The organism is Mesorhizobium sp. WSM1343, assembly GCF_055901535.1.
Map to the genome: position 1 here is coordinate 1 of NZ_JBVVWZ010000002.1, position 227,555 is coordinate 227,555.

The following is a 227,555-nucleotide window of genomic DNA, read 5'->3' on the forward strand; positions in this document are numbered from 1 at the left end:
ATGAATATCGCCATGCGGCTACCGAGCTTCGAGTTCGATGAGAAAATCCTCGAGCAGGGTGCTGAGATATCACGGCGCCTTAACCAGCTTCGGATGGAGAAATTTCCCCCCGATGCGGCGAAGACGCTGCGTTCGTTTTCGATGGCAGAAGTCGCTCACTATCTTGGTGTCTCGCAGAACAATCTGAAGCGCCTTCATCTGGAGGGCAAGGGCCCCCTGCCCGAGCAGATCCCATCGGGACGCCGGTCCTACACTGCCCAGCAGATGCTTGAGCTGCGCCATTTCCTGGACCAGCATGGCAGGACCGAAGTCAAGAAGTATGTCCCGCACCGCAAGTCCGGCGACAAGCTCCAGGTCGTTGCTGTCGTCAACTTCAAGGGGGGCAGTGGCAAGACAACGACTGCCGCCCACCTCGCCCAGCATCTGGCCTTGACCGGCCACCGTGTTCTTGCAATCGATCTCGATCCTCAAGCCTCACTGTCGGCCCTGCATGGCTTCCAGCCGGAACTTGATAACAACCTCTCGCTCTATGAGGCGATTCGTTACGATGACGAACGCCGCTCGATTGCGGACGTAATCCTTCCGACGAATTTTCCAGGTCTCGATATCATCCCCGCCAATCTCGAATTGCAGGAATACGAATACGACACGCCCCTCGCCATGCAGGATAAGACGTCAAATGCCGGGCGCCAGTTCTTCACGCGCATGGCGAAGGCGTTAACGGAGGTCGACGATCGCTATGACGTTGTCGTGGTTGATTGCCCGCCCCAGCTTGGCTACCTGACGTTGACGGCCATGTCGGCGGCGACGTCGGTTCTCATTACAGTTCATCCGCAGATGCTCGACCTGATGTCTATGAGCCAGTTCCTGCTCATGCTCGGCGGCATATTGAAAACCATCAAGGCCGCCGGTGCGGCAATCGAGCTCGATTGGTTTCGATATCTGATCACACGCTACGAGCCGACGGATATCCCGCAGGCGCAGATGGTAGGCTTCATGCAGTCCATGCTTGCCGGCCAGATCCTGGAGAATCCGATGTTGAAGTCGACGGCGATTTCGGACGCGGGTCTCACCAAGCAGACGCTCTACGAGGTGGAGAAGTCGGCCTTTACCCGTTCCACCTACGACCGTGCACTGGAATCCCTCGATGCGGTCAATGCTGAAATCGCGACGCTGATCCATCGTGCGTGGGGACGGTCATGACGGCGAAGTTTACGGCAGTAAAAACTGGAAATTTTGTCTTTGAAATCAAATCGCTAACCGCGATTGGAGGCGGTTAAATGGCACGCAGGGACATTTTCGGCAGTGTGTTGGGCCCTGCGACGGCAGTGGCTGATGCGAAGGACGTATCCGGGTATGCCGTTCGCGGGGCGTCGCGATCCATCATGCAATCCTTCGAGGAGCTCTCCAAGAGCTCGGTCGTGGATCTCGATCCGGCATTTGTCGACACCTCCTTCGTTTCGGATCGCCTGGACGAAGACGATGAGGCATATCAGGAGTTGCTTGCGGCCATTCGGGAAAGAGGCCAAGATTCTCCGATCCTGGTCAGGCCTCATCCTGAGCTCTCCGGTCGCTTTCAGACCGTCTTCGGGCATCGGCGCGTCAAGGTTGCCCGCCAGCTGGGACGGCCAGTACGCGCGGTCGTCAAGAAGATGGGCGATGAGGATCATGTTATTGCCCAGGGCCAAGAGAACGCCGCAAGGGCCAATTTGTCCTTCATCGAAAGGACCCTGTTTGCCGATCGCATTCTCAAGCGCGGCCACACGCCCGACACGGTGAAGTCGGCTTTGGCGCTCGATGACACGACCTTCTCGAAGATGCGTTCTGTTACCAGCAACATTCCAGAGCCAGTCATTGTGGCCATTGGCGCCGCCAAGACTGTTGGTCGGGACAGGTGGTGGCAGCTCGCCAAGCTCATGGAGCATCCGGATAGCGCGGGCAGGGCGGCCGACTATGTGGCAAGTCCAGAGTTCGCCACGTCAGGCAGTGACGCACGATTTGCGCGTCTGTTCGACTTCATGAGCGCGCCGGCAAAACGCGCGCCAGCAGCATCGAAGACACAGGAAAAGGCTTGGGCACCGCACGACAGATCCGTGCGAGCCAAGATCACCGACACAGGAAAAGTGTTTACGCTTGCCCTGAAGGCCAAGGAAGCCTCGCCGTTCGGAGCGTTCATAACCGATCGGCTGGACGAGCTTTTCGAGGCTTTTCGGCAATCGGAAACAGCCAAGAAAACAGGAGATTGAAACCGCAAAAGAAAAAGGCCCCCGAACGTCGCCGTCGCGGAAGCCCTTCTCGTCTGTAGCAAGCTGAGAATCGCACTTCCCCGAATCACTGTCAAGAGTCGTGGCGCCATTTCGGCGAGCAGATTTCTTTTGCCTGATTGAAAGGTGAGGGAAATGGAGAGTGGGTTTGCGACGACGCCCTTCGGGCGGCGGCCGATGACGCTTGCGTTGGTGAAAGCCAACACGGCGTCAAGGCAGATACCTCAGGGGTCTGTCGTCGAGAAATGGCAGGTTTATCGGTGGCTGTGCGAGGGCAAGTCGATTGTCGGCGTCGGCGATCGCGCCCTGGCGGTGCTCAGCGGGCTTTTGACGTTTTATCCAGACGACCAGATCAGCGAGGAAAACGGGTTGATGGTCTTTCCGTCCAACGCTCAGCTATCGCTGCGGGCGCACGGCATGGCCGATTCCACGCTGCGCAGGAACCTGGCGGAACTGGTAAGTTGCGGCCTCATCATCCGCAGGGACAGCGCCAACGGCAAAAGATTTGCCCGCAAAGGGCCGGGCGGGGCTGTGGTGGAGGCCTTCGGCTTCTCCCTGGCCCCGTTGATCACCAGGGCAGCGGAGTTTCAGCAGGCGGCCGACCAGGTTCGAGCCGACGGTCGGGCGCTCAGACTGATGCGGGAGCGCATCACGCTGCACCGCCGCGACATCCATAAGCTGATCGAGGCGGCTGTCGAGGAGGATGTGCCCGGGGACTGGGGAACGCTGTGGAAGCGGTTCCGGGCCATTGTGGACGCAATTCCACGCCGGGCAGGCCTGTCGGAGCTGGAAGGGGTCGTCGCCGAGCTGGTAGAGCTGCACGAAGCGGTCAACAAGATGCTGGAAAGCTTCACAAATGCCAAGAATCCTAGCGGCAATGAGTCCCATAATGAGCGGCAGCAATCTGATTCAAACACAGACTCCGCTTTTGTATTTGAACCGGCTTTCGAAAAAAGCAGGGCGGAGGCCGAGCCAACATCCCACCCCCCCGAGAAGCCGAAAGGCTACCCGATTGGACTGGTGCTGCGGGCCTGTCCCGATATTGCCGACTATGCCGTCAACGGGATCGGAAGCTGGCGCGACTTGATGATGACCGCCGCCCAGGTGCGAGGATACCTTGGCGTGTCGCCTTCAGCCTATGAGGAGGCTTGCCATGTGATGGGCCAGGAAGTTGCCGCGATCGTGATCGCCTGCATTCTGCAAAGAGCGCAGCATATCAACTCGGCTGGCGGTTATCTGCGCGTGCTGACCGAAAAGGCAAAAGCGGGTGAGTTTTCTGTTGGACCTATGCTCATGGCGGCGCTGAAAGCCAATGGCGCGTCAGCACGGATGACCGGATGAGCGGCAAGATATCGCGGGGCAGCGGCGTAAGGATGTGACCGGTGCTGTTGAGGTGGCCTGGCACATTCCCACCTGTCGGCGGGGTTTGCGGCGCGGCCACTGAACGGGTTCGTTCTTGAAAACAGTCTACAACTGCCATATCTTCTGCACACGAAATATGACTCCCGATATGGTAGGATGAACACCATGGGCCAGGCACTCAAGATAGCCGAGCAGAATGGACCTCTCATCTTGTCCTACATGGACCGGAATGGGAAGATTGCGATTGGGCAGGTCGCGGACGGTTTTGGCATGTCCAAAGGCCAGTTGGCCCAGACTGCAGGTCTTGCACGCGAGACGCTTTATCGGTCAGAGCGTAGCGCCACGGTAAAGACCCAGGGGCGTCTGCGAGAAATGCTCGAGATCATCAGCCGAGTGACGGAATGGGCGGGTGGCAAGGAGCAGGCGATGGCCTGGTATCGGGCTCAGCCGCTTCCGGCATTTGGGGGACGCACCGCTGAGGCGCTGGTGAAGGACGGCAAGGCAGCAGCGGTCCGTGATTATCTCGATCACATGGCCGTTGGCGGGTTTGCGTGAGGTTCGTCGGAACCTGCTACCGCGCACATGATCCACGTTGGGCATTCAAGCCGACTTCCGGCGAAGGAGCGGCGATCCGAGGGGCTCGATTCAATCCCAAAGGCGTGCCGGCGCTCTATCTGGCGCTGACCATCATGACAGCGATCAAGGAAGCCAACCAGGGCTTCGCACAGCGGATCGATCCCTGCGTGCTTTGCTCCTATGAGATCGATTGTGACGACATCGCGGATCTGACAACGGAAGAGCGGAGAGGAGAGTTTTCTGTGACGCTCGAAGAGATGGCCTGTGCCTGGGCGACGGCTCTCAGCAACGGAGAACGTCCAGCGTCCTGGTCCATCTATGAGCGGTTGCAACCCCGAAATGTTGCCGGCATCGTGGTTCCGAGCTTCGCGCCGGGGGCCGAGATGGAGGATCGCAATCTGGTCCTTTGGAACTGGGACCCCGATCTCCCGCACAAGGTGGCTGTATTCGATCCCAGTGGTCGGCTGCCGAGGGATCAGCTGTCTTGGCGATAGACCGATCCGCCAGGGGAGGGGGCCTACAGTCCACTGGCCCTGGTGAGATTGACGCGAAACTGGTCCCTGCGCCGCTGGTACCGGCGGGTCATTTCGGCCGACGTATGGCCAAGCTGCTTTTGAACGTAACGCTCGTCGACCTCAGCCGATGAGGCAAGACCGGCGCGCAAGGAATGACCGGAAAATTTCTCTGCACGATCGCCTTCGGACAGGTCGCCACGAACCCCGGCTGCGAGGGCGCTGCGTTTGACCAGCCGCGCCACTTCCTGGTCGTTGAGCCGCTCGGCTGCAACTGCTTTGCCGTTTCCGGTGACGCGTCGAAACAACGGCCCATGGCCGACCCTCGCCAGTTTCAGCCAGGTTTGCACCGCCACAACCGGGCATGTGGCATCGGACGAGCCACGGCCGATCTCGACCTCGCGCCAGCCGGTCTTTCCGCGCAATGCGACGAGAACGCCTTTGTCCAAAACCTCGATCCAGCCGCGGCCGTCCTGGGTTTGGTCCCTGGCAACGTCCAGGCCAACGATTTCAGAACGCCGCAGGCCGCCGGCGAAACCCAACAGGAGCATGGCGCGGTCGCGCAGGCCGCGCAACGTTCCACGGTCAAGGGTCTCGAGCATGGCAATCAGGTCTTCAGTCAGAATGGCTTCCTTTTGCCGGGGAGGGGAGGCGTGAGTGTTGCGAATGCCGGCCAGCACAGTGGCGATATGCCGGTCCTTCCTGTCCAATGGCTGGCCACGCTGAGAAAAATTCCAAGTGATCGAGGAGAGACGTCGCTCGATGGTCGAGACGGCGTTCGGCTTCTTGTCGCCCGTCACCTTACCGGACGCGCAGGCCGTGATGTAAAGGCCAACGACCTGCGGGTCGGGCGGCAACACATCGAGATGCTGGCGGCGCGCCCAGGCGCAAAAATGCTTCCAATCGGCGGCGTAGGCGCGGCGGGTGTTCGCCGAGCTTGCTGCCTCGACGTAATCGCGCGCGCGCTCGGCGAGCCCTTCCAGGTGCGCCGGCAGGGGAGGGGCGTTTTGCGGCTCGCAGGGTGCCTGCGCCATTTCCATGACGATATCGACAATATCAGGCAAGTCGTCAGCTGGAGGCGAGGGAGGGGAGGTGCTGGCGATCGCGGTCGTGCTGTGGGACGGCGCTTTGCTCTCCTCAGGACGATTTTCGCGGCTCAGGTCGACGATAGGGGCCATTCTGCTAGCATGGCTTGTAACGAACGATAATGCAACATTATCGTTCGTTTTGTGCTTTCGACAGCCTGTGCGTTTTGGGTCGAAATTGATGGCGCAAAGCGCACGGGCGCTTTACGCTCCAATCATGATTCGCCTCGATCCCGCGACCGCCAGCCTCGCCGCGCCGCCGACCGTACCGGCCTGGGCGCTCGCGTCCGGTCGTGACGCCAGCGAGATCGACGCCGCCTTCCAGGCCGGCGCCGCCCTGGGTGCCCTCGACACGCTTGCCCGCGCGCAAGCCAGTTGGGCCGGGACCTGGCGGCAGCGGCTGGCGCTTCGCTGTGCCGCCGCCAGCATGCGGTTGGCTGGGCGCGCCGAAGACGAGGCCGCCCTGCGCGACGCCTGGCACCTGCGCCCGGCCGGCGCCGATCCCGGCCCCGCCGGCGCCATCCTTGGCGCCTGGCGGCAGTTGGCCGGGCAGCCGCCCGGTGCCAGCGCCGATCGACTCGAAAACATCGTCGGCCAGCTCGGCCTCCATTGGGAAGGCGCCGCGCTTGCCGACCTGGGCACGGAGATCGAACAAGTGGTGAGGTCGCAGCGGCCGGCGCCGTTCGCCGCGGCGGCGATCGCCGCTCACGTCGTCGCCGTACGCCCCGACTGCGAGCTTTTGGCTTGGTGGCTGGCCGACCTGGTGCTGGCGCACGGCCTGCGCTGGCCGCGGCCGGTGCCGCTGCTGATGGCGCAAGCCTTTGGGCCGACTTTTCGCGGCGAGGCCGGCGGCAAGCGCATCCGACCCGCGGACAAGAATTTTGAGCGCGCGGTCTGCGTCGCGCTGGTTCACGCGGCGGCGGACGCGTGCCGGCTGGCGGCCGAGCTGTCGCGTCGCGCGGAGCGGCTCATCGCCGTCGCACCGAAGCTCAGGGCGAAGGGGGCGGGCGATGTGATCCAAAGACTGCTCGACGACGACGCCGTCTCCGGATCGCTGACGACCAAAAGCCTGTCGCGCTTTGCGGCGCGACGCCTGTTCGAGCGGCTGCAACAGCTCGATGCCGTGCGCGAGCTTTCCGGCCGCACTACTTTTCGGCTGTTTGGGCTGTAGCGATGAGCGAAGCGTCCGCCCGCCGCAAGCCGAACGAACAGCCTGTGCTGCTCGACACCGAACTCGCCCACCTGCCGCCGGAGCTGCGCTGGCGCGAATGGATGGGCCGCGTCGAAGCGGTCATTTTTGCGGCCAGCGAACCGGTGACACGCGGTGTCCTCGCGCGGGTGGTGGGAAAAAACTGCAATCTCGAGCTGATCATCGACGACATTCGCGCCGAGCTCGCCGGCCGCCCCTACGAGCTGGTCGCGGTCGCCGGCGGCTGGCAGCACCGGACCAGACAGATCTTTGGCGACGCCATCCGCGCCGCATTCGGCACGGCAGCGGGCGAGCGGGCAAAAGAACTGTCGCAGGCGGAGGCGCTGGTTTTGATGTGCATCGCCTATTTCCAGCCGATCACGCGTGGCGAGCTGTCTTCCTTCTTCGGCAAGGAGGTGTCGCGCGACCTGATCGGTGTGCTGCGGGGGCAGGATCTCATCGCCTCGGGGCCGCGCAGTCCGCAGCCGGGCGCGCCCTATACCTATGTGACGACCAAAAATTTTCTGTCGCAATTCGGGCTCGACACGCTGCGCCAGCTGCCGGATTTCGAGGCGCTCGAGGACGCCGGGCTGCTGTCGAAGGAGAAGCTGCTGGCCGGGGATATACCGACCGGTCTTGTCCGGGGGGAGGGCGACTTCGAAGAGGGCGACCCAACGACTGGCGTCGTTGAGGATGAGGCGCTCTGAACTGATCGGAAATCGGGTTGCTTACGACAGCTAGCAACTCAGGGCCATGATGACTGATCGGTCGGTAGCCGGTGATCGGGATCGTGAACCGCGACCTTATCACCGTCGACAAGATTGGCCGGAAAGATCACCAGATTGGTGCCGCCGGCGTGACGCAGCGACGGAAACAGAATACCGCGAAGCCCGGTCGTAACGACCAGGTCCGCAAGCTTCCACGATGACGGTATCTTGCTGTCGACGCGAGCGATCTGGCGCCAGGCACAATCCCATTCCTTCCAGGCACTATCCCAAACATTCGGGTCGAACCCCTGAGAAAGATCGGCGATCTCGGAAAGCGTGATCTTGTAGGCGGCAAGGGTGGCGGGCGGGGTGATGCTGGCACCCTGCTTGTATTCCTCCAACGCTGTCTGAGGCGCGCGGGACAGGTAAACGGCTTCGACGCCGGGCCGATTGAAGCGCCCGCCATCGATCGCCGCGCCCCCACCACTGGTGGGCAGGAAGGCCCATTTGGGTGTCAGATAGCGATGGAAGATCTCGTCCGGCCCGACGCGGGTGACCTTCACCCGCGCGCCCCGTTCTCGAGATCCCGGATGAAGGCCAGCACTGCTTCGACCTGGCCGCCCGCGACGAGTTCGGCCGCCGTGCGATGGCCATAGTCGGCGATCGGCTCATTGCGATACCAGTAGATCGCCTTGTCGACGTCGCCGGTGAGTTCCGTTGCGGCCGAAATCACCTTCACCATCTCGCGCATCCGACCCTGCAGTCGCTCCGACGACGGGTTACGGAGCGTGTTGCGGTGGACGCCGGTCAACTGCGCCAAGTTGGCCACCTTCACGCCCAGCGCCTGCGACAGGCGCTTCGGCGAGATATAAGGCGTGCGCGGCTCCTGCAGGCTGTCGACAAAACCTGAGACCACTTTCGATTGTGCGAGCTGTGCGTGGGTCATGACAAATCTCCGACCTCTCTCTTACGCACAATATATGCACATTCCTAGGCATAGCAAGTGAACAGAGCCCGACGCCATTTCCAGCGCACTGCTTGTGCTTCCCCATCCTCGTAGCGGATGATAGCTAGCTGTGAGCTAGCGGCAGCAATGCGCCTCATTACCGCCGTACAAGCCAACATCGATATAGACCGAAAGCGGACGTGGGAAATCAGCAGCTCTCAAGGCGCACCGGCGCGCTGCTTGATGGTCGATTCGAGCCCGGCGTCATCCTTTTGAAAGCGGCAAGGTTGGAAGCCCAAGCTCGCGCAAGAATGTGTTGTGCTTCGCTGTCGCTGCGCGAAACTGCTTCTCGATGTCGACCAAGTCTTCATTGGCGGCTATTAGATCGATTTCGAGCTCATCCTCAGCCGTTCTGATGTAGCGGGAAATATTGAGGTTGTGACCCTCGTCGGCGATACGATCGATGCTGACGCGCTTGGAATAGGTCCTCCTCCCTACGGAACTTGTAGGTTTCGATGATCTTGCCGATATGGTCCGTTGTCCCGTTCTTGCCATCCCCTAATTTGTTCTGACGCTTGTCCTTCAAAAAGTGCTCGGCTGCGTTGATGAAGAGAACATCGTCGGGCTTCTTACACTTCTTCAGAACAAGGATGCAGACCGGGATACCCGTCGAATAGAACAGGTTGGCGGGCAGTCCGATGACGGCGTCGATGTGACCGTCCTTCAGCAGCTTGGTTCGAATGCGCTCTTCCGCCCCACCTCTGAACAGCACCCCGTGGGGGAGGATGATGGCCATTACGCCTTCATTCTTCAGGTAGTGGAAACCGTGCAACAGGAAGGCAAAGTCCGCGGCCGACTTGGGCGCCAGCCCATAGTTCTTGAACCGCACATCGTCGCCCATCGCCTCAGTCGGATCCCAGCGCAAACTGAAGGGCGGGTTGGCCACAAATGGCATCGAAGGAAGGCTTCTTTGCAGGATTCAATTCGCGCAGGATGTCCCAGTCATTGGAAAGCGTATCGCCGTGGTAGATCTCGAATTCAGTGTCCTTCACGCCATGCAGCAGCATGTTCATGCGCGCGAGGTTGTAGGTGGTGATGTTCTTTTCCTGCCCGTAGATTCTGCCGATGCCGTGCGGCCCCATGCGCTTGCGCACGTTCAGCAGCAGCGAGCCGGAGCCGCACGCGAAGTCGAGGCGCAGATCACCCGGTCTCTCTGGAGCGAATATTCGCCAAACCGGAAGCCGCCGGCAGAGCCGGCTCGTGGCGTTGTTGAAAGGTGCGTAGGCATTGTGCGGACAGAGCTCTGACGGGTGGCGTCAGCTCTGCCTGCCACTATTTTCACCTTGGTCGATAATTAGCACAACAGAATATGTGGCCAGCCGGCAACAAGCCGGCCAGCAATCTATTGCTTACCCACAAACCGACGAACAGTCGTCATATGACGACTGTTCGGTCCACGGCCTTGGCCGCAGTCTCCGCCGCATTCGAGAATTCGACGGGAACTGAGCGTGATGGCAAGAATGATCGGGCACAGGCAGGCTGTTCTTTCGCCTTCGATTCCGGGAAAGGCTTCCACGAATTCGGCTTTGCGGTGGAAGCTGCGTTCTCAAGTGAGCCGGCTTGCACTGCGATCCGCTGTTGGCGTTGCCGCAGCTGCGGGCGCGACCCTGCTGGCACCGGGACAGGCCTGGTCGGCTTGCTTCGTTGTTGGCGCCACGATCCAATGCGACAATACCACCACCATCGACACGACGTATCCTGATAACCCGCCCAATGACCGAGCTTACTCTGGTGCCATCGCAACACCGATCATCCTCAACATCGATGCAGGAACGACGGTAAGCGGCAATGGCCTCGCAGTTTCCAACACTGGCGCCGGTGGTCTCAACGTCACCAACAATGGCACGATCAGCATTGATGCCGGCAACATGCCAACAGCTGGCGGCACCGCGGCGCTCTCGCTCTCGGCAGCCGGCGGCGTGATCACCTACACGGGTGGGAGCATCATCAACAACGGCACCGGCAATGCCTTCGATGCGGCGCAGACGGGAGGTGCCGGTTCGGTCGACATCAACATCGCCGCAAGTGTCTCTGCGGCAACAGGCGAAGGCATCACCGTCCGCGACGTAGCGACCAGCACCGGCGTTTCGGTCAAGACCAACAATGTCAGCGCGCTGGCGTTTGGCAAGGACGCGATCGATGCGCAGAGCCAGTCGCTGACCGGCAACATCGCGGTGACCGCCAATGGAGACCTTCAGGCGGGTAACGCCGGTTTGGTGGCGGTGATCGTTCCAGGTGCGGCAACCGGCAATATCGAGGTGACCACCAATGGGTCGATTGACGCCCGGTTCGGCATCGACGCCGAGAATCTCGGCACGGGCAGGACGACGGTGGTCGCAGGGGGTCCAATTGCCGCGACCACCGGCAACGGCATCTTTGCCGCATCGGTCGGCAGCCATGTAATAGTGGCAGCGCGCGATGTCACCGCCACCGGCAACACGGCGATCGTAGCCTGGCACGCCGGAGCTGGCGCGGGCGCGGTTGACATGAGCGCGAACAATGTCTCCGGCACGACGGGCATCGTGGCCACCAACAATGGCACGGGCACGGTTGGCGTCACTGCCACCGGCACGATCACCGGCACCCTCGCCGAGGGTATTGTGGCGACCGGTAACAATGCAGTGAGCGTAAGCGTCCTCGAGGCAGTGACCGGGGCGACCAACGGCCTGACCCTGATCGGCGGGACCGGCGGCGGCGGCGACATCTCGGTGACCGGCGTCGGCGGCTTCGTTGGCGGGACCGGCGACGCGGCGAACATCCTCAACAACGGCGCCGGCACCCTCACGGTCGACATTGCGGGCGCGAGCAACTCCGCCGGTGGCCATGGCATTTACGTTCGCGATACAGCGCTTGGCGGCGACATTGGCGTCACCACGGGTGCTGTGACCGCACTGGCGCTCGGCAAAGATGCGATCGATGCGCAGAGCCAGTCGCTGACCGGCAACATCGCGGTGACCGCCAATGGCGACCTTCAGGCGGGTAACGCCGGTTTGGTGGCGGTGATCGTTCCAGGTGCGGCAACCGGCAATATCGAGGTGACCACCAACGGGTCGATTGACGCCCGGTTCGGCATCGACGCCGAGAATCTCGGCACGGGCAGGACGACGGTGGTCGCAGGGGGTCCAATTGCCGCGACCACCGGCAACGGCATCTTTGCCGCATCGGTCGGCAGCCATGTAATAGTGGCAGCGCGCGATGTCACCGCCACCGGCAACACGGCGATCGTAGCCTGGCACGCCGGAGCTGGCGCGGGCGCGGTTGACATGAGCGCGAACAATGTCTCCGGCACGACGGGCATCGTGGCCACCAACAATGGCACGGGCACGGTTGGCGTCACTGCCACCGGCACGATCACCGGCACCCTCGCCGAGGGTATTGTGGCGACCGGTAACAATGCAGTGAGCGTAAGCGTCCTCGAGGCAGTGACCGGGGCGACCAACGGCCTGACCCTGATCGGCGGGACCGGCGGCGGCGGCGACATCTCGGTGACCGGCGTCGGCGGCTTCGTCGGCGGGACCGGCGACGCGGCGAACATCCTCAACAACGGCGCCGGCACCCTCACGGTCGACATTGCGGGCGCGAGCAACTCCACCGGCGGCCATGGCATCTACGTTCGCGATACAGCCCTTGGCGGCGACATTGGCGTCACCACAGGTGCCGTGAGCGCGCTGGCCGGAACCGCAATCGACGTGCAGACCCGGTCGGAGACCAGCAATCTCGACGTGACTGCCAACGGCGCAATCGATGGCCGCAGCGGGATTTCCGCCGTAAACTTGGGCGGGGGCACGCTCACGGTGACGGCGGCTGGTCCGGTCACCGCGACTGGCGGCGGCAGTGGCGGCATCTTTGCGCAGGGCAGTGGCGGCAATATCAAGGTGACTGCGGGCGACGTCACCGCCACCGGGTTTGCAGGCATCACCGCCCAAATGGTCTTCGCAGCCACTGCGGCCACGGTCGATGTGACCACAGGCAATGTCTCTGGCACGAGGGGCATCGCCGCGACCACTGGCGGCACGGGCGCGATCACCGTCACCACGGCCGGCATGATCACCGGCACCCTCTCCGAGGGCATTCTGGCGGCCGGCGGCGGCGCAGTGACAGTGAATGCCGCCAACACGGTGACCGGCGCGACCGATGGCCTGGAGCTGATCGCCGGCACCGGCGGCGCTGGCGATATCTTGGTCACCGGCGCCGGCGGTTTCGCCGGCGGCAGCGGCGATGCAGCAAACATCCTCAACAATGGTTCCGGCACGGTCAGCGTCAACATCTCAGGCGCCAGCAGCTCGATGGCAGGCAAAGGCATTGTGGTGCGCGATACCGCCGCAGGCGGCGCCATCACTGTCACCACCGGCGCGGTAACGGCGCTGGCCGGCAGCAAGGACGCCATCGATATCCAGGCGCAGTCGACGACCGGCAATGTCACGGCGCTGGCGAACGGCGACATTAAGTCGGGCAATGCCGGCATCGTCACCGCGATCTTCCCAGCTGCCGCAACTGGCAACATCAACGTGACGGCCAATGGTGCCATCGGCGCACGATTCGGCGTCGACGCGGAGAACTTAGGCTCCGGCTCGACGACGGTGAAGACGGTCGGTCCGGTAACCGCGACGTCGGGCAATGGTGTCTACGCGCGCACCACCGGCGGCAGTGTGTTGGTGAACGCCGGCGCGGTGTCCTCAACGGGCAATACGGCGATCATCGCGCGTCAGACCAACGCGGCGGGCGCCGGCACAGTTGGTGTGACGACCACCGGCGCGGTGTCGGGCCTGACCGGCATCGAAGCGACCAATAGCGGCACCGGCACGGTCACGGTGACTGCCAACAGCGCGGTCACCGGCACTGCCGCCGAAGGCATCAAGGCAACCGGCGCCGGCGTGGTGAACGTCAATGTTGCCGGCACGGCCAGCGGCGTAGCGCGCGGTGTGACGGTGACGGGTTCCAGCGGCACCATCACCAATACGTCGGTTGGTACGATCCGCAACAGCTCCGGGCTGCTGACCGACTCAGCGCTCGTGGCCACCGGCGGGCCGTTCGTCCTTGCCAACGCAGGTTTCATCACCGGTACGGTGACCTTTGGCGCTGCTGCTGACACATTCAACAACAACGGCACTTGGCGCACGGCGGGCGGCACCAGCGATTTCGGCGGCGGCGGCGACACGATGACCAATGGTCCCGGGAGCATCGTCGATGCTGCCGGAGTGGGCGGTATCGCGATAACCAACTTCACCAACCTGGCGATGTTCGTGAATCAAGGCCGCACGACGGTGGTCAACGGCTTCGCGGGCGATGTGCTCAACACGAGCGGCAATGCGCAGTTCGGTGGTAGCTCGGTCTATGCGGTCGATATCGGTGGCGTCAATCAATCGGACAAGTTTGTCTCGACCGGCACGACGACGCTGGCTGCCGGTTCTACTCTTGAAGTCCATATGGTGGGCAACCTGCAAGTCGGCGCGCACTACAAGGTGCTCACCGCCGACGGCGGCTTAACCGGCGAATTCGGTTCGGTGACCGGCGTCACCAATACCGCCTTCCTGACGGTCAACCATAACTACGACGCCTATAATGCTTATCTGGACGTGGCGCAGGTCCGTGACTTCGCCGATGCCGGGCTGACGCCCAACCAGATCGCCACCGGCGAGGGGCTGGACAGCCTGACCGGTGGGGCTGTGTTCAACGCCGTCGCCGGCCTGGCCACCGACGCCGAGGCACGCACTGTCTTCGACCAGCTGTCTGGCGAAATCCATGCCTCGGCCAAGGGCATGCTGGTCGAGGACAGCCGCTTCGTCCGCGATGCCGCGACCAGCCGTGTCCGCGCCGCCTTCGGCGATGTTGGCACCGCAGCACTTCCCGTCATGGCCTATGGCGAGGGTGGCCCCGAGATGGTCGCCGCCGACACCGATCGCTTTGCCGTCTGGGGCCAGGCTTTCGGGTCCTGGGGCAACACCGACAGCGACGGCAACGCCGCCGCTTTCGATCGTTCGACGGGGGGCCTGCTGGCGGGCGCCGACACGCTGGTGGGCGGCTGGCGTGTCGGTCTGCTTGGCGGTTACAGCCATGCGAACTTCGATGCCGATGATCGCAGCTCCAGGGGCGACGCCGACAACTACCATCTCGGTCTCTATGGCGGCACCAACTGGGGCGCCATCGCTTTCCGAACCGGTGGGGCCTACAGCTGGAGCAGCCTGTCGACAAAACGCTCGGTCGCCTTCAACGGATTTGCCGATCAACTTTCGGCCGACTATGACGCCGGCACCGCGCAGATCTTCGGCGAACTTGCCTACAAGGTCGGTAGCAGCGGGCCCGATGCCGAGGGCTTCAAGTTCGAGCCCTTCGTCAATCTCGCATATGTCAGCGTGCACACCGACGGCTTTACCGAAAAGGGCGGCGCGGCAGCGTTGACCAGCGCGGGTTCCACCACCGACGCCACCTTCACCACGCTCGGCCTGCGCGGCTCGACCGGTTTTGCGCTCGGCAACATCAATGCGACAGCGCGCGGCATGCTCGGCTGGCGGCACGCTTTCGGCGATACCACGCCGCTGTCGACGGTCGCCTTTGCCGGCAGCGATGCCTTCACCATCGCCGGCGTGCCGATCGCCACGGACAGCGCCGTGATCGAGGCCGGCATCGACCTCAAAATGTCGGCCAATGCGACGCTCGCCCTGTCCTATTCCGGACAGTTCGGCGGTGGCGCTGTCGACAATGGCGCTAAGCTCGATCTCGCGGTGAAATTCTGACGGCGAGAGGTGGCGATCATCAGGAAGCGCCGTCACCTTGGTTGCAAGATTAGCCAGAGACTGATGGAGGCAGCATGGTCAAGTTGATGGGCGATTTCCACACGAAGCATGAAAGCGGCTTTACGCCAACAGAGGGGTGTAAACTGCCGTTCGACGCGGACATTCTGGAAGGTGAGGCCAAGGCGCGAAAGCAATTGCTTGGCCATCAGAACGCTTTCCTTTCCAAGCCCAAACGGTCCGCCAAAGACGTCGACCATCTGATCGAACAGATGGTCGCGTTCGACAAGATCCTGTCCGGGCACTATTGGCGAGAATATCGAACGGATCTGATCGCGCGGAACGTGCGTTCGGCGGTTGGCAAAGCAGGATCCATGCTTGATCTGGGCAAGTTGTCGCCACGACTGGCGACCAGCACAGTCATGATACCGCGCCTCAAATTGCCGGACTTCGACCCCGTTCCTTTTGGTCCGGTCGAACGGGGGGAGCGACAGATCATCGACCTGAGCTCGGTGGCTCGAGGAACCTACTTCGACAAGTGGTTCAACTACAATGGGCGCTGGACGCTCACCCAACTCTTCGATCACGCCGTGACTGATCCGGTACCCCTGTCAATGGATTTCGTCAGCGCCAACAATTTGGACCCATACGATGCGGATGGCCTGTGGGCTGCGAGCGAAACCGGCGTCTGGTTCACCTATGTGCCTGATATCGACGGCTACGTAACGCTTTTCTGGCTATCGGACCCACTTACCTATCGCCTGTTCACACAATACTCTCCGCGCGACGCGGACGGTTGGGCGAATGGTTGGCTCTCGGTGGAAGGGGTTGTCGGCATCTGGACACAAAATTCATTCGCAGGGCGCGACTATGTCGAGATAGCGAGCAGCAACGGCAATGCGCATGACACGCTGCAGGCAACCGGCGTCCTTTTCATTCACAACAGCACATACCCCGTCCAAGCCGGGAAACCGGTCAATGTGCTGATCGGAACGCGGTCGAACATATTTGGTGTCTGCGACGGAACTGGGATTAATTTCGGAGCGGGCGTTGTCGCGCGGATTGACCAGCCCATCTCCGTCTTCACACGAGCGGACCGGGAGCCATATTCGCCGTTCTATTAAACCGCGCAGGCGAGCCGATCTTCGGGGACTGGAGATCGTCGGGAGTGCGTCGCTAATCGCCGATGGCGCGAGTGCGGCCCGGTCGTCGCTTGCCGTCCTAGCAAATTGCAGTGAGCGCGACCCTGTCCAGTCCACCTGCAGCACCGATCGTCAGACGTACCGCCCCAACGGTGAACGCCCGAGAGCTGAAATCGCGAATGCCGACGATTGGACTGTCACGTCCTAGTCCAGTCCAGACACCGCTACATGTTTTAGCCCTTCAAAGACCCAAGCGCGGCGAAGCCGAGCGCCACCAGGGCACCTCCCAGGACGATATCCGCATGCTTTCGGAAACGTCTGTAGAACCGCTGTGTTACAGGTTGGGAAATGCAAAGGCCAAGAAGACCAAACCAGGCGATCGCAATGGCAAACACCAATGCGACCACGGTTAGGTAAGTCGCCCCGCGGAGATTTAAGTTCAGCCTTGAAGAGGCGAAAAATATTGCAGTTGCGGGATTTGCCACCGCAGTGACAAAACCCAGCCGGAAGTGCCGAACGTTTGCGACCGGTTTCGGCTCATCCGGTCCCGTCTTGATCGACCAAGCTCGCCGCATCGAGTTCCATCCAATGAGGACCAGCAGTGCGCCGTAGAGGCTGGCGGCTATCTGATGCGCGATGCCCTCGTGCGGCAATGAACCGACCCCCGTCGCGACGACGGCCGCCAGCGAACTTGCGCCAAGGGCGATACCGGCGGCAGCGGAAAGCGCCGTAGCACGCGACGCGGTCAGCCCGGCCTGCGCAACGACGGCAAAATTGGCACCCGGCAGCATTGCCACGAGCGTATAGGAAACGGCAAACGGAAATAATCCGGCCGCGACAACGTATCCGGTTTCCATCATTGATTGGCCCCGCATCATCAACGACCTGCCCTACTTCATGGCTGGCCACTGCAAACCTAGCCAAAATCTGGCCGAAAGACGCGGCCCCGAACAATCGGCAAATGCCGACTGTTAGATTTTTTGTTCGGGAATTACCGGCCACGGCCGCTGAGCGGCTCGGTACTTTTGAGCAGCGCGACCAGTTCGCTCTGCTGCCGGGTCCGGGTCTTGGAGAAAATCCGTTCGAGATAGGTGCGGCAGGTCTTCACGGTAATGTGGGAAAGGGCCGCGGCTTCCTTTAAAGACCGCCCCGATGCCAATGCCGTTGCAAGCCTCGCTTCGGCGGGTGTCAGGTCAAACAGGCTGCGAACATGTAGCTCGAAGCCATCGGGAGTGCGCCGGGCGACCTCCGTCACCATGATCACCGCGCAGCGCTCCGACGCCAGGCCATAGGCGCGGGCATCGACGAACGGTGCGACTGACAACACCAGCCGCGTCAGATCAGATCGCTTGTGATCCGATGGCACGATCAGCGTTCCTCCGGTGCCTGGCATGGCGCCGTTCCGCAACGAGCAGGCATCGGCAACCAGCCGTTGAAGCTCCTGCGCATCTCCGGCATTGGAGGCGACTACCACACCGTGCTTCAGCGCCAGCGGACTGTCGGGCCGCGCCAGCATCGCCTCGGCGGCCTCGTTCATCTGCACGATCCGCTGATGGCCGTTGATCAGAAACACGCCGAAGGGCAGATGCGAAAAAGCCGATGCCAGCGCTGACGTATTCTCCAGCCGCCGGCCGATCTGCCCGGCGCGCAGCATGTGCGGCACGATCTTTTGCAACAGCTGGACGTCGTCGCCACCGAACGCTTCCTGCCTCAAACCGCGATGAATATCAAAAAACCAATAGGAGCCGTTGGCGGCCAGAAGATTACAGGCAAGCCCGTGATACATGTCACGCGGCCTGTACCAGTCTTGCCAGAGTTCACGGCGGCGGAAGCCGGCGCCCCCTTCCGTTACCAGCGTGCGGTCATAGACTTTGCCCACAGGCAGGGCGGCCGCGACTACGCTGATGGGATCGCGCATGTGCGCAGCGGTTACTTCGGACGAAACGAACTCGGGATCATAAACTGTTGAAACTGCGTTGCTCGTCGTTGGATCGAGCCGCACAATGCAGGAGCGCGAGCCGCCAAGGAGATCGCGCAGACCAGTCACTGCTTCGAGCCAGCGTTCCTGATCGTAGGCAGCCTCGTAGATCTGGCCGACCACGGCGGACACCGCTTCCAGGTTTGCGTCAGCCATTGGCCTCGAAATCCTTAGCACGCTCGCTGTGCATGAGCCGGCTACCCGCCGCGCCCGCTAAGCGGTTCGGTGCTCTTGAGCAGCGCAACCAGTTCGCTCTGCTGCCGGGTGCGGGTCTTGGAGAAGATACGTTCGAGATAGGTGCGGCAGGTCTTCACGGTGATGCTCGAGCTTGCCGCGGCTTCCTTCAGCGTCCGCCCGGATGCCAATGTCGCTGCGAGCCGGGCTTCGGCCGGCGTCAGGTCGAACAGGCTGCGGACATGCGTCTCGAAGCCATCGGGGATGCGCCGGGCGACCTCGGTGACCATGATCACCGCGCACCGTTCCGAGGCCAAACCGTAGGCGCGGGCGTCGACGAAGGGCGCAACCGACAGCACCAGCGGCGTCAGGTCGGAGCGCTTGTGATCCGACGGCACCATCAGCGTTCCGCCGGGTCCGGGCATGGCTCCGTCCGGCAGCGAGCAGGCATCCGCGACCAATTGTTGAAGCTCCTGCGCATCCCGGGGATTGGAGGCGACGATCGTGCCGCCATTCAGCCTCAGCGGGCTGTCAGGCCGCGCCAGCATTGCCTCGGCGGCCTCGTTCATCTGAACGATCCGCTGGTGGCCGTTGACCAGGAACACGCCGAAGGGCAGGTGGGAGAAAGCCGATGCCAACGCCGAGGTGTTCTCCAGCCGCCGGCCGATCTGCCCGGCGCGCAACATATGCGGCACGATCTTCTGCAACAGGTCGATGTCGTCGGCACCGAACGCGTCCTGCCTGGAGCCGCGGTGAATATCGAAAAACCAATAGGAGCCGTTGGATGCGAGAAGATTCGAGGCGAGCCCATGATGCATGTCGCGCGGCCTCATCCAGTCCTGCCAAAGCTCACGGCGGCGGAAGTCGGCGCCTTCTTCCGCTATCCGTGCACGGTCATAGATGTTGCCAACCGGCAGCGCAGCCACGACGGTGCTGATGGGATCCCGCATGTGTGCTGCCGCCGCCTCGGGAGTACACAGTCCCGGATCATCGACAGTCCCCACCGCGTTGAACGCCCGCTGATCAAGCCGCGCGATACAGCTTCGCGATGCCTTGAACAGGTCGCGCAGGCCGGTTACCGCACCGAGCCAGCGTTCCTGGTCGTAGGCCGCCTCATAAATCTGGCCGACCACGGCGGAGACCGCTTCGATGGTGACGTCAGCCATGGGAACTTTCCGATCCTTGGGACGATCAGGTTTCGTGAAGAAGCCTAACACACGGAAGCTCTCGCGCAAGTTGCATTGTCGCTGAAGGCGATGATGTCGCCACCGGGTCTCCTCATCGATAATTAGCAAAAATGAATATGTGACCATGCGGCAACAACCCGACCCAACAAGGAGGTAGCGGCCTCACAAAGCGAGGAACAGTCGGCATATGACGACTGTTCGCTTCATCGCCTTGTCTGCACTCTCCCGCCACATCGGCAATTTGATCGGGGGTTTTTGGGCGTGGTGGCAAGAATGATCAAGCAGGCGGGCGCGCCGCGCCAACTAGAGACAGCCGCACCGTCGGATGGGAGGCGGTTCCGTCTCGCATCGAGAGACGCGAAAGCGACTGAGCAAGACAGCTCGCGCGGCGGTCCGGTCCTCGTCACCGCTTTGGCCGGCGCGATGGTTTTGGCCATCTCGGTATTTCCAGGGCATGCGTTGGCAGGTGAGTGCGCTGGCGGCCACGACACTGGCCATTCCAACAGCCTCGCCTGCGGCAATGATACCAGTATCCCTATAGGACAGGCACAGACATCTGCTGCCTTCGCCACAGCCGTCGGTCCGCACGCGTATGTGGGAGAACTCGAAGGCTCGGCCGTGGGTTATAATGCGGAGGCAGGGGCGCAGGGCACTGCCCTGGGCGCCTATTCAAAAGCGGGACTTGATATCGGCTTTCTGAGCAGCGGTGGCACGGCCATCGGCATGGGCGCCGAGGCGGGCGTAGCGGCTGATGGGCAGAACGAAGCCACTGCATTGGGTCACAACTCAACCGCCAATGCCTTGAACGCCACCGCGCTGGGCGCGGGGGCAACTGCCAATTTCTTGGCTTCCACCGCGATCGGCCAAGGCACATCGACAACACGCGATAACCAGGTCGCCATCGGCACCGGCGGGAACACCTACACGCTGGCCGGCGTCAGTTCGCAGGCGAGCAAGGACGCGCAAGGCGCCACGACCTATCTGATGACGACGGACGGCGACGGCAATCTGGCGGCTTCAACATTCGATATAGCGACTCTCGAAACCTTGCCGGCACAGGTCGCCCAGAACAGCACCGACATCACCAATCTGAGCACCACGGTAAACAGTCACACGACGCAGATCGCCGCCAACACCACCGAGCTCGCCGATCATGAGACGCGTATCACCAGCAACACGACGCAGATCGCGGCCAACACCAGCGAACTCGCCGATCACGAGACGCGCATCACCAGCAACACCAACACGCTCACCACGCACACCACGCAGATCGCGGATCTCGACACCAGGGTAACGACCAATGCCACCAATATTGCTGCGCTCGACGGCCGCGTTGGCGCGCTTGAATCCGGCTTCCAGGATCTCGGCGAGCAGATCGGCGAAAGCCGCACGGAAGCCCGTGGCGGTACGGCGCTAGCCCTGGCGACGGCGGGACTGCGTTACGATGACAGGCCTGAGAAACTGTCGATCGCTGGCGGCTTTGGTCATTTCAAGGGGCAATCGGGCCTCGCGCTTGGCCTCGGCTACAACACCAGTGAGGATTTCCGCCTCAACGCCGCCGTGTCGGCCACCACCAGCCGTGGCGATGTCGGCGTCAGCGTGGGAGCCTCATGGACATTGAACTGACGCGGCCGGCATGAACGGGGTTTTGGGGCTTCAGCATGTCGTGTCTTTTCAGTGGCGGGCGCCCGGTTGGCGGACCCCGGGCGCCCGCGGTTTTTTCGCTGCGTTGGCCGTCGCGCTGATGGTCGTCTCGGTGCCTGTGCAGCCCGCGCATGCGCAAAGCAGAGACAAGCGGGTGATGCAAAAGGCAGCCCATCCCGCCAGCATCGACCGCAACGGCGTGCTGATCCTCACCAGGACAACGCTGCTGGCGCTCGACCAAGCCAACAAGACCGGCAACTACACCGTGCTGCGCGATCTCGGCTCACCGAATTTTCAGGCCAACAGTGCCGCAGGGCTCGGTGACATCTTTGCCAGTCAGCGCAAGCAGGCGCTCGATTTCAGCGCCGTCGCGGTACTCGAACCGCAGCTGACGCTGCTGCCACAGATCGAACCGAACGGTATGCTGCACATAGCGGGGTTTTTCCCATCGGTACCGCTGCAGGTCAATTTCGAGCTGCTGTTCGAACCGGTGAACCGGCAGTGGAAAGTCTACGGTGTGTCGGTCAACCTCACGTCCGGTGGGCCGCAGGCGCCCGACACACCCGCCGCCGAGCCGCCGAAGAGGGCCGTTACAGGCCCGCCGCCGGATGGGCCCTCAATCGCCGTGCAAGCGAAGAAGGGAACCAAAGCGGTCAAGCCGTAGGAACGTGGATGCAGGCGGAGCGCTGTTCATCAATGGAGGCGCAACCGTTACCATCAGCAATGTCGACCTTTCCGGCAACGAGGCCAGGGGCGGCGTGGCCAGCAACATCCATCTTTCGTTTGGCGGCGGGTCCGGCGGCGCAGGCATGCTTCGGGTGGCAATGACTCGGCAAGCCAGGGCGGCATTGGCGGCTCGCCCAATGGCGGCAACGGCGGGACGATGCTCGCAACGGTCGTCATAACCAATAACGGCTCGATCGGCGGTGGCTTCCGCCTTATTGTACTGGAGGTGGGGCACACCCAGCAGATGCCTTCCCAGATTTGCCGTGCGCAAATCGTCAGTGTCGGCAAGGACTAGGGGACCACCTGCTGTAACTGCCCCGGACTGCGCGAGTTGGTGAGCTAGAAGTCCGCCGATCTTTATGCGGCCGATAAGAAGTATGGCTTTGCCACAAAATTGCCGCGCGATCCCGTGTTTCGACAATAGATGTACCCACGGGGCAAATGTCCCCACCCCTGTGTCTCACAGGCGTGCCGATTTTCGTCAAGGGCTGGTGGGGCAGGGGACGGGTTTTGGCGAACAAGGCTGTTCACGTGAAAACGATGGATGGCGACTGTCTGCCAAAATTGGCGGAACGCGGACTTCACTGCCCTAACCGGACCATCGGCTTTGCGCCTCATGTCGGCCATAGATGCAGCAGCAATCAAGGTGGCCCCACCGAGCTGCCCTGATCGCGGGGTCGACCGCACCGCCGACCGGGCTGTAGCTTCTTTAGACCTCGGATAGGTTTTGGCGCTATCTATCGGAAAAAAGGAGCCGAAGTCATGATCGAGATCTGGCAGTCACTCCTCGCCAATCTTGCACTGGTCTCCATCCTCGTGGTCGCCTGGGACCTTGTGGCGGACTTCACCGGGCGCCTTTCGAAGCGGATGCAGTCGCTGCTTCTTGGCGTGGTCATGTGCGTGGGCGCGATCATTTCGATGGCGACGGCGTTGTCCGTCTCCGGCTTCGTCGTCGATCTGCGCGCCGCCTTCATTGCTGCGGCCGCGTTCTTCGGCGGATGGCCGGCAATGCTGATCGCCACGGTCGGCTCCATTGCCTATCGCGTCCATCTCGGCGGGCAGGGCGCCAGCGCCGGGGTCATGGGTATCCTCATCACCGCAATCGTCGGTATCGCGTGGCATCACATCGTCGCGGCCCGTTCGCGCACCATGTACGACATATTCGGTCTGGGCGTAACGGTCGCTCTCGCCGGGCTGATCACGCTTCTGGTCATCCCCGCGCAAGCCGTCGCCGGCCTGGTGCAGCAGAGCACGTTCCCGTCGCTCGTGTTCCGCTTCCTCAGCACAATCATCATCGGCGTCCTGCTCGATCGGCAGCAGCGCCGGCGGGAGCTCTTGATGTCCAACATGACCTACCGGGCCATGGTTCGCGAACTGCCCGATTGCCTGAACATAAAGGATGTCGACGGCCGCTTCATCGCCGCCAATCCGGCGACCGCCGAAATGGTTGGCGCCGCTTCAGTCGACGATCTGATCGGCAAGACGGATTTCGATTTCTATCCGAAAGAAGTCGCGGAACGGTTCCGGCAGGATGAGATGGGCGCGCTGGAGGCCGGGCAGACGTTGCGGATCGATCAGCCGGCGCTTTTACCGGATGGCCGGCAAGGCTGGCTCTACACCCTCAAGGCACCGTTCCGCGACGAGTCCGGCAAGATCGTCGGTGTCATCACCTACAATCGCGACATCACCGAGCAGAAACGCACCGCCCAGCTCAAGAACGATTTCATTTCCACGGTCAGCCATGAGTTGCGCACACCGTTGACCTCTATCCGGGGTTCGCTCGGCCTGATCGCGGCCGGCGTGGCCGGCGAACTGCCGCCCAAGGCCGCCAATCTCGTCAACATCGCCCACACCAATAGCGAAAGGCTGGTTCTTCTCATCAACGACATTCTGGACATGGAGAAGATCGAATCGGGCGTGATCACCTTCAAGATCAAGCAGATGCCTGTCCGCCAGGTCCTGGAGCAGGCCATTGCCGCCAGCTCCAACTACATGGCCGACAGTCGGATCAGGATCGTTCTGGTCGACGATGCCCCGCGCGCCGAGGCCAACATCGATCCGGATCGCCTGCACCAGGTGATGGCGAACCTCCTGTCGAATGCGATCAAGTTCTCGCAAACCGATGGGACCGTCACTGTGAAATTCCAGCGTCGTGACCGCGACATGCTGCGCATTTCCGTGGTGGACCAGGGCGCCGGCATCCCGGAGGCTTTCCGCAGCCGTATATTTGGAAAGTTCGAGCAGGCGGACGCCTCCAGCACCCGTAAAATTGGCGGCACCGGCCTGGGCTTGAGCATCGTCAAGTCCATCACCGAAAAGCTCGGGGGCGCCGTTTCCTTCGAAACCGAGGAAGGCCAGGGAACCTCGTTTCACGTCGACCTTCCCGAGGCGCACAGGCAGGCCGACAAGCCGGTTTTGGTCGAGCGCCGGGCGCGCAAGCGCGATGGCCGCCTGCGTGTCCTCATCTGCGAGGACGAGCCCGACATCGCTGCGGTGATCGCGGCACTTCTTGATGCGGAAGGCTTTTCCAGCGACGTCGCGCCCGATATCGACACCGCCAAGGCGCTCCTGAGCTCCCGCGACTACGTAGCGCTGACGCTCGACATCAAGCTGGCGGGGGAATCCGGCATCAAGCTCTTTCACGACTTAAGGGCATCACCGGTGAATTCCGACATTGCGGTCATCGTCATCTCCGCCGTCGCCGACGAGGCCAGGCGCTCGCTGAACGGCAGCGCCGTCGGCATCATCGATTGGCTGGAGAAGCCGGTGGACTCGAAACGGCTTCACGCCGCTCTCGCCAAGATCGTCGGCCGCAGGGTCGAGCCGAGGCCACAGGTCCTGCATGTCGAAGACGACGAGGGCGTGCTCGCGGTTATGTCGGAGGGGCTGGGCTCGGGCGTCTCGATCACATCCGCAAAGACGCTGCAGGAAGCTCGGCAGGCGGTCGCGAAGCATCGCTTCGATCTGATCATCCTGGACATTGCACTCCCCGACGGATCTGGCCTGGATCTCCTCGTCGATCTGCCGCTGGAGACCGGCGTCATCGTGTTTTCGGCGGCGGAGCTCGACCAGAAACTCGGCGATCGCGTGCAGGCGATCATGACCAAGACCAAGGCGTCGGAGATCGATGTGGCAAAGCTGGTCAGGAGCATGTTGGTTACGTCCCGAATCCGGCTTGCCGCGAACGCCAAGGAGTGATGCTGATGCGCGCAAGGATCCTCTATGTGGATGACGAGGACGATATCCGCGAAATCGCCCAGATGTCGCTGGAGCTCGAGCCGGAATTCGAGGTGCGGTCCTGTTCTTCGGGCATGCAGGCACTGGCCGATGCCGCCGAATGGCAACCCGACCTCATTCTGCTCGACGTGATGATGCCGGACATGGATGGGCCGGAGACGCTGAGGCGTCTGGCCGAGGCTGGCGCGACGGCCTCGATACCCGTGGTGTTCATCACCGCGCGCACCCAGACGCATGAGGTCGAACGCTATCTGGCAATGGGCGCGGTAGGGGTGATCGCCAAACCGTTCGACCCGCTTGCGCTTGCCCGTGAAGTCAAAAGATTGCTTCTGTCGCGCGCCTGAGTCGACGATTGACTGGCCACCGAGCGCGTTCTGGCAGCAGACTGTGCGATGCCGTTCAGGGCTCCTATACCATGTCGCCTTATTCATCTACTGATTGTGCCGAGGGTGCAGGCGCAGCGAATCAGGTTGTCTATAATCGCGGTGGCATCGGCGGACGTCGATGAGAGAGCTGAGAAGAATATTTCTGTCTGCATGAACCGCATTGGCGGATGTCGGTTCATGGGTTGATCACTCCGGGGGGCGACGGAACCGGAGCAAGGCTGGTGAACGGATCGAAGGCAAGAGTTCTGATTTGCGACGACGATCCCTTGTTGATCGAGCTGATGGAATTCAGGCTCAGGGCAAAGGGATATGAGGTCATCAAGGCAGTAGACGGCGCGGAAGCGCTATTGAAGGCGGAGCATGAGGCGCCGGACATCATCGTGCTCGACGCGATGATGCCCAAGGCCGACGGCCTGGAGGTGCTTGCCCGCATCAAAAACGATCCGGCTTTGTCCGATACTCCGGTCGTCATGCTGACCGCCCGCAAGGGCGAAAGGGATATCGTCTCGGCCCTGGAGAAGGGAGCGGACGACTATCTTGTGAAACCATTCATTCCCGAGGAGCTGCTGGCCCGGCTTGCGCGTCTGCTCGCGCGAAAGAGCGGGAAGCGCTGATGCGTCGCGGCCGGCGCGCAGCCCTTGCCGCATGGCTGGTCCTGGCGATCGCTGCGCCCCAGGGCGCGGCGTTGGCGCAGACGGTGGATGAACTTTACGAGTTCGGCGTCAAGGCCAGGCAAGCGCAGCATTTCGAGGAGGCGGCGGATCTTTTCCGGCGAGCCCTGGCGCTCAGGCCCGACAATGCCGACGCCCTGGTGCAACTCGGTTTCGCCGAGCTTGGACGCAACAATCTGCCGGCGGCGCGCGAATCCTTTTCCAAGGCACTGTCCCTTGCCCCGACATATCGGGACGCCAGCTTCGGCATGGCCGAGGTCGAGTTCCGCTCGGGCAATCCGGACGCCGCCCTGCCGCTCGCCGAAGAGGTGTCGCGTGCGGAGCCCGGCAATGCCGATGCAAGTACCCTTGTTGCCAACATCCGCAAAGCCCAGCGGGCCGGCAGCAGCAAGGCGAAGCCTGCGACCGCGAGGAAGATACCGCGCCCGCCGCGGCCGGATCCCGTCGCCGGCCTGATGGAGGAGGGCCGACGATCGCGGGCTGCGGGACAATTGCCGGAGGCGGAGAATGCGTATCGCCGCGCCCTCCGGCTGGCGCCGAAAAACACTGATATCCTGGTCGCCATCGGTTTGGTGGCTGGCTCCCAGCAGAAATTCGACCATGCCGGGCAGTTCTTCGACCAGGCGCTGGCCATTAGGCCCCGCCTTCTCGGTGCCCGCCTCGGCAAGGTGCGCCTGGCGATCTGGCAGGGCGACGTGCCGCGCGCTCGCGCGATGATCGATGATGTGCTTGGCACCGCGCCTGACAATGTCGAGGCGATGGCTCTCGACGCGCGAATTTCCCTGCTCGAGCAGGATTACACGCGGGCCGAGCAGTCTTTTCAGCGGGTGCTGGCGGTAGATTCGCACAATGCCGAGGCGCTGGTGGGGATCGGCGACCTGCGCCGGGCGCGTGGCGACGACTTCGCCGCGCGGGAAGCCTACCGCCAAGCGCTCGCCATCGAGCCGGGCTCTGCCGATATCGTGCAAAGGCTGGCTGCGCCGCCGCCGCGCAAATGGCGACTCGATCTGGGCAGCGAAGTCAGCGATCTCACCGAGGGGCTTGGCGACTGGACCGACAGTTCGGTTGGCCTTGCCTATCAACTCACCCCGCAGACAACCATTTCAAGCCACACCCGGATGGCGACCCGCTACGGTCGCACCGATGTTCAGATCGACGGCCGCATCGACCAGGCCTTTTCGCCGACGGTTTCGGCCTATGTGCTGGCAGCGGCGACGCCGGATGCCGATTTCCTGGCCCGATATTCGATCGGCGCCGGCGCTTCGTGGCAGATCATGGCGCCCGCGAAAGCGCTCGGTCCGTTCTCGCTCAACATCGATGCTCGCTATGACAATTTCGTCACCGCCGAGGTCACCACAATCTCGCCCTGGGTGCAGGCCTATGTCCTGGACGGCCGGCTGGGGCTTTCGGCCCGTTGGGTTCACGCAGCCGACGATATCGGCACACGCGCCGATGGCTATGTGCTGCGGGCCGATCTTGCAGTCACCCCGGCCGTCAACGTTTTTGGTGGTTATGCAGATGCCCCCGAGATCTCCGACGGCACGCTGGTGCCGACGCGTACCGTCTTTGGCGGCATCTCCTGGGACGCCACCGATCCGCTGACGCTGCGCGGCAGCCTCGCCCATGAGCAGCGCCCGACATTCGACCGAACCATATTCGGGCTCGGCCTAACCACGCGGTTCTGATCATGTTGTACATCTGGCACTTATCCATCCTGCTCAGTGCCCTTTCCCTGGCGATCATGCTTCTACTGATCGTGCGTCGGGTATTGCAGGAGCGCCGGGGGACGACGGGCGCCGATCAGCGGCGCCTTCTTCTGACGGCGCTGATCGCCTTCACCGAAAATCGCGATCGCGAGGCATTGAAGACGGCGCTGCTTGCGGTGCCGGCGAGGGTGGCGGTCGATGCCGGTTTCGAGTTTATTTCGCTGTTGCGCGGCGAGGAGCACGACGAGCTCCTCTCAGCCTTCAACGAATGTGGCCTGCCGGCGCTTGTCAGTACCCAACTGGAAAAAGGCAACGCCGCCGAACGCATCCACGCGACCGAGATGCTGGCGGCGCTGCGTTCGGAAAACGCAGTGGCAAGCCTGCTTTCGGCACTCGACCGCGACGGATCACGCGAGGTCAGGATCGCCGTCGCGATCGCGCTCTGCGATCTCGGCGCCTTGCCGCCGCTCGTCATAACGCTGCGCAAGATCGGCGTGGCGGGACAGCGCTCGCGACGCCTGATCGAGCTTTTCAGGCGCTTTCCGCCGAAGCGGCTCGACGAACTTGAGGATTACGCCAGACTTCAGGGCGCGGTGCCTTTCATTAGAGCGGCCGCAATCGATGCACTTGCCCGCAACGGCGGGTTCCGGTTTGGCGACTTCTTTGCCCGCGCGGCCCGCGATCCGTCATCGGAGGTTGCCGCAGCCGCATTGCGGGCACTCGGGCTGACCGGACATCCCAATGCGACGGCCATCCTGACCAAGGCGATGGAAATTGGCGGCTGGAATGTGCGTGCAGACGCTGCCAATGCGGCGGGCCGCCTCGGCCTGTCTGAACTCGCCGCGCCCCTCGCGCAGCTTATGGACGACGAGGCATGGACTGTGCGCTATGCCGCCGCCAACGCGCTCCGCTCGTTCGGCCAGAAGGGAGAGCAGGTGCTGCGCGAGATCGCCACAAGCGAGGTCTCGCGCCGCCAGCGCACCGCCTCGCTGATCCTTGCCGAGGGGCCGGCCGCCTGATGTTCGACTGGAGCCAAGAGATCGTCCTGGGTGCCTCCATCCTGTCCTGGTTCATCATTGGGGCAGGGCTGGCGCAGACGGCGGTATACCTGCTGCAGCTTATTATTGCCGCCTACGCGCTGTCCAAGCGCCCGCCAGTCGCGCGTTCGGCGCTGCTGTGGCGCCGTTATGGGGACGTCGCGCCGCCAATCGCGCTCCTGGTACCCGCCTACAATGAGGAAGTGAACGTAGTCGAGAGCGTGCACTCGATGCTGGCGCTTGAATATCCGAATTTCGAGGTGATCGTCATAAACGACGGCTCGAAGGACCAGACTCTGCAGCGCCTTATCGAAGGCTTCAAGCTTGTGAAATTCCATCGGCCCTATGAGGAGGCCCTGACGCACAAGCCGATCCGCGGTCTCTATTCCTCGCCGATGACCGAACGGCTGTTTGTGGTTGATAAGGAAAATGGCGGCAAGGCCGATGCCCAGAATGCCGGCGTCAACGTCTGCCGCGCGCCGCTGTTTTGCGTGATCGACGGCGATTCCATCCTCGAGCCCGATGCGCTAATGCGTGCCGCGCAGCCCTTCATCGACGATCCAGAGCGCACCATCGCTGTGGGCGGCACGATCCGGATCGCCAACGGGTCCAGGATCGAAGGTGGCAGGGTGCGTGAGGTCCGGCTGCCGAACCGGCTGCTGCCCCTGTTTCAGGTGGTCGAATATCTGCGGGCCTTTCTCATGGCGCGGCTTGCCTGGAGCCGCATCAACACGCTGATGCTGGTGTCCGGCGCCTTCGGCATGTTCCGCCGCGCCGAAGTGGTAGCGGTTGGCGGCTTCACCGGTGGGTCGATGGGTGAGGACCTCGATCTTGTGATCAAGCTGCATCGTCACATGATGGACACCAAACGCAAATACCGCATCCAGTTCATTCCTGAGCCGGTGTGCTGGACCGAAGCGCCCGAGTCACTCCGCGTTCTTGCCAGACAACGCACGCGCTGGCAGCGCGGTGCGCTCGAATGCTTCTTCCGTTACCGCTCCATGCTCTTCAACCCCCGTTATGGGCGTGTTGGCTTCCTCGGCTTTGGTCACATACTGGTTGTTGATGTGCTGGGGCCGATTTCGGAAGTCCTAGGCTATGTGCTCATTCCGACCTTTTGGCTGCTCGGCATTCTTTCGACCGAGTATCTCTTGGCGTTCACATCGCTGGTTTTCACCTACGGCGTTTGCGTGAGCGTGTGTTCGCTGGTCCTCGAAGAAGCCGAGCTTCAGCGTTTTCCGCGCGCGCGGGACCTCGCCGTGCTCACGGCCGTGGCAGTGATCGAGAACTTCGGCTACCGCCAGCTCAACAATTTATGGCGCGTGAAGGGCTGGTGGCAGTATCTACGCGCCGACCAGAGCTGGGGCGAGATGACCAGGACCGGCCTGACTGGACCTAAGAAGTGAGCCCTTTCGGTTAAGTCACTTCAACGTATGCTCGAGCTGTTCGATAAGCCCGTCGAGTGCGGCATGCACGGCCCCGTCATTCGGCTGCTCGATCAGCAGTGTTTCCAGCGCCGATGCCTGTACGCTGATCTCCGCAAACCCGAACGTTCCCGCGGCTCCGGCGAGCGAGTGCGCGGTCGCAATCAGTGAGGCGTTGGAACCCTTCAAAAGGACTGTGTGCCGCGCCGCCTTCAACTCCGCCAGTTGAGCGGCGCACCTGGCCAGGAAACGTTGCCGTAGGGGGGCGAAGGGATCGTTCAAAGTGGGAGGCGCTCTGCGACCAGGTTTCAGAGACATTCAAGCATAGAATTCGGTGGAGTGAAACGAAGGCTCTCTCTTGTCTGCCCTTGCCGGCGAAGAACTCCGCACTCTCAGCGAACGTTCTTGCTTGGGGCAGGCGGCCCGCAAAATAGTCCCCTCCCATCCGAAAGGCCTCCACGGGGCCTGTAGGAACTGGAATAGTGACCGGCTCCCCGTCGAGCTCGTAGAGACGATTCCCTCACGGCGGATGTCGACAAAGAAGTACTGACCTTCCCTGAGTGCAGTGTTCACCTCCCGGCGGGAGTGGACGGTGACGCTGACGGGTGTCTTCATTCACGCATCAGGCGGTCGGCCGCAGACTGCCAATAGCCGGCGAAATCGGTCAGCTTGCGATTGTTCACCATCACCAGCCTTCAGCGCGTCGTCGAACTCCTCAAGCAGCACCTCCACCGTTCTTGTCAGCTCGCGCTGCTTTGGCGGCGGGAGATGGTCGATGCTGGATTTCATAAACGAGGATCTGTCGTCCATCGGGTATGCTTAGCCGAGACTACGCCTCGAATCCACAGACTGCCTCCCCGGGCAGACGCAATTGAAGTATGTGGAGCTTGCTGGCTCATTCGTTCGCCGCTCAGCAGACCGAGGTTGCCGTCGGTTGCAGCGGTACTCAACCGCATGCTGGCGTGCGCACGCCCGGAGTCTGTCCGACATCAAGTCCGGCAGCTACAATCGGCAACTTCAAAGACCGAAATGCGTTCGATTTCATATCCGCGCACCAACGCCGCATCTATATGGCCGAGTTGGTGCGCTGCGCAGTATCGGCGGCGATATCTTTAGCAGCCGTTTACCGGAGCGCGATAGGTCCTGTGTATGCAATACTGTCGGATGACGTAAGGAACCGCCGTGCCGCACAGAGCAGCAGCCCTAGCCGGCCGTTCTACGCCCCGCCTGCATCGTTTCATGAGCGTGATGCTCGAACTGGCTCCGGGCGTTCTCGTGCCGCGTCAGGAAACGGAGTTGCTCGGACAGAGGGCGCTTGCGATTCTTGGCGATCGCGCGCCCGGCCCGATGGTGATCGACATGTGCTGCGGCTCCGGCAACCTTGCTCTGGCGATCGCCGCGGAAGTTCCGTCGGCCCGCGTCTGGGGGGTGGACGTGACTGACAGCACGGTCGCGCTCGCCCGGAGCAATGCCGAACGCTTGGCCCTTCAGGACCGGGTCACCATCCGGAAAGGGGATCTGTTCGGTGCGCTGGAGGGCGATGGGCTTATCGGCGCAGCGGACATGATTGTCTGCAATCCGCCCTATATCTCGACCGCGCGCCTCGAAGGCGAGAGCGCGCATCTGCTTGAGGGCGAGCCGCGCGAGGCCTTCGACGGGGGGCCTTACGGCATCTCGATCCAACAGCGGCTGATCCGGGACGCAACCGATTTCCTCAAGCCTGATGGCTGGCTGCTGTTCGAGTTCGGGCAGGGGCAGGACCGCCAGGTGGCTGCCCTGATAGCCAGAGCCAAGGTCTATGAACCCGTGACATTCGCCAAGGATGAGGTCGGAATGCCGCGTGTCGCACTCCTCCGCAAGCTTGGGAACGGTTCGCCCGCGATCTCATCCTCCGCGAGTTTGGCATGAGCCAGATTCGTCCCCTGCAGGCTGCGGATATTCCGGCCGTCGCCGGGCTCTTTCAAAGAACCTTCCGGGACGGTGGCAAGCCGCCGCCTCCGGCGCTCGAGACTTATCTGCGCTGGCACTATCTCGAAGGCCCGGTCTGCGATCCGGAGATCGCGTCTCTCGTCCATATTGCGAGCGAAGGCGACATTTCAGGCTTTGTCGGCGTAAATGTGCTGCCGATGAGGCATGGCCAGTGCAAGCTGCGCGCCGCCATCTGTGGTTCGCTCATGGTCGAACCGCGGGCGAACGACCCGATGGCCGGCGCAAGGCTGCTCAGGACATTCCTGGCCGGGCCGCAGGACATCTCCTTCAGCGAAACCGCAAATGCCCTCTCGACGCAGATGTGGACGAAACTGCGCGGGGTCGCCCTGCCGCAATACAGCCTGGACTGGATCCGGGTCATCCGGCCTTCGGCCTTCCTGCTCGATCTAGCCTCGCGGCGAGCCGGCGCCGTGCGCTTGCTTGACCCGCTCGCGCGCGGACTCGATCGCTATCTTCGCGGACGGATGCAGGAGAATGAGATGCGCTGGTCCGGGGTCCCGGAACTCTGGAATGGCAAGGGCGGCCTCAAGGTAGCCGAAATCGATCAAGCCGGTTTTGCGGCTCTTTTGGACCCGTTGACGCGGCAGTTCCCGCTCCGTCCCGACTGGAGCGCCGAGCAGCTTGCGCATATCCTCGCGGAGGCTTCCCAGAAGCCGGACTATGGTGATGCCGTGTTCGCGTCCGTCTCCTCCCCCAGCGGGGCGCTGGTCGGCGCCTTCCTCTATCACACCCGCCCGGGCAGGATGGCGCGCGTGCTGCAGGTTCTGGCCCTGCCGGGGCAAGCTGGTTCCGTCGTCGACTGCTTGATTGGCGATGCGGCGCGGCGCGGCGCCGCCGGCCTGCGCGGCCGGACGCAACCCGCTCTGCTCGCAGCGATGCTGGGCCGGCGGGTCGCCTTCACTCAACCGGCCTCGACCGTGGTGCATTCGCGCGACGAGGAGCTGGTGAACGCGTTTCTGAGCTCGCAAGGCTTCTTCAACGGGCTGGCCGGCGAGCGCTGGAATCGCTTGGCCGGGGAGCAGTTCGAATAGGCCGTCATTTGCCCGCGCGGCGACGTAATCCCGATGGTCGCGCCGATCTCAACTGGCGATTTCCTCGACGGGGCGGACGAGCTGCGGGCCAAGGTGCAGATGGCGCGTCGCCCGGCGCTTGGCGGCGATATCGGCCCAGACGCGTTCGACCTCGACCGCAGTCAGCTTCGCGGCGGCGCCGACCTCCGCGGCTGAAAGGCCGTTATTCAGGCCGAAGAGGCAAATATCCATGCGGTCATAGGGCAGGGAGAAGTAGAACTCTTCCTGCGTCTGCTCGAGGGAATAGGTGTCGGTCGTCGGCGCCCTGCGGCAGATTTCCTCGGGAATGCCGAGATGGGCGGCAAGCGCATAGACTTGGCTCTTGTAGAGATGGGCGATCGGTTTGACGTCAGCCGCGCCGTCGCCATTCTTCACGAAGAAGCCTTGGTCGTATTCGAGCCGGTTCGGCGTGCCGAGCACGGCGAAATTCAGCCGGTCGGCGTGATAGTACTCGATCTGTTTGCGCGTGCGCTGCTTCATGTTGGTGGCGGCGACGATGCCGAGATAGACCGTCGCCGACATGCGCAGCTTCGTCTGCCGGCCTTCGGGGTCCTGCACCACCAGCGAGGAGATGTTGTAGCCCTCGCCGGCGAGCGAATTGGCGATGACGATCTTTGAGGCCCAGCCCGGCCCGTATTCCGGCACCAGCTCGCGGATGAAGGTATCCCGCCGCTGATAACAACCCATCGCGTGCAGCGTCGGGCCGATATCCTCCACGATCGCTTCGACGCCGAAGGTTTCGGCGGCCAGCCGGCCGAGGCGGAGGCTGTCGGGATCGGAGTCGCTTTCCGGCATGAACAGGCAGAAGACGTTCTTAGCGCCGACGGCGCGGGCGGCGAGCGCGACCGAGACGCTGGAATCGATGCCGCCAGAGAGGCCGAGCACGAGCCCGCGCTTGCGCATGCCGCGTAGCTGCTCGCGCAACCCGGCGACGATGCGGTCGGTTTCCGCAGCGCTGTCGAGCGCCAGCGCGTCGGTCGAGAAGGCGGGATGGCTCGGGGCGAGGGAGAGGTTCATTGTGCAGTCCCCAACGTTTCGGCCGCCAGCCTTCGGCTGACCTTTCCGGTATCGGTCTTCGGCAACTCGCGGCGGAACTCGATGAGCTTCGGCACCATGAAATCCTCGAGATGAACGGCGCAGTAGCGAATGATGTCCCGCTCGCTCAGGGTCTCGTCCGAGAGAACGACGAGGGCGGCAATGGCGTGGCCGAGCACCGGATCCGGCACGCCGGTCACCACGGCTTCCACGATGCCTGGATGGGCGTGCAGCACAGTTTCGACTTCCTTCGGGGCGACCTTTTCGCCGCGCGTCTTGATGATGTCGTCCTTGCGGCCAACGAAATAAAGGAAGCCGTCCTCGTCCGTCCGGAACAGGTCACCGGTGTGGAGCCGCTTTTCCCAGGGATGCGGCCCGGGACGCAGCATCTGCTCCGTGGCCACGTCGTTGCGCCAATAGCCCTGCATGACATGCGGGCCGCGGATGACCAACTCGCCCGCCACGCCCGGTGGCACGCGGTTGCCCACATCGTCGACCACGATCGCTTCCGTGTTGGGAATAGCGATGCCGACGGAGCCCGGCCGGCGGTCCAGCTCCTCCGGGGGCAGGTAGGTGCAGCGCTTGCATTCCGTCAGACCGTACATGGAAAAGAGCCGTACGCCGGGGAACAGCTCGCGCAGCCGGGCGATATGCACCGGCGGCAGGGCGGCGGCGGTGTTCGAGATATAGCGAAGGCTCGGCAGGAAACCCGGCGCCAAATCGCGCATCTGCAGGATCAGCGCCGCCATCGTCGGCACCAGCGGGAAACCGGTGACCTTCTCGGCGCGGATGCGCTCGAAAATGGCCTGCGGAAAGGCGAATGATTTTTCGAGGACGAGGGTCGCGCCGAGCTTCGTCGCCATCAGCAGTTGATAGAGGCCGTAGTCGAAAGCCAGGGGCAGGACATTGAGGATGATGTCGTCACGGGTGTTGCGCAGATAGGTCGTGATGGATTCGGCCGCGGCATCGATATTGCGATGCGTCATCATCACGCCCTTGGGGCGGCCGGTGGAGCCCGAGGTGTAGATCAGCATGGCGAGGTCGATATCGATCCCGCCATGGCGAATGGGCACGGGCGCGACCTTGAGACAATCCTCGAAGGAGGCAGCGCCATCCGGCGTATGGCTGGATGGCGCTTGCGTCGACGCGACGAAGAACGGCCGGTCCGACAGCGCACGCGCCTGGATCACGACAGGCATCAGCTTGGCCTGAGTCAGGATCGCCGCAGCCTCGCAATCGTCGATGACATAAGCGAGCTTGTCGGCCTTGGTGGAGGCGTTGATCGGGCTGAAGGTCGCGCCCGCCTTGAGAACCGCGAAGATCGAGACGGCGGCTTCCCAGCAATTGTCCATGAAGACGAGAACGCGGTCGCCGCGCTGCACGCCATTCTCGGCGAGAGCGGTCGCAAGCCGGTTCGACAGATCGTCGAGCTCGTCATAGCGCAACCGCTCCCGGTCGGTGACAAGCGCCGTCTTCGCGCCATGCGCGGCCGCGTTCGTGATGAGGAATTGCTCGACCCGCATGAGCTCGGGCCTTCCGCTGCCAGCCGTCACGCCGCGACGAGCGATGCGGTCTTCGCTGTGATGAAGGCCGTGATGCGCGCCAGTGAATCGAGGTTGGCCGGCACGATGTCGGCGTCCGCAACTGTGATTCCGCAATGGTCCTCGATAAAGGCCACCAGTTCCAGAACGCCGGTCGAATCGATGATGCCGTTCTCGATCAGCGAGTCCGTATCGGCGAGGGCGTGGGTGGTGTCGCCGAACAGGAAGTTCTCGATGACAAAGGCCTTCACTGCGTCTTGGATCGTATCGGTCATGTCGTTCGCTTTCCTTGGTGGTGTCAGGCGGCCTTTGCGTTGCAAATGCCTGTGCCGGTGAAAGTCGTCAGCCACAGCTGCGTCGACAGGATGCCGACAAAGGCCGCGTTGTCGCGAAAGCCGGAGGCTGGCTGGCGGCTGCATTTCTCATGTAGTTTTGCCACTGCCTTCGGATTGAAGAGCCCGCCGGCGCTGACTGCGGCGTCGCCCAGGGCCGACTGGACATAGTCCCTCGTGCCCGGCCCAACGAAGGACTGGCTATCCGGTGCGCGATAGGGCTGCTTGGTCCGCCGGCCGATGGCGGCCGGCAGCAGGTCTTTGGTCGCCTCCCGCAGAATATGCTTCTCCACGAGCCCCTTCAGCTTCATCTCGGGAGGAAGGCCGGCGGCAAACTCGACCAGATGATGGTCGAGGAAGGGAAAGCGGCCCTCGATGCCGTGGGCCATCGCCATGCGGTCGCCCTGGCTGGACAGGATGTAGCCAGGGAGAAGGAAGCGGGCTTCCAGATATTGCGCCTGATGCAAGGGATGCCAGCGGGCGAACGCCTCGGGCAGCCGCGCGGCGAGCTCCTCGGCGGCGTCATATCCGGACAATGTGGCACGCAGATCGCCCGAGTAGAACAGCTTCGTCGCCGCCGTGCCGTCGAACCTCGGCCGATGGGAGAACAGCGGATCGTCAAGCGTCGCGCCGCTAGCCCCGAAGAAGGAGAACAGGTACTCGGCCGATTGCTGCCTCAGGCCCGGAAGATAGGGGTAGAGCTTGCGGAACAGATGCGGCCGGATGCGGGAGCCGGACTGTCTCCCGCAAAAGCGCCGAACCCTGGCCTCCTTGAAAATATCGTAGCCGGCAAAGACTTCGTCGGCGCCTTCGCCCGTCAGCACCACTTTCAAACCGGCCTCTCGCACGAGGCTCGAGAGCTTGTAGAGCGGGGCAGGGGCAGTGCGCAGGATCGGCCGCTCCGTGAAACGGATTACGTCGGGGAAGACGGCGGCGATATCGCCTTCCCCGCAGGCGACGGCGCTGTGATGCGTGCCGAGCGCGCGGGCCATCTCGAGCTGGAAGGGGCTCTCGTCATGTTCGGCGCTATCGAAGGTGACCGAGAAGGTCCTGAAACCACCCGGCGCCATGCCCGCCGCCAGCGCCGATGTGATGGAGGAATCGAGGCCGCCCGAGAGATAGGCGCCGACTGGCACATCGGCGCGCATGCGGATGCGGGTCGCCTCCGTCAGGAGGGCGCGCAGTTCCTCGGCCGCGGCACGCTCGTCCCCGTGCCGGGGCGGCGCGTCCCGGTCGGGATACTCCAGACTCCAGTAGGGCCGGGTCGAGACGCTGCCCTCTTGCACGATCATCAGGCTTGCGGGTTCGATCTCGTAGATGTTGCGGAAGGGCGTGCGCGGCGCGATCGGGGCCCAGAGCGTGAAGATCTGGTCGAGTGCGACCGGATCAATCTCGGCCGCGACGCCCGGGGCCTGGAGGAGCGCCTTGACCTCCGAGGCGAAGTAAAGCCGTTCGCCCTGCCTTGTATAGAAGAGCGGCCGGACCCCCATGCGGTCGCGCGTCAGAACCATGCGGCGGCGGCGGCCGTCCCAGAGCGCAAAGGCGAAATCGCCATTGAGCGCGGAGACGCAATCCTCCCCCATCTCGTCATAGAGATGCAGGATCACTTCGGTGTCGCTGGTTGTCCGGAAATGGCGGCCTTTCGCGCGAAGCTGCTCGCGCAATTCCACATAGTTGAAGATCTCGCCGTTGAAGGCGATCGTCAGATCGCCCGTCGCATCGGACATCGGCTGCTGGCCGTCCCCGAGACCGACGATGGACAGCCGCGCATGGCCGAGGCCGGCCGCCTTTGTGGTGAAGAACCCCTGCTCATCGGGGCCGCGATGCGCAATGGCAGCCGTCATCCTTTCAAGGAGCGCCCTCCCATCCCGGACAGTGCCGAAATAGCCGCTAAAACCGCACATGCCGAGATATTTCCAAGTCCACCAGCGCGGCCCGGACTATAGCCGCCAAGATATCGGTAGGTGTTAAATATTTGGGACTATTCATGAGAATGGTAAATTTTGAGCGGCCGCCGACGGCTGATTCCTTGCGTGAGCATTGGATCTGCCGCGAGATGAGGGCAATGAAGCTTTTGGCGTCGTGTTCGCATGATGTTCACGGGGTCTGAGGGGCAGGCCCTCATCGCCTTCTGTCGAGGGCTAGGTCTGGGACTTCTCAAGGTCTGTCGTTGTCGGGGAAAGTGGTCCGCGCGGCAGAATGAAATCTACGACGGTGCCATTGCCGGAATTGAGGCAGGCGTGGCCGCATGCCGCCTTGGCGTAACGGCAAGCGATCTGTACAAGGCAGTCCTCGATGTTCTTGACGGCCGCGGAATTTTTTGCGGCTACCCAATCTATGGCCATTCCTTCGGACTGGGCTGGGGCGGACCATGGTTAGTGCCAGATAACAGCTTCAAGGTTGGAGCCGGGATGGCCATCGCCGTCGAGTGCATGGCGGGCCGCGAAGACGTCGGCTATGTCAAGTTCGAGCACAATTGTCCATCCTGATCGCACCGAGCTCATTTCCACCTGTCCGGCGAGGCTCTGAAGACTTGCCCTCAAACGCATGCCCAAAACACAGCTGGTATTGGTAGCAATCCGAGCGGACCAGGCGAGGCTGCCTCACTGCCGGGTAGCGAGAGAACCCACTTGGTGAACTCACGCGTGCGCCTGACATTCCGGGCACCGTGGACACGCGTCAAGCCGAGAGGATACTGCGCGAGCGATATCGAGTCCATGTCAAGTACCGCAATGTAGAGAACGTCGCGACTGCGCGTTTCTTTCCAGTTTTACATGCACGAGGACGAACCAGATATTGTTGCCGAAGGTCGAAACCAGCCGTCGCTGACACTCATGGGAGTATGGCGGTCCCGAACAGGATGCCGTGACGCCCGACCGTGGTGATCGGGTCCGGCAGCTTCCACATGGCGGGTCTTTCTTCTCGATGCGAGCGACCTGGCGCCAGGCACAATCCCATTGTCCTTCCTCACCCTCGCAGCGGTTGCCGGCTGGCGGCAGCAATGCGCCTGATCTCGGAGTTCGGCAAACTTTACCTTCGCCCGAAAGCGGACGGTCTGCCAAAGGTAACATGACTGCGTTGCTGGACGACGGGCCTGATCCAGCAATGACCCCGTATGTCAGGTTCCAACAGTATGGGAGGTTGTCCTGTCGATTATCATTGCCGTCGTCCTTCTTACTGCTCACATGCACGCAACTGCGGCGATGAGTTGTCGGACCGGCTGGATCCTATAAAAAGCCGGCCTTTCTGAAGCCGGAGAGGAAGTGTTCGAAGGAAGATGGGTCTGCGAAGGGAAGGTGGGCAAGGTAGCCAAGCGAGAGGTCCGGTTGCAGCCTCAGTGTGGCTTCGACTGCGACATGCGCCTTTTCCATCTCGCCTAGATGGGCGTAGGCCGCCGCGAGAAAGGCATGGATGAAGAACTGGTCGCCGGCCTTCCGATAAGCGTCGATGGCGTCGGCGTATCGGCCGAGCAGGAAGAGCGCGCTTCCCTTCACCTCCCAGAACCAGACCGGGGGCAACGGGTCGAGCAGTATGGCCCTTTCGAGGACCGCCAAGGACTGCTGAGGCTGGCCGCCGTAGTTGAGCCAGCTTGCATAGTCTCCGGCAATGTTGACGTCGTGCGGATTGAGCGTACGGGCCTGCTGGAAATGCAGTCCGGCATCCCCATGCTGGCGCATATGTACAAGCACGAGACCCATGCTCTGGTTGCAGATGCCGTCATTCCGGTCGAGCAGGAGCGCTGTGCGCGCAGACCGCAAGGCACTTTGCAGCGTACGAGGATCGCGGTCGTACCAGAATCGCGCAACCAGGCACTGCGCTAGATAGGCATGACCTTGAGCAAAAGTCGGATCGAGTTCGGCGCTCCGGGTAAACATGGATTCGCCCTTGTCCATTTCATACTGATGGTAGTGCGCGCGACCCTGCAAGTAGTAGTCGTAGGCGGCCCAATCGGCCGGCGGCGTTCGCCGCGAGCGGCTAGTCGCATCTGCCTCGGCGGCGCCTTGGACGGTTGAAGCCACGAGGGCCGCCACCTCCTCCTGAACCGAAAAGATGTCCTCAAGCGCCCTGTCGTAGCGTTGAGCCCACAAATGGAAGCCGCTGGCGCCGTCGATCAGCTGCGCCGTGATCCGGATACGGCTCCCGAGCCGTCGCACGCTGCCCTCGACGAGGTAGCGCGCGCCGAGTTGCCGGTGGACTTCCGCGGCCTCCGGCGCTGGCCCACGAAACTGAAAAGATGAATTACGCGCGATCACCACGAGCGACCGGTAACGCGCCAGTTCAGTGATGATATCTTCGGTGATGCCGTCGCTCAGATAATGCTGGTCCTGATCGCCGCTCAAATTGGCGAAGGGCAGCACGGCAATGGTGGGTTTGCCGGACGGCGCGATTGGTCGCTGCACTGAACCTTCCACGCGCTCGACAGGCGCGGTGAAGCGGTAGCCGACGCGAGGCACGGTGGCGATCCAGTCGCCACCTTGGTCGGTGGGGCCGAGCGCCTTCCTCAGCGTCGCAATCTGGACGGTGAGATTGCTTTCCTCGACCGCTAGGCCCGGCCAGGCAGCTTCCATCAGCTCGGCCTTGGTCAGGATGTCGCCGGGCCGGGCCGCAAGCGTGGCGAGCAGCGTGATGCCGCGATGCCCGATGGAGATCGGTATTTCATGTCGCAGGAGCGTCCCCTTCTCAGGGTCGAGCACGAACGGACCAAAGGTGAGGTGAACCCGTTGCATCCCGCCATATTAAACGTTTCGGAATTTTTCGGAACAGTTTCGGCCGCGCTTTAGTACGCAGGTCCGCTCATCCGCCAAAGTAGCGTTATCGATTTTAGCAGCACCAAGAAAGGACGAGCCAAATGAGCACGCAGCTTTCTCTTACCTCAAGACTCTACCAGTCTCTCTGGAGCGAACAGCCGACGTGGACGACTGAACCGGTATCGGTCTGGGCGAGACTCTTCGCCCTGCGCGGCCTGGTCGCGGTCTGGCGCGAGCGCAAGTACTATCGCGAGGAACTGAAGCGACTGGCGGAAGATGGGCCTCAGCGGATCGACGACGTCGGTCTCACCCTGGCTGCCGTCGAGGCGGAACTTCAAAAGCCGTTCTGGAAGGCGTGATTTGCATCCATAGCTGTGAACGATTGTCTGCACAGGGCCAGCAAACTCCGCAAGTACTGTCTCATCGCCGCCGCAAAGACACGACCGGTATGTTCTATCAGTAGCCGATCAAGGACCTGCCTGTAGGCCGTGGTAGGTGCAGCAATGCTCCGCTCATCCTGGCCTGCCGGCCGGACCTCGGCGGCCAATTCTGCCGCCAGAATTGTAATCATTCTTGGTCCGGCATTTGAGGGAAGGACCAACCTGTAACCGCGCGTCGGCACTGTCTGCACGACGGCCTGGCGACTGTCGTGAGCGCCGCACGGATCTCGTGAATGCATTGGACCAGGCTGTCATCGGTGACGGCTAGCCCGTTCCAGACCGCCGTCATCAACTCGTCCTTGGTGATGACGCGATCAGCGTTCTCCAGAAGGTGGCGAAATACCGCGAAGGTCTGGTGGCGAACTGCGATTGTCCTGTTGAATTGGTCGCGCAAGGTCTCCCTACTCACGTCGGCGGTTACGCCGTTGAGTACGAACGTTGTAGGCGGCGAGCTATTCAAGCCGGTTCCCCTCAAGCACGAAGCCGCAGTCCAATACTAGCACGGTTTCGCGCTGCGAAGACTGATCATCATCCAGCGCGTGCGGGGAGCTCGGATTTCGGCGAATGATCGTAAGCCGTTCGTGACTTGGCAAATGCCCAGGCGAGAGTCGCTACCGTACGCCGACTTGAATTGTGCGTTAGTGCATTGGCAGGATGTTCTGGTTGAGGCGGAACAGATTGTCCGGATCGTATCTGTGCTTGATCTTGGCGAGCCTCCCATAGGCTTCGGCTCCCAAGGCGTCGCGTACGAGGTCCGCTCCTTCGCCATGGCCGGGGAAGTTCAGATAGAGGCGCCCGGTCGAGTAGCGCTGCACGTCCTGCCAGAAGCTGCGAACCCAGCTGATGTTCGCGTCGTCCTCATCAGCGCCTGGCCAGATGGCATCGAGGCTGAGCATGAAGGGCATGGACCGGTCACCGAAGGCAGTGGCATCGGCTGCAACGCGCTGGACGAAACCGCCGAACTTCCAGATCGAGGCGAAGGTCATTTCGGAGGGCCGCTTCGCCATCCGCGCGGTGATCTCCCCGATGACCTCGTCGTCGAGGCGCGAGAGGTAGGTGGATTTCCAGTAGCAACGGTCGCGGCCTTTCGGGAACAGGCCGTCATAGAGCGACTGGATGGTGCGATACGGCATGCGGCCGCTGAAATCGACAAGCGGTGCTCCAAAACTGCGTAAGGGCGCCACGACCCGCTCGCCCTCGTCGGCCAGTCCGTCATAGACATGCGCAAGCGCCAGGACGCGCCGGCCCCTTGCACGCTCGGGAATCGAGGGATCGTTCGGCAGCGTGGAGAATTCCGCTAGGCCGCTCAGGCGATCGGGTGCGGTCTGCATGAAGTCGCGCCAGAGTGGAATGATCTCGTTGGCGCGCTCTTCGGGATAGGCCGGACCGCATAACATCAGCTCCGGCTCGATCGGATGCAGCTTGAACTCGAAGCTCGTCACCACGCCGAAATTGCCGCCGCCGCCGCGCAGCGCCCAGAAGAGATCCGGGTTCTGGGTCGCGTCGGCATGGATGAGGCGGCCATCGGCGGTCACCAGATCGGCCGCCAGCAGATTGTCGACGCTGAGGCCGTGGCTGCCGCGCAGCCAGCCGATGCCGCCGGAAAGAGTCAGGCCGGCAACGCCCGTCGCCGAAATCAGGCCGCCCGGCGTGGCGCGACCAAGCGGGGTGGTGGCCGCATCGACATCGGCCCAAATAGCGCCGCCCTCGACGAAGACACGATCGAGGCCGGGCGCGACCCGCACGCCATTCATCAGCGACATGTCGATCATCAGGCCGCCGTCGCAGACGGCGTAGCCTGCAACATTGTGGCCTCCGGAGCGGATCGCGATCGCCAGCCGCTCTTCGCGCGCGAAATTCACCGACGCCTCGACATCGGCAAAACTCCGGCAGCGCGCGATGAGAGCGGGACGTCGGTCGATCATGCCGTTCCAGACGATCCGCGTCGTGTCATAGGATGGGCTCGACGGCTCCAGCACCTCGCCGCGCATGATGGAACGGAAGCTTTCGATGCTCGATGCTGCAAGGGTAGCGGTGGCGGCCATGTGGCGGTCTCCTCGTTTCACACACGCTAGCGCGGCGCGGGCAGGGCCGCTAAAGTCGAAAATGCTGAAAGGCGGTCATTTCTGCCATGGTTGAACAGATCGGCCCATTGAATGTGGCGATCCTTGCCGTTCCGGAGGCTACCGCCTCCACGATCTACGGCATGTTCGACCTGTTTTCCTCGCCCGGCAGGGATTTCCTGTTCATAACCAGCGGTGCGGCGGGCACGCCGCGCATGCGGCCCTATGTGGTTGCTGGGGACGGCAGCCCGTTTCGCGCTGCAAACGGCATCTGGATGCGCCCAGATCACAGCCTTGCCGATTGCCCGCCACCCGACATCGTCTGTATTCCAGATTTCTTCGTCAATCCGGGAGAAAGCGTCGCCGGGCAGTATGACGCCGAAGCCGCATGGCTGAAGCGAGCGCATGACGACGGCGCCATGCTGGCCAGCGCTTGTTCGGGCGCGGTGCTGCTCGGCGAGGCCGGGCTACTCGACAATCGCGATGCCACCATTCACTGGGGCTATGTCGAGACGCTCACGAACAACTATCCCGGCGTTAAGGTGAAGCCGGGCCAGTCACTCGTGCTGACCGGCGAGGCCCACCGCATCGTCATGGCCGGGGGCGGCTCGAGCTGGGAGGATCTCGCCCTCTATCTGATCGCGCGCTTCGTCAGCCTCAAGGAGGCGATGCAGGTCGCCAAGGTCTACATGCTGCAGTGGCACGACATGGGCCAACAGCCCTTCGCCGCGCTGATGCGCTTTCGCCAGACCGACGACGCGGTGATCAACCGCTGCCAGAAATGGGCCGAAGGCAACTACCGGACGCCCTCGCCCGTCGCCGCCATGACCAAGTTGTCAGGCCTGTCCGAGCGCTCCTTCGTGCGCCGCTTCGCCAAGGCCACGGAAATGAAGGCAATCGACTACATCCACGCGCTCAGGCTCGAGCAAGCCAAGCAGATGCTGGAGACCGGCGATCTCCCGGTCGAAGCGGTGGCGAGTGAAGTCGGCTATGAGGATGCGAGTTTTTTCGGGCGTCTCTTCCGCCGCAAGGTCGGGGTGACGCCGGCGCAATATCGCATTCGCTTCGGTGCTCTCCGGCGAGCATTGAGCCGCGATTGAATCTCAACCATCGCGGCGCGATGCCGATATTCCGCTTTGTGCCTCAAGTCAGCCGTTGAGCTGGCCCCAGCGGAATCCCAAAAGCAGAAATTCGAGCGATCAGGCGAACCGGCACGTTCCCACCCAGAACCGGACGCCCAGCGGTCATTAACGATGGGTTCGAGCTCCAGCCGCAAAGTAAGCGAGCTGGTCGGCATAGAGCTTCTTGAAGGCCGGGCGAGCCCAGGCGCGTTCAACGTACGCTCAGAAAGTTCCATCTTAGCCTGAGAAGTACGTTGAGCTTGTCTAGCTGCGGGACATATGAACCGCGACACGATTTCGTCCTCCCGATTTGGCACGAAATAGGGCCAAATCGGCAGCATTGACGAAATCATTTGGCGTCTCGTCCGCGGTGGGCACCGCTGTTGCAACGCCGACGCTGATGGTCACACGATCCGGGCCGTGGGGTATGTTCAACTCCCGCACGCCCTGGACGAGCCGCTCTGCGATCGCACTGGATTGTTCCAGTAAAGTGTCGACCAGCACGACCACGAACTCTTCGCCTCCGTACCGCGCAGCTAGGTCGGTGGAGCGTCCGGAACCGCTCTGGATCACGCGGGCGATTTGCTTGAGCACCTCATCGCCGGCCATATGGCCATAGGTATCGTTGTATCGTTTGAAGTTGTCGGCATCGATCATCAACAGCGACAATGGGGACTGTGCGCGAAAAGCGCGCTTCCATTCGGCCGCCAGATATTCATCAAAATAGCGCCTGTTGCCGAGGCCCGTCAGGCCATCGATCCGCGTCAGACGTTCAAGCTCGAGATTTGCACTGATCAGCTGTCGCTGGCTTTCCCTTAGCGCTCGGTATGCCGCGTCTCGCTGGACGTGATCCAGATAAGCCCGAGTGTGATATCGAATACGTGCAATCAGCTCAATACGATCCGGCAGTTTGACGAGATAGTCGTTCGCTCCCGCAGCAAAGGCTTCGCCCTTGGTGGCTGGATCTTCCTTGCTCGACAGCACAATGACTGGGACCGCGCGTGTCGACGCATGCTTCCTGTATTCTCGCACCAGATGCAGCCCATCGACGCCGGGCATGACGAGATCCTGCAGGATAACGGTTGGCTTTACCTCATCCGCGACTGTCATTGCTCTCAACGGGTCGGTGCAGAAGTGTAGGGAAATATCGGGTTCGTTGGCTAGAGCGCGCCTGACCGCCTCGCAAACCATGATCTGATCATCGATGAGCAGAACCATGGATGAATAGTTGTCTGTGAGTGGCGGGACCAGCTCTGGTTCTTGCGTCATCGGACGAGCCCTTTCACGTGGAGCGCTCGCAGGCTTCGATTATACGTGAGCCGATCGCACTCAAAGGAAGAATATCAACAGCCGCGCCGATTTCGGCGGCGGCCTTCGGCATGCCATAGACTGCACTGGTTGCTCGATCCTGGGCGATCGTGAGATGCCCTTTGTCGCGGAGCTGTCTTAGCCCGCGCGCGCCATCCCTGCCCATGCCTGTGAGCAGGACACCAATCACAGAGCCAGGCCACCATTGCGCCGCACTTCCGAAGAACACATCAACGGACGGCCGATAAAAATTGTCCTTGGGGCTGGGCGTATAGCCAAGTTGTTGAGCTGACTTGAAAACCAGATGATCCGCAGAACTGGCTACGAGAACAGTGCCCGCTTGAGGACTATCCTTTTCCCGCGCCGGACGGATCGGGAGAGGCGTATGCTGTCCCAGCCAATCAGTAAGCCCCGGCACGAACTGAGCATCGAGATGCTGGACGAGCACGATCGCGCCGTCAAAATCAACGGGAAACGCACTCAGGACTGCGGCAACGGCGGCCGGCCCGCCCGCGGAGGCGCCGATTGCAATTAAGCGTCGAGGTGTCGGCTCAGCGTCACGTGACATCCGCCTTTTTGTCTTGGCCGGCGCATCACCGATCAGCTTGCCGATCGTCGCAATCTTGTTCGTTAGAAGCCGTGCGGATTGCGAGGACGCATTACCTTCGATGCCTACTGACGGAATATCGACCGCGTCGAGCGCGCCATGGCCCATTGCTTCGTAGACACCGGCGAGGTTGGCTTCGATACTGGCGGTCACCAGCAGGATTGAGCACGGGGTTTCCGCCATGATTCTGCGCGTCGCTTCCACGCCGTCCATCTCTGGCATCGCTAGATCCATGAGTATCAGATCCGGCAGATCACGTCTGCAGACCTCGACCGCCTCACGCCCATTGGTCGCGATCCATGCGACCTGATGTTCGCCGATCGACAAGACCAGCCGGCGCAGAAGCTCAACCGCCATCGGCATGTCGTTGACTACGCCGATTCTCATTCGTTGGCTTCCAATTTCGATCTCATTCAGTCGCCTCGCCAATCATGTCCACGACCGCATGGATCAGCGCCTCGTCCTGAAAGGTACTCTTGGTCAGATAATAGTCCGCACCGGCGTCAAGCCCGCGCGAGCGATCTTCTTCCCGATCCTTGTATGAAACGATCATTATGGGTGTGTTCTTGAGATGGGCGTCCTTTCTGATCAAGCTCACCAACTCGATGCCATCCATGCGCGGCATATCTATGTCAGTGACGACGAGATCGAAAGGACCAGACCGGACGGCATTCCACCCGTCCATACCGTCGACCGCCACTTCGACATCATAACCGTGATTGCCCAACATCTTGCGCTGGAGTTCGCGGACCGTGAGTGAATCGTCAATCACGAGCACGCGCTTGCGCCTGCTCGGCTCGGGACCGCCCGCGGCGCGCCGAAGAGCTCGAAATCCGCTGGACGACGCAAGCTTCTCCACCGATCGGATCAGATCATCAACGTCGAAGATCAGAACAGGCGAACCGTCTTCCATCAGGGCCGCTGCGCTGATGTCCTTGATCTTGGCAAATCGTTGATCGAGAGGTCTGATCACCAACTCGCGTTCCCCGAGAAAACGGTCAACGATCAGGCCGTACGCATCGCCCCGACCCGTATCCACGACGACGACCGAGAGTTCGTCCGGTTCGGATCCGGGCTCACCTCGATCCAGCACCTCGCGCGCGGTGACCAGCCCGATCTGTCGATCGTTCAAGCGAAAATGCGGTCGGCCCTGCAGGAGATTGATCTGCATCCGCTGCAATTTGATTGTCTTGGAGATGGCGGCGAGTGGAAACGCATAGGGCTCGCCATCGACTTCGACGAGTAGTGTGCGCAGGACTGACAACGTCAGCGGCAGCTGCAATTGAAACCGGGTTCCACGACCAAATTCCGAGGAGACGCTCGTGATTCCGCGGACCTCCTTCGTCATGGCCTGCACTGCATCGAGCCCCACACCACGGCCGGACACGTCGGTGAGGCCCGCTTTCATCGAAAAGCTTGGCAGAAACAGGAATGCGAGCAATTCGGTTTCGCTGAGTGTGTCAGCACTTTCCCTGGTCGCAAGCTGCCGGGCGATGACAGTCTCGCGCAGCTTCGAGAGCTCGATCCCCTTGCCGTCGTCCACCACGGCTATCTGCAGTAGCCCGGCACTATGCCTCGCTTCGAGCCTGATGAGCCCCTCTTCGGGTTTCCCCATCGCGAGGCGCTCCTCAGGCGATTCAAGCCCATGGTCTACAGCGTTGCGCAAGAGATGGCCCAAAGGGGCATCGAGCCGCTCGAGGATATCGCGGTCGATGCCGGTCGAGCCGCCTACGATCTCCAGTCGCACCCGCTTGCCAAGGGTATGACCGAGGTCTCGGACCGTTCTCGCATAATGTCGCACGCCGTCCTCGAAAGGCCGCATCCGGCTCGCCAACGTTTCATCGTACAATCTGTTGGCAAGATCGGTCGCTTTCCGATCCACTGAATCCAATTCATCGAGACGCTCCGCCAGGAACGCTTGGCTCAACCGAAGCTTTCGCTGGGCTGAAGCCAGCGCCTCCACCGCTGCCCCATCGTTTGAACCCGGCGGCAGCAGTGCATGAAGATTGTCGAACGCACTTGCGAGGTCCGATTGAAGGCGCTTCAGCCGCAGCAGCCCGTCGGCGAATGGCCTGAGCCGCCGAGCTTCCATCAGCGACTCGCCAGCCAACCCGAGCAATCGGTTCAGGCTTTCTGCCGTCACCCGAACCATTCTATCAGAGCCGACGATGGCGTGGGCTTGCGGCACCGTCCCAACGAGGAGGTTCGCTGAAGAAGTCGTCGCCAGCTGCTCCAGGGCATCATCTGAAGTTGCGAAATCAGCTGCTGAATCTTGGGGCCTGGGCTTTGCCTCGGGGAGGGATAATTCCTCGAACTTCGCCAGAAAGGTTTCAACTTCTGAGTTGGCGGGCTCGCTCGATGATCCCGATGCGATCAATTTCAAAAGGTCACAGCCTTGCAGGAGCGCATCTATATGCTCTCGTCCCACTCTCACATTCCCACGTTGCGCGGCCACCAGGCAATCTTCCATCGCATTTGCGACTTTGACCGCGGGCATCAGGTCGATGATGCGGGCAGCTCCCTTTAGGGAATGCGCGGCACGCATGCATGCTTCCAGGGCATCGGCGGCAACGGGATTGCGTTCCAGTGCCAGAAGCCCAGCCGTTAGCGCTTGTGACTGCGTCTCCAGTTCGGCCTGGAAGAGGCTGAGCATCGAAACCTGGCTAAAGTCCTCATCTGTCATGCCATGCTCCGATCTAGCATCGTGAGCAGTTGTCCTGGGTCAAGACAGCCAACTGCCCGTCCCTGCCAGGGCAGAACGGCAACAGTAGCGGCCGACAGCGCCTTTCCGATCGTGTCTGGCACAGCGAGAGTGTCGCGCGCCCGATAGCGATGTAAGCCGTGGATCTCATCAACCGTAAAGGCAACCCGCTTGTCGCGCTCGCCCACAACAACCAGGCGGCGAAATACCTTGGTTCGCGTGCTTTGCTCCCCCTCCTTGCGCTCGTCTATCCCGAGCAATTCAGCCAGGGACAGGCAAACGAGCAATTCACCACGGACATTCGCAATACCGAGCAGTGCACGGTTTCTGCGATGTGGAAGTGAATGAACGCGGCGAGATTCAGCCACTTCATGAAAAATACCGACCGGAAGTGCCAGCCATTCTTCCCCCAAACGGAAGAGAACAGCCGTCTGCAGCGCCTCGCCGTTGGCCGGATCGATCCCCGCTCGACCAGCGTTACCAGGCCATTCGTCGCGATATACCGAGGGAGCCGCACGGTCGAGGAGGTGTCGTGCAATCTTCTTATAGGTCGGGCAATTCCGGCAGTGGAGATGCTGCTCCAGCAGCGGACATGACTTGTCACCCCGTACGCCTATTTGCCGCCAGCAGTCGTCGATTTCAATCTGCTCCAACGGCTGAGCGATCCCTGTCGAAGCCGCCATCAGCTGCCGCTCCTTTTCTGGACCCGGCCTAGCCGGCCAGCCAGGGCCTCGGCGCCGTTATGGTCGCCTTGCTTGCGAAGCAGCAAAGCCAGATGGATGAGAGCTTCTCGATGATTTGGCGCGAGATAGAGCGCCTTGCGATAGCTTTGCGCGGCTTGGGGTGCTGCGCCATCCGCATCCTGGACGAGGCCCAGCAAGTAGAAGATTTGCGCGGAAGGACCGAATTCCTTGAGATGCGCCAGGGCGACCTCCTGTGCCTCCTTTACCCGTCCTGCATTGGCGATCCGTTCAACCGCGATGAGGCTTTCCGAGGCCTGTGCAAGCGGCTTGGCCGGCGCCTGGCCACGGGCTTCATTGCCAATTGTCGGTCGGGGCCGAAGAAGAGGCTTGCTCTTGTTGACCTTCGGGGTTGGCGTCGGCACCGGGATGGCGGCCGAAACTGTCGGCGCCGTGGTCTTGACGGGCTCCGATTTCAGGAAGGCAAAGGCCAATGGCCATTCAGCGGAAATAAAGCCATGCAACCTTGGAAGAGCTGCTTCCGCCGGACCGACCAGGAGGAGTCCGTCTTTGGCCAGTAGGTCCTTCAGGCAGATCAACGCGCGATCCTGCAGCTCTCGATTGAAATAGATCAGCAGATTGCGGAAAAGCACGATGTCATAGACTTCTTGCCCGAAAGACGCGCGAGAGCCGAACAGGTTTCCTACCCTGAACCGAACCTGTTTCAGCACCGCAGCTGTAGGACGCAACCCGCTCTCGGCCGCTTCGAAATAGCGATCCTTGAATTCGAGATGGCTGCCGCGAAACGAATTGCGCCCATAGATCGCGCGTTCAGCCGTCGCGATATTGCGGCTGCTGACGTCCACACCATCGATCTTGAACTCGTGCGCCTCAAAGCTGGCATCGAACATGGCCATGGCGACCGAATAGGCCTCTTCGCCGGTTGAACATGGCAGGCTCAGGACTTTAATCGGCTGAGCACGCTTGTGCACGCGCGCATGCCGCGCCAGCATGGTGAACGCTTCTCGGTCGCGAAAGAACCAGGTCTCCGGGATCACCACCGCATTGATCAACTCCTGCAACTCCTGCGAGGAACCGGTCAAGTGTTCCTTATAGGTCTGAGGGTTGGTTATCCGGCATGCTGCCATCCGATCTCTGACCGCCTGACGGACCACTGTCGGACCAACGCTGGCACTGTCCAGTCCGATGGTTTCCGTCAGGAGCTTTTCAATTGCGCCGGTCATTGATCACCGGTCGCGGCCTGGCGGAGCAATGCGGTACGTATCTCTTCCGAAAGCAGCGATGCCACTTTGACCCACTGAATGATCTCCGAACCATCGGAAGCCACCGGCCCAAGATAGGGCGGGGTTCCTGGTTCAAGTCCGAACGGCGCGAAGTCGGCAGCGTCTCGCTCAAGCGTATCCGTCACCCGTTCCGCGATCAGTCCCAGCAGGCGCTGCTCGCCATCCTGCGCGTGATAGCGCGTCACAACGATCCGGGTGCTCAATAGGCGCTCCGACGGCCGGCCAAGCGCAAGAAGAGTAACATCGATCAGCGGGATGGGTATTCCGTTGTAGCTGACCAGACCCATCACACCGGTTGGCGCACCCGGCAGGACCTTCACATCGAGACGAGGCAGCACCTCTTCAATTTGGTGGACATCGATCAAGTAGCGATCCAGACCCATGCTGAAGGCGAGAAATAGCATTGTCACCCCCTACTGCCGGCTCGCTACGCTCTCAGCTTGAACCTCGAAATGCTACTTCGCATGCCGCCTGAGACTTGATTGAGCTCGTCGATCGCGAGCGTCGATTGCTGAAGGGATTCGACTGTTTGCTGGGCTGCCTCACTCAGCTGCGTTAGCGTGTCGCTGATCTGCCCCGCGCCGGTCGCCTGCGCTTGCATGCCTTCATTGGCGACTTCGAAACGTGGCACCAGCCCCTGAACCTGCTGAATGATCTCGAAGAGTTGCCCGCCGACCTGCTGGATTTCCTGCATACCCCGGCGGACCTGTTCGGAAAACTTGTCCATGCCCATCACCCCGGCCGCGACTGCCGACTGGATGTCCTTGACCATCTGTTCGATATCGTATGTGGAGACAGCCGTCTGGTCCGCGAGCCTTCGGATTTCCGTCGCCACCACTGCAAAGCCCCGGCCATATTGGCCGGCCTTCTCAGCCTCTATGGAAGCGTTGAGCGACAAAAGGTTCGTCTGATCGGCCACTTTGGTGATGGTCGTCACCACCTGATTGATGCTGCCGGCTTTCTCGCTCAGGATCGCGAGTTTGGAATTGATCGCGCCGGCCGCTTCCATGACCTGCTGCATTGTTTCTTCCATACGGGTTAGCCCCGCTTGCCCCCCGCCGGCGACGGCAGCAGTTTGCTCGGCAACTGTCGAGACCTCGTTCATCGTGCGGACGAGCTCGTTTGACGTGGCGGAGATCTCCTTGGCTGTCGCGCGGATTTCTGTTGTGGTCGCTGCGATTTCAGTCGCAGTTGCCTGCTGTTGCTTGGAGGTGGCGGCGATCTCAGTTATCGATGTGCCGACCTGTATGCTGGACCTTTGAACCTGACCAATGAGGGTTGTGAGATCGTCCGCCATTGCGTTGAAGCCGTCGGCAAGAACGCTGAATTCGTCTCGGCGCCTCAGATCGAGGCGTTCGCTGAAGTCGCCTTGCCGCATCAATTGAACCGCGTTGACCAAACGAGTGAGCGGACCTGTAATGGCGCGAAACAGCTGGTAACCCAAAAGAAGGGCTAGTCCGAGGGCTATCAACAAGCCAACGCTCAAACCGACTTCGGCCGTTCTAACGATCGAGCTGATCCGCTGCGTCGCGCTGTTTGCCTCGCCTCTGTGATCCTCAACCATGGCCTGCAGAGCGGACTGCAACTTTACAAAGATCGGCTCTACGGTGTTCTTGATGGCCAGGCTTTCATTGGGAGTTTCACCTTTCGACAAGGCAGCCCGGCTTGTGTCCAGCACAGCAGTTTCAGCCAGACGAAATTGGTTGGCGAGTTCTTTGACGACTGCATAATTCTGCTTGTCGATGTCGGAGACGATTGTTGCTTCATAGTCGCCCATCGACCGCTGCACTTGGTCGCGATTGGTCGTGATCGCGCTTTCAAGCGTGCTTCTATCCGATGGGTTGTCCTGAAGGGCATATTCCTGAAGCAGACTATGGGCCGTCATCTGGCCCACCATGATTGCGGTGCTGTGATAGAGGTCTGGAAGGATGCCCTTCTCGACCTCAGTCGCCTCCTGCCCCGCCTGAAGAAACCAGGCGTACGCGATGACGGCGATCACGGACATGACCACCAGAACGGCAGCGAAACTGACGAGGATGCGGTGGCGTATTGTCAGACTCTTCATGGATCCGATTCACCAATGGGGGCATCGTGGGCTGCGCGACAAGCGCTCGTTCCGACGTGTTCGAAAAAGGTGCGTCGAAAAGCGGTAGTCTGACGCTGAATGGTTTCTTTTCCGTTCCATCACTAATGATGGCGATGCCGCTCGCCAGAAGTGACGGTCGAGGACACGTGTTCCGTCGGCGCACATCAGCCCGACATCCGCTGGGCGGCACGCCCGCGTCAAGGTGGGTGGATGACTGATTGTTACCGTCTCGTTGGACGTCGATGAGAAAGGTATTCGCTGACGATGAAGCTCTCACCTCACGTCCAAGGCCCTGTCAGCGTTGGGCCTTTGAAGCAAACAACCTGGACAGCCCATAGGCAACAAGGCCTATGAACCTTGAAGGGGCACAAATATACGCTGGCCGCTGGTCGATCCAGGAAGTCCGGTGCACCGCCATCAGACTCGCCCAGCGTCGCATAACCCCGCCTACGTCATCGCATGGTCATGCTGGAGGCGCCCATCGGTCGCCGTCCGCCTATTCTGGAAGCCCGATGAACGGATTCTGATGCCGAATGCCGAGCGGCCTGAAATCTTTCTCGTTGTCCGTGAGCACGATCAGATCGTGTTGCATGCCTGTTGCAGCAATAGCGATGTCCTCGAAACCAGGTGAGATGCCAGCGGCCCGAGCGACTGTCATGAGTTGCCCAGTTATTGTTGCCGTTTCGAGGTCAAGAGGGAGGATGCGGCTACTGTAGTAGTGACGGATTTCTCCCCACCATTCAGCGAGCGCGCCCGCCTTCTTGGTGGCACCGGTTCGCTTGGCGTTCGCGATGCCGTCCTCGATCTCGGCCAAGGTGATTACGGAGAGCCAAAGGTCGGACGATCGCTCGACTATCCAGGCCGCTAGTTTCTCATCGGAGGGCGTCCTGCGTTTTGAAGGGGCAAGCAAGCTGACGACATTCGTGTCCAAAAGGTACAATGTCAGAACGCCGGATCGCGCAGAGCCCGTGCGGGCTTTCGGCTTCGCGCTGGCAGGTCAGCTTCCTCCAGGGGCGAGTTTGTGAGCAGCCAACCCAGCGACGGCACACGGGAAAGGCGTTCGTACTCCGAATAGCTGATTACGACAGCCTCTCTTTTGCCGTGACGGGTGACGACCGTCGGTGTGCCCGCAACCGCTTCGTCGACCACATGTGAGAACGTAGCCTTGACGTCTTTGAGCTGAATCTCTTTCATCATGATTGCTCCCGTGACTAAAGTGGTCATATAAATTATGGAGCGAGTTTTGGCAAGCAGTCAGGACGGATCGGTGCGCCTACGGCGCTCGATCTGCCGCCAGTTGGCAGGCTGACATCTCACATCAGGTCTAATCCGGAAAACCGCGTCTTCCCCGTTGATCTGGAAAGTACGGCGATCGACCCCGACACAATCGCGATTAGCCAGCAACACGCAGCAGCCGACACCGCCGACGGCAGATAGAGCCTGTCAAGACTGGACTGGGCGGCAGCGAGCAGCGGCTCGACCTTCTGCCCGGCGACGCTCAATTCGATGTCGGTTAGCCGCCGGGGTGATTTCCGGCCTGCAGGAACCAGCCTGTGCAACGAGGCCGAGCGCCGCCACGAATCGACCAGCGCCGATTTTTCAGCGGCATCCGACGTGATCGATGCTTGAACACGGTCTGCACGCAATGTGGCCATGTGCCGGTCCATGCCTTCCTCCCGAAGCCTGAACGCCGATAGACTTGCCGCTGTTTCCTCAATCTTCCAGCGGCATAACAGATGTCCTCCGCGCTGCTATCTTGCTCTTGTTGCCCCGCTGTCAAATGGTCTGAAGTGCTTGTACCATCCAGGAGTCGGAGCGCAGCTCACTCGCTCATCGCATGAAGCGCATCATGCCTGATGATTTCGATGCTGCGCAGGCTGAGCAGGCGGATGACGCCCTTGTCCTTCAGCCGGGTGAAGATCCGCGATACCGTCTCGATGGTGAGGCCAAGATAATCGCCGATATCCATGCGCGACATCGGAAGTTCGACCTGCCGCAATCCGCCCTGGCGCTCCGACAGGTCGACCAGGAACGCGGCGACGCGTTCGATGGCGCTCTGGCGACCGAGGACCAGCAGGTGTTCCTGCGCTCTGGTCAACCCCTTCAGCGCCAGAGGCAGCAACTGATGGGACATATCCGCTCCAGCTGTGAGGCGGAAGACGCGGACACCGGTGGAATTGACCGCTTCAGCAAAGAAATGGTGCGTCGTGTCGGCTTCGAAGCCGAATGTCTCTCCGGCGAGATGAAAGGCACTGATCTGCCGGCGGCCGTCAGCAAGCAGGCGGTAGACGCGGACGGCGCCGAACTCCACCTGGTAGAAGCCTCCGGCCTTCTCGCCCTGGGCGTAGATTTCCGCGCCTGCGGGATAGAAGCTGAGTGGTTGCAGCAGTGCGGGCTCAAAAGCCTCCGGCAGGTTGGGCTGGGCAGACCGTGACGGCAGCGAAATTCTGGAGGAGGTGTAGGCGTGCATGGCTGTTTTCCCGGTTTATCCGTGACACAGCAATCGCGCGAATCCGCGGGTCGCGAAATTCGGTTATGTCCCTACGGGAAACTACCTAGAGCCGCTCCTCCTGAATCGGTCCAGCGCTGGTCGCCGCAGTGAAGAAAGCTATTCACTTGCTTAGCGGCCCGACACCTGCTGGATCAAGATACGGAAGAAAACGTGGGGTGCACTGTCCGACACCGCAGGCATGAGTGGCTTGAGGGCGCCGGGCTCCCACCAAGCGGCATGCTTGCTCAACATCGCCCATGCATGGTCACGCTCGAGCTTGTGGCCAATCCGGTCCGGCAGTTCCTCATAACGGCCATCGACGACGACGCTTCTCCAGCCTCGGCCCTGGCCGCGTTCACCCACCTGGACGGACACCAGGGGATTGGCACGCATCCAGTCGATCTTCTTGCCGGGCATGGAAAACGCGTAGAGATGATTGTCGGCGTGCGCATAGTGCACCGGCACCACGTAGGGCTGCCCACCCTTCGCGCATGCCAGATGACCGACACGGTTGGCGGTCAGCAATTTCGTGCATTCCAGGGCGGATAATGTGCGGATCAGCATGTGTGATCTCCTGAGTCTATTGGTCGTCCAACAGACTGTTGGCCCAGCCGCCGGAGCTGTCATTGATCGCAATCAAGGCAGCTTGCCGCTCGTCCGCAGCGGCATAGGCGGCAATTTCGTAAATGATTTAAATCAAGGCGCTGCTTGCCGCTTCCCCAGATCATGGGGAGATGTGGAAGCCGATCATGAGCGCTCCGTTTGGTCGCGAACTCGAACTCGCCGTCTTCGACGAGGAGGGCGAACATGCGCTCGTATTTCCCTGTATAAAAGGCCGGCAGGGTTGGAAGCACGCCGGGACTGGCGTGCGCGTCGATATCCGCCCGACCCATTGGCGCTACTGGCAGCCGAAGGCAATGCCGACAGACGGCGGCAAGTCTCTCGGGGACGCTTGCTAGTGTTTGGATTCCACGATCAACGCCATGCGCACGAGATGCGACAGGCTGCCCGCGGCCATCTTGCTCATCACATTGGCACGATGAATCTCGACAGTGCGCGGACTGATACCCAGATCATAGGCGATCGTCTTGTTCGGCAGACCCGACACGAGCCCGTCCAGAACCTGCCGCTCCCGCTCCGAAAGTGTGGCCAGGCGGCCGTGGATTTCGGAGGATTGCGGATGCGTTGCATTCGCCTGGTTGCGGTTGGCCAACGTGGAGCGGATCGCGTCGATCAGCATCTCGTCATCAAACGGCTTTTCAATGAAATCGGAAGCGCCTTCCTTCATTGCCTGAACGGCGAGCGCCACATCGGCATGGCCCGTCATGACAATAACTGGAATTGTATGCCCGCCGGATCTCAGTTGGCGCAGGAATTCGATGCCGTCTATGCCCGGCATGCGCACGTCGGTGACGATGCAGCCGTCGAGGTCGCCCTTTGCCGTCGAGAGAAAAGCCGTGGCCGATTCGTGCAGGCGTACTGCAAAATCTGCAGTCGCCAGAAGAAAACCGAGCGACTTGCGCACGTCCATGTCGTCGTCAACCACGTGCACCAGATCACTGCCGGCCATTTGTGACCTCTTCCTTCTCCACAATGCGCAAGGTGAATCGGAAGGCGGTCCCGCCAGTCGGCATCGCCTCGGCCCATATGTGACCACCGTGCGATTCCACGATGGTGCGGCAAATGGAGAGACCGACACCCATGCCTTGCTTCTTGGTGGTTACAAACGGCTGGAAGAGTTGAGCCGAGACTTCCGGCGCGAGACCCGGGCCAGTATCGATCACGCTTACCTCGGCCATCCCATCATCCCGGGCAATTGTTGTGACTTTCAATTCGCGGCGCGGCGAGTCCTGCATAGCCTCAACCGCATTGCGCATCAGGTTGAGCAAAACCTGCTGAATCTGGATGCGGTCGGTTAAGACCAGTTCGGCGACTGGATCAAGCTTGTAGCTGACGAGGAGATTTATCTCTCTTGCACCAACCAAGGCTAGGGAGGCGGCTTCCTCGATCAGCATTGGCAGTCGTTCGACCTGGCGCTCGCTTTCGCCCCTGGCTACAAAATCCCTCAGGTGACGGATGACGTCGCCCGCCCGCAAGGCCTGCTCAGCTGCCTTTTCCACGGCATCCCGAAGCATGGGCGCATTCTCGTCCCGGCTCTTCTCAAGCAGCCGACGACTGCCTTTGAGGTAGTTCGTGATGGCGGTGAGCGGCTGGTTGATCTCATGAGCAAGCGTTGAGGCCATCTCGCCGAGTGCGGTGAACCGCGCCATGTGCAGCAGTTCCTGCTGCTGCTCCTGGATTCTTGCTTCTGCCCGGTGGCGTTCGGTCAAGTCGCGGCAGAAGCCGGTAAAGAAACGTCCCGTCCCCGGATGCATCTCGCCAACGGAAAGCTCCATCGGGAAAGTCGTGCCATCCTTGCGTGCCCCGGTCACGGTGCGGCCGAGCCCGATGATCCGGCGCTCTCCCGTCGTCAGGTAGCGAAGCAGATAGGCGTCATGCTCGTCGCGGTAGGGCGAGGGCATCAGCATTTTCACGTTTTGACCGATGACTTCGCCTGACTGGTAGCCGAACAGCGTTTCGGCAGCGGTGCTGAAGGATTGAATCCCACCCTGCTCGTCGATGACGACCATCGCGTCCGGCACTGTTGCCAGGATCGACCGCAAATGGTCCTCACGCAGCCGAAGTGCTGCATTTGCAAAGGAGAGTTCGCTGACATCAGTACCTTCAATGAAGATCGCGGTGATCCGGCCATCGTCAGCCTTGACTGGCTGATAAACAAAATCAAGGATGCGCTCTTCGACCGGGCCGTCGGCTATGTTGCGAAGGCCGACCTTCACCCCGTGGCCAATGTAGGGCTCGCCGGTCATGTACACATGGTCCAGATGTTCGAAAAACCCATTCCCTTCGAGCTCGGGAAAGGCGTCCCGCACTGACTTTCCAATCACTTGCCTGTGGCCAGTCAATCGCTGGTAGGCGGCATTGGTCAGCTCGAAAATGTGACCTGGCTCGCGCAGCAGCGCTATAAAGCCTGGTGCCTGATCGAACATTTGAGACAACAATGATTTCAGTGTCGTCCCGCCGGGTGACAAACTGAGTGCTTCGTCTTTGATCACCTGAAGTTCCTGGGTTCGACGGTGCTACCGGGGCTAACTATCACTTCTCGCCGCACACGCAAAACGGATCGAGCCGAGGTTTTCGAACGCAGATGCAGTTGCCGGCCTTTGATGCGCATCAAGGCATTGGACGCTGTCGAATGCAATTCATCCCGCATTCCATCGTTCAGCGAAAGGCGCCCGCAATGTCTTACAAGTCGATCATCGTCAACCTCGCCATCGATGCGCCTCCCGCACCTATTGTAAAGCTGGGGATCGAGCTCGCGGAACGGTTTGGCGCCCGTCTCATCGGTCTGGCGGCTGCGGATGTTCCGCCCTTGGTCGCGACCGGCGACGGTATGGTCTACGAAGGCGAGGTCATGCAGATCCAGCACACCGAAATCGAAAAGCGGCTTGCCGAATTACGCGCCGAGTTCGAGAGGCTGCTTCCTGCATCGATCTTTAGCGAATGGGGCCAAGCTGTTTGCAGCCCAACCCGTTTCCTGAGCATTTCGGCTCGATCCGCCGATCTTATTGTCACCGGCAGCGAGAAGGGGGGAAATGTCTTCCGTGCAGTGGACGTCGGCAGTCTGGTACTTGGTATTGGGCGGCCAGTCCTGGTTGCCGCGAGCAATGTCGAGCCTGTCATGGCAAAAACCGTTCTTGTTGCCTGGAAGGACACCAGGGAAGCGCGGCGGGCGATAGCAGATGCGTTGCCCCTTCTGGCCACGGCCAACGAAGTCGTTATTGCCACAATGGATACCGACCGCGACAAGAGTATCCGCGACAGCCTTGCCGACGTCGCGGTCTTTCTCGAACATCACGGCATCATGGCAGGAACTGAGCTGATCGCCGGCGACCCAGACGGCGACAGGTTGCTGACATTTGCGCGGTCGATCCATGCGGACCTGATCGTCTCGGGTGCCTATGGGCACAGCCGTCTGCGGGAATGGGCGTTCGGCGGGATAACCCGCTCGCTGATTGAGGAAAGCGGCATCAACCGCTTCATGTCGTATTGATGGGTGGACGCCCCAGCAGCCGAGTACGCGGTGGGGTCCAGGAACTTCACTCTACCCCTTTCGCCGCCTTGGCCCGGCGACGGCTCCGTCGGTTGATCGAGATCAAGTCGTCGGCTGCCTGCATGGCTATGAGTCTCATAAGGCAGGAGTGACCAAGATGAGCTTTCTCGACTACCTGATTTCAGTCGACGCCAGGGTCGCGTTGATGGGTCGCATGATGCGCAAGCTGGGTGTCGACAGGCAGTTGAAAGTGGTGGCGGACCATGCAGCCGTCACCGATCGTGCGGTCAACCGCTGCCGATCCTGCGGCCATCAGGACGAATGCTCGACTTGGCTCGACCAAAACGAGCAAGCCGATGCTCCGCCAGACTATTGCCGCAACCGCGACCTGATCGCACGGCTACAACATGTGGCCGGACAGCGTTAGAACGTCGGGCGGCCAAGCACACATTTCGCCCCGGGAAATGGTGGTGCTAGCCCTTGGCTACGAGACCAGGATGACGGACAACGGCTCGGCGCAAAACAGATTGTCCTCAACGCCTTTAACGCCGGCTGCATTTTCGGCCGCGACGATTGCTGCCCGGCGCTCGCGCTCGTCGAAGATGGCGCCGTTCAGTTTTACGATCCCTTTGTCGACAGTGACATTGATCAGCTCATTTCGAGCCCATTTCTGCGCTGCAAGCTCCGCGACGATGCTCTGGCGTATCTGTTCGTTGTCAATGGCCATCGGGGTTGAGGCTGGCTGCATGTCAAGTAACGCACGAAGAAGATCGGAACGGGCAATCATTCCGACAACTTTATCGCCGTCGACGATCGGGACGCGTTTGATGCGGTGATGCGTCATCAACTCGACGACCTCGGCAAGCGATGCATTGGGGGATGCCGTGACGACGCTGTCGGTCATCACCTCTTCGATCCGTCGTCCGTTGGCGAGGACATATTCTTCGGCAACTCGTCCCGGGCTGACAAGAAACTCCAGCCAGCGTGGGCGCTTGCGCTGAGTGCCCAGCTCTTCACGGCGCAGGAGATCACCCTCGCTGATAATGCCCACCAGCGCGCCGTCACGGCGAATGACGGGAAGCCCGCTGATCTTGCTGGAGAGCATCAATCCGGCTGCATCGGCGATCGACGCAGACGGATCAATTGCAACGACCGGTGTGGTCATTATGGTTTTGGCTTGCATGCCAACCTCCTCAGATACTTTATCCCATTGCTTATCGAGGTCGCGCGCGCCGTGTCTTGATCTGAATCATTTTCAGATTGCGAAAGCGCAACGAGAGCGGTCCGAACGCGATTTATGAAGAGGCTTCGCAAATCGCGGAGACTTCATCGTGAAGCAACCCAGTTCGATTGACCCCGACATGGTCGTTGACGAAATCATGAGGAAATGGCCGGCAACGGTGGCTGTGGTGCTGAGATACAAGATGCTGTGCGTCGGCTGCCCGATCGGCACATTCCATACCGTGGCTGAAGCGTGCCTTGAACACCACGTCGATGAAAGCCGTTTCATCGCCGACCTGGAAGCGACTGTCCGCCGCAGAGAATGAGATCAGCGCTTGTCCCGGTTCTCGGCCAGAACTACAAGGCGGTGCGCATCCTTCACGGTGACCTTCTGGCGTCCGCTGACGATTATCCCATTGTCTTCCCACTTGCTGAGCAAGCGGCTGACGGTGTGCAGCGTCGTTCCCGTCATCTCGGCAATGTCCTGCCTGGAAATCGGGAAATCGATTTCGATGCCGCTGTCGGTCTTTCGGCCGGTCTGGTTTGCCAGTCGCAGAAGCGCATGCGCAACCCGCTGCTCCACCTGCTCGGTGGACATCTCCACGACCCGCGTCTGCGTCTCCTGCAGCCTGGTTCCAACCGTCCTGTATGTGGCCGCCCCAAACACTGGGAAGCATCCCGCCAGGTCCGGCCACAGAGCGTTTGGCCAGGCGAGCACCACGCAGTCCACCGCCGCAATTGCGCTGGCTGGGTAGGTCGTTCGGCCAAGTGCCGCGGCGACGCCAAAAATCTCGCCTTCGCTGATGTATCTGGCGATGACCTGTTGTCCGTCCGGTGTGGTGCGAACGACACGGATATGCCCGGCGATCAGCACGAAGAAGGAATGAGCCTCGGCTTCCTGCTCGAAGATCGCAGTCTCCTTGGCATAGCGAGACGACCGCGCATCCCGCAGGATCTCGCTCTGCTCGTCGGGCGTCAGACCCTGGAAGAGCGGCAGTCGCGAAATCAGCGATCGGTCCAGCGCAGCCAAGCGATTCCTCACGGCCCTACGGTTCCGCATCAGTCGTGCGGAAGACCTTTCTTATCCTGAGTTTGCGCCAGCGCAAATTGTTCCCAGCCGCGTCAGGCTAAATGGCATGGAACGGCGCAATGCCGCGAAGACGAAACAAAGGACAAATCGATGAAACTCTCCATCCTCGCCGCCGCAGTCTCTATCCTGGCGCTCGCCGGCGGCGCAAGCGCCGAAGAGCATATGGTGCAGATGCTCAACAAGGGCGAAAAGGGCGCCATGGTTTTCCAGCCGGCCTTCGTCAAGGCAGCCCCTGGCGACACCGTCAAGTTCGTGCCGACCGACAAGAGCCATGATGCCGAGTCAATCAAAGGCATGCTTCCAGACGGCGCCGAGCCCTTCAAGGGAAAGCCCAGCGAGGAAATCACCGTTACGCTGACAAAGGAGGGCGTTTACGGCGTCAAATGCGCGCCTCACTACGGCATGGGCATGGTCGCCCTGATCGTTGTCGGAAAGCCGGTCAATCTCGATGCCGCCAAGGCGGTCAAGCATCCCGGGAAGGCAAAGACGGTGTTCGCCGACCTGTTCACCCAGGTTCCGGTCAACTGATCGGCAATCGATACAGCCATGCCTGCCGCATGAGGGCAGGCGAGGGCCGGACGGACCGAGGGCGGCGGTTCATCCGGCCCTGTTCATTTGGAGACGCAAATCATGGGGATTCCACGCCTGCGGGCCTACACAGGACCCGCATTTCTTTCCTACGGATTCAGGCCCTTCTTCTTCCTCGGGTCGCTGTATGCCGCGCTCTCCATTCTGCTTTGGCTGCCGATATATGCCGGCGAAGTCGATGCCCACAGTGCGTTCGTTGCCGTCGACTGGCACATTCACGAGATGCTGTTCGGCTATCTGCCGGCGATCGTTACCGGGTTCCTGCTGACCGCCATCCCCAATTGGACTGGCCGGCTGCCCGTACAAGGCTTGCCACTGCTGGCGCTGGTCGTCCTGTGGCTTGCCGGGCGCGCCGCTGTCTACTTCTCGACCGACATCGGCTGGCAAGCAGCCGCGGTGATCGATGGCTCATTTCTGTTTGTGGTGGCTGCCGCCGCCGCCCGCGAAATCATCGCCGGACGCAACTGGCGCAACCTCAAGGTGCTGCTGCCGCTTGTCGTGATGGCGTGCGCCAACGGCATGTTCCATATCGAGGCGCACCTTCAAGGCACATCCGACATCAGCCGCAGGCTCGGTATGGCTGCGGGGATCGTACTCATCTCGCTGATCGGTGGGCGTATCATTCCGAGCTTCACACGCAACTGGCTCGCCCGGGAAAATCCTGGCAAGCTGCCTGCACCGTTCGGCCGTTTTGACATCGCATCGATAGCCATCTCAGCTATCGCGCTGGGAGCGTGGACGTTCGCCCCCCACAACCGCGTCTCAGGAATGCTTATGGCCGTCGCTGCAATCTGCCAGGTGTGGCGTCTGTCGCGCTGGGCTGGCGAACGCACATTGCGGGATCCGCTCGTGCTCATCCTCCACCTTGCATATGCTTTCGTGCCCGTCGGTTTTGCGTTGGTTTCGGCGTCGATCCTTTTGCCCGCAATCGTACCGGTCGCTGCCGGGCTGCATGCGTTCGGCGTCGGCGCCGTCGGGTCAATGACGGTCGCAGTGATGGCCCGCGCCACGCTTGGCCATACCGGCCGGCAACTACGGGCCGGACTGCAAACCATTGTTGTCTTCGCGGCGATCCTGATCGCTGCCTTGTCACGAATCCTTGCGGTTTTTCTCCCTAAGGACGCGATCGTCAATGTCGCCGGCGTTGCATGGGTTCTGGCCTTTGCTGGCTTTCTCCTAGCCTACGGCGTGGCCTTGACGACGCCGAAGGCCAAGTAGCGATCTGAGGGGATGATGTGACGCTGCCCCACAAGCTCAGACAACTGTGAGGCTAAAACTATAATCCGGACGAGGGACGTGGCCGGTGCCTCCACGGCGAGGGCCGCGGACGGCTGTTCGACGTCCCCATCGCCTTACAAATGCGTAAGGTTGCAGCCACAATTCCGGGAGGATTCGAGCCAAATTATGTCGATGTTCCCTGGCTATTCAGTATCGCGATCACGCAGCTGTTAAACGTCAGGAAAAATCAAATGACGGAAACCAGAATTGGCTACTCAACTTCCCAGATTGCGCTTCATTGGATCATAGCTGCGCTGGTGTTATTCCAACTGTTCTTTGGCGAGAGCATGACAACCGTGGTCGATGCTGCCGAAGATGGAGCCGCCGTCTCGTCAGCCGATCAGGCATTGGGCTCTGCCCATTACTGGATAGGAATTTCGACCCTGGCACTCGTGCTGATCCGGTTGCTAATGCGTGTAGTTTCCGGTGCGCCTGAGCCTGCAGAAAGCGGACCTGGCTGGATGCGGATCGCCGCACGTGGTTCACACGGCCTTTTCTATCTGCTCTTGCTTTTAACGCCCATTGTGGGACTGCTCGCTTTCTACATTGGCGACCCATGGGGCGACATCCATTCCCTCAACAAGCCAGTGTTTGTCGTCCTGATTTCGGTCCATGCCGTGGCGGCACTGTTCCACCAGTACTGGCTTCGCGATGGCACACTGAAGCGGATGCTGTCGCCCGGTCGATAAGCGGGTCCGTCACGTTTGTAGCCGCCGCCGATACTAAGATCCGACGGCGCTGACGGTCAGATTATTCTCAGGTGAGAGAGCAGATCGCTCGCCCAGCCAGAGCGGTCTCGCACCAGCCTGAATCCCAGATTGTCGGGAGGCGTACCGACGGCACAGCCTCCGCTTTTTCCGTCACTGACGAAGTTCGACATGTAGGCTCTGTGAAGCCCTTCAAGGACGTGGACACCGCAATTGTCGACCGAACTCGCAACACCGCTTCCATCCGCAGCCAACGTGGTGCGGACATAGCAGGTCGAAGTCCACTCCCAGACGTTGCCAGAAAAGTCGGCAAGGCCCAGGGAATTGAAACCAAACGAGCCACGGCTCTTGGGCATCGGGTCCGGTTTGCGATTGAGGTCCACCTCGGCCTTGTAGCTGGTGAGCCATCGTCTGGCGGGGTTGGTGGCGTCGTTTTCGACACCCTCGAATTCGCCTGCGAACCGCTCAGCAGCGGCAAAGGCCCACTCTTCGTCGGATGGCAGTCGCCATTGGTCGCCGGTCACTTCCGAATACCACCGGGCGTAGGCATTCGCATCGAGATAGCTTACTCCGGTGACGGGAGCATTGCTTGGGATCGCGCGCGTCTCCTGAGCTGGCTGACAGCCGCCAGCCGACACGCAGTCCGCATAGTCGGCCGCGCCGACCTGGTAGGCCATGATTTCGAGAGGTCTGTCGAGTTGCCGCTCGAGGCGGGGGTTGCCTTGCGGGCGTCCCTCTTTCAGGAACTCGCCCGGAGTCGGATAGATGATCGAACCGGAAAGCAAGACAACCGTCATAGCGATGGGGTGGGATTGTCGATCTCCAAAGACCGCCTCTAGCGAGAGCCCTACCGGAACAGCAGCGGCGGCCAGGGCGACCGGCAGGACCTTCAGGATGAAAAGAGACATGGCTTTTGTCCTTGCCCGGACAGCGGCGCCGTCCGGGCATTTTCGAGTGCCGTCAGTTGGTGGCTATGGGTTTGGGCGCCTCGACCTGCGTCATCAGGTCGGCATCCCACTCGCCTTCGACCATGAAGTGAGCGGTCGCTCCGAGTTCCACGGCCTCAATCAGATTGTGATTCACGTAGGCGTAGACACCTGGCTGCAGGAACGTATACAGCGCCGAGCCCGCCGAGCCGCCACGGATGAACCAGGTTTCCAGGTCCTTGGCCGGCGGGTTGGCGAATTTGCCCTGTTCCCAGACATAGTCGCCGTGACCGCCTATCAGATGCGGCCGGGTATCGCGGTTGGCCTGTGAATGGACGATCAACACGGTCTCGCCGACTTTCGCCTTCATGGCGTTGTCGCCGGTCAGGGAACCTACCTTGCCGTTGAACAAGACATGCGTCGGGATCAGCCCGCGCATGACCTTGACGATGTCATCGTAACCGTCGCCGGCAGATTCGTAGCTCTTGAAATTGCCCTTCTCGTCGCGCGGAATATAGAAGTCGTTCTCGCCGATGTAGAAGATCTTGTCGTATCTGGCCGGCTCGCCCTTGTCGTTCCTGAGCCCATCGCGCGGCAACACCATGATTGCGCCGCTCATGCCGGAGACGACATGCCAAGGGATCATCGCGCCACCAGGTGCGCAGTGGTAGACGAACGTTCCCGTCCGCGTCGCCTTGAAGCGCAAGGTCACCTGTTCGCCGGGATTGATCAGCGTGAGACCGCCACCACCCAGAGCGCCAGTCGCGGCGTGGAAGTCGATGTTGTGGGCGAGTGAGTTGGTGTCGGGATTGATGAGCGTCAGCTCGAGATAGTCGTCCTGATGAACGACCATCAGCGGGCCGGGGATCGAGCCGTTGTAGGTCATCGCATTGAGCGTCGTGCCGTCGGCGTCGATGACAAGAGGCTTTTCCTCGATCGTGATGGTGAACTCGACGATCTTGGGTCCACCCTTGGCGACCTGATCGTGCGGATGGACGAACGGCGGTGCCACGAGCTTGATCTTTTCGCGGGCGAGCCCTCGAATGTCCGCCTTTGTCACAGGTGCCGAAAATGCAGGTAGTGCTGCCACGGCGGCAGCGCCGATCGCTGCCCCGAACAGAGCTTCACGTCGCGTGATCATGTCAGTCTCCTATCTCTCAACCGTTGCGGATGAGCAGAACCTAGCTGACCTGACGCAGCGTTTCTTTGCGCTGGCGCAAATTGGTGGAGTTCATTTTGGAGACCTAAGATTCTCGGACACCGATCTGGCGCGTCATAGTCAAGGTGGAGACGGTCGTGGTCCGGTTATTTTGCCAGCACTTCGCTATCTGCCGATCTTGTCTTCCCGATCGATAAGGATCCGCTCGGCGGCGCCGTCGAGATCTTCGTACTGGCCACTCTTCAAAGCCCACAGGAACCCCCCCAGGCCAAGCGCGCCAAGAAAGAGGGCCACAGGTATGAGGTAGGCAAGGGTTGTCATGAGGATTGGGCCAATTTGGTGATATCGGAACGCCTGTCGCGCCGAACATTTTTCACCGGCGAACTTGGCCTGGAACTCTGCAGACGCAGCGCATTTCCGATCACGAGCAGCGATGAAGCGGACATGGCGATCGCTGCGATAAGAGGCGTGACGTGGCCCAGGATGGCGATCGGCACGGCGACGGCATTGTAGACGATCGCAATCGCGATGTTCTGGCGGATCAGGTGTCCCGCCTTGCGCGAGACATCCAGCGCGAGAGGCACAGCCAGAAGGCTTTCGCGCAGGAATACGAAGTCGGCCGCATTGCGGCCAATGTCGGCGGCGGTGGCCGGTGCGATCGAGACATGCGCCGCGCTCAGTGCAGGCGTGTCGTTGAGGCCGTCACCAACCATCAGAACCTTGTGTCCGTCTTTCGCCAGGGTCTCGATGCGCTCGACCTTGCCGGATGGCAACAGGCACGGAACGAAGTCCTCGATACCCAGCATCTCGGCGGCTTCACCGCAGGCACCCGCAGTATCGCCCGACAGCATCTGCACCGACACCCCGGCGTCGCTCAATAGCTTGATCGCCAAGCCGGCGTCGGCGCGCAGCGCATCCTCGAAATTGAAGGTCGCGACAATGAGCCCGTCTTTTGTCAGCACCGTTCCGCCATAGCCATGTTTGCCTTCACCACCGGTCCGGGCCTTCCATCCAGCCCATCCGCGTCGACCTAGCCGCCAAGTGCTTCCGGCGTCGGTGGCTTCGATGCCAAACCCTGGATGCTCGGTCACGGTATCGAATTTGTGCCGCGCGCCAGGAGCGGCAAAGCCGGCTATGGCCCTTGAAAACGGATGGCGGGAATGCGCGGCCATGTCTCCCGCGACTGCCAGCATGCCCGGATCCATCGAGCCCGCATTGACCAGCCGGGGCTGGCCGAGCGTGAGGGTCCCGGTCTTGTCGAACACTGCTGTATCAATCGTCGCCAGGCGCTCCATGGCCGAACCGTCCTTGACCATGATGCCGTTCTCGAACAGGCGCCGCGCGGCGACCACCTGCACGATCGGCACGGCGAGGCCGAGCGCGCACGGGCAGGTGATGATCAGAACGGCAATGGCGATGGTTGTCGCCCGGTGCCAGTCGCCCGTCGCCGCCATCCAGCCAAGGAAAGTCACGAAGGCGGTGAGATGAACCACCGGAGCATAGAGCGCTGAAACGCGATCGGCGATCCGGCGATAATGCGCGCGACCGCCCTCAGCGGCTTCCATGAGCCGAACCATTTCCGCCAGAAACGAATCTTTCGCGGCGGCTGTCGCCTCAATCGTCAGCGGGCCGGTCAGGTTGAGGACTCCAGCCTGTACGGCTTCGCCTGGCGCTACGCTTCGGGGCGTGCTCTCGCCCGAGACAAGCGAACAGTCCAGGTCCGACGTCCCTCGAGAGACCTTGCCGTCGACGGGTATCCTTTCACCGGCTGCGATCAACAGCAGCATGCCGGGTTCGATCTCGCCAACCGGCAGATAGTCGCGTGCGCCGTCGCCGCGCAGCACCATGGCGCCACGTACGGCCAACTGGGACAGGCCTTTCACGGCGGTCCGGGCACGTTCGCGCATCACGTGATCCAACGTGCGGCCGATCAACAGGAAGAACAGCAGCGACACCGACGCATCGAAATAGGCGTGGTCGCCATGGTTGATCGTCTCGTAGAGGCTCATGGCGTAGGCGAGGGACACCCCGACCGCGATCGGCACGTCCATGTTCATGCGGCCGTGACGCAGCGCGTTCCAGGCCGAGCGGAAGAAGATGCCGCCCGCGAAGGCAAGTGCCGGGATCGCGATCAGCGCCGAGAGCCAATGAAACAGGTCCCGCGTTGCGCCTTCGGCGCCAGACCAGACCGACACTGAAAGCAGCATGATGTTGCCCGCCGCAAAGCCGGCGACAGCAACGGCGCGGATCAGCTCCGAAAGCGTTTTGTCCTTGTTGTCGACCTCGGGGTCGAACAGATGCGCCTCGTAGCCTAGCCGTCCCAGCGCGGCGACGAACGGTGGCACCTGGTTTCCACGCCAGCGGACCGCGACCCGCTTCGTCGACAGGTTGACCCGAGTGCTCTCCACTTGATCGAGCATTCCCAATGCCGTCTCGATCGCCTCGATGCAGGCCGCGCAATGAACCGTGGGGACTGAAAGATCGGTCTGGCGGAGATCATCGCCGAGCGATCGGCTCGCCAGCCTGATCTCCTGGCTGGACGGCAGGACCGATCCGGTGTTGACCAGATCAAGCGCCATTTCGGCGCCCGGTGCACAACAACTCATTGCAGCGCTCCATTGGAAATCATGATCCTGCGGACGTCGCGATACGGCTTTTCCAGACCGGCGTCGGCGTCGAATTCCACAATCCAGACGCCGTCCTTCGGCATGTGCTGGGCTGCGAATTCCTGGTCCGAGGCGGGCGCGAGGATGACCGACTTGTCCTCTTTCTCGTAGGCGGGATGGCGAAACAGCACCTTGACGCCATGCAAGGGAACCGGCTTGCCGGCGGCGTCGGTGAGGCCATAGCGAACTTCGCCCCATGCGATGGTCAGCCTGCCGGTCCAGCCAAGGGCTGCTTGCGCGCGACCCTCCTCGGCCTTCTTGTTGAATTGCTGGCTCGCCACATAGGTGTTCTCGACGACAAGGCCGGTCCAACTGGTGTTGGCGAGCGTGGCCATCGTCAGATTGACCGCGATGACCACGCCGAAGAAGGCAAGGATGGTGAACAGCATGTGCCTGCCGGTGAATTCGCGGGTTTTTTCAGCGTTAGCGGTCATCTGGCGATCTCCGGCGCGTTGAAGGTGGCGGTGTATTCGTCCGCCTCGAAGCTCGACTTGTCCTCGACACGGAACGTGAAGGTTTGCGCTGCGCCACGGATTTGGTCGGCCGGCTGGCGCACGAAGACCTTCAGCATTTTCAGGCGATCGGGCTCGACCGGGATGGCAAAGGAGCGGCCCGCCTTGATGTCGTCTCCGACCACGCTCATTTCGCCTCCTTGCAAGCCCTGCATGGTGACAACAATGATCCGCGGCTCGGGGATCATGTTGAGCAGTTTGACGGTGTAGCCGTTGCGGATGGAGCCGTCGGACAACGTTACGAATTGCGGATTGCGGTCGTGCAGCACATTGACTTGGAGCCTGTCGCGCGTCAGCAGCGAATAGAGCAGACCCAGGCCGATCAGCGACCACAGACCCATGTAGACGTAGGTGCGTGGCCGGAAGATCTTGCTGACATGGAAATGCGCCACCTTGTCGGAGAACAGGCCATCAGCGGTCCTGACCAGCGACGGGTTGACTGAACTGGAGCCGCCCGCGGTCGCCAGCATCATGTTGGCGTTGTAATCGGAGAGCGTTGCATAGGAAATCAGTCCGCGTTCCCTGCCGAGCTTGCCCATGACGCCGTCGCAGGCGTCGATGCAAAGCGCGCAGGTGATGCATTCGAGCTGCTGGCCGTCGCGAATGTCGATCCCCATCGGGCAGACCGCGACACAGGCATTGCAGTCGACGCAGTCGCCGACCGACTGTCCCGCGGCTTGCACCTTCTTGGCATGACGCGAACGCGGTTCGCCGCGCCAGTCATTGTAGGTGACGGTGAGCGAACTTTCGTCGAGCATGGCCGCCTGGATGCGTGGCCATGGACACATGTAGGTGCAGACCTGTTCGCGCATCAGCCCGCCGAACGTATAGGTCGTGGCCGTCAGCACGGCGACGGTGATGTAGGCAACGGGTGCCGCGGTGCCGGTGAAGAGTTCGCCAACCAGCGTCGGCGCATCGGCAAAATAGAAGATCCAGGCGCCGCCCGTCGCCGCCCCTATGCCCAGCCAGATGGCGTGTTTCGATGCCCGCAGCGCAAGCTTGCGGGCGGTCCATGGGCCGGCATCGAGTTTCATGCGTGCGTTGCGATCACCCTCGATGGCGCGCTCGACGACCAGAAACAGATCGACCCATACAGTCTGCGGACATGTATAGCCGCACCAGGCGCGACCGATAGTCGACGTGATCAGGAAAAGACCGACGCCGGCCATGATCAGAAGGCCGGCCACATAGTAGAATTCCTGCGGCCAAATCTCGATGAAGAAGAAGTAGAAGCGCCGGTTGGCGAGATCGAGCAGCACGGCCTGGTCCGGGGCGAACGGGCCGCGGTCCCATCGCAACCACGGTGTCAGGTAGTAGATACCGAGTGTGATCGCCATCACCAGCCACTTGAACCGACGAAAGTTCCCTGTTGCCCGTTTCGGGAATATCTTCTTGCGCGCGGCATACATCGGCTGGCGCACCTTGGCGGAATTGACCGCTTCGGCTTCGAGCCGCTCTACCTGCGTATTGTCCAGCACATGCATCTCCACTCGCGCAGGCGACAATCTGCCCATGCCCAGGCTGCCAGCGTAGGCAAGTCTTGGCGCGGGGCGGGGGCAGGCGCGTTGATGCAAGTCAATTGCCGGTGCCGAATACAGGTCGAGGCCCGGCATGGCCGGGCCTCGTCGCTTGGCTGGCGAAGGGCCGGGAACAGGTCCCCGCTTCCTATTCCCCACCACCAAGCGAATGGATGTAGACGGCGAGCTCCTTGACCTTGGTCTCGCCCAGGCGTGCGCCCCAGGCTGGCATGACGCCCTGTTTTGGCGCACGGACCTGGGTGGCGATGGCTGTCTCACCGGATCCATAGAGCCAGATCGCATCGGTCAGATCGGGGGCGCCCAGCTCCTTGTTGCCCTTTGCATTGTCGCCATGACAGGCCACGCAATTTTCAGCAAAGACCTTGGCGCCGGGCTCGACGAGGCCGGCATGCTGGACCTTTCCCGACAGGCTGGCGACATAGGTGCCGACCTGAGCGATCTGGTCAGCGGTTATGATGTCGCCAAAGGCAGGCATTTCCGACAGGCGCGTGTCCGGATCGGACGCGAAGCGGATGCCGTGCGTAATCGTCTGCTGGATCTGCTCGGCCTTGCCGCCCCACAGCCAGTCGTCGTCGTTGAGATTGGGAAAGCCCTTGGAACCTTGGGCGCCGGAGCCATGGCATTGTACGCAATTGACCTTGAAGGCGGCACCACCGGCCGCGATTGCGAATTCGCGCAGGCCATCGTCCGCGGCGATCTCCGAGACGCTCTTGGACGCCACCGCCGAGATGTATTTGCCCTTGGCGGCTTCAGCCGCAGTCAGCTCGTTCCTGACTTCGTTGCGGCTGGAATAGCCGAGCAAACCCTTCGTCGCCGAGTGCAGCAGGGGCCATGCCGGATAGGCGATGGTGTAGCCGATGGCCCAGACAATGGTGATGTAAAACGTGATGACCCACCATCTGGGAAGCGGGTTATTCAGTTCCCGGATGCCATCCCATTCGTGGCCGGTGGTCGAGACGCCGGAGATTTCATCGATATGCTCGTCGCTCATGATCACTCGTCCTCAAGGGGAATCCGGGCAGCTTCGTCGGCCAGCTTGCGGCTGCCGGGGCGGAGCGCGAAGGCAGTCGCGCCGACAAAGAAAAGCGCCATGGCGACCAGGCCCCAGCTGTCGGCAAACTCTCGCATCAAATTGTAATCCATGGGTAGAACTCCCTCAGCGATAGCCCGCGGCTTCGTCGTAGTTCTTGAAATCGACCAGCGTGCCGAGCATCTGGAGATAAGCGACAAGGGCATCCATTTCGGTGACCTGTTGCGGGTTGCCGTCGAAGTCGCCGATCTTGGCTTTGGGGTAGCGGGCTTCGAGGCCGGACGTGTCGGCGTTGGGATCGGCTTGCGCCATCAGGTCGGCATTGGCGCGGGCGATCATGTCATCGCTGTAGGGGACACCGACACGCCTGTTGGCAACCAGATGCGTCGAGAAGTCCTCCACCTCGATCGGCGTGTCTTTGAGGAACGCGTAGCTCGGCATGATCGATTCCGGCACCACCGAACGCGGATCCGTGAGATGCTCGACATGCCACAGATTCGAGTAGCGGTCGCCAACTCTGGCGAGGTCCGGCCCGGTACGCTTCGATCCCCACTGGAAAGGATGATCGTACATCGACTCGGCAGCCAGGCTGTAGTGACCGTAGCGCTCGACTTCGTCGCGGAACGGCCTGATCATCTGGCTGTGGCAGAGGTAGCAGCCCTCGCGCACATAGATGTTGCGCCCGACAAGTTCGAGCGGCGAATAGGGGCGCATGCCTTCCACCTTCTCGATCGTGTTGTCGAGATAGAAGAGCGGTGCGATCTCGACGATGCCGCCGACGGTCACCACAAGAAGAGAGCCAACGAGAAGAAGCGTGGCGTTCTTCTCGATGAGTGCGTGTCTGTCCATCAAGCCCATTGTCTGGCTCCTTATTCGGCAGGCTGAAGGGCGGGAACAGAGCCGGGCATCGGCTCCTCCTCGCGCTGGTATCCGAGGATGGTCATGGCGATGTTCCAGGCCATGATCAGGGCGCCGGAGAGATACATTGCCCCGCCAATGGCGCGCATGAGATAGTAGGGATGCATGGCGGCCACGGTTTCGGCGAAGGAATAGACCAGGAAACCCTGCTCGTCGTATTCACGCCACATCAGGCCCTGCATGACGCCGGAAACCCACATGACGGCGGCGTAGACGACGATCCCCAGGGTCGCCAGCCAGAAGTGCCAGGTGACGAGCCTCAGCGAGTAGAGCCGCTCACGGTTCCAGAGCTTCGGCACCATGAAGTAGATTGCGCCGAACGAGATCATGCCGACCCAGCCGAGCGCACCGGAGTGCACGTGGCCAATGGTCCAGTCGGTGTAATGCGACAGCGAGTTGACCGTCTTGATCGACATCATCGGACCTTCGAAGGTCGACATGCCGTAGAAGGCGATGGCCATCACCATCATACGGATGATGGGGTCCGTGCGCAGCTTGTCCCAGGCGCCGGACAGCGTCATCAGGCCGTTGATCATGCCACCCCATGACGGCATCCACAGCATGATCGAGAACACCATGCCGAGCGTCTGCGCCCAATCGGGCAGGGCGGTGTAGTGCAGGTGATGCGGCCCGGCCCAGATGTAGAGAAAGATGATCGCCCAGAAATGGATGATCGACAGCCGATAGGAATAGACCGGCCGGTTCGCCTGCTTGGGCACGAAGTAATACATCATGCCGAGGAAGCCGGCAGTGAGGAAGAAGCCGACGGCGTTGTGGCCATACCACCATTGCGTCAGGGCGTCCTGGACCCCGGAAAAGGCGGAGTAACTCTTTGAGCCCAGGAACGAGGCCGGCATCGACAGGTTGTTGATCACATGCAGCATCGCGATGGTCACGATGAAGGAGAGGTAAAACCAGTTGGCGACGTAGATGTGCGGTTCCTTGCGCTTGAAGATCGTGCCGAGGAACAAGATGAGATAGGCGACCCAGACGATGGTCAGCCAGATGTCCACGTACCATTCGGGTTCGGCGTATTCCCGGCTCTCGGTGATGCCGAGCAGATAGCCGGTCGCGGCCATGACAATGAAAAGCTGGTAACCCCAGAACACGAACCAGGCGAGATCGCCGCCGAACAGGCGCGCGCGACAGGTGCGTTGCACGACGTACAATGACGTGCAAAGCAATGCGTTGCCGCCGAATGCGAAGACCACTCCGGACGTATGCAGCGGCCGCAAACGGCCGAAGTTGAACCAGGGCTGGATGTTGAGATCGGGGTAGGCAAGCTGCAGCGCGATGACCACGCCGACAAGCATGCCGACGACACCCCAGAACATGGTGGCGATGGCGCCGTAGCGGATTGGACCATCCATGTAAGCGGATGGGTCAATCGGAGCGGCCACCTCGAAATTCGTGTTGCGGATGAGGATGGCGACAAAACCAAGCAACACAAAAAACAGCACCCACATATGCTGTCGAAAGGGCTGGTCCACGCCGAAGCCCGCGGCCACCAGGGCTGCAAATGTGAAAAGGCTCAAAACGAAGATTTGCGTGCCGAACTTCATGAGCTATCCCCGACCTCGGATTCCGATGCGCGGACGCCAATCCGCATAGACACCAATTCAGCAGTCGCGTTGTCGCCGCCTTGATCCATGTCAAAGCCCAGCCCCTTCTGAGTGGGCAGCGTGGTCTTGCACTCGGAGGCCGCCCTTGAGCCGGAAGAAGGGGCTGGGATCGTCGCTGTTCGAAGCAGGCGATGAAAATCCCGCACCGACTGATCGATCCAGCAGGGAAGTGGTCCAGCCGCGGTGATGAAGCGCGCGCACAGGGAAAAGCTGCAGCTCTGCGACGCCCTGGAAAGAATGGCGGGCGCCTTGCCCGGCGTCGATCGCCTGGAGTGTCTCGGCGCGGCCAACGCGATCGTTCCGCTGCTGCGCAACATTGATCAATACGAAGAGACGGTCATCTTTCCCGCCTACGAGGATGCCGTGGTCAGCAGCAATGCGAACCTTGCCTCAACCCGGCGATTGCGGGCCGAACATATGGAAGACGAATGCGTTGGCGGTGAGGTGACCGAAATTCTGCTGGCCATCGGTCATGGCGAGGCGGTCGAAAACCCCGAAGCCCTCGGGTTCATGTTGCGCGGCCTGTTCGAGAATCTGCGCCGGCACATCGTGTTTGAACGCGAGCATGTCCTGCCGATGATCGGGATCGTCGATCGAGACTAGAGTTGACGCAATTCCGGACGGAAAACTGTTTCAGCCTTTTCCTGGAATTACTCTAGGCTCCGGAGCGGCTCGCCAACCGGGCAAGGCTGTCCACAGTCACATGGCGGTTGTTGTCGATCCGGATCACGCCGTCTGTCCGCAGCCGGGTCAACTGGCGGCTCACCGTCTCGATTGTCAGGCCGAGGAAATCGGCGATGTCGGCACGTGTGAGAGGCAGTTCGAAGCTCGTCGGATTGGTGTTTGGATCGAGCGTGGGATCGATGTTTCTGGCAATCATCAGCAGAAAGCTCGCCACTTTTTCCGCAGCGGTCTTGCGTCCCAGCGTGACCATCCAGTCGCGTGCATCGTCGAGTTCGTTCAGCGTCTGCTTGAGCAGGCGGTGCTCGAGATCCGGCGACTCCCTCATCATCCTTTCGACGGAAGCCCTTGGAAACGAACACAGGGAGACGGCCGTTGCCGCTTCCGCGTTGATCACGCTTTCCACCTAAACGGCCGTCCCAGAAAATCGGGGGCAAACTGAAGCGCGACAATCTGCTGGCGCCCGTCCGAAAGGCTCTTCGTCAGCTTCACGACGCCGGAAAGCACGTTGGAATAGCTGTCGACGGTTTCGGCGTCGCCCATCAGTTCTGACCCCGGTTCAACGGTGTGCTTTGACGAGGTCTTGGCGAGCCCGACCAATTGATCGGGATCAAGGGCACCGCAAATGCCGCGATGCCTTGCCTCGCAGGATTGGCAAAGCACGGGAATACCGGCACTATGAACATCCTGACGCACTGTCATCACGATCGTCCGAGGATCCAGGGTATCGGCAAGATAAGCATCGGCCATTGAAAAAGCCTTGTGGCAGTTTGTCCGGTGCAAAGGCTTTGACCGAAATCAAGGTATCGGCGTGCCGTTGCGGTCATTTTCCGGGCCATGCAACCACAGGAATGGCGAGATGCGACCGGAACTAGCTGCCAGACTTGGCGAGAACGTGCCGCGCTACACGAGCTATCCGACCGCGCCGCATTTCCATCCGGGGGTCGATGCCACTATCTGTCGAGGCTGGCTGGAGGCGCTGGAGAACGGCGACGAGATTTCACTCTATCTGCATATTCCCTACTGCGACAGACTCTGCTGGTTCTGTGCCTGCCACACCAAGCAAACACGTCACTATGAGCCGGTAACTGCCTATCTCCGCTCGTTGCACGCCGAGATCGCCACCGTTGCCCGTATTGTCGGCGGCAAGGCTGGCGTGCGCGCCGTCCACTTCGGTGGCGGCTCTCCGACGATGCTGAAGTCCGAGGACATGGTGGTGCTGGGGAAAGCATTGCGGTCCAGCTTCGATTTCCTTCCGGACGCCAAGATCAGCGTCGAAATCGATCCCAATGATATGGACGACGCCCGTCTTGATGCGCTGGCCGAGATCGGCATGACCCGGGCGAGCCTCGGCGTCCAGGACTTTGACCTGAAGGTACAAAAGGCAATTAACCGCGAGCAAAGCTTTTTGCAGACCAAAGCGGTCATCGATGGCGTTCGTTCGCGCGGCGTCGAATCGGTCAATCTGGACCTGCTCTACGGCTTGCCGCACCAGACCAGGGAGAGCGTCTCCTCAACCGTCGCGCAGGCACTGACCCTGGAACCGGATCGGATGGCGTTGTTTGGCTACGCGCATGTACCCTGGTTCAAGAAGCATCAGACGATGATCGACGAGGCATGGTTGCCTGGTCCGGCACAGCGCCTTGCTCAATCACAACTGGCCGCGTGTCTTATGCTGAACGCGGGGTATGAGCCCGTCGGCTTCGACCATTTCGCCAAGCCCAACGATGCGTTGGCTGTAGCGGCCCGAACCGGCTGCTTGCGCCGGAATTTCCAAGGCTATACCGAGGATCGCTGCGAAACCTTGATCGGCCTCGGCCCATCGTCCATCAGTCAATTTCGCCAAGGCTATGTGCAGAATATGCCATCGAACACGGAGTATGGACGCATGGTCTCAGACGGTGGGCTGGCGGCTGTCCGCGGCATCGCGCTTTCCGACGACGACCGCGTCCGCGGCTGGATCATCGAGAGGCTGATGTGTGATTTCGCCTTCTCAGCCATCGAGCTGGTGGAGCGTTTTGGCAAAGCCGGCCAGAGGCTTCTGCTGAAGGCAAGTTCCACGGCCCTTCATGATCCGGCGCGGTTGCTTGAACTTGATGGTGACCGCTTCGTCGTGCCGGCGGAAAGCCGGCCCTTTGTCAGAAGCATCGCAGCGAAGTTCGACAAATATCTTGAAACCGGCAAAGCCAGGCACTCGGTGGCGGTCTGAGCCGCTCAGAAATGCTCCCACGTCTGAATTGTAGACCGGTTCGCGCGTTCCCATGACGGTTCGATGGGCCCGTTGTTTGTTTTCATGCTGGCGCCCATCATCACCGCCATCGGCTTCTCGGTCGACTATACCAGGGCGGTCCAGACCCGGTCCAACGAGCAGCAGGCGCTGGATGCCGCGGTCCTATCGATCACCGGTATGGACACAACCTCAACGTTGCCGCAGCGCCAGACTATGCTGCAGGATACCTTCATCGCCAACCATGGCCTGGGTACCCCGACACTGAACAGCTTTGTGGTTTCCGCCAATGGCACCGCCACCGCGCAGGCCATGGCAAGTTACTCCATGCCCACCGTGTTCATGCAGATCGCCAGGATCAACACGGTGCCGGTCGCCGTTGGGTCGGCGGCGAGCAAGACGCCGGCCCTGGTGCAGACTACCTTCAAGGTTTCCAAGGTGTCGGGCTGGTGGAACAAGACGATGACGCTCTACGGCACGACATTTGGAGCGACGGTGGCCAAGCCGCTGATGTCGATCGAGTATACCTATAACGGCTTCGGTGATCCGAAGGGCTACGGCACAACGAATGTGTACACAATCACCAACAACGGCGGGGCCGACATCAAGACGCTTGTCCAGTCGCAAGTTTGCACCACCGCCGGCGTGAGCACCTTCACGGGTCTGACCGCAGACGCGATACTCCAGACCAGCGGCACCAAGAAATATTCAACCACTTGCCTCAACACCATGTACCCAGCCAACAGCGCCGGCGCGTCGATCGACGTCAACCAGATGGCTGGCCTCTCGCTGCAGATGTACGTACCATCGGGCAACCCGAAGTACCTAAAGTCGGATGATCCGACCACCTCCAACCGACTCTACAGCGGCGTGGACGCGAACAACCTGACCGAGACCCCGACTGGGCAGAAGGTCGACATCTTCACCATCGTGCCTTGTGGTGTAACCAGCTATCAAGCCTGGGAGGACGGCGGCACAACCGTGCCGACGCCGTCTTCAAATGCCGACTTCTTCTACAGCGTCACCGGCAAGTGCGACTTCAACAAGCGCCCCTCGATAACGGCCCTGACACAGTAGGAGGTGCATCTCTGTGCCCTTTCATTGTCCCTTCCTCCCTGTGAAAAAGCGGCCGAGCGAGGCTCGGTCAGATGGGAGGTGATCCAGCCGCTCTGAGGGCTGCTCGTACATTACCGGTTTCAGCCAAAACTGGCGGCCCGCAGCACTCGCGCGCAGGGCGACAAAAAACACCGGAGGTTTCGCCTGATGGCCTTCCTGTTGCTGTTTTGGGGAAACACCCCTTTGCCGGCCGCTACGCGGGAACCGGCGACATGCCGATTTCTAAGGCGATGGAGGAGTACCGCTTTCCGTACGGGGCGAACGCCGCCGCGGCAGTTTGCGATTGTTCACCACCACCAGCCGATCGAAATCCGAACGATAGCCCTTCCTGGTATGCGGCTCGTCGACCCAGTCGCCACGCGCATAGGACCCAAAAGTATGATCTTGAGGATGCGCCCACGCCTTTTGAAGTCGGCCGTCCCGCCCTTGAGGGCATCCTCAAACTCCTCGAGAAGGAGTTTGACCGTCTTTCTCAGCTCGCGCTGTTTTGGTGGCGGGAGGTTGTCGATGCTGGATTTCATAAACAAAGGTCGGTCGACCATTGCGTACATAGCCGAGACAAGCCTCGAATCTACAGACTGACGCGTTTGCCCGCGTGAAGCAACGTGGTCAGTTCCCACGCATTCGATGCTGTCGTTCCCAAGTACCTGCTCGTGCGGATCGTATGGAGATCCAAACACAATATTCCGCTCGGTGGCAAAAGTAATGCGCGACGCCACGTGGTCCGAAGAATGACTACAAATGTCGGACAAAGGGGGCGAAGTCTGGAGCAGCCAGCACCGTCTGAATCGGACGGCATTTCAAGTCTCAACTCGGGCTATCAAGTTCTATCCATGCAGGCGCATGATCGCTCGGCTTCTCCCATCCTCGCGTCTCTGCATCCACCCCCGCATTGCGAAGCCGGGACGACAACGAGGGACTGACCAGCAGATGGTCCATTCGCAGGCCAGAACTCCTGTCGTAACCGCCCCCATAGGAGTGATTCCAATAAGTGTAGACACCCTTGTCCGGATGGATGCGCCTGAGCGCATCGGTCCAGCCGTCCTCAAGCATATCGGCATAGGATTGGCGACTCTCGGGAAAGTAAACCGCATCGCCAATCCATCGTCGCGGCACCACGGCATCAATCGGAGTTGGGACGACATTATAGTCGCCGCACAGCACGGTCGGCGCGCCCTCTTGGAGAAGAGCTCGGCCGTAGCGCATCAGACGGTCGAACCAGCGCAGCTTGTAGTCAAACTTGTGACCAGGCGCGGGATTTCCGTTTGGCAGGTAAAGACAGCCGACAACTAGCCCGCCGATCTCCGCCTCGATATAGCGGCTATGGCTGTCGTCAGGGTCGCCGGGAAGCCCGCGTCGGCGCTCGATCGGGTCTACTCCGCGAGCCAGGATAGCGACGCCGTTGTAGGATTTCTGGCCGTGCCAGATCGCGCGGTATCCCGTCTCGCGGATCGCCCCAATTGGAAACTTCTCGTCAGACGTTTTCAGTTCCTGCAGGCAGACGATGTCGTAATTCGTAGTCGTCAGCCACCTAAGGAGCACGGGCAGCCGGCCATTAACGCCGTTCACATTGAAGGTGGCTAAGCGGATCATTTGCGCACGCGAACGGTGGTCTATTCTTTCAGCTTGTCCTCAATCTTCTTGCGGCTGTTGCCCACCGATTTCACGTCAGCCTTCCTCGCGCCGGTCTTGCCCGCCTCGTATTTCACTTCATTATCCTGCCCGCCAGCAACCTTCGCGCGGTCCTCATTGTGTCCACGGGTTGTTCCAGTACTGGCCATTTCGTCCTCCAAAGGATTGCCATTCCAGACCCGATAACGCCGCCAGACTCTTCCGGTTCAATCTGTCGACTACCGCTTTGAACCGAATTCCACGCACACGATTGAATCGAGCCATGAATTCGAGTTCGACAAGTTGATGGGTATCGCGCTCAGGTCGCGATTCCGGCCCATGTTGCATGTCGCGCGGCCTGACCAGTCCTGCCAGAGCTCACGATGGCGGACTCGGCGCCGAAAAGCGCCGCGAGCCGAGATGCCATATCATAACGCCAATGTGCGTGTGAGCCCGCGAGCAAGGAAACGACCGACATGTCTTTGACCGGACACGGTCATCGAGCGCAGGCTAAGCCGGTCCGTCGCCTACCGGCCTAAGCGCTCTTCACTTGGCCCGCTGTTGAACGTGCAGCAGATCACGCAGGCGGATCGGCAATCTGGGCGAAGCGCGCAATTCGACACAACTCGCCTCCCAGTGTCCGAGGTACTCGGCGATCGGCATGCTGGTGCGGCCAGGCCAGCGGTTGAGTGCCCCCAAAGCCTCTACGCAGTCCGGCGCGCGGCCGTATTCGGCGAGGATGGTCAGCGACATTGCCTGGGCGAACGGATTAAGAGCGGGCATTTCGATCTCGCCGCGGTGGTCGGCGAACCACGCAGCGGCGTCGCGCGTGAGCCCCTGGCTTTCAGCGAGCGCTGCATAACGATCGATGATGTCCTGGCGGTACCGGGCGATGGCATCGCCGAAGGCATTGTCGCCGGCGAAGGGCGGCGCCTCCTTCCAGCTTTTCGCCAGACGTGCGAGCCCACGCAGCGAGTGGGCCTCCACCATGGTCTCCTCGATCCATTGGCAAGGCGGCGCCGGCCTGGCGTCCGGTTGCCAGCTGTTGCAGAGCACATGGCCGAGTTCGTGCCCGAACTGGTAGGCGAGCTTCGACCAGTCACGCTCGCCGATATCGACGATGATCCAGGCCATACTGCTGCCGTCCGGATGCAGCCAGATTGCCGGCGTGCCGGAAGTGTGCTCGTCGACACGCAGGCGCGTCGGCTGGCGGTCGGACAGCAGGCGGACGCCGTCGAGGCATGCATGCCGCATGCGTTCGACGACCTGATCAGCGGCTCCCTCAAGCATGTGGCCCCAGTCGCCGGCAAGCTCGATGGGGGCGGTTAGGAGGTTTGGTTGCGAGCTAGCTGAGGAAGGTGGGGAAGACATGACCCCGTAGCCTGTGCTCCAACCGCCCGAGGGTGTCAACGCCACTGGTGTGAGGCTGCCGGCCACTGAACCTGCAAGCAAATTTAGGAGATCTCGTCGCAGCAACTTCGAAACTCGACCATGTTGCCCTGCAAGGAGAAAAATAGGAAGTCCAGCTTGTTCTGCCATCGGCCGAGGTCTAAGCGTAGACCCCTTGAGGGTTGAACTACTCGGAAGCGGCTAGGGGACTCGAGGGTGGGCGAGGCGATCTTTTCCAAAACGTATGTTGGCGATGCTTTATCAAGCTGGCAGGTCGTCCACGAAATGTCGAGTCATATCGTTGGCGGAGCTTTGGTCGTTCGCGACAGTGACCGCCGTGACTGGCATCTTCTAGGACTTCACGATTCAGCTTTTCTGTTTCGAATGGTTCGGATGAGGTGCGTCCTCAGATTCTTCCCCACGACCACCACAAACTTCTATATCCATCACTATGGTTCTTTGGATGTTGCCGAAATTGCACTCGACGGCACCATAATAAACAGGGGTATCAGTCACACCATTTCGATCAACGCTCATCCAGATGACACGATCGAGATCGATGTGAGCTTTTTGAGTTGCCACGGGTCTCTCTCAATAGGCTGCTCCGACAATGGTCGTCCCGTCTACGCCGGCACTGGACTCGAACAGTTTGCACTCTTGAGCGTTCTGGTTGAAACGTTTGATGCATACCCGGAGTTGTCTCGCACGCCGGCAGAGGAGCGGATCACCCTCGTCGATGTTGGCGGCCAAGGAGGGCTACAGCTCAAGTGGATGCTGCGAGCCGATCATATTACGCCCGTCGTGTTCGAACCCTTGTCGTCGGAAGCGACGGTGATACGACAAACCCTCGATCGAATTCCGGGCGCGCAAGTGGTGGAAAAGGCGCTGGCAAACACTTCTGGCCCCCAAAAGCTGTATATTACTGCCGGATCATACTGCTCGTCTTTGCGAGAGCCAAACTTTGAGATCCTGCAGAACTACTCAGTAGCCCGTGTCTTCAACGTTGTCAGCATGCAAGAGGTCGAATGTGTTCGATATGACGAATTGTTCCGCGCAAGCGCGGTTCCGTCACCGGATGTTATAAAAATAGACGTCCAAGGTCTTGAATACGAAGTTCTGCTTGGTTTCGGCCACCTTCTGGAATCCTGTTTGGCTATCGAGCTGGAAACGCATGTTGTTCCGATATATCGAGGACAAAAGCTGATTGGTGACATAGTCAACATTCTGGGCGATTTCGGTTTCGCCCTACGCCAGCTTAATCAAGTACCGCACTTCGATGGCGATGCAGTCGAGTTTGATGCCCTTTTTACGAAGAGGCGCGACAAGGTTGCAACTCTTTCTGATCTAGAAAAGCGAAAATTTGCTGTAATCATTCAGGCGTTAGGAATTCTTCCGTACCCGTGAGGCCATGAATAGAACGACCGTTCGCCAGCGATCGAGGTAGAGTCCTTCAAAGCTCACCCCTGATCCGTCGCCACTCGATCTGAAGGTTGCTCATCGTCTAGAATAACGAGTGGCGGCATGCAAAGAAAAGCTTGCATCGAGCCGTATGCCGCACACATCGCGCAGTCAATGCCCGTGTCGTCAAGGACGACGCCAGTTCCAGGAAACGGGATAAGTCTGCTGCGGAGCGGCAGACACTTTTCCAGAAGTATCCGCGCACCCCTTGGTGTGATTGTGTATGCCTGAAGCCCAAACGAATGCTCTACCTTGATAAGGAATCTGGAGGAGAATTTATCGGACTGGAACAAGGCAGTTCTATTAGTATATTGACGATCGTAGAATTCCATTTTGGCTTTTGAGAAACCAAGGTCCAGCCAGAGAAAGGATGGGTCAAAAATATAGCCCCACTGTATGATATCCCAATCTGCCCGTGCTTGAGATATAATACTGGTGGATTCCTCCGTGAATCGAAACGATGACCGAATATCGTCTTCGAAAATAGTTATTGTCTTGTTTTCTGAAGCCGACAGCTGCCACAAGCTGATATGGGATAGAGCGCACCCCAACGTGCCCGGGGGATACGGACAATCACTGGTAATCAGACCTTCCTTGATGAGCGCCTCCCTGTCGAGAGAAGTGCCGTCAACGGCTGATACGCGAACGGTATTGTGCAATAAATGCCAGTTGTTACTTTGGTACCTGCTCCAGCGCTCGACGCTGCGGTCTAGGTTTATCAGGTGAATTTTCGGGGAACCCGTCGGCTCGACAGGCCGGGCTGGCATCGTCCCGGAGACAGAGGGTGTGGCGGCAGTGAATGCGGAGGTATCGCCCGCACCATGCAACAGCGCTCGAGCCCGCTCGATGCCATCACTCACATGGTATTGGCCATCGCCAAAGGTGATGTAGCCATAGACTTGTCGGTTATCCATATACTGGACGATTCCGGCCTTCCTGGCGCTGGCAGCAAAGACAACGTACTCGTACCGCGATGTGCCGTCCTCGTATGTCAGTTCGGTCAGCACGTCAGCCCGGACAAGATATGTGCAATGCACGAGCGGCACCTCGATGGCGCCGCGCACGTGGCGGTTGAGCACCCAACCATACTGATCGCACTGCAAATAATACCCGTTGGCATCGATCTCGGCATGAAAGTTCGAATAATATTGGCCCGGCGAGATAGAGCGAAGCAGAGGCGCGACGATTGGCAAATCAAGCGCGACAAGTTCTCGCAGCGTGGCCGATCGCACGAAATTGTCGACGTCGGCCACGAAATAGAAATCGCAGCCGTGCTCGAGCGTTTTCCGCAGACTTATGTTGCGGATTCGGCCAAGCACCCTGAAGCGCGTCTCATTCCATTCGTGCTCGCCAAACTGCTCAACACGATCGACGACGTCCGAGGCGTCGATTTCGACCGCCGCATAGAGGTGACCCACGCGCTCTACCCATTCGCGCAGTATATGCTCGGTCCTGTCGGTATTGTTGTTTGTCCTGATGTATAGGACGATCGATGCCTTCGGGTAGTCGAGCGCCTCGATGCACTCGAGGTAAAGCGGCAGTGCCGGTTCCTTCTGCTTTGCCAGGATTGCAATCAGGATGCGCGGTGAACCCTTCAGGCGCGACCGCAGCGAACGCTGCCGGATAAGCTTGTGCTGATCGATCAAGCTCTCTGTCCCGAACGCCCCGAGATTCGACGGTTCATGCACCGGAAGCTTGTCAGTGGCGAAACGCGCGTTGGCCACCACGCGCTTCGCCATTTCCGCCGGCAATTTTTCGCTGGCGAGCAATTTCAGACAGGCGTCGAGTGAATCCCGGTAAGCGCCTGTCCAGTAGGCATTGACGGCAAATTCGTCGAGCAATCCGTAATCGTAGACCCAAGGCTGTATGAAAAGTCCGGGGGGTTGCGCAAGGTCGAGCCCTCGACGCGCAAATTCCGCTCCCTCCGCGTTCCGGCCCTGGGTGCGGCAATAGAGGCTCGCGGCGTGAAGAGCTTCAGCGCGGGCGGGAACGGCCTGCGTCGCACGCTCAAAGATTGCAACGACCTCGTCGAATGGCCGTCCCAGCGCTGCCATGAGATTGCCCGCTTCGAGCAGGCTGACATAGATTTCCTCGTCCCAGAAGCCCAGCTCGGCGCGCTTCAGATAGTTTGCCAGCGATTTTTCACGTTCTCCGGAATCCCTATAGCTCTGCGCCAGATAAAAGGTGTATCGCGAAATAAGGAACGGGTCGGTCTCCGTAGCAAGCGCGCTTTCAAGAACCGTCGCGTCGTCCTGGTACTTTCGCGGGTTTTGACTGCGTGCTCCGCCACGCCCCGTCGCCACGCGAAAACCCTTGGCGGTCTCGCGTGTGAGATGGCCGGGAGGGGCCTCGAGATATTCGTGCAGCACGCCCTTGAAGGAGAAGGGAAGCCGGTTGCGGCAAATCTGCGGGCGATAAAACGAAATGCCCCCATGGGACACCTCGACGTCGTAGAGATCGTGTTCCATGTTCGACTTGAACGCGATCGGATCGAAGTCAGCGTCTTGGACCACGACGTCGTCGGCGTCGATGATCATGGCGTAGTCGACCGTCTCGACTTCACGCAGGCGGTCAAGGGCAAAGGTACGGTTGTACGCAAAGTCCCGCCAAGGCTCGTCGATGACTGTGCCTTTGACATTGTGAAGGGTCAGGAAGGTACGGATGACGTCCTGCGTGCCGTCCTCGGAACCCGTGTCGATGACGAGCACGTAGTCAACGAGAGGAAGGGCGCTGGCGAGGCATTGCAAGATGACCTTTGCCTCGTTCTTGACGATCATGCACAGGCCGATGGTGCTCATGCTAATCCCTTGGCGGAGCGACGTTCGTTACACGCTGCTGGAAATTGTTGAAGGGAATTCCTGCGCCTTTGTCCGGCTTTATATCTCATGCATCACCCCGCCGCCTTGGCCATTTGCATGACCTTTGTTGCAAAGAACGATTGCCCCTTCACAGCCAAGTGCTGCCTCAACCCGTCCATTGTTTAGCCAGCGCTTTCCGTCGCAGCAAGGGTCTTGCGGTCGCTCGGGACCAGAGGGTTAAGAACAGAATTTCCCGTCGACCCAATCGCTGAGGCGCAAATTCCGCCGCGACATCGAGGGTTCGACGCGAACCAGAGGGCACCCTTAAGCCTCGGATTTTTCGATGCGTTCGGCCCATGCGCGCCATTTGATGTCGACCGAAAGTAGTTACTCATGGTCCACAATTAATAAATTGTTAACTTGGTTATTTACAAGTTGCTAATTTTAGATTTTACTAATGTCTTGTGTTGAGAGGGTTCCCGCGAACCGGGCAGAGGGCCTGTTGGGCTGCGTCTGCGAAGCCAGGAGAGTGTCTGGAGCAAGTCACTTCGTGCGTGAGGGCGTGGCAAGTGTGTGGTGACGTGCAAGAGAAGACGTTGTACGGCCTTGAACTCAAGGCCGGCGTTTTCCCAAATCTGATGTTCCCCCCGCAAGCAGTTGGTTCCCTCGTTAGTCGTCGTCGAGAAATCGGCGACACGCGTGACGGGAGTGACCATGGTTGGGGTGATACCGTGTACGAGTCGATGGGGCCGTGACGCAGGCTTAGGCGTAGAACAACGCCTGAATTACCCGCAGTTGGCCAACAGCACGGATTACCCAGCGATTGATGGGTATTCCTCGGTGTCCTTTGGACGCCTCACTCACCTGGGCGAAGACAACTGGGGCGCCATCCGATCGAGCGGCACGAAGAGGCTGCCAAGCCTTGCGCACCCGTCTCTTAGACCTGCCCGCAATGCGGCAATGCGCGCGACCGGCCTCACCGGGCGCCCGCGCTCTGCAGCCATTGAACCAGCGATTGAAATCTAAGGTACGACCAAGAGAAGCTGCGGCCCGGCCGCCGGCGACCAAGGAGAAGATGATGAGCTTCACGGCAGGATTTGCGGCTATGGAAGTCACCGTTCGAGGCATTTTGCCGATCGGCGACACGATTGAAAATGTAAATTATTTCATTCTGGACACGGCCAAGAGCGCTATTGTCGGTCAGGTCGTTCTTCCCAGAGCCGCCAAGCGAAGCCTCGCTGTCGCCCTCACCGTCAAAGTCCCAAGCACCGCCGGCTCGCTTGCCATTGGGACGTTTGATGAAGGCGGGAACTTCCAGGTCGCCAACTTCCTCCGCGTGGAGACGCCAGTCGTGGAACGTCCCCACGGCGCCGTCGGGCCGTCCGGGAGGTAAATCTCTTTGGTCGCAGCACTTGCCGGCTAGGCCAGTGAGTGGCTGCCGGTGAATTGAGTTCGAAGCCAACAGGAGCCAGTCATGGCCCGTGCCTCTGAAGTTCTTTTTGTCGATCCTTCAGTTTCCGACCTCCAGGCGATTCTCGGCAGCGTGCGACCCGAGGTTCAAGCGATTGTGCTCAACGGCCGCCGACCGGCGGCGCGGCAGATCGCTGCCGCGCTCGCAGGGCACGCAGGGCTCGATGCGGTGCACGTTATCGCACATGGTGGGTCTGGGCGTGTCGGCTTCACAGCAGGGGAGTGGTCATCAACTACATTGCAGGAAGAGGCCGAGGATCTTGCCGCAATCGGCCGTGCGCTTGCCAAGGACGGCGAGCTGCGGCTGTGGAGCTGCGAAACGGCATCGGGGGATACGGGCGAAGCCTTCATAGAGGCGCTGGAAGAGGCAGTAGGCGCGGACGTTCTCGCGTCCGGGTCGCTGATTGGCGCGGCCGCCCTGGGCGGCTCCTGGGAGATATCCTCACGCGTAGGCTCGTCCACGCCCTTGCCTCCAATGACTTCGGCTGGCGTGGCCAGCTACTCGGGGGTGCTTGCGGCTGATCTCACACTCAGTGGGGACATAACTGCCGGCGGCAGCTCTTCGGCTGTTAACACGTATTATGTAGTGGATACTCACGTGGCTCCGCCGACTAATCCGGCGCTTAATCGTGCGGATGATACAGTCGTTGGTAGCTTTCAGCTACCATCTGCAAACCAGGGCGGTTTAATAAATGACTTTTCTGCGACCATAACGATCCCCAACACTACTGATATTTATTTCGTTTATGACAGCAATTTCAAATTATACGGCACGCTTTCCCCGGTTGTAGGAGGTTATAGTTTTACACCCGTGCTTGCTAATAATGGCGATAATGGCAATTTCTTTGATACCGCTTCTTTTATCGCCACCACAGGTCAAGTAGGCGCGACCGGACCCGCCGGAGCGACCGGCGCGACCGGCGCCACGGGTGCGGGCTCGACAGGTGCCACGGGCGCGACCGGTGCCACCGGCTCTACTGGAGCAACCGGCTCGACTGGCTCGACTGGAGCAACAGGCTCTACTGGTGCGACCGGATCGACCGGAGCAACCGGCTCGACCGGCGCCACAGGAGCAACCGGTGATACCGGTGCAACAGGCTCTACAGGTTCGACCGGAGCAACCGGCTCGACCGGCGCCACAGGTGCAACCGGTGATACCGGAGCAACTGGCTCGACCGGATCGACAGGTTCGACCGGCTCTACTGGGGCAACAGGTTCGACCGGATCGACTGGAGCAACAGGCTCTACTGGAGCAACCGGCTCGACCGGTGATACCGGAGCAACAGGCTCGACTGGCTCGACTGGAGCAACAGGTTCGACAGGTTCGACCGGAGCAACCGGCTCGACGGGCGCCACAGGTGCAACCGGTGATACCGGAGCAACAGGCTCGACTGGCTCGACTGGAGCAACAGGCTCTACAGGTTCGACAGGTTCGACCGGCGCCACAGGTGCAACCGGTAATACCGGAGCAACTGGCTCGACCGGATCGACTGGAGCAACCGGCTCTACTGGAGCAACCGGCTCGACCGGTGATACCGGAGCAACTGGCTCGACAGGTTCGACCGGAGCAACCGGCTCGACCGGCGCCACAGGTGCAACCGGTGATACCGGAGCAACTGGCTCGACAGGTTCGACCGGAGCAACCGGCTCGACCGGCGCCACAGGTGCAACCGGTGATACCGGAGCAACTGGCTCGACAGGTTCGACCGGCTCTACTGGGGCAACAGGTTCGACCGGATCGACTGGAGCAACCGGCTCTACTGGAGCAACCGGCTCGACCGGTGATACCGGAGCAACTGGCTCGACAGGTTCGACTGGAGCAACAGGTTCGACTGGAGCGACCGGTTCGACCGGCGCCACAGGTGCAACCGGTAATACCGGAGCAACTGGCTCGACCGGATCGACTGGAGCAACCGGCTCTACTGGAGCAACCGGCTCGACCGGTGATACCGGAGCAACTGGCTCGACAGGTTCGACTGGAGCAACTGGCTCTACTGGAGCAACCGGCTCGACCGGCGATACCGGAGCAACTGGCTCGACAGGTTCGACTGGAGCAACAGGTTCGACTGGAGCGACCGGAGCAACCGGCGCCACAGGTTCAACCGGTAATACCGGAGCAACTGGCTCGACCGGATCGACAGGTTCGACCGGCTCTACTGGGGCAACAGGTTCGACCGGATCGACTGGAGCAACAGGCTCTACTGGAGCAACCGGCTCGACCGGTGATACCGGAGCAACTGGCTCGACAGGTTCGACTGGAGCAACAGGTTCGACTGGGGCGACCGGTTCGACCGGCGCCACAGGTGCAACCGGTGATACCGGAGCAACTGGCTCGACCGGATCGACAGGTTCGACCGGCTCTACTGGGGCAACAGGTTCGACCGGATCGGCCGGAGCAACTGGCTCGACCGGATCGACAGGTTCGACCGGCTCTACTGGGGCAACAGGTTCGACCGGATCGACTGGAGCAACAGGCTCTACTGGAGCAACCGGCTCGACCGGTGATACCGGAGCAACTGGCTCGACAGGTTCGACTGGAGCAACAGGTTCGACTGGGGCGACCGGTTCGACCGGCGCCACAGGTGCAACCGGTGATACCGGAGCAACTGGCTCGACCGGATCGACAGGTTCGACCGGCTCTACTGGGGCAACAGGTTCGACCGGATCGACTGGAGCAACAGGCTCTACTGGAGCAACCGGCTCGACCGGTGATACCGGAGCAACTGGTTCGACTGGAGCAACAGGTTCGACCGGCGCCACAGGAGCAACCGGTGATACCGGAGCAACTGGCTCGACCGGATCGACAGGTTCGACCGGCTCTACTGGGGCAACAGGTTCGACCGGATCGACCGGAGCAACTGGCTCGACCGGATCGACAGGTTCGACCGGCTCTACTGGGGCAACAGGTTCGACCGGATCGACCGGAGCAACCGGCTCGACCGGCGCCACAGGTGCAACCGGTAATACCGGAGCAACTGGCTCGACCGGATCGACAGGTTCGACCGGCTCTACTGGGGCAACAGGTTCGACCGGATCGACTGGAGCAACAGGCTCTACTGGAGCAACCGGCTCGACCGGTGATACCGGAGCAACTGGTTCGACTGGAGCAACAGGTTCGACTGGCGCAACCGGCTCTACCGGCGCCACAGGTGCAACCGGTAATACCGGAGCAACTGGCTCGACCGGATCGACAGGTTCGACCGGCTCTACTGGGGCAACAGGTTCGACCGGATCGACCGGAGCAACCGGCTCGACCGGCGCCACAGGAGCAACCGGTGATACCGGAGCAACTGGCTCGACCGGATCGACAGGTTCGACCGGCTCTACTGGGGCAACAGGTTCGACCGGATCGACCGGAGCAACCGGCTCGACCGGCGCCACAGGAGCAGCCGGTGATACCGGAGCAACTGGCTCGACCGGATCGACAGGTTCGACCGGCTCTACTGGGGCAACAGGTTCGACCGGATCGACCGGAGCAACCGGCTCGACCGGCGCCACAGGAGCAACCGGTGATACTGGAGCAACAGGCTCTACTGGTTCGACCGGCTCTACTGGGGCAACAGGTTCGACCGGATCGACCGGAGCAACCGGCTCGACCGGCGCCACAGGTGCAACCGGTGATACCGGAGCAACTGGCTCGACCGGATCGACAGGTTCGACCGGCTCTACAGGTTCGACCGGTTCGACTGGAGCAACAGGCTCTACAGGTTCGACTGGCTCAACCGGAGCCACCGGTTCGACAGGTCCGACAGGTGCGACTGGCTCGGGCGGCGGGACCGGTGACCGCGACCATGGCAACAACGGTGGCGGCAACGATCCTGATGGAAGCGACAGCAGCAACCCAGGCAAGGGGCATGGCAATGACGGGTCCGACAACGATGGTTCGCCAGGTAACGGCAACCACGCCAAGGTCTCGGCCGATACGATCGGACTCAAGGACTCCAAGCAGTTCTTGCAATCGGGCCCGGCCACCAGCAGCGACACCGATAGCCAAGCCTCGTTCCGGCAGCTCGTTGGCCTGGCTGGGGGTTCGGTGACGAGCGATCTCTTGAACGTTCTCAATACGATCAAGGGCCTTAGTCCGAACCAGAACAAGACATCCGGTGCAACGTCCGACTTGACTTCTGACAAGGGCAAGCAAGGCGCCGGATACACTAACACCGACGACACGCTGAAGAAGGCAATGAAGGATATTCTGAAACCTAATGACTGAGTCCAGGTTGAAGAAAGAACGCGCGGCCCTTGCGGGAACGCAAGTGCCGCGCGTTCACCATTTCCAGGCGGGCAAAGGGCCCGTGCGGCTGGCCTATTTGGAATATAGTGGGTTTTGTCAGCAGTCCCGGCTGGGACGGCTTGCCCGGAGCATCCTTGAACCCTCGCTTGTGGGCCGGAGGGGAAGTGCATGGTGAGCATACCTCTGAACGCCGATGCACGGCCAACCTCGATCCGCGTGGACGCGGAGGCGACTGGCAAGGTTGGCAGCCAGAGCGAGGCGGGGAGGGCACCCGGCGGACCCGCCGAGTTCGACCGGATTGCCCCGCGCCTCAAGGCGGTGCTACGCGTCGCCCGCTATCATGGCGTCGAACTCGACCCGAACGAGTTCAGGGTGGCGAGCGCAAGCCCGGTTCCAAACGCGACCGATCTCTCGCAATGGGCCCAGAACGGCGGCATGTGGTCGCGTGCGCTTCGCATCCGCTGGTCGCATCTTCTGCGCTTCGAGCACACGGGACCGGTCGTCCTGCTGTTCAATGACGGTGGCGCAGGTCTCCTCACCGGGGCCAGTCCAGAGCGGAATGTCGTCTTCCTCAAAAGTGCGGACGCGCCCGAGGATGCCGAAGCCATCGCCATCGACGAGTTGCGGCTGTCGCAGGTGTGGGCGGGTGAGGCCGTGCTGTTGCGTCCAGCGCGATCCTATATCGCGGCCGATGCGCCTTTCACCCTCGGTTGGTTGATCGACCTGGTACGGTTCGAAAGCCGTTCTATGCGTGACATCGGTATCGCCTCGTTCACGCTCAGCCTCCTTACCGTTCTGCCGCCTCTCATGGTCATGACGCTGGTCAACAAGGTGCTGCAGTTCAACAGCGTTTCAACCCTCGTGCTCCTGTCGGCCACAATTGCCGTCCTGTTCGTTTACGAGACGCTCCTCGGTCACGCCCGACGGCTGATCATCAACGTCGTCGGCGCCCGCCTGGATACCAAACTGAACTTGCATGTTTTCAGCAGGCTCCTGCGTCTGCCACTTGATTATTTCGAGCGTCATCCGGCCGGCGAGACGATGTACCATCTCGCGCAGATCTATCGCATCCGCGAATTCCTGACCGGAAAACTCCTCAGCACGTTCCTGGATCTGATCACGCTCTGCGTGCTGATCCCGGTGATGTTCTATATCAACGCCACGCTGGGCTGGATGGTGCTTGCCTGCGCGGGCGTGATTATGTTGATCATCTTCGCCTTTCTCGCGCCGTTGCGCCGCCGCTACCAGCAAGTGGTCGATGCCGAGACCTGGAAGGCGGCGGCGCTCGGCGAAACCGTCGTCGGCATCAAGACGGTGAAGGCGCTCGGTCTCGAACCGCAACGCAGGGCGCTTTGGGACGAGCGGGTGGCGGAAGCGGGCAGGGCGCGCCTTGCCTTCGGGCAGCTTGCCAACTGGCCGCAAACGCTTGTCACGCCAATCGAGCGTGCGATGGTCCTCGGCACCATGCTGATCGGAGCTTATCTGGCGATGAGCGACACGTCTGGCTACATGGTCGGCAGCTTGTTCGCATTCATGATGATCGCCCAACGCGTCGCACAGCCTCTCGTCGGTCTTGCTCGACTGGTCGAGGACTTCGAGGAGGTAGGGGCGGCAATCAGCGAGGCAGGATCCGTCCTCAACCGACCCCTGGAAAGCAGTTCGAATTCCACAGGCCTGAGGCCGAAGCTCGTTGGCGAGATCAGTTTCCGTGATCTGACCTTCACCTACATCGGCACCAACACGCCAGCGCTTGACCGGGTCAACTTCGACATTCCAGCAGGGACGATGTTCGGCATCGTCGGGCGCAGCGGTTCAGGGAAATCGACAATTGCGCGGCTTCTGCAGGGGATCAATCGCGATTACAGCGGTTTTCTCAAGCTGGATGGCGTCGACCTCAAGGAAATCAACCTGCGTCACCTTCGCCAGGGGCTCGGCGTGGTCCTCCAGGACAATTTCCTTTTCCGCGGGTCCATTCGAGACAACATCATCGCCGGGCGCCCCGGCCTGACCCTTTCCGACGCCATGCGAGCCGCTCACCTTGCCGGCGCCGAAGAATTCATCGAACGCATGCCCAACGGCTATGACACCTATATTGAGGAAGGTTCGCCCAACCTGTCGGGTGGTCAAAAGCAGCGGCTGGCGATTGCGCGCGCGCTCATCCACGATCCGACCGTCATGATCCTTGACGAGGCGACCAGCGCGCTTGACCCGGAGAGCGAGGCGGTGGTCAGCGCCAATCTCATGCGCATCGCCAGGGGCCGCACGATGATTATTGTTTCGCACCGGCTTTCCTCGCTGACCGAATGCGACCAGATCCTGGTCATGGATCAGGGCCAGGTCCTCGATGTCGCGCCGCATGCGACCCTGCTCGAACGATGTGCGCTCTACCGCCAGCTTTGGATGCAGCAGAACCGGCATCTTGACAATCGCCAAGCTCGTCTGGCCGCTGTGCCGCCGAGACTTGTGTGAGCATCGGCTTCGGGGCGCCCATGAGCAGCATCACCCATTCCAGTCTTCCCGTCCGGCGCCGGACAGAGCCGAGCGATCCGACGATGCCCGTTATCCTGGAATTCCAATGGCCGTCGACGGCCATCGCCAATGCGCCCGTCCCACGGATGGCGCGCGGCATGGTCTGGATCATCTCAAGCATGGTCGTTGCCCTGCTAACGCTCTCAGGGCTCATACCGGTCGATCAGGTCGTCTCCACCAGAGGGCTCGTGGTGTCGCAATCGCCAAATATTCTGGTGCAGCCGCTCGAGACGGCGATCGTCCGCTCGATCGAGGTGCGCGAAGGACAGCGCGTGCGAGCCGGTCAAACGCTTGCTCGCCTCGACGCGACCTTCGCCTCCGCTGACCTTGCTGCGCTGACGACACAGGTCTCGACACTTGAAGCCGAAGTGGCCCGTTTGAAAGCGGAAGCCGACGGAAAGCCCTTCAGCTATGACGGTCTGGACCCGAGTTGGACCCTGCAGGCATCGATCTTCGATCGTCGAAAAGCTGTCTACGACGCCAAGCTGTCGAGTTTTGACCGGCAGAGCGATGAACTCAGTTCCGTGATCTCGCGTTCCCGGTCCGATGCTGACGGCTACCGCCAGCGACTGGCCGTCGCGGCTTCGATCGAACGGATGCGCAAGCAACTGGAAGCAAGACAGGTGGGCAGCCGCCTCAATACGCTTCTGGCCGAGGACAACTGGGCAGAGATGTCCCGGGCGCTCGGCAACGCCGAGCAGACATCGGAAGCTGCCAAGCGACAACAGGCGACGGTGGCCGCCGACCGCGATGGCTACATCCAGAGCTGGCGCGCGGAAGTCTCGCAAGGCCTGTCGGAGGCGGGCTCGCGTATGTCCGATGCCCGTGAGCTTCTCAACAAGGCAAAGCTGCGTAAACAGTTGGTTGAGCTGAAAAGCGATGCAAACGCCATCGTTCAGTCAGTGGCGAAGGTTTCCGTCGGGTCGATCCTGCAATCGGGTGACCGGCTGATGACCCTGGTGCCGGACGACGCGGTGCTTGAAATCGAAACGAACATTGTCGGCCGTAGCAGTGGGTTCGTCCACGTCGGTGACCCCGTGGCCATCAAGTTCGACACCTTTCCATATTCGCAATATGGCCTCGCGCATGGCACTGTGCGCACGGTGAGCCCGGATTCCTTCTCGGCCCGGGAACAGGCGCGCGACCCGAACAGTTCGTTGGCCATGCTGCCCCCGGACGCTGACCTGTTTTACCGCACGCAGATTTCCATCGACGAGGTCGCCCTCCATGGCGTGCCCGCAAGTTTCACGATCGTCCCTGGCATGCCGGTAACCGCTGACGTCAAGGTCGGCCGCCGTACCGTGCTCAAGTATATTCTCGGCGCCATACTCCCCCTAGGCCAAGAAGCGATGAGGGAGCCATAGGCTCGGGCGCCGTGCGCGACAAACGGAGGTATGCGTTCTCGCATCGATGGCAATCCTTGACCGCCTGACTGCTTACGGTCCACCAGCGCTGGTATTGCGCCGGGCGATCCAGCTTTCTGACAGCGGCAAGCCTTTAGAAGCCTTTCCGCTGCTGGCAATTGCGGCACGCGCCGGGATTGTCGAGGCCGAATACCGCGTCGCTCGTTGCTATCTCGAAGGTTTGGGTGTGCCGCCAAGCCGGTCGGAAGGCGCGCGTTGGCTGCGGCGAGCGGCCGATCACGGCAGCCCCGATGCCCAGTCGCTCCTCGCCGCGCTTTACGTGGCTGGACTGGCGGCGCAGGAGCCCGACGGCAATGGCTTGGAATCGCAAAGCTTGTTCGAACGGGATTCCTCGCGGGAGCCGGAATTCGCGGCAGCGTTCGGGCTCGCGAAAAAGGCAGCCGAAGCTGGCTCCGCAACCGGGCAGGCAATTCTCGCCTATATCCTTAGCAGAGGCCCCGAAGCGATGCGGGACCTGGATGCGGCGCATGGCTGGTATGAGAAGTCTGCGGCAGCCGGCTGCCCTGAGGGATGCCTGGGCCTTGCTCTTTCCCTCGCCCGGCGCGGGCAGCCTGCGCAGACGGCCAAAGTTGCCGCCGAGGTTCGACGCGCTGCCGACGCCGGTCTGCCAACCGCAATCTACCTTCTTGGGGTCCTGACTGAGCATGGACGCGGCATGCCAGCTGATCGACCGGCAGCCGCGCGACTGTATCAGCTTGCCGCGGAGAAAGGCTTGCCCTCAGCCCAATTCCGGTTGGGATCGGCGCTCATCGAGGGTGGCCTTGCAGGTCAAGATATCGCCGCCGGCGAGGCGTGGATGCGGCGGGCCGCATTGGCAGGAAATATTGAGGCAGCCTATCGTCTGGGCGATCGGCATGTGAAGAGTTCGCCGCCAGACTATGCGGACGCCGCAACATGGTACCGACGGGCGGCAAATGCCGGCCATCAGGCTGCTGCCCGTGCGTTGGCATCGCTTTATCTTTCCGGAAACGGAGTCGCACGGGACGTCGAAGAGGGAGCGCGCTGGCTGCGTACGTCCGCAAATGCGGGAAATCAGCAAGCGCAGGTCGACTTTGCCAATCTGGTTATCGAAGGAGCAGGCGAGCCTGGCGACCGCGCCAGCATCGCTGGATGGTTCGAGGCGACCGCCTCATCGGGCGATCTGATTGCAGCGTTCAACCTCGGCCTCTGCTTTGCCGAGGGCGTCGGCGTGCGAAAGGACGAGGAGCAAGCTGCCCGATGGGTGAGGCGGGCAGCCGAAGGCGTGGCCGATGCGCAATATGCCTACGCGCGAATGCTTCAGGATGGGCGCGGCGTGGCTGCCGATCTGAAACAAGCCCGTTGCTGGTTTGAGCGGGCGGCCAATGCTGGCATGGTCGACGCGCAGGTGGCGTTTGCCGAAATGCTTCTCAACGGACGTGGCGGCGCCTGTTTGCCTCAGGCTGCCGCGCAGTGGTTCAAGCGGGCAGCCGCAACCGGGCACGCCGGGGCTATGTTTGCGATCGGTGCCCAGTACGCGAATGGCCAAGGTCTGTCCTTCGACCCGGTCGCAGCGCAGAAATGGTTCGCCGCCGCCGCCGAGCGGGGACATGGCTATGCCCAGCTCATGCTCGGGGGCTATCTCTGCAATGGTCGTGCCGGGGAACACAACCCGGTAGCAGGCCGCCTTTGGCTCGAGCGAGCATTTGCGCAGGGTGTTCAGGAAGCGGCGAATGAACTCTCATAGTTTGCCTCGAAGGCTGGCTCTGCGGGGGCCATAGGTCTGGTGGAAGAGCTACGCTCTGTTTAGGATCCGAGCAGCGAGCACCAATTATCGCTCCTGATTGTGGTCCTCAAATTGGGCCGAGCGGACTCGCCGCTGCAGCGGAACGCCAAGGACGGTGTCGCTTAGGCAACCGCGAAGAGATCGCGCCAAGAAACCGAGATTGAATTGGCCGGCGCCTGGCCAGCGGACGCCAGTCGGGATAGGGAGCGGGCCACACGGAACAGATCCGCCGCCGGAAAGTGGATGCTGCCCGGGAAAGCCCGTCCTCGATCTTGCCCGATGGCCGCTACCGGGGAACAAGATTGCTTGCCATCGCATGCCGGGACGTCTCAACCGTCGACATATTCCTGCTCGAATCCAGCAAACTTAGTCAGGCCCTGCTGATCGAGCACACGAACGTGGCCCTGCCGAAATTCGAGAAACTTGCGCTCGCGCAGTTCCCGCAGCATCCGGTTGACATGAATGGGAGTGAGTCCCAGTGCGTCCGCCAGATCGTACTGGGTGAGAGGGCATTCATAGCTGTTGCGCGTGACAGAGCCGATTCGTTCCAGACGCGTCATCAGTTCGAGGAAGAGATGCGCCGTCCGCGCCAAGGCGCTGCGTCGTCCCACATTGGTGAGATGTTGAGCGACAACCGCTGCATTGTGCACGAGGGTTTCGAGAACAAGGGAGAACAGATGAGGCGACTGCATGGCCGCAACGGCAAATGTCTTGGTCGAAGCCACCAGAACTGAAATTTCGGTTTGAGCCACAAACGTTTCAAGAGCCCTGCCCGAGTAGGACTGAGGTAGGACGATGTCGCCTTTCAGTGCAAAATCTAGAATCTGTCGCTGCCCGCCGGCAAGTTCATGAGAAATGCACCCCCAGCCCGACTCGACAATGAACATGCGATCGCAATCCTCGCCCTGATTGACGATGACCGTCTCCGCCAGATAGCGCTTCGGCGTGAATCCCAGCCTTTTGATCAGCGCCGTATCGTCCTCATACGACAGGCGTTTTTCATTCCCGCGCAAAAATGGATGTGGCGTCATTCAGAAGCAACCCCGCCCAACTACTGCCCGAACTACCTCCCTCGCATACACCGTACATTAAAATTGATGTGAAGAATATGCTCCAATGCACTATCGATGACGTGGCAACGGCAGTTTTGGTTGAAGATAACAAGTTTTTCCCGGTCGGCCGATGGCGACAAGGTTAAGTCTTATTTCTCTTGAAATTTTCCCGCATGGAATCGACTATTTCGCTGGCGACGAGGCAGCTGCGATTGTCCGCTTGCTCGGCGGCATTTCGTAACGTCATCGACGCGTCCTTAAGTAGCCCTCTAATCTCTGCTGCTGACAAAAGCTCGGACGCTTCGAGTTCCAGCAGCACGGATTCACTCACGTGCAGCGCAGCAAGCGCCACCGCTCTAGGCCTTGTGGCAAGCAGTTTCAGAAGGTCACTGCTGGGTCTCGCACGGACTTTTTTTTTGGCCATCGTTGCGTCTCAACCGTTCGGACAAGATGGTTCACGTCTCAAAGTTACAACGCCTTGACGAATTAACCGCATTTCCATGATCGGGAGAGGTCGTTCAATGTGGCGTCAGGCATCTTCCCAAAGCATACTATCCCGCTTTGAGGCAGCGACACAGAGGCAAGTGCTACCGAATTTGCCGTAGCTACGACGTCGCTATCACCTTGCGGTACCTTGCTGATAAGCGGCGCAGGAAGCATGCCTACGACCGAACCGGGGAGGGCATGATGGCAGGAATATGCATGCGGGGGGTGTGTGCGGGCAATTTGCTTCGGTGGCGAGCCGGCCTGGCTACTCCCTAAGGGTGTATGGAGATTGGCACATCCTCAGGTGATACTGCGACGATGAACCGGACGTTCTACGCCAAGCTCTATCACATTGACGGGCTCGCGCGCGCCATCGGCTGGAGGAAACTGGTCTCAGTACTCCTTCGCCGCGCACTCGGGATCGGCTCGGCGATGAAAGTTCGCTGTGGCGATCATGAATTGCTGATCAGGCCTACCGACAGCGACTTGTTTGTCATGTCACAAATTTTTGGGCACGGCGAATATGAAATTGGAAAGGGTGGACAGAGCGCGCTCAACCGGCTCGCGGCAGGATGGAGACGGAGGGGGATCATACCCGTTATCGTGGATGCCGGCGCTAACGTTGGCTACTCGTCGATTTTCCTCAGAGACCAGTATCCTGATGCTGTGGTGATGGCCATCGAACCGGATCGCCAAACGCATGAAGTCTTACTCTCGAACTGCGCCGGTCTAGAGCGGATCATGTCTGTCTACGGCGCACTCTGGTGCCACGAGGGCGAAGTTGCACTTGTCAACAGCGAGCGCCCATCGTGGGCACGGGGCGTGGCAGACGGAGAAGGCGTGCCGTCGGTCACCTTACGGGGCCTTCTTGCCAGACTGCCCAAGGCGAAATTGCTGATGCTTAAGATGGACATTGAAGGCGCGGAGCTGGAGGCAACACGAGACTGCGGCAAGGTCCTCAAGCATGTGCCGTGCATCATCGTGGAACCACACGACTTTATGTTTCCCGGCCGAGGCTGCCTCACTTTCGTCTACTCGCTTTTGAGCGGAAGGAAGATCGACAGCCTCGTCAACGGCGAGAACCTCATATTCATTGCCTCGGAACTCCTGGCAGCACCGGCAGCCTCACGGCGGCCGACGACCGGGGAAAGCGAGCGTTGCCGGTGCGCGCGGCCAAGGCTGTGCCTTAGCGGCCACGCCAGGAGCCGATATCTGCGGTCTTCAAGGTTCGGTGCAGACGACCTTCGCCAACCACGGTTCGGCACGAACACCGTATCTCAGGATCGTCGCATCAGGAGCGACCCAGTACCTGCCTCAAACCCGTCTTGCTCACGTCCGAAGCAGGAAGCGGGAAAGGTTCGACTTGGCCTGCGGTCTTGTCCAGATACTGCATCAATGCCGTCACCAGATGGTAGAAGATGCTCGCCGGCACCTCCGTTGCCAGTGACCTTCCGCGCTCGTCAATCCTGTCGATCCACAATCCAAGCGGCGCGGGATCGATGTGCCATCTGAACAGGCGCGCGACACGGGCTTCGATCTCAGCTTTCAGGTCAGGCCCGCCAATGCCATCCAAGGCTACGGCTGCCTTGACGGCTTCGCATTGCGGCCAGCTGCGGGAGAGCCGGTCGAGAGGGATTCCCTGCCGCGATACGGCAGCAAAAGCCAGACCTGTTGTCCGGTTCAATCCACTGGCGACCGCCGATGAATAGAGCTTCCTTGCGTAGGCGACCAAGTCTTTCTGGCCGCTCGCTCTTGCGAAATCGACAAGGAGCGAAGCCCATTCGAAGTGATGCCCCGGTTCGGTCCACTGTCCTTCATCTCCCTGCAACGGCAACCAATCGGCGTCGAAACGTTCCCCAACCGTCCAGCTTTCCTGGTCGAAGAAATGGCTCCGGAAGAGATCGATGATGCGTGCTGCCCGACGCAGATATTCACGGTCGCCCGTGGCGCCATACCAGGCAAGAAATGATTCCAGCATGTGCATGTGTGGGTTCGAAGACCGCGCACCGTTCCAGCCGGGGCTCTCGAGGAACCCGGTCAGACTGTCGTGCTCGAGGTGGGCGTCGATGAAACGAAACGTCTGTTGTGCCAGTGCCAGGGCATCGTGGTGTCCGCATCGGTGAGCTTGAGCCAGCGCCAGGAGCACGCAGGCATGGTCGTAGGCGTCCTCGGTCGGGTCGGCCACGCTGCCGTTGGCATTGAGAGTTCGCACCCACCCGCCGCGGTTCGTGCGGCCGAATCTTGCGATGAAGTCGATACCGTGTTTGATGAGTTTGTCCGCCGGACCAGTCCAGCCACGTTCCTTGGCGACTGCGAAAGCGTAAATCTGGCGAGCCGCAGTGCGCATGCGCTTGGGTTTGCCCAATGGCCTCGCATCGAAGCCCAGGGCCTCATGGAAGCCGCCGTAAACATCGTCGACGCCAGCGGTGGACCACAGCGGCAGGGTTTCTTCGAAGAGCCAGTGCTCCACGCGCTTGCGCCATGAGCCACTGATGATGATCCGGTCTTCGGAGGCAGTAAATTTCGTTTCGAGGCGCCCGCTCTTCTCCAGCTGTTCGACGATTTTTTTCACGTTCTGGCTGTGGCTGACGGGTGCGACGAATACCGCATCTGGCGTCGCCACGATCGCAACATCCTTCATCCCGACCACGGTCAGCAGTCTGCCCTGGCTTCTGAAGTAAGAGTCCTGGCAATCGATGGCGACGATATCGCCCATTGTGACATTGCCGTTGCTGTCCGTGGGGCTGGCCTCCATTAGGGATTGCCATGAGCCAAGGTCGGTCCAGTGGAACGAGGCCCTAACCATTGCGATGTCGCGCGCATGCTCCATGATTGCGTAGTCGATCGAGGTCGAGGGGACGGCCAAGTAGAAGCCTTGTGTCAAATAAAGGCCCGAGACGTCGGTCCGCGCTCCCTTGTAAGCCCGTTCCGCGGCGTCCCAGATGTCGGGCTGGAACTCGAGAAAAGCCTCCCGCATGGTGTCGGCTCGAAAGAGGAAAATGCCGGCGTTCCAGTAGAATTGTCCCGAAGACATGTATTTGCGAGCCGACTTGGCGTTCGGCTTTTCGACAAAGCGCGAAACCGAGGCTACTGCGTCAGCATCTGCCGTGGTCTCGATGTAACCATATCCGGTTTCGGGATGCGTCGGCTTGATCCCGAACACGATGATCTTTCCTGAATCGGCGGCAGGCACGCCGGCCTTGACGGTTTCCCAGAATTGCGTTGTCGTCGATATCTGATGGTCGGAGGGGACCACGAGCACAAGGGCGTCGGCTCCATATTCGGAGATCGTTTGCAGGGTGGCTATGGCGACGGCGGCCGCGGTATTGCGGCCGACCGGCTCGAAGATCGGTCTGCCGCCGTTCAGGCCGAGCGGTACTAGGTCCGAGATAACGCGCTCGGCATGCCGTTCGGAGGCTATCAGGTAGATCGGCGTCTCTCCGTCCGGCCGCGCCTTAAGGCGACGAACAGTCTTGGCAAGCATAGAGCCATCCCCCGAAAGATCGTGGAATTGCTTGGGGTTGTCTTCGCGCGAGAGCGGCCACAGCCGTGAGCCGACCCCCCCGCTCATGACAAAACTTACGATCCGGTCAGACATGGTCCAATTCCTCTCAGAATGTCTGGTTGTAGGCTCCGACCTCTGGATTGCCGCCCAGCACGCCATCGAGAGCCTCGTGTATCTCTCGGCGCCGCTCTGGCGACACAGGCTTTCCACAACCAGGACGATCTCCGCTTTGTTCGACGACGCCCAGGCCCCAGGTGCCGTCCTGAAAGCCCGTGGCTTTGATCGGGGCACTGGTTTTGAAGGCGAATGTGTTTGGACTCGCGTGTCCGACTATGTTCACGGTCACGATTTCCGCTCCGCAGTTTAGCGCCAACAGTCGTAACACGCGCCGCACGTGGCCGCCTTCATGAATTCGAGTAGCCCTATCGCCCTAGCTGCCACCCCTCATCCAATATGAGCATGCCCGCCGATGACCGAAAGGATGTCTCGTGCAAGCATGAGAGTCTTGTATTCTGCAAGGTGCGTCCCCTCTCGGGTGCAACGAGAAAGATGGCTGCAACATGCCGCTGACCGCATTCAGGTTCCCATTCGGCCAGAATGTCGACCAACGGCGGTTCGGTCGCCTGACCCGTCTTCTGGAGGTCATTCAGATGGACATCGAGAAGGAAATCGCGGCACTGCGCCCTTGCGTGGAAAGGGTCACGGACTGTGCTGCGTTCGCCCTGGAAGCGATGGAAAATGGCGAGAGTCCCGAACGCATGTCCGCGCAGATCGGTACTCTCGAGCAGAACCTGGCGATCATCCGCGGACGGCAGGCCTTGCTGGAACAGCAAACGTCATTTGTCGACGCCGCGAGAGCAGCGCTGCCGCGCGTTCTACCGCCCCACGGGTCCTAAGTTTCGCATACGCCAATTGGCGGCATTTACCTTCCGGATCACGGGAGTAATCTTCCGCAGCAGTCTGGGATCGCGGGGCCTCGGCTTTCAATGCAAAGACCGGCCGCATGCAACGGCCGCCTGCATGGAGCGGGCTGCTCTGGGTGTCTGCGTATGCCTGCAGGAGAAGCTGAATGAATCGCATGTTCACCAATCAATGGCCCTCGATGACGGACCAGCAGGCTTCCGCCGGCCAAGAGTTCATTGGGCTCTCCGACATTACCGAATTTCTGCGCCGCTACGCTGGAACTATCATTGCCTGCCTTGCCATGGCTCTCTTGTTGGCGGGGTTTTACAATTCGAGCACCGACCCAACTTTCATCGCCAGCGCGCAGATTCTGATCGAGCCGAAATTGCCGCAACACCTGCAGGAGGGCGGCGAAGTGGATCTGTCACTGGATACTGCCCAGGTGGAAAGCCAGATCGCTGTAATGCAGTCGGAAAAAATCGCAGCGATGGTGCTCGACCAGTTGAAACTCGTCGACGATGCGCAGTTCAATCGTTCCCAGTCTCCGACTTTGCGGGACAGATTGACGAAGACCGGAGCTGTCCTGCTTGACGCCTTGGGGCTGCGGAAAAGCGCCTGGCTGCAGCATTTCGCTCTTAGCGAGCCTGCCGCACCCCCCATGCTGACCGATTTTCAGAAGTTCCGTCGGAGCATGTTGGTTTTCCGCAACGGCCTCGACGTCCGCCGAGTCGGCGTTTCCTACGCGATTGACATATCCTTCACCTCTCCTGATCCCGAGGGCGCAGCCAGGATTGCGAACGCCACGGCCGATGCCTTCGTACGTGAGCAGATCGAAACCAAGACTGACGCAGCCAAGGAAGGAGGCGCGTGGCTGGAAATGCGGCTTCAGCAGCTGCGAGCTCAAATGAATGAGGCCATGGCAAAAGCGCAGCAGTTCCGGTCACGGCACGACTACAGCGTCGGCATTGAAGCCAAAGCAGACGGGACGAGTGCTGAGCCGACGCTCGAAGAACTTGAGGTGACGGCTGAAACCTACCAGAAGATGTACGAGAGCTTCTTGCAGGCCTACACCAACTCGGTAAGCCAACAGTCGTATCCGGTTGCCGATGCAAGGGTCATCACAGCTGCGACGGCGCCGCTCAATCCGAGCGCTCCAAGGCCGAAGTTGATGCTGGCCTTCGCGGTGGTTGCCGGTCTCATTTTCGGTATTGGACTTGCGTTTGTAAGGCACGCGTTTGACTGGACCATAAGGTCGCCACGACAGATCCGCGACAATCTGGGCGTCGAATGCCTCGGAGAACTGCCGCCGATCGGCAGAAGATCGGGCCTTGTCGACCAAGTGGCAAGATCTCCGCAATCCCGATACAGCCATAGCCTGAGAAAAGTGCGAACCGAGATAAGCCTTGCGGAAACCAGCCGCCCGATCAGGTTTCTTGGGTTGACTGCCGTATCCAACGACGGTTCGAAGAGTTCGGTGGCCAGCAATCTCGCTACGCTCTACTCGATGTCGGGCCTGAAGACGCTGGTGATTGACGCCGACATCCGGCGCCCGACCATGACCCCCTCGCGGCTTCTGAGCCAGTCGGGAGCCCTCGACCTACCGTGCCAGGACCCTGTCCGTCTCAACATCGTTCGTGCTGCGGGGCGGCCGTTCGACATCCTTTCCAGTTCGACCGTGGACGCCAGACACCTCCTGGCGCCTAGCAAGATGGAGGCGTTCCTCTCGGAGCTAGCCGCTAGTGACCTTGCCGCCAACGGACTTCCTGCCTACGACATTGTCATACTCGACCTGCCGACGCTTGCCTCGGGTGCCGACGAACTGATTGTCGGATCTGTCCTGGACGGCGTGGTGATCGTTGCCGAGTGGGGCAAGACACAGGTCCAGACGCTGCAGGAACTTGTCAAGACGTTGCAGGCCTGCAGGACCCCGATACTAGGCGTACTCTTGGCCAGGGTCCGCGCGCCCAAGCGCCGTAAAGCATGAAACCGTAGCGAGACATTCTCCTTCGGAAGTTGCAAAAAGTCTAGGAGGATCATTCCTTGGGATTAGGGGGATAGCCCCTGAGCGTCACGCTACCTCCTTTGCCCTTCTTGTCGACAACCTCCGACCTTGGAAGAGTGCAACAACAAGTCGAAACAGCGATTGTTCCATGACAACGAACGCCTTCGAGTCACATCAGGCAGCCCCGATCTGGGTTCAGCCATCTCTGCCTATCCCGTCCGACAGCCGAACGGCAGTCCTGCACGTCCTTCCCGCATCCGACAACAACGGTGCCGGGGCAGTGTTGACGGACCTTTCGCCTGCGCTCAGGTTGGGAACGACGAACCCTCCTGTGGGCGGTCTCCTGAAGCGCATCATGGATCTGGTAGTAGCATTCACGGCGCTTATGGTTGCCGCGCCGGTAATGATTGTCGTTGCTCTGCTGATCAGGATGACGGCAGGAGGCCCGGCAGTGTTCTCGCATAGCCGCATCGGCTTTGGCGGAAAGCCATTCGATTGCTACAAGTTCCGCTCGATGGTCACCAATTCGGACGAAGTTCTGAAGTCATTTCTCGACAGCAACCCTCAAGTCAGGTTGGAATGGGAGGAGACCCGCAAGATCAGGAACGACCCCCGCGTCACGGTGCTTGGGTGGATGCTGCGTAAGTCGAGCCTCGACGAACTCCCGCAATTGTTCAACATCATCCGCGGCGACATGAGTTGTGTGGGTCCAAGGCCCATCGTCAAGGACGAACTAAAATGCTACGGCGACCACTTAGGGGAATACCTTCGGGCAAAGCCCGGGCTCACCGGTCTGTGGCAGGTGAACGGAAGAAGCAGCATGGACTACGCCAACCGCGTGAAGCTGGACTGCCAGTATGTGCGGAACTGGTCGGTTTGGCTCGATATCGTGATCCTGTTCAGGACGGTTTTCGCAGTCATACGTTTCGACCGGGCTTCCTGAAGTCCCGCCGTGTCACCTTTCCTTGCGCTTCCGGTGGACGGACAGGGACAGACCGATGATATAGGCGCCAGCCAAGACGAATGACAGTATCAGGAACTTAGTGACGGTCACGTAGCCCGGCAACCCGAGCCCATTCCAGGCAAAGCTTCCGACCACAAGCAGCGCAGTCGCCGCGATCAGCGCAGGAGCCTTGAAGCGCAGTCCCATCAGAACGCCTGCCGCCGATATAGCGATTACACTCATGAGCACCGACATCTCCAGTGATACCCGCAGGAACTGATCGCCTCACTGCGGCAGGGAAGGCATCGTCAGCGTGCCCACTGATATGCGGCCTCAAAGTGCAAGGCAAGTGCCGCCGGAAATTGCTAGCATGGTCGGCCAGATCATTGAACTTGAAGCGAACCAGTTCAAAGAAAGGTGCGCGGCGGTTTTCCGTGTGGAACAGCAGAAAAACAAGCACCTGCAGCGAGCTGGCAGCTCCGCCCACTCTGAACCGCTCTGGCCATGACGCCGGCGCGTTCTTTACCCGTCCAGGCGGCCACCAACGGTCTCGGGTTCGGAGGTCATGTCGAAGGCGTTGCGAGCCGGCACCCGCGCCAATCATGAAGCCTGTCAATTGGTACCTTGAACAGAAACCGTCCCTGCCTGGACGTCGTCCTCTACAGGTAGAGCAGCCAAGCCGGACGGCGGGGCGGGGATATCGATCTTCACGGTATCGCCTGGCTCGATCGGCGTCGTTTCCTCAGCCGTGAGTTCTTGCGAGCCGCTGTCCGTCGTCCTCACGATCTTGAAGATCGGCTTGGCCCTTTCGGCGCGCTCTCTAAGGGCGAGCAGAGCAGGGGCCGTGACCTCGGTATCGTGCAACAACTGCACCGCGGTGTTGGCCTTGCTGGTCACTTCATTGAGCTGCAGTTGCGTCTCGCGCAAGGCAGCAGCGACTTCGCTGGCTTGGCTATTGCCGAGGTTGAGGATCTCGATGTCGGTCTTGCTTATCTCCTGCCTGACTCGCAAGAGCGAGGTCTCGGCAACCAACCTGTCGCTCTGCATCTGTGCGACCGTTCCCTGTAGAGAGAGTTCCCGCGGTGCAACCGCCAGCCCCTTCTGGACAAGGGCCGAAACACCCGCGAGTTCCTTCTGGATAAGTTCGATCTGTTGGTCGTGGAAGGCCATCTGCTGGCCGAGCGAGGTCAGTTCCTTTTCGAGGAAATCCTTGAGTTCGCGCAGGGCACGGAGTTGCGTCGCCATGGCGTCCTTGCGGACGGCGAAGATCTTGCGCTCCTGCTCCATCGCCACCGCGACCGTCTCGTTCGAAGCTCTGTCCTTCAGTTGCGCAGGGAAGGCGATGTCGTCGCTGCCAGCTAGTTCTGATTCCAGCCGTGCTTTGCGAGCGAGCAGACTGACGTTGCTCAGCGCCAACAAACCCACATCGCCCTGACCCACGATGACTTCACGCTCGAGCCTCGACATGTCTTCCTCGCGTGTTCGCAGGCCGCCGGCGATTCCCAGCGCCTGCAGCACCGTCAGCCCGGGCCTGTAGGGGAACTCGCCTGGCTGCGTGACGTAGCCGACAATGTAGAACGGCCTGTACTGGACAATCTCGACAGCGACATCCGGCTGGCGGCCGAGGCCCATGTGCTGCATCAGGCGGTCGCCGATCGCGCGGGCGAGGTCGCCGGGGGCGGTGCCCTGCGCGCGTATCTGGCCGACAAATGGAAGGAAGAGCGTGCCGTCGGCACCGACGACGAAACTGTCGTTGAGAGCCGTCCATTCGAAAATCACGTCGCGTGATGCGCGCCATTCGTAGACCTTGAGCCTGACCTTGTCCTGAGGTCCGAGGAGGTACTCGGCAGCCACCGTCGGCAAGGGGCAGGCAGCCGCCGCCAATGAAGCCGCCGCCACTGTCACAAGCCATTTCCGCATTGTCTTCCCACCTTCAGATTTTCAGGATGTATTCGGGTTCGATTCGTCCCATGGCGATGTGCCGGATCGCCAGCATGTTACCCCTGAGCCTGCCCCTGCGATCGATATACGGCTCAGGCCGCAGGCTCTTTGCGAGATTCGCGGCGATATTCCTGAACATCAGCGGAAGAGCGAAAGAGGCCGGAACGGAGCCCTTCCTGATCAGATAGATCGCATTCGCAACCTGGGAGTAGCCGAACCGCTCGCCGCTGACCCGCCCTGTCTTGATACCGAGATGGACGCCCGTGATCGCGGTCACGCAGACCACGCGGCCTTTGGATCTCATTTGGCTGGTGAAGTCGATGTCTTCCTGCCAGCCGTACAAGACGAGGCGCTCGTCGAAGCGCAAATCGCCCACAAGCGAGGAACGCAAGGACATGTTGCATCCGTATGCTCCGACATGGTCGACCACCGGCGGTCCATCATGTTTTTTGCCCTCGTTTTCCCGCAAGGCGGCTTCGGCATTTTCCCAGGTGAGGCCAGCATTCGTGGCACCGTCCCTGACGACCGTGCCCATCACCACCGCCCATCCATCATTTTCCACGAAAGCTTTCTCGACCTGCTGCAGATATTCGGCGGACGGAACGAAATCATCGTCGAAGAATGTGATGATGTCGAAGCGCCCCAGGGAAGGTACGAGAGCCCTGTTCCGCTGGGCAGCCAGTCCTTTCGGTCCGAAAACGAGTGACACCTGGAAAGGACAGCTTTCCGGCAGGCCGACATGCGAGGCGTCGGGCGCCGACACTATGACCTCATCAGGAAGCCTCGTCTGGCCGCCCAAATATCCAAGCAAACGCCCGACCTGTCCGCTGCGGCCAAGCGTCGGGATGATCACTATGAGTCTCATGCTCGATCCAGCTTCGGTTCCGCCGAAACCTAGACCGACGAGTGGACCGACACAGCCTGCATAAAAGGAGACGGGAGGAGCCTGGCCTACCGCCGGACACAGGCTTTCGGAGTATCCCGGTGACGGACCACATCCGCAAGTATTAGATGGCCATGCGCCCGTAGCGGTGTGTAGCCGATCGGACAGCTTGCCGGAGCAACGACATGGAATGGAGACTGCCAGCCTTATGAGGCTAGGGGGAACCATGCTCCACGAACGCTCTTCCGATTTGGCCGTCGCTGCCAAGATCGATGTATCCATCGAAGAATTGCCGGCCGCGCCGGGGCCCGGCTTCGACAGCAATGCCAGGATAGCGATCGTTCATGACTGGTGCCCGAATTTCCGGGGAGGGGAAAGGGTTCTTGCGCAAATCTGCAAGCAGTTCCCCAACGCCGAGGTCTTCACGCTTTTCGATTTCCTGCCACAAGAGGTGAAGGAGCAATATTTCCACGACGTGGAATTCCATACGTCTGCGGCCAACCGGATACCGATGGTCCATAAATTCTATCGATCCCTCTTCTTTTTCTGTCCCTTTCTGATCGAGCAATTCGACGTGACGGGCTACGACGCGGTGATCTCGTCGTCGGCCGCCTTCTCGCGCGGCGTCATCACCAGGCCGGACCAGCCGCATCTGTGTTATGTGCACAGTCCCGTCCGCTACGCCTGGGATGAACAATTTTCCTATCTTCAGCAGGGACGGCTTGGTTTCGGCCCCAAGGGAATGCTCTATCGCTACATGCTCCATCGCCTGAGGACATGGGATACGAGAACCGCGCACGGTCCGGACCTGATGCTGGCGAACTCGAATTATGTCCGCTCCCGTATCCAGCACATTTACGGGCGCCAGGCGCGCGTCGTTTTCCCCCCGGTCACACTGGGCGAATTGCCTTGTGTGGAGGATAAGGACGATTACTACGTTTCAGCGTCCTTCCTCGCCCCCTACAAGCGCACCGACCTTGTCATCCGGGCCTTCAACGAAATGCCTTCGCGGCGACTGGTCATCGTTGGCGAAGGGCAGCAATCAGCCTGCTTGCGGGCGCTTGCCGGTCCCAACGTCACCTTCTCGGGCTACCTGCCCCGGAAAGACTATGTGGACACCCTGGCGCGGGCGAAGGCGATGGTGTTTGCGGGCTGCGAGGATTTCGGCATAGCGCTGGCCGAGGCACAGGCCTGCGGGACGCCGCTGGTCGCCTTCGGTCGCGGCGGCGCCGTCGACATCGTACAGCGGCTAGGATCATCCTCCGAGCCGACAGGAGTGCTGTTCAAGGCTCAAACGGTCGATCACCTCAAGCAGGCAGTGGAACGGTTCGAAGAGAATAGCCATGCCATTGCGCCGCGCGCTTGCGCCAGAAATGCAGGACGTTTTTCAGAAGAGAACTTCGACCGCGCGATCCTGGAATCGCTAGACGCCGTCCAGGCACTTCACGAGATCATGTGAATTCGGGAGCCCTGACGATCTTCGTTTCCGTATCGACGCCGTCTGCGGCCGCCATCGCCTGGAGATAACGCAGGCCCGTCGCCCTCCAGCTGTATTCCGCGGCTCTCGCCTTTCCCTTGCCCATCATCTGAGCGCGCAGGGCCTGAGAAGTGCGAAGCTGCACGAAACTGTCGAACCATGCGTCCTGGTCGTCTGGGGATGCAAACAGCGCTGCATTGCCGCAGACTTCAGGCAGGCTGGCGCGGTCTGAAACCACGACAGGACAGCCGACGGCCATCGCCTCGAGGGCTGGGAGACCGAAGCCCTCCGTGAGCGAGGGGAAAGCCAGGCATAGCGAGTCCCCGAGGAGGGCCGCCAACTCGCCATCCGAAATGCGGCCGAGCCAGTGGATGTTTCGCGCTTCGGTCCTGGCGGATCCTGACCTAAAGACGCGCGAATCCGACATGCCGACAATCGCGATTCTGAGTCCGGCTTCGCCAAGACGATCAGCCATGTTCAGGAGGAGATCCAGATTCTTGTGAGGTGCGGCACTGCCGATCAGGACAACGGTTTCCCGCGAGGCCGCCAGCCGCGTCTGTGCTGAGTGTTCAGGCTCCCACCGCAAGGCATGCTCATGGCCGTTCGGCGCCACGAAAGCCCGCTCTGCCGGGATGACGTCGCGGCGAACCAGTTCATCCAAGGAGTAGTTGGAAACGGTCGAAATACCGCACGCCGTCTTGCCGAGGGCGGGCAACAGATTCCTGTAAAGAAGTCTAAAGGCAAATGAATAGCTCTGCGGGGCATTCCAGACGTTTGCATCATGGACGCAGACGATATGCTTGCGGGAAAGCAGCGGCCCTGTGTTGCAGAGGCTGAGCAGTCCGCTGCCATCCAGGGATGAGGGGAGCTGCACCTGTTCCCAGGCATGCCCGTTCATGCCGCCGATCTCTCGACGCTCGATGCAAGCCAGGGGGAAGTCTCCGGACCCTGGAGGGTGGAGCAGTGCAAGCTCGAGGCCGCGGGTCAGCGGGTTCTGCTCGGCCAACAAGGTGTCGAGAGCGCGCACGACCTCGCGCGCGTAACGCTGAACGCCTGTTGTCGGCTGCGAAAGAAACCGCCCATTGATCGTCCAACGTCGCGCCATGTCGTCCACCCCTTGGAACTTTCAGTGTGGAACCGTCAAGACGCCAGGTCACCATGGCCATCGGGTCATTCGGCTAAGTGGCAATCATCCGGATTGGCGACGTCGGACAGCGTACCTACCTCGAACGTTTAAGGGCCTTGGTGTTCCTGGGAATGCTAGTCTGCCTAGGGTGCCGGAAGGTCGGGGAAGCTGGACATGGCCAAGCTCGGGTTCGATACGAGGGAGTCGCCGCAACCAAGATCGGCCTGGCCGGCGAACAGACACCGTGCCGACACGCCCTTGGCCAGATCCGCTGTCGCCGGCGCCGACTTCCTGATCGGCCATCCCGCTGCGGTGTGCGCGGACCGGGAAGCGCCGAGACGGCGCTGGACGATAAATGGAGACTTCACGACGCTTCGGCCAACCGGTGTGGCCCGTTACGCCCGCGAGGTCACCTTGGCTCTCGACGCCCTCATTTCAGAAGGGCATCCGCTCGGTCGCGACCTGGAGATTGATCTCGTGGTGCCGCGTCCGCTTTCGGAACCTTTGCGCCTCGATGCCATCCCCGTCCGGGTCGTTCCTGAATTCAGCAGGCCGCGACTGCCGCAATTTTGGGTGCAGGCGCAGTTGCCCTGGCATGTGCCTGGAGGATTGCTGAGCTTCTGCAATCTCGCTCCCGTCGCGCTGAGGCGCCAGATCGCGTGTATCCATGACATGCACACAAGGCTCATGCCGTCGAGCTACGCGCGAGGATTCCGCTGGGCGCACCGCTTGATCCTGCCGGCACTTGGCAGGCAGGCCGCCCGCATCACGACCGTCTCGCAACTCTCACGCAGCCATCTGATCAAGTTCGGAATCGCGCCAGAAGAAAACATCGTCGTCACCTACAACGGCAGCGACCATGCGAACCGGTGGGATGCGGCGAGATCAACTCTGGCCGTCGACCGGAGCAGGCCGTATGTCCTCTGCTTGGGGAGGCGGGACCAGGAATATAAGAACATGGGGCTTCTCGCCAGGCTGGCCCCACACCTCGACGCGATGGGTCTTGACCTGTGGATGCCAGGCGATGTCGACGAGGCCACGCTCCTGAGGTACATCCCGCAAATGCCCGGAAACATCGTCCTTCCTGGCCGCATAGGGGACGACGACTTCAAGAAGGCGCTCGAAGGCGCCCTGTGCTTCCTGTTCCCGTCACGGATCGAGGGCTTCGGGCTGCCGGCGGTCGAGGCGATGGCTTCGGGCTGCCCGGTCGTGGCCTCGACCTCGCCATGTCTTCCCGAAATCTGCGGGGATTCGGCCCTTTATGCCGATCCCGACGACGTCCAGTCATGGGCCGAAGCCATCCGCCTGTTGATGCTAGCCCCAGACTTGCGGCAGCGTTTGGTTACCAAGGGGAACGCCAGGGCGAGCAGTTATTCCTGGCGGTGGATAGCGTGGAAATACCTCGAACTCATGATTCAGGTCGACGCCGATTTCGGGGAGTTCGGCGATTGACCGGCGGCCAGTCTTCGGATTGACCTCCAGGAGAGCACGATGGACGAGAACGACTTGCGAGCATTGGTGGCAGCCGCTCATCGCGCGCGCCGGCCTCGCCGTGTAACCACCGATCCTGGCCGCAGACCGAAACCCGTGCCGACCATTTCGATCTGCATCCCGACTTACAACCGCTCGTCCATGCTGGCGGAATTGTTAGACAGCATCATCGCCCAAGCTTTGGAGGACGCGATCGAGGTCGTGGTCAGCGATGATGCTTCACCGGACAATACGGTCGCCGTGGCCGAAGGCTATAAGGGTCGCATCAAGCACTACACCTTGCTTTCCCAGCCGAAGAACTTGGGAGTGGACGGCAATTTCCTGGCGGTCGTGGAGGCGGCGAAGGGCGATTACATCTGGCTGATGGGCGACGACGACCATCTGGAACCGGGCGGGCTAGCACGGGTGCTGGAAGCGATCCGGCGTTGGCCCGGCGTAACCGGTCTAACGCTAGGCGTGATCGACTATGACGTGACGATGACGCGCCGGACCGGCATCCGTCGGATCCCGCCTACACAACTGATCGCCGATGCCGGTACGCTGTTCGCGACGATGGGTGATCTGCTGGGCTTCATGTCCGCCCTGGTGATAGACCGTGCCAAATGGAATGAGATCGCATCCGAGCCTAATGTCTCGGAATTCAAGAATTACTACGTCCAAGTTTATATCATCGGCCGTGTTGTCGAACGGTTTGGAAAATGGGGCGTGGTCCAAGAACCTTGTGTCGGCTATCGGTCGGGCAACGACCAGTTCAATATCAAGTTCGGATGGCTGGATCGCCTGAAGATCGACGTTGCCGCCTATGATCAGATTGCTTTCGCGTTGTTCGCGGACACACCCGCTGTGTGCGAAGCGTTTCGCCGCCGGATATTTGATACGCACGTGATGGCGCGGTTGAACAACGCTAAAACTGCGGGGGGACGGACCATCGCGGTGAGCGCAGCGATCAGGTACCTGTACGGCCGTTACCATGGAATGCCGCACTATTGGACCCGCGCAGTGCCGACGCTCCTTGCGCCGCAATGGATCCTGCGGAACGCACGGTCCGCATACAAGCGGCTGTCGCCCAACTCGGGCGCGTTCCGAGCGCGTGAAATGTCCAACTGATAGATAGCGGCAGCGGGGGGTGCTACCAGATTGAGGATCGCGTCAATGGGCGCAAAGGATGAAGATCGTGCAGAAGAACGGACAGGCCACCGCGAGGCCGACCTCGTAACAGAACGGTTGAGGGCTGATCGCCGATGCATTGGACCATATGACTCAAGGGGATGCTGGGGTCCCTGGGGTGGGGCGATCTTCTCAACAATAGGCACGGTCAGCTTCGGACTGATAACCCGGGTGAACGCGGAATACCATCCGGCCGCCCGGACTGCTGGGGCAAGGAGGTTCTGGCACAATCCTCAGCTTTTGAGGCTCATATCCGCCTACGCCATCGGCTACATCCACATGTCCGGAGTGGTGAGCGCCGCCCATATTGAGCCGGGTGTCTTGGACATTTTCCGTTTCGGGACGGATCTGTTCATGGTTCTGGCCGGTTTTCTTACCGCGCATGTGCTTGGGAACAATGGCAGGTCGGCCGGCGCCTATTTGCGAACGAGGCTCATTCGAATCGTGCCCTTGTATTGGGGCGTCACGATTCTCGCATTTCTTGTCGAGAACTACGCGATGAAAAGCCATCAGAGGACCTTGTCCGAGCTTTTCATGTCGCTCGCCTTCGTCCCCTTCGGACCCTACCCCATCTTGTATCCGACGTGGACCTTGCTGGTAATCGTCGAATTCAGCCTGATCATCGCAGCTTTCCAACTCGTCAGCGTGAAATATGGGATCCTCTATTCCGCCGCCTTCGCGGTTCTTCTTGCGGTCGCGGGCGAGACATCAGGCATTGAGAACCCCATTTTCGTATTTTACACCAATCCGATCCTGATCGATTTCGCTTTCGGCATCGTCATCTTCAAGCTTTCCAACTCCGGGCTGTTCCCTTTCAAACTGCCGTGGAGCGGGGCCGTTACCCTCGCGGCGGCGGCAGTCGCCTTCGGAGCCTTAGCAGCAGTCTTGCGTCCTTTCTGTTGGCCGGCGCTGCCCCGTCTCCTCGCGCTCGGCATGCCGATGTCGGTCCTGTTGCTGGGGGTTGTCGCTCTGGAGCAGCTCGGTGTCTTCAGCGACTCCAAGCTCTTGAACTTTCTCGCCAAATGCACTTATGCGATCTACTTGACCCACTGGTTCGTGGCTATCGTATCCGAGAAGCTCGTTGCCGAAAGCGGAGATTCGGCGCGGCTCGCCTCGGTGCTGTTGTTCGTGACGCCCATGGCCGTCACCTGCGTTTCGGTGCTGGTTTATCTTTTTGCTGAAGTGCCGCTGACCCGATATCTCTCCGGCCGCTTCACAGGCAGCTGAATGAGACGGAGAGGCTGGCGATGAGGTTGCACCTGCCCCTACGCCTTTGGTCGATTGTCATCCCCTAGCCTTTTAGACGGCATGACCTTCCAGCCGATTTGTTGGAGGATGGGCCTGGAAACCAAGTCTTTGTCCTCGATCGTGGCGTGGTGCCTGTGCTGGCCCACATCAGGTCGCTCCGATAACCGAGGCGACCAATCAGGTAAGGGGAGCCTGTGCTGATGCCCAGCATCAATGTAGTCATACCCTGCTACAACGCTGATCGGTTCCTCGCGCAATGTATACGCAGTGTGCTTTCGCAAGGCATCGACGATCTCCGGATTGTTGTTATCGATAACGCGTCAACAGACGACAGCGTGGAAGTGGCACGCCGACTTGCCGCCCAAGACAGCCGGGTTGAAGTCGTGTGCCACGCCAGGAATGTAGGGCCAATTGCGTCCTTCAACGAAGGCGTCGAGCTTGCGCGAGGAGACTACTTCATCCTTTTGTGCGCCGACGATCTCCTGACAGACGGCTCGCTCCAACGCGCCGTTGATGTCCTCGAAAGCAATCCTGGGGCTGCTTTCGCCATAGGGTCTGATCTCAGCATGATCGAGGGGAAGGATTTTGCCGAACCAAGTCAACCAGATGGATGGCGCGTAACGGCGGGTGCCCGGTTCATTGAAGACTGTTGTCGTCATCTGGGCCATCTGGGAGTGTCCCTGGCCTTGGGAGCGGTGCTGGTCAGGATGACTGCGCAAAAGGCGGTGGGTCACTACCGTGCGTCACTCGCGCACGCGCCCGATTTGGAGATGGTGCTTCGCCTCGCGCGGTTGGGTTCAATCGTGGAATTCGAGGGCGCGCTCGGTATCCGACGCGTGCATGCAGCACAAATAACGGTGGTCCACTTTTCGGACAAATTAACGCAATTGAAAGAACGAGAGGCGGTATTCGCCAGCTTCTTCTCGTGCGAAGGCGCTGCCATGCCGGCGGCATCGGGGCTTCGTCGCATGGCAATGCGCCGGGTTGCCGATGCCGCTTATTGGTCGGCAGTCTCTCATATTGTCCGAGGAAGGACCGCTTGTGGCGTCGAATTGCTTAGATATAGCTTTTCGCTGTCTCCGATATTGAGGCTGTTTCCGCCGCTGGGCCATCTTTATCGAACGAAGGGCGCCGTCAGACGGGCCTTGGCAGTGGTTTCCGGTCGGTCGGGCTCGTCCACCCGCCAAGTGGAGCATGCGGATACAGCATAGTGCTGATCAAATCCTGTCGAGTGCCACTTTAGAGAGGCGCCCGCCTCCCTACACCATTTGTGATGACAAGCTGCTATCAGCCACCTGGCCTGCCTTGCGGAGCCAAGACAGGAACGGGCCATAGCACACATCGCAGGAAAAGAGGCTGGCGAATACATGCGCGGTACCCTCGGATTTCTGACGCCGAAGTTCCGCATTGCTCAACAGCGCGATGACCGCCTGTGCAAAGTCTGCACCACCATTGGCCACGATCGCTCCCTCATCAAGTTGGTGGGGGTCACCTGCGTCCACACCTATCGAGGTCGTCACGAGGGGGCGGCCGTAAGACATGGCCTCGGCCACCTTTATCTTGACGCCGGCGCTGCCGGAAACGAGCGGGGCCACGACAAGCTGGGCGCGCCTATATTCGGGAGCGAGGTCCGGGAGCGCTCCCACACACTCCAGGCCGGCCGCCGGCGTAACCTCACATGTGAAGGCGGCGGTTCCGACGATGCGAACCCTTGCCGTGGGGCATGAGGTTCGAACAGTTGGCCAGACCTCCTTCAGGAACCACGACAGTGCGGCACGATTTGGCTCTGTGGCATTCCCGACGAAGAGAACGATGGGCTCATTGCTGTCGGGTTGCTTTTCGTGATTGTCGAAGCCCATGCCAAGAGAGATCACGCGTGTCACCCCGAGATGGTTGCGGGCGTAGGAGGCGTCATCCTTGCTGTTGAAACCGACACACTCTGCCGCCTTCAGCGAGTTTGACAATCTCTTTTCCTCAGTCCAATTCTTGTCCGGGCCGGGGGTTGCGCCGGCCTCCCAGCGCGCTGCCCCGTTGCGGTGCTGAAGATGGCCAACAAGTGAGAAAACCCTGTGACCGTTGCAGGAGAGGCAAGGAGCGAAATGCACGGCATCGTGGAACAGTATGACGGCGTCCGGCCGTCCAGCTTCGATACGGTCAAGCACCCACTGAGTCTCTCCCTTGGAAAAGTTCTGGTCCGTCATTGGGGAAACAGGTGCGGTCTTCCGTCCAAGGAACGATCCGGCCAGATGCCCGGACCGAAGCAACTCCGTGGATAGAAATGTTCTCTGGCCCAATCTGATACTTCGACGAACCTGCCACGAAGAAAACTGCTCTATTTCATATACACTCCTACAGACTGGACTCCTTCGGCCGCGCGCTATGTTGGATACATACCCGTGTACCTCGTGGCCGGACTTCAGGAGATATCGCCCGAACGCCTGGATATAGGCGCCGTCTCCGCCGAAGAACGCGTCGTACGGATAGCTATGGACGATTGCTATACTGGCCATTTGCCCTCCAAATAGCTTCTCTCTCGGGCCTTCGCCGGTCGAAGTCGCGGGCTGCGTCAAGCGCCGGCCCGCGCCTCGCCTCGAAAGCCCAGCAGCACATCCTGAAACAGCTTGAGCTGCCCCAAGACGAACAGCAAGACGAATGCATAGATACTGATCAGAACCAGCCCGCCAGCCGCGAGCCGCAGAAGCGAAGGAACCTCCGGGCCGAGATAGCGCTGCACTGCCAGCGCACCCACCGAGGCCACGATGCCGGCCATCCATGGCCTCATGATCGTCCGCAACAGATCCCCGACTGAAACCGGCGTTCCGTGCAGGCTCCACACCAGGTGTGGATAGAGCCAGAGCACCAGCGCCGTCGAGTAGCTCAGTGCAACGCCCTCGGGGCCGAAGGAGATTCCTGCGCAGTAGGAAGTGATGACGAGAGGGGCGATGGCGAAAGCCAGATACAGGCTGCGCTTCTGCTTGCCGGTCGAGATGAGCAGCCAATATGTAGGGTTGATGATCCCGAACACCAAGATGGTAGGCGTGAGCAGCCGGAAGATGGTCGCCGCCCCCGTCCATTGCGAGCCCAGCACCACGGTGATGATCTCATGTGCGAACAGGAACGAGAACATTGTGATGGGAACCGTCACCGCGATGACGATCGAATATCCCTTGAGGTAGAAGTTCCGCAACCGCGCGGGATCATGCTGCATTCGTGACAACGCCGAGAACAGTACCGCACCGACGGCGCTGTTGATGGTCGCCGTAGGGATGCCAATCAGCTGGAAGGCCCGGGTATACAATCCGAGCGACGCAGCGCCCCAGAGCCGCCCGAGAAGGACTTTCTCCACATTGTAGCCAATATAGACAACGAGGTTGTTCAGCGTGACGATTCCACCGAAATGCAAGAGCGAGCGAATATTGGCGCCGCGTCGAGGCCATCCAGGAATCCACCCGGTGGCGATCCAGCAGCCCAGGCTGTTGATTGCCGGCGAGATAAGTGTCGGGGCGATCAGTGCCCAGTAGCCGTAGCCACGCAACGCGAGCAGCACACCGGACAGGATGCCCACGCACAGGGCACCCGTTTCGATCGCGCTGAGTGTGACATAACGCAAGTCGCGCTCGATCAGAGCGGCATGTTGCACGCCGGCCGCGTTAAGCAGGAAAGCTGGAGCGACCGCGATGGCGATCCTGAGTAGACGCGGCTCATGGTAGAAGGCTGATATCGTGTAGGCACTCGCGGCGCAGAGCAGCGCGAGAAAGACCCCTACCAGTATGTTGATCCAGAACAGTGCCGAAACCTGGTCAAACGAAATCTCATGCTTTTGGATGGTAGCGGAGGAAAGCCCGGCGGTGGTGAAGACGTCGAAAATGCCTGTGAGTGCCACCACCATCGCGACCAGGCCGAAATCGTCAGGGCTGAGCAGGCGTGCCAGGATGGCAATATAGCCCACCCTGAGAATCAGGTTCACCCCCTGGCTCACCATCCTGGCGACGCCACTTTGAATGGCTTCCCTTTTAAGGTTGCGGGGTTCGCCTTTGGCACTGAGGGCCTTGTGGGTCATGTATCACTGGCTGCATACGCGCTTGTTTCCGTTTGAGCTGCCGTAGCATGCCCCATGTGAGCGATTGCCTCGCCAGGCACCCGTTCCAGCCAAATTTCTCGCCACCAGGGATAGACGGCTCTTGGGCACTGCATCCGGCAATCGCTATATCTCGAATTGCACCAGACTTTTTCCAGGATGACCGCCGGTCCCCTGAGCCGGTTGAGAAGTCCGGTCTTTTCATTGACAAACGCTGTTACTCGCGACCGGACCCTGAAAGTATGGTCGCAATAGGGGACCATCTCGGCGTCGAAATACAGGCCACGGTTCTTATTATCCGTGTCTAGGGTCTTGAGGATTTCTTCATAGGACTTAACCCTGATCAGCTCCCCCGGTTGGAGATCAAGCTTGATGGTTGGAACCGGCTGGCCGGCAGGTATCGATCCCCGATATCGTGGGAATGAAACGCCACCGTAAATGTGCTGCACCTTGTCATACAGCCAGCTGACAATCACGGACAGCCTCCCGAGATGCAGACGGCCCATGTAGTGATAGATACTGAATACTGCTGCATAGATGAATCCGACCAGGAGACGCTTTTTGCTGGCATTTCCCGATGCATAGTCTTCCACATACTGCCGGGCATCCCACCAAGAAAGTGGGGTGGTCGCATCCAGAAGTTCTGTGGCTTGGCATGAGTATCTCGGACCACCTGAAAGTGGCTGGCTCTTGGCGCGCGTACCAGCCAGCACGTCGCTTTCCGTGCAACCTTTTCCATTCGCCGCGTTGGTTCGCGGCGCGATTGCCTCGTCCGAGGACGCCACAGGCCTGAGCCATGCCTCTTTCCAGAAGACCAGGCACGCTGCCTGACAACCTCCAAACGCGTTGCCGTCGCACCTCAGGTTTTCAAGATGGATGCCTCCGGATAACTTGCGTCCGCCAGCAAAATTGATCGTGTCACATGTCTTGTGCGCGCGCTTGTAAACACGAAAGCGGTGACCACAATATTGAAACATCTGTGGCATGAAAGGAAGCTCCTCAAGTCGACCATTTCTGTCGAGCGTAAGAAGGATTTCTTCCTTGGACCGAATCTCTACCCAGTCGCCGACCCTCAGTGACATGCAGCACTCCCGTCCACAGCGCGCTCCGCAACCAATGTCATTTGCCTAGTGCCGTACCATAGCATCCCTGGAATCCGACAGCCGTCCCCGAATTAGCGGTAGCTACCTTCCACTTTTGACGGAGTGGAGCCATGGCTGTCACATCACTACGATCCTTCTCTCGGACCCGAACGGTCTCCGAGGCATTTGGGCGGGCTGGTAAGGGTTAGGTGCGGTCGGGTGGAGGCCAGTCCAAATAGGCTGTGCCATGACCACCGTCTAAAGGGGTAACGAGAGCCCGCGCTCAACCGTATGGGCAAATTGCGCGAAGTGTGTGCAGTCCCCACTATCCCGGATCTCGAAATCGGGCAGGGAGGCTTGTTGCCGTGTCGTTTCGTCTCGCAATCGTTGCAGCCTGCCTGCTGGCAACAGCCGCGCCTGCATCAGCCGATTTCCTCTGGGGCATCAATGGCCATCCAATAGTCTCCTATCCGGGCATTCCGGTGGAAAGGCAACTCGACTTCATCAAGGATCTCGGCCTGAAATCGTACCGCGTCAACGTTTCAGGCGTGGACAACGCGGATATGCTCTCCAACCTCGTCGACGCCGGGAAGGCGAGAGGGATCGAGATCCTGCCCGTCATCACGCCTGCGGTCGCCGATCTGGACAAGGATAGTCCGGAAGAGCTCTACGCGAGCACCCGGAAACTGGCGGTCACCCTTGCTACCAGGTTCAAGAACGACATCCGTGTTTGGGAACTCGGCAACGAGATGGAAAACTATGCCATCATCAAGCCCTGTGAGAAACGCGACGATGGTTCGCAATATCCATGTGCATGGGGACCTGCGGGCGGAACAGGACCGCTCGATTACTACGGCCCGCGATGGGTAAAGGTGAGCGCTGTCTTGAAGGGCCTGTCCGACGGCATGACAGAGGTCGATCCGAGCATAAGGAAGGCGATGGGCACCGCCGGTTGGGGCCACACCGGAGCGTTCGTGCGGATGAAGCAGGACGGGATCGCCTGGGATATTTCTGTGTGGCACATGTACGGCGATGACCCGGAATGGGCGTTCCGTGAAATCTCGAGATACGGCAAGCCGATCTGGGTCACCGAATTCAACAATCCTTATGGAAGTCAGCGCAGCGAGCGCCAGCAGGCTGACGGCATCAAGCAGACGATGACGCGGCTTAGCGAACTCAAGGACAAATATAAGGTGGAGGCCGCGCACATCTACGAACTGCTCGATGAGGCCTACTGGGCCCCCGGCTTCGAAGCCAATATGGGATTGGTGAGGCTCGTGGCTCTCTCAGATGGCAAATGGCGGACCGGCGAGCCTAAGCCTGCCTACAAAACGGTACGGGACTTCACCCGCGGCCCCCTGCCGATACCCAAGCCCCATCGGGACTGCGACCCCGAGGCCGCGGCTGCGGACCAGTCCCTACCGGCGCGGCAGGCAAGTTTCGTCTACTGCCTCATTCTTGGCCGCAAGGGCGACACGGCCAGCGTCAATCAGTGGTCGGCGGCACTTGAAGACGGAGCGACCAAACTCCCCGACATGATCATGGAAATGATGCGCTCGCACGAATTCGAAACCAGATATGCCACGATCGGCCTGACAGACCGCGCCTATGTCGGGTTTCTATATCTGTTGCTTCTGAACCGGTCCGCGGACGGCAACGGGCTTGAAACCTATACCTATCAACTGCGTCAAGGCTCAATGACGCGTGAGGCCGTGGCCTTCGGAATCGCCACGTCGGCGGAGTTCAACACCGGACACGCCGCGATGCGCGAAACATCCGCGGTCGCGGGGCCTGGCTGAAATCGAACCAACAAGCGCTAATTGAGTCTCGGATCGGGAATGCTGATGACGAGGCCGATGGAAGCATCAGCGACGGTGATCAGAAGAAAATCCTCCGAAAGGATTAGGCTCGGACCACCCGAAAGGTGCACTGGCGGCAAAGGCTTCGTCCAACAGGGCATCCTGATCGCCTATTGGCGTTCTCCCTCACTGTTTTCAGCCCAAGTAGCCTTCTGGCGATCACTATCGGCTTGAGAGGTGCGCGATGAAAGTCATGGTAACCGGCCATCAAGGCTATATCGGCTCGGTGATGGTGCCGATGCTGTTGCGTGCAGGGCACTCAGTGACGGGCTATGACAGCGATCTCTACCGGCGCTGCACCTTTACAGCAGGGGGCCAGCGGGCTTCAATTGCTTCAATCCAAAAAGACGTCAGGGACGTAGATGCGCGCGACCTCGAAGGGGTCGATGCCGTCATCCACCTGGCGGCTCTTTCCAATGATCCGCTGTCCGACCTTGATCCGGACATCACTTACGAAATCAACCACAAGGGCAGCGTCCGCTTCGCGAAGGCGGCCAAGGACGCCGGCGTGTCGCGCTTCCTGTTCGCCTCATCATGCAGCAATTACGGACAGGCCGGCGACGGGATGGTGGACGAAACGGGCGAACTGAAGCCGGTCACGCCCTACGGCTGGTCCAAGGTGCTTTCGGAACGGGACATTTCTGAACTGGCCGACAGCAGCTTCTCTCCCACCTATTTCCGTCCCGCCACGGCCTATGGCCTCTCTCCCCGGCTCCGCTTCGACATCGTGCTGAACAATCTCGTGGCCTGGGCGGTCACCAAGGGCGTCATCCTGCTGAAATCCGATGGAACGCCGTGGCGGCCGATCGTCCATATCGAGGACATTTCCAGGGCGTTCATTGCCGGGCTGGAAGCGCCCCGCGAGACCATTCACAACGAGGCCTTCAATGTGGGGCAGACGGACCACAACTACAGGATCCGCGACATCGCCGAGATTGTCGCCGAGGTCGTGCCGGGCTGCCGGCTTGAGTTCGCGTCCGATGCCGGACCCGACAAGCGCTCCTATCGCGTTAACTTCGACAAGATCGCGCTTGCCCTTCCTGCCTTCAAGCCGCAATGGGATGCGCGCAAAGGGGCCGAGCAGCTCTATCATGCCTACCGAAAGTCGAATGTCACTCTCGACGAATTCGAGGGGCCGCGCTTCCAGCGTATCGGCCACATCCGGTATCTTTTGGCCAACGGACTTCTGGACGGTCGGATGCGGGTGGCCGAAGCCTCGAAAAGACTGGAGGTAGCGGCGGGATAAGCGGTGTGGAACAGGTGAATCCCGGCGGACTCGGCTCGCCGCCAGCGTCCGTCAGCCTCGGCCATGAAATCTATGCCTTGGCCGAACGTCTGTTTCCGATCTGCAGGAGCATCACCGGAGATGGTGTGCGACAAACGCTGGACGTCTTGTCGGGGCACATCGATTTGGAACGGCATGAAGTGCCGACCGGGACGCAGGTTTTCGATTGGACCATTCCCAAGGAATGGAACATCCGCTCGGCAAGCATCACAGGCCCGGACGGACAAACGGTCGTGGATTTCGCTGACTCCAACCTGCACATCGTCAACTACAGCTTACCCTTCAAGGGGATACTGCCGCTCGAAGAATTGAGGCCGCATATCCATACGCTGCCGGAACAACCGAAGGTGATTCCCTACCGCACTTCCTATTACACCCCGACATGGGGCTTCTGCGCAGCCCATGACCGTGTGGCCAACATGCCCGACGGTCTCTATCGGGTGGAGATCGATGCCGAATTCAAAGACGGCAGCCTCGCCTACGGAGAATACCTGCACCGCGGGCAAACAGAACGGGAATTCCTGCTTTCGGCGCACATTTGCCATCCCTCACTCGCCAACGACAACTGTTCGGGCCTGGCCCTGCTGGCAGCGCTCGCAAGAAGCCTGAAGGCAAGGGAAACACGATACAGCTATCGCTTCCTGTTCGCCCCGGGCACCATCGGCGCGCTCGCGTGGCTGTCGCGCAACGAGGACCGGACATGTCTCATCGACCATGGTCTGGTGCTGTCATGCGTTGGTGACGCAGGAAGCCCGGCATACAAGCGCAGCCGCCGCGGTGACGCGCTCGTCGATCGCGCCATGGCACACGTGCTCGGGCGTCTAGCTGGGGCAAAGATGCTGGATTTCTCCCCTTACGGTTATGACGAGAGGCAATATTGCTCGCCGGGCTTCGATCTTCCGGTCGGCATGTTCCAGCGGAGCGTCCACGGCACATTCCCCGAATACCACACGTCGGCCGACAATCTTGACTTCATCAGGCCGGAGCATCTCGAGGATTCCTTCCGCATCCTGACGGACGTAATCGACATCATCGAAGAGGACTGGACGCCGTTGAACCTCTTGCCTAAAGGCGAACCGCAACTCGGCAAGCGCGGCCTCTATGCAGCCCTGGGAGGGCAGAAGTCGTCGGGCGCAACGTCGATGTCGCTGCTTTGGGTGCTAAACCTTGCCGACGGGCAGCATTCGCTTCTGAGCATGGCGGAGCGTTCGAACCTGCCGTTCAAGGAACTCGCCGCCGCCGCCAGACTGTTATCGGAACATGGTCTTTTGGCAGCAGCCTCATGAGGCCGACGCGCCGGTTCGCCGTCTGACAAGGGGCCAGGACTTGTCCCTTTCCGACATTGCTGTCGGCATCAATGGCCAACGGATCGAAAAGGCCGGGTCATTGTAGAGGACGCCCGTCGACGCGTGGGGCGCATAGAACTGCGATATGAGATAAGAGACCTCGGTGCCGTCCGTAAGGGTCTGCAGGCCGTGCGCGAATCCGGCGGGGATATAGACCTGCTTCATGTTCTCGGATGTCAGCTCGAAGCCAAGCCACTTGTAGCGTGTCGGTGAATTCGGGCGCAGGTCCACGACGACATCAAAAATAGCGCCGCGGACACAGGAGACCAGCTTGACCTCGGCGTAAGGCTCCTCTTGGTAGTGTAGCCCCCTGAGAGTTCCCTTTTGGACCGAACAGGACCGGCTGTGCTGGACAAATCGGGTCGCCAGACCGCAATCCGCCATCTCCTTTTCGCAGAAAAGACGGGTGAAAAAACCACGGTCGTCAACCATCAGTGTAGGCTCGATCAGCCAGACACCTTGAAGCTCCGTTTCGGTAAACAGCATGCACTTGGATCCCCCGTGCCGAGCAAGACCGGCGCGGCAATTGTCAGCGTCGCCAGCCGACGCTGGAAGGGCTACCTAAGCCTTAGGTGGCCTCTTCGATAGGGGTATATCCGGATGACGGCTTTACCCGTTCGGCGGGCCTCGCGCCGGCATTGCCGCCGCCCGCTCGCTATTAGGATTAAGGCACCCGACGGATTGGCAAATCGAACCAGGGGGGGCTGTATCCTAACCTGTGGCCATCTGCCTGCGGAGGCGCGGCAGGCATCGGTTCTGCGTAGCGCGCCGCGTCTCCGTTTTCAAACCAGCAGACAGGAGCAGGGGGAATGAACATTCAGGCAGTCGAAATCGTCCGCGATCATAGTGCGGCAAGCCGGAATGTCGGCTGCAGGCTCTGCGGGTCGCGCCTGCGCCACACCCTGGTCGATCTTGGCATGTCGCCGCCGTGCGAGAGGTTCCTGCAGCCCGACCAGCTCGACCAGATGGAACCTTACTACCCGCTCAACGTGCTTGTCTGCGACACGTGCTATCTGGTGCAGCTCAAGGAGTATATGAGCCCAGAGACCATCTTCAGCGAATACGCCTACTTCTCTTCGTTCTCGACCAGCTGGGTGGCTCATTCGAAACTTTATTGCGAGACGATCACAGGACGCCTTGGGCTTGGCCCTGACAGCCTTGCGGTGGAACTCGCAAGTAATGACGGTTACTTGCTGCAGCATTTTCTGCCACTCGGCGTTCCTGTGTTGGGCGTCGAGCCGGCAGCCAATGTCGCGCGCGCCGCGATCGAGAAGGGGGTGGCCACCTGGGTCGACTTCTTCGGCGTCCGGCTGGCAAATCAAATGGTGGGCGAAGGACTTCGCGCGGACCTCATCATTGGCAACAACGTCCTGGCGCAGGTGCCAGACCTCAATGACTTCGTCGCCGGGGTGGCGATCCTGCTCAAACCGGAGGGCATGGTCACTCTCGAATTCCCACACATCGAGCGGCTGATGGCGGAGAACCAGTTCGACACCATCTACCACGAGCATTTTTCGTATTTCTCACTGTTGACGGTCGACCTGATGGCGGCCCGTCACGGGCTGCGGCTGATCGATGTCGAGGAACTTCCCACCCACGGTGGGTCGCTGCGGGTCTATCTCTGCCACGAAGGCAGTGCCTGGCCGAGGAAGGACAGCATCGCCCAATTGCTCGAGCGCGAAACCAGGCATGGGCTTGGAGAGATGTCGACCTACGCCTCTTTCGGCTACAAGGCGCAGCGCGCGAAGCGTGATCTCTTGGCATTCCTGATTTCGGCCAAGGAAGAGGGCAAGACGATTTGCGGTTACGGCGCGCCTGGCAAGGGAAACACGCTGCTGAACTACTGCGCCATCGGCACCGACTTCCTGGATTTCACAGTGGACCGCAACCCGTACAAGCACGGGCGTTATACACCTGGAATGCACATCCCGATCAAGCCCGTCGACGCAATCGACGAGGCTAAGCCAGACTACATCCTCATCCTTCCGTGGAATCTGAAGGACGAGATCATTCAGCAGATGCGCCATGTCGCCGCTTGGAACGCGAAATTCGTAGTGCCGATTCCTTTCGTGACCGTAATCGATCCGTCGGAGTACGAGAAATGAAAGTCATTCTTTTCTGTGGCGGTCGCGGGACCCGCATTCGCGACTATTCCGAAAGCATCCCAAAGCCGATGATACCGCTCGGCCACCAGCCGATCCTGCGCCATGTCATGCAATGGTATAGTGACTATGGGCATGACGAGTTCGTGTTGTGTCTGGGCTACAAGGCCAACGTGATCAAAGACTTTTTCTTGAACACCCGGCCGCAAACGTTTTCCGATTGCGTGGTTACGCGAGGAGGCCAGGACGTCAAGCTCCTCGGCGACACAATCAAGGACTGGAGCATCACTCTGCTCGATACCGGTATTTGGCGCAGCATTGGAGAGCGCCTGTGGGCTGCGCAGGATCACGTCAGGAACGAGAAGATCTTCCTGGCCAACTATTCCGACGGCCTGACCGATGTCGACTTGGACGACATGATCGGAAAATTCGAGGCCAGCGGCAAGATCGGGTGCTTTCTGGCAGTGCACGCGCCGCTGACTTACCATTTGGCCGACATCGCGGAAGATGGCCGCGTGCGCGAGTTTCGTGCGGCCGAGACATCGGAGATCTGGATCAATGGCGGCTACTTTATATTCCGTCCGGAAATTTTCAACTACATGCGCGACGGCGAGGAACTCGTTGTCGAGCCGTTCAAGCGTCTGATCGATGACAACATGCTGATGGCGTACAAGCACGAGGGTTTCTGGCGTTCAATGGACACGCTGCGCGATTGGCAATCCCTCGAAGACATGGTCGAAAAGGGCGACATGCCCTGGAGTATGATAGCCACCGCCGAGAAGAATAGGCGTAGTATGGGGTTGGCCGCATCATGAAGGGGCTTGGTCTCGCGCGTGGCGGCGAGGAACTCTCGATTCTGTGCGTCGGGGCCCATTCCGACGACATTGAGATCGGCGCGGGAGGCACAATCCTCAGTCTGATCGCGTCGGAGGTCAAACTTCACGTCTACTGGTGCGTCTTAAGCGCCGGCGGCCAGCGGTCGGCCGAAGCCAGGGCTTCGGCCGAAGCCTTCCTCGAAGGATCCCATTCGTCCACGATCGACGTTGCGGATTTTGAAGACGGCTATTTCCCAGTTCACAGCCGATCGATAAAGCATTGGCTGATGGACGTAAGATCAAGGGTTCATCCCGACGTGATATTAACCCATGCCAGGTTCGACGCCCATCAGGACCATAGGGAGGTCAACCAACTGACCTGGAACGTTTTCCGCGATCACCTTGTGCTCGAATACGAGATTCCGAAATGGGACGGCGATCTTTGCCAACCCAATGCGTATGTGCCGATTGCAGCCCACGTGCTGGAACGCAAGATCCAACTCCTTCACGAGCACTTCGGGACACAGCGCTCAAAGGACTGGTTCGATCGGGAGACATTCGCCGGGCTTGCGCGGTTGCGTGGAATGGAATGCCGGGCACCCGAGCACTTTGCGGAGGCCTTCACGCTTAGGAAGGTCAAAATATTGTAGCGATAGCCCTCCGGGGTCGCTGTCGCAAGGATTGGTCCCCCAGGACGGCACGACCAGTTCCACGAGAGAGCAGCAACCTGGTCCTCGCCATTGACGAAGTGTCACTTCCGGCTGGTTGCTGGACAGTGAGGCAGGCGTGCTTTGGACGCCTCGCAATGGTTAGTCTTTAGGAACAGGACATATGGGAGCTGGCTATATGCGGGGCGCCCACCACGGGTGTCCAGCGGGACGGAGGTCCCTCAATTGTGCAGCAATCATCCCCCAGATCAGACGCTACGCGAGAGCAAAACGGTCCGCACGATTTAACCAAAGTTAGCGTCTCATTTGCTTCGTCACTCCACAGCCAGAGATCCTTCAGCGAAGAGATCGTTGACCTTGTAAGCGACTTCCGTCCGGTTGGTCGCCTTAAGCTTTTTCATGATGTTGCGGATGTGCACCTTCACGGTGCTTTCTCTCAGGTTCAGCTCATAGGCGATGATCTTGTTCGCCTTGCCGCGTCGGAGCGCCTGGGCGACCTCAGCCTGTCTGAGCGTGAACATGCCTGTCAAAGGTGTTTCAAGGCTGCCTGAATCTATCAGGTGCCGCATGGACAGGACACTACTTGCAGGAACGAAAATGCCTCCTGCCACCGCAAGATTGATCGCCTCGACACAGACGTCGATCCCGACAGAGGTCGGAATGTAGCCACGTGCGCCACATTCGAGAGCCGCCAGTATCTGTGCAAGGTCTTCTGTGTCGGCCAAGATCACCACAGGCACCGACCTGAACTCGGACGAAATGCGCCTGATCTGATCCGCTATGCCATGGTCGGTGACTTTCCGGCCGCCCAGGTTGAAAAGAATGGCTGCAAGGATCATCCCCTCTTTCACGCGCCATTCGTCTATCGAACCCTTGGCCTCGACGGCCATGCCGAGTTCGTGGTCTTCCAAGGCCGATGCCAGACATTCGCGATCTAGCGCCCTTCCGTCCAAGATGAGGAGGCATTCTCTGCCTACTTGTTCATGGACCGTTGCTTTTCCGCCGGACGGAATTCCTGCCGGCTCTACCGAAGTGTATTTATGCAGTTCTACTGTGGAACTCATACTCTTACCCACCCTTTTCCCAACAAAATCCGCCCTAAGGCGGCAATTAGCCCCTCACTCGTCAGTTTCTTCAGAAAGTATAGTAATGCCCACCCGTTCTGAGAGCCTGGCTGGAATTGTCCAACCTGGTGCACCCGCTGTTCCTCATTCCCAGCCAGAACAGCGTGAGTAGCTTATGGGCTATTCACAAGCGGGCGCTAACATAAGTTAATTTTCGGTAAATTTTTGAGCCACGAAATCCCGACGCCTACCGGGAAACGCGAAGCCAGGGCGGCCGCGCCGCGCTTGTGCCGACACAGATACGCGTTGCGAAGGCTCGGGCTGAGGTGGCCACCTGAGGACCATCCTCCGTCAGCAAACACATATCCAGAACGGATCCGGCATTCTGGATCTCGGCTTCCAGCGCGTCGATCAGTCTTTCGACGGCTTTGCTGGCAATATGGCTGTCAGGGTACTTGGCTTTCACAGTGGCGCACTCGTAGATTTCCTTGAATTGCCTGACCCTGCTTGGGTCCGAACATGCGATATACATCGCGGGTGTCATATCGCCTCTCCTCCTTATGGTGGATTCTAGACAACCCGCCCGTTGCCAGCCTTCGGTCCATCACGCGCATTTCTTAGTGCCGACATAGATGCGGCCATTCAGCCCAGGATCGCATTTTGCGCCGGCCACTGCCTTCACCATCAAGGGCAAGGGCGATGGAGACGAGCGCGTCCGCTACCTCCCTTCGCGGGTGAAGGCTACCCCCTTTGACTCTCTTGCGGGGGATACTCACCTGCCGAAAGATTGGCCATCGGACAGCTTGCTGTATCCGCTCACCGGGAACTCGATCGGCATGCAGGTGTCTTTGCCGGGACTGCTAGTATGCGCGGCTATTTTGCTTGTTGCGTACTATTCAAGGGGAATGCTGATCATAGGCTTGATCGCTTCCCAGGCTTTCGGTGCGACGGCCGTGATGACCCTGAGCTTTCTGGGTGGCTCATCCCCCTTGATCTACACCTTATTCGCGGGCCTGCTCGTCACGGCCGTCGCCGCGAGACGGCGTATCTGGTTTGATCTTGGATTCGTGTTCGGAAGCATCGGGTCGATCTGGGTCCTTACAAGCCTTATGCTTTACGCAATCATCGGATCATGGCTGTTTCCGAGGTTCTTTGCGGGACAGACGACCGTATTCGTGCAGTCCAAGAACCGTGGAACAGTCGTAGAAGATTCATTGGCGCCCGTTTCAGCCAACATTTCGCAGACGGGCTACTTTATTCTTGGTGGCCTCGCCGCGATAGCACTTTGCGCCCTGCTGCTGCACTCCAACCGGATCGATCAAATCAGGCGCGGCTTCTTTTTGTGGTGCGGCCTGCACGCGGGAATGGGGCTGATCGATTTCATTGGCAAGACCGCGGGGGCGGGAGACTTTCTGGCCCCGATCAGAACCGCCAACTACGCGATTATATCGAACGCGGTCGAGGCAGGCTTTGTGCGGATCACCGGGCCTTTTTCGGAGGCCTCTTCGTTCGCCAGCGTTTCTCTCGCCTGCCTGGCATTCTGCTACAGCTACTGGAGAAAGACCAAATCACCGCTTGCGAAATGGCTGGCCGGAATCCTGCTCTTCTTGTCCATTCTGTCGACTTCATCGACGGCTTACGTCGGGCTGACACTGCTATGCATCCCCGTTGCGTTGTCCATGCTACAGTCGGTCATCAGGGGAAAAGTTGCGCGCGAAGAGATACTGATAATAGCTCTCATGGTGGTGGGCGGGACCGCCGTACTGGGCATTAGTCTTTACAAAGCCGAGGCGTTGGACCCGTTCGTCAGACTGATCAACAGCACCATCATTAACAAAGCGGATTCCGGGTCAGGCCATGAGCGCACTTATTGGAATGTAAAGAGCCTGCAGTCGTTTCTCGATACGAGCGGACTGGGCGTTGGTTTCGGCAGTTCAAGGGCATCGAGTTGGCCGATCGCTGTCCTGTCGCAGTTGGGTCTGTTTGGATCGCTGATGATAGTGGCCCTGCTCTATGTCGTGACCAGAGGCCTGGGCGCGGTTCGGGAACGGGTGGATGCAGAGACAGATGCAATCGTGACGAGCGTCAGGAATGCTGCCCTTGCAAGCATAATTGCAATGTCGGTGTCGGGTGGCAGCGCTGATCCAGGCATCCTCTTCTTCATCGCACTTGCAGTTGTTTGCGCCACGAGAGCCCGTGCTCGGCGCGGCGTAGCCGCCTTGGAACGAAGCGTTCCGGCGCCGGGCCACGCCACCGTCAACGTCCTGTAATCCAGTTCCGCCGAATTGGCTTCGCGGTGGCAAAGGTTCCTGGCGATGTGCCAGGCCCCCGTCCTGTGCAATATCGGCAGCGAAGTCGAATAAGGGACGGTCGTCGCGATCGAGCGTGCGACAGTACCGCGGCGGTCGCTTGCGAACGAGTAGAAGGGCTGCCGGCAATGTGCATTCGAAGCTTGCGTGGCTGTATCGAGGAGGTGCAGCAGCATCGTGCGGCCTTCTCCGCTTACGTGGTCTCGGGGTATAAAAGTGATCAGAAGCCGCTGCCGTAAGTCAAGTGCGGCCAGGACAGCTGCACAAAGCTTGCTGCATCCCGACGGAGCCAACTAGGTCCAGGGCTATCGGGAATTTGTCAAAAGACTTTTATGCTGCAATCGATATTTGCTTCCATAACGGGCCGACGACTTTCGTCAGAAACAGTCACCGAAAGGTTGCTTTGTAACCCGCCCTGAACTTCGTCCTGTGCCATGGCGACCAGCATTTTAACCGCATCTACCCGGGCCTCGAGCGCACCAACGTAGTGGGTGCCCTCTGTATCGGGAGAATGGGATTTGCCGTCCCGGATATCAAAAAAAAACAGCGGCATTTTTGCGCCCGTGCTTAAAGCTGTGCGTTCGTCAGAGCAGAAGACTTGCTTCTTGCTCACGGCTGCTTAAGGCATTCCCCTGGGGGATTCTAGCAACCGCAGATGGTCAATGGGACGCGGCTGTGGAGAACTCGAATGGCGGCGATCACAAAATATTACAAGGTTTATTAACGCCAGGAAACGCTCCTTATGGGTGGTCCTAGAGGTCGCAATCCAGCCTACGTTGGAACGCGGCACGGTCGTCGATCAGATCGCGGCATCACGACATTCAGCGGTATTCGGATCTTTGCGGGCATCAGGGCTTGCAGGGCACCGCGGAAATAGCCCGACAACGATGCTCGCCGGCTTTCCATGTCGTGAAAGGGATCAACCAAACTGATAGATAGGCCGGAAGAACGGTTCCGGTAAGCTACCGCCTCGACAACCGCATTTGTGTCGTTCGGAGTGTCCTGTCTTGTCGCTGAATTTCGTTGACGAAGCCCGGCCCAACACGTTCGAGTTTGAAACCTCGGCGCTGATAAAGGCGTCCGGGTTTAGGGAATATGATGCGCGCTGGTGGTTTGGCCAGGTCGCGCCCGAACTTAACCTGATCGGCGTCCAGGCGCTCGGAATGGGGCTTGGCACGCTGATCCGCCGTGTCGGTGCCGGTCCCGATATCGTCACCGGGCATGATTTCCGCTCCTATTCGCTTGGCATCAAGCTGGCGCTGGTGTCCGGTTTGATGGCTGCAGGCGCTCGGGTGAGGGACATCGGACTGGCGTTGTCGCCGATGGCCTATTTCGCCCAGTTCGCACTGGACGTGCCTTCGGTCGCTATGGTCACCGCCTCGCATAACGAGAATGGCTGGACCGGGGTCAAGATGGGCGCGGCGCGGCCGCTGACTTTCGGGCCGGAAGAGATGAGCGCGCTGAAGCAGATTGTAATGGCCGGCGATTTCGACCTTGTCGGCGGCGGGTCTTATGATTTCGTTCCCAATTTTCGCGAAACGTATCTCGACGATCTGACCCGGGGCAAGCGCATCTCGAAAAAGCTCAAGGTCGTGGCCGCTTGCGGCAATGGCACCGCCGGCGCCTTTGCGCCTGAAGCGCTGGAACGGATCGGCTGTGAAGTGATCCCGCTCGATGTCGAACTCGACCACACCTTTCCGCGCTACAATCCCAATCCCGAGGATATGCAGATGCTGCATGCCATCAGGGACAAGGTGCTTGAGACTGGAGCCGATGTCGGCCTTGGCTTCGACGGTGACGGCGACCGCTGCGGCGTCGTCGACAATGAGGGCAATGAGATTTTTGCCGACAAGGTCGGTGTGATGCTGGCGCGCGATATCTCCAGCCAGCATCCGGGCTCGACCTTCGTCGTCGACGTCAAGTCGACCGGCCTGTTCAACACAGACAGCGTGCTGCGCGCCAACAGCGCCATCACCGACTACTGGAAGACCGGCCACTCCTACATCAAGCGCCGCGTCGCCGAGCTTGGCGCCGTCGCCGGTTTCGAAAAGTCGGGCCATTTCTTCTTCAATCCGCCGATCGGGCGCGGATATGACGATGGGCTGGTCACCGCCATCGCCATCTGCCAGATGCTGGATCGCAGCTCCGGCAGCTCGATGGCCGATCTCTACCGCGCGCTGCCGCTGACCTTTGGCACGCCGACCATGTCGCCGCACTGCGCGGACGATGTGAAGTATGGCGTCGTCGCGCGGGTGGTTGCCGACTTTCAGTCCATGAAGCGGGATGGAACGGTTTTTGCGGGCCAGAAGATCGCCGACCTCATCACCGTCAACGGCGTGCGCGTTGTCGCCGAAGACGGCACCTGGGGACTGGTGCGCGCCTCTTCGAACAAGCCGGAACTGGTCGTGGTCGTCGAAAGCCCGGTGTCGTCGCAGCGTCGACGGGAGATGTTCGAGGCTGTCGACACCGTGCTGCGCCGCAGCCCCGAGGTGGGCGCCTACAACCAGACATTCTGAGTATCCTTAGGCCGCCGGCTGACAGCCGCACGTCTGCCTGATCGATCACACCCCAACGCGCGCGCTGTTGGAGCTCGCGGCGTCAAAAGTACCGTTGTGGGTCACCTGCGCTTCGCCCAGTAATTGCAGGACCCATCCCGGCGTCCGAGTGAACCTTGGTGGCCGCTGGGATACGCATCATGATCGGAGACGCGCCGCTCGGCTGCAACAGGTGCAAACTTCCCCTGTCGGTGATGAGACCCAAGGATCAGTCGCTTGACCTGTCCTGGTTGTGGCGCGCTCTTCTCGTCAACAGGCGGATGCCATCTTCATCCATGATGAGCTGAGTGCGATACCCGTCGAATTTGATCTCGTGAATCCAGTCGCCCCGCTCGGGCGGGTGTCGACAAGCTCCGGCTCAATAGGTGGGATGAACTTCAAACGCATGAACTGCCTCGCAAGACTGCGATTCAATATAGCGTGCGCTAAAAAATGGTTCCGGACCATTTTAGACGAATTGAATGTTTGATAGCCATGGCGAATCCGACCTTGGACCACCAATCCCCGGCAAGCTGCACGGTGGCCAGCCAGCCCACGAGACGACAATTTCCATACCTGCCCGATTTGCGGTCAGCAGGTCGACATGCGCGACCTGCGCCGTCATTTGGCACGAACGGCCGAGGCACAGACCGCTGCTGCTGTTGGTTGATCAGGCGAGAATGCCGCTCGAACGGGGCGGCGTTTCGTTGCCCCGGACCCCTCCGACTGCCTCTTCTCAAAAGCTGTTCCATTGCGCGGAGCAAAGTCACGATTCAGAAGGGAGTCTCGCGTGGCATCGGTCGTGCGGCAACGCGAAATCCATCGACCTTCATTCAAATGTTCTGTTGACAAAAAACACGACCCGCCAGCACTAAACCAGGACGGGCCGTCTTGTTGATGCGATCACTCTTGGCCCAGAGGTCCTTCCGCGAAGAGATCGTTCACCTTGTAGGCGACCTCCGTGCGGTTGGTCGCCTTCAATTTCTTCATGATGTTTCGGATGTGAACCTTCACAGTGCTTTCGCGAAGGTTCAGTTCGTGGGCGATGATCTTGTTCGCCTTGCCGCGTCGCAGTGCCTGGGCGACCTCTGCCTGCCTGAGCGTGAACATGCCCGTCAAGGGCCGGGCGTCGCAGTTGCCTGATTTTATCAGGTGCCGCATGGAAAGGACACTACTGGCCGGAACGAAGATGCCTCCGGCTGCAGCCAAGTTGATCGCCTCGACACACACATCGATCCCGACCGAAGTCGGAATGTAGCCGCGTGCGCCGCATTCGAGAGCCGTCAGCACCTGTGCAAGATCTTCGGTGTCGGCCAGGATGACCACCGGAACGGTCTTGAACTCGGACGAAATATGCCTGATTTCTTCTGCAATGCCGTGATCGGTGACGTTCCGGCCCCCGAGGTTGAAGAGTATGGTTGAAAGGGGAGAAGCCGAACCCTTCCTTATGCGCCACTCCTCGATCGAACCCATGGCGACGACCACCATGCCCAATTCATGATCCTCAAGCGCCGAAGCGAGACACTCGCGGTCCAAGGCCCTCCCGTCCAGCATGAGAAGGTATTGCTTACCTGCTTCTTGGTGGAGATTTTCTGTGCCGCTGGACGGAACTCTTGATCGATTTGACGAACCGTAACTGTGCAGTCCTGCTGTAGAAACCATACCGATACTCACCCTTCCCCAACGAAGGTACCTGTGGCGCCCGATAAGTGCCCTTTCTTAGAATTGGAAGTTTTGGTACCCGACCCCTTTTCCACGCTCAAGGCTGATTGCGAACCTCAAGCAACGTGGCTGCTGACATCTAAAGCAGCCTCGGGAGTGTAGGAGCTATTTATTAGCATTCTCTAACATAAGTTAATTTTTTCGGTAAATTTTTACGTTGAGAAGACGGGACTCCAAACCGGTTTGACCCGCGCGAGCGGCCCGAACTAAGGCGCATGCCCGTGCCGCACCAGGCTATAGATATCCTCGGTTACCGCGCACTGTGTTGGTTGCACGCGCTCTTGCGATTAATTCGGCGGGTCTCATACGATAGGCGGTGGTTGGGTTTGCTCGCACCTCCTGACAACGCTGCATCATACCTCCAAAAGCTTCGTTGACGATGTATACACCACGCTGAACACTGGATTGCCGGCGTCTGCTCGAGCTTACGCTGCCTGTCTGCGAACAAATGCGGAGACAGGATAGGGGAGCCACCGCCGCCCAACACCCCATGGCTCCCCTATCGCTCCGCATGGCGACCCACTTCCGAAATTTGATTTTGAACGGCAAGCACGATCCGCCTGCAGGGCATGGCTGACGTCGGCAGATGAAGCGGTTCATCGTGAGCCTTCGCCAGACAACGTCCGGGTCTCAGGCGGTCCCCAGGGGGTTTGCTTCGCATAGCTGCTGAAAATCGAGAACCGTCCCGTCAGTCTGGATCTCGGCTTCGAATGCCTCGATCAGCCGTTTGGCGGCTTTGCTGGCAATGTGCGAATCGGGGTAAGTTGCCTCCACAACGCGCGCGCGCTCGTAGACTTCCCTGAATTGCCTGACCTGCTTGGGACCGAATACGCGATGTACAACCTGAGTGGTCATACCGCTTCTCCTCCTGGTGGCGGAACTTGAATTAACCTGCCCGTTGTCAAGCGCGCGCATGATTTCATCATCGGCACAGGATTACAACTGAAAGCCCAACAAGCCTGCGCCGGTATTGTAAGATACCAATTTCCTTGGTCGAGGCGTTCTTTAGTAGCGTTCGCTCGATTGCGAGTTAGCCGTTTGCAGGAGGCAAGGTCGCATGGTGAAGATTGCCAGAACCGCTGACCAGCCTTCGTGACGCCTTGCTCGAAACAAAAAAGCCAGGAGGCTTTTGCCTACTCATCCCGATGCCGCCCAGGGACTACGCGAAGCTGGCGTCGTCATTGGCCATTCGGTGCTGATCGTGGTTGACATCGACCGGGAAGGAGATCTCAGCGGTTACGGCATCGCTCGCCCCCCTGTCGCAAGCAATCCTCATAATGATGGTGGTTGCTGGGCTACAGAGGGGGCCCGTATCCTTCAGAAAAGAGGGGCGAGCAACGATTTCGGGTCGGGGGCGCCGGTCACCCGTAGCACGAGGCCCATGGTTGCTACTCGATGCTCAGGCCTGCCACACGATTCATTTATGATCTTTCAAGGGGAACCAAGAGTGCTTGGGCAGAGCGATATCCAATCGGCTGGGGGCTCAACGAAGACCGGACGAAGCGACTGGCACTGTAGGTCGCGGATTTACGATTTTGGTAATCAATGGAGGCCATCAGAGGGAAGGGGAGGCGGTGTTGGTCATCGAACGACACTACATCGCACCGGGCAAGTCGATGTGTTGAAAGCTTCGGCCCGCCTGCGTCGGCGCCGAACAACGGAGGCTCGGTCGAAATGGGAAATAACCCATCCGCGCATCCCGTTGATACGCAATGCAATCATACCGTCAAAAGGGCTAACTCCGAAATGCGGTGGGGAGAACCCGCCACCTTAATCATAATGGAGGAGCCGACACTATCGACATGGCTGTGGTATTTTGTCTGCCGGGTCACGTAAAGGAGCGGTGAGTGGAACAGGTCACGACTTGCTGGGCCAGTCAGCTGGCGGAAGGACGCCTCAATGGTTTCGTGCCAATCCAACAACAGCGCTCAACGATGGCTGGACTTGAATCCGAGCGCGCCGAGAGGCATGCCAAGGCTTGTGGGTTGAGACGGCTTCGGTCCTACGCCCAGTGGCTCGTGCCAGATGATCTGGCCGTGTTCATTGAAGAGATCGATTGTTCCGCAGTCTTCGGGCGTGACGGCAAGTTGCTGGGGAAGAGGCATCTATGGTCTCGGACGGACTAAGGGCTAACGCCGCACGAGCGGCCGAATTTCTGGAGGTGCTGGGCAATGCGCGGCGGCTGCACATTTTGAGCTTGCTGCTCGACTATGAATTGCCGGATCGCAAAATTCGCGAACGGCTTAATATTAGCCGGACAGCCTCGTGGCACCACATAGCCAAGCTCCGGGAAGTTGGGCTCGTAAAAATCCGCCGGGACGGCCGGAATGTATATTTTTCCTCTGAAAATCGAGCGGTACGCGATCTGCTTTGCAAATGGAATGTTATGGTTGCTGTCCAGCAGTCTGGGCAAGCGGTTCCGCTCGGTGGCGGTGCCTTGGCGGTGACATGCCAGGATCTTGTGCACTCGGCCCCCGGTCTGGAAAACCGAGTTTGTCAAAGCGTCAGCGATTCCCGGAGGGACGAGTGATCATCCCCAGGAATCTCGATTAGACACCGTTGGATCGAGAAGATCACCCGCGCGATTGTTGCCACCCGCCGGTTTTCTCTGCGGCGTCAGCCCCCGGATCGCGAAACGGCTGACGCATACCCTGTGGATCGGCGAATGCCGCCGACTATGGTCGCGCTGACGACGCGCCCGATTGGACGTACTCCGACTTGCGCTATAAACACTCGGTATCCTGCTACTGCCTCAAGGCCGGCATAGAAATAAATCCTGCGGTCAGTCAGTTGCCAGCGGGTAGGTCAGGTGCGGTGCCACCCCTTAAAATATAGACAGGTTTCTTCGCGTGGAGCCCCATCCATGATCTTTGGGCCGTTGCACGTTGTAAAGTTCCTCAATAGAGACAAAGCCGATCAAATGGGAAACTCGAAATATGCAGAATGACGCTGAAGCACCGCAGGTCCAGTTGTTGCAGCTCACCGCCGACATAGTGGCGGCATATGTCCAGAAGAACGCCATTCCGGCGGCCGGTCTTCCCGAATTGATCGCCAGCGTCAATTCTGCCTTGTCGGGATTGGGTCGGCCGGTGGAAGCGACGCCGCCCGCGTTTGTTCCGGCAGTCAATCCAAAAAAGTCCGTGTTTCCCGATTACATCATCAGCCTGGAGGACGGACGCAAGTTCAAGTCTATGAAGCGCCACCTTGGGTTGCTGGGAATGACACCCGACGAGTACAGAGCCAGGTGGGGGCTCGCCAAGGACTATCCCATGGTTGCACCGAGCTACGCGGCCCAGCGGTCAGCCCTCGCGAAATCCAGCGGACTCGGCCGCAAGCCAACTGCAAAAACGCCGTTGAGGAAAACACCAGCGAATCGGAAAGCTAAGGCCTAACAACAAGTGGCTATCAAAGGCGGCGGGGCAAACTGGATCACTAGGCAAGCATCACAATATCGCTCGGCTCTAAAAATCGGCTGGATAACAACATACCGTCCTCTGTTGAAAGTGACCGTGAGCCATCAGCAGCTCTGACGAATGCCTGGCAACCGATGGATGGTGAGACCACCGGACACTCATTGGGAGACCCCAGGGCGCAGCGTCCAATCTCATATGGTGCGGGGATGGCGGTAGGCTGCGGCGGCTGATCGGCCTCGCACCTGTTCAGAGACAGGAAACTGCTCCATCCTTTTACCAGTTGCTCCGTTACGGCCGCAGCAATCTAGTGCGTGGTGCCTCCGCGCTCGGCATGTAGACAAGTTCTTCACCTGGAGACGCATTATGATCGGCGGGCGTGTTGCCGTCTCTCTTGGTACTTTCGATTTGTGCAAACAATCCATAATTACGATAAGACGTTTCACTATCTCCGTTTCGAGGTCCAATGTCTGAAGTGGACTGGCTGAGCCATCTCCTGCAAATCATCACCGTGACCGGCCAGCTCGAGGTCCGCTGCGCCTATGGTGCACCGTGGCGCGTTGCCTGGAACAAGGCTGCCGCGAACGAAATTCCCTACCACGTCATAGTCAAGGGCCGGGCCATTCTCGAGGATCCGAAGACGAGAGCGGCGCGGGAGCTGCTGAGCGGAGATATTGTGCTGCTGCCTCACGGCGCGGCGCATGTACTGCACGACGGTAGCGGGCAAACACCAATCCCTACCCAGCAACGCTGGGGGGCAGCCGGATGGATGCTGAGCGAGAATGATGGCCAGGGCGAGCAACTGGATCTGCTGTGTGGGCGATTTTTTATCGCGCCGCCCCATGATCGACTGATCCGCAACTACCTGCCCGCTAATCTGGTGACACGCGCTGTGGACAGCCATGGAGAAGAGGGCATGGGGTCCGCATCCAACCAACTTGCCGGTCTTGTCGGGCTGATGCGGATGGAGTCCGCCGGTGACAGGGCGGGAGGGCGCGCCATTCTCAACGCGCTTTCTTCGGCCCTGTTCACACTGGTACTGCGCGCGGCGAGCCAATCCGGGAAAGCCCCCGAAGGCTTGTTGGCCCTGGCTGGCCATCCGCGGCTGGCACCAGCCATTTCTGCGATGTTCGCCGATGCGGCACGGCCTTGGAAACTGCCTGATCTGGCCGATCTGTGCGGCATGTCGCGCGCTACGTTCATGCGCCAGTTTCAGGACAAGCTGGGTCGCTCCGCCCTCGATTTTTTGACTGATCTGCGCATGAGCCTGGCCGCCAACGAGTTGAAGAAGCCAGCGATCAGCACCGAGGCCGTGGCCGAGACGGTCGGGTATCAATCCGTTTCGGCATTCCGGCATGTCTTCGCTGAAAGGATGGGGATGACGCCGGGGGAGTGGCGGCGACTGGCGCACAAGGGCGAGTAAAACGCGCGGATCCGGAATGCGTAGTTTGATCCTTTGGCGCATCATACTGCGCCAATTCAGTCTCGAAATTGTCACTCGTCCTCGTAAATTGGGCTCCGTAATCACTTGATAAGGGAGCCATCCAATGAACTGCATCAGCCTCGCCACCACCGGACCAGCAACCCGCGTAACCGCCGAAATCTTCGGGGAGTCCGGGAAGAGCGAAAACGCTTTCGCGACGAACGCCGTCATCGAAACGATCCTGAGCCGCAGTGCGGCCAAGTACTACGACCCTGCTGCCACCCTGAGCGACGACCAGATCCGCGACCTGGTGCGTATCGGCACGTCCGCGCCAACCTCCTTCCACCTGCAGAACTGGCGTTTCATCGCCGTACGCTCGCCGGAAGCCAAGGCACGGCTGCGTCCGATCGCCTGGAATCAGCCCGCGATCACCGACGCGGCCGTGACCTTCATCATCATCGGCAGGCTGGCCGATGCCAGCACCGTCCCCGACCGCCTGGCGCCCGTGGTGGAAGCCGGCATCATGCCGGCGCATCTGGTGCCGGAATGGGAAATCCCCGCTCGCGGTCTCTATGACGATCAGCCGCAGCGCCAGCGCGACGAAGCAGTGCGCTCCGCGACCTTTGGCGCCGCGGCGATCATCTACGCGGCCCGGTCGCTGGGCCTGGGTTCGACACCGATGATCGGTTTCGGCTCCGAGGCGGTGCACCGCGAGTTCAGCCTGGCCGAAGACGAAGTGCCGGTCATGTTGCTCACCGTCGGGCCGGAGCGAGCTGGCAACTGGCCGCAGAAGCCCCGCATGCCGGTGGCTGATGTCCTGGACTTCGCATAACGAAAATCCTGGAATCGCGGGCGCGCGAGAGCTCCGAGGAACCCAGGCAGGGACCTCAAGGTCGTCGTGGAGGACGCGAAGCCGACGCGTGAAAGCTCGAAAGAGCTGCCACGCCCGCTAATTACCCCAACACAAATGTCTGAGGAGACAATTCCCATGAAAGCGATCGTAGTGACGGACCAGGCTGCAGGAGAGGCCGGGATGAAGCTGGTACAGCGGCCCGAGCCGCGGGCGGCAATAAACGATGTTGTTGTGGAGGTTCATGCGGCGGGATTCGTCAACACCGAACTGGAGTGGCCTTCGACCTGGGCCGATCGAGCCTTCCGTGACCGGACGCCATCGATCCTCGGCCATGAGCTCGCAGGTGTGGTCACTGCGCTCGGCTACGGCACCACGGGACTGTCAATCGGTCAGCGCGTATTCGGCCTCGCCGACTGGCATCGCGACGGGACCCTCGCTGAGTATGTCGCCATGGAGGCACGCAATCTCGCGCCGCTGCCCGGCGACGTTGACTTCACGGTGGGTGCGAGCCTGCCGATCTCCGGCCTGACCGCGTGGCAGGGGCTGTTCCAGCATGGCCGCCTTCAGGCGGGGCAAAGCGTGCTCGCGCACGGCGCGGCCGGTGCCGTCGGTTCGATGGTGACGCAGCTTGCAAGGGAGGCCGGGGCCTATGTCATCGGCAGCGGACGCGCCGCCGACCGCCAGAAGGCGCTCGACTTCGGCGCGAATGAGTTCGTCGATCTCGACAACGACAAACTGGAGGAGGTTGGCGGCGTCGACCTGGTGTTCGACGTCATCGGCGGCGATATCCAGAAGCGGTCCGCGGCCCTGATCCGGGCCGGAGGAACGCTTGTGACAGTCGTTGGACCGACGGATATTCGACCTGCAGATGGCCTGGCGATTGACTTCGTCGTCGAGGCTGATCGCGGCCAGCTTTGGGAGATCGTTCAGCGGATCCGGGACGGACGACTGCGGACGAATATCGGCAAGGTCTCCAGCCTTGAAGATGCCGTCGCCACCTTCAATTCGACCGAGCGGCGTGCGGGAAAGACGGTCATCCGCGTTCGGCCGTGAGGACTCGGGGGAGAGAGGGCAGTTCCTCTCCTTGAAAGCCTAAGGTCCGCGGCAAATGCCGCAGCGTCAGATGTGATTGCATCTTGGGAGTTCGAGTTCGCTAGCCTCTGCCTGCAGCAATCCCGGTAGCTGGCGAGATTTTGATCCAATACTGCGTTGTTTGTTGAATCTGAAGCCTGGAGGCAAAGACCCAGGCTTGGCGGCGAGAGACGATTAAACATTGATCGATAGCTTTAGACCTTGCTTTGCCGTCGCGTGGTATATGCGCGTAGGCTAATGTCCGTCGGGAGTAGAAACATGCTGAGAATTGTTGGGCGGTTCGCGCGTTCCCATGACGGTTCGATGGCCCCGTTGTTTGTTTTCATGCTGGCGCCCATCATCACCGCCATCGGGTTCTCGGTCGACTATACCAGGGCGGTCCAGACCCGGTCCAACGAGCAGCAGGCGCTGGATGCCGCGGTCCTATCGATCACCGGTATGGACACAACCTCAACGTTGGCGCAGCGCCAGACTATGCTGCAGGATACCTTCATCGCCAACCATGGCCTGGGTACCCCGACACTGAACAGCTTTGTGGTTTCCGCCAATGGCACCGCCACCGCGCAGGCCATGGCAAGTTACTCCATGCCCACCGTGTTCATGCAGATCGCCAGGATCAACACGGTGCCGGTCGCCGTTGGGTCGGCGGCGAGCAAGACGCCGGCCCTGGTGCAGACTACCTTCAAGGTTTCCAAGGTGTCGGGCTGGTGGAACAAGACGATGACGCTCTACGGCACGACATTTGGAGCGACGGTGGCCAAGCCGCTGATGTCGATCGAGTATACCTATAACGGCTTCGGTGATCCGAAAGGCTACGGCACAACGAATGTGTACACAATCACCAACAACGGCGGGGCCGACATCAAGACGCTTGTCCAGTCGCAAGTTTGCACCACCGCCAGCGTGAGCACCTTCACGGGTCTGACTGCAGACGCGATACTCCAGACCAGCGGCACCAAGAAATATTCAACCACTTGCCTCAACACCATGTACCCAGCCAACAGCGCCGGCGCGTCGATCGACGTCAGCCAGATGGCTGGCCTCTCCCTGCAGATGTACGTGCCATCGGGCAACCCGAAGTACCTAAAGTCGGATGATCCGACCACCTCCAACCGACTCTACAGCGGCGTGGACGCGAACAACCTGACCGAGACCCCGACTGGGCAGAAGGTCGACATCTTCACCATCGTGCCTTGTGGTGTAACCAGCTATCAAGCCTGGGAGGACGGCGGCACAACCGTGCCGACGCCGTCTTCAAATGCCGACTTCTTCTACAGCGTCACCGGCAAGTGCGACTTCAACAAGCGCCCCTCGATAACGGCCCTGACACAGTAGGAGGTGCATCTCTTGCCTTTGGAAAGCGGCACGTGCTGCGCGTGTGACAAGACTTGATACCGGGATCACGCTCATCGGGCAAAGTCTGCCGCGTCCGATAATCCTGGCCCGATAGCATATCAGCGGCTGGTGCATCCGGAAGGCGAGGTGGCGGCGGCGCGCGGCTCCGGAGTGGCGCAAGCGGTGTTCACTTTGGGTACCACGGCGACGGCAGCGATCGAGGATGGCGTGGCGGTGAGCTAGTCTCCAGTCTGGTTCCTGCTCTATCGGCAAAGCAATCGCGGTTTTAATGGCACGGCACTTGGCCAAGCGATCTGTGTAGCGGTCGACATGCCGAAGCCAGGCGATCGCCGTAGGCAGTTCCGGGCAGGATTCAAAATTCCCGACGGCCTCGCAACGCCATACTTCAAGGACCGGAACACCGGCGTGCTCAAAGTTGGCACTGCGCAGCGTCGGCCATGCCGACCTGGGCGGATATTGCCTGGCTGCGTTCGCTTCAACCCTGCCGCTTATCCTGAAGAGCATCCTCGATCCTGAGGATGCTGAGCAGGCGATCGGAACGGGTGTCGATGCCATCGCGGTCTCGAACCACGGTGCGCGTAACCTCGACACCCTCCCGGCAACCATCGACTCCCTGCCCGCCATCGCGGACCGGTGGCCGGACGGATTCCCATCATCCTTGCTGGAAGCGTGAGCCGTCGCGCCGACGTTGAAGATGCTTGCCCTGGTGCAACCGCAGTCATGATTGGCCGCCCCTATGTCTACGCCCTGGCAACCGATGGTGCCGAGGGCGCAACCTGCTTCGCCGAGACTTGGAGATGGCAATGGCGCTGACAGGCCGGGCGCGCATCGGCGAGATCGACCGGCTGGTAATCTGGTCAAGCCCGAAACTATTTTTCAGCAAGTTCAGCATTGCACTTTTCGCTTCACCTCCGTCGCGCCCTTTGTCCGGCCGAGCGCCGACTACCTGGATGTCCGATTAGATTTACAGCTGGCGGTCTGCTGTCGGCCACAATCGTGCCTTCGCATTTTGACTACTGGCGTCGAACTTGCCGTGAGGATGACTCGGACGGAGGACAGGAGCGCGATGCAACTGACTGCCTTTACCGGCTTCGTAGCCGTTTACCGGCCGTTATAGCACAATCGATGCCGGACCGAAGTGCACGGACAATGGCACCGTCGTGTACAATGTCGCACAATGGTATAGAAAGGCGGTGGTTCGCGAGCCGAACGAAACTGCGAACCATGGTGTTGCCGGTCGCTACTTCTGGTGCTGAGTTGCGCCAACTTCCCGCCGCCAAGGCGGGTTTTTTGTTTCTGCCCTTCGTTACGATCAAGGCTCCGATCAGGCAGGCTTCGAGACGATGATGGCCAGCGATGCCAATCTGCCTTCGCTCAGGCTACGGATGTAGTTCTTGCGTCGCTGCACGAATTCGGTGCCGAGCACGATTTCATTGACCTGACGTTGCACAGGCGAAGGAATGATGCCGGAACTGGCCCTTTGCATCGCCAGTTCGACATGTTCGCCGGTCTCGTCGATGACTTCGTCAATATGGAAGCCCGCGTCGGCGAACAGGGTCTTCAGGGTATCCCGGTCAACAAGGTGGCTGGTTTCCGGCGCAACCGCCCAGGGCAAGGGATAATTCGGCTCGCCGGCAGCCAGCACGGCTTCGGTCCAGATCAGTTTGCCGCCCGGCTTCAGAACGCGAAAAGCCTGCCCGATGACGGCGGCCTTGTCGGCGATGTTCATCCCGACATAGAAGCAGATTGCCGCGTTGAATGTGTTGTCGGCGAAGGGCAGTTTCGCCGCGTCGGCTTCGTGGAAGCGAACCTTGTCGCCAAGGCCGCTGAGCATGGTCAGTCGGCCGGATGCCTCGACAAAGACTGGTGTGAGGTCGACACCGTCGACCTGGCAGCCATAGGTGGCGGCCAGGAAGCGCGCCGGGCCGCCAATGCCGCTGCCGACATCAAGGATCCGGTCGGTGGGCGAGGGGGCAAGACGACCTCCATGGTCTCGCGTGGCGATGAGCTCGCGGCCGTGAAGCTGGTCGAACGGATAGAGCTGCGCGGCATTGATTTTATCGGGCTTCGCATCGGAAATCGCGGCCAATATACGCTCGACGATGCCGTCGCTGCCGTAATGCGTGGTGACGTTGCTCATTGCTGTCCTCCTCGAACAGCCAGCTTCCCATCAATAGGTTGTCTCCGCAACGCGCGCTGATTCAGGAGTGTGATTCATGACCCGCTACGCCACCGTCATCACCGATGCTGACGGCCGGGAAATCGTCAGCGCCATCGGCGAATTCGCAGGCACTGCGCCGCACCCACACCTGGGGCGTGGCGAGCAGGTCGCATCCGGCGTAGAAATCGGCATGGTGCAGGATGGGGCCGGGCCGATAGCAAGTTGCGCGGCTACAATCTCGTCGAGCTCAAAATCGGTAACCTGGTTTTAGGGCTGGAACCCCAGACTAGCTTATAGCGCAAGGTCGGCACTCTGTCAGGCGGCGCCGGACTCCTGGCCGCGCTCAGAGCGGGCAAAGTCGCGGGCTGCGGCAGTGCCTGCGGGAAAGCCGCTGCGATCGCTGTAGTCGCGCGGCTTGGTCCCCCTGCGAGAGTGGCGCGCGGTGACGCCTTTCGCACCGATGATGTCGAGCAAAGCGATTCCGGCGACCACGGCAAGCGCAATGCCCACGTTGTCGCGCTTTGGATTGTCATGCCGATAAGCTGACAGCAACGTCGCGATGTCCAGGCCGTCGCCAGCCACCCGGCTCCAAAGCCCAGCCTGCTTGTCCACGGAAAGCGAGAGTATGCCGCTGCTTATCTCCCGCGCCCCATAGGCTCGGATGAGATCTTGCTTGCCGCTCATGCCGAGCGCACCGGCAATCCGCTCGGCACCAACCAGTTCGACGACGCCCAGCGCGATGCTGAACCAGCCGAGCTTGCGGGCAAGGCCATCGAAGGCACCGGCCACACTCGGCCCGGCCTGCAGCACTTTGGGATCGCCAGGCGATCGGGTGATGTTGGTGAGTTTAGCGACCACGTTCATGACGATTCCCTACGGTTTCAAAACTACCTTGATGCAGCTGTCCTGCTTGTCGCGGAACACCTTGTACATCTCGGGTCCCTGCTCGAGCCCGACGGTGTGGGTGATGACGAAGGAAGGGTCGATCTGGCCGTCCACGATGCGGCGCAGCAGATCCTCGGTCCAACGGGTGACATGGGTCTGCCCCATGCGGAAGGTGAGGCCCTTGTTCATCGCCTGTCCCATCGGAATCTTGTCGACCAGCCCGCTGTAGACGCCGGGGATCGAGATCACGCCGGCCGGCCGGCAGACATAGATCATCTCGCGCAACACATGCGGTCGATCATTTTCCATCAGCATCAACTGCTTTGCGCGATCGTAGACGGTGTCGGGCTGGGCCAGCGAGACATGGCTTTCCATGCCGACGCAATCGATGCACTTCTCCGGGCCATTTGCGCCGGTGAGTTCCTGCAGCCGTTCGACGACACTTTCCTCGGCGAAATTAATGGTGATGGCACCGCCGGCCGCCCCCATGGAAAGCCGTTCCGGCAGGCAATCGATCGCCACCACCTGTTTGGCGCCGAGCAGCAGGGCGCTGCGTATTGCCATCTGCCCGACTGGGCCGCAGCCCCACACCGCAACCGTATCCGTAGGCTCTATGTCGCACTGTGCCGCGGCCTGCCATCCGGTGGGAAAAATATCGCCGAGGAAGAGAACCTGCTCGTCGGTAAGGTTGTCAGGCACCTTTACGTGCGTGGCGTCGGCGAACGGCACCCGCAGGTATTCCGCCTGTCCCCCGGGATAGCCGCCCGTCAAATGGGTGTAGCCAAACAGACCAGCGGTGGTGTGCCCGAACACCTTGTCGCCGAGGTTCTTCTTGCGGTTCGTACGTTCGCAAACCGAAAAGTTCTGTCTCTTGCACTGGTCGCACTCACCGCAGATTATGGTGAACGGTACGACAATGCGGTCTCCCTTCTTCAGAGCGCCGTTGACGCCCCTGCCGACCTCCACGACCTCTCCCATCATCTCGTGGCCCATAATGTCGCCTGGCAGCATGGCTGGCACGTAGTTGTGGTAAAGGTGAAGGTCGGAGCCGCAGATGGCACAACTCGTCACCTTGATAATCGCGTCCCGTTCATCCTCAATTTCTGGATCGGAGACCTGATCGCAGCGTATGTCTTCCTTACCGTGCCAGACCAACGCACGCATAGCCCGCTCCTCTGTTGGCAAGGTCGATCGGGACCCGCGCTTGGCAAGCGGGCCATGCTATTCATCGACCGTGCCCGCCGCCTGTCGAACCGCAATGGCCGATCTATGTTCCGGGAGCTTGAGAGAATATTTTGGGCCATTCCAAACGGCGCCTTCGCCTGACCGCGACTCGCTTGCCGCTCCGTCTGAAGTCGGCTCCTCAGTCTTGATGCAGCTACGGCATGTCTTCGTTGTTTGTGCCATGCACGTTGGAGCCGTGCAGGAGGGACTGGATTTCGTCTAGATCGATGTTGCCGTCACCATTCTCGTCGATGCTATTGAACATCCTGCCGACCGCGCTTTGAACCTCAATGACCTGTCCCCATCCGTGTCCAACAGGCCAAACATAAGTCGCATGCCGGCACCGCGCATCATTTGGTGCCCCCGGTGTCGAGCCATTCTGTGTCCTCTGCCCCAGTCACCACGATTTCGCCAATGGTCGCCATGACGGCTAGCTTCATCGGGACGGTCAGCATGCCCGTTGCGGTCGCCCTGGTCGTTGCGGCTATCTTCGTCACGGAAAGCTTCTTCAGAACCGCGATCCTGGTGCATTCTCTCCCGGACAGCTTGCTCAACCATCTCATGGCATGCCTCCATCGAACCATCGGCCGTGTTTGTTTGGGTCAAACTGGGGCTCGGTCAGATTGTTCCCTCAAGGGGATGAGGTCACGGCGAAGTTACAGGCCATGTGCCCGTGGGCGCAGGGCGACCACAACCAGAATGGTGGAGATGGTGTTTGCATTCATGTCGTCGTAGCCGCCTTCTGGAATGGCGGAACGTGCCAAGGTGTTGCAGCGCTGTGGTGAAGCTTGCTTCGCTGCCGCGGCCTGCAGGGCGAGAGATCGCGCATCTCGATCTGCATCCACACGACTGGAAGCCAGAACAGGCCGGTAATGAGGTAAAGCAGGATCGAAAAGCGCAATCCACCTCTCGGTCGGCGAATAGGCGGAATGCCAGGCGAGGGCATGAGCCACCACCGCGGTTGCAGTGAACACGAATTCAGCGATCACGGCGATGCGTGCGACCGCTACGATGGTCGCGGAATTTGCGGTCTGATGGGCGAGCAGCATGAAGAAGGCGATGCCGGCCGGACGGCGAGTTGTTCGCAGACCGCCTCGGACGGTTCAGTGCAAGGATCAATCCCCCTGCGCCGCTCATGGACGCAGCGCCAGCTCAGGGACCTGATCGGCGGGATCCGCGATGGTCATGGACCCGATTCCCGGCGGAAGTGCGGCATGTGGGCTGGATCGTTTGACAAGCGATCGGAATGTCAGGAAATCAGAGCGAGGCGGCGCGGCACAACCGGCGGCCAGCGCCTTGGCGAAGGTGACGCATGTCGACCTGCTGACCGCACGTCGGACAGATGTAGGAATATCCTTTTTGGGCTCGCCGCTGTAGAGCTTGCCGGGAATTGATCCACCAAGATCAGATAGCTCGTCATATCCATCGACTTGTCTCAAATGTTACCGAACTGTTCTGCGCATATTCCCGTCCGCTCGGTCAAAGTCTAACGATCAGGGAAGCACATTGGAAAGCACATGCGGTAACGGTTGATTCAACCATTGCTGGTATGTTGGTGTGGGTGGCGACTCCGACAGTTGGGCGGGCGCTTCAGTGCCGGAGCCGCCTGCGCAGTCCGGTTGGGGTTTGACCGCGCCGTCCTATAATGGGACAGCGCGGTCAACGATTCGTTAAAATGCTCCGGAGCTAATTAAACGTGTGCTAAATTGAATCGCAGTGTTGCGAGTCAGCTCATGCGTTTGAAGGTCATCAGGCTATCGCGCAGGAAGGACGAGGCGGTGTTAGCCGTCAGTCATTCCATCTCACGCGCTGACGACCTCTGGCGCCTTCCAAGTCATCACTTGTGACATCAGCCGTTGAATCGAAGCCGGTCCAACCGCCTGCTTCGTATTCGTTTCGCCGGAACCACCGATAGCTTCGCCCGTTGCTAAGCTGCCCCGTGACACACGGAATCATCGATCACTGCTTGATGTATGGCTAGCGACGGTGACTCACCAGAGACATGAACTCAGAAAAGAACCAACGAAGCTGGACCGCGTTTAACGTGTTGACTGGGCAGCCAGCAGACCCGTGGGCGCTACGGCTAAGCTATGCCCGGACTCTTGTTCGCCTTTTGAACGCTGTCGAGTTGAAGCGAAAGGTCACATGCGGCGAAAGATTGAATAAAGAAGCCGGGGTACCGCTTCAGCGGTGCCGACGGGAACCGTCATTATCCAAAGCAGTCCCAGTGCAGCCGCCCATGGCGCGCTCCAGTAGACCGCGAAAAGCCACATCGACGGAAGAAAGATCGGCAGCCATTCGATCGAGTTTGAATTAGCGCGGATTGTCCGCTCAAGCAGCGGATCCCCAGTCATGGTCGGGGCGAGAACGCCCGTCCTCTTGTGGGTTCTGGCGACTGTCAGCGCTATGCCAAAAATCATTAGGCTGCAAAGCAGCGTCACAATAGCCACCGAGAAATACCGTTCCATGCCTGCCTCCTCTCGTCGCGGAACAGGCAGGCAAGCAAAGGTTGTCGCCAGTGGCAAGCTGCATGTGCGTCATCCTGACAACCAATCGCCAGGATTTTGCGGCCGGCTTGAGCCGCGAGCTCTTGTCTCCCCTATGGCGACAGGGTCTTTGCCGAAGGACGCTTAGAGCCGCTTATGCTAAGCTGCTTTCACTGCTATATCTGAAATGCAGGCAGGACGTCCGCAACCCCGGAAAGCCAAGGGATGGATTGGGATCGAGAACGCGACGATCGCGATCACCGTCGAAGGCATTGATCGCGCCGATTCCAATGTGCGCCCTGTCGGACTTCCGGCTTTTAGACCATGCGACAGCTCCCTGACTCGAGAGGCGAACCCACTACGGCCGCACTAGACGCGGAAAGGGAGAATGCTGGTTCAGTGGGGGCCTTTGGGCCCAACGGACCGCACCGGCCACTACGGAAGAGATTTGGACAGCCCGCGGTGCTCAAGCCATAGTTCGATGTGTTCATGGCGCGAGGGGGCGCCTGCTATCTTGACAAGTACGCGGTCACAGTGTGGACCTCCTGAATGGCGAGGACCCGAAACATGGATGGCCAGGCAATTCGCTCGTGTAGCAACGCGTCCGGGGCAACCGAGCCACAGTTGTTCTTAAGCATTTTAATAAAATATCAGCATTGTCCTATATCCGCAGGACACTATACCGCCGGATCATACCGGCTATTGTGCAACTCGGTGGCGCCTTAGCGCGTACTAATATGAGCGGCAGGCGAAGCTTGCTGCACATCGTAAGGCAACCACAGGAGAGTGTCATGGCTAGTATCTTCGCGAGAACTGCCAAAACATTGGCGAGTGGCGTGATCATTTCAGTTTTGTGCATGCCGGCAAATGCCGCCGGAATTGGCGCCGGTGCGGGCGCATCCGTTGGGGGTAGCGGCGGCATCAATGCCGGTGCTGGTGCCTCTATCGGCGGCTCGGGCGGCGTGGACGCCGGAGCGGGTGCGTCTATCGGGGGTTCGAGCGGCGGCAATGCTGGCGCAGGCGCCTCAGTCGGTGGCTCCAGCGGCGTCAATGCCGGTCTGGGCGCCTCCGTCGGCGGCTCTAGTGGCATCAATGCTGGGGCAGGTGCGACGGTTGGTGGCACTAACGGCGTGACGGCAGGTGTTGGCGCAACTTTGGGCGGCACGAGCGGCATTGGTGTTGGTGCTGGACTGGGCGTTGGCAATGGTGTCAATGCCGGTGTTGGCGTTGAAACAAGCCCCTCCAACCCTTCCAATCCGAGCAATCCTTCTAATCCCAGCAATCGTAGACTGGTCAACGTCGTAGCTGACCTGTCGGATACGCAACTCGCACGGATGAAGAAACGTTGTGTGGACGTGCTCGGCAGTCAGGGGACCTACGATCGCGACTTACGCCAGCTTTGCCTGCTGATCTCCCGCCGCTAAAAAGAACAGCCGGGACGGAAGTGCGAACCAGCCGCAAGGCGGTGTGACACTCTCCTGCCTTTGGCCAGTCAGAAAGCCCGTTTCCGCAAGTGACGGGCTTTTTGCCGCCATTAGTTTAAATTGACGCTGCATCATTTCTTCCAATTATTTGGCGCCATGTGAAGAAAACGCGAACGACGTGCTAATATCGAGTGTGCTCCAAATTATTTGATTTGCCGTGAGCGCTGGAGAAATACCATTCCAATGGCGTCAAAAACATTGGAAAGTGACCGACATATCATTGGCGCTAATGTGGAGATTTAAACTAAACTTTAAGACGAAAACCCGACTTCGATTTCTGTCGGGATATCTTACCATGTGAATTGAAGATTAGTATATTTCCAGGAATGTATAATACCTGTGATGATTGGATCGTCATTTCCGGCAATACTTCCTAACTGAATTGCGGATACCATTAGCAACAGCAAATATCCCTTTACGCGTTGAGCTCAGCGGTCTCTGAGATGTTAGTTGAATCTTAACGCAATTTGTGCCAAATGCATTTTGGGTCGGGAGCTTTCGACGGTTATCGCCATTGGCGAGCAGCCGAAAGATAAGGAGCACACTGAATGCGTGCCTGCCTCGCGGCCTTTTTGGCTCTCATTTCCGCGGCATCCCTGACCGACCCAGCCCTTGCGGCGGTCGCGACAGGCAACATGACGGTTCGCATTACCATTACCGCCGAATGCAAGGTTCAGACCGCCAGCGATCTGGATTTCGGCTCAAAAGGCGTAATCGACGCCAATGCCGATCAAACCAGTACCATCGGCGTGCAGTGCACTTCCGGTCAGACCTACAATGTGGGTCTGAGCGCAGGCGCGGGTGCTGGTGCGACCGTAGCAGTTCGCAAAATGACCGGCCCTGGTGCCGCTACGGTTAACTACATGCTGTACAGGGACACTGGGCGCACCCAGCCGTGGGGGATCACAGTCGGCACCGATACGGTTGCAGGAACCGGAAACGGCAACGTGCAAAACCTGACTGTCTATGGGCGAGTCCCGCCGCAAACAACGCCGGCCGCAGGCGTCTACACGGATACCGTCGCGATCACCGTGACATATTGAACTTCCCAAACGGAGGATACGACATGCGACCCATGCAGTCATGCATAGGGGCGGCAGCGCTCCTTTTGCTGTGCGTCAGCCTTTCGGCAGCCGCTTCCCTTAGAGTGGCCCCAACCAGCCTGGAGTTGATTGCGCCCGACAGCGCGGCAGTTTTGAATCTGCACAATGATGCCAAGCGGCCGATAAACGTGCAGATACGCGTATTCCGTTGGCGCCAGGCTGACGGCGTAGAGCAGTTGGAGCCGACCACCGACGTGGTTGCCAGCCCGCCATCGACCCAGGTCGGGCCGAATGCCGACTATTCCGTTCGCGTGCTCCGCGTCAGCAAGGCGCGAGTGAAGACCGAGGAAAGCTATCGCCTGCTTGTAGACGAGCTGCCCGACCCATCGCGCAGGAAGGCTGGGACCGTGACGCTGGTGCTGCGCTATTCCGTGCCGGTCTTTTTTCGCAATCCCGACTCCAAGGCACCTGACGTGTCCTTCAGCATGTCGCGGAAGGGCCGCAGCCTTGTTCTGACGGCGCGTAACAATGGTGAAAGCCGGCTGAGGTTATCCAACATCGATCTGACGCAAGGCGGCAAGAAGGTCGCCAGTCGCAGCGGACTTGTCGGCTACATTCTTGGCGGAGCCACCATGCAATGGCCGATCGGCAGCAGCAAATCGCTGGCCGCAAGCTCTGTGGTGCTGAAGGCACAGAGCGATTTTGGACCATTTGATGCTCCGGTTGCGATCAAAGGGCGGTAGAATCGCGGTCGTCGCTGCAGGCACCTTTCTAACTTTCCTGCCGGCGAACGCGCAGGCTCCGCAGACTCAAATTGCGGAACCCGCCCCGGACCAAACAGGACGTCGCGACCTTTATCTCGAGGTGTTCATCAATGACGTTTCGACGGAGCTGATAGGGACCTTCACGCAGTTCCCCGACGGGCGCCTGGCGGCGACGCCGGACGAATTGAAGCAGGTCGGCCTGAAGCCCGTAGATAGCGCAAACGCGGACGGGCTGGTCAGGCTGGACCAACTGCCCGATGTTGCCTTTCGTATTGATGAGCCGACGCAGCGCCTCTTTGTCACGACCACGAACGAGGGGCGCGCCGCCCGCGTCGTCGATGTTCAGGCCGCTGAGAAGGGAGATCGTATTCAGGCGCAGTCGGGTTATGGCGGCGTATTCAACTACTCTCTCTTCGCAAGTTCCAACTCCCTGGTTGAGAACAGGGTTGACCTGTTTCAGGGAATTTCAGGAGCCTTTGATGCGCGCGTGTTCAGCCCCTACGGCACGCTCAACCAATCCTTCATTGCCGGCTATTCCGATGGCGAGTTCGGTGGCTTCACACGGCTTAATACGACGTGGAGCTATTCAGACCCTGAACGGATGATGACCTACAGGGCGGGGGACTTCATTTCCGGCGGGCTGGCCTGGACGCGGCCGGTCTATCTCGGTGGCATCCAAGCACAGCGCAACTTCGCGCTCCGGTCGGACCTGGTCACGCTGCCGCTGCCGTCCTTCGGCGGAACCGCTGCGGTTCCTTCCACCCTCGAAGTCTATGCCCAGAACGTCCGCACCTATACCGGAGAGATTCCCGCCGGGCCTTTTCAGGTCACCAATTTGCCAGTCTTTGCCGGAGCCGGTGAAGCGCAGGTCGTGTTGAGGGATAGCCTCGGTCGCGAGACCACAACGAGGCTCCCCTTCTATACCTCCAGCGACATGCTGGGACAGGGCTTGCTCGATTTCTCGGCGGAGATCGGGTTTCCACGGCGTAACTTCGGCACCGAGTCCAACGATTACGCCAACGGGGTGTTTGGGGTCGCCACCGCACGCTACGGTCTCACCAATTGGCTGACGCTTGAGGGCCATGCCGAGGGCGGCGAAGGATTGATCAACGGTGGTGTAGGCGCCGCCTTTCCGCTTGGACCATATGGCGCAGTCTCAGTCGCCGTCGCCGGCAGCCATCAGGACGGTCGCACGGGTTCGCTTGTCAACGCGTCTCTGGAAATGAGCTACGAAGGGTGGTCGATCTACGGTCGCATCCAACGCGCCTTCGGCGACTATGATGACATCGCCGCGGTGACGGCAGAGCCGACGTTGTCAGAGCCCGGTGACGTGCCGATCTTCAGCACGGGCGTGCCTCGCGCAATAGACCAGCTCACGCTCAGCATCCCGGCGCCGATAGATTTTTCCAGCCTCAATCTCTCCTATACGCATCTTGAAAGTGACGAAGGCCAGAAGAGCCAGATCGTTGGCCTTTCCTACAGCCAAGAGATATTCAAGCGAAGCAGCCTCTATGCCACTGCCTTTACCGACCTTGAGGATAGCGGCGGCTTTGGAGTCTTCGCCGGCCTATCGGTTCCGTTCGGTGACGATATCACCGCTTCCACGGGAATAGAGCAGGGACCGGACGGCCTGAATGTCGTCGCCGACATCGCCAAGTCGCAGCGGTTGGAAGACGGCAGCATTGGCTGGCGAGCACGAACCTCGGAAGGCGACACGCCCAACCGGTCGGCCGCAGCAAGCTATCGCGCGCGCTTCGCCCGCTTCGAGGCTGGCGTCCAACAATACGGGAAGGACGTGCGGGCAACTGCGCAAATGGATGGCGCGATTGCCGTGGCAGGCGGCGGGGTCTTTGCCACAAATCGCATAGACGATGCTTTCGCCGTGGTCGAAGTCGGCGCTCCTGATGTCGACGTCCAGTTCCAGAACAGGCCGGTGGGAAAGACCAATCGGCAAGGGCGCATCCTGGTCCCCGGGCTTAACTCCTACGAACCGAACACGGTCTCCATCGATCCAAAGAATCTGCCAGTGAATGCGGACGTTCCGGCAACCAAGGAAGTCGTGATGCCAGCCGATCGCAGCGGGGTCGTGGTGACGTTCGGCGTTTCGGAAGCGCCCGAAGCAGCGGTCGTCACTCTGGTCGACAGCACAGGGACCCCTTTGGAAGCCGGCCTGAAGGGGCGCATGGAGGCTGGCTCCGAAGAGTTTGTCATCGGCTACGATGGTGAGGCGTACATTCGAGGCTTAAGCGCACAGAACACGGTCGTGATCGATCGTCTGGATGGCACCTCCTGCAAGGCCGATTTTTTCTACACGCCCGCACCCGGTCAGCAAGTCGCAATCAAGGACGTGGCATGCAGGTAAACATGGGAGAACGAATGCTCCGTCTTGTCATCTTCATGGCCTTTGCCATGTTTCCGTTGTCCGCTTTGGCGCAAAGCTGCAGCTTCAGCGTCTCGAACATGAATTTCGGGTTGGTTGACACCCTCTCGGGCAGTCAGACCAACACGACCGCGACCATCAACATGAATTGCAGCGGCATTGTCGGTCAGCGCATCCTGATCTGTGCGCATCTTGCGGCCGGCACAGGCGGCGCGTCGTCGGCGACGGCCCGCCAGATGTTTAGCGGAGCCAACGCACTCAACTATCAGCTCTATTCCGACTCGGCACGCAGCGTGGTTTGGGGTTCTTATGCCTGGGCCTACGCTTCCCGCCCTCCGGCACTGGCATTGACCCCAAATGTATTGGGCTCAGCCACTGGAACGGCGACTATCTATGGCGCCGTGGCCGGAGGGCAGGGAACCGTTCCACCTGGAACCTACCTTTCGACATTCTCCGGTGCGCAGGTCGAATTTCGCTATCGCTATACCTCCGGCAGCAGTTGCAGTACCGCCTCCGGTACGGTGGCGGCTGATCCGACTTTCACCATCAATGCGACGGTCGCCGCCAACTGCCTTGTATCGACGCAGAACATCGATTTTGGATCAAAGGGGGTACTTGACGGCAATGTTGATGCCACCGGCCAGGTGTCAGTCACCTGCACACCAGCAGCGGCCTACACGGTCTCGCTGAATGGCGGCACGACAGGATCGCCGCCGACAACTCGCAAGATGTCGAAAGGCGTGGAAACAGTGACCTATGGCCTCTACAAGAATGCTGATCGAACTCAGCCTTGGGGCGACGCTTCCGTGCCCGGCAGCACAGTGCCGGGAACTGGAACTGGGGTCCCGCAAGTCTTCACGGTTTATGGTCGCGTCCCGCCGCAGGCCACTCCTTCCGCAGGCGTATACACCGACACGGTTGTCGTCACTGTGACCTATTGAGCGATGAAGGCCTTTCCGACAAGACCTTGGTCCGAATTGACATTTAGCTGACCCGCTCGAATGATCCGGCCAATGCAGGGGCAGGGATCATGCTGGTAACAAGCATCGCGAACGGCACCTTCGAGCCGGAGGAACTGTCTCTTCTCCAGGGGCTGTTCGATATGCTTTGTGAGCTGCGCGGCATTAACCGCGAAAGCCCCGAAGCTACGACGGCTGCCGAAAGCCTGATTGCACGTTACAAAGCCGGCCTTCGCGGCGATGAACTTTTTCTATCGGTCGCGCCGGAGTAGCTGCAGCTCCAACTCTCTTCAGGCAATCCATCGGGAACCATTAAGGTCACAAAGGGGTTGGGCTCGGTCTAACCGTGCGGGCCAACCATGCAAGAGCTTTCTCCCGAGCAACAGCAGGCTACATCGCGTCTCATTCGGTCGTGGATTACTTCAGAGACGCTGCGCCATCAAATCCGCCAACTGCTGGGAGGTCCAGCAGATTGGGATGTGACCGAGCAGCATCGGTCCATGCTTGACGAGCTGGATCGGAAGCTGAACGAATGACCCATGGCACAGCAGCGGTACGACTTAAGGCAGGAGCCAGGTAGAAGCTGGACGGTGTTCGACGTGTTCACCGGCCTGACGGCTGATGCGTGGGGCGCGCCGGCTGAAGGTCTGGACATGGGACATGCCGACGATCTGGTTGGCCTGCGAACGGCATTGACCTGAAGCGTAGGGTCGCCCGAGGTGACTTCTAACCGTTGCTTCAATCTTCCCGCCGACCGCATCGACAGATGGTGATTTGGCAGGCTCGCCTATCGTGCTCTCTACCCGCTGCAGGATCGTATCGAGGGGCTCCGCGACCAGGATCTCGGCGAGCGGTCGATAGACGAATCCCAGGGACTCGGCGCGAGCAGACAGCTGAAGGCCCTTGCGATCCTCGGATTTGACTTCGCCGCGTCGGGAGTAACCCGTCCTTTCAGCGTGCGCAGCCCAATGGTAACTCCTGGGCGTCTTGCTCCCAGCGCTACAGCTCGAACCGCAGTTGACGTTGATCCGGCGGCAACACATCGCCTAGCGACGAAGCGTGACGCCATTCGGATGAGTTTCATGCCGCCCGTTCGCCAGTCGCTTCAATTGCCAAAGGGGGTGCGGTTCTATGTCAAAAGGGTAGGTCGGCACGATCAGTTTACCAAGCAAGGGTGACGGTGACCGTGCCGACCGGCACTGGTCATAAGGAGGGACCCAAACAACCAGATCTACAAACTACGCGCAAAACGGTAATCCCGCAACTAAGCCCCATGGCCTAGGCTGCCCGTCAGGGCCATTGCGCGATAGCACCATAGGCACCAGAGTTGGGTATATATTAGCTTGTGCTTGCGGCGGCCCACCCCCGCCCGCCCGGCCGGCGCCTAACGTCCCAACAAACCCGCCACAGGCGCCGGCCACCCCTCCAATCGCTTACCGAGATGTGGATTGTGGGGGATGCGCACCATGTGTCGAGCGATGACCAGTCGATGCCCGTCCGCGTGAACGTCTGCGCCCGCCGTCCTCTGGAGTCAACCTGGGGAGAATTCGACCATGGAACACAGTTTGGCTGAAATAGCGGCGCGGCTCTCCCGCGATCGCCTGGGTCGCGGCGGCCCTTGCATGATATGGACCGTCTAGCTCCGATAGTTGGGCTTCGCCATTTGCTCGGCTACAGTTAGAACCACTATGGCTCAAAGCCCCTCCAGCATCATCGGTTCGCCGGCTCAAGGATCAGGTAAGTTCCGGCTCCACCTCAGTGATCATCCCTGACGCCAAGGGAAGCCCGCTTTGAACTGCACATTTTACGTCGCGGACCCCATGTCGGTCTGGTCGCCATGTTAGCCGACGCTAAATCAGAGCGATGCGACACTTCTTGCTGGGCCTTACAGTCTGTCTCTATTGCACCACATTGCTTCGGGCCGAAGCATGGCAGCCCTTTGGCGTCCGGCAGCTTGGCTTTACATTCGATATTCCTCCAGGTTTCGTCCTCACCCAGCACTCGGATCAAGGCGCGGCTTTTCAGGGGCCGAGAGAAGCGTCCCTAGTCATTTGGGGCGCACGATTGGGCAAAGCCAGTTTTCGCGCCGAGATCGAGCACCGCATGATAGAGGACAAAAAGTCCGGTTGGCGACTGACCTATCGGCGCATAACATCCAGATGGGCAAGCTACTCGGGTGTCAAGAATGGCGAGATCCGCTATGTCCGCGCAATCACGGTCTGCGGCGACCGCGCCGCGCTTTTCACAATTGATTACAGGAAATCGGAAAAGAAGCCATATGAGCCTGTTGTCGTGCGCATGGTCCGGTCCCTGAAGGCACAGGGCTGCTAAACTGGGGGTGGGTGGGCAACGCAGATTGCTGCGCCCTGAATTGCTGCCCGGGAAGACGACGCGGACAGCATCATCCCGACCGCTTCCTGCAACGGAGGGGCGATCATTTCCATTACTATCGCCGTGTGCCCAGAGAGGTCAGGGACCTCGACGAGCGCTGCGTGCTCGTGCGCCGCGCCCTCGACAACACAGACCGGATAAAGGCGCGCACCGCCCGAGATCTCCATGAGGCTGCTGACAATGCTTTGTGGGCTTCGTTGATGCTGGTGAAAATCCACATCAAGCGCGTCGAGTCCCTGGGATTCGTCTATCGACCTCTCGCAGAGATATTGGTCGCCGAGCTCCTCGGCACGATCCTGCGGACTAGCCGAGAGCACGATAGGCGAGCCTGCCAAATCATCATCTGTTGACGCGGTCGGCGGCCGCCGAGAACAATACACACTGTCTATTCACTGCGCCGCTCGTTCGAAGACCGCATGAAGAACGGTAGGCTCGGCGAGGAGCTTCGGCGCATGTTGATGGGCTACCCGATCTACCGGCCGAAATATGGCGAGGACGGCGACATGAAGATGTGGCAACAGGAACTATGAAGATCGTGTGGCCGCTCGATCCTGGGATCGTATGACCCGCTGACCCACTGCGGCAAGACGTTCTTCCTTCGCCCGGTTGTCCTGCAAGGCGCGTTCCAAGTGGTCGTATAACGGGAGCCATGCCTCACCATGCTCACCTCGTGCCACAATGATTTCGGCGACGCGGTCGAGTACTCGCTCAATCCGCTGTGCCGTGACTGGTCGAGGCGTGGGCGAGTATCGCCTCACGGCTTCGCCCGTCCGCAAGGCCATGAATGCACCATGCCTTATGTGTAGCGGACTTTTTGGTGCAGTGAAGGCCTGTGTTCGGCTTGGGCTGCAATCGGCGGCTGCGGCTTGCAAATGTGAAAGGCTCTTTGCTCATCGGGGTTGGCAGCGGGAGGGCGATCGTCCGGACCCCCCGAATACGATAGCGCGAGTTGCCGGCGCAGCCCGTCCGTCATCTGGTCAACCGAGCCTCTCCTCCTCGTGAGCGCGTGGCAGATTGTTTGCTGCGGCGGCGTGATTGCCGCCGCAGAGAGTTTTAACGGTTAGTTCGTGTGCACTGCCAATCTTCGGCCCTGTCATCCAAGACGGCGCCAAGGGAACGTCTTCGATCACACCCACCCTGCGTGCCCAGGTCGCAAACGCCTTGTGCGCGGCCTCGACCGACTTGCGACCATCATACGCCGAGTAGCATGTATCACAGGCCGCTCCGTGGAGAAGGCCGCGCCTTTCGACCGGCCATTCTTCCAGAAATTCTATGGCATCCATGACGCAACCGATCTTTTTGAGAACGAAACTGTCATCTCGCACGAAAATCGGCTGTTTGAACGTAGCGCTCTCCATCTTGACCTCCCTTCAAGCCCTAAAGCGGCGCTTGTGTCTCTTCGGGTGACGCAGGATGATTCCTCGGCAAACATGCCGGTCTGCGTGACGCCTTCGGCACAGAGAGGATATTGGAAATGCCTCTTTTCAGTTCAAGAGAGAATTGGCCGGCCGAGCCCAGCAGCCTCTTGGCAATTGGCACCTCATCCCGCTGCCAGCGCGTCTGTCCGCGAGGCCCTCGGCCCCCCAACCTGCACGTCGGCGATCTTGCCGTCGCGTAGCAAGGCCTCTAACCGGCTATTTGGATTTGCGTCACGAGCTGCGTAGCTGGAAGAGCATCAGCGCAGCGAAGGCGGCGTTGTGTTTTCCTTTACTCATGTCCATTGCGGCCACTCCACACAGCGCGCGATATAGGTCGTCAAACGGAGCGCATCAATTCTGGCACGTCAACGCCTTTCATCGCCGCCGGCATCGTCTCGCGAAAAAAAGAGCGGGCCCGGAAGAGTCGGACCCGCCAGCGGCTATGATCAGGCTGCAGAGAGCGGTCGGTCATTCGCGAGCCAAAGGCTGGCTGCTGCCAGGGCAGCAACCACAGCGCCAGCGATGGCGTGCGACCACATTGCTGCCGCCAGGCCGGCAAAGCCAAGCACCCAAGGTGCGGCCACAATCCACAGGCCGACGACAAGGTTCGCCCATTCCTCATATTTGTGGAAGCCACCAACGCGCGCGCTGCGATCAGAACGGTGATTACGCCCGCGATGAAGGCGTGCCAGACGGCAACAGCATCGGCAGCATAGCCAAGGAGCCAAGGCGAGAGCGCCAGCGCGATGCCGGCAAGGATGTTTACGACATCGAGCGCCGGCCTGCTGCTGTCGGTCTTCAACATCGTCATTCTCCTTTCCTGCGTTTCAGTACGTCAATGTACCGCCCTTGAGTCGAGGGCGGGTGCGGCAGCGGGCCTGTTCGGCCCGATGCCGCAAAGCTTCTTGGGTCCGGATTTGAAACGGACGCAGTCCTTCGGCGAGATCGGCTCAGTCAGGAGGAAGGGTTCGATCTCCCGAGGTTCGAACGCATTGCCGGCGATCTCACTCAATGCGAGATGCGGCCGGCTCTTCGGCCTGGCCGCCAGCCGGGGCGCTGCGCCGCGCGCCAGTGCGCGCGCCCGCCCTGCTGCCGCGACCGCAAGCGCGAAGGGGTTCGGGATGGTCCGTTGGGCGTCGAAGACGATCAGTGGGTCCATTCTTGCCTCCATCATGCGGCTATCCGGGATCGTACCGGGCTGAGCCGAGTCTGGAATCTCTGGGTACTGCCTTCCAAGGCCAGCAGAGCGAGCTCAACCTCGTCCAATCGCGTGGGACGTGCATTTTCCGGCATGCCTTCAGCGGTGGCCAGGTCGATCAGGTACTCGTTCCAGGCCCAGTTCTTGAGCACGGCACGTTTCTCGTCGGGTGCGAGTACCGGGTCATCCACCACCTCCATCGGAGAGGCATAGAATGTCTCGGGCTCGGAAAGCGCCGTCTGTATGTGCGCTGCCTGTGCACCAGCGCCATAGTTGTGGCTTGCCTGGAGCCATGCCAATTGTAGCCGTTGCCAAACCACGTCGGAAAAGGCGTGCCTCTCCTCCGATGCTTGCCTGTTGCTGACCTTGGCCTGAGAGCCAGAAGATGGAGCCTGCACCACGTAGCTGAGGCCTTGGCGCTCCGCATAACGGATCGCCGCCTCCAGCGTCGGAAAATCCAGTTGAACCTGGGTCAGGGTGTCCCGGCCGCCCGTATAGCCCATCAGCGGCTCGATGAACGGGGCTGTGCGAGGTTCGAAGATCAATCGCCAGTCCTTGCGGGGCTTTGCCGAGGTCATGGCCGAGCGGCATGGCTGGTAGATCCGTGCCGTCACGCCGTCCGGAAACACTGACCGCCCCATTGACAAAGCCGGCTCGTCGACACGAGGCCGATTGTCATTGTCCGGCCGGCCGGAGGTCGTGGTTGGGCTTCTGATGTCGCTGCTTTGAGCTGTCTCCATTGTCTGTCCCTCCCATCATGAAGGGTGGTACGAGCAGCGGCCGTGACGGCCGCTGCTCATACTGCCGTGCGTCAGTTCTTGCCGTTGATTGCGATCCGCTTGGCCTTCGCCTGCGCCCGCTCGGTCTTGGGCAAGGTCACGGTCAGCACCCCGTTCTTGAAGGCGGCGTTGACCTTGTCTTCCTCGACCTCGTAGCCGAGCGGAATGAGGCGCTCGAAGCGACCGTAGAAGCGCTCGGAGAACTGCCGGTCTTTGTCCTCGGTCTCGGAACGCTTCTCGCCTTTAAGCTTGAGCGCCCCGTTGTCCAGCAGGACTTCTATGTCGCTCTCGTCCAGGCCGGGTATTTCCGCCGTGACGCGGACTTCCTTGTCCGTGTCGGAAATTTCGACGCTGGGCCAAGTGGCGGCAAAAGAGGGACTGAAGGCCGGCAGTCTGGCGCCGAAGCTGCGGAAGGCGTCATCGAACAGCCGGTTTACCTCCCGGTGGAGGGAGACGAAGGGGTCTCGATCTCCATCAGGGAAGAGACTGGGCGCCGAGTTTCCGTTGCCCCGGCCCCATGGGATCAAGTCACGTACGCTCATTGTCTTTCTCCTTTCGTAGGTCTGTGAGCCGGGCCGGACGCCCGGCTCAAGCGATGCCTTCATCGTGGATTGCTCAGGCCGCCAGCTTCTCGGTCTCGACCTTGGGGGCTTCGATCTTCGGCATGGGAGCCCCGCTGGAGATCTCGACCTTGCGCGGTTTCATCTCCTCGGGAACCTCGCGCTTGAGATCGATGCTCAGCAGCCCGTTCTCAAGGCTGGCGCCAGCAACTTTGACATGATCGGCCAGTTCGAACCGACGCTCGAAAGCGCGCCCGTTGATGCCGCGGTAGAGATACTGGCCGTTCTCATCGCCGGATTGCGACCCGCTCACGACCAGCATGTTGGGCTGGTGAGTGATGGTCAGCTGGTCCTGCGAGAAACCGGCGACCGCCATCGTGATGCGATAGTCATCATCATCAACCTTGGCGATATCGTAGGGCGGCCAGTTGTCGAACGAGGCCACACGGCTCGCATTTTCAAGCATGTCGACCATGCGGTCGAAGCCGATGCTGGACCGGTACAGGGGGGTAAAATCGAGGTTCATAACCACATCCTCCGTTTGAGCAACATGGATCATAGGAGGCGCCAAGAGCCTTGCCGCCTCCTGGTCTTGCCGGCCCCATCAGGCGACCGGCGACCATCAATTTAGAATCGCGACTTGCACCTTCAAGAGGTATTAGGAAAATTTTCAGCGGCAATCCGGGCGAAACGCACCCATGCCACCCCCCGCCGGCGGGGTCACTCGCCGACGGGTCAATGGTTCACGAACAATCAGGTCGCGCTTAAATCCGATCGATGAATGGCACGAACCCGGCCACCATCGCGCTGTCACTGCCATCAGGACCGGCAAGCTCGTCCGATTGATCCAATTGTTGCAATGCATCCATGATCGCATCGAAGCTGACTGGTTCACCCGCCCTCGGCAGCATGCGAAGCGCTGGCACGGATTCTACCGCGCAGGCATCCGACGCCCATGACGAAAGGATGGCGCGCTTCTCCTGACCGTCCAGGGCAACGTCGGCCAAAACGTCGTGGGGATGTTTGAAATGCCGTGCCGGATGCAGCAATCGGTCCAGAAAAACATCGGGGGCCACGGGTTCAATCGAGGCAAAATGGGTCGAAATGGCTGCTTCCATTGATGGTCCTCCGCTTCAGACAATCTCCTGCGTGTTTGAGTTTGGCGGCTCTCGCGATTCCCGCCAGAGGAAATTTTGGGACGTCTCAAGCAAGTTTCAATGGCTTGGCACGGGTCACATTTCCCGTGGTCAACGCCTTAGAACCATTTTATCCAGCCCGTGAAACAATCGGCGAGAATCTCAGTTCTGACGTCGGGCGAAAATCAAGGACCCGAATCCGGCAGGAGAACCAGTCATGTCTTACCTCTCTAGGAACTTGTGCATTGGCTTGATCACAGGAGCCCTGATGCTCTCGACTGGCGGCCTTGCTCCGGCCACCGCACAGGAAATTCCGAACGACTTCAGCGCAATCGTGCGTCAGAAGCTGCCCGCGGTTGTCGCCATCACGACCAGGCAGATCATCCAGGATCAAACGACGCTCAACGACTTTCTCAATCCCTTCGACGGAGGAGGGCGTATCCAGCCCCAGGTGCGGGAAGCACTCGGCTCCGGCTTTGTGATCAGTCCCGAAGGCTACATCGTCACCAATAACCATGTCGTCGCCGACGCAACTGAGATTCACGTCGTGTTCTCCGACAAGGAGACGGCGCCCGCCCGGGTGGTGGGCCGCGATCCGGCAACCGACATCGCGGTATTGAAAGTCGATCCTCGGCCCAACATGACGGCGACGGCCTGGGGGGATTCGGACGCGATGCAACCAGGGGCCTGGACCATCGCCATCGGCAGTCCCTTCGGCCTCGGGGGCACGGTCACTGTCGGCGTCCTTTCTGCCCGCTCTCGCGATATCCAGGCCGGTCCTTACGACGATTTCCTGCAGACTGACGCCTCGATCAACAGAGGTAACTCGGGAGGTCCTTTGTTCAACGCGCGCGGCGAAGTCATCGGAGTCAACACGGCAATCGTGTCGCCGTCAGGCGGTAGCATAGGCATTGGGTTCGCGGTGCCCTCGCGCACAGCTCGGACTATCGTCGACCAACTGATCAGCACTGGCCGCATCGAGCGCGGCTTCATCGGCGTGCGTCTTCAGGAGATCACGCCCTCCATCGCCGAGGCGCTCGGAATGCCGGGCGCCAAGGGCGCGCTGGTTGCCTCGGTCGAGGCTGGCAGCCCGGCGCAGAAAGCGGGAATCCAGGCCGGCGACGTGATAACCCGGTTCAACGACAAGGACATCCAAGGCGTCCATGACCTGACGCTGGCGGCAGCAAGCCAGAAGCCGGGATCGAAAGTGACCGTAACAACGAACCGGGGCGGCACAAACCAGGAATTGTCGCTGACTGTCGATCGACGCAGGGACCAGGAGGAACAGACCGGTGCCATTCCAAGCCTGGGTACTGAGGACCAGCGCCTTGGTATGTCGCTGAGCGCCATTCCGGACGAAGCGCGCCAGCAACTCGGCCTACAGGCCGACACCACGGGCGTGTTCGTCCAGGATGTCGCTCCCAACAGTCTTGCGGCCGAAAGCGGCATCCGGCCCGGCGACGTCATCGTGTCGGCCAACAACCGAAACATGACCCAGCCGTCTGACGTCCGCGAGGAATGGGCGAAATCCCGTCAGCAGAAAAAGCCAGTGCTGTTCCGTATCGACCGGCAGGGACAATCGCTTTTCGTTGCTGTGGCAAACTCCTGACTGACAGGCCAGAGACGGCGTCGCGATCTGTGCTGCTGGGCTGGCCCCCTACCGGAGCGCACCAGAGTTGTGAAGCCGATGAGCGGTATGTTTGAAGTGGCGGTCCGGCTCAACATGCGGTTGCGGGAACTGCTCTGCGGCTTTGCGCGCACGGTCGGCGACTCCGGTCGGCGAGGCGAAAGTCCTTACGTTTCGGCGCATCCGGCGACCACACAGGTGGACAACAAAAGCCTGCGATCCGCTTCTGAGCGCGTGTGCTTTTATCGATGTAAGGAACTTCGCGCCGCAGGTTTAGACTAGCGATCTCTGGCGTGTGAACGCAAGAGAAGTCGGCGATCTCCGAAATCGGTTGAGTGATCAATGCTGTAGCGTTGTCCAGTGGCCGGCTGAGCCGCACGAGGCCTGTGATGCCTGCTACTCGGCTACGATGGTCGGGAGTCTGGAGCCCACGCGCAAGACCGACTGAACTGAAACGGGCACAAAGGTCGGTTTCATCAAGGATGTGTCTGCAACGCTGCCGTGGATGACAGGGCCAAATTGCACATTCGATGGGTTTGCTGATTTATTCCAGACGGGTGCCCGGTTCAGCCGGGTCGTCTTCGTCGGGCTTAAGCAGGTCGATAAGCGCGGCCGCTCGTGTTCCCGGAAGCGGGCGCCCCTGTCCCATTAACGCCTCGTCAGCAAAAGCCCATGCCCATGCCTCTCTCAATTCCTCGATCGACGCACCCGTTGCGATGATCTCCGCAACCGTAATATCGTCGGCTGACCCAATGACGGAGAGAACTTCTTGCCGTGTCATCGTTTGACCGCGTTCTGACTACAACTGAACTAGATGGAGATTTCATGGAGCACTTGCAACCGACCTAATGAGGGCTGTCGCAGGATTCCCTTGCGCAAGATCAGGGGCTGCGCAATGGGCGCCATTCACCTAGCCAAACGCGCGCCACATAGGGCGCAGGGCGCAGAAATCGACGGAGCCCATGCGCTCGGCATTTGCGAAGACCCGGCAAGTCATCCAGATGATCGCCCATCACTGAGGCCATTTGGTGGAACTCCCCCTGGACCATCCACGCAGCCGGAATCGGCCATGGGTGTTCTGAACAACCCGGAAACTCGTTTCAGGGGATTATTCTCGAAATCGTAGTCTGCCGGGCGCGATGTGGAGATTACAGGGGAACCCTTCGTCTCGGTGGTCCAAAGTCCCTGAACTAACCTGTTATCGTCGACGCACGGGAAACCCCGTGATTCAGAAGAGCAGATCTCGGGCCGGCACGGCCTATGCCCCGAGGCTGCCCGGCCGAATGTGTTTGCGCGCGGATAACTCCGGTCTGTGAAGCAGCACCCTGTTGCGGCCCGTCTGCTTGGCAAGGTAAAGTGCGGCATCCGCTCGCTGCTGTAACTGCTCCGGCGAGATCGCCTCAGAGGTCTGAACGGCAACTCCAATGCTCAGGGTGACCCAGCGCGACACACGGGATCCAGGGTTGGGCAAAGCGGCAGCCTCGACGCTCTTACGCATTCGTTCAGCCACAGCGGCGGCCTCTTCCTCGTTCACCCCGGGCAGGAGCACGAGGAATTCTTCGCCGCCATAACGGGCAACGTGATCGCGATCACGTCTCACGTTTTCCTTCAAGATAGTTGCGACCTTTACCAAACACCGATCTCCCTCCGCATGGCCGAGGTGGTCGTTTAGCTTCTTGAAGTTGTCAATGTCGCACATCAGCATCGCGGCACCGGCAAGGCAACGTTTGTCACTTCCCCATAGGCGCTCGAGTGTTTCCGTCATCCAGCGACGGTTGGAGATGCCGGTGAGTGGATCGGTCCTCGCCAGGAGTACCAGTCGATCATTCGCTTTCGCCAGTTCGGCGACCCTGCGTCGGTCGCGAAGCTCAAACAGGAAAGTCTTTTGAGCAAGAATTGTCATGATGCGCCGCGCGGCCACCGTTGCAAAGATACCGCTGGCGAAGAACAGCGTTCCAGCCACTGCACTCCCATGCGCGATGGCCGGGTTCTGCAGTTGAAGCATGAGATAGAGTCCGAGCGCCAGCGCAGCGATCGTCATCGTCCACGCCAGGGGGATCCCGAAGATTATGATGGCTGTGATGGCCACGAACAACATGACGTTCAATTGCCGTTCGTAGAACTCGCCACCAGCGCTTGCTCCGACCAATGCGACTGACAACAAGATCAGGAACATGCCTGCGATCAGCGAAGCTCCTTGGAGCCAAGGCGCCTGCGGTTTACGCCAGGCTAGGACCACGGCCAACGCGACGGGCGGGATGATGGCGCCGGGCAGGAGCATGGACTGCGCTACGCCCCATGGAAGCAACGCCGCGTTCAGTGCCAACGTCAGCACATCCAAAAATGCCACCCAGATCATCCACGCGCGGATGATTTTCGCCGTTTGCGACCAGACACGTGCTCGAAATAGGCGTTCGATCTCGCCACGCAGGCTGATTTCGCGCGTACGGCGCGCCAGAAGCCGGTCGACCTCAGCGGCTAGGGCAGGATCATCCTGCACATCGGGGGGCATCAGATCTGACAAGTCGATAGGCCCTACGCTGCTTTCTCCTGAACATCTATCCAAGCCATAGGCGGTCGGCGGTGGGCAAGCATGTCAACTTACCCTGAAGATTTGATTTATAGCTGCGATTTGCGAACAATCAGTCCCAAACCATCCGATGCTCGATGCGTAGCCGAATTAACCTTTGTAATTGCGGTGGCGCTGCACCGCTGTTATCCACGCCCCGCCGCTGGGCTCGGCGAAATGTTCCGAGAGCTTCTGAAGTTGACCGCGTGAAGGAACGGGTGATGCCGATTCTTGTCATGTCGACCTTTCGAGTATTGCCTGCAGACCAACAGGATGGATTTGGCCATGAAAGGAAGCCGACCGGTTATTTCGTTGTTGGATTTCGACATACTCTCCCGGGCTCTTACATCAGCCATCAGGGAGAGCCCGGAATCCGATTCGACGGTCCAGGCCCGCGAGCTTGTGTGCCTATACACCGGGAAAAAGTCAGCCGACCAAAATTTGATCGCGGCCTTGCTTCACGCCAGTCGCGCCCAGCTGGACGTGGAAGCATCCAAGGCCAATCGCCCGGCCAGAATTGACTGAGTGCCTGCATCTGCTCGACGTGACCTCTCACCGGGTTGTCTCCTCGACGGAGCTACGTCCGAGACGAAGCCCAAAGGCGCGACCGACTGAGACGCAGAGCAGAATTCCCGCAGGCGACAGGACGAATATCCTGACCGCGACACGATAGCCAGCAGGTCACCGAATGGACCTTTGGAAGTCATGGCAGCGGGTTGGACTTCGATCGAGATAGCCGAGGCCATCGAGCATCCGGCCGTGGCCGACCGTCGTGGGCGCGAGGAAAACGCTGCTCTAGATCCTGCTGCGACGAAGCCCAAAGGCGCGACCGACTGAGACGCAGAGCAGAATTCCCGCAGGCGACAGGACGAATATCCTGACCGCGACAGGATAGCCAGCAGGTCACTGAATGGACGTTTGGAAGTCATGGCAGCGGGTTGGACTTCGATCGAGATAGCCGAGGCCATCGAGCATCCGGCCGTGGCCGACCGTCGTGGGCGCGAGGAAAGCGCCGCTCTAGATCCCTGCTGCTCGCACGAGCATTTTTACCCCAGGGCCGTAAATTTTGCACTGACCTGAGGAACACGCATCTGCAGTCGAAGGTCGGGATGTGCTTGGTGAGGACGACTCCCTCCTTGAAAGGACCAAGCTCTGGTGCGAGGCCCGCCTCCGGTTCCGAGACCCGGTTGCGGGCGTATGCAATGCAAGCAAGCGTTAAGTTTTTCTGCAGGCCTGGAACCTCTTTCTGAAATCGAAATTAGGTCTGCAGCTTGGCTCCCGGGCCAGGTCTCAAAGCAGGGCCCGCCGCTGTTTGTGTCCTCAGTGGCGGGCCCACTTCGTTTCCGCTCAACGCTACATTGCGATTGACTAAAGCAACGAACATCCAATGAACGCAATCTCACATGCATCGATCCATGGCCAGGTCGGCACGATCATTTTTTGGGTGACGGTGACCACGCCGACCAGTTGGTCACAAGGAGAACCAAACGACGAGACCTATAGCTACGGGCACAACGGCAATTCGGCCCTCCGCGATTTGTCGCGTCGGGTGTTCTTTCCTCCCGATTGCCGCAGCGTCGCAGTGCGACGAGCCGGTGAGATTGGCCGAAGGCCTGACGCCGGAAACGCGCGAGCGCGCCAAAACTACTGGATGATGCGCGGTGATGGTGGGATTGCTATCTTTAACTATGCCGATTTGCGGCTCTTGGCCTTTGGCCGGTCTTGGCCGATGCCTTCCTTGGCGAGGCTCTTTCGCAAAACCGAGGCCAGGTCGACCACGTTCTCCTGAGGCTTTGGCGCTGGTTTCGGCGGTTTTTTGCCCTTGCGCTTGGCGTCGATCATGGCAATCAACGCATCTTCATAGGTGTCCTCGAATTTCGAGGGATCAAACTTCGTCACCTTCTTGTCGATAAGGAGGCCCGCGATTTCGAGCAAATCCGAATCGTATTTTGGGCTTTTCACGTCATTAAAGACGGTGTCTTCCGATGTCATCTCATTGTGGGTGCGCAACTCGGTCAGCAGCATTCCTTTTTCAAGCGGCTGTATTAACACTTCGCGCCCGCGCTGATAGAGTACGACGCAGGATCGCGCCGCAACGCGCTTCTTGGCCATCGCATCGCGCAAAATGGCAAAGGCCTCCAGGGAAGCTCCGTCTGCCGGGATCAAGTAGTAGGGCTTTTCGAGATAGCGCGTGTCGATCTCGGCAACGGGAACAAAGGAATCGACGTCGAGTGTATGCTGCGACGTCAGTTTCAGTTTTTTGATCTCGTCCGGCTCGACTTGTATGAACTCGCCCTTGTCCGCCTCGTAGCCTTTGATCTGATCCGCGACTTCGACAACATCGCCGGTCCCTTCGTCGACATAGGCGCTCTTGACGGGCAAGCCGTTCTTGCGGTTCAGAATCTTGAAGTGGATCTTGGATGCCTCGCTTGTAGCACCAACTATCTTCACCCCGCACGACACGGAACCGACCCTCAGAAAACCCTTCCAGACCGCGCGCGGCGCCACCATGCCGTTTCTCCTAGACGTGCCGATGTCGGCACAACGTCAGCCACACGGTTCTGTTCCGCAATGTGGGCAGCACTCCTTGCCAGTAGCCCAAGAATTATTCCTCCCGGTAATCCAGCAGCTTCGCATGGCGAAGCTTCTCCTCGCCTTTCAGGAACCGCACGCGACCGACCAGACCAGGCTTGAGCCATTCGGCCTTTTCTTTCTTGAGACCGATCGGCACTGGTCCCCCGACCTTCCCTTGCACGCGATCCCAAAGTCGCTGGCGCTTGTCAGCTTTAAACGCAACGAAAGCGCCGCCGGCATATCGGCCTTTGTCGGCCATGAGCACCATTGCGGGCTTTCCGGCCTCGCGCTGCACGCCAATAATGTCCATTTCCTTTTCGGCATAGCACTTGATCTTGCGCCAGTTCATCGTCGGTCCGCTGCGATAGACGCTGTCCTTGCGCTTCGAGACCATGCCCTCCAACCCTGCCCTGTCGACCAGGTGATAAACCGCGTCACCGGTGCCGGGCATGGCTTTGCTGACCTGAATGCGGCCGACGGCTGGAATCAGTTCCTGCAGGATCTCGCGGCGGTCTTCCACCGGCATGTTGCGCAAATCATGCCCGTTCAGGTGCAGGAGGTCGAATGCCACCAAATACAGATCGCGCGACGGCTCACGACGGGTGACGGCTGACTGCAGGGCCTGGAAGTCGGACAGGCCGGCCTCGTTGACCGTGATTGTCTCGCCATCGATGATGAAACTTTCCGCCTCGATCGCCTCCGCCTCTCCGGCAAGTTCGATATAGCGGCCTGTCCAGTCGTATCCGTTCTTGGTGAACAGCCGGATCCCGTTTTCATCCTTCATGATTTGGGTCCGATACCCGTCGAATTTGATCTCATGGAGCCATTCGTCGCCCTGCGGTGGCGTTTCGACCAGCTCGGGCTCCATGGGCTTGATGAACTTCAGACGCATGCGCTGACTCGCATAGTGCGATTCAATTAGCGCGCGCTAAAATGGTTCCGGAACATTTTAGACGAATTGAATGTTTGATGGTTATGACGAAGCTATCCGACCTTGGACCGCCGATTCCCGGCACGCAGCACGGCGGCGAGCCTGCCGACGAGCGCGACAATTTCATGACCTGTCCGGTCTGCGGCCAGCCGTTCGACATGCGCGATTTCCGCCAGGTCGCTTGGCACAATCTGCCTCAGCATGAACCGCTGGAATCGGAGCTTGCCACGGGCCGGAACGCGAACTGGTTGCGGATCCGACCATTGAAATAGCGGCCCTTGGCAAAGGCAGATTTGAAATCGGCGACGATCTCCGGCGGTACATCCAGAAAGTCGTACTGCCTGCCACTCGCTACAAACCACACTGAGAGAACCCTGGTTTCCGGGTCGTATTCGAACTTGCGTATTGAGGTCGACGGCATGGTGCACCAGGTCATTGCCAGTGAGCGACCCGCGAGATGGCCCGCCCTGTGAGGAAGCAGAGAGCGGGCCGACCACGGCTGTACGTCCATGGCCATCATCGCCTCCACGGAAGGACGGTGACAGCATTCCAACTCCCATTGGATTTCGGTGTTCCACACATAAACAAAAAGGCCCGCCACCTCTCGGCAGCGGGCAGTGTAGGTCGCTAGGATCACCCAGCGGTACCTAAAGTACACCCCGCCTCGCCAAAAGGGAAATGTTAGGTATCTCTAATGGATGATTCGGACCCTGGGGCTGACCGTGGGGTATCAAATCCGAGAATATCCTGCGGGCCAGGTCGATAGCGGAATACCGAGCTGGGGCCCCGACATCCTATTGGGCCGCCGCACAGGCAACGAAAATGCCCGTGACGCTACACCGATCCGGAAACTACTTTCTTGAGGTGACCGATGCGAGCACGGGAGGGTGTTCGCCTACCAATACACCGATTTGCTCTACTGAGTGGCTTTGAGCAGCGGCTGCTGCTTCACCTCCGGGCCAAACCGGCCGCTCCATTCATAGCCGCAGCGGGCTGTCCTAGGGGATAGTTGGACTGGACGGTGTGTTGATTCACCCCTGCTGGATGGCTGAGGTGCAAAACCATGCAAACCACAATGCCCCGATACGCGACAGAAAAGCGGTTGCATCGTCGACTTTATTCAAGCCGGAATTCAACCGCATGCTTGTCGGACTCACGAATGAGGCCACTGTCCATGGCGGCTTCGAACGCCTTGGTGAAATACTGATCATCGGAGGCCTCGTGATCCTGCTGCGCAAGATCGATCGGCAGGGCTCCGATCACGCGGCCCGTTGTCTTCTCGATAACCGTGACGGTCCTCTGCATCATGGTTTGTTGACCGTGTCGTCGACTGCGTTGGCCGTTGCCTTGACGTCCCGGCCGACGCCTCGGACGGTGTTGGCGCAGGCCGCAAGGGCAAAGGCACAGGCAAGAATGACAATCGGTGTGATGCGTAGCAGTTTCATGGACGGGTTCTCCTATTTGTGATTATCAAGTCCGCTTTGCCGTATCGCACCTGTAACCGCCATCACCTTGTTGTGGGCGGCCGCTTCATCTGCGGTGTCAAAGGGCGTTGCGATGGTCGTCCCATCCAGAGCCAGTATCACAGCCAGGAACGGAAGGCCGATCAGCGGTGGTGCGTAGACAACGTACGCTGGGCGGGCATTCTTCATCGCCCATGTAGCACCATTTGTCGGTCAGGACCTAATCCACCTTAAAATGCCGAAGCGCCTCTATTCTTCACATCGCCGACTTCCTGCACCACCGTGGCAAGCGATTCCTTCTATAGGAAACAGCCATGATTTTTCCTTCCGGGTAGTGATTGGGGTATGGTCGTGGAGAAATCTGCTGACAGCAAGTCGGCGACCTGGCCCCAAGTCCTATGCGTGCGAGGATGGCCATGGATCAGAAGCAGAGGCGGCCCAGATCCGCCATGCCGAAGCCTTATCGGCCCGCCCTCGGTTTCCAACATTTCAAGCACGAAGTTGTCGAACATCTGCCATCCTCAAAAATGGGCGGTTGTCGGCTTGAAGAACTCCATGAGCATGGATTGGTTCGGGACGTGCCAATCGCGACTGCAGATCGTTTCGGCTCCCGGTTAGCTTTCGCTCAGGGCTCATTCTGGACGCGAATGGCTAGACGGATTTAACGGAGCAGGCCCTCGTCGTCGAACGCGTTCCAGCCCTTCAACTTGGGCCGGGGAGCGTCATCTCTGGGGTTATTCCCGGCACCGCGACCCTTCTCGCTACCCTTTCCCGCCCGCGTCAGGGCAGCCTTGCCGGCGCCACGTCGCCTGTTCTCTGTAACTTGCTGCGCGTCCTCTTCACGCCAAAGGCTTGGCAGATCACGATCAAGGATGTCTTCGATGTGCTTGGGATCGAACACGTGGAAGGTGACGGCCTTGGATCGACCGCGCATCTTCACGGTGCGGGTGCCAATGCTTTGCAGCCGTCCGTTTTTCAGCCACTTGTGACGCTCACGCGAAGAGATCGCAAGGATGTCTTCGGCCTCGCGCGGCAGGACCGGGAGTACTGCGATGGTTTCCAGTGCCTTGGCGATCTTGTTCGAGGCGGCCTCGAACTCTTCGGCATCGTCTTCGCGCATCCGCAATGTCATGCGACCAGTCTCGGCTTTGACGTACTTCCTCACCGCCCAAGGCAGGCGGGCACGTATTTCACGCTCGATACCTTTCGTGCGCACCGACGAGCCAAGCGTCGCTGATGGCGGAAGGGGCCACTCGGTAATCAGTGACAACGAGGTGCTGACGCTTTGGCGAGAGCCGCGATCTCGAGGGGCCACAATTGCCGCAGCCAAGCCGCCAAGAATCTTTCGTGTTTGCGCAAAACGCACCGGCATCTGAGCTAGTCGCTTCCTTGTCGCACGGTTTCTACCGCCAGCGACCCGGCCGGCAGGGCCTTCAACAGCTCCACCTCGGGTTTCGTGAGGTGGATCCATGCCGCCCAATCATCCGGGCGCAGAACCACAATCTGGCGATTGTGGATGGGCGCCACGTCCAGGCCGGGTTCCGTCGTCAGCATTGCGAATGTCGGGGGCTTGTTGCCTTCGCCATCGCGCCACAGGCCGGCGATCGCCATGAACGAGGCGCCGTTGAGCGTGAAGCGATGCTTAGCCTTTGGAGACTTCTTTCCCGTGAATTCGAAGAAAGCCGACGCCGGAATAAGGCAGCGCTTGCTGTTGGCGAAGTTCCGTCCTTCCGAGCGGAAGTTGAAGATCGGCCCGCCTTTGGGCCCGGAGGGCGGAAAGGCAAAGGTCATGCGCGTGAGTTCGATCGTGTCGCCGGCGGCGCGCATGATCGGGGCGGGATCACTGATGCGGATGTCATCCGCCTGCGGCAGATCCAGTTCGGTTTGATAAGTGGGAATGTCGAGCGCCAGCAATTGCCTCATCCTGCAATATTCGGCCCAGGCGATATGCTGCTCATAGTCGTTGCACATAGCTGCCCACGCTTTCAGTCAGTTGATGACTTATAACAGATAACGCGGCTTGGCTGCGGCGCCACCATCCGGAGATTTTCCGCTATGCCCGAAATCTCGCGATCTGCTTGAGCATCGCGCAGTTTGTCCGTGATGACATCGCCGTGGCTCACAATGATGCGCTCAAGGTCCGGTTCATCAGACCATCTGCGGAAAGCCGCGCCCAGCGCCTACCGCCGCCAGGCCAGCGGGCAGTTCTCATGGGGAAAGCACTGAATGGGAACAGTGCAACGGCCGAAGTTTGACAGCGCGATTTTGTTCCACCGTCCGTGATCAGCTTCGCGCCATTTTGGAAAACCGTACAGCAACCCTTTCTGGTCTGTTCGACTTCATGTGGTATGGCTCGCTATGTCTTGGACCTTTCCGACACCGCAGTGCTGACCGAGATTCTGGCAGAGTTCGCCCGTTCTGGTGCTGGCTCCCGTCTCGATCTGATATGCAAGGTCTGCGATGCCAAGGGCAACGAATCCAGCAATTCAGGGTAGCGTTACGGGTCCTGAGAACCGCGACGTGATGCTTCACCGGCCAACCTGCCATTGAAAAACCCGCCACTGAGGGAGCAGTAACGGGCCTCCGGTGTATGCTCGGCCAGGGAAACCGAGCGCAATCCAAACTTCATTTTCGGAGCCATGTTGCAGTGGGTCCGCCCCTGCTGGCGGGCAGAGGCGGACCCGGCCAAGGCTTGGGACCTAGGCCCGGCAGCGGGGGACGCTGCCGCCGTTTCCAACCTGCGTCGACATATCAGGTTCCACTAATGCACAAAAAGCCCGCCACCTTTGAGCAGCGGGCGTTCCAAAGCTGCAATTCTCTTGATTAATCGATAATCCCGGAGAGCCCGGATGAGTTGGGCGAAGCCGTGAAGGCACGGGTCACGCCGGCGATGGATCCGCAGCAGAGATCGCCGAACGAAACGACTGCGGGAAACGCGGTCGCTGATTTGCTCAGGCCTGCCGGTAGATGTGGCCTTCGTCGACGGTGGTCAAACGGCGCGTATCTCGACTGCGGCCGGACGGCGACCTCGCCGAACCGCTCGGCAACACGATCGAGGCCCCGCGGCATGCGGGAGCGCCGTGCTCGGTGACGACAAGCTCGGCTGCAATGCCGCAAGTTGCCACCGAAGTCGCCGACGATGCATTTCGAAGCCGTGCACGGGCGACGTGGATAGACGTGTCGTCGGCAATCAAAGTCCCGTCAGCCTCCCGCCACAGAGGTGCTCGGGCGATGGCCGGGAACCTGTGCAACCATAGCCACCCGGTATGTAGGAACGGAACGAGGCAGTCTGCGGCTGGCTCCATCGCCGCCCATTTGTTAGGCGCAACGATGTTGCAGACCGTGACGAGGGAGACGAAGTCCGGTGCTACAAGGCGAACCAGTCGATCGAAGGTCGCGAAATCATCAGCCAGAAGATGGCGAGCACTGCCGCGAAGGCAGGAAAGCCAAAGGCGAACCAGAGCCGAAACAAGGTGTCATAGCGCTGTGGTGGAGGTTGCTTCTCTGCCGTGGCCTGCATAGCGAGATTCCGCATCTCGATCTGCATCCACACGACTGGAAGCCAGAACAGGCCGGTGATGAGGTAGAGCAGGATCGAAAGCACAATCCACCCCTCGGTCAGCGGATAGCCGGAATGCCAGGCGAGGAATGCACCGGTGACAGGTTGGGCGACGACGGCGGTTGCAGTGAAGATGAAATCGGCGATCACGACGATGCGTGCGACCGCCGCGATGGTCGCGGAATTTCCGGTCCGGTGAGCGAGCAGCATGAAGAAGGCGATGCCGGCGCCGGTGCCCAGCAGCACGGCCGCGCCGACGACATGCAGGAACTTGAGCATGAAGTAGGTCATCAGCGTTCCTCCAGGACCGCCAGCGCGACAAAATGCAGAACCAGGATCGGCAGGATCTTCAGGAATGGGCCGAGCGGCTCGTTCCACAGTTCTGGTCGCAGCATGGTCCCCACGATCGCATAGAAAAGAGCCACCGCAATCGCCCCGAACAGCCCCAGCCGACTGGTCGGTCGCCAGGCGATCAACGCGCCGACCGCCATGTCGGCCAGCGCTCCGGCGATGACTGCCGGTTCCGCCAGCGGACCGATGGCCGTGCCGACCAGCAAGTCGACCCCGCGGCGCCAGCCGGTGGTCAGGGAAATGATGCCGGTCATGATCCAGAAGAAGGGCAGGACAGTAAAGATCGCCGGCTTGACGAAATAGAGACGGGCGAACCATCGCTCCTGCACCGTCGCGGGATTGAGCTTTAGCGCCGCTTCGAGGCTGGATGGTTGGATCCCTGTCGCTGTGATCCACGCCTGCGGGTCGCCGACAGCGCCCCGCACGATTTCCTTGGCCGCATTGCTGCGCATCGGCGGGCGCCAGCCGAGCAGAGCCGCCGCATCGCCGACCCGGTACAGGCCGGCCGCGACGCTACCGGGCAGAGTGAACTCTCCAGCCGGTCTCGACCCGAGCCAGCGGCGGTAGAGGCCGACCACCTTCCTCATCGGCAGCGCTTCATGTCCGGCAAGGTCAAGCGCAAGGTGCGATGCGCTATCGGGCCGGAGAAAATGCAGGACAGTGGCGATCACGTCATCCAACTGTACGACCTGAAGCCGACCCGTGCTGGGCATCACCGGCAACAGTGGCAATGCGGCCAGTCCGCGAAACAGCGCACTGGCGCCGAACGCCGGCCGGCCCAGCACGACCGACGGGCGCAGGATGACCCAGTCCAAATCGCGCGCCATCAACGCCTGGTCGCCAGCCAGCTTGGTGGCCGAGAAGGCGGACGGCTGCAGCCGATCGACCCCGATTGCCGAGAAGTGAATGACCTTTCTCACGCCCGCCTGCTCACAGGCGGCAAAGAGTGCCGATGCGCCACCCGCATGCACACCGCCAGTGCTTTCTTGCGCGCTGTCCTGCAGCACGCCGGCGCAGTTGACGACCGCGTCGATGCCTATCAGATGCGGGCTCCAGTCCTGCGTCTGCAGCGCCTTTGCCATGTCGAGCAAGACAGGCGGCAAGCCTCTGAAGGGAGCGGCGCCGGCACGATGCAGTACGCGAACGATTTCATATCCATCGGCGGCCAGGCGCGCACAAAGAGAAGCTCCGATCAGACCCGACGCGCCGGTGACGAGGACCCTCACCTGGCACCTGAAAACTGCAGTGACAGTCGCGCCTCATCCTGTCTGCACGCGGAGCCGGACGAAACAGCGGTGTCGCTGCGATCGGGCCGCACGATCGAGCGATTCCGCGCGCCTCGCCGAGGGCAGATGGAAGCGAGCGTCGCGGCGCTGCTGGCGCGTCCGGCCAGAGCTCCGACAGTTTCGAGCAACGATATCGAGCGGAAGCTCGGGTTGATTGTTCCTTTGGTTTCTACCATGGGCGCTGATCCCAAGCTGCCACGGATGTTCCTGCAACCATTCATGGGCAAGGCGAGTTGTTCGCGCAGGAATGACCGCCTCGGACGGTTCAGTGCAACGACCGTATCCACTATTTTGCTCATGCACGCAGCGCCAGCCAACCTGATCGACGGTGTCGATGGACTCGATCTCCCTCCCGCCCAACGCGTTCAGCTAGATCTAGGCGGCATCTTGCAGCGCCCTTTCATTTACGCTGGTTTCTCCAAGCTGCGTCAACGCCTCGTCCGTTGCCTTCTCTTCGTCGAGCGTCTGCTGCAGCAGCGGAACCGCGTCATTCAAGCCGAGCAGCCTTGCCCAGGTTACCAATGTCCCATAACGGGCGACCTCATAATGCTCGACGGCCTGGGCAGCGGCAACAAGCCCGGCGTCGAGGGCCGGCGCCGCCTGGAACTCCTCCAGTATCTCCCCGCCCTCCTCAATGATGCCGTCGATCGCGGGACAGGTCTTGCCCTGCGCGCGCTTGCCGAAAATCACGAACACCTGCTGCAGCCGCTCAACCTGACCCTCAGTCTCGTCGCGGTGCTTCTCGAACGCGGCGGTCAACTCTTGCGATTCGGCACCCCTGGCCATTTTCTTGAGGGCACTTAAGATCTTGCGCTCCGCGTAGTATATGTCCTTCAAGGCTTCGTAAAATAGATCTTCCAGGCCCTTTGTGCTGCTCTGGGCGCTTTTCTTCGTCGCCATCTCCATGTCCCACTTCGAGTTCAATGCTTCGCGGCATATGCAGCTCTAACAACCAAGGCCATCGGTTGTTCCTCGCCCTCAAAGACATGGTGGGAACACGAGCAAGGACCGTGATCTCGCTCCGTTCTGGTCGGCACAACCGGCGCCATGTCGCCTCTGCGCCTGGCCAGCCTCGCGGCCGCTTGTCAAGCCGCCTGCCGCGCCTTAACCGGCGTTCTCGCCTATCGAAGTCGATTGCTGGTCACGCTTTCGCCGATCAATGTTGATAAGACGGCGGTCGGGGGCCGCGGCGCCGGAACGACCTCTTCAGCGTTTTGTGGGCAAGCTGCTGTGAGACCAGATCGCGCGCTTTTCGGCACATATTGCAAGCCACAATGGTCGCTCGGCTGCCTCTGCCGGTCTAAACGGGACCCGGCCCGCGGCATGCCCGGATGGTTGAAGCGGATTGTTGAAAAGGTGTGTCGGGGTGAACTAGATCATCCGCCGCCATCGGTTGCGACGATCGAGCGACGATTGCTCCTACCGGCCGCCCGACCGCCGTTTCGCTTCTTCATCGATCCTGCGACCTGAGAATCTTGAGTGCCTCGTCCTTGGTGAGGCCGCACTTTCGGGCAAAGTAGTTCGCTTCGATGGCCCTTTCGCGATCCGTCCGAGACGCGGTGTTCTGCTTGGCCTTCTTGCCCATCGATGCTATCGCCTCGATTATATCGCCTGCTGGTCATCAAGCGCCTACGCCGTGGGAGGGCTCACGCGGGGATCGGGTCACCAATCTTGCAGCTCCGCTGCCTGGCTCGAACTGTGGTTTGGCGCGATTGTTCTGCGATTGCAAAACTTCGCAAGAGATGCCTGGCGCCGGACTTTGCTGTGGCCATTCGGGATCTGTCATCCCATCGCTGTGACCTGCAGACGAATGCAGAGCCTCAGCAGTTTTTCGCCGCTTTCATCGTGGGTTAGTCCCGACAACATGTTCGTTCCAGTACCCGGAGGAAAAAACGTGCGCGACCAGTCTTTTTCCCATCTGGAGGCGCTCATTGATGTGCGTCCCGACACGAATTTAACCCCTAGCGCGCCATGGCCTCGCGGATCGGCCACTGCGTCACTCGATGCAATATGGAACAATCCTCGCAGGCGGATGTTGGGCAACCCAACCCCCTGGAGGATTGCCAATGTTCATGCACAACAAGCGCCTGCAATACACCGTCCGCGTTTCGGAGCCTAATCCCCGCCTGGCCTGCATGATCATGGAACAATTCGGTGGCGCCGATGGTGAGCTTGCCGCGGCGATGCGCTATTTCACGCAAGGCCTCGGCGAGGATGATCTTGGCCGTCGCGACATGTTGCTCGACATAGCCACTGAAGAACTCAGCCACCTTGAGGTGGTGGGATCGATCGTCACCATGCTGAACAAGGGGCTCAAGGCACAACTTGCCGAAGGCCAGATGAAAGAAGCGGACCTTTATATGATGATCGGCGCCAGCGGTACGACAGCCAAGGAATCCATCCTGTTTGGCGGTGCTCCCGCGCTGTGCGACTCAGCCGGCGTTCCCTGGACCGCGGCCTATGTCGACTCACGCGGTGAACCTACCGTGGATTTGCGGTCGAACATCGCCGCTGAAGCGCGCGCCAAGATCGTTTACGAACGCCTCATCAACATCACCGATGATCCGGGCATCAAGGACGCGCTCGGCTTCCTGATGACACGCGAGATCGCTCATCAAAAGTCGTTTGAGAAAGCACTCTACGCCATCGAAAACAATTTCCCGTCAGGCAAGCTCCCGGGCATCGAGAGGTACGCCAGCATGTACGTCAACACCTCTCAAGGTGACGGCGATACCAATGGTCCATGGAATTCCGGCGAAGAGTGGGATCGGATCGATGACCTTGAAGAGGTGATGCCCGTCGACGGCGGAGACGGCTTGGCAACCGTCAAAATGGGCGCCAGAGACATGAAGGTGGTGGCCAAGATGGCCGACCGTACTCTTTCTGATCCGGCGTCCGATCCGATCACGGGCGCTGATCTAGGTGCCGGTCCGGGAGCTGGCCGAACCAAGAACGCGGATTTTGGCGGCGCGGCAAGCATTCAGGAGGCCCCGGCCGTGGCCGAGGCTGCTGTCAAACGCGCACGTAAGCGTTAGTTTGGACTGACCTCATTGCGGGCAACTATGTTCGGGTCAGGAAGCTAACGACGAAAGCAGGGGCATCCGACTGGCAGCAGCGGACTGGCCGGAGTGCTCGCTATTTGCTGAGTGGGTGAAGCACATATGGCCACCGCCGCACCACGATCAGAGTCGGAACATGCGGGGCAGTCGGAGAAGGTCCGTGCCTACGGTTGCGAGAACCGGTGCATTGTCGCAATCGGAGCCTCGGCGGGGGGCCTCGACGCGCTGAAGAGACTTGTCCGGGATATTTCGCCGGACATTCCGGCGGCCCTCCTCATCGTACAGCACGTCGGTCTCACGAGTTACCTCGGCGACATTCTCGGTCGCGCTGCCAACATGCCCGTAGCGAATGCCGCCAGCGGCACGAAGGTTAAAAACGGGCATATCTTCGTTGCACCGCCCGGAGCTCACCTGCTTTTACATGATGATCACATGCTGCTGCGGCGCGGGCCGCGGGAGAATTTGGCGCGCCCTGCCATCGATCCCCTTTTTCGATCAGCGGCCTGCAGCTTTGGCGGCAGCGTGATTGGTGTCGTGCTCACGGGCAGCCTCTCCGACGGGACCGCCGGCTTGCGCGCCATCAAGATTTGCGGAGGGGTCAGCGTGGTTCAAGATCCCGACGACGCTGCAGTACCCGATATGCCGCTGAGCGCCTTGCAGAATGTGGAAGTCGACCATTGCGTCGCCCTGTCCGAAATGGCTGGCCTGTTGCGCAGGCTTGCGTCCGAACTCGCAGGGCCGACACCAGAAATCCCGCCTGTCATCCGCCTTGAGGCTGCGATTGCTGCTCAGGAGCACAGCACAATGGAACAGACAGAACGCCAGCTTGGCATCCCCTCGCCATTTGTCTGCCCCGAATGTCACGGACCGCTTTGGGAGATCGAAGACGGGCCGATTACCCGTTACCGTTGTCACACTGGACATGCATTCGGAGCGGACGTTTTGATGCAGGCCCAGGCGGACGATGCGGAACAGGCCCTTTGGAGCCTTCTAAGAGCGCACCAGCAGCGGGCCGAGTTGGCGAAACGGACGGCGCAACGAGAAGCCGCTCGGGAAAGACATAGCTTGGCCAGCCAAATGGCTACGCGGGCCGCGGAACACGAAGCCGACGCGAAACTTATTGAAGAAATTATCCATCGTCGAAGGCCGTGACAAAACACACGCCCCGACAACCATGACCTTATTTCGGTCCGGGGCTCACGGTTACCGGGTTGGCGGCGTCACTTGCCGGAGACCATGATCCCACAGAGACAGCAAGGGTGTCGGCAAAGAACGATATTAGGTCACATCAGCGTCAGGCGGACGTCGCGCAGGGCATTCAACAGAAATTCCGAACCATCTCCACCCCGCTCCAAAACGCCAACTTCAGCAGAAATGCTGGGAATTGCCAAGCCTCGGCTATCCGGAACAAAATACCCGACAGCAGCTTTGGCCACGAGCTAACGCTCGTGTCGCGGGTTCACCAATTGAAGTATGGCGCCGCCGACGAATGCGGCCTCGGCCGCCTGAGAAACCCGATGTTTACAGATAAGATTGCTGCAAGAGGTCTGCAATGCTGGTCGAGCAATATGTCGAATCCAGAAAAAGGCGACATGACGTCATTTCTACCTCGACGGCAGAAGCCGCCATTCGGGAGGGTGCTCCCGAATTGGCAGATTTCCGGAAGAGCCTTTCAGATAATTGCGGGAAACCGTGTGCAAAAATCGCACACGAAAGTTTCTTTTTTCGTTCCCACGACACTGCAGCCGACAGTCATTCGGACATTGCCGACGACATTGGCCGCTTTTTCGCCGACGTTCGCTGCGTTATCCGTGGGGCCGCAATGTCGCCGCCAATTCCCCTGGGGTTCCTGGAAGCTTTTCGAACTTTCTGGGTCGCGCGGCAGCCCAAATTGCGGGTGCTCATGGACAAAGTAGGATTGATTCGGCTTTCCATGGCTTTGAAGGATCAACCCCTTGGCACGTCGCGCCCGATAGCGCAACGCCATTACTTCCACCCGCTCGCGCTCGACGCCGCCCGCTCGCCGCTCCGTCTGAAGTAAGTCCTCACCTCTAAACAGCTACGGCATGTCTTCGCTGTTTCGGCCATGCATGTTGGAGCCGTGCATGAAGGACTGGATTTCGTCCAGATCGATCTTGCCATCACCATTCTCGTCGATGTTGCTGAAGATCCTGCCGACCCCGCCTTCAACCTCGTTCTGGGACAATGAACCGTCGCCATCCGTGTCCAACAGTCCAAACACCAGTCGCATGCCGGCACCGCGCATCATTTGGTGACCACGGTGTCGAGCCATTCTGTGTCCTCTGCCCCAGTCGCCACGATTTAGCCAATGGTCGCCATGACGGCTAGATTCATCGGGGCGGTCAGCATCCTTGATGTGGCCGTCCTGGTTCATGTAGCGATCTTCCTCATCGCGGAAACCTTCCTCAGAACCGCGATCCTGCTTCATTCTCTCCCGGACCGCTTGCTCAACCATCTGGCGGATCATTTCGCGTGTTGGTCCGTCCGCTTGTCGGTTGATATCCGGCAACTGCCCGCCGACCGGCTGTTCGGTGGCCGGAGGGGGTGCGGGTGTCGAGGGGGCCGGTGTTCCGCTTGTCTGGGCCAACGCGGGGAAGGTCAGAGCTATGAAAGCGGCCGCGGCCGTCGTGACGTGTGAATGTCTCATGGCGTGCTCCATCTATCGCACCTGCTTGCTTGGAAGGCCAAACTGGAGCTCGATCTGTTTGTTCCCTGAGGGGACCAGGTTGCGGCGAAGGCAAGCTGCTCGTGAGCCCTTGGGCCAAGCCTCGAATGCCTGTGATTAATGAAGCGGCTAGTTCGGCTTCCGCAATGCGTCAAACGATTGCCCCGGCCATCGCCGCGATTGGGCGGTCAAGGGAATTCAGCACCGGGGCCCCAAAGCAGATGATCCCGTCCGCAACCTGCTGGTCGTCGCAGCTGAAGCCATTCGTGCGGATATCGCGCATTTCAGCAATGAGGTCGTCAATAGTTTGCACGCTTTCTGTGTTCGAGGCTCGGGAAGACCATCGGCATAGAGCCGCCGTACTTCGAAATCGCTCATCTGGCTGAGAAAGGCTTTGCCGGTGGCCGTAAAGGCTGCGGGCAAACGCATTCCTGGACGGAACTGGATCAGCGAATGGCTAACGCTCGAATTGCGTGCGGCGAGATAGAAGACCTCTCTCCCTTCGAGGACCGAAAGGATAATTGTTGCCCCCGGGCAACTCCGTCTCGCCAACTCCGTCGCCACGTCGGATTGCTGGGCAAAGGCGTTCGACCATCGCATGACGGGGGGCCTAACTGGAAGGTCTGGTCGCCGCGGCGTATCAAGAGCTCCAAGTGTACGCCGAGCGTCGAACATAGCGCATGCGCGGAAGAACGCGCGATTCCATGCTCGCGAGCCAGATCCGATAGCGTTGGGAGTTCGTGATCTCGCGACGATGTCCAAGATACGCACCCCACGGTTCAGGGCAGGGGGAAGGGCCGCTTTCGCGCCTCGTTTTGATTGATCTCGGTGTCAGCCATGGCTCCTCCCAAGCGCGTCAGGCCTAAACCTTGAGGTGACAGGGCCGCAGAGATAGCGAGCCATCGGGCAAAAATCGAAAGGTCGGAAGGGTTGCCGTACGGGTTTACCAAGGCAACGACGCTAGGTCTGTTCGCGGACGGTGGAACAAAAACCGCGCTGTCGAGATTCGGTCGTTGCACTGTTCCCATTGGGTGCTTTCCCCATGAGAACTGCCCACTGGCCTGACGGCTGGCGGGCTTTTTTGTATCAGCGGAACCTTATTACTCATGTTCAGTTCTTGGCGGCAGCGCCCCGCACGCTGCTGGCCAAGGAAAGGCAACCCTTGGCCGGGCCCGCATCGGTCCTCACCCAAGCGGTGCGGGCCCACTGTCGATGCTGCCGAGCCCGTCTTCACACCCTTGGGCGTATCTTTCGAACAGTTCCACCTTTTCTGGATAAGGAAGGCGGTGTAAACGCTGGCAACCTTCGCACCGATAGTGGGCGGCAACGATGAACCAACGCCCTGGCTCAACCGAAGATAGTTTCTGGGAGAGCGGCATCAGGTCGCGTAACTCAAACTGCCGACGCCAGAATCAGCGTTATCCCCACCACCGTCGACCTTGTCGGACGTGTGAAGACCTTGAAGCGAGAGGACAAGCTAGGCCACGCGACTTTGCGGGCGATCCGTGAGGCGAAATCGTGATGTTAAATGAAGTAAGCCCGCCGCTGAGCACACAACAACAGCGACGGGCCTTGCTCGCCTACGCTTGGTGGGGATTGATAACCAAGCTGAACTTAACTTGGATTTCAGAAACAGGTTCCAGCGCTACCAAAAGATTTGATCGCAGGTGGCCCGGCACCGGGTCTCGAAATCGGTGGCGGGGCTTTGCTCGGCTTTTTCAAGGAGATTTCCTTACCAATCGCGTCCCGAACTTCCATTTCAGAGACATGTTCCCTGGTCGTGGGACAGACACTTCAGCCTTTACAGGACGGCTTGATTTGGGGGGCCTTGGGCGTCGCTAGTGCTTGAAGCGAAGCTTCTGCAAAGTCCGACCGTAGATGGTAGCGAACAGCAGAGGCGTCTCTGACTTCCATGCGGACGCAAGCAAGCTCGTCAAGCAAGACACGCCCGCTGGCGCATAAGGTGGGCACGGATCGCACGCGAAAGCTCGATGTCGCTGAGGCGTTGGGAATGGGAAAAGTCAGCCCGATGTAGCACGTTCGTTTATTGATCACCTAATTGCCCACTGCTGCGGGCGTAGGCGGAGATCGATCAGGTCCCCGCAGATCTGACAATGCCCGCTATGCGGATAGCGACGGCATCAAGTCCGCCCTGGCAATCTCGTCAGGACGTGTGCCGCCGCTTCGGCCGTGTGGGCAGTGCACCCGAGAAGGTCGCCACCGCCTAACCTTGCCGGGTATTGGCGACGCCGGCCTATTGGCGACGCAATCCCAAACTCTCCACGATCCGTCGCTCAATATGACAGTTGAATCTGTGCTGGTGATTTTCCATGCCACCTCGAGGGGAGAGATGGTTCTGCTTGGAATGGGAAGCGTGGTGGGCTGGGTGGCGTAAGGCCAAGGTATAGTATGCCAACGACGTTGATCTCCCTGAAGGATGTCGATCTGAAGCGCCGGATTGCGAGATGATCTCTAATGGCAACCGGTTGTGCTCACCAATGATCTAAGTCAGGTCTGGAGACGAGCGGATGTCTCCAAGCAGCCTCACGTAGTCTGCCTCCGGCTGACCGTAGGTGCCATTTGCAGATGCCAGAAGGCCGCTGCGGTCCCGGATACGCACTTCGCCACGTCGGGAATAGATGAACCCGCGTCCTTCCAGCACCTGAAGCCCAACGGTAACTCCCGGACGCCTCGAGCCCAGCATGATGGCTAGAAACTCATGGGTGATCACAACGCGTCCACCGTGGACCCGATCATCACACATTAGAAGCCATCGCGCCAAACGCTCTTCAAGGTTTGCGCGCGCGTTGATCAGCGCCGTATAGCTGGTCTGGATGTGGAGACACTGGACATAGCGCAAGAGTAAGAGGCGCAGCGTCGGGCTGTTCGCGAGTGCCGCCTTGAATGGCTCAGCTCCGATCCTAAAAGCGTTGCCGGGCAGCTGGACAAAACATTCATGCGCGGCATAGTCAGCCCCCGTCACGAGCGCCGCACCAGTCATTCCCTCAAAACCGATGAGCGCAACCTCGGCTTCCTTCCCCGAGGTCCGCGCAACAACAGAACCGATGCCGTCCTCCAGGAAGTACACCGCATTGATCTCCGCAGCGGCTTGCTCCAGATTCATTCTCAAATTGAGGGCACATGGCTCAAGATGTGGTTGCAAAAGCGCTAGGTCATCGGGGTTGAGCCGACGCAGCAATCCGTTTTTATAGGAATCATTCACTGGATTGGTCATGGCTCAATCCCGCCTGGGGCAAGAGCTTTCCAATCTCGTTGCCGTCCGCGCCCGTAAAAACGTGCAGACGATCTTGTGAGGCTACGCCTCTTGGCGCGACAATCATAGGAGAATGCGAATCGATGCACGGCGAGCCCCCGCCACCGTGATTACAAAAGACTTGGAAGAAATGTCAGAGTTGGAAACGTACCGAGCTCGGGTTTGTACTAAACCGACATTCTGACGCCCCGGCCTGCCCGTCTTCATTTTGCCTGACCAGCGGAAGCGGCAACGGCCTAGTCTTGGCTTCTGACAGCAACGATGCGAGGCATGGCCGAGCCTCGCTTCGACTCCCGTGCCCGTCTCGCCATCTTGTACCTTCGTCGCGACCTGACTGCTTCCTCCGCCTGCTCGCGCGACATCTCCCCCGCGCGGCCAAACGGCTTCTTTTCTGGCATTCGATTGTCGTTGGCACGTTGGGTCACTGCCATGTCCGTCTCCGTTCGGAGCCGAACTTCGATTTGCCGGAACTATTCCATGCAGCACCCGCTGGTGCTGAGCGTGTTTTGAGCTGAGGTGAGGCGTTGTGAGGTCAAATTCCGTCGCGCTGCATTTCTAGCCTTGCATTAGAAACGCCATCCAGAATCCGGTGATAAAGCACGTCGAGCAAGTGGAGGTATTCAATCAATCTTGCCGGGCCGACCGGCCTTGGATTCCTCCAAGTCCAACTGGGCGCGACTGGCATGAACCAATGCTGCGATCAAATTTTCGTCGGCTGACTTTTTGCCGGTGTAGAGGCGCACAAGCTCGCGCGCCTGGACCTTCCAATTGGAGTCCGGGCTATCCCGGACGGCTGACGTAAGAGCCCGGGAGAGTATGTCGAAATCCAACAACGAAATACTCGGTCGGCTTCCTTTCACGATCAAATCCATCCTGTTGATCTGCGGCGTTCGCGACACTCGAAAGGTGGACAATGACCAGCATCGGCATCACCCAAAATAGGTCCATTCCTTCACGTGCTCAAGTTTCGGAAGCTCTCGCTGACCGATCATAGGACGCAGCGGCGCAGCGTAAATACCGCAGGGCAGCACCACTGCAATAACAAAGGTTAAGCGGTAGGCACAAAGCCGACTAGCTGCGGTTTTCTTGTCCAGCTTGCCTCTTCGGCAGCCCTGCCGATGACCGAACGCGTCAAAGATAAGCGGAACCTAATCTCCCGGCGTAGCTTGTCTCGATATGAGCGATCATGCCGAGAAACTAGTACCTCGCCCTCCACCAAGGTGGCAGAACCCGAAAGGAATTCTGATCTCGGCCGCTGTCGCTGTGCTTGCGTTCTGTGCTCTTCGCGGCTGGTGGAACTTTAGATGAGCACACGCGGCATCAACTTTCTGCACAAGTGGATTGCCAACGACATCCCAGAGACGGCGCCTCCCTATGAGGATGTGGATAGCCTTTACCGCATTTTCGTCGAAGCCATCGCTCACTTCGACGCCGGAATTCCAGAGTAGGTCCGCGGAGCTACGGTCTCATTCAAAAAGCGGATGCATCCGCTGGTGGGATTTTTATCAGATGGCGATGCCGTTCGAACAACACCAGCTTGTCTGGGTAGCCGAGACGAATCTTGGCATTGCAGGCCTCGCAACGAAACATGGATATTACCTTGAACCATGATCCTCGCCTTACAATAGGATGGCAGCATTTGGGGCAGTCGAAAACGAGCTCCGCATCTCCCAACTCGTCAGGTATGGGCATTGAAAGTCCTTTGTGGGGAGTTTGATCCATCCGGCAAACTGCGGTCAGGGTAAGCCCCGTGACGGTTGTAGAAGATTGGGTAGTCATAGGTCCATCCCACGCTACAATCCCTTTCAAGGCTAGGGTTCGCCCCCCGTGCGAACCGACGACCGCGGGGAGGGACGTAGCTGTGGCTGCCCACGCAACATCGATCTCCCGAGACAGTTCCTTACCGGAAGCCAAGCTCGGACCAATGCGTTTTGGCGGCGGGACTTAGGTCCGGCCCGTGAACTCCGCCACGTTTGTATCTGGCTTGGTCTTCAGCGAGCTACCCATCCGGTAATGCTGCCCGCAGGTGTCGACGGGGTGGCGGGCTAGTCAGTCTTTTCATGAGCAGCTCGGAACTGCCCCTCCTCGAAGCACCTCCGCGCCTCTTGAGCCGTCGCCTCACCGGCCATAGCGGCCATGCAGGCGCGGACAGCTTGGTTCCACTTAGGGCCACGCTTCGTCCATTTCACCAGATATTCGGAAGCGGCCTCCACGCTGTTGACGTTGTAGGTCATGCCGGGTCGCCCCCCGATGACGGGAACCGGGGGTGAACCAGTGGGTTGCCATCATACGACCCTCCCTCGCGACAATCGACGCTTGAGGTCTTCGGCATTCAGTATGCCTACCAGATCTTCGGCGTATTCCTGATCCAAATATTCCGCCGGTGCCCCCCATGCATCGGCTGGATGGCCGGTAAACACGTCGAATACCGTCCAGCTCTCGTCCGAGTCTTGCCTTAAGCGGTATCGCAGTTGCACCACGAGGCTAATTTAGGAGATCGGAATGTCTGATGCAAATGTCTGAGCGAGGGAATCGTGTGACTGGGGGGCACGTCAGCCAGGAGCTGCCAGCCCTGCTTGTGAATTGAGAAGGTTTGCGAGGCCCGTGATGATCTGGGGCATAACGAACGGCTTGGTTATCATGAGGCTGTTTGGCACTCCAAGTGACGGCCAGTCCTCCGCACCATCGCCACTCATGTAAATGACTGGCAAACTGGGATTGACGGTCCGCATGTGACGGGCGACGTCCCAGCCAGTGGGGCCTTCTCCGATCCTTATATCGGTCAGGAGGGCTGCGACACCATCCGGGTTACGATCAAAGGTCGCGATGGCATTGTCCCCTTTATAGACGGCAATCACCTCGAACCCGGCTTCACGCAGCGAGTGTTCGATATCCAGGAGGATAAGGCTCTCATCCTCCACGACCAGGACGGCACCTGAGTTCATTCGACGCCAGCTTCGCTCGTTGGTATCCGGGCATGCAACGGTGGCCGGCTGCGAATGTTCCTCGACGCCCCTAACATTGCTAATCGGGCAGCAGCATTTCCTCCTCCTCAGCCGCATCCTCGAAGAGTACACGGAAGTCGTTGGTCGGCATCTTGCCATCCATCGCCGTCAGGCAGGCCTCCGCCGCCAGTCGCCATTTGGGGCCACGGTTGGACCACTTCAGTAGTTCCTCGGCGGCAGTGTCGATACGGCTGATCCCAAGGCGGAATCCCGGTCTGTCGGTCTTGACGTAGACAGGCGGGTTGAACCAACGAAGGGGCATCAGGATTCGCGCACGTCGAACGCAACGAAAAGCTCCCGTTTCGTGGCACAATCGACGATCATCGCGACCAACTGGCAGTCCGTCTCATGGAGATAAAGGCCGCGCTCGCGCACTGCTGTAATGGTTGCTTTCACGGAAATGATGGCGCCCGGTTGAGGGCCCAAAAGGCTCTCTCGAACCAGCTCCTTGGCCGTCGTCTGCGCAGGCCGGACAGGTGTTTGAATGTCCATCCCATCCTCCCAGAGAGACAGAACCTCAATCGTCTATTCTGTGGCGCACTTTCTGAAAAAGACAAGTACCAGAAGCGTACAAAGCGGGTAGTAACGGGCGCGACCTTCTTGGGTCTGTGCGCTGTCATCAGACCATCCATGGGCGCTCATGGTCATCCAAACACAGCGCGGAAGGTCGGCCACCCCGAAGGAAGAATGTGCCTGTTCGGACATACATCGTCCGGAAGATGGTGGGATTACGGTCGCAGGAGCGCGCCGCCAAACTGCGCCCATAAGCGTTCGCACTCTCTCGCCCTTAGGCTCGGCGTCGCCGGTTCGCCGTAGAAGACCATGGCTCGGCGAACGTCGTATCCAGCACCGATGCGTTCGCCACGAATTGAATGGCCATTCCCAAGGTGATGGGAGCGATTTTGGCACCCGCTTTGGTCGTGAGGTCAACCACACCGAACACTTCCGCACTGGCACGCCTGCCAGCCAAAACGGCCCTCGAGATGGCACTCTTCACGGCGAGGAGCATTTCGGTCAGTCGTCCGCTGAAACGGCTCTACAAACTCTCAAAAGCAAGGTTTGTTCCCGGTCACGCGGCATCTCCCCAAGTGCCGGCTGCAAAAACCAAACTGGATCACGCGGCCTTTCTCATACCTGTGTAGTTGATATCAATCTGCTCGACCGGAAGGTCAGGCCGCCTAGCCCAGTTCCTCTCAGCGTCAAGCAGTTCATTCGGCCCAGTCAAGCCGTTCATGAACAGCCTGAGCACGTGCGCAGCTATGCGCTCTCCTCTCTCCGAAGCGAGAGGTACGCCGCGCTCGTTGCAGACCGTGTGACAAACGTGGGCCAGCATCTCAACATCGCTCGGCTCCAAAAATCGGCCCGGATACAACATACCATTTCCTTGTTAGACGATTGCGATGGATGTCCCTTACGCAAGGTCAGCGGCAGCCACAATCAACTATGATAGTGACGTCTCGACGCTGGCAAGAAAGCAGGTCGGTCGCGCTGGCTGGCCACGGGCCGTCTGCTCTGGGCAGCGCGGCGGAACATTAGCGCCCGCTGTAAGTTGGGCGCCAACCCCAACAGGTTCTTCATGGCGCAGGTTCCTTCCTCGAACATTTTGATCCGCAAGCTCCAGACCATCTCGGAACTCGCAGAACCAGATATTGCAATTTTGGGAAATGCCCGGATTGAGGAGAAGCAATATCAGGCCAACGCAGACATTCTGCGCGATGGCGACCAGCCGACGCTTTCGTTTGTTGTTCTTGACGGCATGATAGGCTCGACCAAAATGACAGGCGACGGCAAACGCCAAATCACCTCCTTTTTTGTTCCCGGCGACATTCCCGACCTTCATGGACTGCATCTGTCGGTCATGGATTGCACCTTTACGGCTCTAATGCCCTCTCGGGTGGGCTTCATGCGGCACGACGCTCTTCGCTCTATTTGCGACCAGCACCCTTCGATAACCACAGTGTTTTGGCGCTCGACGCTTGTCGATGCGGCGATCTATCGAGAGTGGGTCACCAACGTCGGAAGACGCGACGCCTATACTCGCATGGCTCATATTTTGTGCGAACTTATTGTCCGCCTCCGCGCAGTCGGCCGCATAGAAGATCATGTGGCCCGCCTTCCGATAACGCAGGCTGCGCTCGGTGATGCGCTCGGCCTTTCCACCGTACACGTGAACCGAGTTCTTCAGGATCTTAGACGCGACGGCCTGATATCCACCGTGGGCTCGCATTTTCATGCAACCGACTGGTCAGGGCTCGTTCGCGCCGGGGATTTTGATGGGATGTATCTGCACCAAAGGGCCGCTGACGTGTTGCGCCAATAGAGGTGTTCCATGGCGAGATATTTCTTTGACAGCAGTGTCCGCGACGAGCTCATAAAAGACGATGAGGGGATCGAATGTGATGGGATCGAGGAAGCATGCCGAGAGGGCATGGACGGGCTCAGAGATTTGGCGCTTGAATTCTTCAAGGACCCCGATGGGCAGCAATTGGCGATCTATGTCAGGGACGAGGCTGGTGAAAGGCTGCTGAGCTTGAGCATCACCCTTCAGGGAAGCTGAGTGGCTTTGAGCTTACCCGGTTTCGCTGTGTAGCCGCGCAGGGGCTCCAGCGTGCGAACCCGCCGTACGCATCGGCGGGGCCTTACGACAGACCGCCGGGACCGTTGTGCCGCAACCAATGAGCCGGTCGGTTTGCGAACGTCAATAGCGCCGAGGAAGGCTAATCGGCGGGTCGCGCGGGACTCATGGTGGTGCGCGGTCTCAGCGCCCAGAAGACCTCGATCACGAGTAGACGCGCGTCTTGCATGGGCCTGGCCTGCGCGAGGCTGTTCTTTGGGCAAGAAAGTGTTAAGACCGGAACATCCGTGCGCGCCCAGGGTTGGATTGCAATCGGGTCGCATCGCGGCTTCCGCAGCCGTTTCGTGTCACCGGCAATGTGGGCGGGACGGGCTGTATTGCTGGCGCGAGGCGCAGGTGCTTGGATCACTGCGGTCTACGTCCGGCATGCTTGGAGCGCTATAATCGAACTTAGAGCGCTATAATCGAACTAGCCGAACGTAATCGGCTTCTGGCTTGCCGTAGGTGCCGTTTGCGCAGGCCGCAAGTCCGCTGCGGTCCCTGATGTGCACTTCGCCACGTCGAGAATAGATGAAACCACGTCCTTCCAGCACTTGCAGCCCAACGGTAACGCCTGGGCGTCTTGCTCCAAGCATGACGGCAAGAAACTCATGGGTGATCGCAAGGCGCTCGCCGTGGACCCGATCGTCACACATTAGGAGCCAGCGCGCCAACCGCTCTTCAAGGTTTGATTTTGCGTTGATCAGGGCCGTATAGCTGGTCTGGATGTGGAAGTAGTGGACATAGCCCAACAGGATACGCCCTCTGGCGCGCGATTGACAGTGAAATGCAACCTGATGCACGGCGGCCCCTCGGCCGCCCAATTACAAATCAGGGGTGTACAAAGTTAAAGGGTTGGAATCGTACAGACTCTGCTCCGTACGAATCTGACTATTTCCTGATCGAGGCAAAAGCGGGCATGATGTGCATCTTGCAAGGATGTCGACATTATCCGGTGGAATAAGGAACCAGCTCTCCCCTTAGGGCTGGATAGCGCCTGCCTTCTCGACTAGCCGCTGTAGCAGCTAGTGGGACTCAGCAATAATGCGGCGCGTTGACGTGATGTTCGGAAAGGATGATGTCAGCCTCAGCGACCGCATGCCGCTGGCGTTGGTGCGCAGCCATAATGAATAGCTAGGGCCGCGTCTTCATCTATCGGGCGGCTCACGCACCAAGTCGACCGTGACCTTCACGGTGAATAGGAGCTTGCTGGTGTGATCGCGGACATGGATGGCAACCTCTCTGAAAGTGCCGTCCGGCATCCGGTCTTTGGCCATTTCAAGCAACGCTCTTGCTGCCTCATCTTCAGCGGCTTCCCGGCTCGCAATTTCGGTTCCTTCAGGATCGGGAAAGACTTCGCCATCGTCGGTTAAATCAAAGAAGAAGCGGGCCATGCGACCCTAATTCCGAATCCCCAAAAAGGTTTCCTTGTAGCGCTACTTGCTGGTGATCCAATCCACCAGGCCAGTTTCCATCTGCTCGCACCCGGTGAATTCATGTACCAGGCTCGTGGCCAGATCACGCCATTGATACTCAGGCACACCCGTTTGCCTGACCAACTCTCGGAATGCCGAGCGGAGAATGTCGGCGTCAAAGGCGGAGACGGCGACGCTTGCCACGCCCGGATCTTCCCACCCTCGCGCCATGTCATCGTGGTGACGTTGGCGAAGGCGTTTGAGCAGTTCGCGCGATGTCTCGATTGCGCGCCTTGAACGATCCACGTCTTGGCGAAACTTGGCAGTTCCGATCATGGAATTATGCCGAACAAGATAGCCGGTTGCGATTACGGCTTGTGCAACTTCTAAATGCGTTCGAACCATCGCGGCCTCCCTTCCAGCGAAAGGAATTGTTTACCCTGTTGTCCAGCATAACCCCAACGGATTCGCTGTACGTTTTCAACCAATCGGCTATTCGGCGATTGTCGGCCAATTGCTGGGTTTTAGCTCCGGTGAGCGGCATTTCACCTCAAAGTGCCGTGGCGGCCGGCGCAGAGGTGCGCGAACCTTGGCGCCGACCAACAGAATCTGAGCGGTCATGCCTCGCGCTGGTGGAGTATATCGGCCCTTCGGGAACCACAGTGACGCCAAACGCAAGACCCGGAGAAGTCGGTGCGCACAGTTCACCATTCATTTACAATATTAGCGCAGGCTGAAAATCGGACATGCAGGGTAGCTCGTACATGGCCCTTAACCCCGGTGAAGACCCAGCGCCAGCGCTTTTCTGTTTCGCTGCTGGGTAGGCCTGTCCGCACTCCTGCTTGACTGCGCGACTGCGCGCCTCGCGGTTCCCAATCCTTGCAAACAGTTAGATCCGGGAGCTAAGTGCGGCATAGGCTGGTAGGGCAGGCGACCAGAGCGATCTTTCGAAGAACGAAGTCGTCCTCTCGCACGATTCGGCTGCTTGAACGTACACTTTCCATAGAAAACTCCCTTCTGACCGCCGAGCAGGTTGCCGCTTCGCAAGTACACTCAGAGAGAAATATTGGAGGGTCTTGTCCCAGCTTGACGCATCAAGGAACTCAGAGGGGGTGGTCTCTAAGGCGACCCTACGCGACATTAGCGGCTGCTATTGCGTTCGCCAATTCTTCTTCAGTAAACGGCTTGCTGAGAATTTTGGTGTCGCGAGTCCCCGGGAGTTCGGCGTAGCCCGTTGCTATAATGACGGGTACGTTCGGCCACTGGCCTTTGATCGTATTCGATAGCTGCAGGCCCGTCATTTTCGGCATAGCATGATCCGTTATGACGAGGTCGAACGGCTGCTCCTCCAGCAACCTGAGGGCTGCCGCCGCAGAATGCGCCTCCGCGACAGTATGGCCGAGATCCTCGAGCATTGCCGCGGTATTCAAAAGGACCAGCGCATCGTCATCCACTGCCAGAATCCGCAGCGACGCCGTCTCAATGGCTTCCTCGGCAAGAACATCCGGCCCGCGCGCGACTTCCGAGCTCGCGATGGCCACCGGCAGCCACAGTTCCGCCGTCGTTCCTGCTCCCTTGCGGCTCCTAAGCGTCAGGCGCCCGCCCATTTGTTCTGTCATCCCATGGACCATAGACAGACCGAGACCCGTACCTTTGCCAACGCCTTTTGTGGTGAAAAACGGTTCCGTCGCCCGAGCCAGCGTTTCTTCGTCCATTCCTTCGCCAGCGTCTGCTACCGAGAGGCAGACGTAGGGGCCCGGGGCCAAGCCAGCCTCTTTGCTTTCGCCGACCTGTTCCATCCGAGTGGAGATGACGATCGTTCCGCCGCCAGGCATCGCGTCCCTGGCATTGACGCACAGATTGAGCAATGCGAGTTCGATTTGACTTTCATCAACCATCACACGATCAAGCGAGAGCGGAAATTTCGTCTCTATGATCGCCCTTGAGCCCAGCGATCGTTCCAAGAGATCCTTCATTCCGTGTATGAGCCCTATCAAATCGACAGGCTTTGGATCGAGTTGCTGCCGCCGGGCAAAGGCCAGCATGCGCTGCGTCAAGGACGCTCCCCGTCGCGCGCCGAGCACCGCGTTGTCGAGAAGACGCAGCAATTGTGGATCGTCGGGAAGCCGTTTGCGGAGCAGCTCAAGACTACCCAGAATCGCCATCAGCAAATTGTTGAAATCGTGAGCGACGCCGCCCGTCAGTTTGCCGATCGCATCCATTTTTTGGGAGTGGAAAAGGGCCTCACGTGCCTGATCCAAAGACTCCTGCGCCTTCTTCCGCTCCGTAATGTCGCGTGTGATCTTCGCGAACCCCAGGAGTTCGCCATCCTCGTGCCGAATGGCGTCGATGACCACGTGGGACCAGAACGCAGTGCCGTCTTTGCGTATACGCCAGCCTTCGCGCTCAACTCGCCCTTCACGGGCGGCGATCTCCAGGGCACTTTGCGGACTGCCTCGCTCGCGATCCTCGGGCGTGTAGAATTGAGAAAAGTGCTTGCCGATTATTTCGTCGGCCGAGTAACCTTTGATGCGTTCTGCACCCGAGTTCCAGCTCGTGATTACGCCTTCAGGATCAAGCATGTAGATCGCGTAGTCCGTCACGCCCTGAACCAGACGCTGGAACTGCTCCTGATTTTTCCGGATTTCCTCCTCCGCTTTCTTGCGCTCGGTAAGATCACGGGTGACTTTGGCGAAGCCGGTTAGTTGGCCGCTTGGATCGAGTATAGGATCCACCACAACGTGAGCCCAGAAAGGAGTCCCGTCGCGACGAACCCTCCAGCCCTCGGTCACAAATTTGCCATCGCGGACTGCTGTCTCCAGAGTCCGCGATGGAAGACCAGCTTCGCGATCCTCCTCCGTGTAGAAGCACGAGAAATGCTGACCGATGATCTCGCTGGCGGAATAGCCTTTGAACCGCTCGGCCCCCGCGTTCCAACTCGTCACGGTTCCCGAACGGTCCAACATATAGATCGCATAATCAGTAACGGCCTCGACGAGAACGCGGTAGCGATCCTCATCGGCTTTATCGACGGTTCCTTGAATCATACCCCATCCGTTCATTTGTTAACTCTGTGAAACTGCTGGCGTCTTGGATGGTTCCACAGACGATGGGAAGGCGTGCGCGCTGTGGCACAGGCCGTGACTGCCGTGGCCTGCAACGAGCTACTTGCCTGACGGGGGCGCGGCCATTACAGAAATTGGAATTTCAGATACCGGGCCGGGCCGCCGATCGCTCCACCCAGTTCTACTTCGAACCTGTGATACTGGCGGCTTGCGATTCCTGTTTGGAGACGATGGCGGAATGACCGAGCGAAAGAAGCAGCCCGTTGTAAGTTCCGGCATTGCCGGCTTGGACGAAATTCTTCGCGGTGGATTGCCCGCTTCAAATTTCTATATCGTGCAAGGCGATCCAGGCGCAGGCAAGACGACGGCGGCGTTGCAATTCCTGCGCGCTGGTGTGGCAGCCGGTGAACGCTGCATCTATGTCAGCCTTTCGCAAACCGCCGCCGAACTGCAAGCGATTGCGTCCTCACACGGCTGGACGCTTGATGGCATCCGCGTTGAGGAATTGTCCGCTTCGGAGACCCTGAGCGGAGCGGCCGATCAGACGATTTTCCAGACTGCGGACCTTCGATTGGATGAGACGCGCAAGGCGATTGAACGCGCGATTGAAGAACACAAGCCACACAGGCTTGTTTATGACTCGCTGCTCGAGATCCGGCTGATTACCGGCGACACACCGAGGTTCCGGCGCGAGCTGATTGGTTTCAAGGCCTTCCTGGCCAAGCGGGGCATTGTGGCGGTGTTGCTCGACACCCAGACCAGCGGAGGCGATCACAATGGCGAGGAAATCGAGGGCATTGCCCACGGCGTGATCCGGCTTGATAAATCTCTCGAGGATTACGGCGGCGTGCGCCGGCGTGTTGAAGTCAGCAAAATGCGCGGCGTGCCGTTTGCAGACGGTTATCACGATATGGCTATTCGCGAGGGTGAAGGCGTTGTGGTGTTTCCGAGGATTGTGCCCGGGTCGCCTGCCGAAGTGACCAAGCCGCAACTGATCAAATCAGGGGTAGCCGCTCTCGACGAGATGTTCGGCGGCGGCCAGGAATCGGGAACCATAACGCTCGTGATTGGTCAGTCGGGGACAGGCAAGTCGACGATGTCGTCGCTTTACGCCACTGCCGCGCTTCAACGGAGCGAGAGCGTGGCCCTGTTCCTGTTTGAGGAGCGGCTGGAGACTTTCTTTCGCCGGTCCGAAGGCCTTGGGATGGATCTTCGGCAGTTCTACAAGGACGGCCAACTCGTCATCTACGATTTTAGTCCAAACGAAATCTCGCCCGGAGAGTTCGGCCAGATTGTGCAGCAAGTCGTCAGTCGCAACAATACCCGGGTAGTCGTGATTGACAGCTTCACCGGCTATCTGAATTCTCTTCCCCACCGGGAAAAGGCGGTGCTGGACATCCAGTCTCTCCTGAAACATCTCGCTCGCGCTGACGTGCTAACCATGCTCATTGTCGCCCAGCATGGTTTGCTCGGGCAGAATGTTGGGATCGACGTGGACGTCAGTTTTCTCGGCGACACCGTGCTTCTGCTGCGCATGTCCGAGCATGAAGGCCGCCTTAGGCGCAATATCACGGTCGTCAAGAAACGCCACGGTCCCCACGATCTCGATGTCCGGGAACTGTTCATCGCGAGTTCCGGCGTTTCCGTGGTTGCCTACAATCCTCTGCCCGAGACGTGAGCGACGTCGAGCGAAACGGGCTGGGAACACTGGATTGGGTGCTCATTTTGGCGCCTTACCGCAAGGATGCTGGTTACACCGCCTCCCTGCTTCAGGAACGTGGTTTACGGGCTCGAGCGGCGAGCCCCGAGGACTTAGAGGGATTGCTTGCACTGTCCCCTGGAGTGCTGGTTGTCACCCACGAAGCCTTGAATCCTCAGGCGATCGCAACAGTTGAAGGTTTCCTTCAGGCGCAGCCCAATTGGTCGGAAATTCCAATCGTTGTTTTGTTGGACCGTGGGGCACAGCAGTCACGCATCCAAGCGGCGCTGAGTGCTGCCTGGCCACGTTCGCGCCAGATATACTATCAGCGTCCAGTGGCTGCGCTCGAACTGATAAGCGGAATCCAGTCGGCACTCCTCACCAGAATTCGCCAGCGCGACGTGCGTGACTATCTTGAGCGGGAGACGGAACTCCGCCTTGAGCTAAATCATCGAGTGAAAAACATCCTGGCGACCGTCATATCCATCTTCGATATGACCAGGCGCGGTGCGATCTCGGCAGAAGGGCTTGCAGAAGACTTCAAAGGGCGATTGAGAGCCTTGTCGGATGTTCATTCTGCAGTTTTTGCTGCCGGTGGCGAGACCGTGGCCTTAACGGATGTCGCAAAATCGGTCCTCGCGCCATACCTTTCCAAGCAACAAACTGCCATCACGATCGACGGACCCGAGGTGCTGCTTTCGCGCGATGCCGGTACAACTCTCGCCCTCTCGCTTCATGAACTAGCAACAAACGCCATTAAATATGGCGGCTTGTCCCGCCCCGAAGGCAGGATACGATTGGAATGGAATATAACGGCGAGTTCGGAACCAGTGCTGACGCTGAGATGGATCGAATCAGGAGGACCGTCGGTAGTTCAACCCTCGCGAGTAGGGTATGGAACACGCTATATGCGCGCCGCATTGACCAGCCTATTTGGAGAGGCTCCAGATCTTGTTTTCGCGTCGGATGGCCTGCGTTTCTCTATTCGCGGCCTACTGTCCCGCCTTGCACCCGATGAACGGCTAGGCTGATCGCGGCAGCGCTACAATTTGGGCAGCGGAAATTCTAAGGTCGGTTGAGACCGGTGACCACTCCCTTGGCATTCAACGACCGCGCAATCTGAAGCTCGGTCCGACCAGCCTTCGCGTATTCATGGTAGATCCAGCGCACCGTCGCAATTTCATCAGGTGGTCCAGGCACGAGGATGCCCCGATCCGTCTGGAGGCCCTTGTACTCTTTGAGAGCGAGCATGGTCTTTGTGCGCCCAAGCTGGTCGATGAACCGGCGCCTCAGGCCCAGGCCGGCCGACCCTCCCTGCCGGTGTCACCATTCGAACGAGCCTGCACTGGCCGGCAAACACCTTGACCGACAACACCCGGCTGTGCTCGGCACGCTATCGTGCGCTTTATCGCCTTGAGCAGGTCTGATCCGATGCTGCCATCGTTTGCGAACTGTTCGCCAAAATATTCAATTCAACGCCGGCAACACGACACCGATACTCGTACGACGCACTCTCATCGGGGTTCGGGAATCGCCCCCAGCGGCTCACATCGTAGACGATGACGATTCGAAATCCGCGTTCTTCGTTTCGACATCCGCCAACAGCCTTTGCTTCGAGGTTCAAGCGCTGCGACCGGCGTCCTCGTATGTGGCCACGGTGTCGTAGTTCATCGCATCCGCGAATTCACGGATTGCATCCTTCTGATTGTCGATCGAATAGCTCTGGTGGTCGGTGGACATTCGCAGGTATTGAGCTGCGCGCACGCGCTGTGCGTTCTCAGCAGGTCGACGGACCGTGTGCGCCTGTTCCATCATTTAGCGCCTGGAAGGCAGATTGAACGTCCGCTTGAACCGGACGATCCTAGCGGTATGAGGCTTCAATCTCGTTACACAATGATCGACACTTTGTACCGAATGGGACTTGTCGCCATAAAACGAGAAGCGCGGAAAATAGCAGGCAGGCTTCTATCAACACCCGAGAAACCATGTCTTTTATCGTGACGGCTCGTGCCCCCGTTCCGCCGCATTGCAGCCGCAGGTGGCAAGCCATAGGGATATCAGGCCTTCAAGGGAGACCTTACATGAACGTTCACAAAGTCATAGCCGCCGTGCTGATGACCGCGGCACTGGCCGGGTGCGCGCAGACCGAAGGCCAGCAGCGGGCCGGAACTGGCGCTCTGATCGGCGGCGCTGGCGGCGCCCTCGTCGGTCAGGCCATCGGCGGCAACACCGAAAGCACGCTCATCGGCGCTGCCGGCGGCGCCCTGCTCGGCGCCGTCGTCGGCTCGGCCACTACGCCGCAGCGTCGCGGCGAACAGATGTGCCGCTACCAGGACCGCCGCGGCCGCATCTACACGGCGCCGTGCGACGACAGGTACTACAACGGCGATTATTAAGCAGGGTTAGTCTGCTCATCCGTTGTCTGAGTGGGAAATGGGAACGGAAGCTCCACTGTGGGGCGGTGGCCCTGCTGGTACATTGTTTCTGATCGCGCCGCCGGCGGCGGCGCTGCGTTGTCATCTTTTGCCCATAACATAGTGCTACCAGCAAGGACGGCGGGTCTCTGGAGGTCGTGATGACTGAGAGCCTTGCCGGCACCCTGAAGAGCCGTGGCAAACAGGCAGCCAAGCGGCTGCTTGGCTATGATTCCCGCAACTGGCTGCGTATCCGCCAGATCGAGGCTTTCAGCCTCTTTCTCGAAGCCAGCAACCGTAAATCCTCCGACGTGATCGAGATCTCGCCCGGCTGGAACCGCTATTGGCGCACGATGTGCTCCAACTACCGCTCTGTCGACTTCCCCGCCTTCGACATCTGCAACGACCGCACCGATGAGCAGTATTCGATCGTCATCGCCGACCAGGTGCTGGAACACGTGCAGCGTCCGCAGGCGGCGGTGCGGAACATCCACGCCATGACCCGACCCGGCGGTTGGGCGATGGTGGCAACGCCCTTCCTGTTTCGCGTGCACGCCAGACCGCACGACTACAACAGATGGACGCCCGCCGGACTCAAGCAGCTGATGGTGGACGGCGGCTTCCCCGAAGCCAACGTCAAGGTCCACGGCTGGGGCAACAAGGCCTGCGCCAGGGCCCATATCGGTGGCCCTGTTCGCGCCTACGGCCTGTGGCGGGATCTCAGTAACGACGAGGAATACCCGCTGATGGTCTGGGCGTTCGCTAAGAAGGGGTGAGTGGCGGAAGCCGCGCTCCATCCCGGTCATAGCCAGGGTGTCTGGCTGGACACTTGACCGGATCCGCCGCCAGTGACCTACTTCGAAATCCGAGGAGCCGTTCGCGAATGGACATTCGAGCCACATTGACGGAGCTTTGCGAGGCCTTCAATGCGCACGATCTGGACCGCATCATGGCGTTCTTTGCCGACGACTGCGTTCTGGAGATGCCAAGGGGGGCCGAGCCTTGGGGAACGCGCTGCGAGGGCAAGCGCAGCGTACGAGACGCGCTAGCGACACGCTTTGAGGGTTTGCCCGATGTGCATTACGGCAGTGGACAGCACTTTGCGGACGAGGCTGCCAACACCGGCATGTCGAAATGGACCCTCACCGGCACCACCCGCGAGGGCGTCAAAAAGGAAGTTCGAGGTTGCGATTTCTACACATTTCGTGACGGAAAGGTGATCCGCAAGGACTCATACTGGAAGATCGTGGAGTAGGGGGTTGGCATTCCTGTCGGATCTTTTCGTTGTCCCGCATTCCAAAACAGGTGGATTACGCGATGCGCGTTTGCATCGCTGCACTCGCCGACGAAATGCCAACCTCAGAATTCCGGAACGCATTCAAAGTAGCTGCCAAGGATGAAACCACGTCCAGCTATTCCATGTCCGGCACGTCGCCACCCGCAAACAGAGTCGTCGGCTCGCCATAAGCCACCGAAGGGTTACCCTCGCGCGACCACGCAATGAGGCCAGCATGCTTGCCGGTTTGCAGGTCGCCGGTCTCATGACGGTGGAAGGCCGTGACCACGATCAGCCTGGTGCTTTCTGTTGGGAGAGTGAACTATTCAACCTGGAGGGTGTTTTTCCGCTGGACCAACAGACGGTTGAAGTTGAGCGGCGCGGGTGGAAGCATCTCTGTCATCTCGAAAAGAGGCACAGGGCCTTCCGGCTCCGGTGCTTTCTGCTTGGCCTTCAGGTCCGTGATCTCCTCGTCGCGCCTCGCAATCCGGCTTTCCAGATTGGCAATGCGCTCCGCAAGGAAATAGCGCCCCACGGCAAATCCGCTGCCGCCGAACAACACGGCAGACGTAGCAAAGGCCAGCGGGTTAGCCGCCACCAGCGCAGAGTTGCTTTGAATGAAAGCGACGAGTTCATGCATGGCTAAAAAGCTCTCCTGTCACGCCGGGAACGATTCAACCTGCCGAGGTCGCGCGAGGGGTCGCAATACCAAGTCTCCTCCGATCAGTTTATGGGCAACTTCGTTTCCCGGCCTCGCCCTGCCGTGCGGAGCGCCGCGAGTGCGTCAGCACAAGCTGCCTCGGAGGTCGTTCCGTTCATCCGCGCTATCCTAGCCGTAGGGCGGGACTTCGCAATGTCCACGCCGGTCATCCTACAACAGGGGGCGTATCGTCGTAGCCAATGGAACCTATCCCCGGATGCCTGGGCTATGGCGAGTATCTGAGTCTCTGGCTCGCGGTTGTAGGCCATCAGCGCCTTCACGGTCTCAAGCGGGCTTTCGTAGCGGGCGACAAGCTTCACGGCTTCAGAGTGCAACTCGGCTTTGACCTCGGCATCGAAGTACATCGTTCCCATCGCGGTTCCTCCTAGCGTGTCGCACGCGTGATGGAGGGAGCACATCAAGTCGCTCCTAAGTTCGCCGTTGAGCAGGTTCATCCCTTTGAGCGCCTTACGTGATGATCGGCATGAGCATGGCAGTTGGCCTTTCCGGCAGGCTCGGGAAGTGAACAGAACGGGAACATAAATGTCAAGCAAGAATTGACTCGGGCGAGGGGTCAATTCCTATTTTTGGCCATGCCGGACGCGGCAGAACTCGGTCGGCTATGTCCTGGCATGCTGCAGCCACCCTCAAGGCGCGGCTCCACTCGGTCCTTAACCCCTAGGCCGGTTGAGCATTGAAGCCAACGTGCCCGCGTTCGACGTCCCCATGCCTTTTACCTCGGAGGCGGCCAGTGGATCGAGGCCAGCAGGGAGTCGTCGAGGATCAATAAACCGAAAGCAGCATTCTGCCAATTTCCCAGCCGATGAATGCTCGCGGCGGGAAGCGGCCGGTCGCTGCAGCCCAGGCGCGCTTCACTCCTCCCGGAATGCTCGCTGAATCTGATCGGCCAGGGGCTTGACGAGATAGGACAGCATCGTGCGGCTGCTGGTCGTGAAGAACACCTCGACCGGCATGCCGGGCGCCAGGGTCAGTCTTTTGAGTCTGGCAAGTTCCGTGCGCGGCAAAACGATATGCACGGTGTAATAACCGGCGCCGGTGCGCTCGTCGGTGCTGAGATCGGCGGAGATCTTGCTGACGCTTCCGTTGAGTTCAGGCGTGGTCCGCTGATTGAAGGCCGAAAGCCGCAGCGTCGCCTCCTGCCCCTGTTTCAGCTGATCGATGTCCTGTGGAGCGACACGGGCTTCGACGGTCAGTCGGTCCGCGACCGGCACGATGAGCATGACCGGTTCGCCCGCAGTGATGACACCCCCAATCGTATGTACGGCAAGCTGAAGGACGACGCCGGCCTGCGGGCTTCGAATGTCGATGCGCTTGAGCTGGTCCTCGGCCGATACCTTGCGTTCGACTAGCTCCGAGAGTTTTGCCTGGACCTCACGCAGCTCCGTGGCGACTTCGCTGCGCAGATCCTGATCGATCTGGATGATCTGCAGGCGGATTTCCGACGTGTGACCTTTCGACTGCGCTATCGCCGCGATCAACTGCCCGTGTTCAGCCTCCAGCCGCACGGCCTCGCGCTCGAGCGCGGTGATGCGATCGATCGAGACCAGCTTGCGCTCCCATAATGTGCGCATGCCCGCGAGCTCGGTTCCGATCAGCTTGATTTCCTGGCTCTTGGCGTCCTTTTGCTCGGTCAGGCCGGAGACTTCTTCGGCGAGCTGGGAGATACGTTCCGCCAACTGCGCCTTCTGGCCAGCGCGTGCCTGCCGGCGGAACTCGAAGAGCGACTGCTCTCCGGCCATTGTTCCGCTGACATCCGGATCGTCCCGCCGAGACATCAGCGACGGCGGAAAACCGATGGCGTCCGCACCATCGCGCTCGGCCTTGAGACGTGCCAGGCGGGCATCGAGTTCATCCGCGCTCTTGGTGACAATGGCCAGATTGGCGCGGGTGACGGTTTCATCCAGATGAATCAGAACCTGTCCCGCTTGCACGGCATCGCCTTCGCGCACGAAGATTTGGCCGACCACGCCGCCCGTCGGATGCTGCACCTTTTTGACGCTGGAATCGACAACCAGCTTTCCCGATCCAATGACCGCGCCAGAGAGGTCGATCACGGCGGCAAGGCTGCCCGCTCCACCGACCAGTAGGATGGAGGTCGCAATGCCGCCAAGCAGATAACGTCGAATGGCCCGGTCGATCACCGATGTCGCCCTCTCCGGCATCAGAGCGCCGCCTCTTCAGGACTTGGGACAACTTTCAACGGAACGCTGATGGGACGGGTCACATTGGTCATGATCTCATTCTTCGGGCCAAAGGCCTGAATGCTGCCGTTCGTCATGACAAGGATCTGGTCAAGACTTTGCAATGCACTCGGGCGATGCGCCACCACGATGGCCATGCCGCCTCTGTCGCGCACGCCTTGGATCGCCGCCGTCAAGGCGGCTTCGCCATCGGCATCGAGATTGGAATTCGGCTCGTCGAGTATGACAAGAAACGGATCGCCATAGAGAGCACGCGCCAAAGCGACCCTCTGTCGCTGGCCCGCCGAAAGCGCCGACCCGGCCTCGCCAATGCGCGTTTCATAACCTTCAGGCAGGTGAACCACCAGATCATGAACACCGGCGGCGCGCGCAGCGGTCAGTATTTTGTCCGAGGGGGGCCGGGGTTCGAAGCGAGCTATGTTCTCGGCAATGGTGCCGTCGAACAGCTCGACATCCTGCGGCAGATAACCGACATGCTTGCCTAGGTCTTCCGACGACCACTGGTCGAGCGTCGCACCGTCGAGCCTGACGGTACCGCGCACTGGCAGCCAGACGCCGGCGATGGCTCTGACGAGCGAGGATTTTCCCGAAGCGCTCGGACCGATGATGCCGAGGCCGGCGCCCTTCTCCAGCACGAAGCCCGCATCCTGGACGACAAGGCGGCGCTCGCCCGGCGGCGCCACACTGATGCGCTCTACCGAGAGGCGAAACGACGGCGGCGGCAGCGAGACAGTTGTTGCAGCCTCGGGCAGCAGCCCCAGAAGGTGGGTGAGGCGGGCCCCGGCCTGGCGGGCGCTGACGAAGCTCTTCCAATGCACGATCGCGAGTTCAATCGGTGCCAGCGCCCGGCTCATTATGATCGAGCTGGCAATCATGATGCCTCCTGTTGCCTCCTGATGGATGACGAGCCAGGCGCCGATCGCCAGGATGCCGGATTGAAGCATCATGCGCACGACTTTCGAAATCGTTCCGAGCGTCCCCGCCAAATCGCTCGCCTTGGCATTCGTCTTGAGATAGTCGTCGTTGACGGCAGACCAGCGATCGGCAATGCGTGGGCCAAAACCCATTGCCTGAAGCACCTCGACGTTGCGGCGTGTCGCTTCCGCCAGCGTGTTGCGCGAAGCGGCCTGGCTGTTAGCACGTTTCGCCGTCTCCCTCGTGCGTAGTTCCGCCAGTAAGGTCAGGGCAAACAGAATGATGGCGCCCAAGAGCGCGGTCATGCCGATCCAGAAATGGAACAGGAAACAGATTGCGAGATAAAGCGGCATCCAGGGCAGGTCGAACAGCGCGGTCGGCCCAGCGCTCGACAGGAACGATCGGACCTGATCGAGGTCCCGCAATGACTGCAAGCCATCGCCGGGAAGCTTCGTGCGCAACGGCAGACGCATCAGTGCGGTGTAGACCTGCCCGCTGAGCCGCGCATCGAGCGCCATGCCGATACGCACCAGCAGCCGCGATCGGATCAGCTCAAGAACGCCCTGGAAGAGGAACAGCGTGCCCGCAAACAAGCAAAGGCCGACAAGCGTCGGCACGCTGCGGCCGGGGATGACGCGATCGTAGACCTGCAGCATGAAGAACGAGCCGGTCAGCGCCAGGACATTGACGACCCCGCTCATCAAGGCGATGCCGGCGAATGCCCGCCGAAAGGAAGCCAATACGGCCGTGAGCGTTGTTCGCGGCGGCTCAGAAGGGCGGGAGTGAGACATCGTCCTTCACCTCGGGCCTAGTGCGGCGGCAAGCGGCAATGAACGCGTTCGAGACCAGTTGGTGAAGGATGTCGGTTTCACTCCATCTTCCAGCATGGCACCTAGATGAACCATTCATTCAGCGCGTAGGCATGAACATAGTCGACGTGCATTTCAGAAGGGGTGGCAAGCCCGTCGGCGGGCGCTCCCGCCATGCCGCCGACAGCCTGGTCGACCAGCATATACATTGGCTTGTGCATGTCGGCAGGCGTTGGTGCGCGGGCAACTTCGACATCGTCGAAATACCAGACCAGTTCGCTTGGGGTCCAAAGCACCCCATATTTGTGGAACCCTGCGGTATCCGCTGCATATACGGTCGAGGTCACTTTTGTATGCGACCCCGTGGCATTCGAGTGGCTGGTCAGGGTGAGCTTGTTGGGATCCTGGCCGATCATCTCCACTGCGTCCAGTTCCGGCGGCCAGGAGCCATCCGCCGGAAGAAGCCAGAAGGCCGGCCATGCACCCTGCTTTTCGGGCATGTCGGCTCGAATTTCGAAATAGCCGTAGGTCTGTGCGAAGGAATGGTAGGTCGTCAGCAGACCTGACGTGTAATCATAGTTGTTTATGTAGGGCTTGATCGCATCGGGAGCCCGGGCGGCCGTAATGGTGAGAACACCGTCCTGTACGCTGAACGGGTTGACCGAACTCGTGGGGGCGTAGCTGGTGTCGATATACCACTGAAGCTCGCTGTTGGTGGTGAGCGAGCTGCCGTTCGGAGCACCCCACCAGAAGTTCGTATCCCAGGTCCCGCTAGAACCGCTGTGCAGGTTCAACGTATTGAACTCGTCCGAGAAGGTGAGCGTCAGATGCGACTTGTCCAGGGCGAGATCGAACTGGTTGGCGCTGAACTGGTCGATGGTCTTGTTCTCGAAGACGAGAAACTCGGTTGGCGACAGGGTAAGTCGGACGTTCGATCCCGACTGCACCATGGCGGCGTGCACCTGGTCGAAAGAGAGGAAGCCGTAGCCTCCGACGCGCACGGTGTCGTCGGCGCCGAAGTCGAGAATAAGGTCGCTGCCATTGCCTGGTTTGACGACGAAAATGTCAGCGCCGGAGCCACCCTTGAGAACGTCGTCGCCCTTCAAGCCGTCGAGCGTCTGCTGGCCGGAACCGCCGACGACGATATTGTTCAATGCGTTTCCGAAGGCATATTGTTTATCGCCGGTGACCGTCAGATTCTCAAAATTCGCCGGCAGCCTGTAGCTCATCCAGGTCGAGATCGTATCGATGCCCTCGTTGGGCAGCTCCGCCGCTTTGTTTTTCGCGGAGTACAGGTAGTAGATATCGTCGCCCTGGCCGCCATACATCGTAACGCTGACGCTGCCGTCGCCATACAGCGAATCGTTGTAGATGCTGCCGTAGAGGGCCGGGCCCGAATTCGTCGCCGAGTACCACCTTGCGGAGGACCCACTATAGGGGAGCGGAACGCCCTTGGCATTGGTTACGGCGGCCATTTTGCTTGCAGCTCCGTTGGTTTGTTCCAAGCCCTAACACGATGCAAGGCAAAAGGAGCCGATAGGTTTTGTCTTCAAACTCAGGAGGGTTATCAAAACGTAAATGCCCGAGGGGCAGGACGCGTCCGTCAGGCGAAGCTGGCTTGAGCGTGAAGTGGGGCGACTGGGGCCGGTTGGGCGAAGAGCGCGCACCAACGAGAATGCTGCCGAAACGTGGCAGGCTTCTGAGCGGAACCTTGGACCCGAATCGCAAGTTTGGCGGGACACCCGCGAGAGCCCTGCCCATCGGGCGCGGATGCGGGACCTTCCCCCTAGCCGCCGAACGCTTGCGGCCATTCCTCGCAGATCAGAGGCCGAGGGTCTGACCCGTTTCCATCTGAAGGAAATCTGCCGACGAATTCCGCAACACCGAGTTCTGGAACGCGTCAAGGGCAGAGCCGTGGGTGATATCGACCAGCACGGCCGCTGCGGCTTCAACCTTATCGGCCGCTTCGTCTACCTTGTCGAAACGCATCAGCATTCGATCGTGGAGCATCGACAACCGCGTGGCGTGGTAAAGCACGCTGCGCTTATGGTAATCCGAGTCCAGCGGCTCAAACAGTATTGTCATGACGGCAACTCCTCGCCATTTCATGTCCATTCGGGGGTGATTTGGAGGCCGCCCGCGTATAGATATTGGTCTGGCGCTCCCGAGGCCTCCGTCACGCGCTGTTGAGCTGCCCGGACCCTGCAGCACAGGGCGATATTCACCACGCCATTTTTCCTGTCCGTTTCTTCCTTTGCGCGCCTCAACGATTTCTCAGCACGTTTGAAGCGCAACCTTGAACTGCCAAGTTTCAAGAATTTCAGCCATCGTTCCGCTTCCTATGCGGTTGCTTCCCTCGGCTGATAATTACGGCTGTTCTGTTTGGTTCCGGCCAATCGCGACCGGCTCCCAGATTTTACAGAGCCAGGCCGATCTGGCGCTGCCGATTTAAATCTCTCCGGCAATGGGCTTGAGCGCATCTTCTGTCTCAGGCTCCAGCGGGACGCCGGCGACGTTCCGGAGCATCAAAGCGGCGCGCTGAAGGACGGACTGCAAATCCGCCCCGGATATATCCGCGATGCGATCGACCGCGCTTCAACCTCTTCCGCGATAAATAGGCGCGCCGATGATCATTCCTTCGACCATGTCCTCTCCGAGGAGGTTTCAGCTTGTTTGGGAATGGCATGTGCTGGCCAAGTGGTCTATCTCACGCACCACCAGAACCTGTGCGAAATTGCCAGGACGGTTGTGCACGGCGTGACGGCCACGAACTCGGATAGCGATCCAGGGGCCGCTGGAGGTCAAAAAATTGCGCCGTTCGCAACCGCGGTGGAGGTAGGTCCGGAGAGCCAAAAACGTCGGCTGCGGTCGAATGAACAGCCGCCTTGTGTGCATGCGTTATGAACCATCGGATCGATCTTTGAATGAGCAAACTGGCCAAAAGGCGCGCATTGCTGCTCCTCAATCCAAAGGCGCGGCGCGGCCAGGAGCTGATCGCCCCGATTGTGGAGCGGCTGGAGCGCGGCCGGCTTTCTGTCACTGTCGAAAAGTTCGAGGCGTTGCCGGAGATCGCTCGTGACATCGTTCGCTTGCGCCAAACGGCGGACCTTGTGGTCGTGTGCGGTGGCGATGGTTCGTTGTCGGCGGCGGCGATGGCTGTAGTGGAAAGCCGCCTGCCGATGGGCATTATTCCTATGGGAACGGCTAATGACCTCGCTCGCACACTCGACATCCCTATGGACCTTCTGCAGGCCGCTGACGTGATCGTGCGGGGCCGACTCCGGCAGATCGATATCGGCACGGTCAATGGCAATGCCTTCTTCAACGTTGCGAGTATCGGACTCAGCACTGAATTGGCGAAGGGTCTGGATCCCACTTTGAAGAAGCGTTTCGGCAGGCTCGGCTATGCGCTGGCGGCGGTGAAAGTGTTGACGCGGGCCACGCGATTCCACGCGAAGATTATTGAGAAAGGCGCGTCGACCGACGTCGAAACCTACCAGATTGCGGTGGGAAACGGTCGCCATTACGGCGGCGGCAACGTGGTGGAAGAGACGGCCGAGATCGATGACGGACATCTCGATCTTTATAGCTTGGAAATGACGAACCTCTGGAAGCTGGCGCTGATGCTCCGCTCCTTCCGGTCTGGAAGGCATGGCGCCTGGCGAGAGGTGCGCACGGCTAGGTGCGTCGAGTTCGACATCGAGACGGAGAAGCCGATGCCGGTCAACACCGATGGTGAGATCGTCACCTCGACACCAGCCCATTTCAAGGTCCATCCAAAGGCGATCTCGGTCTTCGCGCCTCCGCCCGTCGACGACGCTGACCTCCACTAGGCAAGCAATTTGGCCCCACGATCGTCCCGAGGTCATCAAAACGGCGACAACGACCGGTCCATACGAGAAGCGGCGAGCTCGACAAATTATGATTTCCTTGGTCTGTTGCTAGCAGGTCGACATGCGCGACTTGGGGCCGTGGCCGCTTGGCACGACCGGCCTGAAAAGAGTCCTTGGCCGGAGCTTTGCGTCATGAGCCGGAATGCAAACGGTTGCTGCGGCTCGTTACAACGCGCCTTGGCAAAGGTGCCGAACGCGGCCCTTAGGCGTTCCCGAAGGCTGGTTCAAAATGAACTGATATGTGATGCAGGCAAAGGATTGTTGCCCTTTGCCGTTCGAATATTAGCAACCTCTTGACGACCGCCGGCCGCGCTCCAGAATCTCTCACATGGCGCAGAGACAGACTGGCATCGACTTTGGGCTCGAGGTGACGGCAGGCGGCGTCACTCATCTGGAACTGCGCGACGACCGTCGGGCAAGCAACGCGCCGGAGAAGGCAAAGGCGCCGGGCCACGCCACGCCGGTCGACTATGAAGCTGGCAAGGCCACGGTCGGCGGTTTGGTCACAGTCGAAGCGGGCTCCCATCAGGGGATGGAAACGCGCCGCGCCGGTGCTTCGCGATGAGAAAATCCGGGACTGACAATCTCGTCCCGGCCATCAAGAGCCCCGGCGATGCGCCGTCGATGAAGGGCGCAGAGCAGTTCGAGATTTTCCCCGACTACGGCCCGAGGATCAACAGGCGCCACATGGTAGCGGCAGCGGTGGTGGCAGTCCCGCTCCTGTTCGGTTTCACTGGCCTTGCCATCCGTTATGCCGCTGTTGCTTCAACATTGGCAGAGCCAGGCTTCGAGGCTTATGCTCGTGCGCTCTGCCGATGGGATTGCCACTGGTATGTGGATATTTCCGAACGCGGCTACGAGCGCTTTCCCATCCCGAACCAAAGCAATGTCGGACGATGGGGCTTCTTTCCATTCTACCCGTTGCTGGTAGCGGTGATCCGAGCGATTTTTCCTTTCCCCACGATAGTGGTCGCAACCGTCGCTTCACTTGCATGCAGCTACGCCGCATGTCTGGTGGCATGGCCGCTGCTGAAGAAGAACATGCAGGCCTATGTGCTGTACTGCGCTTTTTTGCTTAGTGGCCCGTTCTCCTTCCACTTCACCACTTTCCTTTCCGAACCTCTTTTCGTGCTCCTGACCTCGAGCGTTTTCCTGGCACTCAAACGCTCCAGCTATCCCGCCGCTGGCATCTCGTCAGCGCTCCTCTCGGCAACGCGGCTTGTTGGGGTCCTTGTCGTCTTTGCGACCGTCATTGAAATGTTCCAACAGCATCGGAAAGGGGGCGGCTCACCACTCTCCTTTCCTCGTTGGGTGCTCGGTCGGCCGGATCTGCTCGTCGCTATCTTGATCTCGCCTGCCGGCTTGTTCGCTTACATCCTGTTTTTGTATGTCACTGTCGGCGACGGCTTTGCGTTCCTGCACGTCCAACGCGCCTTTGGACGAGTGGCTGGGAACCCGATCCTGTTTCTGTGGGACGGCCTCTCAGCGTTTCCCAAGACCGGGTGGCTGCCCACGGCGCCGCAATGGAGTGCGCTCGCGGCAATCGCCGGGCTGGCGCTATCAGTCGTGCTGATGGCTCGCAAGCAATATGGCGCTGGTATCTTTTGCGCGATCAGCATTGTCGTGCCATTGATTACGAATCTGGCCTCCATGGTCAGATACGTCATTGGGCTTGCGCCTCTGATACTGTTGATGGCGTTCTTGCTGTCGGCATCGAAACTGACCTGGATAGCCGCTTTGTTTCTCTTTCTGGTCGCCTGCTATTTCATGACAGTGGCATGGATTGGGGGCTACCTTGCTTTGGTCTGACGTCGGCAACCCCTACGCACGCGCGATCTCGCTTGGGTGTTACGCGCTCGCCGCGGCTTTGGCCGTGTCAGAAATCCTCATCCTTGCGCTGGCTCTCCATCCGAATGTCCACCCCGACTATCGGGCCTATTACATCGACCGCACGACAACCTGCCTCAACCGCGATACCGTTGGCATCTACTCACTCGGCCAGACAGTGTCCTTCCGGTCCGACGGCGCCAAACGGGCTTCCGGCATGAAAGTTTGTGGCTGGTCGGGGCCAGCAGCCGACGGCACGCATTCGCTGGGTGAAACCTCGCGGCTCCGCCTGCAGATACCGCCGCTTCGCGACGGCCTAAAGGCAACGCTACAAATGGCCGCTGTCGTTCGTCCGCCACAGATGACCCAGAGGGTGATTATCTCAGTCCATGGCGTATCCGTGCATAAGGTTACGCTGTCGGGCAAGCAACCCATGACCGTCTCGTTCTTCATTCCGCACGCAGCTTTTTCGAACGCCAGCACGTTCGAGATGACGTTTGACTATCTCGACGGGATCCCGCCCAGCAAGGCCGCCAGCAGCATTTACAAACGCTCCATCAAATTGGTGTCGTTTCGACTGGACGCCGTTTAAGTATTATCGCCGCTGGCGGGAGCGGTTGCCCTGCCGACCGGGACAGCGATCGGCAAAAACCCACCGGTCAAGGACGAAGAAATTGATGGTGGGAACGAGCAGGCACGTAATCAGGACGGGAACGACGAGCGGCAAGCCCAGCTTCACCGTCATAAGTGCCGGCGCGCCATAGGCAATGGCAAAGCCTGTTGCCGCCAGCAGGAGAAAACGTGGCGCTGCGGTTCGATGCGACCGGCCCGACACGAACGTCAGGTATTTGTGCGCGAGATACGAAAACAAGGTGGCTGCGGCATATGCCCCAAGCGAAGCCTGGATGGGCGTGAAACCGAGCAGTTGCGATTTGGAAAAAGCGGCAACCAAAGCGGCATACAGAATTGTGGCAGAGATGCCGACCATGCCGAAGCGTGCCAGCAGCGTGAGCGCGTCGTCGCCGGGAGACAGGTGCTCAGGCACGCGCACTAGACACATACTGTGCTCCCAACGGCAGGCGGGCGAGCATGCGCTCGACGTTTCGGGCAAACGGTCTGCCTGACGGCAGCAGCAGGAAGTGCTCGGACCGGATGTTCGTGAAGCCTGTCATCTGCAAGAGTGACGCTGTTTTGGCTGCGCTGAGCAGCACGGCATCTCGGTCGAAGGGACACCGGAACACAGCCAGACGCGTCAGCGGGTTATAGGGATTATGCTCGATGATGCAGGCGACACCGCCCGGGCGAAGGACGCGCCGCATCTCGCGTACGAACTCAAGCCAGGAAGCTGGCGGTACATGATGGACGACGCAGCTGGCGAAGGCCAGATCGAAGACGCCGTTGTCGTATGGCAGGGTCAGGCTGGAGCAGACCTTGTACATGACGCCAGGATTTTCCTCCCTGGCACGCAGGATGGAGTCCGGCGAGATGTCGCAGCCGTCCAGGGACGCGAAGGCGCCTTTGAGAAATGGATGGAGAACGCCTACGCCGCAGCCGACATCAAGCGCCCGCACACCCGAGCCATCAGGGCCCAGCCCTCGTTCAACCATAACGCGTCGCAGAAACTCGGCCTTGGCCTTAAGAAAGAAGTCGTGCTTAAGCCCCGAAAATCGGATCGATCCCTGGACTGTCTCGTCATAGATCGATCTATAACTGTCGAAGAGTTCGGACATTGGCCGGCACTCCAATCCGGGATTTTCGAGACGATCGTCGGTTCTTGACGGGAACGGCAGGCATCGCCCGGTCGAAGCCGGTGAGGCGATCGATCACGTAAAGTGGGCGCCGTTTCACTTCAGCGTGGATGCTTCCGACATACATCCCGACTACGCCGGTCATGAAAAGGTTGATGCCGCACAGGAGCGATACAATCATCACGGTCGAGGTCCAGCCGGCAACAACGCCGGTTTCAAAAGCCCAGGCATAAATTGCAAACGCACCAAAGGCGACGGCCAGCGCAGAAATGGCCAAGCCACCCCAGAGCGCCAGGCGCAGCGGCCGTTCCGAGAAGCTGACGATGGCGTGAGCAGCAAGATGCACCATCTTCCAGAATGGATATTTGGTCTGGCCAAGGGCTCGTGCTGGACGTTCGAACGGCACCGCCGCCTGCTTGAATCCCATCCAGCCAAACATGCCCCTGACGAAGCGATCCTGTTCGGGCATCTGTCTGAAAGTTCTCAGCGCTTTGGGGCCGACCAACCGGAAATCTCCAACGTCGCGCGGAATGTCGACGGTCGTCATCTTTTCCAGTAAGCGATAAAAGAGACTTGCCGTGAAGCGCTTGAACAAAGATTCGCCTTCGCGTTTAACGCGCCGGGCATAGACAATCTCGAAACCTTCCTTCCACTTCGCCACCAGATCGAGGACCACCTCGGGTGGGTCTTGGAGGTCGGCATCCATGACGATGACAGCATCCCCCTGGGCGGCGTCCATACCGGCTGTAATTGCTATCTGATGCCCAAAATTGCGCGAAAGTTCGATCAGCCGAAAACGAGGCTCGGCGGCAACCACGCACCGAAGGTATCTGACGCTGCCGTCGCGGCTTCCGTCATCAACGAAAATAGCCTCGGTCTCACCGTCCAGCTGGTGGATTAGCAACCTGATGCGCTCGACCAGGCGAGGCAGCACTTGTTCTTCGTTGTATATCGGCAGAACCAGTGAGTAGCGCAGCGACACGTTCGCTCCGGTCCCAGTACCTTGGATCACAGTGGCCTCCATGCCGATGAAATGAAACGCCAGCCCCAAAGTTCCATAAGACGTTACTAATTTAATGGTTGTCGTAGGCGGGTGGCGAACTGTACGTTCTGAACGTCTTCGGTCTGATTAGGAGTGAGATATCGTTTCGCGCACCGGCGGAGCAATGCGCTGTTTTCGTCATTTCGCAATCCATTGTCGGGTAAGGCCGCCTTGCCAGCTCTTGTCAGCGCGTCGGCGCGCGATAATTTTTGTGGGGAAGGGACTTCGATCAAAAGGAGCCGACGATGGAACACAAAACTCTCAGCCAACTGCAGACAATTGCAGATGTAGAACCCCTGTCGACATACCCGATCATGACCCGCCAACAGCGCATCGAGCGCTGGGCAGAGTTGCTGGAACAAAGTCCCGAGCGACGCCTGAGAGCGCTTACTGGCACTGAGTATTTGAAGCGCGAAGCTCGCGACGCGGCGCGCGGTGAGGGCTCGCCGATTACAGTGGCCTTCGAGGACCCGCTACTGCGTGCGTTAGGCCTGAAGGATGACACCTATGGGGAAGCAAAGCGCTTCTTCGAACTGTCCGACGGGGAATTGCATGACATCGTCTGCAGTTGCCATGTCGGAACCACGTTCAGAGGGCAGTGGGCTGCCGCTCGAGTCCGCCGGTCAATCGGAGGGAACAGGCTTCTCAAGTGGCTCAGAGAAAGAATGTGGCATTGAGGTCGCCAAGGACGGCGATTGAAGCTCGTTCAGAGCGAGGTGGATGAACGATTGGCGCGCCAGCGCTCCGCCGTGGTGACGAGGGGGTTCGGCACCCAAAGGTTGTCACGCAGACGGGTGGGCGCTCTACTTGCGGTGCTTCCAGGCAAGGCTGCATTCCCAGGGGCAGGATTCTGGGCTTCTCTTTGCGGCTAGCATCACGACGTGAAGACGTCGATCGCTCGGCCCTCTGTTGCGCTAACCTCGGCGGCGCCTGGCCTGAATGGCAGCAAAAGTCACTGGGCGAAAATCCCAGGCGTCAACGCCGACATCGTGCTGGCGCGTCATTGGCTTCAGCCGGCCATGAGAATGGCCGTGCAGGTTTATTGATTTCTTGCCGATCTGGTTCCAGGTGCGGAACGGGTAGTGGCAAAGAACCAGGAAACTGCCCTCGACAGTTAGCTCCTTGTAGTGTTGGACGCTTGCCCAAGCCGAAGCGCCGAGCGTTACCACGCCGTCGTTGTTGCCGATGATCAGGTGCTTCGTGCCGTGGAGGCAGGACAGCAGCGAAGACACTGTCTCGGCAGATCCCTTGGCGAAGTCGCCGAGGTGCCAGACCTCGTCGCTTGGAGCAACAGTCTCGTTCCAAAGTTCAATCAGTGCTTGGTCATGCCCCGCCAATGAACTGAAGGGGCGGGGGCCGAGCCGCAGAATGCGGGGATCGTTGAAATGCGTGTCGGAGGTGAAGAAGATCATGCCGCCGCTGGCTGTGACGAGCGATCGACGATCGCTTCTAAGTTCGGTTGCCGGAGCTTTTTTTGGGTCCACCATCGATCCTGATTTGGGCTTCCCTGAGCATCTTGAGTGCCTCCTCCTTGGTGAGGCCGCACTTGCGCGCAAAGTAAAGCGCTTCGATCACCCTTTCACGATCCGCCGTGGCTTCTGAGGGCTGTTTGGGCTTCTTACCCATCGTTCCCAATCACCTTTTGATGCCACCGAACCATCACCGTGCCGGGTTTGTTCCCCCCTCGGATCTGCTAACCTGCCGAGCGTCGCCGCCTGATACGCCGATGAAACAACATCCGAGCCCTGCAACCGGCATCATCTCCAACAACGAGCGAGCAGGTCGGCCCTTAGGTGTATAAATTCCACGCCGGCGTGGGGAGGGACCGGCGGTGCGCTTTATGGGTGAGCCAGTCTACAGGCGCTTCTAAGCGCCACGCGACCAAGCCGGCGGGCGAAGCATTGTCGTTGGTTCAAAGATCCGTTCTGGTCCGCCCTCGCTCAAAAACCGGAACGTCTTCATCATCTCCTTCGCTTCGTCCGGTAGGGATGTCTTCAGCGAAGCTGCGGGTCATCTCTTCGGTGTCGCTCAACCCGTCGACCGTTTCATTTGCGCCGGCTCCCTCGTCGTGACGGCCCGTGATCTCGCTTCGAGGCTGCGCGCCGATCGGCTGCTCGATGTCGGACCCCAAAACGCCCGGTTCCGCACCGTGTCTATCCTCGTGGCCTGCGATGCTCTCCAGTACGGCCGCATCCTCCTCGGGGATGGGCTTGTCATTGGCAAAGTCGCTCTTTTGCTTCCGGGTTGTTATCGGCATGTTGTGAACTCCTACGCAGTGAATCGCACAACGTACGACTACGGCCGAAGTTGCGAGGCGGCTGCTTTGATTTTAAGGAACCCCGACTTCGGGCAAGCGGTCGCAAAAATCGAGACAGTGGCGCACGTGCTGAAATGGAACAATCAAGCGCGCAAGTTGGCACGATGGCGGGATTTTGAACGAAGCACTCCTCTCCTCGCTATCGACTCCAGTCGGGTAAGGCCCGCTCCGAGCCACGGTTCTTGCACGCCCTTTGCAAAAGGCGCCAATCGAGGCCGAACGAACTGCGCTCGGAATTGCTTTACAGCCGCCAACAGGCTGCGCGGTCGCGTCGTTTTTCGTCGCTTAATGGCACAGCGATGGCGAAGGTGGCGGACGAGCCTTAAGCACCAGCTTACGAGTATGCGTGCCTCGCTGGCGAGCTTGCCCACATTCGCGCGAACTAGAGACGCTGGCGATACGTGCGGACAGCAGATAGACTGACACACAGCAAGGGGCCTCCGAATGTGATGAAGCAGCCCACGCTAGGCGCGAGTTGGGCGCAGTCACTCAGCAGCTGCCGGTGTGATCATCACCGACGAAGCCTGTCGGCGAGACGGAGCCCAAGGGCCAAGATCGTCAAGGTGGGATTCGCCTGGCTGGATGTTGCCAGAACCGAGCCGCCCGCGATGTGCAGGTTCATCAGTCCATGAACTCGGCATTCAGCATCAACAACCCCGTCGGTCGGGCTCGCAGACATTCGCGTGGTACCGAGATGATGACCGTCCATGGCGCCTGATTTGCCTGCCATTTCGACCACATGGCCAGGTTCAAATCCTGAAATGGTAGCTCCGATCTTCTCCAGCTTCCAACCGAGCAGTCGATAGGCGCGCGCGACGCTTTGGAGATCGTTGTTCGTGGTTTTCCAATCGACGCGCAGCTTCGGCATACCCAATCGGTCGCGTTCGCTCACCAACGTCAGTCTGCTTGCGGGGGTTCGGCTCCTGTTCCGAATGAAACTCAAGATTGACCACATTGGCGCGCGGCCCCAATACGATGGAGGGCAGCTTTCGCCGTGCGAAAGTTCTGTTCGCCATCCAGCGCAAACCGAAGCGCCCGAGGCGCACTGGCGAGGATACGACGTTCTGAACGTGCGCGAGCTTTTCGTCCAGCGTCATTGAATGTTGCAGCCGACCTCTGAGGTGTTTCGGGAGAAATGTCCTTTTCACGAGATACATCGCCGAGAGGATCGGGTCGTTGTGGCTGGGATCGGCTGGATCTGGGAGATGGGTGCGGAAGATCTGGTTGAGCAAGCAATGCTCCCGCTGCGCTCGCTCCGTGAGCGACAGCCGCCTTCGGCAGTAGATGCCGGCCGCGTCCCGCTCGTAGCCAAAAGCAACCGCCTGCTGGGCGTTCGGCAACTTTAGTGCTCCGACTGTGCCTCCCAGATGGGCCATATAGAAACGACCGAGCTGATCTCGGGCGTTGCCGATACCAGCTGGCATCACATCATTCGAGGCAAGTAGCAATCGGGTGGTCTCAAAGCCGCCGGCGGCTACAATGTAATGGCAAGCCGTGACCTCACGCTTTGTGCCCTTCAAGTCAACACAGTCGATGTGGTGGACGCAACGCCCGTTCGGCGCCAGGCGAATTCCCGTCGCCGCAGCGTTTAACCAGATGTGGATATGACGCGAAGTCCGCAGCAACCCGGAAAGCCGTTTCCACACGTTGGTTGGTCGACTAAACCGCTCCAGGCGGGTCCTGAACAAATCGCCGTCGACGCCCTCGAATAGTTCAACGCGAGAACCAGGCAACGCGCTTGTTGGATCGTAGTCGTAAGACCCGACCTCGATCACCTCGTGCGCCCGACGGTAGTAGGGCAGCAGGGTTTCATAGGTGATCGGCCAGCCCGAATTGCACACCCATTCGCGCTTCTGGAAGTCGATGCTATCGAACGGCACGCAGCGGCCACCCCATGCTCGGCTCGATCCTCCCAGCGCTCGTATCCGGAAATTCTGGACAGGCGGGTGGACGAGGGGATCTGCGACAATGCCGTGGTAGAGCTCCTGCAATCTCTTGGTCTGCCACCTGCCGCCCGCTTCCAGAACGCAGACGCGTAGCTTTGCATTTTCGAGCGCCGCGGCAATGGCCAGGCCGACAGTGCCACCTCCGACAATGCAGATGTCGTAGGCAAGTCCGTCGCCCGCTGCGGTGAATTGAGCGATCAACGTTCACTCCGGATTTGTTCGATCCCCGAAGGCACGCTCCCACCCTTCGCGCCCGGCTTGGGCGAAGCAGGTAGCGCGCGAGGAGCAGTTGGCAACCACCCGATTGCTCGCATTTGAAGCGCCGGCCCAAAAGAGGTGGCTTTGGTGGCGAGGTCCGTGACGACTTCAAGGGGCCCGAACCGGAAGAGTTTTTGTTGCGACCACCCTCAAAGGGCATGGTTATGGTGAACGCACTTCTCAGCCTGAGTTCGGTGGTGGTATTCCGGTTCCATTCGCGAGATTTCCCGCCCATGGCTCGCCGACAGACACGCTGTTGGCTCCGGCTGAAGCCTTGCCTCTGCTTGCGAGGTTGCCATGGCGATCCGGAACCTCGAGGCATGTGGAGAGTTGTCCAGCAGCCCAGCGGAGATCCAAGCCATGGCGCTACCAGATGCCAGTTCCGGCGCCGCCGCGCAGCCGAAACGCTCTAGCAAGCCGGCAATCCCATCGCCGCACGCCACAAGGCTTCCGGAGCAGGATTATCGATAGACGGGCGCCCAACGATATGAAGGACAATGGCCCATGAACGTCGCCAACCTGCAATTGGAAGGTTTGCTTATGGCGGTCGCTGCCATCAATAACGCCTTGGTCCGGAGGGGCCTTCTTTCGGTTGATGATATCGATATGGCTTTGAAAACCGCGGAGGCCTCGTTCACGGCTGATGAGCGCCTCTTCGAGGACATGTCGCCCGCCAACCGGGACGCAGTCTGTTTTCCTTTGCGGCTTTTGCGGTTGGCTAACACCAAACAGTTCGAAGCGGGTGTGCCACCGTTTGCCGAGCTGGCCAGGCAAGTCGGGATTACCAAGCAGCCCTACAACGATCAGATGTGAAGGGAGGAAGACAGGCAGGTGCAGGAAATCGTCGTGGTCAACAAGGTGGTCGAATTCCGGGGAGAGGCGGTGACCGCATACCGTGACGGTCACGCACACTGCAATGCCACCGCTTTCGGCGAGGCGGGCCGCGACCCTGGACGCGAGACCATTCCCGCATTGAACCCGTAGCTCTGGCGAAGGCACCACATGGAATATTTTCGAGCACAAGGAACATGTCAGCCCACGGGTGTTTAGGCCGCAATGACAATCATCGCCGTCACGACAATGAACTACCCTCTCGCCGTCTTCCCTGGCCCGAAGCGACGCAGGCTCTCAGCAATTGCGCGACTGGAACGAAGCCGCGGCAAGTGGCTGGCGGAGAACCGGATCCACATGACCGGTAAGCAGAAACAGGAGCCGGTCGCGGGCAGCGAACCACAATGCGGCTGCCATGAGCCGTGCGGTTCCAGATGGTTGGCTGCATTCCAAGATCGACAGCAACCGAAACAACAAGCGCCTTTAGGGTCTGCCTGCGCGCGTGGCCTCGAAAGCCTTGGCCATGAACGATGACCCTGTAGATTCGCTCGCCAACGCAATTCACCACCGCAGCGCAATTCTGTTTGTTGGGGCAGGGGTGTCGATCAGTGTTGGACTCCCTTCTTGGGAGAAGCTGATAGAGCGAATGGCAAAGGAGCTCGGTGTCGACGACGAATTCTCCATGCGACGCGATCGTTTTCAAACCCTGGCCGAGTACTATCGGATCAAGCATGGCAGCATCGGGCCACTTCGCAGTTGGATGGACCGAAATTGGTCTGTCCCCAAGGACCGGATCGAGAAATCCGAGTTGCATCGTCTCATCGTGAAGCTCGATTTCCCTGTCATCTACACAACCAATTATGACCGTAACCTGGAACTGGCTTATGAAATATACGGTCGGGACTACGTGAAAGTGGCCAATGCACGCGATGTAGCGCAGGCCCGCCAAGGCGTTACCCACATCGTCAAATTCCATGGTGATTTCGACGAGGATTCTTCCCTCGTCCTCACCGAAACGGACTACCTTGATCGTCTCTCCTTCAATTCTCCGCTGGACGTGCGTTTTCGCTCGGATGCACTCGGCAGCACGATCCTCTTCATTGGCTATAGCCTTTCCGACCCAAACATTCGGTTGTTGCTGCACCGTCTCTGGCAGACGTGGCATCGGTCCGGCTATGAGAAAGATCGCCCGCCGTCGTTCATCTTCATGACCAGCCGAAACCCTGTGGAGGAGGCCGTGCTTGGACGTTGGGGCATTTCGGTCGTCGTCGGCGAAATCGACGAGCCGCAAGCTGCTTTGGTGGACTTCCTCAGCCGGCTGGCGGAGATGGTTGGGGACGGAGCCGAGCCTGGAGAGACGACCCATGAGGGAACCGTCGTCAGACAAAGAGCGATTGAAACAGTCAGATCAAGGGGCAGCTAGGCGGGCTCTCAAGGAACGCCGTACGGCAGAGAACGTCGTTCCAGAGGCGATCATAGCCAGTTTGTGTGGCCAGTTTGAAAATCGCATCCCATAGAGCATGCGATCTCCCATGTGAGCTTTCAACTATTCTGGCGGACGCGCTGGAACATTCTCGCATCAACGAGCTTCGAAGGGGGCACTGTTCCCGTTCAGTGTGTTTTCCCCCTGTGAGACTGCCCGCCGCCGAAAGGTGGCGGGCTTTTTTGTTGGGACGCAACCTTGGACATTATAGCGACTTTGGCCGGACACGCGCAGCGTCGCTTCCCATCATCGGTGCCCGAAGTTGGCGACAGCTTCGAAGTCCTCCCGATGCGATCGCAATTTTTGGGATAGATGTTCGTGTGGTGCCTGTCGGCGACCTGGACGCTGCCTACCAGAACCGGCCTCCTCCGGTCCGAACCACGGCGCTGGAACCCTTGTGAAAAGATCGATGTTCGGCATGCAGCTTGGCCTGCACAGCCAAGCGGTCTGGTGCGGCCCGTCGCCGCCTGGTCCGTTCAGCGGCGGGCCTTTGTGTGGTGATGACGCCACCGGCATTATTTGGCCAAGCTGGGAACCTGTGTCGCGAATCAAAGTTTGGGTGGCAGCTTGGCTTACAACCCCGGGCCAAGTGGTCTCAAAGCAAGACCCGTCATTGCTGATCAATGACGGGTCTTCGCTGTGCATCGATCGATTGACCAACATCCCGAAGCTCAGCGCCGCGCCCCGTCCTTCGCACAGAGCGTTGGCGTCACACGCCTGTCATGGGACGAGCTTATTCGCTGAAGAACCGGCCTGCGGCCAGCGACCTGCGTTTTTAGGATGGCTCGACGCCGAGGTCGGTCCGCTCCTGCCTACCTGGCTGCCGTTGCCGGTCGGAGGGCGGGAGAGGAATGACCTCCTGCTCACTGCGCCCGGCAGCTTCGCCGAGTTTGTATGCCGCATATAAGGCGCCGATTCTGACTAGCCAACGGATCATCGCGATCTCCTTTGGCGCCAGAACACAGCGGCTTTCGATATGTTCCACATGCTGGAAGCGCCACCCTCCGCATCGTGCAGAATGGCGAGTGCTACAGACCATCGCGGCATGCCGACGTTTGGCATGTCTATCAGTGTCGATGCTCTCATCAACGCCTCGGCAATCTTTATCATTTCATCTCGGCCATCGTAATCTGTGCGCCGCGGCAAGGTGCTTGCAGCGGATGAAGGCCGCTCGATCATGTGGCGGCCGCTACGGGACGCCGTCCTAAACGTGAAGCCAGGCTCAAACGAACCTCCTCGGTTTTATGAACCAAAGCTCTGCCGTCGTCGCTGTCATGCAACGAGATGGTCAGAAAACGAGTGATCGAACCAAGCATCAGCCGGACGTGCTGGCAGGCGAACACTCTTCCGCTGCCTCGTCGGTTACCCTTCCCGTCCCGGTGGAGCGTCACTGGCCTTGTCGTTGCCTTGTAAGCTGGGGCACTCGCGCGGCCTCGTTGTCCCTCGCTGCGAGACTGTCGTCAGACGCTTGGTATATCTGTCGAACAATTCCACCTTTTCTGGATAGGTAAGGCGGTGTAAACGCTGGCAACCTTCGCACCGATAGTGGGCGGCAGCGATGAACCAACGCCCCGGTTTGATGAAAGCCGTTCCGCATGCCGGACATTCGAGCGTCATCTCAATCGAAGACAGTGTCTGGGGGAGCGGCATCAGGTCCCGTGGCTCAAACCGCCGCCGCCAGAAGCAGCGTTATACCCACGACCGTCGACCCACAGATCGTCGCTAGAAGCACAATCGGCCGCGGATACTCGGTGGGTGCTGCGAGGCTGGTGAGGTCGGAACCTCGAAATCTCACGGCGCTGGGCGACTGGACGTGGGCAGCGGTAGACTTGTCATTGCACGCTAGCACAGAAAGACGCTGGGCGATATCGGCGGCGATGAGAGGATCGTCCGCCACCAACTTCGACCAGTCCGAAACAGTGCCGATTTCGTGATGCAACATCGTTCCCTCCCAGGTGATCGCACAACTGCGAGATCTGACCTTTGTTCCTTTGATTTTTGCGAGGGGGGAAGTCGCGCCCGCTGCCTCGATGGACGGCGGGTCACATGCGACTGATCGCTATTTCCGGGGCTCCGGGAACTTGATTATCGTCGCGCTGTCTTCCGGCTCCAGCGGCTCGTGGCCAGGCCGTTCGTGCCACATGACTTGCCGCAAATCGGTCTGATCGACTTTCTGGCCGCAAGATGGACACGCGTAGAAGCGGTCCTTTTCGCGAATGCAATTACCCCCGTTGCGGGGGATGCGAGGTCCAAGGTCAGACAGTTTTGTCATGGCGACGAAAATCACCGCCGGAGGAAAA

Annotated in this window: 210 protein-coding genes and 10 pseudogenes (1 of these 220 running past the window's edge); 96 read left to right on the forward strand and 124 right to left on the reverse strand. The window is 60.0% G+C overall.

The annotated features are described in order from the left end of the window. The 5 genes from repA (at position 1) to AC0NIL_RS30560 (ending at position 4,696) form a co-directional block, all read left to right on the forward strand. Positions 1-1,203 (forward strand): plasmid partitioning protein RepA, encoded by a 1,203-nt coding sequence (repA, locus tag AC0NIL_RS30540; protein ID WP_013525328.1) that lies wholly within the window; start codon positions 1-3, stop codon positions 1,201-1,203. A gap of 77 nt (positions 1,204-1,280) precedes the next feature. Beyond that, positions 1,281-2,246, forward strand: a complete 966-nt coding sequence (repB, locus tag AC0NIL_RS30545) for a plasmid partitioning protein RepB (RefSeq protein WP_013525329.1) — start codon at positions 1,281-1,283, stop codon at positions 2,244-2,246. Between the two features lie 153 nt (positions 2,247-2,399). Then, positions 2,400-3,605, forward strand: a complete 1,206-nt coding sequence (gene repC, locus AC0NIL_RS30550; protein ID WP_013525330.1) for a plasmid replication protein RepC — start codon at positions 2,400-2,402, stop codon at positions 3,603-3,605. 186 nt (positions 3,606-3,791) lie between these two features. Then, positions 3,792-4,181, forward strand: a complete 390-nt coding sequence (locus AC0NIL_RS30555) for an MbcA/ParS/Xre antitoxin family protein (RefSeq protein WP_013525331.1) — start codon at positions 3,792-3,794, stop codon at positions 4,179-4,181. Next, complete coding sequence (locus tag AC0NIL_RS30560) at positions 4,178-4,696, forward strand: RES family NAD+ phosphorylase (protein WP_473573626.1); 519 nt, start codon at positions 4,178-4,180, stop codon at positions 4,694-4,696. The genes AC0NIL_RS30555 and AC0NIL_RS30560 overlap by 4 nt, the downstream gene beginning before the upstream one ends. Positions 4,697-4,719: 23 nt before the next feature. Here the strand turns inward: AC0NIL_RS30560 and AC0NIL_RS30565 are convergent, their stop codons facing one another. After that, complete coding sequence (locus AC0NIL_RS30565; RefSeq protein WP_224673565.1) at positions 4,720-5,892, reverse strand: site-specific integrase; 1,173 nt, start codon at positions 5,890-5,892, stop codon at positions 4,720-4,722. Positions 5,893-6,016: 124 nt separating this feature from the next. On the opposite strand from AC0NIL_RS30565, the gene AC0NIL_RS30570 reads away from it, so the two are divergent. Together AC0NIL_RS30570 and scpB are read left to right on the forward strand one after the other, a co-directional pair. Continuing rightward, positions 6,017-6,970, forward strand: a complete 954-nt coding sequence (locus AC0NIL_RS30570; RefSeq protein ID WP_013525334.1) for a DUF1403 family protein — start codon at positions 6,017-6,019, stop codon at positions 6,968-6,970. Positions 6,971-6,972: 2 nt separating this feature from the next. Further along, complete coding sequence (gene scpB, locus AC0NIL_RS30575) at positions 6,973-7,695, forward strand: SMC-Scp complex subunit ScpB (RefSeq protein WP_013525335.1); 723 nt, start codon at positions 6,973-6,975, stop codon at positions 7,693-7,695. Positions 7,696-7,733: 38 nt separating this feature from the next. Here scpB and AC0NIL_RS30580 read toward each other — a convergent pair whose 3' ends face one another. The 3 genes and pseudogenes from AC0NIL_RS30580 to AC0NIL_RS30590 form a co-directional block, all read right to left on the reverse strand. Beyond that, positions 7,734-8,258 carry an RES family NAD+ phosphorylase gene (locus AC0NIL_RS30580; RefSeq protein ID WP_473573627.1) on the reverse strand — a complete coding sequence of 175 codons (525 nt, stop codon included), beginning with the start codon at positions 8,256-8,258 and terminating at the stop codon, positions 7,734-7,736. After that, positions 8,255-8,641: a hypothetical protein gene (locus AC0NIL_RS30585; protein ID WP_013525337.1), complete on the reverse strand. Its 387-nt coding sequence runs from the start codon at positions 8,639-8,641 to the stop codon at positions 8,255-8,257. Before AC0NIL_RS30585 ends, AC0NIL_RS30580 begins: the two co-directional genes overlap by 4 nt. A gap of 264 nt (positions 8,642-8,905) precedes the next feature. After that, positions 8,906-9,834: pseudogene (locus tag AC0NIL_RS30590) on the reverse strand (type I restriction-modification system subunit M); the annotation flags it as partial. A 318-nt stretch (positions 9,835-10,152) separates the two neighbouring features. Between AC0NIL_RS30590 and AC0NIL_RS30595 the strand changes: the two are divergent. Together AC0NIL_RS30595 and AC0NIL_RS30600 are read left to right on the forward strand one after the other, a co-directional pair. Next, positions 10,153-15,435: an autotransporter domain-containing protein gene (locus AC0NIL_RS30595; protein WP_473575093.1), complete on the forward strand. Its 5,283-nt coding sequence runs from the start codon at positions 10,153-10,155 to the stop codon at positions 15,433-15,435. 74 nt (positions 15,436-15,509) lie between these two features. Continuing rightward, positions 15,510-16,556 (forward strand): hypothetical protein, encoded by a 1,047-nt coding sequence (locus AC0NIL_RS30600; RefSeq protein WP_337123954.1) that lies wholly within the window; start codon positions 15,510-15,512, stop codon positions 16,554-16,556. Between the two features lie 251 nt (positions 16,557-16,807). Here AC0NIL_RS30600 and AC0NIL_RS30605 read toward each other — a convergent pair whose 3' ends face one another. The 3 genes from AC0NIL_RS30605 to AC0NIL_RS30615 form a co-directional block, all read right to left on the reverse strand. Further along, positions 16,808-17,434, reverse strand: a complete 627-nt coding sequence (locus AC0NIL_RS30605) for a LysE family transporter (protein ID WP_473573630.1) — start codon at positions 17,432-17,434, stop codon at positions 16,808-16,810. A gap of 131 nt (positions 17,435-17,565) precedes the next feature. Beyond that, entirely contained in the window at positions 17,566-18,708 is a 1,143-nt protein-coding gene (locus AC0NIL_RS30610) for a helix-turn-helix transcriptional regulator (protein ID WP_013525341.1), read from the reverse strand. A gap of 41 nt (positions 18,709-18,749) precedes the next feature. Further along, positions 18,750-19,892 carry a helix-turn-helix transcriptional regulator gene (locus AC0NIL_RS30615; RefSeq protein WP_473573631.1) on the reverse strand — a complete coding sequence of 381 codons (1,143 nt, stop codon included), beginning with the start codon at positions 19,890-19,892 and terminating at the stop codon, positions 18,750-18,752. A gap of 639 nt (positions 19,893-20,531) precedes the next feature. Between AC0NIL_RS30615 and AC0NIL_RS30620 the strand changes: the two genes are divergently transcribed. The 8 genes from AC0NIL_RS30620 (at position 20,532) to AC0NIL_RS30655 (ending at position 30,726) form a co-directional block, all read left to right on the forward strand. Then, positions 20,532-21,539, forward strand: a complete 1,008-nt coding sequence (locus AC0NIL_RS30620; protein ID WP_473573632.1) for a YadA-like family protein — start codon at positions 20,532-20,534, stop codon at positions 21,537-21,539. A 10-nt stretch (positions 21,540-21,549) separates the two neighbouring features. Further along, entirely contained in the window at positions 21,550-22,221 is a 672-nt protein-coding gene (locus AC0NIL_RS30625) for a hypothetical protein (RefSeq protein ID WP_473573633.1), read from the forward strand. Between the two features lie 824 nt (positions 22,222-23,045). Next, positions 23,046-25,481, forward strand: coding sequence for a hybrid sensor histidine kinase/response regulator (locus AC0NIL_RS30630; RefSeq protein ID WP_473573634.1), 2,436 nt, complete (start codon positions 23,046-23,048; stop codon positions 25,479-25,481). A gap of 5 nt (positions 25,482-25,486) precedes the next feature. Further along, complete coding sequence (locus tag AC0NIL_RS30635; RefSeq protein ID WP_013525346.1) at positions 25,487-25,864, forward strand: response regulator; 378 nt, start codon at positions 25,487-25,489, stop codon at positions 25,862-25,864. A 263-nt stretch (positions 25,865-26,127) separates the two neighbouring features. Next, positions 26,128-26,520 carry a response regulator transcription factor gene (locus AC0NIL_RS30640; protein WP_063174078.1) on the forward strand — a complete coding sequence of 131 codons (393 nt, stop codon included), beginning with the start codon at positions 26,128-26,130 and terminating at the stop codon, positions 26,518-26,520. Further along, a complete protein-coding gene (locus AC0NIL_RS30645; RefSeq protein ID WP_473573635.1) occupies positions 26,520-28,262 on the forward strand; it encodes a YaiO family outer membrane beta-barrel protein in 1,743 nt (580 codons plus the stop codon). The genes AC0NIL_RS30640 and AC0NIL_RS30645 overlap by 1 nt, the downstream gene beginning before the upstream one ends. Positions 28,263-28,264: 2 nt before the next feature. Next, a complete protein-coding gene (locus tag AC0NIL_RS30650) occupies positions 28,265-29,302 on the forward strand; it encodes a HEAT repeat domain-containing protein (RefSeq protein WP_337123961.1) in 1,038 nt (345 codons plus the stop codon). Then, complete coding sequence (locus AC0NIL_RS30655) at positions 29,302-30,726, forward strand: glycosyltransferase family 2 protein (RefSeq protein ID WP_013525350.1); 1,425 nt, start codon at positions 29,302-29,304, stop codon at positions 30,724-30,726. The genes AC0NIL_RS30650 and AC0NIL_RS30655 overlap by 1 nt, the downstream gene beginning before the upstream one ends. A gap of 15 nt (positions 30,727-30,741) precedes the next feature. Here AC0NIL_RS30655 and AC0NIL_RS30660 read toward each other — a convergent pair whose 3' ends face one another. Both AC0NIL_RS30660 and AC0NIL_RS30665 read right to left on the reverse strand, forming a co-directional pair. Next, a complete protein-coding gene (locus tag AC0NIL_RS30660; protein ID WP_473573636.1) occupies positions 30,742-31,026 on the reverse strand; it encodes an Hpt domain-containing protein in 285 nt (94 codons plus the stop codon). Positions 31,027-31,359: 333 nt separating this feature from the next. Beyond that, positions 31,360-31,554, reverse strand: a complete 195-nt coding sequence (locus AC0NIL_RS30665) for a hypothetical protein (RefSeq protein WP_063170507.1) — start codon at positions 31,552-31,554, stop codon at positions 31,360-31,362. 429 nt (positions 31,555-31,983) lie between these two features. Between AC0NIL_RS30665 and AC0NIL_RS30670 the strand changes: the two genes are divergently transcribed. Beyond that, positions 31,984-32,652, forward strand: coding sequence for a N5-glutamine methyltransferase family protein (locus AC0NIL_RS30670; protein ID WP_245475847.1), 669 nt, complete (start codon positions 31,984-31,986; stop codon positions 32,650-32,652). After that, positions 32,649-33,764: a hypothetical protein gene (locus tag AC0NIL_RS30675; protein WP_013525353.1), complete on the forward strand. Its 1,116-nt coding sequence runs from the start codon at positions 32,649-32,651 to the stop codon at positions 33,762-33,764. The genes AC0NIL_RS30670 and AC0NIL_RS30675 overlap by 4 nt, the downstream gene beginning before the upstream one ends. 48 nt (positions 33,765-33,812) lie before the next feature. Here the strand turns inward: AC0NIL_RS30675 and nadE are convergent, their stop codons facing one another. Genes nadE through asnB form a run of 4 tightly spaced genes read right to left on the reverse strand, consistent with a single transcriptional unit; the run spans position 33,813 to position 38,615 of the window. Continuing rightward, complete coding sequence (gene nadE / locus AC0NIL_RS30680) at positions 33,813-34,820, reverse strand: NAD(+) synthase (RefSeq protein WP_473573637.1); 1,008 nt, start codon at positions 34,818-34,820, stop codon at positions 33,813-33,815. Continuing rightward, a complete protein-coding gene (locus tag AC0NIL_RS30685; protein WP_473573638.1) occupies positions 34,817-36,361 on the reverse strand; it encodes a class I adenylate-forming enzyme family protein in 1,545 nt (514 codons plus the stop codon). Before AC0NIL_RS30685 ends, nadE begins: the two co-directional genes overlap by 4 nt. A 26-nt stretch (positions 36,362-36,387) precedes the next feature. Beyond that, complete coding sequence (locus AC0NIL_RS30690; protein WP_013525356.1) at positions 36,388-36,654, reverse strand: acyl carrier protein; 267 nt, start codon at positions 36,652-36,654, stop codon at positions 36,388-36,390. 23 nt (positions 36,655-36,677) lie between these two features. Next, positions 36,678-38,615, reverse strand: coding sequence for an asparagine synthase (glutamine-hydrolyzing) (gene asnB, locus AC0NIL_RS30695; protein WP_473573639.1), 1,938 nt, complete (start codon positions 38,613-38,615; stop codon positions 36,678-36,680). Between the two features lie 186 nt (positions 38,616-38,801). Between asnB and AC0NIL_RS30700 the strand changes: the two genes are divergently transcribed. Then, a complete protein-coding gene (locus AC0NIL_RS30700; RefSeq protein ID WP_024505323.1) occupies positions 38,802-39,200 on the forward strand; it encodes a M24 family metallopeptidase in 399 nt (132 codons plus the stop codon). A 738-nt stretch (positions 39,201-39,938) separates the two neighbouring features. On the opposite strand, the gene AC0NIL_RS30705 is transcribed toward AC0NIL_RS30700, so the two are convergent. After that, positions 39,939-41,438, reverse strand: coding sequence for a winged helix-turn-helix domain-containing tetratricopeptide repeat protein (locus AC0NIL_RS30705; protein WP_473573640.1), 1,500 nt, complete (start codon positions 41,436-41,438; stop codon positions 39,939-39,941). A gap of 122 nt (positions 41,439-41,560) precedes the next feature. Here AC0NIL_RS30705 and AC0NIL_RS30710 point away from each other — a divergent pair, with 122 nt between their 5' ends. Then, positions 41,561-41,818 (forward strand): DUF1127 domain-containing protein, encoded by a 258-nt coding sequence (locus tag AC0NIL_RS30710; protein ID WP_013525360.1) that lies wholly within the window; start codon positions 41,561-41,563, stop codon positions 41,816-41,818. 208 nt (positions 41,819-42,026) lie between these two features. Here AC0NIL_RS30710 and AC0NIL_RS30715 read toward each other — a convergent pair whose 3' ends face one another. Both AC0NIL_RS30715 and AC0NIL_RS30720 read right to left on the reverse strand, forming a co-directional pair. Continuing rightward, positions 42,027-42,293, reverse strand: a complete 267-nt coding sequence (locus tag AC0NIL_RS30715) for a winged helix-turn-helix domain-containing protein (RefSeq protein WP_245467552.1) — start codon at positions 42,291-42,293, stop codon at positions 42,027-42,029. A 244-nt stretch (positions 42,294-42,537) separates the two neighbouring features. After that, a complete protein-coding gene (locus AC0NIL_RS30720; RefSeq protein WP_024505319.1) occupies positions 42,538-43,944 on the reverse strand; it encodes an FAD-binding oxidoreductase in 1,407 nt (468 codons plus the stop codon). A gap of 86 nt (positions 43,945-44,030) precedes the next feature. Here AC0NIL_RS30720 and AC0NIL_RS30725 point away from each other — a divergent pair, with 86 nt between their 5' ends. Then, complete coding sequence (locus AC0NIL_RS30725) at positions 44,031-45,062, forward strand: GlxA family transcriptional regulator (RefSeq protein ID WP_024505318.1); 1,032 nt, start codon at positions 44,031-44,033, stop codon at positions 45,060-45,062. Between the two features lie 285 nt (positions 45,063-45,347). Here AC0NIL_RS30725 and AC0NIL_RS30730 read toward each other — a convergent pair whose 3' ends face one another. From AC0NIL_RS30730 to AC0NIL_RS30785, 12 genes are all read right to left on the reverse strand, one after another. Continuing rightward, positions 45,348-46,352, reverse strand: coding sequence for a response regulator (locus AC0NIL_RS30730; RefSeq protein ID WP_024505317.1), 1,005 nt, complete (start codon positions 46,350-46,352; stop codon positions 45,348-45,350). A 13-nt stretch (positions 46,353-46,365) separates the two neighbouring features. Further along, complete coding sequence (gene cheB / locus AC0NIL_RS30735) at positions 46,366-47,385, reverse strand: chemotaxis response regulator protein-glutamate methylesterase (RefSeq protein WP_024505316.1); 1,020 nt, start codon at positions 47,383-47,385, stop codon at positions 46,366-46,368. A 22-nt stretch (positions 47,386-47,407) separates the two neighbouring features. Beyond that, entirely contained in the window at positions 47,408-49,681 is a 2,274-nt protein-coding gene (locus tag AC0NIL_RS30740; protein WP_024505315.1) for a hybrid sensor histidine kinase/response regulator, read from the reverse strand. Further along, positions 49,678-50,382 (reverse strand): chemotaxis protein CheW, encoded by a 705-nt coding sequence (locus AC0NIL_RS30745; RefSeq protein ID WP_024505314.1) that lies wholly within the window; start codon positions 50,380-50,382, stop codon positions 49,678-49,680. The genes AC0NIL_RS30740 and AC0NIL_RS30745 overlap by 4 nt, the downstream gene beginning before the upstream one ends. Continuing rightward, complete coding sequence (locus tag AC0NIL_RS30750) at positions 50,382-51,623, reverse strand: CheR family methyltransferase (protein WP_013525367.1); 1,242 nt, start codon at positions 51,621-51,623, stop codon at positions 50,382-50,384. The genes AC0NIL_RS30745 and AC0NIL_RS30750 overlap by 1 nt, the downstream gene beginning before the upstream one ends. Beyond that, positions 51,620-52,087, reverse strand: coding sequence for a chemotaxis protein CheW (locus tag AC0NIL_RS30755; RefSeq protein ID WP_473573641.1), 468 nt, complete (start codon positions 52,085-52,087; stop codon positions 51,620-51,622). Before AC0NIL_RS30755 ends, AC0NIL_RS30750 begins: the two co-directional genes overlap by 4 nt. 23 nt (positions 52,088-52,110) lie before the next feature. Next, entirely contained in the window at positions 52,111-53,748 is a 1,638-nt protein-coding gene (locus AC0NIL_RS30760) for a methyl-accepting chemotaxis protein (protein ID WP_013525369.1), read from the reverse strand. Between the two features lie 517 nt (positions 53,749-54,265). Next, a complete protein-coding gene (locus AC0NIL_RS30765; protein WP_013525370.1) occupies positions 54,266-54,709 on the reverse strand; it encodes a type II toxin-antitoxin system VapC family toxin in 444 nt (147 codons plus the stop codon). A 2-nt stretch (positions 54,710-54,711) separates the two neighbouring features. After that, the gene (locus tag AC0NIL_RS30770) at positions 54,712-54,963 is read right to left on the reverse strand and encodes a type II toxin-antitoxin system Phd/YefM family antitoxin (protein WP_024505312.1); all 252 of its coding nucleotides are present in this window, start codon (positions 54,961-54,963) and stop codon (positions 54,712-54,714) included. Between the two features lie 119 nt (positions 54,964-55,082). Then, positions 55,083-55,436 (reverse strand): hypothetical protein, encoded by a 354-nt coding sequence (locus AC0NIL_RS30775; RefSeq protein WP_013525372.1) that lies wholly within the window; start codon positions 55,434-55,436, stop codon positions 55,083-55,085. 155 nt (positions 55,437-55,591) lie between these two features. Continuing rightward, positions 55,592-56,239 carry a helix-turn-helix domain-containing protein gene (locus tag AC0NIL_RS30780; protein ID WP_013525373.1) on the reverse strand — a complete coding sequence of 216 codons (648 nt, stop codon included), beginning with the start codon at positions 56,237-56,239 and terminating at the stop codon, positions 55,592-55,594. Positions 56,240-56,389: 150 nt separating this feature from the next. Next, on the reverse strand, positions 56,390-56,824 hold the full coding sequence (locus AC0NIL_RS30785) for a pyridoxamine 5'-phosphate oxidase family protein (RefSeq protein WP_473573642.1): 435 nt from the start codon (positions 56,822-56,824) through the stop codon (positions 56,390-56,392). 185 nt (positions 56,825-57,009) lie between these two features. On the opposite strand from AC0NIL_RS30785, the gene AC0NIL_RS30790 reads away from it, so the two are divergent. After that, the gene (locus AC0NIL_RS30790) at positions 57,010-57,219 is read left to right on the forward strand and encodes a hypothetical protein (RefSeq protein WP_013525375.1); all 210 of its coding nucleotides are present in this window, start codon (positions 57,010-57,012) and stop codon (positions 57,217-57,219) included. Here the strand turns inward: AC0NIL_RS30790 and fixJ are convergent. Then, complete coding sequence (fixJ, locus tag AC0NIL_RS30795) at positions 57,216-57,830, reverse strand: response regulator FixJ (protein ID WP_013525376.1); 615 nt, start codon at positions 57,828-57,830, stop codon at positions 57,216-57,218. The genes AC0NIL_RS30790 and fixJ overlap by 4 nt on opposite strands. Continuing rightward, positions 57,817-59,373: a PAS domain S-box protein gene (locus AC0NIL_RS30800; protein WP_013525377.1), complete on the reverse strand. Its 1,557-nt coding sequence runs from the start codon at positions 59,371-59,373 to the stop codon at positions 57,817-57,819. The genes fixJ and AC0NIL_RS30800 overlap by 14 nt, the downstream gene beginning before the upstream one ends. A 185-nt stretch (positions 59,374-59,558) precedes the next feature. On the opposite strand from AC0NIL_RS30800, the gene AC0NIL_RS30805 reads away from it, so the two are divergent. Together AC0NIL_RS30805 and AC0NIL_RS30810 are read left to right on the forward strand one after the other, a co-directional pair. Next, positions 59,559-60,371, forward strand: a complete 813-nt coding sequence (locus AC0NIL_RS30805) for a universal stress protein (RefSeq protein WP_024505310.1) — start codon at positions 59,559-59,561, stop codon at positions 60,369-60,371. 157 nt (positions 60,372-60,528) lie between these two features. After that, a complete protein-coding gene (locus tag AC0NIL_RS30810) occupies positions 60,529-60,798 on the forward strand; it encodes a DUF6455 family protein (RefSeq protein ID WP_013525379.1) in 270 nt (89 codons plus the stop codon). 57 nt (positions 60,799-60,855) lie between these two features. On the opposite strand, the gene AC0NIL_RS30815 is transcribed toward AC0NIL_RS30810, so the two are convergent. Continuing rightward, the gene (locus tag AC0NIL_RS30815) at positions 60,856-61,554 is read right to left on the reverse strand and encodes a CBS domain-containing protein (protein WP_013525380.1); all 699 of its coding nucleotides are present in this window, start codon (positions 61,552-61,554) and stop codon (positions 60,856-60,858) included. Positions 61,555-61,702: 148 nt separating this feature from the next. On the opposite strand from AC0NIL_RS30815, the gene AC0NIL_RS30820 reads away from it, so the two are divergent. Beyond that, positions 61,703-61,918: a DUF1858 domain-containing protein gene (locus AC0NIL_RS30820; protein WP_013525381.1), complete on the forward strand. Its 216-nt coding sequence runs from the start codon at positions 61,703-61,705 to the stop codon at positions 61,916-61,918. Positions 61,919-61,920: 2 nt separating this feature from the next. Here AC0NIL_RS30820 and AC0NIL_RS30825 read toward each other — a convergent pair whose 3' ends face one another. Beyond that, on the reverse strand, positions 61,921-62,622 hold the full coding sequence (locus AC0NIL_RS30825; RefSeq protein ID WP_024505309.1) for a Crp/Fnr family transcriptional regulator: 702 nt from the start codon (positions 62,620-62,622) through the stop codon (positions 61,921-61,923). Positions 62,623-62,772: 150 nt separating this feature from the next. Between AC0NIL_RS30825 and AC0NIL_RS30830 the strand changes: the two genes are divergently transcribed. The 3 genes from AC0NIL_RS30830 (at position 62,773) to AC0NIL_RS30840 (ending at position 65,237) form a co-directional block, all read left to right on the forward strand. Beyond that, on the forward strand, positions 62,773-63,210 hold the full coding sequence (locus tag AC0NIL_RS30830) for a pseudoazurin (RefSeq protein WP_013525383.1): 438 nt from the start codon (positions 62,773-62,775) through the stop codon (positions 63,208-63,210). A gap of 102 nt (positions 63,211-63,312) precedes the next feature. After that, positions 63,313-64,488 (forward strand): NnrS family protein, encoded by a 1,176-nt coding sequence (locus AC0NIL_RS30835; RefSeq protein WP_013525384.1) that lies wholly within the window; start codon positions 63,313-63,315, stop codon positions 64,486-64,488. 251 nt (positions 64,489-64,739) lie between these two features. After that, complete coding sequence (locus tag AC0NIL_RS30840) at positions 64,740-65,237, forward strand: cytochrome b (RefSeq protein ID WP_024505308.1); 498 nt, start codon at positions 64,740-64,742, stop codon at positions 65,235-65,237. A gap of 56 nt (positions 65,238-65,293) precedes the next feature. Here the strand turns inward: AC0NIL_RS30840 and AC0NIL_RS30845 are convergent, their stop codons facing one another. From AC0NIL_RS30845 to ccoN, 10 genes are all read right to left on the reverse strand, one after another. Beyond that, positions 65,294-66,163 carry an SUMF1/EgtB/PvdO family nonheme iron enzyme gene (locus tag AC0NIL_RS30845; RefSeq protein WP_024505307.1) on the reverse strand — a complete coding sequence of 290 codons (870 nt, stop codon included), beginning with the start codon at positions 66,161-66,163 and terminating at the stop codon, positions 65,294-65,296. 52 nt (positions 66,164-66,215) lie between these two features. Beyond that, complete coding sequence (gene nirK, locus AC0NIL_RS30850; protein ID WP_013524994.1) at positions 66,216-67,322, reverse strand: copper-containing nitrite reductase; 1,107 nt, start codon at positions 67,320-67,322, stop codon at positions 66,216-66,218. Positions 67,323-67,505: 183 nt separating this feature from the next. Further along, positions 67,506-67,661 (reverse strand): cbb3-type cytochrome oxidase assembly protein CcoS, encoded by a 156-nt coding sequence (gene ccoS, locus AC0NIL_RS30855; RefSeq protein WP_013524995.1) that lies wholly within the window; start codon positions 67,659-67,661, stop codon positions 67,506-67,508. Beyond that, a complete protein-coding gene (locus AC0NIL_RS30860; RefSeq protein ID WP_024505306.1) occupies positions 67,658-69,946 on the reverse strand; it encodes a cation-translocating P-type ATPase in 2,289 nt (762 codons plus the stop codon). Before AC0NIL_RS30860 ends, ccoS begins: the two co-directional genes overlap by 4 nt. Next, entirely contained in the window at positions 69,943-70,440 is a 498-nt protein-coding gene (locus tag AC0NIL_RS30865) for a FixH family protein (RefSeq protein WP_474048903.1), read from the reverse strand. The genes AC0NIL_RS30860 and AC0NIL_RS30865 overlap by 4 nt, the downstream gene beginning before the upstream one ends. Continuing rightward, positions 70,437-72,002, reverse strand: coding sequence for a cytochrome c oxidase accessory protein CcoG (ccoG, locus tag AC0NIL_RS30870; RefSeq protein WP_013524998.1), 1,566 nt, complete (start codon positions 72,000-72,002; stop codon positions 70,437-70,439). The genes AC0NIL_RS30865 and ccoG overlap by 4 nt, the downstream gene beginning before the upstream one ends. 181 nt (positions 72,003-72,183) lie before the next feature. Then, positions 72,184-73,047, reverse strand: coding sequence for a cytochrome-c oxidase, cbb3-type subunit III (ccoP, locus tag AC0NIL_RS30875; RefSeq protein WP_013524999.1), 864 nt, complete (start codon positions 73,045-73,047; stop codon positions 72,184-72,186). A 2-nt stretch (positions 73,048-73,049) separates the two neighbouring features. Beyond that, positions 73,050-73,199 carry a CcoQ/FixQ family Cbb3-type cytochrome c oxidase assembly chaperone gene (locus AC0NIL_RS30880; protein ID WP_013525000.1) on the reverse strand — a complete coding sequence of 50 codons (150 nt, stop codon included), beginning with the start codon at positions 73,197-73,199 and terminating at the stop codon, positions 73,050-73,052. A gap of 13 nt (positions 73,200-73,212) precedes the next feature. Beyond that, on the reverse strand, positions 73,213-73,944 hold the full coding sequence (gene ccoO, locus AC0NIL_RS30885) for a cytochrome-c oxidase, cbb3-type subunit II (RefSeq protein ID WP_013525001.1): 732 nt from the start codon (positions 73,942-73,944) through the stop codon (positions 73,213-73,215). 11 nt (positions 73,945-73,955) lie between these two features. Continuing rightward, the gene (gene ccoN / locus AC0NIL_RS30890) at positions 73,956-75,566 is read right to left on the reverse strand and encodes a cytochrome-c oxidase, cbb3-type subunit I (protein WP_013525002.1); all 1,611 of its coding nucleotides are present in this window, start codon (positions 75,564-75,566) and stop codon (positions 73,956-73,958) included. Positions 75,567-75,812: 246 nt separating this feature from the next. Between ccoN and AC0NIL_RS30895 the strand changes: the two genes are divergently transcribed. After that, positions 75,813-76,229: a hemerythrin domain-containing protein gene (locus tag AC0NIL_RS30895; protein WP_013525003.1), complete on the forward strand. Its 417-nt coding sequence runs from the start codon at positions 75,813-75,815 to the stop codon at positions 76,227-76,229. A gap of 52 nt (positions 76,230-76,281) precedes the next feature. Here AC0NIL_RS30895 and AC0NIL_RS30900 read toward each other — a convergent pair. Then, a pseudogene (locus AC0NIL_RS30900) lies at positions 76,282-77,009 on the reverse strand (Crp/Fnr family transcriptional regulator). Between the two features lie 157 nt (positions 77,010-77,166). Here AC0NIL_RS30900 and hemN point away from each other — a divergent pair. Continuing rightward, a complete protein-coding gene (gene hemN, locus AC0NIL_RS30905) occupies positions 77,167-78,516 on the forward strand; it encodes an oxygen-independent coproporphyrinogen III oxidase (RefSeq protein ID WP_024505301.1) in 1,350 nt (449 codons plus the stop codon). Between the two features lie 63 nt (positions 78,517-78,579). Then, complete coding sequence (locus tag AC0NIL_RS30910) at positions 78,580-79,611, forward strand: pilus assembly protein TadG-related protein (RefSeq protein ID WP_474048905.1); 1,032 nt, start codon at positions 78,580-78,582, stop codon at positions 79,609-79,611. 312 nt (positions 79,612-79,923) lie between these two features. Here the strand turns inward: AC0NIL_RS30910 and AC0NIL_RS30915 are convergent. From AC0NIL_RS30915 to AC0NIL_RS30930, 4 genes and pseudogenes are all read right to left on the reverse strand, one after another. After that, positions 79,924-80,171, reverse strand: a pseudogene (locus tag AC0NIL_RS30915) (nucleotidyltransferase); the annotation flags it as partial. A gap of 286 nt (positions 80,172-80,457) precedes the next feature. Further along, positions 80,458-81,243 (reverse strand): exodeoxyribonuclease III, encoded by a 786-nt coding sequence (gene xth / locus AC0NIL_RS30920; protein WP_024505822.1) that lies wholly within the window; start codon positions 81,241-81,243, stop codon positions 80,458-80,460. Positions 81,244-81,263: 20 nt separating this feature from the next. Further along, positions 81,264-81,431: a DUF3606 domain-containing protein gene (locus tag AC0NIL_RS30925; protein WP_081714477.1), complete on the reverse strand. Its 168-nt coding sequence runs from the start codon at positions 81,429-81,431 to the stop codon at positions 81,264-81,266. A gap of 376 nt (positions 81,432-81,807) precedes the next feature. Continuing rightward, positions 81,808-82,551 (reverse strand): hypothetical protein, encoded by a 744-nt coding sequence (locus AC0NIL_RS30930; RefSeq protein WP_337123973.1) that lies wholly within the window; start codon positions 82,549-82,551, stop codon positions 81,808-81,810. Positions 82,552-82,866: 315 nt separating this feature from the next. Between AC0NIL_RS30930 and AC0NIL_RS30935 the strand changes: the two genes are divergently transcribed. Further along, positions 82,867-84,054, forward strand: a complete 1,188-nt coding sequence (locus AC0NIL_RS30935; protein ID WP_024505823.1) for an FkbM family methyltransferase — start codon at positions 82,867-82,869, stop codon at positions 84,052-84,054. Positions 84,055-84,107: 53 nt separating this feature from the next. Here the strand turns inward: AC0NIL_RS30935 and AC0NIL_RS30940 are convergent, their stop codons facing one another. Further along, a complete protein-coding gene (locus AC0NIL_RS30940) occupies positions 84,108-86,906 on the reverse strand; it encodes a glycosyltransferase family 25 protein (RefSeq protein WP_024505824.1) in 2,799 nt (932 codons plus the stop codon). Between the two features lie 1,075 nt (positions 86,907-87,981). On the opposite strand from AC0NIL_RS30940, the gene AC0NIL_RS30945 reads away from it, so the two are divergent. Further along, positions 87,982-88,299 carry a hypothetical protein gene (locus AC0NIL_RS30945; protein ID WP_127244227.1) on the forward strand — a complete coding sequence of 106 codons (318 nt, stop codon included), beginning with the start codon at positions 87,982-87,984 and terminating at the stop codon, positions 88,297-88,299. A gap of 81 nt (positions 88,300-88,380) precedes the next feature. Further along, positions 88,381-88,830, forward strand: a pseudogene (locus AC0NIL_RS30950) (DUF4347 domain-containing protein); the annotation flags it as partial. 422 nt (positions 88,831-89,252) lie between these two features. Here the strand turns inward: AC0NIL_RS30950 and AC0NIL_RS30955 are convergent. Then, positions 89,253-92,108 carry a hypothetical protein gene (locus AC0NIL_RS30955; RefSeq protein ID WP_474048908.1) on the reverse strand — a complete coding sequence of 952 codons (2,856 nt, stop codon included), beginning with the start codon at positions 92,106-92,108 and terminating at the stop codon, positions 89,253-89,255. A 220-nt stretch (positions 92,109-92,328) separates the two neighbouring features. Here AC0NIL_RS30955 and AC0NIL_RS30960 point away from each other — a divergent pair, with 220 nt between their 5' ends. The 4 genes from AC0NIL_RS30960 to AC0NIL_RS30975 all read left to right on the forward strand — a co-directional run bounded on the left by AC0NIL_RS30960 (position 92,329) and on the right by AC0NIL_RS30975 (position 98,268). Then, positions 92,329-92,589, forward strand: coding sequence for a hypothetical protein (locus tag AC0NIL_RS30960; RefSeq protein ID WP_024505429.1), 261 nt, complete (start codon positions 92,329-92,331; stop codon positions 92,587-92,589). Positions 92,590-92,778: 189 nt separating this feature from the next. Continuing rightward, positions 92,779-95,079, forward strand: coding sequence for a peptidase domain-containing ABC transporter (locus AC0NIL_RS30965; protein WP_024505428.1), 2,301 nt, complete (start codon positions 92,779-92,781; stop codon positions 95,077-95,079). 20 nt (positions 95,080-95,099) lie between these two features. Then, positions 95,100-96,503 (forward strand): HlyD family type I secretion periplasmic adaptor subunit, encoded by a 1,404-nt coding sequence (locus AC0NIL_RS30970; protein WP_024505427.1) that lies wholly within the window; start codon positions 95,100-95,102, stop codon positions 96,501-96,503. Between the two features lie 46 nt (positions 96,504-96,549). Next, on the forward strand, positions 96,550-98,268 hold the full coding sequence (locus AC0NIL_RS30975) for a tetratricopeptide repeat protein (RefSeq protein WP_473574124.1): 1,719 nt from the start codon (positions 96,550-96,552) through the stop codon (positions 98,266-98,268). A gap of 368 nt (positions 98,269-98,636) precedes the next feature. Here the strand turns inward: AC0NIL_RS30975 and AC0NIL_RS30980 are convergent, their stop codons facing one another. Next, complete coding sequence (locus tag AC0NIL_RS30980) at positions 98,637-99,338, reverse strand: Crp/Fnr family transcriptional regulator (protein ID WP_024505426.1); 702 nt, start codon at positions 99,336-99,338, stop codon at positions 98,637-98,639. 163 nt (positions 99,339-99,501) lie between these two features. Then, the gene (locus AC0NIL_RS30985; RefSeq protein ID WP_024505425.1) at positions 99,502-99,783 is read right to left on the reverse strand and encodes a hypothetical protein; all 282 of its coding nucleotides are present in this window, start codon (positions 99,781-99,783) and stop codon (positions 99,502-99,504) included. Between the two features lie 557 nt (positions 99,784-100,340). On the opposite strand from AC0NIL_RS30985, the pseudogene AC0NIL_RS30990 reads away from it, so the two are divergent. Continuing rightward, positions 100,341-100,787: pseudogene (locus tag AC0NIL_RS30990) on the forward strand (FkbM family methyltransferase); the annotation flags it as partial. A gap of 349 nt (positions 100,788-101,136) precedes the next feature. On the opposite strand, the gene AC0NIL_RS30995 reads toward AC0NIL_RS30990, so the two are convergent. Continuing rightward, on the reverse strand, positions 101,137-103,443 hold the full coding sequence (locus AC0NIL_RS30995; RefSeq protein WP_024505423.1) for a mannose-1-phosphate guanylyltransferase/mannose-6-phosphate isomerase: 2,307 nt from the start codon (positions 103,441-103,443) through the stop codon (positions 101,137-101,139). 13 nt (positions 103,444-103,456) lie between these two features. Continuing rightward, positions 103,457-103,615 (reverse strand): annotated as a pseudogene (locus AC0NIL_RS31000) (phosphomannomutase/phosphoglucomutase); the annotation flags it as partial. Between the two features lie 295 nt (positions 103,616-103,910). Here AC0NIL_RS31000 and AC0NIL_RS31005 point away from each other — a divergent pair. The 3 genes from AC0NIL_RS31005 (at position 103,911) to AC0NIL_RS31015 (ending at position 107,198) form a co-directional block, all read left to right on the forward strand. Beyond that, positions 103,911-104,246 carry a hypothetical protein gene (locus AC0NIL_RS31005; RefSeq protein WP_024505421.1) on the forward strand — a complete coding sequence of 112 codons (336 nt, stop codon included), beginning with the start codon at positions 103,911-103,913 and terminating at the stop codon, positions 104,244-104,246. 173 nt (positions 104,247-104,419) lie between these two features. Further along, positions 104,420-106,237: a GumC family protein gene (locus AC0NIL_RS31010; protein ID WP_050580535.1), complete on the forward strand. Its 1,818-nt coding sequence runs from the start codon at positions 104,420-104,422 to the stop codon at positions 106,235-106,237. Between the two features lie 373 nt (positions 106,238-106,610). Further along, positions 106,611-107,198, forward strand: a complete 588-nt coding sequence (locus AC0NIL_RS31015) for a sugar transferase (protein WP_027163618.1) — start codon at positions 106,611-106,613, stop codon at positions 107,196-107,198. Positions 107,199-107,210: 12 nt separating this feature from the next. Here the strand turns inward: AC0NIL_RS31015 and AC0NIL_RS31020 are convergent, their stop codons facing one another. Continuing rightward, positions 107,211-107,441, reverse strand: coding sequence for a hypothetical protein (locus AC0NIL_RS31020; protein ID WP_127219079.1), 231 nt, complete (start codon positions 107,439-107,441; stop codon positions 107,211-107,213). A gap of 127 nt (positions 107,442-107,568) precedes the next feature. Between AC0NIL_RS31020 and AC0NIL_RS31025 the strand changes: the two genes are divergently transcribed. Continuing rightward, positions 107,569-107,706 (forward strand): hypothetical protein, encoded by a 138-nt coding sequence (locus AC0NIL_RS31025; RefSeq protein WP_155924994.1) that lies wholly within the window; start codon positions 107,569-107,571, stop codon positions 107,704-107,706. Positions 107,707-107,810: 104 nt separating this feature from the next. Here AC0NIL_RS31025 and AC0NIL_RS31030 read toward each other — a convergent pair whose 3' ends face one another. After that, positions 107,811-109,082 carry a polysaccharide biosynthesis/export family protein gene (locus tag AC0NIL_RS31030; RefSeq protein WP_245267659.1) on the reverse strand — a complete coding sequence of 424 codons (1,272 nt, stop codon included), beginning with the start codon at positions 109,080-109,082 and terminating at the stop codon, positions 107,811-107,813. Positions 109,083-109,131: 49 nt separating this feature from the next. Beyond that, positions 109,132-110,004 (reverse strand): glycosyltransferase family 2 protein, encoded by an 873-nt coding sequence (locus tag AC0NIL_RS31035; RefSeq protein WP_024505417.1) that lies wholly within the window; start codon positions 110,002-110,004, stop codon positions 109,132-109,134. Positions 110,005-110,248: 244 nt separating this feature from the next. Here AC0NIL_RS31035 and AC0NIL_RS31040 point away from each other — a divergent pair, with 244 nt between their 5' ends. Then, positions 110,249-111,481, forward strand: a complete 1,233-nt coding sequence (locus AC0NIL_RS31040; RefSeq protein WP_024505416.1) for a glycosyltransferase — start codon at positions 110,249-110,251, stop codon at positions 111,479-111,481. On the opposite strand, the gene AC0NIL_RS31045 is transcribed toward AC0NIL_RS31040, so the two are convergent. Further along, complete coding sequence (locus tag AC0NIL_RS31045) at positions 111,474-112,604, reverse strand: glycosyltransferase family 4 protein (protein ID WP_024505415.1); 1,131 nt, start codon at positions 112,602-112,604, stop codon at positions 111,474-111,476. The genes AC0NIL_RS31040 and AC0NIL_RS31045 overlap by 8 nt on opposite strands. A gap of 195 nt (positions 112,605-112,799) precedes the next feature. Here AC0NIL_RS31045 and AC0NIL_RS31050 point away from each other — a divergent pair, with 195 nt between their 5' ends. From AC0NIL_RS31050 to AC0NIL_RS31065, 4 genes are all read left to right on the forward strand, one after another. Continuing rightward, entirely contained in the window at positions 112,800-114,077 is a 1,278-nt protein-coding gene (locus AC0NIL_RS31050) for a glycosyltransferase family 4 protein (protein WP_024505414.1), read from the forward strand. A gap of 39 nt (positions 114,078-114,116) precedes the next feature. Beyond that, positions 114,117-115,223 (forward strand): glycosyltransferase family 2 protein, encoded by a 1,107-nt coding sequence (locus tag AC0NIL_RS31055; protein WP_196815422.1) that lies wholly within the window; start codon positions 114,117-114,119, stop codon positions 115,221-115,223. A 231-nt stretch (positions 115,224-115,454) separates the two neighbouring features. Further along, the gene (locus tag AC0NIL_RS31060) at positions 115,455-116,510 is read left to right on the forward strand and encodes an acyltransferase family protein (RefSeq protein ID WP_164752850.1); all 1,056 of its coding nucleotides are present in this window, start codon (positions 115,455-115,457) and stop codon (positions 116,508-116,510) included. 221 nt (positions 116,511-116,731) lie between these two features. Then, positions 116,732-117,742 (forward strand): glycosyltransferase family 2 protein, encoded by a 1,011-nt coding sequence (locus AC0NIL_RS31065; RefSeq protein WP_024505411.1) that lies wholly within the window; start codon positions 116,732-116,734, stop codon positions 117,740-117,742. A gap of 48 nt (positions 117,743-117,790) precedes the next feature. On the opposite strand, the gene AC0NIL_RS31070 is transcribed toward AC0NIL_RS31065, so the two are convergent. The 3 genes from AC0NIL_RS31070 to AC0NIL_RS31080 form a co-directional block, all read right to left on the reverse strand. Next, positions 117,791-118,693 (reverse strand): glycosyltransferase, encoded by a 903-nt coding sequence (locus AC0NIL_RS31070; RefSeq protein ID WP_164752851.1) that lies wholly within the window; start codon positions 118,691-118,693, stop codon positions 117,791-117,793. 404 nt (positions 118,694-119,097) lie between these two features. After that, a complete protein-coding gene (locus AC0NIL_RS31075; RefSeq protein ID WP_024505409.1) occupies positions 119,098-120,591 on the reverse strand; it encodes a lipopolysaccharide biosynthesis protein in 1,494 nt (497 codons plus the stop codon). After that, complete coding sequence (locus AC0NIL_RS31080) at positions 120,588-121,691, reverse strand: hypothetical protein (protein WP_024505408.1); 1,104 nt, start codon at positions 121,689-121,691, stop codon at positions 120,588-120,590. The genes AC0NIL_RS31075 and AC0NIL_RS31080 overlap by 4 nt, the downstream gene beginning before the upstream one ends. A 365-nt stretch (positions 121,692-122,056) precedes the next feature. Between AC0NIL_RS31080 and AC0NIL_RS31085 the strand changes: the two genes are divergently transcribed. The 3 genes from AC0NIL_RS31085 to AC0NIL_RS31095 all read left to right on the forward strand — a co-directional run bounded on the left by AC0NIL_RS31085 (position 122,057) and on the right by AC0NIL_RS31095 (position 126,121). Then, positions 122,057-123,490 carry a DUF4214 domain-containing protein gene (locus AC0NIL_RS31085; RefSeq protein ID WP_024505407.1) on the forward strand — a complete coding sequence of 478 codons (1,434 nt, stop codon included), beginning with the start codon at positions 122,057-122,059 and terminating at the stop codon, positions 123,488-123,490. Between the two features lie 244 nt (positions 123,491-123,734). Next, positions 123,735-124,796 carry an NAD-dependent epimerase/dehydratase family protein gene (locus AC0NIL_RS31090; RefSeq protein WP_024505406.1) on the forward strand — a complete coding sequence of 354 codons (1,062 nt, stop codon included), beginning with the start codon at positions 123,735-123,737 and terminating at the stop codon, positions 124,794-124,796. A 5-nt stretch (positions 124,797-124,801) separates the two neighbouring features. Then, the gene (locus tag AC0NIL_RS31095; RefSeq protein WP_024505405.1) at positions 124,802-126,121 is read left to right on the forward strand and encodes a DUF4910 domain-containing protein; all 1,320 of its coding nucleotides are present in this window, start codon (positions 124,802-124,804) and stop codon (positions 126,119-126,121) included. On the opposite strand, the gene rfbC is transcribed toward AC0NIL_RS31095, so the two are convergent. Then, positions 126,116-126,667, reverse strand: coding sequence for a dTDP-4-dehydrorhamnose 3,5-epimerase (rfbC, locus tag AC0NIL_RS31100; RefSeq protein WP_024505404.1), 552 nt, complete (start codon positions 126,665-126,667; stop codon positions 126,116-126,118). The two genes, AC0NIL_RS31095 and rfbC, sit on opposite strands and share 6 nt — an antisense overlap. A 323-nt stretch (positions 126,668-126,990) precedes the next feature. Between rfbC and AC0NIL_RS31105 the strand changes: the two genes are divergently transcribed. Genes AC0NIL_RS31105 through AC0NIL_RS31115 form a run of 3 tightly spaced genes read left to right on the forward strand, consistent with a single transcriptional unit; the run spans position 126,991 to position 129,748 of the window. Continuing rightward, entirely contained in the window at positions 126,991-128,286 is a 1,296-nt protein-coding gene (locus AC0NIL_RS31105) for a class I SAM-dependent methyltransferase (RefSeq protein WP_027163612.1), read from the forward strand. Continuing rightward, on the forward strand, positions 128,283-129,098 hold the full coding sequence (locus tag AC0NIL_RS31110) for a sugar phosphate nucleotidyltransferase (protein ID WP_024505402.1): 816 nt from the start codon (positions 128,283-128,285) through the stop codon (positions 129,096-129,098). The genes AC0NIL_RS31105 and AC0NIL_RS31110 overlap by 4 nt, the downstream gene beginning before the upstream one ends. Then, entirely contained in the window at positions 129,095-129,748 is a 654-nt protein-coding gene (locus tag AC0NIL_RS31115; RefSeq protein WP_024505401.1) for a PIG-L deacetylase family protein, read from the forward strand. Before AC0NIL_RS31110 ends, AC0NIL_RS31115 begins: the two co-directional genes overlap by 4 nt. Positions 129,749-130,080: 332 nt before the next feature. On the opposite strand, the gene AC0NIL_RS31120 is transcribed toward AC0NIL_RS31115, so the two are convergent. Both AC0NIL_RS31120 and AC0NIL_RS31125 read right to left on the reverse strand, forming a co-directional pair. Then, positions 130,081-130,830 carry a response regulator transcription factor gene (locus tag AC0NIL_RS31120; RefSeq protein ID WP_024505400.1) on the reverse strand — a complete coding sequence of 250 codons (750 nt, stop codon included), beginning with the start codon at positions 130,828-130,830 and terminating at the stop codon, positions 130,081-130,083. A 247-nt stretch (positions 130,831-131,077) separates the two neighbouring features. Beyond that, on the reverse strand, positions 131,078-131,374 hold the full coding sequence (locus AC0NIL_RS31125) for a hypothetical protein (RefSeq protein WP_024505399.1): 297 nt from the start codon (positions 131,372-131,374) through the stop codon (positions 131,078-131,080). Between the two features lie 292 nt (positions 131,375-131,666). Between AC0NIL_RS31125 and AC0NIL_RS31130 the strand changes: the two genes are divergently transcribed. Then, the gene (locus AC0NIL_RS31130) at positions 131,667-133,100 is read left to right on the forward strand and encodes a hypothetical protein (RefSeq protein ID WP_024505398.1); all 1,434 of its coding nucleotides are present in this window, start codon (positions 131,667-131,669) and stop codon (positions 133,098-133,100) included. Between the two features lie 358 nt (positions 133,101-133,458). On the opposite strand, the gene AC0NIL_RS31135 is transcribed toward AC0NIL_RS31130, so the two are convergent. Then, on the reverse strand, positions 133,459-133,752 hold the full coding sequence (locus tag AC0NIL_RS31135; RefSeq protein ID WP_127218776.1) for a DUF6894 family protein: 294 nt from the start codon (positions 133,750-133,752) through the stop codon (positions 133,459-133,461). Between the two features lie 394 nt (positions 133,753-134,146). Here AC0NIL_RS31135 and AC0NIL_RS31140 point away from each other — a divergent pair, with 394 nt between their 5' ends. Next, positions 134,147-135,655 (forward strand): phosphomannomutase/phosphoglucomutase, encoded by a 1,509-nt coding sequence (locus AC0NIL_RS31140; protein ID WP_127218774.1) that lies wholly within the window; start codon positions 134,147-134,149, stop codon positions 135,653-135,655. 283 nt (positions 135,656-135,938) lie between these two features. On the opposite strand, the pseudogene AC0NIL_RS31145 reads toward AC0NIL_RS31140, so the two are convergent. From AC0NIL_RS31145 to AC0NIL_RS31155, 3 genes and pseudogenes are all read right to left on the reverse strand, one after another. Further along, positions 135,939-136,081 (reverse strand): annotated as a pseudogene (locus AC0NIL_RS31145) (ATP-dependent DNA ligase); the annotation flags it as partial. 495 nt (positions 136,082-136,576) lie between these two features. Then, the gene (locus AC0NIL_RS31150) at positions 136,577-137,335 is read right to left on the reverse strand and encodes a LuxR C-terminal-related transcriptional regulator (RefSeq protein WP_473574356.1); all 759 of its coding nucleotides are present in this window, start codon (positions 137,333-137,335) and stop codon (positions 136,577-136,579) included. A gap of 690 nt (positions 137,336-138,025) precedes the next feature. Continuing rightward, the gene (locus tag AC0NIL_RS31155) at positions 138,026-138,250 is read right to left on the reverse strand and encodes a hypothetical protein (protein ID WP_024505842.1); all 225 of its coding nucleotides are present in this window, start codon (positions 138,248-138,250) and stop codon (positions 138,026-138,028) included. 1,252 nt (positions 138,251-139,502) lie between these two features. Between AC0NIL_RS31155 and AC0NIL_RS31160 the strand changes: the two genes are divergently transcribed. The 8 genes and pseudogenes from AC0NIL_RS31160 (at position 139,503) to AC0NIL_RS31195 (ending at position 146,342) form a co-directional block, all read left to right on the forward strand. Next, positions 139,503-139,925, forward strand: coding sequence for an ArsR/SmtB family transcription factor (locus AC0NIL_RS31160; protein ID WP_127218896.1), 423 nt, complete (start codon positions 139,503-139,505; stop codon positions 139,923-139,925). 406 nt (positions 139,926-140,331) lie between these two features. Then, on the forward strand, positions 140,332-140,787 hold the full coding sequence (locus tag AC0NIL_RS31165; RefSeq protein ID WP_027163549.1) for a Ros/MucR family transcriptional regulator: 456 nt from the start codon (positions 140,332-140,334) through the stop codon (positions 140,785-140,787). A gap of 484 nt (positions 140,788-141,271) precedes the next feature. Next, positions 141,272-142,228, forward strand: coding sequence for an AraC family transcriptional regulator (locus AC0NIL_RS31170; protein ID WP_024505838.1), 957 nt, complete (start codon positions 141,272-141,274; stop codon positions 142,226-142,228). A gap of 124 nt (positions 142,229-142,352) precedes the next feature. Next, positions 142,353-143,060: a nitroreductase family protein gene (locus AC0NIL_RS31175; protein WP_473574358.1), complete on the forward strand. Its 708-nt coding sequence runs from the start codon at positions 142,353-142,355 to the stop codon at positions 143,058-143,060. A gap of 156 nt (positions 143,061-143,216) precedes the next feature. After that, positions 143,217-144,134 (forward strand): NADP-dependent oxidoreductase, encoded by a 918-nt coding sequence (locus AC0NIL_RS31180; RefSeq protein WP_024505836.1) that lies wholly within the window; start codon positions 143,217-143,219, stop codon positions 144,132-144,134. Positions 144,135-144,431: 297 nt separating this feature from the next. Beyond that, positions 144,432-145,508 (forward strand): TadE/TadG family type IV pilus assembly protein, encoded by a 1,077-nt coding sequence (locus tag AC0NIL_RS31185; RefSeq protein ID WP_027163552.1) that lies wholly within the window; start codon positions 144,432-144,434, stop codon positions 145,506-145,508. A 147-nt stretch (positions 145,509-145,655) separates the two neighbouring features. Further along, a complete protein-coding gene (locus AC0NIL_RS31190; protein WP_245265417.1) occupies positions 145,656-145,751 on the forward strand; it encodes a hypothetical protein in 96 nt (31 codons plus the stop codon). Between the two features lie 193 nt (positions 145,752-145,944). Then, a pseudogene (locus AC0NIL_RS31195) lies at positions 145,945-146,342 on the forward strand (alpha-hydroxy-acid oxidizing protein). A 511-nt stretch (positions 146,343-146,853) separates the two neighbouring features. Here AC0NIL_RS31195 and AC0NIL_RS31200 read toward each other — a convergent pair. Further along, positions 146,854-147,669: a class I SAM-dependent methyltransferase gene (locus AC0NIL_RS31200; RefSeq protein WP_013525007.1), complete on the reverse strand. Its 816-nt coding sequence runs from the start codon at positions 147,667-147,669 to the stop codon at positions 146,854-146,856. 76 nt (positions 147,670-147,745) lie between these two features. Here AC0NIL_RS31200 and AC0NIL_RS31205 point away from each other — a divergent pair, with 76 nt between their 5' ends. Continuing rightward, on the forward strand, positions 147,746-147,961 hold the full coding sequence (locus AC0NIL_RS31205; RefSeq protein ID WP_013525008.1) for a hypothetical protein: 216 nt from the start codon (positions 147,746-147,748) through the stop codon (positions 147,959-147,961). 44 nt (positions 147,962-148,005) lie between these two features. On the opposite strand, the gene AC0NIL_RS31210 is transcribed toward AC0NIL_RS31205, so the two are convergent. The 5 genes from AC0NIL_RS31210 to AC0NIL_RS31230 form a co-directional block, all read right to left on the reverse strand. After that, entirely contained in the window at positions 148,006-148,554 is a 549-nt protein-coding gene (locus AC0NIL_RS31210) for a hypothetical protein (RefSeq protein WP_013525009.1), read from the reverse strand. A gap of 9 nt (positions 148,555-148,563) precedes the next feature. Next, entirely contained in the window at positions 148,564-149,739 is a 1,176-nt protein-coding gene (locus AC0NIL_RS31215; RefSeq protein ID WP_013525010.1) for a zinc-dependent alcohol dehydrogenase, read from the reverse strand. 410 nt (positions 149,740-150,149) lie between these two features. Next, complete coding sequence (locus AC0NIL_RS31220; RefSeq protein ID WP_013525011.1) at positions 150,150-150,362, reverse strand: hypothetical protein; 213 nt, start codon at positions 150,360-150,362, stop codon at positions 150,150-150,152. Positions 150,363-150,455: 93 nt separating this feature from the next. Then, entirely contained in the window at positions 150,456-150,848 is a 393-nt protein-coding gene (locus tag AC0NIL_RS31225; protein WP_050580550.1) for a hypothetical protein, read from the reverse strand. Between the two features lie 1,092 nt (positions 150,849-151,940). Next, a complete protein-coding gene (locus tag AC0NIL_RS31230) occupies positions 151,941-152,267 on the reverse strand; it encodes an MAPEG family protein (protein ID WP_013525012.1) in 327 nt (108 codons plus the stop codon). Between the two features lie 809 nt (positions 152,268-153,076). Here AC0NIL_RS31230 and AC0NIL_RS31235 point away from each other — a divergent pair. From AC0NIL_RS31235 to AC0NIL_RS31275, 9 genes are all read left to right on the forward strand, one after another. After that, on the forward strand, positions 153,077-153,709 hold the full coding sequence (locus AC0NIL_RS31235; protein ID WP_013525013.1) for a hypothetical protein: 633 nt from the start codon (positions 153,077-153,079) through the stop codon (positions 153,707-153,709). Between the two features lie 608 nt (positions 153,710-154,317). Further along, positions 154,318-154,812, forward strand: a complete 495-nt coding sequence (locus AC0NIL_RS31240) for a Csu type fimbrial protein (RefSeq protein ID WP_024505608.1) — start codon at positions 154,318-154,320, stop codon at positions 154,810-154,812. Positions 154,813-154,835: 23 nt separating this feature from the next. Further along, a complete protein-coding gene (locus tag AC0NIL_RS31245) occupies positions 154,836-155,555 on the forward strand; it encodes a fimbrial biogenesis chaperone (RefSeq protein ID WP_013525015.1) in 720 nt (239 codons plus the stop codon). Continuing rightward, positions 155,527-157,938, forward strand: a complete 2,412-nt coding sequence (locus AC0NIL_RS31250; RefSeq protein ID WP_024505609.1) for a fimbria/pilus outer membrane usher protein — start codon at positions 155,527-155,529, stop codon at positions 157,936-157,938. The genes AC0NIL_RS31245 and AC0NIL_RS31250 overlap by 29 nt, the downstream gene beginning before the upstream one ends. A gap of 14 nt (positions 157,939-157,952) precedes the next feature. Beyond that, positions 157,953-158,897, forward strand: a complete 945-nt coding sequence (locus tag AC0NIL_RS31255; RefSeq protein ID WP_024505610.1) for a Csu type fimbrial protein — start codon at positions 157,953-157,955, stop codon at positions 158,895-158,897. An 89-nt stretch (positions 158,898-158,986) separates the two neighbouring features. Next, entirely contained in the window at positions 158,987-159,187 is a 201-nt protein-coding gene (locus AC0NIL_RS31260) for a hypothetical protein (RefSeq protein WP_024505611.1), read from the forward strand. 267 nt (positions 159,188-159,454) lie between these two features. Continuing rightward, positions 159,455-159,616: a hypothetical protein gene (locus tag AC0NIL_RS31265; protein ID WP_244507004.1), complete on the forward strand. Its 162-nt coding sequence runs from the start codon at positions 159,455-159,457 to the stop codon at positions 159,614-159,616. 1,174 nt (positions 159,617-160,790) lie between these two features. Beyond that, complete coding sequence (locus AC0NIL_RS31270; protein ID WP_244507003.1) at positions 160,791-161,246, forward strand: hypothetical protein; 456 nt, start codon at positions 160,791-160,793, stop codon at positions 161,244-161,246. A 161-nt stretch (positions 161,247-161,407) separates the two neighbouring features. Continuing rightward, complete coding sequence (locus AC0NIL_RS31275; RefSeq protein WP_127223509.1) at positions 161,408-161,656, forward strand: hypothetical protein; 249 nt, start codon at positions 161,408-161,410, stop codon at positions 161,654-161,656. Positions 161,657-162,283: 627 nt separating this feature from the next. Here AC0NIL_RS31275 and AC0NIL_RS31280 read toward each other — a convergent pair. From AC0NIL_RS31280 to AC0NIL_RS31310, 7 genes and pseudogenes are all read right to left on the reverse strand, one after another. Next, positions 162,284-162,664: a DUF982 domain-containing protein gene (locus tag AC0NIL_RS31280; protein ID WP_024505614.1), complete on the reverse strand. Its 381-nt coding sequence runs from the start codon at positions 162,662-162,664 to the stop codon at positions 162,284-162,286. Between the two features lie 506 nt (positions 162,665-163,170). Then, positions 163,171-163,535 (reverse strand): annotated as a pseudogene (locus AC0NIL_RS31285) (SPW repeat protein). 24 nt (positions 163,536-163,559) lie between these two features. After that, complete coding sequence (locus AC0NIL_RS31290) at positions 163,560-163,883, reverse strand: hypothetical protein (RefSeq protein ID WP_024505615.1); 324 nt, start codon at positions 163,881-163,883, stop codon at positions 163,560-163,562. 11 nt (positions 163,884-163,894) lie between these two features. Continuing rightward, positions 163,895-164,662 (reverse strand): NADH dehydrogenase ubiquinone Fe-S protein 4, encoded by a 768-nt coding sequence (locus AC0NIL_RS31295; protein WP_024505616.1) that lies wholly within the window; start codon positions 164,660-164,662, stop codon positions 163,895-163,897. Between the two features lie 71 nt (positions 164,663-164,733). Next, entirely contained in the window at positions 164,734-165,243 is a 510-nt protein-coding gene (locus AC0NIL_RS31300) for an Hsp20/alpha crystallin family protein (RefSeq protein ID WP_013525023.1), read from the reverse strand. 73 nt (positions 165,244-165,316) lie between these two features. Continuing rightward, positions 165,317-165,793 carry an Hsp20 family protein gene (locus tag AC0NIL_RS31305; protein WP_164752017.1) on the reverse strand — a complete coding sequence of 159 codons (477 nt, stop codon included), beginning with the start codon at positions 165,791-165,793 and terminating at the stop codon, positions 165,317-165,319. Positions 165,794-166,025: 232 nt separating this feature from the next. Continuing rightward, positions 166,026-166,379, reverse strand: a complete 354-nt coding sequence (locus tag AC0NIL_RS31310; RefSeq protein ID WP_024505617.1) for a hypothetical protein — start codon at positions 166,377-166,379, stop codon at positions 166,026-166,028. A 286-nt stretch (positions 166,380-166,665) separates the two neighbouring features. Between AC0NIL_RS31310 and AC0NIL_RS31315 the strand changes: the two genes are divergently transcribed. Continuing rightward, entirely contained in the window at positions 166,666-168,006 is a 1,341-nt protein-coding gene (locus AC0NIL_RS31315; RefSeq protein ID WP_245265418.1) for a Do family serine endopeptidase, read from the forward strand. A gap of 562 nt (positions 168,007-168,568) precedes the next feature. Here the strand turns inward: AC0NIL_RS31315 and AC0NIL_RS31320 are convergent. From AC0NIL_RS31320 to AC0NIL_RS31380, 13 genes are all read right to left on the reverse strand, one after another. Beyond that, complete coding sequence (locus tag AC0NIL_RS31320; protein ID WP_013525027.1) at positions 168,569-168,805, reverse strand: hypothetical protein; 237 nt, start codon at positions 168,803-168,805, stop codon at positions 168,569-168,571. A gap of 477 nt (positions 168,806-169,282) precedes the next feature. Continuing rightward, complete coding sequence (locus AC0NIL_RS31325) at positions 169,283-170,536, reverse strand: GGDEF domain-containing protein (RefSeq protein WP_032899766.1); 1,254 nt, start codon at positions 170,534-170,536, stop codon at positions 169,283-169,285. Between the two features lie 1,743 nt (positions 170,537-172,279). Continuing rightward, entirely contained in the window at positions 172,280-173,104 is an 825-nt protein-coding gene (gene ku / locus AC0NIL_RS31330; protein ID WP_024505620.1) for a non-homologous end joining protein Ku, read from the reverse strand. A 94-nt stretch (positions 173,105-173,198) separates the two neighbouring features. Further along, complete coding sequence (locus tag AC0NIL_RS31335; RefSeq protein ID WP_063174038.1) at positions 173,199-174,059, reverse strand: ATP-dependent DNA ligase; 861 nt, start codon at positions 174,057-174,059, stop codon at positions 173,199-173,201. A gap of 235 nt (positions 174,060-174,294) precedes the next feature. Beyond that, positions 174,295-174,618 (reverse strand): KTSC domain-containing protein, encoded by a 324-nt coding sequence (locus tag AC0NIL_RS31340; RefSeq protein ID WP_244507001.1) that lies wholly within the window; start codon positions 174,616-174,618, stop codon positions 174,295-174,297. 596 nt (positions 174,619-175,214) lie between these two features. Continuing rightward, entirely contained in the window at positions 175,215-175,406 is a 192-nt protein-coding gene (locus AC0NIL_RS31345) for a hypothetical protein (protein ID WP_013525035.1), read from the reverse strand. After that, positions 175,403-175,543, reverse strand: a complete 141-nt coding sequence (locus AC0NIL_RS31350) for an entericidin A/B family lipoprotein (protein ID WP_032809501.1) — start codon at positions 175,541-175,543, stop codon at positions 175,403-175,405. Before AC0NIL_RS31350 ends, AC0NIL_RS31345 begins: the two co-directional genes overlap by 4 nt. A gap of 679 nt (positions 175,544-176,222) precedes the next feature. Further along, complete coding sequence (locus AC0NIL_RS31355; protein WP_024505780.1) at positions 176,223-176,933, reverse strand: hypothetical protein; 711 nt, start codon at positions 176,931-176,933, stop codon at positions 176,223-176,225. A gap of 5 nt (positions 176,934-176,938) precedes the next feature. Beyond that, positions 176,939-177,532: an SOS response-associated peptidase gene (locus tag AC0NIL_RS31360; RefSeq protein ID WP_473574102.1), complete on the reverse strand. Its 594-nt coding sequence runs from the start codon at positions 177,530-177,532 to the stop codon at positions 176,939-176,941. 1,396 nt (positions 177,533-178,928) lie between these two features. Next, complete coding sequence (locus AC0NIL_RS31365; RefSeq protein WP_024505778.1) at positions 178,929-179,411, reverse strand: DUF2269 family protein; 483 nt, start codon at positions 179,409-179,411, stop codon at positions 178,929-178,931. After that, positions 179,411-180,697 (reverse strand): SDR family oxidoreductase, encoded by a 1,287-nt coding sequence (locus tag AC0NIL_RS31370; RefSeq protein WP_473574103.1) that lies wholly within the window; start codon positions 180,695-180,697, stop codon positions 179,411-179,413. The genes AC0NIL_RS31365 and AC0NIL_RS31370 overlap by 1 nt, the downstream gene beginning before the upstream one ends. Positions 180,698-181,132: 435 nt before the next feature. After that, positions 181,133-181,657 (reverse strand): YciE/YciF ferroxidase family protein, encoded by a 525-nt coding sequence (locus AC0NIL_RS31375; protein WP_024505776.1) that lies wholly within the window; start codon positions 181,655-181,657, stop codon positions 181,133-181,135. Between the two features lie 550 nt (positions 181,658-182,207). Further along, positions 182,208-182,342 carry a hypothetical protein gene (locus tag AC0NIL_RS31380; RefSeq protein WP_013525051.1) on the reverse strand — a complete coding sequence of 45 codons (135 nt, stop codon included), beginning with the start codon at positions 182,340-182,342 and terminating at the stop codon, positions 182,208-182,210. Positions 182,343-182,823: 481 nt separating this feature from the next. Between AC0NIL_RS31380 and AC0NIL_RS31385 the strand changes: the two genes are divergently transcribed. Together AC0NIL_RS31385 and AC0NIL_RS31390 are read left to right on the forward strand one after the other, a co-directional pair. Next, a complete protein-coding gene (locus tag AC0NIL_RS31385) occupies positions 182,824-183,792 on the forward strand; it encodes a manganese catalase family protein (RefSeq protein ID WP_024505775.1) in 969 nt (322 codons plus the stop codon). A 126-nt stretch (positions 183,793-183,918) separates the two neighbouring features. Continuing rightward, the gene (locus AC0NIL_RS31390; RefSeq protein WP_024505774.1) at positions 183,919-184,968 is read left to right on the forward strand and encodes a chemotaxis protein CheB; all 1,050 of its coding nucleotides are present in this window, start codon (positions 183,919-183,921) and stop codon (positions 184,966-184,968) included. Between the two features lie 131 nt (positions 184,969-185,099). Here AC0NIL_RS31390 and AC0NIL_RS31395 read toward each other — a convergent pair whose 3' ends face one another. Next, the gene (locus AC0NIL_RS31395) at positions 185,100-185,252 is read right to left on the reverse strand and encodes a hypothetical protein (protein ID WP_155925010.1); all 153 of its coding nucleotides are present in this window, start codon (positions 185,250-185,252) and stop codon (positions 185,100-185,102) included. A gap of 116 nt (positions 185,253-185,368) precedes the next feature. On the opposite strand from AC0NIL_RS31395, the gene AC0NIL_RS31400 reads away from it, so the two are divergent. Next, positions 185,369-185,857, forward strand: coding sequence for a hypothetical protein (locus AC0NIL_RS31400; RefSeq protein WP_473574104.1), 489 nt, complete (start codon positions 185,369-185,371; stop codon positions 185,855-185,857). Positions 185,858-185,875: 18 nt separating this feature from the next. On the opposite strand, the gene AC0NIL_RS31405 is transcribed toward AC0NIL_RS31400, so the two are convergent. From AC0NIL_RS31405 to AC0NIL_RS31420, 4 genes are all read right to left on the reverse strand, one after another. Beyond that, positions 185,876-186,484 carry an EF-hand domain-containing protein gene (locus tag AC0NIL_RS31405; protein WP_032899840.1) on the reverse strand — a complete coding sequence of 203 codons (609 nt, stop codon included), beginning with the start codon at positions 186,482-186,484 and terminating at the stop codon, positions 185,876-185,878. 169 nt (positions 186,485-186,653) lie between these two features. Further along, on the reverse strand, positions 186,654-186,815 hold the full coding sequence (locus AC0NIL_RS31410; protein ID WP_474048927.1) for a hypothetical protein: 162 nt from the start codon (positions 186,813-186,815) through the stop codon (positions 186,654-186,656). Between the two features lie 2,190 nt (positions 186,816-189,005). After that, entirely contained in the window at positions 189,006-189,737 is a 732-nt protein-coding gene (locus AC0NIL_RS31415) for a Crp/Fnr family transcriptional regulator (protein ID WP_473574105.1), read from the reverse strand. 659 nt (positions 189,738-190,396) lie between these two features. Further along, the gene (locus AC0NIL_RS31420; protein ID WP_024505862.1) at positions 190,397-190,648 is read right to left on the reverse strand and encodes a hypothetical protein; all 252 of its coding nucleotides are present in this window, start codon (positions 190,646-190,648) and stop codon (positions 190,397-190,399) included. A 432-nt stretch (positions 190,649-191,080) separates the two neighbouring features. On the opposite strand from AC0NIL_RS31420, the gene AC0NIL_RS31425 reads away from it, so the two are divergent. Then, on the forward strand, positions 191,081-191,224 hold the full coding sequence (locus AC0NIL_RS31425; protein ID WP_473574106.1) for a hypothetical protein: 144 nt from the start codon (positions 191,081-191,083) through the stop codon (positions 191,222-191,224). 597 nt (positions 191,225-191,821) lie between these two features. On the opposite strand, the gene AC0NIL_RS31430 is transcribed toward AC0NIL_RS31425, so the two are convergent. The 4 genes from AC0NIL_RS31430 to AC0NIL_RS31445 form a co-directional block, all read right to left on the reverse strand. Beyond that, positions 191,822-192,010: a DUF982 domain-containing protein gene (locus AC0NIL_RS31430; RefSeq protein WP_050596378.1), complete on the reverse strand. Its 189-nt coding sequence runs from the start codon at positions 192,008-192,010 to the stop codon at positions 191,822-191,824. Between the two features lie 318 nt (positions 192,011-192,328). Beyond that, positions 192,329-192,721 (reverse strand): response regulator, encoded by a 393-nt coding sequence (locus AC0NIL_RS31435; protein WP_013525059.1) that lies wholly within the window; start codon positions 192,719-192,721, stop codon positions 192,329-192,331. A 79-nt stretch (positions 192,722-192,800) separates the two neighbouring features. Further along, complete coding sequence (locus tag AC0NIL_RS31440; protein WP_013525060.1) at positions 192,801-193,043, reverse strand: DUF982 domain-containing protein; 243 nt, start codon at positions 193,041-193,043, stop codon at positions 192,801-192,803. Continuing rightward, a complete protein-coding gene (locus AC0NIL_RS31445; protein WP_013525061.1) occupies positions 193,043-193,273 on the reverse strand; it encodes a hypothetical protein in 231 nt (76 codons plus the stop codon). Before AC0NIL_RS31445 ends, AC0NIL_RS31440 begins: the two co-directional genes overlap by 1 nt. A 1,084-nt stretch (positions 193,274-194,357) precedes the next feature. Here AC0NIL_RS31445 and AC0NIL_RS31450 point away from each other — a divergent pair. After that, positions 194,358-195,101: a Crp/Fnr family transcriptional regulator gene (locus AC0NIL_RS31450; protein WP_013525063.1), complete on the forward strand. Its 744-nt coding sequence runs from the start codon at positions 194,358-194,360 to the stop codon at positions 195,099-195,101. A 9-nt stretch (positions 195,102-195,110) separates the two neighbouring features. Then, positions 195,111-195,338 (forward strand): DUF6894 family protein, encoded by a 228-nt coding sequence (locus AC0NIL_RS31455; protein WP_013525064.1) that lies wholly within the window; start codon positions 195,111-195,113, stop codon positions 195,336-195,338. A gap of 476 nt (positions 195,339-195,814) precedes the next feature. Here the strand turns inward: AC0NIL_RS31455 and AC0NIL_RS31460 are convergent. The 4 genes and pseudogenes from AC0NIL_RS31460 to AC0NIL_RS31475 form a co-directional block, all read right to left on the reverse strand. After that, positions 195,815-196,150: pseudogene (locus tag AC0NIL_RS31460) on the reverse strand (Crp/Fnr family transcriptional regulator); the annotation flags it as partial. Positions 196,151-196,543: 393 nt separating this feature from the next. Further along, complete coding sequence (locus AC0NIL_RS31465; RefSeq protein WP_013525065.1) at positions 196,544-196,789, reverse strand: DUF6894 family protein; 246 nt, start codon at positions 196,787-196,789, stop codon at positions 196,544-196,546. A 42-nt stretch (positions 196,790-196,831) separates the two neighbouring features. After that, complete coding sequence (locus tag AC0NIL_RS31470) at positions 196,832-197,215, reverse strand: hypothetical protein (protein ID WP_224673134.1); 384 nt, start codon at positions 197,213-197,215, stop codon at positions 196,832-196,834. Between the two features lie 725 nt (positions 197,216-197,940). Beyond that, entirely contained in the window at positions 197,941-199,857 is a 1,917-nt protein-coding gene (locus AC0NIL_RS31475; RefSeq protein ID WP_164920093.1) for a hybrid sensor histidine kinase/response regulator, read from the reverse strand. A gap of 256 nt (positions 199,858-200,113) precedes the next feature. Between AC0NIL_RS31475 and AC0NIL_RS31480 the strand changes: the two genes are divergently transcribed. Continuing rightward, positions 200,114-201,553, forward strand: coding sequence for a DUF7125 family protein (locus AC0NIL_RS31480; RefSeq protein WP_013525068.1), 1,440 nt, complete (start codon positions 200,114-200,116; stop codon positions 201,551-201,553). Continuing rightward, complete coding sequence (locus AC0NIL_RS31485; RefSeq protein ID WP_013525069.1) at positions 201,550-202,605, forward strand: sensor histidine kinase; 1,056 nt, start codon at positions 201,550-201,552, stop codon at positions 202,603-202,605. Before AC0NIL_RS31480 ends, AC0NIL_RS31485 begins: the two co-directional genes overlap by 4 nt. A gap of 34 nt (positions 202,606-202,639) precedes the next feature. Here AC0NIL_RS31485 and AC0NIL_RS31490 read toward each other — a convergent pair whose 3' ends face one another. Both AC0NIL_RS31490 and AC0NIL_RS31495 read right to left on the reverse strand, forming a co-directional pair. Beyond that, the gene (locus AC0NIL_RS31490) at positions 202,640-202,825 is read right to left on the reverse strand and encodes a recombinase family protein (RefSeq protein ID WP_245268667.1); all 186 of its coding nucleotides are present in this window, start codon (positions 202,823-202,825) and stop codon (positions 202,640-202,642) included. A 369-nt stretch (positions 202,826-203,194) separates the two neighbouring features. Further along, the gene (locus AC0NIL_RS31495) at positions 203,195-203,389 is read right to left on the reverse strand and encodes a recombinase family protein (RefSeq protein ID WP_245467720.1); all 195 of its coding nucleotides are present in this window, start codon (positions 203,387-203,389) and stop codon (positions 203,195-203,197) included. A 266-nt stretch (positions 203,390-203,655) separates the two neighbouring features. Between AC0NIL_RS31495 and AC0NIL_RS31500 the strand changes: the two genes are divergently transcribed. The 3 genes from AC0NIL_RS31500 (at position 203,656) to AC0NIL_RS31510 (ending at position 205,243) form a co-directional block, all read left to right on the forward strand. Then, positions 203,656-203,970: a YMGG-like glycine zipper-containing protein gene (locus AC0NIL_RS31500; RefSeq protein ID WP_013525070.1), complete on the forward strand. Its 315-nt coding sequence runs from the start codon at positions 203,656-203,658 to the stop codon at positions 203,968-203,970. 179 nt (positions 203,971-204,149) lie between these two features. Continuing rightward, on the forward strand, positions 204,150-204,764 hold the full coding sequence (locus tag AC0NIL_RS31505; protein WP_024504651.1) for a class I SAM-dependent methyltransferase: 615 nt from the start codon (positions 204,150-204,152) through the stop codon (positions 204,762-204,764). A 107-nt stretch (positions 204,765-204,871) separates the two neighbouring features. After that, entirely contained in the window at positions 204,872-205,243 is a 372-nt protein-coding gene (locus AC0NIL_RS31510) for a nuclear transport factor 2 family protein (protein WP_013525071.1), read from the forward strand. Between the two features lie 343 nt (positions 205,244-205,586). Here AC0NIL_RS31510 and AC0NIL_RS31515 read toward each other — a convergent pair whose 3' ends face one another. The 6 genes from AC0NIL_RS31515 to AC0NIL_RS31540 form a co-directional block, all read right to left on the reverse strand. Beyond that, positions 205,587-205,904, reverse strand: a complete 318-nt coding sequence (locus tag AC0NIL_RS31515; protein ID WP_473573647.1) for a hypothetical protein — start codon at positions 205,902-205,904, stop codon at positions 205,587-205,589. A gap of 83 nt (positions 205,905-205,987) precedes the next feature. Beyond that, positions 205,988-206,419: a hypothetical protein gene (locus AC0NIL_RS31520; protein ID WP_245265379.1), complete on the reverse strand. Its 432-nt coding sequence runs from the start codon at positions 206,417-206,419 to the stop codon at positions 205,988-205,990. A gap of 417 nt (positions 206,420-206,836) precedes the next feature. Next, positions 206,837-208,147 (reverse strand): HlyD family type I secretion periplasmic adaptor subunit, encoded by a 1,311-nt coding sequence (locus AC0NIL_RS31525; protein ID WP_013525075.1) that lies wholly within the window; start codon positions 208,145-208,147, stop codon positions 206,837-206,839. After that, entirely contained in the window at positions 208,147-209,892 is a 1,746-nt protein-coding gene (locus AC0NIL_RS31530) for a type I secretion system permease/ATPase (protein ID WP_063170807.1), read from the reverse strand. The genes AC0NIL_RS31525 and AC0NIL_RS31530 overlap by 1 nt, the downstream gene beginning before the upstream one ends. A gap of 101 nt (positions 209,893-209,993) precedes the next feature. Then, the gene (gene eglC, locus AC0NIL_RS31535) at positions 209,994-211,385 is read right to left on the reverse strand and encodes an endo-1,3-1,4-beta-glycanase EglC (RefSeq protein WP_027161848.1); all 1,392 of its coding nucleotides are present in this window, start codon (positions 211,383-211,385) and stop codon (positions 209,994-209,996) included. A 346-nt stretch (positions 211,386-211,731) separates the two neighbouring features. Next, positions 211,732-211,995: a hypothetical protein gene (locus tag AC0NIL_RS31540; protein ID WP_013525078.1), complete on the reverse strand. Its 264-nt coding sequence runs from the start codon at positions 211,993-211,995 to the stop codon at positions 211,732-211,734. Positions 211,996-212,292: 297 nt separating this feature from the next. On the opposite strand from AC0NIL_RS31540, the gene AC0NIL_RS31545 reads away from it, so the two are divergent. From AC0NIL_RS31545 to AC0NIL_RS31565, 5 genes are all read left to right on the forward strand, one after another. Beyond that, the gene (locus AC0NIL_RS31545; protein ID WP_156949288.1) at positions 212,293-212,814 is read left to right on the forward strand and encodes a hypothetical protein; all 522 of its coding nucleotides are present in this window, start codon (positions 212,293-212,295) and stop codon (positions 212,812-212,814) included. 20 nt (positions 212,815-212,834) lie between these two features. After that, positions 212,835-213,743 carry a lipid kinase gene (locus tag AC0NIL_RS31550; protein ID WP_013525079.1) on the forward strand — a complete coding sequence of 303 codons (909 nt, stop codon included), beginning with the start codon at positions 212,835-212,837 and terminating at the stop codon, positions 213,741-213,743. A 388-nt stretch (positions 213,744-214,131) separates the two neighbouring features. Beyond that, complete coding sequence (locus AC0NIL_RS31555; protein WP_013525080.1) at positions 214,132-214,368, forward strand: hypothetical protein; 237 nt, start codon at positions 214,132-214,134, stop codon at positions 214,366-214,368. Continuing rightward, a complete protein-coding gene (locus tag AC0NIL_RS31560) occupies positions 214,365-215,612 on the forward strand; it encodes a hypothetical protein (protein ID WP_024504648.1) in 1,248 nt (415 codons plus the stop codon). The genes AC0NIL_RS31555 and AC0NIL_RS31560 overlap by 4 nt, the downstream gene beginning before the upstream one ends. Beyond that, positions 215,599-216,222 (forward strand): hypothetical protein, encoded by a 624-nt coding sequence (locus AC0NIL_RS31565; protein WP_013525082.1) that lies wholly within the window; start codon positions 215,599-215,601, stop codon positions 216,220-216,222. Before AC0NIL_RS31560 ends, AC0NIL_RS31565 begins: the two co-directional genes overlap by 14 nt. A 3-nt stretch (positions 216,223-216,225) precedes the next feature. Here the strand turns inward: AC0NIL_RS31565 and AC0NIL_RS31570 are convergent, their stop codons facing one another. The 3 genes from AC0NIL_RS31570 to AC0NIL_RS31580 are packed head-to-tail and all read right to left on the reverse strand — an operon-like array spanning position 216,226 to position 218,402. Then, on the reverse strand, positions 216,226-216,675 hold the full coding sequence (locus AC0NIL_RS31570) for a GtrA family protein (RefSeq protein WP_473573648.1): 450 nt from the start codon (positions 216,673-216,675) through the stop codon (positions 216,226-216,228). Then, positions 216,668-217,360, reverse strand: coding sequence for a class I SAM-dependent methyltransferase (locus AC0NIL_RS31575; protein ID WP_473573649.1), 693 nt, complete (start codon positions 217,358-217,360; stop codon positions 216,668-216,670). The genes AC0NIL_RS31570 and AC0NIL_RS31575 overlap by 8 nt, the downstream gene beginning before the upstream one ends. Continuing rightward, positions 217,335-218,402 carry a glycosyltransferase family 2 protein gene (locus AC0NIL_RS31580; protein WP_164753819.1) on the reverse strand — a complete coding sequence of 356 codons (1,068 nt, stop codon included), beginning with the start codon at positions 218,400-218,402 and terminating at the stop codon, positions 217,335-217,337. The genes AC0NIL_RS31575 and AC0NIL_RS31580 overlap by 26 nt, the downstream gene beginning before the upstream one ends. Positions 218,403-218,665: 263 nt before the next feature. Between AC0NIL_RS31580 and AC0NIL_RS31585 the strand changes: the two genes are divergently transcribed. Then, on the forward strand, positions 218,666-219,097 hold the full coding sequence (locus AC0NIL_RS31585) for a hypothetical protein (protein ID WP_013525086.1): 432 nt from the start codon (positions 218,666-218,668) through the stop codon (positions 219,095-219,097). Positions 219,098-219,334: 237 nt separating this feature from the next. Here AC0NIL_RS31585 and AC0NIL_RS31590 read toward each other — a convergent pair whose 3' ends face one another. From AC0NIL_RS31590 to AC0NIL_RS31610, 5 genes are all read right to left on the reverse strand, one after another. Beyond that, entirely contained in the window at positions 219,335-219,832 is a 498-nt protein-coding gene (locus AC0NIL_RS31590; RefSeq protein WP_013525087.1) for a metallophosphoesterase, read from the reverse strand. A gap of 37 nt (positions 219,833-219,869) precedes the next feature. After that, positions 219,870-220,046 carry a hypothetical protein gene (locus AC0NIL_RS31595; protein ID WP_013525088.1) on the reverse strand — a complete coding sequence of 59 codons (177 nt, stop codon included), beginning with the start codon at positions 220,044-220,046 and terminating at the stop codon, positions 219,870-219,872. Positions 220,047-220,332: 286 nt separating this feature from the next. Continuing rightward, positions 220,333-220,677 (reverse strand): hypothetical protein, encoded by a 345-nt coding sequence (locus AC0NIL_RS31600; protein ID WP_013525089.1) that lies wholly within the window; start codon positions 220,675-220,677, stop codon positions 220,333-220,335. Between the two features lie 571 nt (positions 220,678-221,248). Further along, a complete protein-coding gene (locus AC0NIL_RS31605; RefSeq protein ID WP_164756740.1) occupies positions 221,249-221,605 on the reverse strand; it encodes a GMC family oxidoreductase in 357 nt (118 codons plus the stop codon). Continuing rightward, positions 221,487-222,884 carry an NAD(P)-binding protein gene (locus AC0NIL_RS31610; RefSeq protein WP_473573650.1) on the reverse strand — a complete coding sequence of 466 codons (1,398 nt, stop codon included), beginning with the start codon at positions 222,882-222,884 and terminating at the stop codon, positions 221,487-221,489. The genes AC0NIL_RS31605 and AC0NIL_RS31610 overlap by 119 nt, the downstream gene beginning before the upstream one ends. Before the next feature lie 561 nt (positions 222,885-223,445). Here AC0NIL_RS31610 and AC0NIL_RS31615 point away from each other — a divergent pair. The 3 genes from AC0NIL_RS31615 (at position 223,446) to AC0NIL_RS31625 (ending at position 225,195) form a co-directional block, all read left to right on the forward strand. Next, positions 223,446-223,754 (forward strand): hypothetical protein, encoded by a 309-nt coding sequence (locus tag AC0NIL_RS31615; protein WP_024504644.1) that lies wholly within the window; start codon positions 223,446-223,448, stop codon positions 223,752-223,754. Between the two features lie 18 nt (positions 223,755-223,772). Beyond that, positions 223,773-223,925 carry a hypothetical protein gene (locus AC0NIL_RS31620; protein WP_156949289.1) on the forward strand — a complete coding sequence of 51 codons (153 nt, stop codon included), beginning with the start codon at positions 223,773-223,775 and terminating at the stop codon, positions 223,923-223,925. A 370-nt stretch (positions 223,926-224,295) separates the two neighbouring features. Then, positions 224,296-225,195, forward strand: coding sequence for an SIR2 family NAD-dependent protein deacylase (locus AC0NIL_RS31625; protein ID WP_013525092.1), 900 nt, complete (start codon positions 224,296-224,298; stop codon positions 225,193-225,195). Between the two features lie 1,723 nt (positions 225,196-226,918). Here the strand turns inward: AC0NIL_RS31625 and AC0NIL_RS31630 are convergent. Together AC0NIL_RS31630 and AC0NIL_RS31635 are read right to left on the reverse strand one after the other, a co-directional pair. Next, positions 226,919-227,197 (reverse strand): hypothetical protein, encoded by a 279-nt coding sequence (locus tag AC0NIL_RS31630; RefSeq protein WP_027161857.1) that lies wholly within the window; start codon positions 227,195-227,197, stop codon positions 226,919-226,921. Positions 227,198-227,510: 313 nt separating this feature from the next. After that, a protein-coding gene (locus AC0NIL_RS31635) for a hypothetical protein (RefSeq protein ID WP_024504642.1) crosses the window boundary here: on the reverse strand, positions 227,511-227,555 show its end. The gene runs 207 nt beyond the window's last position; the window shows 45 of its 252 coding nt (coding positions 208-252); its start codon lies off the right edge, out of view — the gene reads right to left on this strand; it ends in the stop codon at positions 227,511-227,513.

Bases quoted from the DNA above. Each gene is read 5' to 3' on its own strand.
- repA (WP_013525328.1), top strand. From the start codon at position 1: ATGAATATCGCCATGCGGCTACCGAGCTTCGAGTTCGATGAGAAAATC.
- repB (WP_013525329.1), top strand. From the start codon at position 1,281: ATGGCACGCAGGGACATTTTCGGCAGTGTGTTGGGCCCTGCGACGGCA.
- repC (WP_013525330.1), top strand. From the start codon at position 2,400: ATGGAGAGTGGGTTTGCGACGACGCCCTTCGGGCGGCGGCCGATGACG.
- AC0NIL_RS30555 (WP_013525331.1), top strand. From the start codon at position 3,792: ATGGGCCAGGCACTCAAGATAGCCGAGCAGAATGGACCTCTCATCTTG.
- AC0NIL_RS30565 (WP_224673565.1), bottom strand. From the start codon at position 5,892: ATGGCCCCTATCGTCGACCTGAGCCGCGAAAATCGTCCTGAGGAGAGC.
- AC0NIL_RS30570 (WP_013525334.1), top strand. From the start codon at position 6,017: ATGATTCGCCTCGATCCCGCGACCGCCAGCCTCGCCGCGCCGCCGACC.
- scpB (WP_013525335.1), top strand. From the start codon at position 6,973: ATGAGCGAAGCGTCCGCCCGCCGCAAGCCGAACGAACAGCCTGTGCTG.
- AC0NIL_RS30585 (WP_013525337.1), bottom strand. From the start codon at position 8,641: ATGACCCACGCACAGCTCGCACAATCGAAAGTGGTCTCAGGTTTTGTC.
- AC0NIL_RS30595 (WP_473575093.1), top strand. From the start codon at position 10,153: ATGGCAAGAATGATCGGGCACAGGCAGGCTGTTCTTTCGCCTTCGATT.
- AC0NIL_RS30600 (WP_337123954.1), top strand. From the start codon at position 15,510: ATGGTCAAGTTGATGGGCGATTTCCACACGAAGCATGAAAGCGGCTTT.
- AC0NIL_RS30605 (WP_473573630.1), bottom strand. From the start codon at position 17,434: ATGATGGAAACCGGATACGTTGTCGCGGCCGGATTATTTCCGTTTGCC.
- AC0NIL_RS30610 (WP_013525341.1), bottom strand. From the start codon at position 18,708: ATGGCTGACGCAAACCTGGAAGCGGTGTCCGCCGTGGTCGGCCAGATC.
- AC0NIL_RS30615 (WP_473573631.1), bottom strand. From the start codon at position 19,892: ATGGCTGACGTCACCATCGAAGCGGTCTCCGCCGTGGTCGGCCAGATT.
- AC0NIL_RS30625 (WP_473573633.1), top strand. From the start codon at position 21,550: ATGAACGGGGTTTTGGGGCTTCAGCATGTCGTGTCTTTTCAGTGGCGG.
- AC0NIL_RS30630 (WP_473573634.1), top strand. From the start codon at position 23,046: ATGATCGAGATCTGGCAGTCACTCCTCGCCAATCTTGCACTGGTCTCC.
- AC0NIL_RS30635 (WP_013525346.1), top strand. From the start codon at position 25,487: ATGCGCGCAAGGATCCTCTATGTGGATGACGAGGACGATATCCGCGAA.
- AC0NIL_RS30645 (WP_473573635.1), top strand. From the start codon at position 26,520: ATGCGTCGCGGCCGGCGCGCAGCCCTTGCCGCATGGCTGGTCCTGGCG.
- AC0NIL_RS30650 (WP_337123961.1), top strand. From the start codon at position 28,265: ATGTTGTACATCTGGCACTTATCCATCCTGCTCAGTGCCCTTTCCCTG.
- AC0NIL_RS30655 (WP_013525350.1), top strand. From the start codon at position 29,302: ATGTTCGACTGGAGCCAAGAGATCGTCCTGGGTGCCTCCATCCTGTCC.
- AC0NIL_RS30665 (WP_063170507.1), bottom strand. From the start codon at position 31,554: ATGGACGACAGATCCTCGTTTATGAAATCCAGCATCGACCATCTCCCG.
- AC0NIL_RS30670 (WP_245475847.1), top strand. From the start codon at position 31,984: ATGAGCGTGATGCTCGAACTGGCTCCGGGCGTTCTCGTGCCGCGTCAG.
- AC0NIL_RS30675 (WP_013525353.1), top strand. From the start codon at position 32,649: ATGAGCCAGATTCGTCCCCTGCAGGCTGCGGATATTCCGGCCGTCGCC.
- nadE (WP_473573637.1), bottom strand. From the start codon at position 34,820: ATGAACCTCTCCCTCGCCCCGAGCCATCCCGCCTTCTCGACCGACGCG.
- AC0NIL_RS30685 (WP_473573638.1), bottom strand. From the start codon at position 36,361: ATGCGGGTCGAGCAATTCCTCATCACGAACGCGGCCGCGCATGGCGCG.
- AC0NIL_RS30690 (WP_013525356.1), bottom strand. From the start codon at position 36,654: ATGACCGATACGATCCAAGACGCAGTGAAGGCCTTTGTCATCGAGAAC.
- asnB (WP_473573639.1), bottom strand. From the start codon at position 38,615: ATGTGCGGTTTTAGCGGCTATTTCGGCACTGTCCGGGATGGGAGGGCG.
- AC0NIL_RS30700 (WP_024505323.1), top strand. From the start codon at position 38,802: ATGATGTTCACGGGGTCTGAGGGGCAGGCCCTCATCGCCTTCTGTCGA.
- AC0NIL_RS30705 (WP_473573640.1), bottom strand. From the start codon at position 41,438: ATGCAACGGGTTCACCTCACCTTTGGTCCGTTCGTGCTCGACCCTGAG.
- AC0NIL_RS30710 (WP_013525360.1), top strand. From the start codon at position 41,561: ATGAGCACGCAGCTTTCTCTTACCTCAAGACTCTACCAGTCTCTCTGG.
- AC0NIL_RS30720 (WP_024505319.1), bottom strand. From the start codon at position 43,944: ATGGCCGCCACCGCTACCCTTGCAGCATCGAGCATCGAAAGCTTCCGT.
- AC0NIL_RS30725 (WP_024505318.1), top strand. From the start codon at position 44,031: ATGGTTGAACAGATCGGCCCATTGAATGTGGCGATCCTTGCCGTTCCG.
- AC0NIL_RS30730 (WP_024505317.1), bottom strand. From the start codon at position 46,352: ATGACGCAAGAACCAGAGCTGGTCCCGCCACTCACAGACAACTATTCA.
- cheB (WP_024505316.1), bottom strand. From the start codon at position 47,385: ATGAGAATCGGCGTAGTCAACGACATGCCGATGGCGGTTGAGCTTCTG.
- AC0NIL_RS30740 (WP_024505315.1), bottom strand. From the start codon at position 49,681: ATGACAGATGAGGACTTTAGCCAGGTTTCGATGCTCAGCCTCTTCCAG.
- AC0NIL_RS30745 (WP_024505314.1), bottom strand. From the start codon at position 50,382: ATGGCGGCTTCGACAGGGATCGCTCAGCCGTTGGAGCAGATTGAAATC.
- AC0NIL_RS30750 (WP_013525367.1), bottom strand. From the start codon at position 51,623: ATGACCGGCGCAATTGAAAAGCTCCTGACGGAAACCATCGGACTGGAC.
- AC0NIL_RS30755 (WP_473573641.1), bottom strand. From the start codon at position 52,087: ATGCTATTTCTCGCCTTCAGCATGGGTCTGGATCGCTACTTGATCGAT.
- AC0NIL_RS30760 (WP_013525369.1), bottom strand. From the start codon at position 53,748: ATGAAGAGTCTGACAATACGCCACCGCATCCTCGTCAGTTTCGCTGCC.
- AC0NIL_RS30770 (WP_024505312.1), bottom strand. From the start codon at position 54,963: ATGAAAGAGATTCAGCTCAAAGACGTCAAGGCTACGTTCTCACATGTG.
- AC0NIL_RS30775 (WP_013525372.1), bottom strand. From the start codon at position 55,436: ATGGACCGGCACATGGCCACATTGCGTGCAGACCGTGTTCAAGCATCG.
- AC0NIL_RS30780 (WP_013525373.1), bottom strand. From the start codon at position 56,239: ATGCACGCCTACACCTCCTCCAGAATTTCGCTGCCGTCACGGTCTGCC.
- AC0NIL_RS30785 (WP_473573642.1), bottom strand. From the start codon at position 56,824: ATGCTGATCCGCACATTATCCGCCCTGGAATGCACGAAATTGCTGACC.
- AC0NIL_RS30790 (WP_013525375.1), top strand. From the start codon at position 57,010: ATGAGCGCTCCGTTTGGTCGCGAACTCGAACTCGCCGTCTTCGACGAG.
- fixJ (WP_013525376.1), bottom strand. From the start codon at position 57,830: ATGGCCGGCAGTGATCTGGTGCACGTGGTTGACGACGACATGGACGTG.
- AC0NIL_RS30805 (WP_024505310.1), top strand. From the start codon at position 59,559: ATGTCTTACAAGTCGATCATCGTCAACCTCGCCATCGATGCGCCTCCC.
- AC0NIL_RS30810 (WP_013525379.1), top strand. From the start codon at position 60,529: ATGAGCTTTCTCGACTACCTGATTTCAGTCGACGCCAGGGTCGCGTTG.
- AC0NIL_RS30815 (WP_013525380.1), bottom strand. From the start codon at position 61,554: ATGCAAGCCAAAACCATAATGACCACACCGGTCGTTGCAATTGATCCG.
- AC0NIL_RS30830 (WP_013525383.1), top strand. From the start codon at position 62,773: ATGAAACTCTCCATCCTCGCCGCCGCAGTCTCTATCCTGGCGCTCGCC.
- AC0NIL_RS30835 (WP_013525384.1), top strand. From the start codon at position 63,313: ATGGGGATTCCACGCCTGCGGGCCTACACAGGACCCGCATTTCTTTCC.
- AC0NIL_RS30840 (WP_024505308.1), top strand. From the start codon at position 64,740: ATGACGGAAACCAGAATTGGCTACTCAACTTCCCAGATTGCGCTTCAT.
- AC0NIL_RS30845 (WP_024505307.1), bottom strand. From the start codon at position 66,163: ATGTCTCTTTTCATCCTGAAGGTCCTGCCGGTCGCCCTGGCCGCCGCT.
- nirK (WP_013524994.1), bottom strand. From the start codon at position 67,322: ATGATCACGCGACGTGAAGCTCTGTTCGGGGCAGCGATCGGCGCTGCC.
- ccoS (WP_013524995.1), bottom strand. From the start codon at position 67,661: ATGACAACCCTTGCCTACCTCATACCTGTGGCCCTCTTTCTTGGCGCG.
- AC0NIL_RS30860 (WP_024505306.1), bottom strand. From the start codon at position 69,946: ATGAGTTGTTGTGCACCGGGCGCCGAAATGGCGCTTGATCTGGTCAAC.
- AC0NIL_RS30865 (WP_474048903.1), bottom strand. From the start codon at position 70,440: ATGACCGCTAACGCTGAAAAAACCCGCGAATTCACCGGCAGGCACATG.
- ccoG (WP_013524998.1), bottom strand. From the start codon at position 72,002: ATGCATGTGCTGGACAATACGCAGGTAGAGCGGCTCGAAGCCGAAGCG.
- ccoP (WP_013524999.1), bottom strand. From the start codon at position 73,047: ATGAGCGACGAGCATATCGATGAAATCTCCGGCGTCTCGACCACCGGC.
- AC0NIL_RS30880 (WP_013525000.1), bottom strand. From the start codon at position 73,199: ATGGATTACAATTTGATGCGAGAGTTTGCCGACAGCTGGGGCCTGGTC.
- ccoO (WP_013525001.1), bottom strand. From the start codon at position 73,944: ATGGGCTTGATGGACAGACACGCACTCATCGAGAAGAACGCCACGCTT.
- ccoN (WP_013525002.1), bottom strand. From the start codon at position 75,566: ATGAAGTTCGGCACGCAAATCTTCGTTTTGAGCCTTTTCACATTTGCA.
- AC0NIL_RS30895 (WP_013525003.1), top strand. From the start codon at position 75,813: ATGAAGCGCGCGCACAGGGAAAAGCTGCAGCTCTGCGACGCCCTGGAA.
- hemN (WP_024505301.1), top strand. From the start codon at position 77,167: ATGCGACCGGAACTAGCTGCCAGACTTGGCGAGAACGTGCCGCGCTAC.
- AC0NIL_RS30910 (WP_474048905.1), top strand. From the start codon at position 78,580: ATGGGCCCGTTGTTTGTTTTCATGCTGGCGCCCATCATCACCGCCATC.
- xth (WP_024505822.1), bottom strand. From the start codon at position 81,243: ATGATCCGCTTAGCCACCTTCAATGTGAACGGCGTTAATGGCCGGCTG.
- AC0NIL_RS30925 (WP_081714477.1), bottom strand. From the start codon at position 81,431: ATGGCCAGTACTGGAACAACCCGTGGACACAATGAGGACCGCGCGAAG.
- AC0NIL_RS30930 (WP_337123973.1), bottom strand. From the start codon at position 82,551: ATGCTTGAGGGAGCCGCTGATCAGGTCGTCGAACGCATGCGGCATGCA.
- AC0NIL_RS30940 (WP_024505824.1), bottom strand. From the start codon at position 86,906: ATGAGCACCATCGGCCTGTGCATGATCGTCAAGAACGAGGCAAAGGTC.
- AC0NIL_RS30945 (WP_127244227.1), top strand. From the start codon at position 87,982: ATGATGAGCTTCACGGCAGGATTTGCGGCTATGGAAGTCACCGTTCGA.
- AC0NIL_RS30965 (WP_024505428.1), top strand. From the start codon at position 92,779: ATGGTGAGCATACCTCTGAACGCCGATGCACGGCCAACCTCGATCCGC.
- AC0NIL_RS30970 (WP_024505427.1), top strand. From the start codon at position 95,100: ATGAGCAGCATCACCCATTCCAGTCTTCCCGTCCGGCGCCGGACAGAG.
- AC0NIL_RS30975 (WP_473574124.1), top strand. From the start codon at position 96,550: ATGGCAATCCTTGACCGCCTGACTGCTTACGGTCCACCAGCGCTGGTA.
- AC0NIL_RS30980 (WP_024505426.1), bottom strand. From the start codon at position 99,338: ATGACGCCACATCCATTTTTGCGCGGGAATGAAAAACGCCTGTCGTAT.
- AC0NIL_RS30985 (WP_024505425.1), bottom strand. From the start codon at position 99,783: ATGGCCAAAAAAAAAGTCCGTGCGAGACCCAGCAGTGACCTTCTGAAA.
- AC0NIL_RS30995 (WP_024505423.1), bottom strand. From the start codon at position 103,443: ATGTCTGACCGGATCGTAAGTTTTGTCATGAGCGGGGGGGTCGGCTCA.
- AC0NIL_RS31005 (WP_024505421.1), top strand. From the start codon at position 103,911: ATGCCGCTGACCGCATTCAGGTTCCCATTCGGCCAGAATGTCGACCAA.
- AC0NIL_RS31010 (WP_050580535.1), top strand. From the start codon at position 104,420: ATGAATCGCATGTTCACCAATCAATGGCCCTCGATGACGGACCAGCAG.
- AC0NIL_RS31015 (WP_027163618.1), top strand. From the start codon at position 106,611: ATGGATCTGGTAGTAGCATTCACGGCGCTTATGGTTGCCGCGCCGGTA.
- AC0NIL_RS31020 (WP_127219079.1), bottom strand. From the start codon at position 107,441: ATGAGTGTAATCGCTATATCGGCGGCAGGCGTTCTGATGGGACTGCGC.
- AC0NIL_RS31025 (WP_155924994.1), top strand. From the start codon at position 107,569: ATGGTCGGCCAGATCATTGAACTTGAAGCGAACCAGTTCAAAGAAAGG.
- AC0NIL_RS31035 (WP_024505417.1), bottom strand. From the start codon at position 110,004: ATGAGACTCATAGTGATCATCCCGACGCTTGGCCGCAGCGGACAGGTC.
- AC0NIL_RS31040 (WP_024505416.1), top strand. From the start codon at position 110,249: ATGCTCCACGAACGCTCTTCCGATTTGGCCGTCGCTGCCAAGATCGAT.
- AC0NIL_RS31045 (WP_024505415.1), bottom strand. From the start codon at position 112,604: ATGGCGCGACGTTGGACGATCAATGGGCGGTTTCTTTCGCAGCCGACA.
- AC0NIL_RS31050 (WP_024505414.1), top strand. From the start codon at position 112,800: ATGGCCAAGCTCGGGTTCGATACGAGGGAGTCGCCGCAACCAAGATCG.
- AC0NIL_RS31055 (WP_196815422.1), top strand. From the start codon at position 114,117: ATGGACGAGAACGACTTGCGAGCATTGGTGGCAGCCGCTCATCGCGCG.
- AC0NIL_RS31065 (WP_024505411.1), top strand. From the start codon at position 116,732: ATGCCCAGCATCAATGTAGTCATACCCTGCTACAACGCTGATCGGTTC.
- AC0NIL_RS31075 (WP_024505409.1), bottom strand. From the start codon at position 120,591: ATGACCCACAAGGCCCTCAGTGCCAAAGGCGAACCCCGCAACCTTAAA.
- AC0NIL_RS31080 (WP_024505408.1), bottom strand. From the start codon at position 121,691: ATGTCACTGAGGGTCGGCGACTGGGTAGAGATTCGGTCCAAGGAAGAA.
- AC0NIL_RS31090 (WP_024505406.1), top strand. From the start codon at position 123,735: ATGAAAGTCATGGTAACCGGCCATCAAGGCTATATCGGCTCGGTGATG.
- rfbC (WP_024505404.1), bottom strand. From the start codon at position 126,667: ATGCTGTTTACCGAAACGGAGCTTCAAGGTGTCTGGCTGATCGAGCCT.
- AC0NIL_RS31105 (WP_027163612.1), top strand. From the start codon at position 126,991: ATGAACATTCAGGCAGTCGAAATCGTCCGCGATCATAGTGCGGCAAGC.
- AC0NIL_RS31110 (WP_024505402.1), top strand. From the start codon at position 128,283: ATGAAAGTCATTCTTTTCTGTGGCGGTCGCGGGACCCGCATTCGCGAC.
- AC0NIL_RS31115 (WP_024505401.1), top strand. From the start codon at position 129,095: ATGAAGGGGCTTGGTCTCGCGCGTGGCGGCGAGGAACTCTCGATTCTG.
- AC0NIL_RS31120 (WP_024505400.1), bottom strand. From the start codon at position 130,830: ATGAGTTCCACAGTAGAACTGCATAAATACACTTCGGTAGAGCCGGCA.
- AC0NIL_RS31125 (WP_024505399.1), bottom strand. From the start codon at position 131,374: ATGACACCCGCGATGTATATCGCATGTTCGGACCCAAGCAGGGTCAGG.
- AC0NIL_RS31130 (WP_024505398.1), top strand. From the start codon at position 131,667: ATGCAGGTGTCTTTGCCGGGACTGCTAGTATGCGCGGCTATTTTGCTT.
- AC0NIL_RS31150 (WP_473574356.1), bottom strand. From the start codon at position 137,335: ATGGTTTCTACAGCAGGACTGCACAGTTACGGTTCGTCAAATCGATCA.
- AC0NIL_RS31155 (WP_024505842.1), bottom strand. From the start codon at position 138,250: ATGACCACTCAGGTTGTACATCGCGTATTCGGTCCCAAGCAGGTCAGG.
- AC0NIL_RS31160 (WP_127218896.1), top strand. From the start codon at position 139,503: ATGGTCTCGGACGGACTAAGGGCTAACGCCGCACGAGCGGCCGAATTT.
- AC0NIL_RS31165 (WP_027163549.1), top strand. From the start codon at position 140,332: ATGCAGAATGACGCTGAAGCACCGCAGGTCCAGTTGTTGCAGCTCACC.
- AC0NIL_RS31170 (WP_024505838.1), top strand. From the start codon at position 141,272: ATGTCTGAAGTGGACTGGCTGAGCCATCTCCTGCAAATCATCACCGTG.
- AC0NIL_RS31175 (WP_473574358.1), top strand. From the start codon at position 142,353: ATGAACTGCATCAGCCTCGCCACCACCGGACCAGCAACCCGCGTAACC.
- AC0NIL_RS31180 (WP_024505836.1), top strand. From the start codon at position 143,217: ATGAAAGCGATCGTAGTGACGGACCAGGCTGCAGGAGAGGCCGGGATG.
- AC0NIL_RS31185 (WP_027163552.1), top strand. From the start codon at position 144,432: ATGCTGAGAATTGTTGGGCGGTTCGCGCGTTCCCATGACGGTTCGATG.
- AC0NIL_RS31200 (WP_013525007.1), bottom strand. From the start codon at position 147,669: ATGAGCAACGTCACCACGCATTACGGCAGCGACGGCATCGTCGAGCGT.
- AC0NIL_RS31205 (WP_013525008.1), top strand. From the start codon at position 147,746: ATGACCCGCTACGCCACCGTCATCACCGATGCTGACGGCCGGGAAATC.
- AC0NIL_RS31210 (WP_013525009.1), bottom strand. From the start codon at position 148,554: ATGAACGTGGTCGCTAAACTCACCAACATCACCCGATCGCCTGGCGAT.
- AC0NIL_RS31215 (WP_013525010.1), bottom strand. From the start codon at position 149,739: ATGCGTGCGTTGGTCTGGCACGGTAAGGAAGACATACGCTGCGATCAG.
- AC0NIL_RS31220 (WP_013525011.1), bottom strand. From the start codon at position 150,362: ATGAGATGGTTGAGCAAGCTGTCCGGGAGAGAATGCACCAGGATCGCG.
- AC0NIL_RS31225 (WP_050580550.1), bottom strand. From the start codon at position 150,848: ATGCTGCTCGCCCATCAGACCGCAAATTCCGCGACCATCGTAGCGGTC.
- AC0NIL_RS31230 (WP_013525012.1), bottom strand. From the start codon at position 152,267: ATGGAACGGTATTTCTCGGTGGCTATTGTGACGCTGCTTTGCAGCCTA.
- AC0NIL_RS31235 (WP_013525013.1), top strand. From the start codon at position 153,077: ATGGCTAGTATCTTCGCGAGAACTGCCAAAACATTGGCGAGTGGCGTG.
- AC0NIL_RS31240 (WP_024505608.1), top strand. From the start codon at position 154,318: ATGCGTGCCTGCCTCGCGGCCTTTTTGGCTCTCATTTCCGCGGCATCC.
- AC0NIL_RS31245 (WP_013525015.1), top strand. From the start codon at position 154,836: ATGCGACCCATGCAGTCATGCATAGGGGCGGCAGCGCTCCTTTTGCTG.
- AC0NIL_RS31250 (WP_024505609.1), top strand. From the start codon at position 155,527: ATGCTCCGGTTGCGATCAAAGGGCGGTAGAATCGCGGTCGTCGCTGCA.
- AC0NIL_RS31255 (WP_024505610.1), top strand. From the start codon at position 157,953: ATGCTCCGTCTTGTCATCTTCATGGCCTTTGCCATGTTTCCGTTGTCC.
- AC0NIL_RS31260 (WP_024505611.1), top strand. From the start codon at position 158,987: ATGCTGGTAACAAGCATCGCGAACGGCACCTTCGAGCCGGAGGAACTG.
- AC0NIL_RS31265 (WP_244507004.1), top strand. From the start codon at position 159,455: ATGGCACAGCAGCGGTACGACTTAAGGCAGGAGCCAGGTAGAAGCTGG.
- AC0NIL_RS31280 (WP_024505614.1), bottom strand. From the start codon at position 162,664: ATGGAGAGCGCTACGTTCAAACAGCCGATTTTCGTGCGAGATGACAGT.
- AC0NIL_RS31290 (WP_024505615.1), bottom strand. From the start codon at position 163,883: ATGGACCCACTGATCGTCTTCGACGCCCAACGGACCATCCCGAACCCC.
- AC0NIL_RS31295 (WP_024505616.1), bottom strand. From the start codon at position 164,662: ATGGAGACAGCTCAAAGCAGCGACATCAGAAGCCCAACCACGACCTCC.
- AC0NIL_RS31300 (WP_013525023.1), bottom strand. From the start codon at position 165,243: ATGAGCGTACGTGACTTGATCCCATGGGGCCGGGGCAACGGAAACTCG.
- AC0NIL_RS31310 (WP_024505617.1), bottom strand. From the start codon at position 166,379: ATGGAAGCAGCCATTTCGACCCATTTTGCCTCGATTGAACCCGTGGCC.
- AC0NIL_RS31315 (WP_245265418.1), top strand. From the start codon at position 166,666: ATGCTCTCGACTGGCGGCCTTGCTCCGGCCACCGCACAGGAAATTCCG.
- AC0NIL_RS31320 (WP_013525027.1), bottom strand. From the start codon at position 168,805: ATGACACGGCAAGAAGTTCTCTCCGTCATTGGGTCAGCCGACGATATT.
- AC0NIL_RS31325 (WP_032899766.1), bottom strand. From the start codon at position 170,536: ATGCCCCCCGATGTGCAGGATGATCCTGCCCTAGCCGCTGAGGTCGAC.
- ku (WP_024505620.1), bottom strand. From the start codon at position 173,104: ATGGTGGCGCCGCGCGCGGTCTGGAAGGGTTTTCTGAGGGTCGGTTCC.
- AC0NIL_RS31335 (WP_063174038.1), bottom strand. From the start codon at position 174,059: ATGCGTCTGAAGTTCATCAAGCCCATGGAGCCCGAGCTGGTCGAAACG.
- AC0NIL_RS31340 (WP_244507001.1), bottom strand. From the start codon at position 174,618: ATGATGGCCATGGACGTACAGCCGTGGTCGGCCCGCTCTCTGCTTCCT.
- AC0NIL_RS31345 (WP_013525035.1), bottom strand. From the start codon at position 175,406: ATGATGCAGAGGACCGTCACGGTTATCGAGAAGACAACGGGCCGCGTG.
- AC0NIL_RS31350 (WP_032809501.1), bottom strand. From the start codon at position 175,543: ATGAAACTGCTACGCATCACACCGATTGTCATTCTTGCCTGTGCCTTT.
- AC0NIL_RS31355 (WP_024505780.1), bottom strand. From the start codon at position 176,933: ATGCCGGTGCGTTTTGCGCAAACACGAAAGATTCTTGGCGGCTTGGCT.
- AC0NIL_RS31360 (WP_473574102.1), bottom strand. From the start codon at position 177,532: ATGTGCAACGACTATGAGCAGCATATCGCCTGGGCCGAATATTGCAGG.
- AC0NIL_RS31365 (WP_024505778.1), bottom strand. From the start codon at position 179,411: ATGACCTACTTCATGCTCAAGTTCCTGCATGTCGTCGGCGCGGCCGTG.
- AC0NIL_RS31375 (WP_024505776.1), bottom strand. From the start codon at position 181,657: ATGGCGACGAAGAAAAGCGCCCAGAGCAGCACAAAGGGCCTGGAAGAT.
- AC0NIL_RS31380 (WP_013525051.1), bottom strand. From the start codon at position 182,342: ATGGGCAAGAAGGCCAAGCAGAACACCGCGTCTCGGACGGATCGCGAA.
- AC0NIL_RS31385 (WP_024505775.1), top strand. From the start codon at position 182,824: ATGTTCATGCACAACAAGCGCCTGCAATACACCGTCCGCGTTTCGGAG.
- AC0NIL_RS31390 (WP_024505774.1), top strand. From the start codon at position 183,919: ATGGCCACCGCCGCACCACGATCAGAGTCGGAACATGCGGGGCAGTCG.
- AC0NIL_RS31400 (WP_473574104.1), top strand. From the start codon at position 185,369: ATGCTGGTCGAGCAATATGTCGAATCCAGAAAAAGGCGACATGACGTC.
- AC0NIL_RS31405 (WP_032899840.1), bottom strand. From the start codon at position 186,484: ATGAGACATTCACACGTCACGACGGCCGCGGCCGCTTTCATAGCTCTG.
- AC0NIL_RS31415 (WP_473574105.1), bottom strand. From the start codon at position 189,737: ATGACCAATCCAGTGAATGATTCCTATAAAAACGGATTGCTGCGTCGG.
- AC0NIL_RS31420 (WP_024505862.1), bottom strand. From the start codon at position 190,648: ATGGATTTGATCGTGAAAGGAAGCCGACCGAGTATTTCGTTGTTGGAT.
- AC0NIL_RS31425 (WP_473574106.1), top strand. From the start codon at position 191,081: ATGAGCACACGCGGCATCAACTTTCTGCACAAGTGGATTGCCAACGAC.
- AC0NIL_RS31430 (WP_050596378.1), bottom strand. From the start codon at position 192,010: ATGACCTACAACGTCAACAGCGTGGAGGCCGCTTCCGAATATCTGGTG.
- AC0NIL_RS31435 (WP_013525059.1), bottom strand. From the start codon at position 192,721: ATGAACTCAGGTGCCGTCCTGGTCGTGGAGGATGAGAGCCTTATCCTC.
- AC0NIL_RS31440 (WP_013525060.1), bottom strand. From the start codon at position 193,043: ATGCCCCTTCGTTGGTTCAACCCGCCTGTCTACGTCAAGACCGACAGA.
- AC0NIL_RS31445 (WP_013525061.1), bottom strand. From the start codon at position 193,273: ATGGACATTCAAACACCTGTCCGGCCTGCGCAGACGACGGCCAAGGAG.
- AC0NIL_RS31450 (WP_013525063.1), top strand. From the start codon at position 194,358: ATGGCGCAGGTTCCTTCCTCGAACATTTTGATCCGCAAGCTCCAGACC.
- AC0NIL_RS31455 (WP_013525064.1), top strand. From the start codon at position 195,111: ATGGCGAGATATTTCTTTGACAGCAGTGTCCGCGACGAGCTCATAAAA.
- AC0NIL_RS31465 (WP_013525065.1), bottom strand. From the start codon at position 196,789: ATGGCCCGCTTCTTCTTTGATTTAACCGACGATGGCGAAGTCTTTCCC.
- AC0NIL_RS31470 (WP_224673134.1), bottom strand. From the start codon at position 197,215: ATGGTTCGAACGCATTTAGAAGTTGCACAAGCCGTAATCGCAACCGGC.
- AC0NIL_RS31475 (WP_164920093.1), bottom strand. From the start codon at position 199,857: ATGATTCAAGGAACCGTCGATAAAGCCGATGAGGATCGCTACCGCGTT.
- AC0NIL_RS31480 (WP_013525068.1), top strand. From the start codon at position 200,114: ATGACCGAGCGAAAGAAGCAGCCCGTTGTAAGTTCCGGCATTGCCGGC.
- AC0NIL_RS31490 (WP_245268667.1), bottom strand. From the start codon at position 202,825: ATGCTCGCTCTCAAAGAGTACAAGGGCCTCCAGACGGATCGGGGCATC.
- AC0NIL_RS31495 (WP_245467720.1), bottom strand. From the start codon at position 203,389: ATGATGGAACAGGCGCACACGGTCCGTCGACCTGCTGAGAACGCACAG.
- AC0NIL_RS31500 (WP_013525070.1), top strand. From the start codon at position 203,656: ATGAACGTTCACAAAGTCATAGCCGCCGTGCTGATGACCGCGGCACTG.
- AC0NIL_RS31505 (WP_024504651.1), top strand. From the start codon at position 204,150: ATGACTGAGAGCCTTGCCGGCACCCTGAAGAGCCGTGGCAAACAGGCA.
- AC0NIL_RS31510 (WP_013525071.1), top strand. From the start codon at position 204,872: ATGGACATTCGAGCCACATTGACGGAGCTTTGCGAGGCCTTCAATGCG.
- AC0NIL_RS31515 (WP_473573647.1), bottom strand. From the start codon at position 205,904: ATGCATGAACTCGTCGCTTTCATTCAAAGCAACTCTGCGCTGGTGGCG.
- AC0NIL_RS31520 (WP_245265379.1), bottom strand. From the start codon at position 206,419: ATGAACCTGCTCAACGGCGAACTTAGGAGCGACTTGATGTGCTCCCTC.
- AC0NIL_RS31525 (WP_013525075.1), bottom strand. From the start codon at position 208,147: ATGCCGGAGAGGGCGACATCGGTGATCGACCGGGCCATTCGACGTTAT.
- AC0NIL_RS31530 (WP_063170807.1), bottom strand. From the start codon at position 209,892: ATGTCTCACTCCCGCCCTTCTGAGCCGCCGCGAACAACGCTCACGGCC.
- eglC (WP_027161848.1), bottom strand. From the start codon at position 211,385: ATGGCCGCCGTAACCAATGCCAAGGGCGTTCCGCTCCCCTATAGTGGG.
- AC0NIL_RS31540 (WP_013525078.1), bottom strand. From the start codon at position 211,995: ATGACAATACTGTTTGAGCCGCTGGACTCGGATTACCATAAGCGCAGC.
- AC0NIL_RS31550 (WP_013525079.1), top strand. From the start codon at position 212,835: ATGAGCAAACTGGCCAAAAGGCGCGCATTGCTGCTCCTCAATCCAAAG.
- AC0NIL_RS31555 (WP_013525080.1), top strand. From the start codon at position 214,132: ATGGCGCAGAGACAGACTGGCATCGACTTTGGGCTCGAGGTGACGGCA.
- AC0NIL_RS31560 (WP_024504648.1), top strand. From the start codon at position 214,365: ATGAGAAAATCCGGGACTGACAATCTCGTCCCGGCCATCAAGAGCCCC.
- AC0NIL_RS31575 (WP_473573649.1), bottom strand. From the start codon at position 217,360: ATGTCCGAACTCTTCGACAGTTATAGATCGATCTATGACGAGACAGTC.
- AC0NIL_RS31580 (WP_164753819.1), bottom strand. From the start codon at position 218,402: ATGGAGGCCACTGTGATCCAAGGTACTGGGACCGGAGCGAACGTGTCG.
- AC0NIL_RS31585 (WP_013525086.1), top strand. From the start codon at position 218,666: ATGGAACACAAAACTCTCAGCCAACTGCAGACAATTGCAGATGTAGAA.
- AC0NIL_RS31590 (WP_013525087.1), bottom strand. From the start codon at position 219,832: ATGATCTTCTTCACCTCCGACACGCATTTCAACGATCCCCGCATTCTG.
- AC0NIL_RS31595 (WP_013525088.1), bottom strand. From the start codon at position 220,046: ATGGGTAAGAAGCCCAAACAGCCCTCAGAAGCCACGGCGGATCGTGAA.
- AC0NIL_RS31600 (WP_013525089.1), bottom strand. From the start codon at position 220,677: ATGCCGATAACAACCCGGAAGCAAAAGAGCGACTTTGCCAATGACAAG.
- AC0NIL_RS31605 (WP_164756740.1), bottom strand. From the start codon at position 221,605: ATGCCGAAGCTGCGCGTCGATTGGAAAACCACGAACAACGATCTCCAA.
- AC0NIL_RS31615 (WP_024504644.1), top strand. From the start codon at position 223,446: ATGAACGTCGCCAACCTGCAATTGGAAGGTTTGCTTATGGCGGTCGCT.
- AC0NIL_RS31625 (WP_013525092.1), top strand. From the start codon at position 224,296: ATGAACGATGACCCTGTAGATTCGCTCGCCAACGCAATTCACCACCGC.
- AC0NIL_RS31630 (WP_027161857.1), bottom strand. From the start codon at position 227,197: ATGTTGCATCACGAAATCGGCACTGTTTCGGACTGGTCGAAGTTGGTG.